250 protein-coding genes, 5 tRNA genes and 1 pseudogene (2 of these 256 cut by a window edge) are annotated in these 218,089 nt (G+C 62.1%); 161 read left to right on the top strand and 95 right to left on the bottom strand.

Annotated features, from left to right (window positions below; translation table 11 throughout):
• Positions 1–147: the 3' portion of an SRPBCC family protein gene (locus CCK88_RS07170; protein WP_140048913.1), read on the top strand. Its footprint begins 177 nt before the window's first position; only the last 147 of its 324 coding nucleotides appear in the window; its start codon lies beyond the left edge, outside the window; its stop codon occupies positions 145–147.
• Between the two features lie 37 nt (positions 148–184).
• The gene (locus CCK88_RS07165; RefSeq protein ID WP_086469776.1) at positions 185–811 is read left to right on the top strand and encodes an ATP-dependent Clp protease proteolytic subunit; all 627 of its coding nucleotides are present in this window, start codon (positions 185–187) and stop codon (positions 809–811) included.
• Here CCK88_RS07165 and CCK88_RS07160 read toward each other — a convergent pair.
• The 11 genes from CCK88_RS07160 to purQ form a co-directional block, all read right to left on the bottom strand.
• Positions 808–2,064 (bottom strand): multidrug effflux MFS transporter, encoded by a 1,257-nt coding sequence (locus CCK88_RS07160; RefSeq protein WP_086469775.1) that lies wholly within the window; start codon positions 2,062–2,064, stop codon positions 808–810. The two genes, CCK88_RS07165 and CCK88_RS07160, sit on opposite strands and share 4 nt — an antisense overlap.
• A 107-nt stretch (positions 2,065–2,171) precedes the next feature.
• The gene (locus CCK88_RS07155) at positions 2,172–3,389 is read right to left on the bottom strand and encodes an MFS transporter (protein ID WP_086469774.1); all 1,218 of its coding nucleotides are present in this window, start codon (positions 3,387–3,389) and stop codon (positions 2,172–2,174) included.
• A 188-nt stretch (positions 3,390–3,577) separates the two neighbouring features.
• A complete protein-coding gene (gene grxD / locus CCK88_RS07150; protein WP_086469773.1) occupies positions 3,578–3,913 on the bottom strand; it encodes a Grx4 family monothiol glutaredoxin in 336 nt (111 codons plus the stop codon).
• 98 nt (positions 3,914–4,011) lie between these two features.
• Entirely contained in the window at positions 4,012–4,548 is a 537-nt protein-coding gene (locus tag CCK88_RS07145) for a hypothetical protein (protein WP_140048912.1), read from the bottom strand.
• 41 nt (positions 4,549–4,589) lie between these two features.
• The gene (locus CCK88_RS07140) at positions 4,590–5,216 is read right to left on the bottom strand and encodes an HAD family hydrolase (RefSeq protein WP_086469771.1); all 627 of its coding nucleotides are present in this window, start codon (positions 5,214–5,216) and stop codon (positions 4,590–4,592) included.
• Entirely contained in the window at positions 5,213–5,536 is a 324-nt protein-coding gene (locus CCK88_RS07135; RefSeq protein ID WP_244557449.1) for a DUF6665 family protein, read from the bottom strand. Before CCK88_RS07135 ends, CCK88_RS07140 begins: the two co-directional genes overlap by 4 nt.
• A 4-nt stretch (positions 5,537–5,540) precedes the next feature.
• Positions 5,541–5,774: a BolA/IbaG family iron-sulfur metabolism protein gene (locus tag CCK88_RS07130; RefSeq protein WP_086469770.1), complete on the bottom strand. Its 234-nt coding sequence runs from the start codon at positions 5,772–5,774 to the stop codon at positions 5,541–5,543.
• Positions 5,775–5,865: 91 nt separating this feature from the next.
• Positions 5,866–6,468, bottom strand: coding sequence for a hypothetical protein (locus CCK88_RS07125; protein ID WP_086469769.1), 603 nt, complete (start codon positions 6,466–6,468; stop codon positions 5,866–5,868).
• Between the two features lie 89 nt (positions 6,469–6,557).
• On the bottom strand, positions 6,558–8,783 hold the full coding sequence (gene purL / locus CCK88_RS07120) for a phosphoribosylformylglycinamidine synthase subunit PurL (protein WP_086469768.1): 2,226 nt from the start codon (positions 8,781–8,783) through the stop codon (positions 6,558–6,560).
• On the bottom strand, positions 8,780–9,418 hold the full coding sequence (locus CCK88_RS07115) for a Pr6Pr family membrane protein (protein ID WP_086469767.1): 639 nt from the start codon (positions 9,416–9,418) through the stop codon (positions 8,780–8,782). Before CCK88_RS07115 ends, purL begins: the two co-directional genes overlap by 4 nt.
• Before the next feature lie 10 nt (positions 9,419–9,428).
• Positions 9,429–10,097, bottom strand: a complete 669-nt coding sequence (gene purQ / locus CCK88_RS07110) for a phosphoribosylformylglycinamidine synthase subunit PurQ (protein ID WP_086469766.1) — start codon at positions 10,095–10,097, stop codon at positions 9,429–9,431.
• A 176-nt stretch (positions 10,098–10,273) separates the two neighbouring features.
• Between purQ and CCK88_RS18390 the strand changes: the two genes are divergently transcribed.
• Complete coding sequence (locus CCK88_RS18390) at positions 10,274–10,429, top strand: hypothetical protein (protein ID WP_170926384.1); 156 nt, start codon at positions 10,274–10,276, stop codon at positions 10,427–10,429.
• A gap of 49 nt (positions 10,430–10,478) precedes the next feature.
• On the opposite strand, the gene CCK88_RS07105 is transcribed toward CCK88_RS18390, so the two are convergent.
• From CCK88_RS07105 to purC, 6 genes are all read right to left on the bottom strand, one after another.
• Entirely contained in the window at positions 10,479–11,552 is a 1,074-nt protein-coding gene (locus CCK88_RS07105) for an acyltransferase family protein (RefSeq protein WP_086469765.1), read from the bottom strand.
• Between the two features lie 116 nt (positions 11,553–11,668).
• Positions 11,669–13,069, bottom strand: coding sequence for a hypothetical protein (locus CCK88_RS07100; protein ID WP_086469764.1), 1,401 nt, complete (start codon positions 13,067–13,069; stop codon positions 11,669–11,671).
• On the bottom strand, positions 13,017–14,501 hold the full coding sequence (locus CCK88_RS07095) for an NAD(P)/FAD-dependent oxidoreductase (protein ID WP_086469763.1): 1,485 nt from the start codon (positions 14,499–14,501) through the stop codon (positions 13,017–13,019). The genes CCK88_RS07100 and CCK88_RS07095 overlap by 53 nt, the downstream gene beginning before the upstream one ends.
• Positions 14,501–14,944: a GtrA family protein gene (locus CCK88_RS07090; protein ID WP_086469762.1), complete on the bottom strand. Its 444-nt coding sequence runs from the start codon at positions 14,942–14,944 to the stop codon at positions 14,501–14,503. Before CCK88_RS07090 ends, CCK88_RS07095 begins: the two co-directional genes overlap by 1 nt.
• Before the next feature lie 286 nt (positions 14,945–15,230).
• On the bottom strand, positions 15,231–15,473 hold the full coding sequence (gene purS, locus CCK88_RS07085) for a phosphoribosylformylglycinamidine synthase subunit PurS (RefSeq protein WP_086469761.1): 243 nt from the start codon (positions 15,471–15,473) through the stop codon (positions 15,231–15,233).
• A 16-nt stretch (positions 15,474–15,489) separates the two neighbouring features.
• Positions 15,490–16,254: a phosphoribosylaminoimidazolesuccinocarboxamide synthase gene (gene purC, locus CCK88_RS07080; RefSeq protein WP_086469760.1), complete on the bottom strand. Its 765-nt coding sequence runs from the start codon at positions 16,252–16,254 to the stop codon at positions 15,490–15,492.
• Positions 16,255–16,460: 206 nt separating this feature from the next.
• On the opposite strand from purC, the gene CCK88_RS07075 reads away from it, so the two are divergent.
• The gene (locus CCK88_RS07075) at positions 16,461–16,784 is read left to right on the top strand and encodes a DUF1476 domain-containing protein (RefSeq protein WP_086469759.1); all 324 of its coding nucleotides are present in this window, start codon (positions 16,461–16,463) and stop codon (positions 16,782–16,784) included.
• A gap of 56 nt (positions 16,785–16,840) precedes the next feature.
• Here the strand turns inward: CCK88_RS07075 and CCK88_RS07070 are convergent, their stop codons facing one another.
• The 7 genes from CCK88_RS07070 to CCK88_RS07040 all read right to left on the bottom strand — a co-directional run bounded on the left by CCK88_RS07070 (position 16,841) and on the right by CCK88_RS07040 (position 23,811).
• The gene (locus tag CCK88_RS07070) at positions 16,841–17,134 is read right to left on the bottom strand and encodes a DUF1344 domain-containing protein (RefSeq protein WP_086469758.1); all 294 of its coding nucleotides are present in this window, start codon (positions 17,132–17,134) and stop codon (positions 16,841–16,843) included.
• 177 nt (positions 17,135–17,311) lie between these two features.
• Complete coding sequence (locus tag CCK88_RS07065; RefSeq protein WP_244557448.1) at positions 17,312–17,773, bottom strand: GNAT family N-acetyltransferase; 462 nt, start codon at positions 17,771–17,773, stop codon at positions 17,312–17,314.
• A complete protein-coding gene (locus CCK88_RS07060) occupies positions 17,770–18,318 on the bottom strand; it encodes an RBBP9/YdeN family alpha/beta hydrolase (protein ID WP_086469756.1) in 549 nt (182 codons plus the stop codon). The genes CCK88_RS07065 and CCK88_RS07060 overlap by 4 nt, the downstream gene beginning before the upstream one ends.
• A complete protein-coding gene (purB, locus tag CCK88_RS07055) occupies positions 18,315–19,646 on the bottom strand; it encodes an adenylosuccinate lyase (RefSeq protein ID WP_086469755.1) in 1,332 nt (443 codons plus the stop codon). The genes CCK88_RS07060 and purB overlap by 4 nt, the downstream gene beginning before the upstream one ends.
• A gap of 30 nt (positions 19,647–19,676) precedes the next feature.
• Entirely contained in the window at positions 19,677–20,360 is a 684-nt protein-coding gene (gene rpe / locus CCK88_RS07050) for a ribulose-phosphate 3-epimerase (protein ID WP_086469754.1), read from the bottom strand.
• 85 nt (positions 20,361–20,445) lie between these two features.
• Positions 20,446–21,297, bottom strand: coding sequence for a MarR family winged helix-turn-helix transcriptional regulator (locus tag CCK88_RS07045; RefSeq protein WP_086469753.1), 852 nt, complete (start codon positions 21,295–21,297; stop codon positions 20,446–20,448).
• A gap of 123 nt (positions 21,298–21,420) precedes the next feature.
• Positions 21,421–23,811, bottom strand: a complete 2,391-nt coding sequence (locus tag CCK88_RS07040) for a methyl-accepting chemotaxis protein (RefSeq protein WP_244557447.1) — start codon at positions 23,809–23,811, stop codon at positions 21,421–21,423.
• Positions 23,812–24,401: 590 nt separating this feature from the next.
• On the opposite strand from CCK88_RS07040, the gene CCK88_RS07035 reads away from it, so the two are divergent.
• The gene (locus CCK88_RS07035; protein WP_086469752.1) at positions 24,402–25,142 is read left to right on the top strand and encodes a cytochrome c biogenesis CcdA family protein; all 741 of its coding nucleotides are present in this window, start codon (positions 24,402–24,404) and stop codon (positions 25,140–25,142) included.
• 144 nt (positions 25,143–25,286) lie between these two features.
• Entirely contained in the window at positions 25,287–26,522 is a 1,236-nt protein-coding gene (locus CCK88_RS07030) for a GNAT family N-acetyltransferase (RefSeq protein ID WP_140048911.1), read from the top strand.
• On the opposite strand, the gene radC is transcribed toward CCK88_RS07030, so the two are convergent.
• Together radC and map are read right to left on the bottom strand one after the other, a co-directional pair.
• Positions 26,508–27,194: a RadC family protein gene (gene radC / locus CCK88_RS07025; protein ID WP_086470853.1), complete on the bottom strand. Its 687-nt coding sequence runs from the start codon at positions 27,192–27,194 to the stop codon at positions 26,508–26,510. The genes CCK88_RS07030 and radC overlap by 15 nt on opposite strands.
• Before the next feature lie 35 nt (positions 27,195–27,229).
• Positions 27,230–28,063 carry a type I methionyl aminopeptidase gene (map, locus tag CCK88_RS07020; RefSeq protein WP_086469750.1) on the bottom strand — a complete coding sequence of 278 codons (834 nt, stop codon included), beginning with the start codon at positions 28,061–28,063 and terminating at the stop codon, positions 27,230–27,232.
• A 117-nt stretch (positions 28,064–28,180) separates the two neighbouring features.
• On the opposite strand from map, the gene CCK88_RS07015 reads away from it, so the two are divergent.
• The 4 genes from CCK88_RS07015 (at position 28,181) to CCK88_RS07000 (ending at position 30,094) form a co-directional block, all read left to right on the top strand.
• Positions 28,181–28,954 carry a competence/damage-inducible protein A gene (locus CCK88_RS07015; RefSeq protein ID WP_086469749.1) on the top strand — a complete coding sequence of 258 codons (774 nt, stop codon included), beginning with the start codon at positions 28,181–28,183 and terminating at the stop codon, positions 28,952–28,954.
• Between the two features lie 57 nt (positions 28,955–29,011).
• Positions 29,012–29,509, top strand: a complete 498-nt coding sequence (gpt, locus tag CCK88_RS07010; protein WP_086469748.1) for a xanthine phosphoribosyltransferase — start codon at positions 29,012–29,014, stop codon at positions 29,507–29,509.
• Positions 29,510–29,600: 91 nt separating this feature from the next.
• Positions 29,601–29,792, top strand: coding sequence for a hypothetical protein (locus CCK88_RS07005; protein WP_086469747.1), 192 nt, complete (start codon positions 29,601–29,603; stop codon positions 29,790–29,792).
• Entirely contained in the window at positions 29,789–30,094 is a 306-nt protein-coding gene (locus CCK88_RS07000; RefSeq protein ID WP_086469746.1) for a hypothetical protein, read from the top strand. The genes CCK88_RS07005 and CCK88_RS07000 overlap by 4 nt, the downstream gene beginning before the upstream one ends.
• A gap of 3 nt (positions 30,095–30,097) precedes the next feature.
• On the opposite strand, the gene CCK88_RS06995 is transcribed toward CCK88_RS07000, so the two are convergent.
• Together CCK88_RS06995 and CCK88_RS06990 are read right to left on the bottom strand one after the other, a co-directional pair.
• On the bottom strand, positions 30,098–30,649 hold the full coding sequence (locus CCK88_RS06995; protein ID WP_086469745.1) for a chemotaxis protein CheW: 552 nt from the start codon (positions 30,647–30,649) through the stop codon (positions 30,098–30,100).
• 81 nt (positions 30,650–30,730) lie between these two features.
• Positions 30,731–30,810: transfer RNA gene (locus CCK88_RS06990), tRNA-OTHER, on the bottom strand.
• 135 nt (positions 30,811–30,945) lie between these two features.
• On the opposite strand from CCK88_RS06990, the gene CCK88_RS06985 reads away from it, so the two are divergent.
• Both CCK88_RS06985 and CCK88_RS06980 read left to right on the top strand, forming a co-directional pair.
• Positions 30,946–31,030, top strand: a tRNA-Leu gene (locus CCK88_RS06985).
• Positions 31,031–31,098: 68 nt separating this feature from the next.
• Positions 31,099–31,533 (top strand): hypothetical protein, encoded by a 435-nt coding sequence (locus CCK88_RS06980; protein ID WP_086469744.1) that lies wholly within the window; start codon positions 31,099–31,101, stop codon positions 31,531–31,533.
• A 31-nt stretch (positions 31,534–31,564) separates the two neighbouring features.
• Here the strand turns inward: CCK88_RS06980 and CCK88_RS18385 are convergent, their stop codons facing one another.
• A complete protein-coding gene (locus CCK88_RS18385) occupies positions 31,565–31,732 on the bottom strand; it encodes a hypothetical protein (protein ID WP_170926383.1) in 168 nt (55 codons plus the stop codon).
• A gap of 348 nt (positions 31,733–32,080) precedes the next feature.
• Here CCK88_RS18385 and CCK88_RS06975 point away from each other — a divergent pair, with 348 nt between their 5' ends.
• A complete protein-coding gene (locus tag CCK88_RS06975; protein ID WP_086469743.1) occupies positions 32,081–32,461 on the top strand; it encodes a RidA family protein in 381 nt (126 codons plus the stop codon).
• The gene (locus CCK88_RS06970; RefSeq protein WP_086469742.1) at positions 32,461–32,745 is read left to right on the top strand and encodes an ASCH domain-containing protein; all 285 of its coding nucleotides are present in this window, start codon (positions 32,461–32,463) and stop codon (positions 32,743–32,745) included. The genes CCK88_RS06975 and CCK88_RS06970 overlap by 1 nt, the downstream gene beginning before the upstream one ends.
• Here the strand turns inward: CCK88_RS06970 and CCK88_RS06965 are convergent.
• Positions 32,742–33,410 carry an RluA family pseudouridine synthase gene (locus CCK88_RS06965; RefSeq protein WP_086469741.1) on the bottom strand — a complete coding sequence of 223 codons (669 nt, stop codon included), beginning with the start codon at positions 33,408–33,410 and terminating at the stop codon, positions 32,742–32,744. The genes CCK88_RS06970 and CCK88_RS06965 overlap by 4 nt on opposite strands.
• Positions 33,411–33,553: 143 nt before the next feature.
• Here CCK88_RS06965 and CCK88_RS06960 point away from each other — a divergent pair, with 143 nt between their 5' ends.
• Positions 33,554–33,736, top strand: coding sequence for a CsbD family protein (locus CCK88_RS06960; RefSeq protein WP_086469740.1), 183 nt, complete (start codon positions 33,554–33,556; stop codon positions 33,734–33,736).
• A gap of 30 nt (positions 33,737–33,766) precedes the next feature.
• Here the strand turns inward: CCK88_RS06960 and CCK88_RS06955 are convergent, their stop codons facing one another.
• The gene (locus CCK88_RS06955; protein ID WP_086470852.1) at positions 33,767–34,294 is read right to left on the bottom strand and encodes a dihydrofolate reductase family protein; all 528 of its coding nucleotides are present in this window, start codon (positions 34,292–34,294) and stop codon (positions 33,767–33,769) included.
• A 122-nt stretch (positions 34,295–34,416) separates the two neighbouring features.
• Here CCK88_RS06955 and CCK88_RS06950 point away from each other — a divergent pair, with 122 nt between their 5' ends.
• From CCK88_RS06950 to CCK88_RS06930, 5 genes are all read left to right on the top strand, one after another.
• Positions 34,417–34,956, top strand: coding sequence for a methylated-DNA--[protein]-cysteine S-methyltransferase (locus tag CCK88_RS06950; protein ID WP_086469739.1), 540 nt, complete (start codon positions 34,417–34,419; stop codon positions 34,954–34,956).
• Entirely contained in the window at positions 34,956–35,828 is an 873-nt protein-coding gene (locus CCK88_RS06945; RefSeq protein WP_086469738.1) for a CHAD domain-containing protein, read from the top strand. Before CCK88_RS06950 ends, CCK88_RS06945 begins: the two co-directional genes overlap by 1 nt.
• A gap of 4 nt (positions 35,829–35,832) precedes the next feature.
• Positions 35,833–36,318, top strand: coding sequence for a CYTH domain-containing protein (locus CCK88_RS06940; protein ID WP_086469737.1), 486 nt, complete (start codon positions 35,833–35,835; stop codon positions 36,316–36,318).
• 37 nt (positions 36,319–36,355) lie between these two features.
• Entirely contained in the window at positions 36,356–37,126 is a 771-nt protein-coding gene (locus tag CCK88_RS06935; RefSeq protein WP_086469736.1) for a MerR family transcriptional regulator, read from the top strand.
• Positions 37,127–37,241: 115 nt separating this feature from the next.
• Positions 37,242–37,997, top strand: a complete 756-nt coding sequence (locus CCK88_RS06930) for an SDR family NAD(P)-dependent oxidoreductase (protein WP_086469735.1) — start codon at positions 37,242–37,244, stop codon at positions 37,995–37,997.
• Here CCK88_RS06930 and CCK88_RS06925 read toward each other — a convergent pair whose 3' ends face one another.
• Complete coding sequence (locus tag CCK88_RS06925) at positions 37,998–38,561, bottom strand: gluconokinase (protein WP_086469734.1); 564 nt, start codon at positions 38,559–38,561, stop codon at positions 37,998–38,000. It lies immediately after the preceding gene.
• Positions 38,530–39,300, bottom strand: coding sequence for a glucose 1-dehydrogenase (locus tag CCK88_RS06920; RefSeq protein WP_086469733.1), 771 nt, complete (start codon positions 39,298–39,300; stop codon positions 38,530–38,532). Before CCK88_RS06920 ends, CCK88_RS06925 begins: the two co-directional genes overlap by 32 nt.
• 207 nt (positions 39,301–39,507) lie before the next feature.
• On the opposite strand from CCK88_RS06920, the gene gndA reads away from it, so the two are divergent.
• A complete protein-coding gene (gndA, locus tag CCK88_RS06915; RefSeq protein WP_086469732.1) occupies positions 39,508–40,926 on the top strand; it encodes an NADP-dependent phosphogluconate dehydrogenase in 1,419 nt (472 codons plus the stop codon).
• 42 nt (positions 40,927–40,968) lie between these two features.
• Here the strand turns inward: gndA and CCK88_RS06910 are convergent, their stop codons facing one another.
• The 4 genes from CCK88_RS06910 to CCK88_RS06895 form a co-directional block, all read right to left on the bottom strand.
• Positions 40,969–41,463, bottom strand: coding sequence for a GNAT family N-acetyltransferase (locus CCK88_RS06910; protein WP_086470851.1), 495 nt, complete (start codon positions 41,461–41,463; stop codon positions 40,969–40,971).
• Positions 41,432–42,769, bottom strand: a complete 1,338-nt coding sequence (locus CCK88_RS06905; protein ID WP_086469731.1) for an MFS transporter — start codon at positions 42,767–42,769, stop codon at positions 41,432–41,434. Before CCK88_RS06905 ends, CCK88_RS06910 begins: the two co-directional genes overlap by 32 nt.
• Positions 42,770–42,874: 105 nt before the next feature.
• Positions 42,875–44,059, bottom strand: coding sequence for an FAD-dependent oxidoreductase (locus tag CCK88_RS06900; protein WP_086469730.1), 1,185 nt, complete (start codon positions 44,057–44,059; stop codon positions 42,875–42,877).
• An 8-nt stretch (positions 44,060–44,067) separates the two neighbouring features.
• Positions 44,068–44,313 carry a zinc-finger domain-containing protein gene (locus CCK88_RS06895; RefSeq protein WP_086470850.1) on the bottom strand — a complete coding sequence of 82 codons (246 nt, stop codon included), beginning with the start codon at positions 44,311–44,313 and terminating at the stop codon, positions 44,068–44,070.
• A 132-nt stretch (positions 44,314–44,445) separates the two neighbouring features.
• Between CCK88_RS06895 and CCK88_RS06890 the strand changes: the two genes are divergently transcribed.
• From CCK88_RS06890 to CCK88_RS06880, 3 genes are all read left to right on the top strand, one after another.
• Positions 44,446–45,216: an alpha/beta fold hydrolase gene (locus CCK88_RS06890; RefSeq protein WP_086469729.1), complete on the top strand. Its 771-nt coding sequence runs from the start codon at positions 44,446–44,448 to the stop codon at positions 45,214–45,216.
• An 81-nt stretch (positions 45,217–45,297) separates the two neighbouring features.
• Positions 45,298–46,131: a serine O-acetyltransferase gene (gene cysE / locus CCK88_RS06885; protein WP_086469728.1), complete on the top strand. Its 834-nt coding sequence runs from the start codon at positions 45,298–45,300 to the stop codon at positions 46,129–46,131.
• Between the two features lie 111 nt (positions 46,132–46,242).
• Complete coding sequence (locus CCK88_RS06880; protein WP_086469727.1) at positions 46,243–46,461, top strand: DUF3126 family protein; 219 nt, start codon at positions 46,243–46,245, stop codon at positions 46,459–46,461.
• Between the two features lie 3 nt (positions 46,462–46,464).
• Here CCK88_RS06880 and CCK88_RS06875 read toward each other — a convergent pair whose 3' ends face one another.
• Positions 46,465–47,145, bottom strand: a complete 681-nt coding sequence (locus tag CCK88_RS06875) for a hypothetical protein (RefSeq protein ID WP_086469726.1) — start codon at positions 47,143–47,145, stop codon at positions 46,465–46,467.
• A 111-nt stretch (positions 47,146–47,256) separates the two neighbouring features.
• On the opposite strand from CCK88_RS06875, the gene CCK88_RS06870 reads away from it, so the two are divergent.
• Positions 47,257–47,577, top strand: a complete 321-nt coding sequence (locus CCK88_RS06870) for a DUF6949 family protein (RefSeq protein WP_086469725.1) — start codon at positions 47,257–47,259, stop codon at positions 47,575–47,577.
• A gap of 105 nt (positions 47,578–47,682) precedes the next feature.
• Here CCK88_RS06870 and CCK88_RS06865 read toward each other — a convergent pair whose 3' ends face one another.
• The 3 genes from CCK88_RS06865 to CCK88_RS06855 form a co-directional block, all read right to left on the bottom strand.
• Positions 47,683–48,303, bottom strand: coding sequence for a transglutaminase-like cysteine peptidase (locus CCK88_RS06865; protein ID WP_086469724.1), 621 nt, complete (start codon positions 48,301–48,303; stop codon positions 47,683–47,685).
• A gap of 156 nt (positions 48,304–48,459) precedes the next feature.
• Positions 48,460–49,092, bottom strand: a complete 633-nt coding sequence (locus CCK88_RS06860; protein ID WP_086469723.1) for a PilZ domain-containing protein — start codon at positions 49,090–49,092, stop codon at positions 48,460–48,462.
• 107 nt (positions 49,093–49,199) lie between these two features.
• On the bottom strand, positions 49,200–49,853 hold the full coding sequence (locus CCK88_RS06855; RefSeq protein WP_170926382.1) for a PAS domain-containing protein: 654 nt from the start codon (positions 49,851–49,853) through the stop codon (positions 49,200–49,202).
• A gap of 179 nt (positions 49,854–50,032) precedes the next feature.
• Between CCK88_RS06855 and CCK88_RS06850 the strand changes: the two genes are divergently transcribed.
• Positions 50,033–50,767, top strand: a complete 735-nt coding sequence (locus tag CCK88_RS06850; protein WP_170926381.1) for a rhomboid family intramembrane serine protease — start codon at positions 50,033–50,035, stop codon at positions 50,765–50,767.
• Here the strand turns inward: CCK88_RS06850 and hisI are convergent.
• The 3 genes from hisI to folE all read right to left on the bottom strand — a co-directional run bounded on the left by hisI (position 50,764) and on the right by folE (position 53,108).
• The gene (gene hisI / locus CCK88_RS06845; protein WP_086469720.1) at positions 50,764–51,216 is read right to left on the bottom strand and encodes a phosphoribosyl-AMP cyclohydrolase; all 453 of its coding nucleotides are present in this window, start codon (positions 51,214–51,216) and stop codon (positions 50,764–50,766) included. The genes CCK88_RS06850 and hisI overlap by 4 nt on opposite strands.
• Positions 51,217–51,291: 75 nt before the next feature.
• Positions 51,292–52,275 (bottom strand): magnesium/cobalt transporter CorA, encoded by a 984-nt coding sequence (gene corA, locus CCK88_RS06840; RefSeq protein ID WP_086470849.1) that lies wholly within the window; start codon positions 52,273–52,275, stop codon positions 51,292–51,294.
• Positions 52,276–52,484: 209 nt separating this feature from the next.
• Complete coding sequence (gene folE, locus CCK88_RS06835; protein WP_086469719.1) at positions 52,485–53,108, bottom strand: GTP cyclohydrolase I FolE; 624 nt, start codon at positions 53,106–53,108, stop codon at positions 52,485–52,487.
• A gap of 148 nt (positions 53,109–53,256) precedes the next feature.
• Here folE and CCK88_RS06830 point away from each other — a divergent pair, with 148 nt between their 5' ends.
• The 7 genes from CCK88_RS06830 (at position 53,257) to CCK88_RS06800 (ending at position 59,178) form a co-directional block, all read left to right on the top strand.
• On the top strand, positions 53,257–53,709 hold the full coding sequence (locus CCK88_RS06830; protein ID WP_086469718.1) for an iron-sulfur cluster assembly scaffold protein: 453 nt from the start codon (positions 53,257–53,259) through the stop codon (positions 53,707–53,709).
• On the top strand, positions 53,706–54,020 hold the full coding sequence (gene yidD, locus CCK88_RS06825) for a membrane protein insertion efficiency factor YidD (RefSeq protein ID WP_086469717.1): 315 nt from the start codon (positions 53,706–53,708) through the stop codon (positions 54,018–54,020). Before CCK88_RS06830 ends, yidD begins: the two co-directional genes overlap by 4 nt.
• Positions 54,021–54,137: 117 nt before the next feature.
• On the top strand, positions 54,138–56,105 hold the full coding sequence (thrS, locus tag CCK88_RS06820; RefSeq protein WP_086469716.1) for a threonine--tRNA ligase: 1,968 nt from the start codon (positions 54,138–54,140) through the stop codon (positions 56,103–56,105).
• Positions 56,105–56,995, top strand: a complete 891-nt coding sequence (locus tag CCK88_RS06815; RefSeq protein WP_086469715.1) for a hypothetical protein — start codon at positions 56,105–56,107, stop codon at positions 56,993–56,995. Before thrS ends, CCK88_RS06815 begins: the two co-directional genes overlap by 1 nt.
• An 11-nt stretch (positions 56,996–57,006) precedes the next feature.
• Positions 57,007–57,231 (top strand): hypothetical protein, encoded by a 225-nt coding sequence (locus tag CCK88_RS06810; protein ID WP_140048910.1) that lies wholly within the window; start codon positions 57,007–57,009, stop codon positions 57,229–57,231.
• A gap of 15 nt (positions 57,232–57,246) precedes the next feature.
• The gene (gene arfB, locus CCK88_RS06805; protein WP_210189907.1) at positions 57,247–57,678 is read left to right on the top strand and encodes an alternative ribosome rescue aminoacyl-tRNA hydrolase ArfB; all 432 of its coding nucleotides are present in this window, start codon (positions 57,247–57,249) and stop codon (positions 57,676–57,678) included.
• 72 nt (positions 57,679–57,750) lie between these two features.
• A complete protein-coding gene (locus CCK88_RS06800; RefSeq protein WP_086469712.1) occupies positions 57,751–59,178 on the top strand; it encodes a phosphohexomutase domain-containing protein in 1,428 nt (475 codons plus the stop codon).
• A gap of 5 nt (positions 59,179–59,183) precedes the next feature.
• On the opposite strand, the gene CCK88_RS06795 is transcribed toward CCK88_RS06800, so the two are convergent.
• Both CCK88_RS06795 and CCK88_RS06790 read right to left on the bottom strand, forming a co-directional pair.
• Positions 59,184–60,968, bottom strand: coding sequence for a hypothetical protein (locus CCK88_RS06795; RefSeq protein ID WP_140048909.1), 1,785 nt, complete (start codon positions 60,966–60,968; stop codon positions 59,184–59,186).
• Positions 60,969–61,119: 151 nt separating this feature from the next.
• A complete protein-coding gene (locus CCK88_RS06790; protein WP_086469710.1) occupies positions 61,120–62,088 on the bottom strand; it encodes a hypothetical protein in 969 nt (322 codons plus the stop codon).
• A gap of 189 nt (positions 62,089–62,277) precedes the next feature.
• Between CCK88_RS06790 and CCK88_RS06785 the strand changes: the two genes are divergently transcribed.
• From CCK88_RS06785 to cysN, 5 genes and pseudogenes are all read left to right on the top strand, one after another.
• Positions 62,278–62,883 (top strand): nitroreductase family protein, encoded by a 606-nt coding sequence (locus CCK88_RS06785; RefSeq protein WP_086469709.1) that lies wholly within the window; start codon positions 62,278–62,280, stop codon positions 62,881–62,883.
• A gap of 52 nt (positions 62,884–62,935) precedes the next feature.
• On the top strand, positions 62,936–63,739 hold the full coding sequence (locus CCK88_RS06780; protein ID WP_086469708.1) for a transglycosylase SLT domain-containing protein: 804 nt from the start codon (positions 62,936–62,938) through the stop codon (positions 63,737–63,739).
• Positions 63,740–63,823: 84 nt separating this feature from the next.
• Entirely contained in the window at positions 63,824–65,023 is a 1,200-nt protein-coding gene (locus tag CCK88_RS06775) for a DUF2336 domain-containing protein (protein ID WP_086469707.1), read from the top strand.
• 200 nt (positions 65,024–65,223) lie between these two features.
• Positions 65,224–66,159: pseudogene (gene cysD, locus CCK88_RS06770) on the top strand (sulfate adenylyltransferase subunit CysD); the annotation flags it as partial.
• A gap of 2 nt (positions 66,160–66,161) precedes the next feature.
• The gene (gene cysN, locus CCK88_RS06765; protein ID WP_086469705.1) at positions 66,162–68,051 is read left to right on the top strand and encodes a sulfate adenylyltransferase subunit CysN; all 1,890 of its coding nucleotides are present in this window, start codon (positions 66,162–66,164) and stop codon (positions 68,049–68,051) included.
• Positions 68,052–68,055: 4 nt separating this feature from the next.
• Here the strand turns inward: cysN and CCK88_RS06760 are convergent, their stop codons facing one another.
• Both CCK88_RS06760 and CCK88_RS06755 read right to left on the bottom strand, forming a co-directional pair.
• Positions 68,056–69,483, bottom strand: a complete 1,428-nt coding sequence (locus tag CCK88_RS06760; protein ID WP_086469704.1) for a mannose-1-phosphate guanylyltransferase/mannose-6-phosphate isomerase — start codon at positions 69,481–69,483, stop codon at positions 68,056–68,058.
• A 126-nt stretch (positions 69,484–69,609) separates the two neighbouring features.
• Positions 69,610–70,851 carry an ROK family protein gene (locus CCK88_RS06755; protein WP_086469703.1) on the bottom strand — a complete coding sequence of 414 codons (1,242 nt, stop codon included), beginning with the start codon at positions 70,849–70,851 and terminating at the stop codon, positions 69,610–69,612.
• Between the two features lie 227 nt (positions 70,852–71,078).
• Between CCK88_RS06755 and xylF the strand changes: the two genes are divergently transcribed.
• From xylF to CCK88_RS06715, 8 genes are all read left to right on the top strand, one after another.
• A complete protein-coding gene (gene xylF, locus CCK88_RS06750) occupies positions 71,079–72,113 on the top strand; it encodes a D-xylose ABC transporter substrate-binding protein (protein WP_086469702.1) in 1,035 nt (344 codons plus the stop codon).
• 111 nt (positions 72,114–72,224) lie between these two features.
• Complete coding sequence (locus tag CCK88_RS06745) at positions 72,225–73,544, top strand: sugar ABC transporter permease (RefSeq protein ID WP_086469701.1); 1,320 nt, start codon at positions 72,225–72,227, stop codon at positions 73,542–73,544.
• Positions 73,545–73,554: 10 nt separating this feature from the next.
• On the top strand, positions 73,555–74,337 hold the full coding sequence (locus CCK88_RS06740) for an ATP-binding cassette domain-containing protein (protein ID WP_086469700.1): 783 nt from the start codon (positions 73,555–73,557) through the stop codon (positions 74,335–74,337).
• A gap of 96 nt (positions 74,338–74,433) precedes the next feature.
• Positions 74,434–75,120, top strand: a complete 687-nt coding sequence (locus tag CCK88_RS06735) for a DUF1345 domain-containing protein (RefSeq protein WP_140048908.1) — start codon at positions 74,434–74,436, stop codon at positions 75,118–75,120.
• Between the two features lie 30 nt (positions 75,121–75,150).
• Positions 75,151–75,879 (top strand): DUF1345 domain-containing protein, encoded by a 729-nt coding sequence (locus CCK88_RS06730; protein ID WP_140048907.1) that lies wholly within the window; start codon positions 75,151–75,153, stop codon positions 75,877–75,879.
• 62 nt (positions 75,880–75,941) lie between these two features.
• Positions 75,942–77,069: an S-(hydroxymethyl)glutathione dehydrogenase/class III alcohol dehydrogenase gene (locus CCK88_RS06725; protein ID WP_086469697.1), complete on the top strand. Its 1,128-nt coding sequence runs from the start codon at positions 75,942–75,944 to the stop codon at positions 77,067–77,069.
• 143 nt (positions 77,070–77,212) lie between these two features.
• Positions 77,213–77,677, top strand: a complete 465-nt coding sequence (locus CCK88_RS06720; protein WP_086470848.1) for a YaiI/YqxD family protein — start codon at positions 77,213–77,215, stop codon at positions 77,675–77,677.
• 79 nt (positions 77,678–77,756) lie between these two features.
• Entirely contained in the window at positions 77,757–78,629 is an 873-nt protein-coding gene (locus tag CCK88_RS06715) for a polysaccharide deacetylase family protein (RefSeq protein ID WP_244557445.1), read from the top strand.
• Here the strand turns inward: CCK88_RS06715 and CCK88_RS06710 are convergent, their stop codons facing one another.
• Positions 78,630–79,898 carry an FAD-binding protein gene (locus CCK88_RS06710; RefSeq protein ID WP_086469695.1) on the bottom strand — a complete coding sequence of 423 codons (1,269 nt, stop codon included), beginning with the start codon at positions 79,896–79,898 and terminating at the stop codon, positions 78,630–78,632.
• 133 nt (positions 79,899–80,031) lie between these two features.
• On the opposite strand from CCK88_RS06710, the gene CCK88_RS06705 reads away from it, so the two are divergent.
• Positions 80,032–80,784, top strand: coding sequence for a CPBP family intramembrane glutamic endopeptidase (locus tag CCK88_RS06705; protein ID WP_086469694.1), 753 nt, complete (start codon positions 80,032–80,034; stop codon positions 80,782–80,784).
• Between the two features lie 2 nt (positions 80,785–80,786).
• Here the strand turns inward: CCK88_RS06705 and CCK88_RS06700 are convergent, their stop codons facing one another.
• The 4 genes from CCK88_RS06700 to CCK88_RS06685 are packed head-to-tail and all read right to left on the bottom strand — an operon-like array spanning position 80,787 to position 83,136.
• Complete coding sequence (locus CCK88_RS06700) at positions 80,787–81,329, bottom strand: AAA family ATPase (protein ID WP_086469693.1); 543 nt, start codon at positions 81,327–81,329, stop codon at positions 80,787–80,789.
• Between the two features lie 14 nt (positions 81,330–81,343).
• Complete coding sequence (locus CCK88_RS06695) at positions 81,344–81,736, bottom strand: hypothetical protein (RefSeq protein ID WP_086469692.1); 393 nt, start codon at positions 81,734–81,736, stop codon at positions 81,344–81,346.
• Positions 81,733–82,491, bottom strand: a complete 759-nt coding sequence (gene rlmB, locus CCK88_RS06690; protein WP_086469691.1) for a 23S rRNA (guanosine(2251)-2'-O)-methyltransferase RlmB — start codon at positions 82,489–82,491, stop codon at positions 81,733–81,735. Before rlmB ends, CCK88_RS06695 begins: the two co-directional genes overlap by 4 nt.
• A 54-nt stretch (positions 82,492–82,545) precedes the next feature.
• On the bottom strand, positions 82,546–83,136 hold the full coding sequence (locus CCK88_RS06685) for a hypothetical protein (RefSeq protein WP_086469690.1): 591 nt from the start codon (positions 83,134–83,136) through the stop codon (positions 82,546–82,548).
• Between the two features lie 265 nt (positions 83,137–83,401).
• Here CCK88_RS06685 and CCK88_RS06680 point away from each other — a divergent pair, with 265 nt between their 5' ends.
• From CCK88_RS06680 to CCK88_RS06525, 31 genes are all read left to right on the top strand, one after another.
• Positions 83,402–84,574: a tyrosine-type recombinase/integrase gene (locus tag CCK88_RS06680; protein ID WP_170926380.1), complete on the top strand. Its 1,173-nt coding sequence runs from the start codon at positions 83,402–83,404 to the stop codon at positions 84,572–84,574.
• Between the two features lie 86 nt (positions 84,575–84,660).
• On the top strand, positions 84,661–84,870 hold the full coding sequence (locus CCK88_RS06675) for a helix-turn-helix transcriptional regulator (RefSeq protein ID WP_086469689.1): 210 nt from the start codon (positions 84,661–84,663) through the stop codon (positions 84,868–84,870).
• Complete coding sequence (locus CCK88_RS06670; protein WP_086469688.1) at positions 84,867–85,118, top strand: hypothetical protein; 252 nt, start codon at positions 84,867–84,869, stop codon at positions 85,116–85,118. Before CCK88_RS06675 ends, CCK88_RS06670 begins: the two co-directional genes overlap by 4 nt.
• An 81-nt stretch (positions 85,119–85,199) precedes the next feature.
• On the top strand, positions 85,200–87,272 hold the full coding sequence (locus CCK88_RS06665; protein WP_170926379.1) for a bifunctional DNA primase/polymerase: 2,073 nt from the start codon (positions 85,200–85,202) through the stop codon (positions 87,270–87,272).
• Positions 87,273–87,775: 503 nt separating this feature from the next.
• Positions 87,776–88,621, top strand: coding sequence for a hypothetical protein (locus CCK88_RS06660; protein WP_086469686.1), 846 nt, complete (start codon positions 87,776–87,778; stop codon positions 88,619–88,621).
• Positions 88,622–88,997: 376 nt separating this feature from the next.
• A complete protein-coding gene (locus CCK88_RS06655) occupies positions 88,998–90,284 on the top strand; it encodes a hypothetical protein (protein WP_086469685.1) in 1,287 nt (428 codons plus the stop codon).
• Between the two features lie 182 nt (positions 90,285–90,466).
• A complete protein-coding gene (locus tag CCK88_RS06650) occupies positions 90,467–90,673 on the top strand; it encodes a hypothetical protein (RefSeq protein WP_086469684.1) in 207 nt (68 codons plus the stop codon).
• Between the two features lie 297 nt (positions 90,674–90,970).
• Positions 90,971–91,384, top strand: coding sequence for an HNH endonuclease (locus CCK88_RS18765; protein ID WP_086469683.1), 414 nt, complete (start codon positions 90,971–90,973; stop codon positions 91,382–91,384).
• A gap of 117 nt (positions 91,385–91,501) precedes the next feature.
• On the top strand, positions 91,502–91,897 hold the full coding sequence (locus tag CCK88_RS06640) for a hypothetical protein (protein ID WP_086469682.1): 396 nt from the start codon (positions 91,502–91,504) through the stop codon (positions 91,895–91,897).
• Positions 91,857–93,791, top strand: a complete 1,935-nt coding sequence (locus CCK88_RS06635) for a terminase large subunit (protein ID WP_086469681.1) — start codon at positions 91,857–91,859, stop codon at positions 93,789–93,791. Before CCK88_RS06640 ends, CCK88_RS06635 begins: the two co-directional genes overlap by 41 nt.
• Entirely contained in the window at positions 93,791–95,020 is a 1,230-nt protein-coding gene (locus CCK88_RS06630) for a phage portal protein (RefSeq protein ID WP_086469680.1), read from the top strand. Before CCK88_RS06635 ends, CCK88_RS06630 begins: the two co-directional genes overlap by 1 nt.
• 8 nt (positions 95,021–95,028) lie before the next feature.
• A complete protein-coding gene (locus tag CCK88_RS06625) occupies positions 95,029–96,141 on the top strand; it encodes a S49 family peptidase (RefSeq protein WP_086469679.1) in 1,113 nt (370 codons plus the stop codon).
• A 12-nt stretch (positions 96,142–96,153) separates the two neighbouring features.
• Positions 96,154–97,365 (top strand): phage major capsid protein, encoded by a 1,212-nt coding sequence (locus tag CCK88_RS06620; protein WP_086469678.1) that lies wholly within the window; start codon positions 96,154–96,156, stop codon positions 97,363–97,365.
• Between the two features lie 48 nt (positions 97,366–97,413).
• The gene (locus CCK88_RS18380) at positions 97,414–97,752 is read left to right on the top strand and encodes a hypothetical protein (protein ID WP_170926378.1); all 339 of its coding nucleotides are present in this window, start codon (positions 97,414–97,416) and stop codon (positions 97,750–97,752) included.
• Positions 97,752–97,880: a hypothetical protein gene (locus tag CCK88_RS18760; RefSeq protein WP_280173810.1), complete on the top strand. Its 129-nt coding sequence runs from the start codon at positions 97,752–97,754 to the stop codon at positions 97,878–97,880. The genes CCK88_RS18380 and CCK88_RS18760 overlap by 1 nt, the downstream gene beginning before the upstream one ends.
• 211 nt (positions 97,881–98,091) lie before the next feature.
• A complete protein-coding gene (locus CCK88_RS06605) occupies positions 98,092–98,436 on the top strand; it encodes a head-tail connector protein (RefSeq protein WP_086469675.1) in 345 nt (114 codons plus the stop codon).
• 543 nt (positions 98,437–98,979) lie between these two features.
• Positions 98,980–99,342 (top strand): head-tail adaptor protein, encoded by a 363-nt coding sequence (locus CCK88_RS06595; RefSeq protein WP_086469673.1) that lies wholly within the window; start codon positions 98,980–98,982, stop codon positions 99,340–99,342.
• Positions 99,342–99,755, top strand: a complete 414-nt coding sequence (locus CCK88_RS06590; protein ID WP_086469672.1) for an HK97-gp10 family putative phage morphogenesis protein — start codon at positions 99,342–99,344, stop codon at positions 99,753–99,755. Before CCK88_RS06595 ends, CCK88_RS06590 begins: the two co-directional genes overlap by 1 nt.
• 3 nt (positions 99,756–99,758) lie before the next feature.
• Complete coding sequence (locus CCK88_RS06585; protein ID WP_086469671.1) at positions 99,759–100,190, top strand: DUF3168 domain-containing protein; 432 nt, start codon at positions 99,759–99,761, stop codon at positions 100,188–100,190.
• 65 nt (positions 100,191–100,255) lie between these two features.
• Entirely contained in the window at positions 100,256–100,693 is a 438-nt protein-coding gene (locus tag CCK88_RS06580) for a phage tail tube protein (protein ID WP_086469670.1), read from the top strand.
• Positions 100,693–101,052 (top strand): gene transfer agent family protein, encoded by a 360-nt coding sequence (locus CCK88_RS06575; protein WP_086469669.1) that lies wholly within the window; start codon positions 100,693–100,695, stop codon positions 101,050–101,052. Before CCK88_RS06580 ends, CCK88_RS06575 begins: the two co-directional genes overlap by 1 nt.
• Before the next feature lie 26 nt (positions 101,053–101,078).
• A complete protein-coding gene (locus tag CCK88_RS06570; protein ID WP_086469668.1) occupies positions 101,079–101,351 on the top strand; it encodes a hypothetical protein in 273 nt (90 codons plus the stop codon).
• A gap of 297 nt (positions 101,352–101,648) precedes the next feature.
• Entirely contained in the window at positions 101,649–103,919 is a 2,271-nt protein-coding gene (locus tag CCK88_RS06565) for a tape measure protein (protein WP_086469667.1), read from the top strand.
• Positions 103,910–104,515: a hypothetical protein gene (locus tag CCK88_RS06560; RefSeq protein WP_086469666.1), complete on the top strand. Its 606-nt coding sequence runs from the start codon at positions 103,910–103,912 to the stop codon at positions 104,513–104,515. Before CCK88_RS06565 ends, CCK88_RS06560 begins: the two co-directional genes overlap by 10 nt.
• A gap of 4 nt (positions 104,516–104,519) precedes the next feature.
• Complete coding sequence (locus CCK88_RS06555; protein WP_244557443.1) at positions 104,520–105,212, top strand: hypothetical protein; 693 nt, start codon at positions 104,520–104,522, stop codon at positions 105,210–105,212.
• Positions 105,199–105,645: a GNAT family N-acetyltransferase gene (locus tag CCK88_RS06550; protein ID WP_086469665.1), complete on the top strand. Its 447-nt coding sequence runs from the start codon at positions 105,199–105,201 to the stop codon at positions 105,643–105,645. Before CCK88_RS06555 ends, CCK88_RS06550 begins: the two co-directional genes overlap by 14 nt.
• Positions 105,646–105,673: 28 nt before the next feature.
• Positions 105,674–108,124: a phage tail protein gene (locus CCK88_RS06545; protein ID WP_086469664.1), complete on the top strand. Its 2,451-nt coding sequence runs from the start codon at positions 105,674–105,676 to the stop codon at positions 108,122–108,124.
• Positions 108,121–108,960: a hypothetical protein gene (locus tag CCK88_RS06540; RefSeq protein WP_086469663.1), complete on the top strand. Its 840-nt coding sequence runs from the start codon at positions 108,121–108,123 to the stop codon at positions 108,958–108,960. Before CCK88_RS06545 ends, CCK88_RS06540 begins: the two co-directional genes overlap by 4 nt.
• Positions 108,957–109,790, top strand: a complete 834-nt coding sequence (locus CCK88_RS06535) for a hypothetical protein (protein ID WP_086469662.1) — start codon at positions 108,957–108,959, stop codon at positions 109,788–109,790. The genes CCK88_RS06540 and CCK88_RS06535 overlap by 4 nt, the downstream gene beginning before the upstream one ends.
• Before the next feature lie 15 nt (positions 109,791–109,805).
• Complete coding sequence (locus CCK88_RS06530; protein WP_086469661.1) at positions 109,806–111,668, top strand: hypothetical protein; 1,863 nt, start codon at positions 109,806–109,808, stop codon at positions 111,666–111,668.
• A 2-nt stretch (positions 111,669–111,670) separates the two neighbouring features.
• On the top strand, positions 111,671–111,955 hold the full coding sequence (locus tag CCK88_RS06525) for a hypothetical protein (RefSeq protein ID WP_140048906.1): 285 nt from the start codon (positions 111,671–111,673) through the stop codon (positions 111,953–111,955).
• Positions 111,956–111,967: 12 nt separating this feature from the next.
• Here CCK88_RS06525 and CCK88_RS06520 read toward each other — a convergent pair whose 3' ends face one another.
• The gene (locus CCK88_RS06520) at positions 111,968–112,210 is read right to left on the bottom strand and encodes a DUF6894 family protein (protein WP_086469659.1); all 243 of its coding nucleotides are present in this window, start codon (positions 112,208–112,210) and stop codon (positions 111,968–111,970) included.
• Between the two features lie 115 nt (positions 112,211–112,325).
• Entirely contained in the window at positions 112,326–112,526 is a 201-nt protein-coding gene (locus CCK88_RS06515; RefSeq protein WP_086469658.1) for a sunset domain-containing protein, read from the bottom strand.
• A gap of 292 nt (positions 112,527–112,818) precedes the next feature.
• Between CCK88_RS06515 and CCK88_RS06510 the strand changes: the two genes are divergently transcribed.
• From CCK88_RS06510 to CCK88_RS06495, 4 genes are all read left to right on the top strand, one after another.
• Positions 112,819–113,568 (top strand): glycoside hydrolase family 108 protein, encoded by a 750-nt coding sequence (locus CCK88_RS06510; RefSeq protein ID WP_086469657.1) that lies wholly within the window; start codon positions 112,819–112,821, stop codon positions 113,566–113,568.
• Between the two features lie 152 nt (positions 113,569–113,720).
• Positions 113,721–114,053: a hypothetical protein gene (locus CCK88_RS18655; RefSeq protein ID WP_244557442.1), complete on the top strand. Its 333-nt coding sequence runs from the start codon at positions 113,721–113,723 to the stop codon at positions 114,051–114,053.
• Positions 114,053–114,451: a hypothetical protein gene (locus CCK88_RS06500; RefSeq protein WP_086469655.1), complete on the top strand. Its 399-nt coding sequence runs from the start codon at positions 114,053–114,055 to the stop codon at positions 114,449–114,451. Before CCK88_RS18655 ends, CCK88_RS06500 begins: the two co-directional genes overlap by 1 nt.
• A complete protein-coding gene (locus tag CCK88_RS06495; RefSeq protein ID WP_086469654.1) occupies positions 114,448–114,783 on the top strand; it encodes a hypothetical protein in 336 nt (111 codons plus the stop codon). The genes CCK88_RS06500 and CCK88_RS06495 overlap by 4 nt, the downstream gene beginning before the upstream one ends.
• A 13-nt stretch (positions 114,784–114,796) precedes the next feature.
• Here the strand turns inward: CCK88_RS06495 and CCK88_RS06490 are convergent, their stop codons facing one another.
• Positions 114,797–115,156, bottom strand: coding sequence for a hypothetical protein (locus CCK88_RS06490; RefSeq protein WP_140048904.1), 360 nt, complete (start codon positions 115,154–115,156; stop codon positions 114,797–114,799).
• An 86-nt stretch (positions 115,157–115,242) separates the two neighbouring features.
• On the opposite strand from CCK88_RS06490, the gene CCK88_RS06485 reads away from it, so the two are divergent.
• A complete protein-coding gene (locus CCK88_RS06485; RefSeq protein ID WP_086469652.1) occupies positions 115,243–115,686 on the top strand; it encodes a hypothetical protein in 444 nt (147 codons plus the stop codon).
• 168 nt (positions 115,687–115,854) lie between these two features.
• Here CCK88_RS06485 and CCK88_RS06480 read toward each other — a convergent pair whose 3' ends face one another.
• The gene (locus tag CCK88_RS06480; RefSeq protein ID WP_170926377.1) at positions 115,855–116,490 is read right to left on the bottom strand and encodes a response regulator transcription factor; all 636 of its coding nucleotides are present in this window, start codon (positions 116,488–116,490) and stop codon (positions 115,855–115,857) included.
• A gap of 213 nt (positions 116,491–116,703) precedes the next feature.
• Here CCK88_RS06480 and CCK88_RS06475 point away from each other — a divergent pair, with 213 nt between their 5' ends.
• On the top strand, positions 116,704–117,036 hold the full coding sequence (locus CCK88_RS06475; RefSeq protein ID WP_140048903.1) for a hypothetical protein: 333 nt from the start codon (positions 116,704–116,706) through the stop codon (positions 117,034–117,036).
• Here CCK88_RS06475 and CCK88_RS06470 read toward each other — a convergent pair.
• Together CCK88_RS06470 and CCK88_RS06465 are read right to left on the bottom strand one after the other, a co-directional pair.
• Positions 117,014–117,631 carry a LuxR C-terminal-related transcriptional regulator gene (locus tag CCK88_RS06470; RefSeq protein WP_086469649.1) on the bottom strand — a complete coding sequence of 206 codons (618 nt, stop codon included), beginning with the start codon at positions 117,629–117,631 and terminating at the stop codon, positions 117,014–117,016. The genes CCK88_RS06475 and CCK88_RS06470 overlap by 23 nt on opposite strands.
• A gap of 299 nt (positions 117,632–117,930) precedes the next feature.
• The gene (locus CCK88_RS06465; RefSeq protein WP_086469648.1) at positions 117,931–118,158 is read right to left on the bottom strand and encodes a hypothetical protein; all 228 of its coding nucleotides are present in this window, start codon (positions 118,156–118,158) and stop codon (positions 117,931–117,933) included.
• 448 nt (positions 118,159–118,606) lie between these two features.
• Between CCK88_RS06465 and CCK88_RS06460 the strand changes: the two genes are divergently transcribed.
• Positions 118,607–119,146 carry a hypothetical protein gene (locus tag CCK88_RS06460; protein WP_140048902.1) on the top strand — a complete coding sequence of 180 codons (540 nt, stop codon included), beginning with the start codon at positions 118,607–118,609 and terminating at the stop codon, positions 119,144–119,146.
• Here CCK88_RS06460 and CCK88_RS06455 read toward each other — a convergent pair.
• Positions 119,133–119,822 carry an SOS response-associated peptidase gene (locus tag CCK88_RS06455; protein WP_086469646.1) on the bottom strand — a complete coding sequence of 230 codons (690 nt, stop codon included), beginning with the start codon at positions 119,820–119,822 and terminating at the stop codon, positions 119,133–119,135. The two genes, CCK88_RS06460 and CCK88_RS06455, sit on opposite strands and share 14 nt — an antisense overlap.
• Positions 119,823–119,956: 134 nt before the next feature.
• On the opposite strand from CCK88_RS06455, the gene ku (CCK88_RS06450) reads away from it, so the two are divergent.
• On the top strand, positions 119,957–120,820 hold the full coding sequence (gene ku / locus CCK88_RS06450) for a non-homologous end joining protein Ku (protein WP_086469645.1): 864 nt from the start codon (positions 119,957–119,959) through the stop codon (positions 120,818–120,820).
• On the opposite strand, the gene ku (CCK88_RS06445) is transcribed toward ku (CCK88_RS06450), so the two are convergent.
• From ku (CCK88_RS06445) to CCK88_RS06435, 4 genes are read right to left on the bottom strand one after another with little or no spacing between them, the layout of a single operon-like run.
• Positions 120,817–121,644 carry a non-homologous end joining protein Ku gene (gene ku, locus CCK88_RS06445; protein WP_086469644.1) on the bottom strand — a complete coding sequence of 276 codons (828 nt, stop codon included), beginning with the start codon at positions 121,642–121,644 and terminating at the stop codon, positions 120,817–120,819. The genes ku (CCK88_RS06450) and ku (CCK88_RS06445) overlap by 4 nt on opposite strands.
• 60 nt (positions 121,645–121,704) lie before the next feature.
• Positions 121,705–122,130, bottom strand: a complete 426-nt coding sequence (locus CCK88_RS06440) for a thermonuclease family protein (protein WP_086470846.1) — start codon at positions 122,128–122,130, stop codon at positions 121,705–121,707.
• A complete protein-coding gene (locus tag CCK88_RS18210; protein WP_140048901.1) occupies positions 122,123–122,473 on the bottom strand; it encodes a hypothetical protein in 351 nt (116 codons plus the stop codon). Before CCK88_RS18210 ends, CCK88_RS06440 begins: the two co-directional genes overlap by 8 nt.
• Entirely contained in the window at positions 122,470–122,952 is a 483-nt protein-coding gene (locus CCK88_RS06435) for a CC0125/CC1285 family lipoprotein (protein ID WP_086469643.1), read from the bottom strand. The genes CCK88_RS18210 and CCK88_RS06435 overlap by 4 nt, the downstream gene beginning before the upstream one ends.
• A 1,380-nt stretch (positions 122,953–124,332) precedes the next feature.
• On the opposite strand from CCK88_RS06435, the gene CCK88_RS06425 reads away from it, so the two are divergent.
• Positions 124,333–124,533 carry a hypothetical protein gene (locus CCK88_RS06425; protein ID WP_140048900.1) on the top strand — a complete coding sequence of 67 codons (201 nt, stop codon included), beginning with the start codon at positions 124,333–124,335 and terminating at the stop codon, positions 124,531–124,533.
• 555 nt (positions 124,534–125,088) lie between these two features.
• On the opposite strand, the gene CCK88_RS06420 is transcribed toward CCK88_RS06425, so the two are convergent.
• Positions 125,089–125,173: transfer RNA gene (locus CCK88_RS06420), tRNA-Tyr, on the bottom strand.
• Positions 125,174–125,372: 199 nt separating this feature from the next.
• Here CCK88_RS06420 and CCK88_RS06415 point away from each other — a divergent pair.
• Positions 125,373–125,446, top strand: a tRNA-Gly gene (locus CCK88_RS06415).
• Between the two features lie 15 nt (positions 125,447–125,461).
• On the opposite strand, the gene CCK88_RS06410 is transcribed toward CCK88_RS06415, so the two are convergent.
• Positions 125,462–126,217, bottom strand: coding sequence for an IclR family transcriptional regulator domain-containing protein (locus CCK88_RS06410; RefSeq protein WP_210189906.1), 756 nt, complete (start codon positions 126,215–126,217; stop codon positions 125,462–125,464).
• Between the two features lie 127 nt (positions 126,218–126,344).
• On the opposite strand from CCK88_RS06410, the gene CCK88_RS06405 reads away from it, so the two are divergent.
• From CCK88_RS06405 to pcaF, 3 genes are read left to right on the top strand one after another with little or no spacing between them, the layout of a single operon-like run.
• Positions 126,345–127,067 (top strand): 3-oxoacid CoA-transferase subunit A, encoded by a 723-nt coding sequence (locus CCK88_RS06405; protein ID WP_086469640.1) that lies wholly within the window; start codon positions 126,345–126,347, stop codon positions 127,065–127,067.
• Positions 127,064–127,735: a 3-oxoacid CoA-transferase subunit B gene (locus CCK88_RS06400; protein ID WP_086469639.1), complete on the top strand. Its 672-nt coding sequence runs from the start codon at positions 127,064–127,066 to the stop codon at positions 127,733–127,735. The genes CCK88_RS06405 and CCK88_RS06400 overlap by 4 nt, the downstream gene beginning before the upstream one ends.
• A gap of 1 nt (position 127,736) precedes the next feature.
• Positions 127,737–128,939, top strand: a complete 1,203-nt coding sequence (gene pcaF, locus CCK88_RS06395) for a 3-oxoadipyl-CoA thiolase (protein WP_086469638.1) — start codon at positions 127,737–127,739, stop codon at positions 128,937–128,939.
• A gap of 18 nt (positions 128,940–128,957) precedes the next feature.
• Here pcaF and CCK88_RS06390 read toward each other — a convergent pair whose 3' ends face one another.
• The 5 genes from CCK88_RS06390 to ytfQ form a co-directional block, all read right to left on the bottom strand.
• The gene (locus tag CCK88_RS06390) at positions 128,958–129,686 is read right to left on the bottom strand and encodes a FadR/GntR family transcriptional regulator (protein ID WP_086469637.1); all 729 of its coding nucleotides are present in this window, start codon (positions 129,684–129,686) and stop codon (positions 128,958–128,960) included.
• Positions 129,687–129,751: 65 nt separating this feature from the next.
• Positions 129,752–130,720 carry a galactofuranose ABC transporter, permease protein YjfF gene (gene yjfF / locus CCK88_RS06385; protein ID WP_086469636.1) on the bottom strand — a complete coding sequence of 323 codons (969 nt, stop codon included), beginning with the start codon at positions 130,718–130,720 and terminating at the stop codon, positions 129,752–129,754.
• Positions 130,717–131,715: an ABC transporter permease gene (locus tag CCK88_RS06380; protein ID WP_086469635.1), complete on the bottom strand. Its 999-nt coding sequence runs from the start codon at positions 131,713–131,715 to the stop codon at positions 130,717–130,719. The genes yjfF and CCK88_RS06380 overlap by 4 nt, the downstream gene beginning before the upstream one ends.
• A complete protein-coding gene (locus CCK88_RS06375) occupies positions 131,712–133,229 on the bottom strand; it encodes a sugar ABC transporter ATP-binding protein (RefSeq protein WP_086469634.1) in 1,518 nt (505 codons plus the stop codon). Before CCK88_RS06375 ends, CCK88_RS06380 begins: the two co-directional genes overlap by 4 nt.
• A 194-nt stretch (positions 133,230–133,423) precedes the next feature.
• Positions 133,424–134,395: a galactofuranose ABC transporter, galactofuranose-binding protein YtfQ gene (ytfQ, locus tag CCK88_RS06370; protein ID WP_086469633.1), complete on the bottom strand. Its 972-nt coding sequence runs from the start codon at positions 134,393–134,395 to the stop codon at positions 133,424–133,426.
• A 355-nt stretch (positions 134,396–134,750) separates the two neighbouring features.
• Between ytfQ and CCK88_RS06365 the strand changes: the two genes are divergently transcribed.
• A tRNA-Trp gene (locus CCK88_RS06365) sits at positions 134,751–134,826 on the top strand.
• 395 nt (positions 134,827–135,221) lie between these two features.
• The gene (locus CCK88_RS06360; RefSeq protein ID WP_170926376.1) at positions 135,222–136,028 is read left to right on the top strand and encodes a glycosyltransferase family 25 protein; all 807 of its coding nucleotides are present in this window, start codon (positions 135,222–135,224) and stop codon (positions 136,026–136,028) included.
• Positions 136,029–136,040: 12 nt separating this feature from the next.
• Here the strand turns inward: CCK88_RS06360 and CCK88_RS06355 are convergent, their stop codons facing one another.
• Positions 136,041–136,307, bottom strand: coding sequence for a hypothetical protein (locus CCK88_RS06355; protein WP_086469631.1), 267 nt, complete (start codon positions 136,305–136,307; stop codon positions 136,041–136,043).
• A gap of 256 nt (positions 136,308–136,563) precedes the next feature.
• Here CCK88_RS06355 and secE point away from each other — a divergent pair, with 256 nt between their 5' ends.
• The 8 genes from secE (at position 136,564) to rpoC (ending at position 148,707) form a co-directional block, all read left to right on the top strand.
• Positions 136,564–136,758, top strand: coding sequence for a preprotein translocase subunit SecE (gene secE / locus CCK88_RS06350; RefSeq protein ID WP_086469630.1), 195 nt, complete (start codon positions 136,564–136,566; stop codon positions 136,756–136,758).
• Positions 136,759–136,797: 39 nt separating this feature from the next.
• The gene (nusG, locus tag CCK88_RS06345) at positions 136,798–137,328 is read left to right on the top strand and encodes a transcription termination/antitermination protein NusG (protein ID WP_086469629.1); all 531 of its coding nucleotides are present in this window, start codon (positions 136,798–136,800) and stop codon (positions 137,326–137,328) included.
• 170 nt (positions 137,329–137,498) lie between these two features.
• A complete protein-coding gene (rplK, locus tag CCK88_RS06340) occupies positions 137,499–137,927 on the top strand; it encodes a 50S ribosomal protein L11 (RefSeq protein ID WP_086469628.1) in 429 nt (142 codons plus the stop codon).
• Positions 137,928–137,932: 5 nt separating this feature from the next.
• Positions 137,933–138,625, top strand: coding sequence for a 50S ribosomal protein L1 (gene rplA, locus CCK88_RS06335; RefSeq protein WP_086469627.1), 693 nt, complete (start codon positions 137,933–137,935; stop codon positions 138,623–138,625).
• 321 nt (positions 138,626–138,946) lie between these two features.
• Positions 138,947–139,465: a 50S ribosomal protein L10 gene (gene rplJ / locus CCK88_RS06330; RefSeq protein WP_086469626.1), complete on the top strand. Its 519-nt coding sequence runs from the start codon at positions 138,947–138,949 to the stop codon at positions 139,463–139,465.
• 57 nt (positions 139,466–139,522) lie between these two features.
• Positions 139,523–139,900, top strand: coding sequence for a 50S ribosomal protein L7/L12 (gene rplL, locus CCK88_RS06325; protein ID WP_086469625.1), 378 nt, complete (start codon positions 139,523–139,525; stop codon positions 139,898–139,900).
• Between the two features lie 407 nt (positions 139,901–140,307).
• Positions 140,308–144,447, top strand: coding sequence for a DNA-directed RNA polymerase subunit beta (gene rpoB / locus CCK88_RS06320; RefSeq protein WP_086469624.1), 4,140 nt, complete (start codon positions 140,308–140,310; stop codon positions 144,445–144,447).
• A 75-nt stretch (positions 144,448–144,522) separates the two neighbouring features.
• Positions 144,523–148,707, top strand: a complete 4,185-nt coding sequence (rpoC, locus tag CCK88_RS06315; RefSeq protein ID WP_086469623.1) for a DNA-directed RNA polymerase subunit beta' — start codon at positions 144,523–144,525, stop codon at positions 148,705–148,707.
• A gap of 139 nt (positions 148,708–148,846) precedes the next feature.
• On the opposite strand, the gene CCK88_RS06310 is transcribed toward rpoC, so the two are convergent.
• Positions 148,847–149,941: an NAD(P)-binding domain-containing protein gene (locus CCK88_RS06310; protein ID WP_244557441.1), complete on the bottom strand. Its 1,095-nt coding sequence runs from the start codon at positions 149,939–149,941 to the stop codon at positions 148,847–148,849.
• An 88-nt stretch (positions 149,942–150,029) separates the two neighbouring features.
• Positions 150,030–150,872: an aldo/keto reductase gene (locus CCK88_RS06305; RefSeq protein WP_086469621.1), complete on the bottom strand. Its 843-nt coding sequence runs from the start codon at positions 150,870–150,872 to the stop codon at positions 150,030–150,032.
• 527 nt (positions 150,873–151,399) lie between these two features.
• On the opposite strand from CCK88_RS06305, the gene rpsL reads away from it, so the two are divergent.
• From rpsL to CCK88_RS06145, 32 genes are all read left to right on the top strand, one after another.
• Positions 151,400–151,771 (top strand): 30S ribosomal protein S12, encoded by a 372-nt coding sequence (gene rpsL, locus CCK88_RS06300; protein ID WP_035080811.1) that lies wholly within the window; start codon positions 151,400–151,402, stop codon positions 151,769–151,771.
• Positions 151,772–151,785: 14 nt separating this feature from the next.
• On the top strand, positions 151,786–152,256 hold the full coding sequence (gene rpsG, locus CCK88_RS06295; protein ID WP_086469620.1) for a 30S ribosomal protein S7: 471 nt from the start codon (positions 151,786–151,788) through the stop codon (positions 152,254–152,256).
• Positions 152,257–152,268: 12 nt separating this feature from the next.
• Positions 152,269–154,359, top strand: coding sequence for an elongation factor G (gene fusA, locus CCK88_RS06290; RefSeq protein WP_086469619.1), 2,091 nt, complete (start codon positions 152,269–152,271; stop codon positions 154,357–154,359).
• 65 nt (positions 154,360–154,424) lie between these two features.
• Complete coding sequence (gene tuf, locus CCK88_RS06285; RefSeq protein WP_086469618.1) at positions 154,425–155,615, top strand: elongation factor Tu; 1,191 nt, start codon at positions 154,425–154,427, stop codon at positions 155,613–155,615.
• A 69-nt stretch (positions 155,616–155,684) separates the two neighbouring features.
• On the top strand, positions 155,685–155,993 hold the full coding sequence (gene rpsJ / locus CCK88_RS06280; protein ID WP_056308271.1) for a 30S ribosomal protein S10: 309 nt from the start codon (positions 155,685–155,687) through the stop codon (positions 155,991–155,993).
• 84 nt (positions 155,994–156,077) lie between these two features.
• The gene (gene rplC / locus CCK88_RS06275; protein ID WP_086470844.1) at positions 156,078–156,773 is read left to right on the top strand and encodes a 50S ribosomal protein L3; all 696 of its coding nucleotides are present in this window, start codon (positions 156,078–156,080) and stop codon (positions 156,771–156,773) included.
• Positions 156,774–157,391: a 50S ribosomal protein L4 gene (rplD, locus tag CCK88_RS06270; RefSeq protein WP_086469617.1), complete on the top strand. Its 618-nt coding sequence runs from the start codon at positions 156,774–156,776 to the stop codon at positions 157,389–157,391.
• Entirely contained in the window at positions 157,388–157,681 is a 294-nt protein-coding gene (locus CCK88_RS06265; RefSeq protein WP_086469616.1) for a 50S ribosomal protein L23, read from the top strand. Before rplD ends, CCK88_RS06265 begins: the two co-directional genes overlap by 4 nt.
• Before the next feature lie 18 nt (positions 157,682–157,699).
• On the top strand, positions 157,700–158,539 hold the full coding sequence (rplB, locus tag CCK88_RS06260; protein ID WP_086469615.1) for a 50S ribosomal protein L2: 840 nt from the start codon (positions 157,700–157,702) through the stop codon (positions 158,537–158,539).
• Between the two features lie 3 nt (positions 158,540–158,542).
• Positions 158,543–158,821 carry a 30S ribosomal protein S19 gene (gene rpsS / locus CCK88_RS06255; RefSeq protein WP_086469614.1) on the top strand — a complete coding sequence of 93 codons (279 nt, stop codon included), beginning with the start codon at positions 158,543–158,545 and terminating at the stop codon, positions 158,819–158,821.
• A gap of 3 nt (positions 158,822–158,824) precedes the next feature.
• A complete protein-coding gene (gene rplV, locus CCK88_RS06250) occupies positions 158,825–159,205 on the top strand; it encodes a 50S ribosomal protein L22 (protein WP_086469613.1) in 381 nt (126 codons plus the stop codon).
• Positions 159,205–159,942 carry a 30S ribosomal protein S3 gene (gene rpsC / locus CCK88_RS06245; protein ID WP_086469612.1) on the top strand — a complete coding sequence of 246 codons (738 nt, stop codon included), beginning with the start codon at positions 159,205–159,207 and terminating at the stop codon, positions 159,940–159,942. The genes rplV and rpsC overlap by 1 nt, the downstream gene beginning before the upstream one ends.
• A 15-nt stretch (positions 159,943–159,957) precedes the next feature.
• On the top strand, positions 159,958–160,371 hold the full coding sequence (gene rplP, locus CCK88_RS06240) for a 50S ribosomal protein L16 (RefSeq protein ID WP_046104453.1): 414 nt from the start codon (positions 159,958–159,960) through the stop codon (positions 160,369–160,371).
• A gap of 11 nt (positions 160,372–160,382) precedes the next feature.
• A complete protein-coding gene (rpmC, locus tag CCK88_RS06235; protein WP_086469611.1) occupies positions 160,383–160,577 on the top strand; it encodes a 50S ribosomal protein L29 in 195 nt (64 codons plus the stop codon).
• Positions 160,578–160,589: 12 nt separating this feature from the next.
• Positions 160,590–160,823 carry a 30S ribosomal protein S17 gene (rpsQ, locus tag CCK88_RS06230; protein WP_046104451.1) on the top strand — a complete coding sequence of 78 codons (234 nt, stop codon included), beginning with the start codon at positions 160,590–160,592 and terminating at the stop codon, positions 160,821–160,823.
• A gap of 64 nt (positions 160,824–160,887) precedes the next feature.
• A complete protein-coding gene (gene rplN, locus CCK88_RS06225; RefSeq protein WP_086469610.1) occupies positions 160,888–161,256 on the top strand; it encodes a 50S ribosomal protein L14 in 369 nt (122 codons plus the stop codon).
• The gene (gene rplX / locus CCK88_RS06220; protein WP_086469609.1) at positions 161,256–161,567 is read left to right on the top strand and encodes a 50S ribosomal protein L24; all 312 of its coding nucleotides are present in this window, start codon (positions 161,256–161,258) and stop codon (positions 161,565–161,567) included. Before rplN ends, rplX begins: the two co-directional genes overlap by 1 nt.
• Complete coding sequence (gene rplE, locus CCK88_RS06215) at positions 161,560–162,117, top strand: 50S ribosomal protein L5 (protein WP_086469608.1); 558 nt, start codon at positions 161,560–161,562, stop codon at positions 162,115–162,117. The genes rplX and rplE overlap by 8 nt, the downstream gene beginning before the upstream one ends.
• A gap of 30 nt (positions 162,118–162,147) precedes the next feature.
• A complete protein-coding gene (gene rpsN, locus CCK88_RS06210; RefSeq protein WP_086469607.1) occupies positions 162,148–162,453 on the top strand; it encodes a 30S ribosomal protein S14 in 306 nt (101 codons plus the stop codon).
• Between the two features lie 13 nt (positions 162,454–162,466).
• Entirely contained in the window at positions 162,467–162,865 is a 399-nt protein-coding gene (rpsH, locus tag CCK88_RS06205) for a 30S ribosomal protein S8 (RefSeq protein ID WP_086469606.1), read from the top strand.
• A 48-nt stretch (positions 162,866–162,913) separates the two neighbouring features.
• Positions 162,914–163,447: a 50S ribosomal protein L6 gene (gene rplF, locus CCK88_RS06200; protein ID WP_086469605.1), complete on the top strand. Its 534-nt coding sequence runs from the start codon at positions 162,914–162,916 to the stop codon at positions 163,445–163,447.
• Positions 163,448–163,459: 12 nt separating this feature from the next.
• Entirely contained in the window at positions 163,460–163,822 is a 363-nt protein-coding gene (gene rplR / locus CCK88_RS06195) for a 50S ribosomal protein L18 (RefSeq protein ID WP_086469604.1), read from the top strand.
• Between the two features lie 21 nt (positions 163,823–163,843).
• Positions 163,844–164,377, top strand: a complete 534-nt coding sequence (gene rpsE / locus CCK88_RS06190) for a 30S ribosomal protein S5 (protein ID WP_086469603.1) — start codon at positions 163,844–163,846, stop codon at positions 164,375–164,377.
• Between the two features lie 21 nt (positions 164,378–164,398).
• Positions 164,399–164,587 (top strand): 50S ribosomal protein L30, encoded by a 189-nt coding sequence (gene rpmD / locus CCK88_RS06185; protein WP_086469602.1) that lies wholly within the window; start codon positions 164,399–164,401, stop codon positions 164,585–164,587.
• A 15-nt stretch (positions 164,588–164,602) separates the two neighbouring features.
• On the top strand, positions 164,603–165,106 hold the full coding sequence (rplO, locus tag CCK88_RS06180; protein WP_086469601.1) for a 50S ribosomal protein L15: 504 nt from the start codon (positions 164,603–164,605) through the stop codon (positions 165,104–165,106).
• A 131-nt stretch (positions 165,107–165,237) separates the two neighbouring features.
• Entirely contained in the window at positions 165,238–166,578 is a 1,341-nt protein-coding gene (gene secY / locus CCK88_RS06175) for a preprotein translocase subunit SecY (RefSeq protein ID WP_086469600.1), read from the top strand.
• Positions 166,575–167,147 carry an adenylate kinase gene (locus tag CCK88_RS06170; RefSeq protein WP_086469599.1) on the top strand — a complete coding sequence of 191 codons (573 nt, stop codon included), beginning with the start codon at positions 166,575–166,577 and terminating at the stop codon, positions 167,145–167,147. Before secY ends, CCK88_RS06170 begins: the two co-directional genes overlap by 4 nt.
• 173 nt (positions 167,148–167,320) lie before the next feature.
• Positions 167,321–167,689, top strand: coding sequence for a 30S ribosomal protein S13 (rpsM, locus tag CCK88_RS06165; protein ID WP_046104438.1), 369 nt, complete (start codon positions 167,321–167,323; stop codon positions 167,687–167,689).
• 154 nt (positions 167,690–167,843) lie between these two features.
• Entirely contained in the window at positions 167,844–168,236 is a 393-nt protein-coding gene (gene rpsK / locus CCK88_RS06160) for a 30S ribosomal protein S11 (protein ID WP_086469598.1), read from the top strand.
• Positions 168,237–168,320: 84 nt separating this feature from the next.
• The gene (locus tag CCK88_RS06155) at positions 168,321–169,355 is read left to right on the top strand and encodes a DNA-directed RNA polymerase subunit alpha (protein WP_170926471.1); all 1,035 of its coding nucleotides are present in this window, start codon (positions 168,321–168,323) and stop codon (positions 169,353–169,355) included.
• A 32-nt stretch (positions 169,356–169,387) separates the two neighbouring features.
• Positions 169,388–169,810, top strand: coding sequence for a 50S ribosomal protein L17 (rplQ, locus tag CCK88_RS06150; RefSeq protein WP_086469597.1), 423 nt, complete (start codon positions 169,388–169,390; stop codon positions 169,808–169,810).
• A gap of 194 nt (positions 169,811–170,004) precedes the next feature.
• Entirely contained in the window at positions 170,005–171,075 is a 1,071-nt protein-coding gene (locus CCK88_RS06145; RefSeq protein WP_086469596.1) for an NAD-dependent epimerase/dehydratase family protein, read from the top strand.
• Here CCK88_RS06145 and CCK88_RS06140 read toward each other — a convergent pair whose 3' ends face one another.
• On the bottom strand, positions 171,076–171,621 hold the full coding sequence (locus tag CCK88_RS06140; RefSeq protein WP_086469595.1) for a P-loop NTPase family protein: 546 nt from the start codon (positions 171,619–171,621) through the stop codon (positions 171,076–171,078).
• 59 nt (positions 171,622–171,680) lie between these two features.
• Positions 171,681–172,865, bottom strand: coding sequence for a type III PLP-dependent enzyme domain-containing protein (locus CCK88_RS06135; RefSeq protein ID WP_170926375.1), 1,185 nt, complete (start codon positions 172,863–172,865; stop codon positions 171,681–171,683).
• Positions 172,866–173,065: 200 nt separating this feature from the next.
• On the opposite strand from CCK88_RS06135, the gene CCK88_RS06130 reads away from it, so the two are divergent.
• The 6 genes from CCK88_RS06130 to CCK88_RS06105 all read left to right on the top strand — a co-directional run bounded on the left by CCK88_RS06130 (position 173,066) and on the right by CCK88_RS06105 (position 178,763).
• Positions 173,066–174,538 (top strand): DegQ family serine endoprotease, encoded by a 1,473-nt coding sequence (locus CCK88_RS06130; RefSeq protein ID WP_244557440.1) that lies wholly within the window; start codon positions 173,066–173,068, stop codon positions 174,536–174,538.
• Between the two features lie 87 nt (positions 174,539–174,625).
• Positions 174,626–175,939, top strand: coding sequence for a replication-associated recombination protein A (locus CCK88_RS06125; protein WP_086469593.1), 1,314 nt, complete (start codon positions 174,626–174,628; stop codon positions 175,937–175,939).
• Positions 175,939–176,322, top strand: coding sequence for a fluoride efflux transporter CrcB (gene crcB, locus CCK88_RS06120; RefSeq protein WP_086469592.1), 384 nt, complete (start codon positions 175,939–175,941; stop codon positions 176,320–176,322). Before CCK88_RS06125 ends, crcB begins: the two co-directional genes overlap by 1 nt.
• Positions 176,319–177,308 carry an RluA family pseudouridine synthase gene (locus tag CCK88_RS06115; protein WP_086469591.1) on the top strand — a complete coding sequence of 330 codons (990 nt, stop codon included), beginning with the start codon at positions 176,319–176,321 and terminating at the stop codon, positions 177,306–177,308. The genes crcB and CCK88_RS06115 overlap by 4 nt, the downstream gene beginning before the upstream one ends.
• Positions 177,305–177,979 carry an HAD-IA family hydrolase gene (locus CCK88_RS06110; protein WP_086469590.1) on the top strand — a complete coding sequence of 225 codons (675 nt, stop codon included), beginning with the start codon at positions 177,305–177,307 and terminating at the stop codon, positions 177,977–177,979. The genes CCK88_RS06115 and CCK88_RS06110 overlap by 4 nt, the downstream gene beginning before the upstream one ends.
• Positions 177,972–178,763 carry an ATP12 family chaperone protein gene (locus tag CCK88_RS06105; protein ID WP_170926374.1) on the top strand — a complete coding sequence of 264 codons (792 nt, stop codon included), beginning with the start codon at positions 177,972–177,974 and terminating at the stop codon, positions 178,761–178,763. Before CCK88_RS06110 ends, CCK88_RS06105 begins: the two co-directional genes overlap by 8 nt.
• Before the next feature lie 7 nt (positions 178,764–178,770).
• Here the strand turns inward: CCK88_RS06105 and folK are convergent, their stop codons facing one another.
• The 8 genes from folK to CCK88_RS06065 all read right to left on the bottom strand — a co-directional run bounded on the left by folK (position 178,771) and on the right by CCK88_RS06065 (position 186,084).
• The gene (gene folK, locus CCK88_RS06100; protein WP_086469588.1) at positions 178,771–179,220 is read right to left on the bottom strand and encodes a 2-amino-4-hydroxy-6-hydroxymethyldihydropteridine diphosphokinase; all 450 of its coding nucleotides are present in this window, start codon (positions 179,218–179,220) and stop codon (positions 178,771–178,773) included.
• Complete coding sequence (gene folB, locus CCK88_RS06095; RefSeq protein WP_086469587.1) at positions 179,220–179,603, bottom strand: dihydroneopterin aldolase; 384 nt, start codon at positions 179,601–179,603, stop codon at positions 179,220–179,222. Before folB ends, folK begins: the two co-directional genes overlap by 1 nt.
• Positions 179,604–179,618: 15 nt before the next feature.
• Complete coding sequence (folP, locus tag CCK88_RS06090) at positions 179,619–180,473, bottom strand: dihydropteroate synthase (protein WP_086469586.1); 855 nt, start codon at positions 180,471–180,473, stop codon at positions 179,619–179,621.
• A gap of 188 nt (positions 180,474–180,661) precedes the next feature.
• The gene (cysW, locus tag CCK88_RS06085; protein WP_086469585.1) at positions 180,662–181,474 is read right to left on the bottom strand and encodes a sulfate ABC transporter permease subunit CysW; all 813 of its coding nucleotides are present in this window, start codon (positions 181,472–181,474) and stop codon (positions 180,662–180,664) included.
• Between the two features lie 217 nt (positions 181,475–181,691).
• Complete coding sequence (gene cysT, locus CCK88_RS06080) at positions 181,692–182,522, bottom strand: sulfate ABC transporter permease subunit CysT (RefSeq protein WP_086469584.1); 831 nt, start codon at positions 182,520–182,522, stop codon at positions 181,692–181,694.
• A gap of 195 nt (positions 182,523–182,717) precedes the next feature.
• Positions 182,718–183,698 (bottom strand): sulfate ABC transporter substrate-binding protein, encoded by a 981-nt coding sequence (locus tag CCK88_RS06075; RefSeq protein ID WP_086469583.1) that lies wholly within the window; start codon positions 183,696–183,698, stop codon positions 182,718–182,720.
• A 174-nt stretch (positions 183,699–183,872) separates the two neighbouring features.
• Complete coding sequence (locus tag CCK88_RS06070) at positions 183,873–184,124, bottom strand: GlsB/YeaQ/YmgE family stress response membrane protein (protein WP_086470841.1); 252 nt, start codon at positions 184,122–184,124, stop codon at positions 183,873–183,875.
• 190 nt (positions 184,125–184,314) lie between these two features.
• On the bottom strand, positions 184,315–186,084 hold the full coding sequence (locus CCK88_RS06065) for an SLC13 family permease (RefSeq protein WP_086469582.1): 1,770 nt from the start codon (positions 186,082–186,084) through the stop codon (positions 184,315–184,317).
• A 130-nt stretch (positions 186,085–186,214) separates the two neighbouring features.
• Between CCK88_RS06065 and CCK88_RS06060 the strand changes: the two genes are divergently transcribed.
• Complete coding sequence (locus CCK88_RS06060) at positions 186,215–187,129, top strand: phosphotriesterase family protein (RefSeq protein WP_086469581.1); 915 nt, start codon at positions 186,215–186,217, stop codon at positions 187,127–187,129.
• On the opposite strand, the gene CCK88_RS06055 is transcribed toward CCK88_RS06060, so the two are convergent.
• Both CCK88_RS06055 and rimO read right to left on the bottom strand, forming a co-directional pair.
• Positions 187,126–187,350, bottom strand: a complete 225-nt coding sequence (locus CCK88_RS06055; protein ID WP_086469580.1) for a DUF6894 family protein — start codon at positions 187,348–187,350, stop codon at positions 187,126–187,128. The two genes, CCK88_RS06060 and CCK88_RS06055, sit on opposite strands and share 4 nt — an antisense overlap.
• Before the next feature lie 85 nt (positions 187,351–187,435).
• Positions 187,436–188,761, bottom strand: coding sequence for a 30S ribosomal protein S12 methylthiotransferase RimO (rimO, locus tag CCK88_RS06050; RefSeq protein WP_086469579.1), 1,326 nt, complete (start codon positions 188,759–188,761; stop codon positions 187,436–187,438).
• A gap of 305 nt (positions 188,762–189,066) precedes the next feature.
• On the opposite strand from rimO, the gene CCK88_RS06045 reads away from it, so the two are divergent.
• Complete coding sequence (locus tag CCK88_RS06045) at positions 189,067–189,444, top strand: DoxX family protein (protein ID WP_086469578.1); 378 nt, start codon at positions 189,067–189,069, stop codon at positions 189,442–189,444.
• Between the two features lie 88 nt (positions 189,445–189,532).
• On the opposite strand, the gene CCK88_RS06040 is transcribed toward CCK88_RS06045, so the two are convergent.
• Both CCK88_RS06040 and lipB read right to left on the bottom strand, forming a co-directional pair.
• Positions 189,533–190,066, bottom strand: a complete 534-nt coding sequence (locus CCK88_RS06040) for a DUF4282 domain-containing protein (protein WP_086469577.1) — start codon at positions 190,064–190,066, stop codon at positions 189,533–189,535.
• A gap of 24 nt (positions 190,067–190,090) precedes the next feature.
• The gene (lipB, locus tag CCK88_RS06035) at positions 190,091–190,840 is read right to left on the bottom strand and encodes a lipoyl(octanoyl) transferase LipB (RefSeq protein ID WP_425290628.1); all 750 of its coding nucleotides are present in this window, start codon (positions 190,838–190,840) and stop codon (positions 190,091–190,093) included.
• Between the two features lie 68 nt (positions 190,841–190,908).
• Here lipB and CCK88_RS06030 point away from each other — a divergent pair, with 68 nt between their 5' ends.
• Positions 190,909–191,142, top strand: a complete 234-nt coding sequence (locus CCK88_RS06030) for a FliM/FliN family flagellar motor switch protein (RefSeq protein ID WP_086469575.1) — start codon at positions 190,909–190,911, stop codon at positions 191,140–191,142.
• Between the two features lie 90 nt (positions 191,143–191,232).
• Here the strand turns inward: CCK88_RS06030 and uvrA are convergent, their stop codons facing one another.
• Positions 191,233–194,127 (bottom strand): excinuclease ABC subunit UvrA, encoded by a 2,895-nt coding sequence (gene uvrA / locus CCK88_RS06025; RefSeq protein ID WP_086470840.1) that lies wholly within the window; start codon positions 194,125–194,127, stop codon positions 191,233–191,235.
• A 411-nt stretch (positions 194,128–194,538) separates the two neighbouring features.
• Between uvrA and ssb the strand changes: the two genes are divergently transcribed.
• The gene (gene ssb / locus CCK88_RS06020) at positions 194,539–195,048 is read left to right on the top strand and encodes a single-stranded DNA-binding protein (protein ID WP_086469574.1); all 510 of its coding nucleotides are present in this window, start codon (positions 194,539–194,541) and stop codon (positions 195,046–195,048) included.
• A 46-nt stretch (positions 195,049–195,094) separates the two neighbouring features.
• Here ssb and CCK88_RS06015 read toward each other — a convergent pair whose 3' ends face one another.
• Positions 195,095–196,048, bottom strand: coding sequence for a GlxA family transcriptional regulator (locus tag CCK88_RS06015; RefSeq protein ID WP_086469573.1), 954 nt, complete (start codon positions 196,046–196,048; stop codon positions 195,095–195,097).
• 84 nt (positions 196,049–196,132) lie between these two features.
• Between CCK88_RS06015 and CCK88_RS06010 the strand changes: the two genes are divergently transcribed.
• Positions 196,133–196,795 (top strand): DJ-1/PfpI family protein, encoded by a 663-nt coding sequence (locus CCK88_RS06010; RefSeq protein ID WP_086469572.1) that lies wholly within the window; start codon positions 196,133–196,135, stop codon positions 196,793–196,795.
• Positions 196,796–196,797: 2 nt separating this feature from the next.
• Here the strand turns inward: CCK88_RS06010 and CCK88_RS06005 are convergent, their stop codons facing one another.
• From CCK88_RS06005 to CCK88_RS05990, 4 genes are all read right to left on the bottom strand, one after another.
• Positions 196,798–197,952 carry a diguanylate cyclase domain-containing protein gene (locus CCK88_RS06005; protein ID WP_086469571.1) on the bottom strand — a complete coding sequence of 385 codons (1,155 nt, stop codon included), beginning with the start codon at positions 197,950–197,952 and terminating at the stop codon, positions 196,798–196,800.
• Positions 197,953–198,147: 195 nt separating this feature from the next.
• Entirely contained in the window at positions 198,148–198,675 is a 528-nt protein-coding gene (locus CCK88_RS06000) for a hypothetical protein (RefSeq protein ID WP_086469570.1), read from the bottom strand.
• Between the two features lie 230 nt (positions 198,676–198,905).
• Positions 198,906–201,299, bottom strand: a complete 2,394-nt coding sequence (locus CCK88_RS05995) for an efflux RND transporter permease subunit (RefSeq protein ID WP_244557502.1) — start codon at positions 201,297–201,299, stop codon at positions 198,906–198,908.
• 139 nt (positions 201,300–201,438) lie between these two features.
• Positions 201,439–202,320, bottom strand: a complete 882-nt coding sequence (locus CCK88_RS05990) for an NAD(P)H-binding protein (protein WP_086469568.1) — start codon at positions 202,318–202,320, stop codon at positions 201,439–201,441.
• Between the two features lie 151 nt (positions 202,321–202,471).
• On the opposite strand from CCK88_RS05990, the gene CCK88_RS05985 reads away from it, so the two are divergent.
• The 14 genes from CCK88_RS05985 (at position 202,472) to CCK88_RS05920 (ending at position 214,272) form a co-directional block, all read left to right on the top strand.
• A complete protein-coding gene (locus CCK88_RS05985) occupies positions 202,472–202,870 on the top strand; it encodes a winged helix-turn-helix transcriptional regulator (RefSeq protein ID WP_086469567.1) in 399 nt (132 codons plus the stop codon).
• A 102-nt stretch (positions 202,871–202,972) separates the two neighbouring features.
• The gene (locus tag CCK88_RS05980; RefSeq protein WP_086469566.1) at positions 202,973–203,569 is read left to right on the top strand and encodes an ArsR/SmtB family transcription factor; all 597 of its coding nucleotides are present in this window, start codon (positions 202,973–202,975) and stop codon (positions 203,567–203,569) included.
• The gene (locus CCK88_RS05975; RefSeq protein WP_086469565.1) at positions 203,566–204,822 is read left to right on the top strand and encodes an MFS transporter; all 1,257 of its coding nucleotides are present in this window, start codon (positions 203,566–203,568) and stop codon (positions 204,820–204,822) included. Before CCK88_RS05980 ends, CCK88_RS05975 begins: the two co-directional genes overlap by 4 nt.
• 144 nt (positions 204,823–204,966) lie before the next feature.
• On the top strand, positions 204,967–207,654 hold the full coding sequence (gene gyrA, locus CCK88_RS05970) for a DNA gyrase subunit A (protein ID WP_244557501.1): 2,688 nt from the start codon (positions 204,967–204,969) through the stop codon (positions 207,652–207,654).
• 170 nt (positions 207,655–207,824) lie between these two features.
• The gene (locus tag CCK88_RS05965; protein WP_244557438.1) at positions 207,825–208,445 is read left to right on the top strand and encodes a LysE family translocator; all 621 of its coding nucleotides are present in this window, start codon (positions 207,825–207,827) and stop codon (positions 208,443–208,445) included.
• A 54-nt stretch (positions 208,446–208,499) separates the two neighbouring features.
• Positions 208,500–208,886 carry a tautomerase family protein gene (locus tag CCK88_RS05960; protein WP_086469563.1) on the top strand — a complete coding sequence of 129 codons (387 nt, stop codon included), beginning with the start codon at positions 208,500–208,502 and terminating at the stop codon, positions 208,884–208,886.
• A gap of 557 nt (positions 208,887–209,443) precedes the next feature.
• Positions 209,444–209,938: a pantetheine-phosphate adenylyltransferase gene (gene coaD, locus CCK88_RS05955; protein WP_086469562.1), complete on the top strand. Its 495-nt coding sequence runs from the start codon at positions 209,444–209,446 to the stop codon at positions 209,936–209,938.
• Positions 209,935–210,519: a peptidylprolyl isomerase gene (locus CCK88_RS05950; RefSeq protein WP_086469561.1), complete on the top strand. Its 585-nt coding sequence runs from the start codon at positions 209,935–209,937 to the stop codon at positions 210,517–210,519. The genes coaD and CCK88_RS05950 overlap by 4 nt, the downstream gene beginning before the upstream one ends.
• Before the next feature lie 131 nt (positions 210,520–210,650).
• On the top strand, positions 210,651–211,163 hold the full coding sequence (locus tag CCK88_RS05945) for a peptidylprolyl isomerase (protein ID WP_086469560.1): 513 nt from the start codon (positions 210,651–210,653) through the stop codon (positions 211,161–211,163).
• A gap of 28 nt (positions 211,164–211,191) precedes the next feature.
• On the top strand, positions 211,192–211,539 hold the full coding sequence (locus CCK88_RS05940; RefSeq protein WP_086469559.1) for a hypothetical protein: 348 nt from the start codon (positions 211,192–211,194) through the stop codon (positions 211,537–211,539).
• 9 nt (positions 211,540–211,548) lie between these two features.
• Positions 211,549–211,959 (top strand): hypothetical protein, encoded by a 411-nt coding sequence (locus tag CCK88_RS05935; RefSeq protein WP_086469558.1) that lies wholly within the window; start codon positions 211,549–211,551, stop codon positions 211,957–211,959.
• 99 nt (positions 211,960–212,058) lie between these two features.
• Complete coding sequence (locus CCK88_RS05930; RefSeq protein ID WP_086469557.1) at positions 212,059–212,508, top strand: DMT family transporter; 450 nt, start codon at positions 212,059–212,061, stop codon at positions 212,506–212,508.
• A gap of 58 nt (positions 212,509–212,566) precedes the next feature.
• On the top strand, positions 212,567–213,646 hold the full coding sequence (gene queA / locus CCK88_RS05925) for a tRNA preQ1(34) S-adenosylmethionine ribosyltransferase-isomerase QueA (RefSeq protein WP_086469556.1): 1,080 nt from the start codon (positions 212,567–212,569) through the stop codon (positions 213,644–213,646).
• A complete protein-coding gene (locus tag CCK88_RS05920) occupies positions 213,643–214,272 on the top strand; it encodes an exopolysaccharide biosynthesis protein (protein WP_140048899.1) in 630 nt (209 codons plus the stop codon). Before queA ends, CCK88_RS05920 begins: the two co-directional genes overlap by 4 nt.
• On the opposite strand, the gene CCK88_RS05915 is transcribed toward CCK88_RS05920, so the two are convergent.
• A complete protein-coding gene (locus tag CCK88_RS05915; protein ID WP_086469554.1) occupies positions 214,269–214,700 on the bottom strand; it encodes a hypothetical protein in 432 nt (143 codons plus the stop codon). The genes CCK88_RS05920 and CCK88_RS05915 overlap by 4 nt on opposite strands.
• Before the next feature lie 153 nt (positions 214,701–214,853).
• Here CCK88_RS05915 and CCK88_RS05910 point away from each other — a divergent pair, with 153 nt between their 5' ends.
• The 3 genes in view from CCK88_RS05910 to pgi are tightly spaced (at most 60 nt apart) and all read left to right on the top strand, a layout consistent with a single transcriptional unit that may run on beyond the window.
• On the top strand, positions 214,854–215,639 hold the full coding sequence (locus tag CCK88_RS05910) for a mechanosensitive ion channel family protein (RefSeq protein ID WP_086469553.1): 786 nt from the start codon (positions 214,854–214,856) through the stop codon (positions 215,637–215,639).
• Between the two features lie 60 nt (positions 215,640–215,699).
• Positions 215,700–216,827: a tRNA guanosine(34) transglycosylase Tgt gene (tgt, locus tag CCK88_RS05905; RefSeq protein ID WP_086469552.1), complete on the top strand. Its 1,128-nt coding sequence runs from the start codon at positions 215,700–215,702 to the stop codon at positions 216,825–216,827.
• A 22-nt stretch (positions 216,828–216,849) separates the two neighbouring features.
• On the top strand, positions 216,850–218,089 hold the 5' portion of the coding sequence (gene pgi / locus CCK88_RS05900) for a glucose-6-phosphate isomerase (RefSeq protein WP_086470838.1). It continues 401 nt past the right edge of the window; only the first 1,240 of its 1,641 coding nucleotides appear in the window; its start codon is at positions 216,850–216,852; its stop codon lies off the right edge, out of view.

The raw sequence follows: 218,089 nt of genomic DNA, 5'->3' as shown, positions 1-218,089 counted from the left end.
CGACACGAAGAAAGCGTCGTGACGATCGAGCTGACGCCGCAGGACGGCGGACGAACCGGTTTCCGGCTGACGCATGCGCCGCTCGTCATGCCGGCGCCGGCCAATCGCAACGAGCCCGCCGAGCCGGTCATGCTGCTCGCCGCCTGATCTCGCCCCACATCACAGAAAATCCAGGAGGTCGCCCATGCGCGACATGAGCCAACTCGTCCCTATGGTCATCGAAACGTCCAGTCGAGGCGAACGGTCTTTCGATATCTATTCGCGGCTTTTGCGCGAGCGAATCATTTTTCTCAATGGCGAGATCGAGGACAACATGGCCTCGCTGGTCAATGCCCAGCTCTTGCTTCTTGAATCCGAAAATCCTGCCAAGCCCATCTATCTCTACATCAATTCACCGGGCGGCGTGGTGACGGCGGCGCTCGCCATGTATGACACGATGCAGTTCATCAAGGCGCCGGTCGGCACGCTGTGCATGGGCATGGCCGCATCGGCGGCGACGTTGATCCTTGCGGCCGGAGCGCCGGGGATGCGCGCGTCGCTGCCGCACACTTCGATCATGCTGCATCAGCCCTCAGGCGGCTACCAGGGCAAGGTGACGGATATTCTCATCCACGCCGAAGAGAGCCGGCGTCTCAAGCGCCTGACCAATGAAATCTACTCGCGCCATTGCGGCCGGAGCTACGAGGAAGTCGAGGCGGCGCTGGAGCGCGACCGCTACATGGCGCCGGACGACGCGTTGGCCTGGGGCCTCGTCGACCACATCTATGCGGACCGGTCCCAGCTGCAGGTGCCGGGACCGGAAGGGAATTAGTGGGCGTCCATGGCGGGCGCGGCCTGGCCGTGAGCGTATTGCTCGCCAACGCCGAACAGCCTGCCTTTTTCGGCAACGAGGATGCAGACTATGGAGGCCACACCCATCAGGAAATAGCCCGTCGCCGTCGGCACCGTGGTGCCGTCGAAATGCTGCCCGACATAGGAGCCGATGAGCGCTCCGCCAACGGTCTGGATGAAGCCGAAGACCGAGGCTGCGGTGCCTGCGACATTACCCAGCGGCTCCATCGAGAGCGAGTTCATGTTCGATGAGGACCAGCCGAAGCTGAACATGATGACGGCCAGGAGGCTGAAGAACAGCCATAGCGGCAGGAAGCCGGTGAGGGCGAAGACGAGCCAGATCGCCGAGCCGGCCGTGAAGGCCAGCATGGCGCCATGCGACAGGCGACGCATGCCGAAACGGCGGACCACCTTGGAGTTGGTGAAGGACGACACGGCCATCAATCCCGCCATGGCGGCGAAGGCGACGGGGAAATAGACGCCAAGGCCATAGATATCGACATAGATCTGCTGGGCCGAGGTAATGAAGCCGAACAATGCTCCGAACAGGAACATGCCGGCGAGGCCGTAGGATATGGCGACGCGATTGGTGAAAACGATGCGGAAGCCGTCGATGACGCTGCGCAGGCTCAGCGGCCGGCGCTGGTCGACCGGCAGTGTTTCGGGCAGGCGCAGGTAGGTCCAGAGCCAGAAGGCGAGCGCCAGCAGCCCCATGAAGATGAAGATCGCCTGCCACGGTCCGGTCAGCAGCAGTACCTGGCCTATGCCCGGCGCCACGATCGGGATGGCCATGAAGACCATGAAGGTCAGCGACATGACTTCGGCCATCTCGCGACCGGAATACCGATCACGCACCACAGCCGTGGCGATCACGCGGACGCTGGCGGCGCCCATGCCCTGGATGAAGCGCAGCACGAGCAGCATGGCGAAGCTGGGCGCAAAGGCGGCAGCAATGGCGGCGACGATATAGATGCCGACGCCGACGAGCAGCGGCGCGCGACGGCCAAAGCGGTCGGTCAGCGGGCCGAAAGCCAGAACGGCAATACCCATGCCCAGCATGTAGGAGGTGACGACGAACTGGCGTTCGTTCTCGTTGGCGATGCCCAGGGCTTCGCCCATATAGGGCAGGGCCGGCAGCATGACGTCGATGGCCAGCGCATTCAGCGCCATCAGGGCAGCAAGAAGGGCAATGAATTCGGGCCGCGAAAGCACCCGCGTGAAATGATCGGACATGATTGAAACTCGTCAAAGCCGGAAGGAGCCCGGCCGAAAGAATGGCCGGACCATGAACCGGTTGAATATGTTTGGCAACCCTTCAATCGGCAAAAGCCGATGGAAGGTCAGGCGCGCTTCAGGGCGAAATTGCCGTCGGTACGCTCGTTGATCGGAATATGGATGGCCGCCGAGGCGAGGCCCAGCAGGATGCCCAGATACCAGACGAGGTCATAGGCGCCGGTCTGGTCATAGACATAACCGCCCAGCCATACGCCCACGAAGGAGCCGATCTGGTGGCTGAGGAAGGCGATGCCGTAGAGCATGCCCATGTAGCGCGGCCCGAAGAACAGGGTGACGAGGCCTGCCGTCAGCGGCACGGTCGAGAGCCAGAGCAGGCCCATGGCAGCGGCGAAGGCATAGGCCGTGATTTCGCTGACGGGCAGAAGCAGGAAGGCAGCGATGGCAACGGCGCGCAGGAAGTAGATGGTGGCCAGCAGCATCTGCTTGGGGAGGCGGCTCCCAAGCCAGCCGGACAGCAGCGATCCGGCAATGTTGAACAGGCCGATGACGGCGATGGTCCAGCTGCCGACTTCCGGCGACAGGCCGCATTGCACGAGGTAGGCGGGCATGTGGACGTTGATGAAGGCCAGGTGAAAGCCGCAGACGAAGAAGCCGATGACCAGCAGCCTATAGGAGCCATAGCCCCAGGCCCGGGAAAGGGCCTGCATGAAGGGCAGGTCGGCCTGGCCGGGCACGGATTCGGTGCGGCCGCGCAGGGCGCTGGACAGCGGGATGATCAGGAGCAGCAGAACGGCGATGTAGACAAGGGCCATCTGCCAGCCGAAGGCATCGATGAAGCCTTGCCCCAGCGGCGCAAAAATGAACTGCCCGGCGGACGAGGCCGCCGTCGCGATGCCGAAGACGAAGCTGCGCTTTTCGGCGGGAACGACCCGGCCGAACGCTGCCATCACCACGCCGAAGGATGCAATGGCGATGCCGACCCCGGTGACGACGCCAGCCGTCAGCGTCATGCTCAGGGCATCGGTGGAAAAGGCCATGCCCAGGACACCGAGCGCGTAGATGATGCCGCCAACGGCGAGCACCCGCGCCGAGCCATACTTGTCGGCCATGCCGCCGGCGAATGGCTGGGCAATGCCCCAGACCAGGTTCTGCACGGCCATGGCCATGCCCCACTGTTCGCGGCTCAGTCCGAGATCGGCGGTGACGGGCAAGGTGAACAGCCCGAACGACCCTCTTGTGCCAAATCCGATGGCGGCAATGATGCAGCCGGCAACGATGATGATCGGCAGCGGCACTGCGGGGCGAACGGCGGACACGGTCATGGGAGAGTCTCGGCAATTGACTGCATCAATCTACGCCTCAGGTCTGATCACGCAAAGCGATAATAGCTGATGATGCCGATCAGATCTGGTGATGGATCAATTCTCCATGCATTCCTGGAAGTGGCCAAAAACGCAGAAGGCCCAGCCGGTTAGGGCTGGGCCTTGTTAGATTGAGTCTGCGTTGTGGGTCAGGCGCTCTGCTTGACCTCGACGCCAGCCTGCTGGAAGTGCGTCTGCAGTTCGCCGGACTGGAACATCTCGCGCACGATGTCGGCGCCGCCGATGAACTCGCCCTTCACGTAGAGCTGGGGGATTGTCGGCCAGTTGGTGTAGGCCTTGATGCCGTCGCGCAGTTCTTCGCTTTCGAGAACATTGGCGCTGGAATAGTCGACGCCCAGATAGTTCAGGATCTGCACGACCTGACCGGAAAAGCCGCACTGCGGAAAGTCCGGCGAGCCCTTCATGAAGAGGAACACGTCGTTGTTCTTCACCTTGTCGTCGATGAAGGCATTGATATCGGTCATGGGAGGAGCCTTTCAAAAAGTCCGGTTTCAAGGGCCGGCTTGAATTCGCCTTTAGATAGGACAGGAAAAGGGCGGTGTCGAGATGGCGTCCCGATCACCTATTGCGTGGCGCTGCAGCGGGCGTTGCCTGTCTCGGTGACGTCGCCGGTCGCCGGATCGAATACCCGTTCTTCGGCGATGACGGAACCCAAGCCGTCGCTCGTGTAGGCTTCGTACTGGGGGCAGTTCTCGCTCGTGGCGTCCGAGGTGCGCTCCCAGTAGGTGAGTTCCTCGGTCACGACGACATCATCGTCCGCCGGGACGTCGATCACGGGCTCGTCGCTGGCGCCGGACAGGTCGTAGATCACCAGGTCGCCATCCGGTCCTGTGCTGCGCGTCAGGATCAGGTAATCACCCAAAAGCGTCAGGAAGTGCAGCGGATCGCCGGGCGCACCGATGCGTCTGTCATCGGGCGTGGGGTCGAAAACGCAGGCAATCTTGCCCCTCGCCGGGGGCCGGACGATGAAGTCGCTGCCCACTTCGTCGATGCGATCATGGAAGACGACGAGGTGGTTCTTGCTCTGGAAACACTGGGCCTCTGACGCCAGAACCGGCACCGGGGCTGCGCAGGCGCACAGGAACAGAAGTGGAAGCACGTGATGGCGCACGATGCGGGCCTTTTTAATTGGGGGGAACTTCAGGTGCGGCGGTTCGCGATCCAGGGATGGTCGAGCACGTCGGCATTGTCCTCGAACAGAACGGCGTCCCATCCTGCCGACCGTGCCACCTCGATGACCTTGGGGGTGTCGTCAAAAAAGAGCGGCGGTTCGTCGAATTTTCCGATGTGATCGTCGGCGAAGGCAAAGAAGCCCTTGTGCGCCTTGGTCATGCCGATGCGCGCCGAATAGAACATGTCCTCGAAAATGTCGCCCAGGCCCACGCTCTGCCAGAGCCACTGGGCCCGCATGTGATCCTGGTTGGTGGCCAGGAACAGCCGCACATCCGGATGCGTCCTCAGCGCGCGGATGGCGTCGACCAGTTCGTGGTTGAGATGTCCTTCGTGTCCGAGCCAGAAATGGGCGAACGTCATGGGCGAGCCGCGATAGCCGAGGCCCGGCAGTCGACGGTCGAGAGCTTCGATCATCGCCGTCTGCCCGATGAGCACTTTCTTGAGGAAGATGTCGACGATGAACTCGGCCTGAAACCGTTCCGGGTCCATGCCGAAGTCGCGCATGTGCTGGTCAAACTGGTCACGCAGGTGTGGCCGCGCGTGATAGCCGTGCACCAGAACGCCATCGACATCGAAGATGACGGCGCGGGTCACGGTTTTGTTCTGGCCGGCGAGGCTCCGAGGCCGTTGAGAACCTCGGCCGGGATGCCGAGATCGGAGATGACATCGGTGTGGCGCCGGAAGCCGATGAGTTCGCGTTGCACGAAATACGCCCAGACGGCCTGCTGGGATTCGGCCAGCCACCGGGCGTGGTCGGCTCCGGCTTTGAGCTCCGCCAGCGCCTTGACCACCCGGCGTTCCGCCGTGCTCAGCGAACTGGCGCGCTCTGCCTGGATTTCATGCTCGATTGCGGCTGTGCCGGCCTCCGGCCGGACCATGCGGATCAGATCGAGAGAATCGCGCAGGCCAGGCACGCGCTCAGTCCGGGACGCTGGTCTGCAGCGCCAGGGCGTGCAACGCACCGCCCATGTCGCCCTGAAGGCTGTCATAGACCAGCTTGTGCTGCTGCACGCGGGTCTTGCCGCGGAACTGCTCCGACTTCACGGCCGCAGCCCAGTGGTCGCCGTCGCCGGCGAGATCCCTGATCTCGATTTCCGCATCGGGCAGCGCAGCCTTGATGCGGCGCTCGATTTCGCTTGCGTCCATGGCCATGTGCTGTCTCCCGCTTGTCTCAATCGAAGCCCTTCGCGTCGAAGGACGATGTCATTGATATGGCATGCGGAAGGGGCGTCTTCAACCGGCCCTATTGCGCTGGCGGGGTCTCTTCGACCGGTGCGACTTCGGCGCCGATGCAGCAATCGGCGTCGGAACGGGTCGCGAAGTTGGCGATGATGAAATCGACGAGAGGGCGCGCATTGGCGGCTTCGGCCGTGGCGTAATAGCAATCCAGCGTGTAGCCGCGGCCGCTCACCACGGTTTCCGTGTGCACCACGGTCAGCGGAACGCCCATGTTCGATTCGGGGCTGCTGCCCTCGTAGAGCAGGGCAGTGGCATCCTGGTATTCGGCAGTCGTTTTGGCACCGAGCGCAAAGCCGGGCATGATGTCGGACCACGCGGCCGCGACTTCGGCGTCATCGACGGAGTTGAGGGCACCCTCAGCGGTCCATTCCGTATCGTCGACCGGTACGATGGTCATGTCGCACTGCAGCGGCGCGCCGGGATGGTTGATGGTCACCGAGACAGGGTCGATGCTCTGGCTGGCAGCCACCATGGGTTCAGGGAATATCAGTGTATACGGTGTCGTTGGCAGGACCGAGCGCGCGACGCTGACGCTCTGGGCGGAAGCCAGGGCAGGGGAAAAGACCAGGGCCATTACCGCAAGTCCCGAGACCACTGCGTGCTTCATCGCATACTCCAGAAAAAACGCCGTTCCATGGGGTGAGCAAAGCGCCCCAAAGAACGGCGATCATATGGCAGGGGCAGTGAATTGCCAGCCTAGCCGTTCATATAGCTGGGGAACCACGTCTCGTGCGCGACCTTGAGGGCGGCGACCGAAACCGGCGTTGCCGCGCCCAGCGTCAGCGTCGTGCCGCCGGTGGTGCCGATCCACGGTGCGAAGACACCCAGCGCCTCGGCGTCCTGCCACAGGCGGGCGATTTCGTCGCCCTGTGGGTCGAGGTCGAGAGTGACGAGGTACCGGCCCTGATCTTCACCGAAGAAGGTGAGGACCGGATCGTTGCCGTCGACATCGGTCACGGTGGCGCCGATGCCTCCGGCCATCGACATCTCAGCGAGAGCGATGCCCAGGCCGCCATCGCTAAGGTCATGGCATGCCGTAACCACGCCGGAGCGGATCAGCTTGCGCACGAAGTCGCCGGTCTTGCGTTCGGCAGCGAGGTCGACATGTGGGGCGTCGCCGTCCCGACGGTCGAAAAGATCGCGCAGGTAGATCGACTGGCCCAGATGCGTGCCGCGCCGGGCCGGACCCCCGATCAAGAGGATTGGCTGGCCTTCCGCGACGAAGCCGATGCCGACGCTCTTTTCCCACTCGGGAAGCAGACCGACGCCGCCGATGGTCGGCGTGGGCAGGATGCCCCGGCCATTGGTCTCGTTGTAGAGCGAGACGTTGCCCGAGACGATCGGGAAGTCGAGGGCACGGCAGGCGTCGCCGATGCCTTCGACGGCCTTGACGAACTGTCCCATGATTTCAGGACGTTCGGGATTGCCGAAGTTGAGATTGTCGGTGGCTGCCAGCGGTTCGGCGCCTGTGGCGGTGAGATTGCGCCAAGCTTCGGCGACCGCCTGCTTGCCGCCCTCATAGGGATTGGCCTCGCAGTAGCGCGGATTGACGTCGGAGGTGAAGGCCAGGCCCTTGGTGTCGTGGCCATCGACGCGGATAACGCCGGCATCACCGCCGGGCCGCTGCATGGTATTGCCCTGGATCAGCGTATCATACTGCTCGTAGACCCAGCGGCGCGAGGAACAGTGGTGTCCGCCGACCAGCGCCATCAGCGCTTCGGCGATGTCCATCTGCGGGACGTCGGACGGCGCAAGTGCGACGGGCGTCCTGGGCTCGGTCCAGGGGCGGTCGTATTCCGGGGCCTCGTCGCCCAGTTCCTTGATCGGCAGGTTGGCGACTTCGGTGCCCTGCCAGAGCACGCGGAACCGCAAGTCGTCGGTGGTCTTGCCGACCGTGGCGAAGTCCAATTCCCACTTCTCGAAGACCTTGCGGGCTTCCGGTTCCTTTTCGGGATGCAGCACCATGAGCATGCGCTCCTGCGATTCCGAAAGCATCATTTCATAGGCGGTCATGTGCGTTTCGCGCACCGGCACCTTGTCGAGATCGAGCTCGATGCCGAGGTCGCCCTTGGCGCCCATTTCCACGGCCGAGCAGGTCAGGCCCGCGGCACCCATGTCCTGAATGGCGATGACGGCGCCGGTGGCCATCAGTTCAAGGCAGGCTTCGAGCAGGCGCTTTTCGGTGAAGGGGTCGCCGACCTGGACGGTGGGACGCTTTTCCTCGATGTCGTCGCCGAATTCCGCGGACGCCATGGTGGCGCCGCCGACGCCGTCGCGGCCGGTCTTGGCGCCGAGATAGACCACCGGAAGGCCAACGCCTTCGGCCTTGGAGTAGAAGATCTTGTCGGTATCGGCGAGGCCGGCGGCGAAGGCATTGACCAGATTGTTGCCATTGTAGCGAGCATCGAACTCGACTTCGCCGGCTACCGTCGGCACGCCGAACGAATTGCCGTAGCCACCGACGCCGGCGACGACGCCATTGACGAGGTGGCGGGTCTTTTCATGGTCGGGCGAGCCGAAGCGCAGCGCGTTCATCGCCGCGACCGGGCGCGCGCCCATGGTAAAGACGTCGCGCAGGATGCCGCCCACGCCGGTTGCCGCGCCCTGGTAGGGCTCGATATAGGACGGGTGGTTGTGCGACTCCATCTTGAAGACCACGGCCTGGCCATCGCCGATATCAACGACACCGGCATTCTCGCCTGGGCCCTGGATGACACGCGGACCGCTGGTCGGCAGAGTACGCAGCCACTTTTTCGAGCTCTTGTAGGAGCAATGCTCGTTCCACATCGCCGAGAAGATGCCCAGCTCGGTATAGGTCGGCTCACGGCCGATCAGATCGAGGATCTTCTGGTACTCGTCGGGCTTGAGGCCGTGGCTGGCGACGAGATCGGGAGTGATGGCAGGATCGTTGCGAAGGGTCATTGCGGGACTGTCCGGGAGGTTCGGGCAAGAAAGCGATCGGCAGCGATGGCGACCAGCGCCAGCACCGCGAGGAAAACGGTCATGTAGAGGGCGTTGATGCCGACCTGGCGATAGCCGAGTTCAACGGCGTTGAGGATGGGATAGGGATATTCCTGAACCCAGGCACCACGCGCCATCGCATAGACGAAGTAGATCAGCGTCGGCAGGAGCATGAGCGGCAGGTGCGTCCAGCGCAGCGCACCATGGCGCTGGGTCACCGTCCACCACACGACGTAGAGAACTGGCGCGACATAGTGCAGCATCGCGTCGGCGACGAAAAAAGCGCCTTCGAGCGTCTGCAGGAAGCGCAGCACGAAGAAGACATACAGCCCGACAAGCGCGATGTTCGCCGCCATGATGCCGCGCACGAGGGGGCTTCGAAACAATTCGAGCCAGCCTGCATGCGTCACCGCCGAGAGGTAGACCAGCACGAGGGCGATGTTGTTGAGCACGGTGTAGTACGAGAAGAAGTGCCCGAGCGCGCCCGGCACATCGCGACCGTTCGCGATCAGGTCGGGCATGGAAATGCTGAACTGCAGCACGAGGCCGGCAATTCCGATCACCAACCCAGCCCATGTCAGCGCGCGGTTCAGCATGTTTGCGTCGTTACGCCACCTGCTTGAGCGCGGCAGCGAACAGGGCCCGGCCATCGCTGCCGCCATGGGCAGCCTCGATGAGGTTTTCCGGATGCGGCATGAGGCCGAGGACGTTCTTGCCCTCGTTGAAGACGCCGGCGATGTCGTTGATCGAGCCGTTCGGATTGGTGCCTTCGGCATAGCGGAAGGCGACCTGGCCATTGTCCTCGATACGCTTCAGAGTCTCGGCGTCGGCGAAGTAATTGCCATCGTGATGGGCGACCGGGCAGCGGATGATCTGGCCCTTGGTATAGCCGCTGGTGAAGTCCGTCCCGGCATTGGCGACCTCGAGCTTGACTTCGCGGCAGACAAATTTGAGCGAGGTATTGCGCATCAGGGCGCCGGGCAGCAGGCCGGCCTCGATCAGGATCTGGAAGCCGTTGCAGACGCCGAGAACCTTGACGCCTTGGGCGGCGCGCTCGCGCACCTTGTCCATGATCGGCGAGCGGGCGGCGATGGCGCCGCAGCGCAGGTAGTCGCCGTAGGAGAAGCCTCCGGGGATCACGATCAGGTCGGCTTGGGGGATATCCGCATCCTGGTGCCAGACGACGGCAGGCTTTTCGCCCCCGATCTTGGTCAGCGCCGCGATCATGTCGCGGTCGCGATTGAGGCCCGGAAACACGATGACGGCGGCCTTCATCGGTCAATCCTTCTGTCTGTCAGGGATGCGCGAGGCCCTTTTGGTGAGTCTTGCTCGAAAAGGCAAGGCCTCCTGCTTTCGGAGCGTGGGAAATGCGAACGGACAATCGAGGAAATGTCGGAACGATGCGCGTGTGGTGCCGTTGCGACTGCACAAATCAGCGCGAAGGACATCCCATGCAATCGTCGAACCCGCCACCGGGCAAACCCATGACCATTCGCGGTGCCGACGGCAAACCGCACCTGGTGTCCGACCTCGATCCGATTTCGCGTCCGGCTACGCGCCCGCGCATCCGCCCGATCGTGCCGAACATCTTCCGGACACCGGATTGAACGTCCGCCACTTACAAAGAAAGGGCCGGTCCATGGACCGGCCCTTTTGTCATTCGGCGGGAACCGCCTTTGGCGGTGCCGGCGCGCGACCGGTTCCGGGCAGATGGGCCCAGGCGGGGCGTTCGAACAGGAACCGGCCGAACCCGGTGCGCTCGGTGAGCCACCACAGGATCAGCGGTGCGGTGATCGCCACGACCATGGTCAGCAGGCTCACGAGGTTGACCTCTTCGATGCCCAGGCGCAGCAGTATGGTGCGGGCGACACCCATGGGCAGCACGAAGGCGACGTAGATCACCAGCGACTTGGAGCCCATCCAGCGCAGCCAGTCCATGAACGGCAGGCGGGTCAGCGTGGCGGCGACCATGCAGATAGCGCCCGCGCCGGCCAGCGCCATGACCAGGTGGATGCCGGGGAGGGCGCCCCATCCCATCTGGATATGCACGGGATCCATGCGGAAGCCCGGCGAGAAGACGGTGACGGCGTTGATGATCGCCCAGATGGCCAGAACGCCGAGCGCGGCCAGCACATGGCTGGACGACCACTCCGCCAGCGTGAAGATATGCGGCGCGAAGACAGCGCCTGCATAGAAGTAGACGAAGTATTCGGCAGACTGGTCGACGAGGTAGCTACCAGTGTGGATATCGGCCATCTGCAGGATGGCGGCCACAGCAAGCACGCCCCACATCGGCGCCTTGATCTCGTGCAGGAATTTGCAGACGAGGCCGAATACCGCAAGCATGTATATGAACCACAGGACGCCATAGGGCTCCACCAGCGCCCAGGCCAGCGACGTCGCCGCGCCGCCAAAGTCCCGGCCGATCAGCGCTTCCTTGAACAGGATGTGGATGACTGCCCAAAGGGCGTAGAAATAGAGGTAATGCACGACGCGGCGGTCGGCGTAGGCCTTCCAAGGGCGGCCAATCACCTGCGTCAGAAACAGGCCCGAGAGCAGAAAGAATTCCGGCATGCGGAAGGGCATGGCGAATGCGATGGTCCAGTGCAGGAAACCGGCCTGGCCGGTGTCCTCGCCGACACTGGCGGCGCAGTACATGGTGACGACCAGAAAGATGGAGAGGCCCTTGGCCATATCCACCCAGTCGAGCCTGGATGTGGTGGTCTGCATGATGGTTCCCGTCTTCGGTTGCAAAGACCCTAGACCCGAACCCGATCCGTCGGAGTTAAACGCGGCGCAAGACCGGCACAAATGCTTCGGCTTGGTAAGGAAAATCTTGCGCTGTTCTATTCAATGCGAAACGCCGAGGCATCGTAGAAGTCTATGCTCGTCTTTTCGCCGATCTCCACGGGAGTGGCGCCCTCGGCCTTCAGGGCCTGGATCACGGGACCGCATTTGATGCAGATGAGCCAGAACGGCCTTGCCCTTGCCATCACCGAAGGGGCCACCATGTCCGGTTCGTGGTCCCGCCACACGATGGCATCGGCGAGTTGCCCGTTATTGCCGTTGATCATGCGAATGCCGTTTTCGGCGGCCCATTCGGGAATGGCCATATCCGGCCAGCCGACGAGGTCGGTTTCCGGATCGAAGCCGGCGCCGGCATCGGCGCGGACAAGCGAATAGAGGTCATCCTTGGCCCAGGCCGGTTCGCTGAGACGCTGGGTAACCACCACGAGGCCCACCGCGACCTGTGGCGCCAGCAGTCCGATCATCACCCAGCGCCGCCAACGGTTCATGCCTGCCGCCATAAAAGCGATGAAACACAGCATGGTCTGGAACGCCGCGTGCCAAGGCGATCGCCCATAGATCAGTCCTGCGGCGACGGAAAAGCTTACGAGCAGGGCAAGCAGCGTGATCAGCAGCACTGGCCGATCTCGGAGCGCGAGGGTCAGCGCCGCGACTATGATGAAGGCCGTGATCGGTCCGCGGATCGGCTCGAGCATGACGGCCCAGCTCAGAAGGTGGAATGTGTCCGTCAGCAGTTCGCCGGTCTCCGGACCTGCAGTTGGATTGCCCAGACCCGACAGGACGGCGGAGAGACCAAACAGCGCGGCAACGACTGCAGGGGCGAGGAGCCTTACTGCGGGCGTGCCCTTGCTCACCTGCCAGACCAGCCAGAAGGCGAAGAACAGGCCGCAGAAGAAGTGTAGTCCGCAGGCCATCGCCAGGACCCAGGTCGAGGTGAGCGGGCGGCCGGCGCGATCGAGCAGCAGGGCGGAGATGACGCAGGTGAAGATCAGCGGATAGGGGCGAAAGTGGTAGCCCCAATATTGCAGCACGGCGAAGCTGAAGAGCATCAGCAAGAGCAGCATGACTTCGCCGCGCAGCAGACGGTAGAGCAGTATGGCATTGAGCACGGCAACGCCGGTATTAAGGTAGCGCGCCTGATTGAAGTCCAGCACAGTCGACAGTGCTCGGAGCAGCCAATGCCAGAGGGGCGGATGACCTTCGCCCGGCAGGATCAACAGATCGAGCGGATTGGTGAGCCGCGTGGCGAGCAGCCAAGCCTGGGCTTCATCGACCCACGCGTCGTGCGTGACCACCAGAGCCACCTGCAGCACGGCGTAGATGATCACCGCCGCGACGGCGACGACAGTGTCCGCCTTGCTGGGCTGCGCGGGACTATCGGTCCGGTCAGGCGACGCGTCGCGGAACCAGGCGGTCTTCGATCCTGTCAGTTCCGGCATTGCCACCCTCGTGGTATTCCGCGTCTTCGTTGACGGTCCAGACGTCATAGGCGATGGAGCCAGCGATGATATTTCTTGCCGTGAGCATGCCCGTCATCATGGCATGGTCCTGGTTGTTGTACTTGTGCATGCCGTTCCGGCCCGCCAGATGCAGGTTGCGGAAACGCGCTTCAAGGCCTTCGGTAATCGTGTCGACATGCACCTTGTAGGTGTCGTCATAGACAGGGTAGGCCTTGGGCTGGCGAACCACCGCGCCGTCGATGATGTCCTCGGCCCGTGCCAGGCCGAGCTTGCCGATTTCCGCCTTGGCGCGGGCGATGAGATCGGCATCGCTCATGGCCCAGGTATCGTCTCCGGCATTGCAGAAGTATTCCATGCCGTAGCAGGCGGTGTCCGGATCGGGCACCATGTCGGGCGACCAGGATTTGAAGTTCTGGATCCTGCCCACCTTCACGTTGGGATCGTGGATATAAATCCAGTTGTCGTCGAAGCTTTCCTTGCCGCGCATGATCAGGCCGACGATGAGGAAGTCGCGGTAGCGCAGGCCTGATGTAGCCTGCTGCATGTCGGGTTCGCCATCGGCGCCAAGCATGCGGACCAGTTCGTTGATCGCGGCGGTCGACACCAGATGGTCTGCGGTGACCTTGGTCTCGCGGCCTGTGGCATCCGTGACGATGGCGACCCACTGGCCGGTCGCCGCGTGCTGGCTGAGATCGGTGATGGTTGACCCCATCATCATCTTGCCGCCCTGTGCAACGATCTTGTCCCGGGCGCGCTCCCACATCTGTCCCGGGCCGAGGCGAGGATAGCGGAAGGAGTTGATCAGCGTCTTGATGATCTCACCACCGCCTTCCGGCTTCCGCCCGAGGCCGAAACTCTGGATGATCGCCTGGTAGAGGTTCAGACCCTTGATGCGCTGGGCGGCCCAGTCGGCGGAGATCTCCGAGCATTTCATGCCCCAGACCTTCTCGGTGTAGGTCTTGAAGAAAATCTCGAATAGCCGGCGGCCGAAGTTGTTCACGACCCACTGCTCGAAGCTCACCACATTGCGATAGGGGCGCATCTTTGCCCACGCATAGGACAGCACGCAGCGCACGGCTTCCACCGGGCCGAGTTTGGTCAGGGCATCCATAGCGCGGAGCGGATAATCGAACAGCTTGCCATTGTAGTAGATGCGACTGGAGCGCGGACGCTGAAGCATCTCGTCGCCCATTATTTCAGTCCACCATGCCTCGACTTCCGCGCTCTTGGAGAAGAACCGGTGGCCGCCGATGTCGAACCGGTAGCCCTTGTAGGTCACCGTGCGGGAGATGCCGCCGACATAGATCGGGTCTCTTTCCACCACCGCGACGCTGCGCCCGGCCTTGGTCAATTCGTAGGCTGTGGTCAGCCCAGCCGGTCCGGCGCCAATGACGAGGGTTTCGACATGCATCAGGACACCATGGTCGTTCGAGTCAGCAGACGGCTCCGAAAGCCGCCGGCGAAGGAAAAGTGACGGTGGGCAAGAAAGGAATAAATGGTGACGATCCCCACCGCACCCAGATGGGCGAGCCGTTCCGCCGGCAGCGATACGGGCAAGATGAGAAGTGGAGCGAACAGGGCAAGCGACAGCAGTGAGACAAGGCCATAGGCGATAGCCAGGCGGAGCATCGCCGTCGAAAGCGACACCGCAAAAAAGGTCAAGAACTGCTGGTGCGGCCGGCGCCCATCAGACGCGAAAACAAAACGACGCGACAGGAAGAAATTGACCGACATGCCGCCGGCGGCCCCGACGCACATTGCACATGCAAGGGCGATCGACGGGTGGAGCGACAGCAGTTGAAGGCAAATCTGAACCAGTGCGACATCCACTGCTGTGGCTGCGCCGGCGGTCATCAGATATTTTGGAAACGATGCCAAGACTTGCAGTTCACGTATGTGTGTTTCAACGTGAATCTAGCCGGTGGTGACTTAATAAACAGTCACTGTGTCGATGTCAGGCAACATGTCCCGAGCGCATTACTTCGCCCGGCCGGTCAAGTCAGACCGGCACCGATGCATAGGCTGCAAACAGCAGGCCGAGCGAGGCGAAAAACATGACGGAAAGGGCGATCTGGGTTTTGCGCATAATCGTACGGTCCTGCGCCAAAAAGGGCGCGAATAAGCTTGTAGCCGTCAGGCGTTAATTTGAGATTTCGACCGAGTAGTTTTCGATCACGGTGTTCGCGAGGAGCTTTTCGCACATCGCGTTGATCTGGGAACGCGCGGATTCCGCATCAGTTCCGGCCACCTCGATATCGAACACCTTCCCCTGTCGCACATTTGCAACACCGCCAAAGCCGAGGCTGGCCAGGGACCCTTCGATGGCCTGGCCCTGGGGGTCGAGAACGCCGTTCTTGAGCGTGACAGTGACGCGCGCCTTCATGGCAGTTTCCTAAATTCTACTGGACGAGACGCGGACCGGTGGTCAGCGCATTGTCGTTTTCCACGAGGATGCCGAGGCGCTGGGCGACCTCACGATAGTTTTCGACGAGCCCGCCAAGGTTCTCGCGGAAGCGGTCCTTGTCCATCTTGTTGCGGGTCTTGACGTCCCACAGGCGGCAGCTATCAGGGCTGATCTCGTCTGCGAGCACGATGCGCATCAGGTCGCCTTCATAGAGGCGGCCACACTCGATCTTGAAGTCGACGAGCTGGATGCCGACGCCCATGAAGAGGCCGGTCAGGAAGTCGTTGATGCGGACGGCGAGGCTCATGATGTCGTCGAGCTCGGCAGGCGTGGCCCATCCGAAGGCGGTGATGTGCTCTTCGCTGACCATTGGGTCGTGCAGCGCATCGTCCTTGTAGCAGAACTCGATGATCGAACGGGGCAGGCGGGTGCCGGGCTCGAGGCCCAGGCGCTTGGCCAGCGAGCCGGCGGCCACGTTGCGCACGATGATCTCGAGCGGAATGATCTCGACTTCCTTGATCAGCTGCTCGCGCATGTTGACGCGGCGGATGAAGTGGGTCGGGATGCCCAGATCGTTCAGCTTGGAGAAAATGAACTCGCTGATCCGGTTGTTCAGCACGCCCTTGCCATCGATCACTTCATGGCGCGCGCCGTCGCCGGCGGTGGTGTCGTCCTTGAAGTACTGAACCAAAGTGCCCGGCTCCGGACCCTCGAACAGGATCTTGGCCTTGCCCTCATAGATTTTACGTCGACGGTTCATGAGCGAATCCGCTGCCTCGAAATGGGGAGGGTAGAGTTGGCCGCTTCATGCGCCAGAACGGGTCAGAAAAGCAAGGGCTTTCGTCCACGATGCAAAGCGGGGCAAGCCGTCGCAGCCCTTCGCGTGCCGTTGATTTGCCGGCCCGAACCGCCTATGTCCCATAGCGAAAGCCGAGTGCTCGGCAGCAAAGCCAATTGGGAGTGACCATGAGCGGGTTCGACGAACGCAAGAAGGGCCAGGAAGCCAAGTTCGCATTCGATGCGGAAAAGAAATTCAGGGCAGAAGCGCGCCGCAACAAGCTGTTGGGTCTCTGGGCCGCCGAATTGATGGGCCTGGAAGGCGAGGCCGCCAAGTCTTACGCCGCCGAAGTGGTTGCCGCCGATTTCCAGGAAGCCGGCGACGAGGACGTGTTCCGCAAGGTTTCGGGCGATCTCAAGGCCAAGGGCGTCGCCGTGTCGGACGAAGCCCTGCGCGAAAAGATGCTGAGCCTGATCGCTGTGGCCGGCGAACAGATCGCCGCCGAAGGCTGATCGCGTTTCGTGTGTAATAGGAAGAGGGGCCGCCGAGCGGCCCCTTTTTGATTCCGTTATCCGATATCGATCGCGGTGACGTCGCGAGCCGAGCCGTTCTTCTTCCAGTGTATGGTGACCTGCTGGCCGACTTTGACATCCGGTGCCTTGAAGCCCGGGGGCAGGTAATAGAAGCTGCCATCTTCGAGTTCGACCGAGCGCGCTTCGAGATTGAAGAACTTGACCTTGCCGGCCATGGTCTGTTCGGCAGACGTGGTGGCCGCGGCGGTGGGCGCCGTGGTGGCCGCGAACGACGCCGCGGGAGCGACGGCCAGAAGGGCGATAAAGGCGGGTACGAGATATTTGCGCATGATACGTCTCCGTAAAACAGCGCGGGCCAGTTGAGCGGCCCTATGGCGGGTTTTCGGGGGTCGTCGCGTCGCGGGAGCGTTTCCCGCCGGCGGCCTCAAACCAGCGAGGAATGGTTTAGGCCTGTCACAAGCCGCTCTCAAGTTAAGAAGATTTAATTCGGCCTGCGCCGATTTTGCCTAGATTTCCGGGGTTTTTGGCGGATTCGCGGCAAAATTCGGCCGGCTCGTCGCGACCCGGGTCGCCATGCCGATAGAGGCAGGCATTACTGGCTCGAAGCCGAACTGGGCATAGAGATGCCTTGCATCCCCGTCGGCGATGAGACTGACATAGGCGCCTTCTCGTGCACCGGCCGATAGCCGGTTCATCAGCGCGGCCATTATGGCCTTGCCCAAACCTTTGCCCTGATGTTGCGGATCGAGGGCAATGTCGACGATCTGGAAGGCGGTGCCGCCGTCGCCGATGATCCTGCCCATGCCGATTGCGGAACCGGAATGGAACAGCGTGACGCCGAACCAGGTGTTCGGGAGGCCGGCGCTGGCCTGTTCAACGGTCTTGGCGCTGAGGCCAGCGACGACCCGCAGACGCAGGTAGTCGTCGATGGCCGGCGTTTCGTGCCGCAGCTCGTATCCGTCGATCACAGCCGCTGCATCAGCCGCGTGAACATCAGCAGGCCTTCCGGCCATGGTCCATGCCCGGAATCGACATTGATGTGGCCGGCCTCGCCTGCCTGGTGGAAGTCCGAGCCCCAGCAATTGGCGAATTCCACCGCGCGCTCCAGCGTCACATAGGGGTCGTTGCTGGATGCGACGACCATGGACGGAAAGGGCAGCGGATCGCGGGGGACCGGGCGGAAGACGTGAATCGCCTTCGGCGCCGCCGGACTTTCCTCCACATCGGTCGGGGCGACCAGAAATGCGCCGCGCACATTGTCGGGCAGCCGCGGCGCGGCATGCACCAGCGCCGACACGGATGTAGAATGGCATACGAAAACCACCGTCCTTGTGGTCAGCTGCGCCGCCTGGATGATGGTGTCGATCCAGTCATCGGCATTGGGCTCCCACCAATCGGCCTGTTCGACGATCGCCGCGGTTTTCATCTTCTCGGCCCACCGCGTCTGCCAATGGCCCGGCTTGATGCCGCCGAGCCCTGGCAGGATCAGAATGTCCGCATCGGCAATCCTCATGCGCCGAACACCCGGGCAAAAATCGTGTCGACATGCTTGAGGTGATAGGCATCGTCGAACATGGCGTCGATCTGTGCGTCGCTGAGCGTCACTTCAGGGTCGTTCTTGAGGTTCTGGGCAAAGAGCCCCGCGCGCTCGCCGCGGTGTTCCCAGACCTTCATGGCGTTGCGCTGCACCGCGGCATAGCTGTCCTCGCGCGAGTAGCCGGCCTGGGTCAGTGCCAGCAGAACGCGCTGCGAATTGTGCAGGCCGCCAAGCAGGTCGAGATTCTTGCGCATGTTTTCGGGATAGACCACCAGCTTGTCGATGACGCCGGTCAGGCGCGCCAACGCGAAATCGAGGGTAATGGTGGCATCGGGGCCGATCATGCGCTCGACCGAGGAGTGCGAGATATCGCGTTCGTGCCAGAGGGCCACGTTTTCGAGCGCCGGGGTGACCATGCCGCGCACGAGACGAGCGAGGCCTGTAAGATTTTCCGTCAACACCGGATTGCGCTTGTGCGGCATGGCCGACGAGCCCTTCTGGCCGGGCGAGAAGAACTCTTCGGCCTCCAGCACTTCGGTGCGCTGCAGGTGCCGGATTTCCACGGCGACGCGCTCGATCGACGAGGCGATGACACCCAGGGTCGCAAAGAACATGGCATGCCGGTCGCGCGGGATCACCTGGGTCGAGACGGGCTCGATGGAAAGACCCAGCTTTTCAGCGACATATTCTTCCACCGACGGATCGATATTGGCGAAGGTGCCGATGGCGCCCGAGATCGCGGCGGTGGCAATCTCGTCGCGCGCAGCGACGAGGCGGGCGCGATTACGGGTGAATTCGGCATAGGCCTCCGCGAGCTTGACGCCAAAGGTGGTCGGCTCGGCATGGATGCCGTGGCTGCGGCCGATGGTGATCGTATCCTTGTGCTCCATCGCCCGGCGCTTGAGAGCCGCGAGCAATGCGTCGATGTCGGCCAGCAAGATGTCGGCGGCGTTCTTGAGCTGTACCGAAAGGGTGGTGTCGAGAATGTCGGACGAGGTCATGCCCTGGTGCACGAACCGGGCTTCAGGGCCGACGATTTCGGAAAGGTGCGTCAGGAAAGCGATGACGTCGTGCTTGGTGGTGCGTTCGATCTCATCGATGCGCGCAACGTCGAAACCGTAGTCGCCGCGCTCGGCCTTGCGGGCATTCATCACGTCCCAGATCTTGTCGGCGCTTTCCTTGGGCACCACGCCAAGTTCGGCAAGCTTGGACGTGGCATGAGCCTCGATCTCGAACCAGATGGCGAACCGGCTTTCAGCCGACCAGTTGGCAACCATTTCGGGGCGGGAATAGCGCGGAATCATGGGCTTAGCCTTGGTATGTCAGAGTTTGATTCAGGCGATGCGGCCCGTGGCTGCATCGCGGATGGCCTGGATGCGGCCGGCATATGTAGCGGGATCATTGCCGCCATAGACCGATGAGCCGGCGACCAGCACATTGGCGCCGGCGGCGACGATCTCTCCGGCATTGTCGGCAGTCACGCCACCGTCGACTTCGAGGTCGATATCTCGGCCGCCGATCAGGGCCCTGGCCTGGCGAAGTTTGCCGAGGCTGCCCCGGATGAAACTCTGTCCGCCGAAGCCTGGATTGACGCTCATGATCAGGAGCAGGTCGATATCGTCGATCACATGCTCTAGGGCGGATACCGGAGTAGCGGGATTGAGCGCGACGCCGGCCTTCTTGCCAAGCGCACGAATGGCCTGGAGCGAGCGGTGCAGATGCGGACCGGCTTCGGCGTGGACGGTGATGATGTCAGCGCCGGCCTTGGCGAAATCGGCCAGATAAGGGTCGGTTGGAGCGATCATCAGGTGCACGTCGAACACCTTGTCGGTGACGCCGCGAATGGACTTCATGATCGGCGCGCCGAAACTGATATTGGGCACGAAATGCCCGTCCATCACGTCGACATGAATATAGTCCGCCCCGCCGTCTACAATCGCCCGCACCTCGTCACCGAGCCGCGAAAAATCGGCCGACAGGATCGAAGGCGCAATGCGCAGGGGGCGGGGGGTGGTCATGGGCACCTCGGCCGATTGGGATCAGCGGTGCTGTAGCGTGGGAATGAGGCAGGGGCAAGGGTGCGGGACGCGCCCAGTCGCTGCCTCAGCGCAGATGATAGTGAAGAAAGGCGAGGGCGACCGCCGTCCAGTCGGCATTGCCGTCTCGCAAGGCATCGGTCGGCCGCGCGCTGCCGTTTTCCAGCGAAATGAACCCGAGCTCGACCCCTGCCGAAATCACCAGGGCGACCTGGCTCTTGGTGAGGCCGTAGCGGGCGGCGATCTCGCCGCGACTGGGATTGGGCTTTCCTTCCATTTCGGCGATCAGGAGGGCCATGGCGACGAGGGGGGCGCCTTCGCGGTGGCCGCAGAAATGCATGTAGTCGGGCACCAGTATTGCGGGCTCCAGCCCGGAGGCGAATTCGCGGCCGGCGCCGAGAAAAAAGCGGATCGTGACCTCGGGGTCATTTTGGATCCGCTCGGTCAGAGTCTCGCCGTCAACCAGGCGATCGAGGGATTCGGTGGCCGGGATCAGCCACTGATGCGGGAAGCGCGCGCCGAGTTCCGTAGGCGCGTAGAGCCAGCTTCTGCGGTCGGCAGGGTTGGGCTTGCGCTCCAGAAAACCCAGATGAACGCCCAGGGCCAGGGTGTTCTTGAGCACCCGCGCGGTAACCTGGCCGCGCTGAGACACCTCGTGAATGGTGCCGTAGGTCAATGCGCCGTCACCACCCGCCGCACGTCCCTCGGCCCAGAGGTGGAAGATGTAATTGACGATCCGGAACCGGTCCTCGTTCGCAATCAGTTTGCCGAAGGGGCGAGCGGCCTCCCGAAAGGCGGCAACGCCTTTGGTGTAGGCCTGATTACAGGCAACAAAGTTCGGTCGTGCCTTGAGGTCGTCGGCCTGCGCGCGCAATTGGGCGGCGGTGCGGATCGGCGGCAGCGGGACAATATCGGGCATCGGACTCGGGGCTGTGGTCCATGCAGCGGTATCGAATGGGCGATCCGATAGCCAGCGGCTTCCGATGTGCCGGCGATAACATTTTTGCCAGAAGCAGGAGGCCCCCACGTGGGGGCCTTTGTGTCAGAAGGCGGTCCAGTCGTTGGCTATGGCCGCATTACCGTGACTCTGGTGCATTGCAGCGCGCCGTTGCTGCGGCTGCGCCTCGCGCCCATCGACGCGGAATACGGAGATGATGCGGTCGAGTTCGACGGCCTGTGCTTCAGTTTGCTCGATGGCTGCATTGGTCTCTTCCACCAGCGCCGCATTGTGCTGGGTCATCTCGTCCATCTGGCGCACGGCCGTGTTGACTTCCGATATGGCCGTGGATTGGTTGGCGCTGGCGCTGGCGATCTCGGAGATCAGCAGCGAGTTCTCCTGCACCGCGTCGAGGATGCCGCGCAGCTTGTCGGCGGCGCTGGCGACCAGTTTCGAACCGCCGTCCACTTCGGCACCGCTCTGCTCGATCAGCGCCTTCACTTCGGACGACGCCTGCGCTGCCGATTGCGCGAGGCGACGGACTTCCACCGCTACCACGGCGAAGCCCTTGCCGGCCTCGCCGGCCCGTGCCGCCTCGACCGACGCGTTGAGTGCCAGCAGATTGGTCTGGAAGGCTATGTCGTCGATCATGCCGATGATGTTGGAAATGCGGCCCGAGGACGTGGTGATGCGGTGCATAGCCTGGGTGGCCTCGCCCATCACCTGCTGCCCGTCCTCGGCGAGAAGGGCGGCGGCCTGCGTGCGACGGGCTCCGGCCTCTGCCTTGCGCGCATTGTCGCTCACCGTTCCGGCCAGCTGTTCCATGGCAGCCGAGGTTTCCTCGATGGTTGCGGCCTGCCGTGTCGTCCGTTCGGAGAGGTCGTTGGCTCCGGCGAGGATTTCGCCGGTCGCGACGCGCAGCGCCTGCGACGTCGAGCGCAACTGCACCACCAGTTCGGTCAGCTTGTCGCCAACGAGGTTGGTGTCGTCGCGCAGCGCCGCGAACACGCCGCGATAGTCGCCGGTCATGCGCTGGGTCAGATCAGTGCGGGCGAGGGCGGACAGGACGCCGCCGGCTTCGCCCAGGGCGCCGTTGACGGTTTCGAGCACGCCGTTGAAGTTCCGGGCGATGCGGTCGATGTCTGCATCGGGGAAAGTCTGCTCGATGCGGCGGGTGAAATCGCCGTCGGCGGTGGCGGCGATGACGCCGTCGAACTCGGTCTGGAACGCCTGCATCATCTGCGCGCGCTTCTGCGCGGAACGGGCGCGATCGGCTTCTTCCACGCCCAGCGCAGCGATGCGCAGCCCATTTTCCTTGAACACCTGAACAGCTGCCGCCATTTCGCCGATCTCGTCGCGGCGCTCCACATAGGGCACGTGGGCATCGAGCTTGCCGTCGGACAATTCGGTCATGCTGGCCGTGATGCGGCGCAGCGGGCCGGTGGTCCTGACGATCGTTACCCAGAGCCCGATACCTGCCAGCGCCAGGCCAAGTCCGAACAGGGTCGCGGCTGCCGCGAAGCCGAGCTGGGCGGAGGTGGTGGCCGACGAGGCAACCTCACCGGCGACGACGACCGATGCGGTGGAGAGCCCGAGGATCGTGTCGATCGCGGCGGTGGACTGTTTCACCCAGTCGGCGGCGACCAGCGGATAGGTCTGGCCAGACGTTCCGGCCGCGTAAACCTGCTGACGGACCGCCTCGAAGTCACCGAAGAAGACCTTGCGCGTCTCCTGGGCGGCCTCGCGCAGCGCCGGACTGGCTGCGTCGCGACCGAGATAGGCCTCGATGTTGAACCAGGCCTGCTCGACCCGCCCGCGATTGGTGCTGAGGGTGCGAAGCGCAGCGACGTCCATCGGGTTGCCCGATGCGATCAGGGCGCCGATCTGGGCCCGCTCGCGCCCGGCGAATTCGCTCATGGTCCAGATTTCACCGCGAACCGTTTCGAGCAGGGCAATCCGGGTGGCGGTCGAGTCGACCACGAACTTGGCGCCTTCGCGCAGGCGCTGCGAGGCCACGATCATTTCGGTGATGGCAGGGACCCAGCCCCGCACCACATCCTGAGGACGCTGATCGGCGGGTGCCGCAAGCGCGACATCCACCTTGCCCCGGAAGTCGGCAACGTTCGCTGTCGCTGCCGTCAGCGACTGGATCAGGGCGTCGCGTCCGGCAAAACTTTCGCCTGCAAGGCGCCCGAGCGCTTCGTCAAGCGCTGCATCGCCGGTCTGTCGACGCTCAGCGATCTGGGCGAGAACCGGCGGCGCCGCGGGATCGGCGCTGGCAAGGGCAGTGTTGGTCATGCCGCGCTCGAGCGCCCAGGCGCCGGCGCTGGTCAGCAGAAGGTCGGATGTCCTCGTGGAATACGCCATCTGACCGGCTTCCACATTGCTGGAATAAGCAATGGCAGCCTCGCGGCCTGCCAACCCGATCGTAGCGGCCGAAAGAATGCAGACCAGGCCGATAAGACTGGTGCGGATGGTGAGGCGGAGCTTGCGCATGATTAAATCTTAGGCAGGATGAGTATTGCCTAGATTTTGTCGCGTACTCGTTAAGAAGTACTGTCTAACCGCTGCCAAGCCACGAAAAACCGACGAGTCGTTTGATCGAGATCAAGCGAGCTCATACTTTGGGCGCCGAAGTTAAACTGCCAACTCGATGTCCGCGCTGGCTTGATCGGAAGCTGTCGCCAACGCGAAGCTTTCCGGGACGAAACCTGCGGCAGCGCCGCGCCAATCGCCGAGTGAACTGCAGCATTGCGAGCAGTTGAGTTTCACCCCGAGGGGCAAGTTCGCTGTCGTGACCGTGTTGGTCGTGCCGCAATGTGGGCAGGTCAGCGTCGAAACGGAATGAGAAAACATAGGCGCCACTCGGTTTATGGCGGCAGCGTGAACCTCTTTGAAGATCGGGTGATCACTGTCGTCGCTGGTGCCATGGAAAAGGCACCGACGCCCCACCCTATACCCGCCGATCGCTGAAGTCGTTAAACTAAGTTAACATGGAACCCTTTCAATTCGGCGCGATGCGACCGTGGGGCTCATTGCCTTTCCGGTAAGCGGCAGTAAACAAGGCGCGCAGAAGGAGTGCGTCCTTGGAAATTTCCTTGCCTTTGGTCATCGGCGCCGGAATTCTCAGTTTTCTGAGCCCGTGCGTGCTGCCCCTCGTGCCGCCTTACCTCACCTATATGAGCGGGGCGAGCTACGACCAGCTGCGTGCCGAAGCGGTTTCTGGGTCCCCCGGCAAGCTGACGGCGCGGGTTGCGCTGACGTCCCTCTTCTTCATTTTCGGGTTCACCGTGGTGTTCGTCGCCCTCGGTGCGACGGCCACTGCCTTCGGACAGGTCTTTCGGCAGGTGCTGCCGATCCTGACGCCGGTGGCCGGTATCGTCATCATCGCCATGGGACTGCATTTCCTCGGCGTCTTCCGCATCGGCATCCTCGACCGCCAGTTGCGCCATAACGGGCCCGGCGCCGCATCCGGTCCCCTTGGTGGCTTTCTCCTTGGCCTTGCCTTCGCCATCGGCTGGACCCCCTGCATCGGACCCGTACTTGCGGCCATCCTGTCCGTGGCCGCCAGCAAGGATACCGCCTGGGAAGGTGCGTCGCTGCTGGGCCTTTATTCCCTTGGCCTGGGCATTCCGTTCTTTCTTGCCGGTATTGCGATCGGCCCGTTCCTGACCTTCTTCCAGAATTTCAAAAAACATCTGGGCGTGGTCGAAAAGGTGATGGGCGGCCTGCTGGTCCTGACCGGTATCCTCTTTATCACCGGCGATTTTACCCGGCTGTCCTACTGGTTCCTCGAAACCTTCCCGATGCTCGCCGAATTCGGCTGAGCCCGCCAGCCTGCGCCTGTAGCGGGAGATTAACCCTGCTGCCGGTTTTGAAACTCTCAACGCGTTTTGCTGTGGGATATTCAGAACCGATTTACCCAGCGTGGGCAGATTGGCATCGATTTCGGCGAGGGGCACGGAACAATCGTGAGCGCGAATAGTCTGCCGGTCGCCGGGATGGCGGACCAGATTGAACTTGCATGGCACAAGGCCGTCGTTGCCGCCGAAGGCAGTGCGTGCATTTCCGTTGCCGTGCATCACCGTATCGCGGATGTAGAAGCGCCCTGGCGCGCGCTCAGCACATCGATCGACTCGCCAGGCCAGAACTACGACTTCATCCGGCTCTGGGTCGAGAACCGCAAAATCCCGGAAGATTCCCAGGTCTATGTCGTGGGCCGCGTGGGCGGCGAACCGATCGCCATCCTGCCGCTCCATCGCAAGCGCGTCTTCGGCATCCGCGTTTTCACGTGGTTTCCCGGCTCGCATGCGGGTTGCTACGCGCCGGTTGCCGACACGGCGCGGCTGGCGGCCATGGGCGCGGAGGGCAGGGCGGCGCTGTGGCGCCAGATGCTCGGCAGCGTCAAAGGCGCCGGGTTGGCCTATCTGCGCTCGATACCGGCCAGCGTCGACGGCCAGGACGGGCTTTTCGACCAGCTTGGATCCAGTCTTGCCGTCGACACGCTTTATCGCGTTCAGTTCTCCTCATGGGAGCAATGTGACGCCGAACAGCGCAGCCGCTCGCGCCGCAAGCACGACCGCCAGCAGGGCGACCGTCTGGCCGCACTGGGCGCCGTTGATTTCGAGGAGATCAGCGATCCGGCCGAAGCGCAGAAAGCGCTAGCGATCATGTTCGAGCAGCGCTCGGCCCGCTTCCGGGCGCAGGGCATCCACGATCCGTTCGTCGCCGAAAATCTCATCGGCTTCTATAGCGCCGCATTGGAGCGGTCGTCCGGGGTCGATGTGCGCCTTCACGCCCTGCGGCTCGATGGGGAAATCGTCGCCGTCCGATACAACGTCGTCCATGGCGACCGCATGTTCTGCCTGATTTCGTCGATGAGCGACTGCGAGCGTATTCAGGGGGGCTCGCCGGGAAAGCAGTGCCTGCTGCGCGTCATGCAGACCGTGTTCGGACAGGGCATCGCCATATTCGACATGGGGTGTGGCTATACCGACGAGAAGCGGCATTGGTGCAATGTGCAGATCCCGCTGCGCCATCACTATGTGGGCCTGTCGCCCGTCGGCAAGGCGGTGGCGCTGGCTCACCGCAGCTATCAGCGCCTGCGCGCACAGGCGAAGTCGAATGACAGGATCAAGGGTGCGCTACGAGCGCTCAAGCAACAGCGCGATCGCCTGTTGCGCCGCGAGGCGTCAGATCAGCTTTAATCCGCGCAGGGAAGCGTGACCCGATTTTCCGATAATGATGTGATCGTGCAGGGAAATGCCGAGCGGCTTGGCCGTATCTGCAATCTCGCGCGTCATACGGATGTCGGCTGAGGACGGCGTCGGATCCCCTGACGGGTGATTGTGGACGAGGATCAGGGCAGTGGCCGAAAGCTCGAGGCTGCGCTTGATGACTTCGCGCGGATAGACCGGTGTGTGATCCACGGTCCCGGTCTGCTGGACCTCGTCGGCGATAAGCCGGTTCTTCTTGTCGAGGAAAAGGATTCGGAACTGCTCGATGCTCTCGAACGCCATCTGGCTGTGGCAATAGTCGATCAGCTGGCTCCAGGATGACAGGATCGGCTTTTCGCTGTCGATGCGGTCACGCCCGAACCGCGCGGCGACGGCCTGGATGACTTTCAGGTGCGCAACCGAAGTCGGTCCCAGCCCGTCGATCTTTTCCAGGCGCGCCGCACTGGCGTTGAAGACCCCCGAGAAGGTGCCGAATTCGCGCAACAGCATCTTGGCGAGGGCCTTGGTGTCCTTGCGCGGCACCACCATCTGCAGCGCCAGCTCGAGCAGTTCGTAGTCCTCGAGCGCGTCGCCGCCTACTTTCAGGAAACGTTCGCGCACGCGCTGGCGATGTCCTGCATGATCGTCGGCCGTGACCGACATGGAGGCCTCGGCGAATGCGTCGGGCCTTGAACGCATCATGCAGCCCGTTTCGCGAGCGAATTGAAAAGGCCGCCGGGGGATTCCGTGAAAACCTCACAGCCGGTTTCGGTGATGCCGATGGAATGTTCGCACTGGGCCGAGAGCGTACGGTCGCGCGTCACGGCGGTCCAGCCGTCCGAGAGAATCTTCACGTGCTGGCGTCCAAGATTGATCATGGGCTCGATTGTGAAGATCATGCCGGGCTTGAGCGGCACGCCGGCGCCAGGCGTGCCGAAATGGAGAATATTGGGCTCGTCATGGAAAAGCCGACCGAGGCCATGGCCGACGAAATCGCGGACCACGCTCATGCGTTCGCCCTCGGCAATGGTCTGGATGGCTGCGCCGATATCACCGGTCGTGTTCCCTGGCTTGGCCGCCGCAATTCCAGCCGCGAGGCATTCGTAGGTCACTTCGATCAGCCGCTCGGCCTTGCGCGAGATTTCGCCTACCGCATACATGCGGCTTGAATCGCCATGCCAGCCATCGACCACGAGGGTGAGGTCGACATTGACGATATCCCCGTCGCGGAGCGGCCGCTCGTCCGGAATGCCGTGGCAGACGACATGATTGATGGACGTACAGACCGAGTGGCGAAAGCCTTTGTAGAACAAGGTCGCGGGGACTGCGCCGTGATCGCGGGCAAATTCGTATGCGACGCGATCGATCGTGGAGGTCGGAACTCCGGCTTCGACGAAGGGCGTGATCTCGTCCAGCGCCTTGGCGGTCAGCGCCCCGGCACGACGCATCCCCTCGAAGCCTTCCGCTCCATGCAGCGGAATGACGCCGGCGGTGCGGCGGGCTCTCGTGGCGGCGTCGACATAGGTAATCATGCAATTGTCTCCTGAACCGGCAAAATAGGAGCTTAAACCGGTGATGGGAAGGGCGGTGAACCGTTGACTCGTCGCGGGCGTAGAGGCATCCACAACAGCCTTCAGGAAAAAACACCGATGACCCAGCAAGACACACGCGTAACGGCCGGTATGATCGTCATCGGCGACGAAATCCTCTCCGGCCGTACCAAGGACGTCAATATCGGCGCCGTCGCCGATTTCTGCACCGATCTGGGCATCGACCTCACCGAGGTGCGTGTCGTGTCCGACGAGCAGGATCATATCGTGGAGGCGGTGAACGCGCTCCGCGCCCTTTATACGTACGTGTTCACGTCCGGCGGTATCGGCCCCACGCATGACGACATCACCGCCGATGCCATTGCCAAGGCCTTCGGCGTCGCCCTGCCGATCAATGCCCAGGCGCGGGCAATGCTCGAGGCGCGCTGGAAGGAAACCGGCACCGAGGTCAACGAGGCGCGGCTGCGCATGGCCCGCATCCCGGAAGGCGCCGACCTCATCGTGAATTCGGTTTCGGCGGCCCCCGGGTTCCGTATCGGCAATGTCCATGTCATGGCCGGCGTGCCCGTCATCATGCGCGCCATGCTCGAGGCGCTCGCGCCCACACTCAAGGGCAGCAAGAAGGTCAGCTCCGTGACCGTCAAGGCGGCCGTGGGCGAGGGCACGGTCGGCGGGCCACTGGGCGCGCTGCAGGCCGAATATCCGGATGTGAAAATGGGATCTTACCCGCAGATGGGCAAGGACCGGGTCATGACCGAACTGGTCCTGCGTGCCTCGGACGAAGCCCGGCTGGCGGAAGCCGCCGAAAAGGTTCGCGCCATGGTCGCCGCCGCCCATGCCAAGGCGGGCATCGCGCCGCCCGAGGCAGACTGACCGGCGCCTCTTCGGCGTCCTATGCACCTGAACACCATTGCCCCAGGAGACAGAAAAATGTCCAACCCCAACCAGAAGTCCTTTCCCGTCACCTGGGACCAGTTCCACCGCGACAGCCGGGCTCTGGCCTGGCGGCTGGCCAGCATCGGTCCGTTCGACGCCGTCGTCGCCATCGCCCGCGGTGGCCTCGTGCCCGCTGCCATCGTGGCGCGCGAGCTCAATATCCGCACGGTCGAAACCGTTGCCGCCAAGAGCTACGACCATCAGAACCAGAGCGGCATCAAAATCCTCAAGGAGATCAGCCCGTCGATCCTGGAGCTGTCCAAGAAAGGCAGCAAGATTCTGATCGTCGATGACCTGGTCGATACCGGCAACACCGCGCGTGTCGTGCGCGACATGCTGCCCGGCGCCCACTTTGCCACTGTCTATGCAAAGCCCAAGGGTCGCGACATGGTGGACACATTCATCACTGAGGTGAGCCAGGATACCTGGATCTTCTTCCCCTGGGATCTCGATGTGGCCTATGTGGCGCCCATCTCTGGCGGCACCGACTGACCAGACGCCTTGGCGGATCTGTCCCTGCGTCCGCGCTGGAACCCCCGAGCCTTCCAAGGGTTGGCTCAAGGACCAGACGCGGAGATTTCCCATGGGCAACAAGACCAATATCACCGAGACGGAGCACGATCCGCATCCTTCCAGCGAGGAGCATTACGAACGCCAGGAGCGTCCGGGCGGTGCACGACCGCCACGCGACCGAGTCGGCACCAATCCTGCCGTGCATGACGGCGCCCCCCAGAAGCGGCCCGACAATGCCGAAAATCGGGGGACGAAGCGATGAATGTCGCCAACCTGCAACTGGAAGGTCTCTATCTGGCTGTCGCCGCCATCAATGACCTGCTGGTCAGGAAGGGTGTCGTCAGCCGGGAGGATGTCGATCTCGCTCTGCGGCGAGCGGAGCAGACGGCCCTGGGCGACTACCGGACTGAAGAGTTGAGCCCGGCGGAACGGGATGCAGTGGCGCTTGCAGCGCGTATTCTCGCTGCGGCGAACAATGGGGTTGGTGACGGCTTCGTGCCGCCCTTTTCCGAACTGGCCAGGCAGGTAGGCCGGACCAAGGACAGCTTTCCAGATCAGGCCTAGAGGTCAGACGGCGATCTCGTCGAGGAACACGAAGTCTCCCGCTTCGGCGTCATTCGCGCTGTCCGTGCTATCGGCGCTCTGGCTGCGCACGGTTTCGGCGTCGAGAATGGCCACCAGGGTATCGCCTTGTCGGGCTATCCCGGCAAGGAAGCGCGCTGATGAGCCCTCGACCTGCGGCACGGCCAGCATGTCCTCGGCCTTGACGTCGATGATGTCTGAAACGCTGTCCACCAGCAGTCCCATGTCGTGGCCGTCTACCTTCAGCACGAGGATCACCTGTCCCTCGCGCTGCTCCTGAACCACGGCCGCGCAGCCGATGCGCAGGGCCAGATCGTGGATCGGCACCACGCGCCCGCGAATGTCGATGACCCCGAGGACGTCGGGCTTCTGGGCGGGCAACGGGGTCACCGGCGACCAGTTGCGGATTTCCCGCATGGCCATGATGTCGATGCCGAAATTCTGGCCGGCACAGCTGAAGGTGATGAACTGGCGCGTTTCGGGGTCGGTCCCTGGAGGGGTGTCGAAGGTGTCCACTTCCATCTCAAGGGCCGCCATGACTACGCCTTACTCGATACAACTCGACCCGGATTGGGCCAGGGGCATCATGGCGAAGAAAAGTTGCAGCATGCTTAGCGATGGTGCGGGCGGCGGGAATCGAACCCGCAAGGCTAGCGCCGAGGGATTTTAAGTCCCGTTGTGACCAAGAATCAGCTCGCTCGGGCCCAGCATTCGCGGGCCATCAGGTGAGTTCGCGATCGGTAGCAGCGGTCACCGCCGGTTACAGCGGTCACAGGTTTAGGTCACAAAATCGGACCTCGCTTTTTCTTATTGGACATGTAGAAGGGAGCGGCGCGGGCATGGCGAAATTGGTAGACGCAGCAGACTTAAAATTTGCCGGTTTATACCGTCCGGGTTCGACCCCCGGTGCCCGCACCACCGCCCTCTTGAACCTGTTTTGTTCCGCCACCATATGTTGATAAGTCGTTAACGTTTGGGGGGCGGATGTGCTCGTTCAGTTCAAGACGGAAGATGAAATTTTCAGCGGAGCCGCTGGGGAGATGCCCGGCAGTCAGGCGGCATATCAGAAGGAGCTCGCGCGTCACCGCTTCCTCATGGAGATGCAGCGGGAGTTCAATGAAAGTCAGTTGGGTCTCCAACGTGAAGCCAATGCAGCGAACTCCGCTTTCAACGCTGAGCAACTCCGATTGCAAGATTTGGCCCTGGCAGAGCAGCGGAATTTCAATTCCGAACAACTTCGCTTGCTGGAGCTTACGTTGAAGGAACAGCGCGAGTTCAACGAGAAGTCCCTCACCATTCTGCGTGAGCAGGCCGAAACATCGAAAGACCAAGGCCGTTCTGCACGAGCATCTTTGGTTGTCGGTGCCGGTTCGATGGTTGTCGCTGCATTCGCAATTTTGGCGAACGTTCTCTGGGGCTAAACTGTGCTTCTCGCCGGTTGTATCCACTCTGCTATCGGTACTTGGCACTGGCCTCGACCATGAATCCCTCGATCATTTTGGCCAAAGGGGGCAGTGAGGCGTCCATGACGAACTGGACGGTCTTTCCGACGGTGGCCTGACCGACCCGCCGTGCCTTGGTGTTCTGTCGCTCGAAGCGGTCGCGCGAAAGGTTGGTCATCGAGGATGGATGCGGGCCTGCTCGGCTATGAGGTCCATGAAATTCTCCTTGGTGGTCACAGGATTGGTCACACCAGTTTGGTATGTGACCAACGGGTGCTCAGTCACAGAACGTCCATCACCGTAAGATCACAATATTTAGTTTGCGTCAGCGGCGTAGCAAAAAGCCCGCTTTCGCGGGCCTTTGAGGTATGGTGAAGACGTTGTCGCTATGTAGTGAAAAACTGCGGCGGCCTTTTTAGTCCCTTGTGTCTACCAATTCCGCCACGCCCGCTTGGCTCGGCTGCTCGTGTTTGTCACAAGGCTTGGCCCAAGACAATTGCCCAGACGATTCTTCCCCGGAGGTCCCATGATCGAACGCATCGAAACCGGTATCGCGCCGTCCTCGGCGCCCATCAGCGATGCCGTACGGGCCGGCAGGCACCTGTGGCTGGTGGCTATCGCGGAGGATCCCGAGAGTGGAAAGATCGTGGCTGGCGGCATCGAGGCGCAGGCGCGGCGATGCATCCAAAATCTTGAAATCGCGCTCCACGCTGCCGGCGGTACGCTGCGCAACCTCGTCATGGTGCAGATCTTCCTCGTCGACAGCGCCGATGCCGCGGGCATGAACGCGGTCTATCGCGAGTATTTCACCGAGCAGCCGTTTCCCGTGCGGGCCACCGTCGTGGTCAAGGAATTGCTGGCCAGGGGCCTCAGGATCGAAATCACGGCAACGGCGGTGCTGGACTGATGCTGCTCAAGCGCGATCTTCTCGAAGATATCAAGGCCGGCAAGGTGGATCTCATCTTCCGGCGCTGGAACCGGCCCACGGTCAAGCCGGGCGGCACGCTCAAGACCAAGGTCGGGCTGCTGGCCATCAAGTCGATCACCGACATGTCTCCCGCTGACGTCACCGAGGCCGATGCGCGGCGCGCGGGCTTCCAGGATGTGGCCGATTTCCGCCGCTGGCTCGACACCATGAAAGAGGGCAGCCTTTTCCAGCGCATCGAAGTGGCTTACATCGGCGAGGCTTAGAATGGCGTGGGCGCCACGAAGGTCGTGAACACCTCCGTCGTGGGGTGGGTGAAGCCCAGCTCCGCCGCATGAAGCTGCAGCCGGTCGGCAGCGGCCAGGGCGTCGCCCTCGGCATAAAATGCATCCCCCAGAATCACATGGCCGATGGCCTTCATGTGAACCCTGAGCTGATGCGTGCGCCCAGTCAGCGGGACCAGATGAACGCGCGTGGCGTTTGTTTCGCGCTCCAGCACGCTCCATTCGGTTTGGGCGGAGCGACCGTGGTCGTGGTCGACGCGCTGGCGGGGCTTGTTCAGCCAGTCGGTCGCCAGCGGCAGGTCGACGAGCCCACTGTCCTCTTCCATGATCCCATGGACCCGCGCGACATAACTCTTGGTGGTCTTGCGGTGTTCGAACTGGCTGCCGATGCGGCCATGCGCGCGCTTGTTGAGCGCGAGAACGAGCACACCCGACGTGTCCTTGTCGAGGCGATGACACATGCCCGCACTGGGGTAGGCCTGACGTGCGCGGTATTCCACGCAGTCCCAGAGGCTCGGATCCTTGCCGGGGACACTGAGCAATCCGGACTGCTTGTTGACCACGAGGATGTCTTCGTCGACGTGCAGGACGTCGAGATAGGGATCCATCGGCGGGAAGTAGTCTTTGAGCGTGGGCATGGGAGGCATGGCACGCGCTCTAGCAGACCGCGGTCGCTTTGACCAATGCCGTCGGTTCCGACGATCACAAACTAACCTGTGATCAGAAATCAACGGAACTGGGATCGGAGCCAACCCGTTGTTTGCATGAGTTTCTTTGAAAGGAGACCATCATGCACAAGGATGAAGTCAAGGGCGCCGGCAAGCAGGCCAGGGGTGCCGTGAAGGACGCCGTCGGTGGCCTCACCGGCAACACCAAGCTTCAGGCTGAGGGCAAGGCGGACAAGGCCGAGGGCAAGCTCCAGCAAAAGGCTGGTGAGCTCAAGGATAATGCCAGCAAGGCACTCAAGCACTGACAAGACAAGGGCCCCGCGGGGGCCCTTTCCTTATGCGAAGCGATAGTGAAGGCGCACGCATCCCTTGCTGATTTCCCCCGCGGACAAGAGTTGCGGGGAAGCCCGGAAGCCAGTGGGCGGAAACAATCGTTCGCCTCCGCCCAGCATCTCGGGAATGACGTAAATTTCCAGTTCGTCGAGCGCCCCGCGCTCCATGAAAGCCATCTGCAACCGTCCGCCGCCCAGCATCCAGACATCCCCATCGTCGAGTTCGCGAAGATCCTTGATCAGCGCGTCTATGTCCGACCGGGTTTCGAGCGCTCCCTTTGGCGCGTCGATCGGACGGCTGGTGACAACGATGGTGCGCTGTTCGCCATACGCCCAGGGGCTGGATTCGGCTGCGATCCAGTCATAGGTCGCCCGGCCCATGACGACCGTGCGGATGCGTTTGATGAACACCCGATAGTCGTGTTCGCCCAGGTCCATGTCGTCATACTTGAACAGCCAGTCGAGGCTGCCCTTGTCATCAACGATGAAGCCGTCGAGGCTGGCGGCGATGTATCCGAGAATTCTGGCCACTGTTTGCTCCCATTCACTGGCACCGTGACTGGGGCGTTTGGTCGTCATTTCCTGTCAGCATCGCAGCGGGAGGAAACGCATGGGCTATGGCCGCATGATTAACCCGGGCCTATGATCACCAAATGCAGGTGATGACGTTCGAAACGGCGCTGGGGCGCTTCGGCATCGGCTGGACCGATCGCGGTCTGGCGCGCGTGCTGTTGCCCGGCGACGATGAGCCGACGATGCTGGAGCGCCTGCTGTGGGATGGCGCAACAGTGGGTGAGCCGGATCGTGCGATCGGTTCACTCGTGGATCGTATCGAAGATTATGCCGAAGGCGAGAGGGTGAGCTTCGACGATGTCGCCCTCGATTTCGGCGCCGCGCCTGATTTTCATCGCCGTGCCTATGACCTGCTGGTCAAGGTGCGATGGGGTGAGACCCTCACCTATGGCGACCTAGCCCGGCGGTTGGGCGATGCGAACCTGTCGCGCGCGGTCGGCCGGGCCATGGGCGCCAATCCGATCCCGCTCGTCGTTCCCTGCCACCGCGTGCTCGCCAGCAACGGCAAGCCAGGTGGCTTTTCAGCGCCGGGTGGCGCTGCATCCAAGGTGAGGATGCTGGCGTTGGAAGGGGTCAGCATCGGCGCTCCAGTCGGGCAGTTGAGTTTCGGGTTCAGTTGATGAGTTATGCCTTCAAGCATCGAAAGCAGGTCGGTCGCCAGATCCGCACCATCGCCACCGAGCAGGTGGACAGGGCGCTGGAAACGGTGCGCGAGGGAGGGGATTTCGACACCGCGGTCCATTCGCTGCGCAAGTCCACCAAGAAGCTTCGGGCGCTGCTGACGCTGGTGCGGCCCGGTTTTGATGAATACGAGGCAGAGAATGCCGCCATCAAGGCCATTGCCAGGCAGTTTTCCGTGGCGCGCGATGCGGCGGTGATGGTCGAGACACTGTCGCAAATTCTCAAGGTCAACCGTTCGGAGAGCGGCGCTGCGGCTGGACTGCTGGATCGCCTGCGGGAGAGGGCGCGGCATCTCAAAAGCCAGATGGGCGAGGAGACCTTGCTCGACGCGGCTGGTCAGGAACTCTCGGCATTGCGCTTGCGGATAGAGGGCTGGCGTTTTGACGACAAGGGAAGTGGTGCCGTTCTGCCTGGCCTGCGTACGTCCTATCGCCAATTTCGCGATGGGCTCGAAGCCGCGCAGAAGCAACCGAATGGCGAGGTCATCCACGAATGGCGCAAGGCGGCCAAGGGGCTCTGGTACCATACACGCCTGTTCGCCAAGTCGGCGCCTGCCGTCCTGAAGCCGCAGTCGCAGGGGCTCGGTCAACTCTGCGAAGTGCTGGGGGATCACCACAACCTGACCGTACTGGGCGAATGGATCGAGACATCGGTCCCGGCGGGCGAAGCAACCGCATCGTTGCGCGATGCGCTCGAGCGGCGCAGGATCGAGCTTGCCGAGCGCGGCTTTGCCCTCGGACGCCAGCTTGCGGCTGAAAAGCCGTCTGCCGTGCAAGATCGCTATCGGCGTTACTGGGCACTTCTGGAGTAGGGATATGGCCAAGGAGATCGAACGCAAGTTCCTCGTTTCGGGGGATGCTTGGCGCACCGCCGTGACCGGTAGCCGGAGGCTGGCGCAGGGCTATCTGTCCAGCAATGCCAAGGCGACGGTTCGGGTGCGGATTTTCGACGATGCGCAGGCTGTGATCACCATCAAGGGGCCAACGATCGGCATATCGCGCGCAGAATTCGAGTATCCAATACCACTCGACGACGGGCTGGAACTGCTTCGGCTTGCGGGCGAGAACGTGGTGCTCAAGACCCGACATATCGTGCCCCATGCCGGGCTGACCTGGGAGGTCGACACCTTCGAGGCGCAGCATGCAGGTCTTGTCATGGCCGAAGTCGAGCTGGAAAGCGCCGGGCAATTCGTCGACCTGCCATCCTGGGTCGGGCAGGAGGTCAGCCACGATGACCGCTATGCCAATGCCAGCCTCTCGCGCAAGCCTGGCGTTCCGGCGGTTGACCCTGACGCGGCGTGAGGGCCTAGGTGCTCATCTCGCGGAGGATGCGAGTGACATGAAGACCTATACCGTCAAACAACTGGCCCGGCTCGCGGGCGTTTCGGTGCGGACGCTGCACCATTACGACGATGTCGGTCTGCTCAAGCCCGCATTCACCGGCGACAATCGCTATCGCTACTACGGCGAGGAAGAATTGCTGCGTTTGCAGCAGATCCTGATCCATCGCGAACTGGACATTCCCCTCGCTGATATCGGCGCCATCCTCGATGCGCCGGGCTTTGACCGGCTGACGACGCTCCGCGAGCAGCGCCAGCGCTTGGAGCGGCAGGCGAGGCGTTTCGCCGGCATGGTCCGGACGATCGACCGCACGATCGCCCGCATACAAGGAGAAACCGACATGACCGACGCCGATCTTTATTCAGGCATCGTCTCACCCGAAAAGCAGGCCGAGTACGAGGCCTGGCTCGTCCAGCACTTTGGCTCGGAAACCAAGGATCATCTTGCCCTCGGTCGCAAGGCCATGGACGAGCTGGCGCCTGCCGAAATGGCCGGCGTCATGGCTGAACTCAGGCAGATCGAGAACGCTTTGGCCGAAGGCTTCCGCCGCGGGATGCCGCCGCAGGCCGCAGCGCTCGACCCGATGATCGAACGGCATCGTGACTGGGTCGCCCGGTCCTGGGGACGGGAGTGCCCGCCGGAGGCATATTCGGGCCTCGCCGATGTCTACGAACACCCCGATTTTCGGTTGCGCTACGAGGCGATCGAACCCGGTTTCGCAGACTATCTGGTGAGCGCCATGCGTGCCTGGGCCCGACGGCAGCACTGACGGGTGAGGGGCGGCCGCTGCCGCCCTGAACACACTGTTCGACGAGCATTTGGCGTCCCGTCATGGCAAGTCCACGTTTGTCGCCCCATATGTGGATGAGCAAAAGGAGATTGATATGACACAGGATTTTGCCGGCAAGGTTGCTTTTGTGACGGGCGCTGCATCGGGGATCGGCGAGGCCGTTGCCCGCCAGCTCGCAGCGCGTGGCGCCAAGGTCATCGTGGCAGACCTCAAGCTCGAGCCGGCCGAAAAGCTGGTGGCCGAAATCAAGGCCGCCGGCGGCGAAGCGGCTGCAGTTGCCGTGGATGTGGGCCAGATCGATCAGGTCGAGAAGGCCATCCAGTTCACCAGCGACACCTATGGACGGCTTGACGTGGCGGTCAACAATGCGGGCATCGGCGGCAAGGCGGCAAAGGCCGGCGATTATACGTTCGAGGACTGGCACAAGGTCATCGACGTCAATCTCAACTCGGTCTTCTACTCGATGAAGTACGAGATCGCCGCCATGCTGAAGTCAGGCGGCGGTGCCATCGTGAACATGGCCTCCATCCTGGGGACGAACGGTTTTGCCAATGCCCCGGCCTACGTAGCCGCCAAGCACGGCGTCGTCGGCCTCACCAAGGCGGCGGCGATCGACTATGCCAAGGATGGTATCCGCGTCACCGCCGTCGGCCCCGGCTTCATCGAGACACCGCTGCTGGGATCCGCGACGCCCAGCGAGGTCATGGATGGCCTGCGCGCGCTGCACCCGGTCGGCCGGCTTGGCCAGCCCGATGAAGTGGCCGCGCTGACCCTGTTCCTGCTTTCTGACGCGGCATCCTTCGTTACCGGCAGCTACCATCTGGTGGACGGCGGCTACGCGGCCCAGTGATCACTGCCAGCGCTTGAAGGTCTTGAGATGATCGAGCGCGCCGGTCACGGTGCGCACGATCTTGTCGACACTGTCGGTCACGGGAACGGCGAGCACGTTCTCCGTGGCCGCATCGGGCACTTCGAGCGTCGCGAACTGGCTGTCGAGCAGGCTCGTGGGCATATATTCGTGGCTGCGTTTTGCCATGCGCTCGCCGATCACTTCGCGACTGCCGTCGAGGTAGACGAAGAGCACCGGTTCTCCGGCCTGTTCGGTGATGAAGTCACGATAGGCCTTCTTGAGCGCCGAACAGGCGCCGACGGATACGCCTTTCTTTGCCGCAGCCTCCTTGAGCGCTGCCGAAAGTGCCTCGAGCCAGGGCCAGCGATCCTCATCGGTCAGCGGCGTGCCGGCGCGCATTTTTTCGACGTTGGCCTCGGGATGATACTTGTCGCCGTCCAGAAAAGGCGCGTGAAGCGCCCGCCCCAAGGCCGCTCCGACGGTGGACTTGCCCGAGGAGCTGACCCCCATCACGATGATGATGCGAGCCGGTTCAGACCGTGGCTGTGAGGGCGCCGTCGACATAGAGGATGTGTCCATTCACAAAGCGGGAAGCGTCGGATGAGAGGAAGACCACCGAGCCGCCGAGTTCCTCCGGTTGCGCCCAGCGCCCCATCGGCGTCCGAGCCTCGACCCAGGCGTTGAATTTCTCGTCCTTGACCAGCGCTTCGTTCAGTTCGGTGACGAAGTAGCCGGGCGCGATGCCGTTGACGTTGAGACCGTGTCTGGCCCAGTCCACAGCCATGCCGCGGGTCAGGTTCGCGACGGCGGCCTTGCTGGCGGCATAGGGCGCGATCGAGGAACGTGCGAAGGAGGACATCAGCGAGCAGATGTTGACGATCTTGCCGCGCCCGCGCGAAATCATGTGGCGCGCCACGGGCTGGCTGACGTTGAAGATAGAAGTGACGTTGGTCTCGATCAGCTGGTCGAACTTTTCCGGCGGAAACGCTTCCAGAGCGCTTCGGAACTGCATGCCGGCATTGTTCACGAGGATGTCGATTGGCCCGATCTCGTCCTCGATATGCGCCACGGCATCATTGACGCTGTCGCGGCTCGTGACGTCGAAGGCCACGGCCGACACCGCATACCCTTCAGCTGCCATGTCGGCCGCCGCCGCGCCGAGGGCCACTGCGTCGCGCGCGTTGAGCACGACCTGCGCTCCTGCCTGGGCGAGAGCACGGGCCATGGCGCGGCCGAGGCCGCGGCTGGATCCGGTGACGAGGGCGCGCTTGCCGCTGAGATCGAATGGAGAGGCTGTGGTCATGTGAAGGTCCGCCATCAACTCGTGCGACCCTTGTTAGTTCAGGGGAGGGACCCATGCAAGGCGCGGCAAAATACTTCCATACAAGTTAGCCGATTTGCGCCGAATTTGCTGATTTCTCCCTTCCTTATCGGCCTGGATTGTGGTCATTCTCGCGGCGCGCGCCATGCGTAAAGTGCATGACAAGACGTTTTCGGAAGGACTGTTTGAATGTCGACAGCAGATATCGGCCTTATCGGCCTGGCGGTCATGGGTTCCAACCTTGCCCTCAACATCGCCGAGAAGGGCTACACTGTTGCCGTTCATAACCGGTCGCCTGGCCGCATCGACGAATTCGTCGCCGAAGCCAAGGCGCAGGGCCTCGATGGCAAGACCATTCCGAAGTACGACCTCGCCGATTTCGTGCAGACCGTAAAGGCGCCGCGCTCCATCATCATCATGGTCAAGGCCGGGCAGCCCGTCGACGACATGATCGAGCAATTGCTGCCGCATCTCGAGCCGGGCGATGCCATCATCGAGTGCGGCAACTCGCTTTACACCGACACGCAGCGCCGCTTCGACTATCTCAAGCCCAAGAATATCGGCTATCTCGGCGTCGGCGTTTCCGGCGGCGAAGAGGGGGCCCGCCATGGTCCGTCCATCATGGTCGGTGGTTCCAAGGAACAGTGGCACAATGCCGAGCCGGTTCTGACCGCCATTGCCGCCAAGTTCAACGGCGAGAGCTGCTGCGCCTATCTCGGCGAAGGTGGCGCCGGCCATTTCGTCAAGATGATCCACAACGGCATCGAATATGGCGACATGCAGATGATCGCCGAAATCTATGGCGTGATGCGCGATGGTCTGGGCATGGATCCAAAGGCTTGCGCCAATGTCTTCCAGGAATGGAACAAGGGGCCGCTCAATTCCTACCTGATCGAGATCACCGGTCACGTCCTCGACGCCGTCGATGACCAGACCGGCAAGCCGCTGGTCGACCTGATTCTCGACAAGGCCGGCCAGAAGGGCACCGGCATGTGGTCCGCCGTGGTCGCCCAGCAGATGGGCGTGCCCGCCACCGCCATCGAGGGCGCTGTCGCGGCGCGTTCGCTGTCCTCGCGCAAGTCCGAGCGCGTCGCCGCCGAAGGCGTCTACGGCAAGCCCAACCGCGCCAAGACCGACGTTACCCTCGCTGATCTCGAAAAGGCGCTGCTGGCCGGCAAGATCGTCAGCTATGCCCAGGGCTTTGCCGTGATCGCCAAGGCGTCGGAAGAGTTCGGCTGGTCGTTGCCGCTGGCCACGATCGCCAAGATCTGGCGCGCGGGCTGCATCATCCGCTCCCGCTTCCTCGATCAGATGAGCTCGGCCTATGCCAAGGGCGAGGCCGTCAATCTGCTCGTGGTTCCCGACTTCGTGACCATCATGAAGGACAGCCATCCGAGCCTGCGTAAGGTCGTGGCCGCCGCGGCCATCGGCGAATTCCCGATGATCTGCCTCTCGGCGTCGCTGAGCTATTTCGACAGCTACCGTCAGGCCCAGGGCACTGCTAACCTGACGCAGGGCCAGCGCGACTTCTTTGGCGCCCACGGCTTCGAAATCGAAGGCCGCGGCACGGATCTGCACGGCACCTGGCCGAGCACTCTCGGGAAGTAAGAAAAGAAAAGCCCCGCTTCGGCGGGGCTTTTTGTTTGGGCTCTAGACCAGCATCTGGAACATCACATAGCTGTCCACATAGCCGTGGACCGGATGGTTGAACGCCTTGGGCAGCGTTCCGACAATATCAAAGCCCAGCTTCTGCCAAAGCGCGACTGCGCCGACATTGGTCGAGACGACGTGGTTAAATTGCATGGCGCGAAAGCCGCGTTGCCTGGCGCGGTCCAGGGAATGGACGCACATAGTCCGCGCCACGCCCTTGCCGCGCGCTTCCGGCGCGGTCATGTAGCCGCAATTGGCGACATGGGCGCCGTTCCCACGCTGGTTGGCCATGAGATAATAGGTGCCCACCACAACGCCGTCCCATTCGGCCACGAACACTTCATGCGCGTCCATCAGCCAATAGGCCCTGAGCCCCGCCTCATCGAGACTGGTATCGATCGTATAGGTCTCCCCGGCGGAGAGGACCGGACCGATGATGCGATGGATATCGGGCCAGTCGGTCTCAGCGGCGGGGCGGATCGTTAAAGCGGTCATCGTCATCGATCGGTGGCGTGCGCACCTGGCCGGGAGGCGGCATTTCGGGCGCGTGGGGATGGTCGGCAATGCTCGGGCGGCGGCCGAGGTCGAAACGAAGCGCCGCGATGGCGAAGATCACGAGCGCGATGACCACGGCAATGGCGCAGGCAATGAACGGCGCGCCGGGGAAGTAGTGCCCGGTGGAGGGTGCGCTTGTGTAGTAGGAGAAGATCTGCGTCGCGCCGAGCGGGCCGATGATCGTCGCGAGGGAGCTGGCCGCGTTCACCGCGCCCTGCAGTTCGCCCTGGCCGTTGTCCGGCACCTGGCGCGACAACACGCCATTGATGGCCGGGGGCGCAAGGCCGCTGATCGTACCGACGGCGATGAAGAGATAGAGCTGGTAGACATCTGCCGAGAAGGCGATGCCGGCAAAGGCCGTCGCGGCGGCCAGCAGCCCGACGATGCCCACGACGGGTTCGCCCAGGCCCTTCGAGAGCGGGGCGGTCAGCACGGCCTGGCTGAAGGCGAAGCCGATGCCGAAGGCGCCAAGGGTGCGGCCGATGGTCGAGGAGGAGAAATTGAACACCTCGACCGTGAAATAGCTGAAAATAGTCGGCAGGGCCTGGGTGGCGAGCTGGAGGAAGAACAGGACGGCCAGAAGCCATAGAACCGACGAATATTGCCGCAGGGCGATCACCGCGCCGAGCGGGTTGGCGCGGCGGATATCGAACTTGCGCCGGTTGGCCTTGGGCAGGCTCTCGGGCAGCACCAGCAGGCCGAACAGGAAGTTGGCGAAGGCGAGGCCGGCCGCGGCGAAGAACGGCACGCGCGGGCCAAATTCGCCTAGTTCGCCACCGATCACCGGTCCGATGATGAACCCGAGGCCGAAGGCGGCGCCGATGAGGCCGAAGCGGTGCGTGCGCTTATGGGGCGGCGTGATGTCGGCCATGTAGGCCGTTGCCGTCGCCAGCGCGGCACCGGCGATGCCGGCGATAATGCGGCCGATGAAGAGGTACCAGACGAAGGGCGCGATCGCCATCATCAGGTAATCGAAGGTGAGGCCAAGAAGGGAGAGAAGAAGCACCGGACGGCGCCCGAAGCGGTCGGACAGGTTGCCCAGCACCGGCGAGAACACGAACTGCATGAAGGCATAGGCGAATACCAGGTATCCGCCGATCACCGCTGCCTGCGCCACGCTGCCGCCGGTCAGCTCTTCGAGCAGCTCAGGCAGGACAGGCACAATAATTCCCACCCCGATCATATCGATCAGAATGGTGATCAGGATGCAGGTGAGGGTCAGACGGGACCGAGTCGCTGCTTGCATACGGCGGCTATTACCTTTTCTTGTTCCCACCCGGATGGTGCGATGCAATTGACACGGGCACGACCGGCAAAGCAAGCGGCGCTCCGCCTCGGCCCATCGCTTCCACTACCCGGCTTGGCCTGCGACCGCTTCGGCGTCATAGGCGTAGATCCAGTCCAGGCGCTCAAGATGCGCCCGCGGGCCCTGTATCTGCATGACCGTGTCACGCGCGATGCTCAAGGGCCAGGGTAGGTGGAAGATGCGGCCATTGCGGGCCGAAAGTGCGGCGACCTCCCGAGTTCGGGGGCGACGCAAATCGGCGTATCGGGAAAAAGCGCGTTCGGCGGATTCGGTTCCAGCCAGGAGAGCGGCGAGCACCGTGGCATCTTCGATCCCCATGGCTGCGCCCTGGGCCTGGAAAGGCACCATGGCATGGGCAGCGTCGCCGATGATGCCGACATTGCCGCGCCACCAGGTGGCGGTCTCGACTGTATACAGGGGCCACGCCGTCCAGGTCGCACCGGCCGCGGTAAGGATATTGTCCACCCTCGGGCCAGGATTGGCCGGCTGCGGCTGCGCCTCGGCCTCGGGTGCCTTTCCAGGCATGAACAGGGCCAGGTTGACCTGCTTGCGATGCGGCAAGGGATAGCAGACGAGGTGGAAACCCGTTCCGAAGAACACCGAAACGCGGGCCGGTCTCACCTCTGCGGAAACAAGATCGTAGGGAACCAGCGTGCGCCAGGCGATGCGATCGCGAAATTCTGCCCTGGGTCCACCAAGCATGGCGAGCCGCGTATGCGAATGCACGCCATCGGCACCGATAAAGGCGTCGGCGCGGCTGGTTCGGGTCTGGCCGTTGGCTTCGTCCACGGCCACGGTGACGCCGCGGGCATGGGAAACCACGTCCCAGTTTCGCACGCCAAAGATCATGTCGATCGTGGATAGCCTGCGGCACGCCTTGTAGAGCGTGTCGGCCAGATCGGCCCTGTGCATCACCATGTAGGGCGCGCCGTAGCGCTCCCGCATCACCTGGCCCAGTTCCATGCTCACCAGCGGCACGGTTCCGCCCTGCGCGAAGACGTCGAGCGCCTGGGGTTCGAGGCCGATGCGGTCAAGCTGTTCGCCCAGGCCCAGCGTGTCGAGGCAATGGCGGGCATTGGGGCTGATCTGCAGGCCTGCCCCGAACTCCTGCACCTCGTGGTGTCGCTCGAGCACCGTCACCGTCGCACCCTGCCTGCTCAGCGCAAGGGCAAGGGTCAGGCCGGCAATACCGGCGCCGGCGATGATGTAGCTGCGGCCCGTTGCGGGCATGGTTCAGCTCAGGCGGCGTGGACGTCGAAGATGGCGGAGGAGGGATTGGCGTGCCCGGCGCCAAGCTCGGCCTTGAAGACGTAGAGTGTCGAGCAATAGGGGCAGACGATTTCGCTATCCTTGCCCATGTCGAGGAAAACATGGGGATGGTCGAACGGCGGAAGCGCGCCGACGCACTGGAATTCCTTGGACCCGATCTCGATGCTGCGCAGACCTTGGGTGTTGTGGAAGTGCGGGGTCGTGCCGTGGGCCATGGTGTAAACCTGGATGGTGTTTGATTTGGCGCGACCATATCCAAAGGCCCTCCCCAAGAAAAGGGCAAAGGGATGCTTGATTTTGCTGCCCGAAGCCGCAAAACCCGTGCCTGTTTCGCCAGGAGAAAGACTATGCCCAGCTTCACCCATGCCGACGTCGAACTGGCCTATGACGTGCACGGCGCGGGTGCGCCCGTGCTGCTCGTCCACGGCTTCGCCTCGAGCGGCAAGGTCAACTGGGTGGATACGGGCTGGGTGGAAACCCTGGTGGCCGCGGGATATCAGGTGATCACGCTGGACAATCGCGGCCACGGTCAGTCGGGCAAGCCGCATGATCCCGATCTTTACTATCCCACGCAGATGGCGGACGATGCCTTTGCATTGTTCGATCATCTCGGCTTCGAACGCGCGGCAGTCATCGGCTATTCGATGGGCGCGCGCATCGCCGCCTTCATGGCCTTTTCCCATCCCGAGCGTGTCGCCTGCGCCATTTTCGGCGGCATGGGCATGAACCTCATCAATGGCCTGACCGACGGCAATGACATCATTGCCGGTCTGCGCGCACCCAGCCTGGCCGACCTGAGCCACCCGACAGCGCGGCAATTCCGAATCTTTGCAGACCATACCGGGTCCGATCGCGAAGCGCTCGCAGCCTGCATGGAAACCTCGCGCCAGCCCATGGCGCGTGCCGATGTGCGGCGGATCGGAGTGCCCGTTCTGGTTGCGGTGGGAGAGGCGGACGAGATGGCGGGTCCGCCCGAGCCGCTCGCCGAATTGCTTCCGTATGGCGAGGCCGTTGTCATCCCGAAGCGCGATCACATGCGCGCAACCGGCGACAAGGTCTTCAAGGCCGCCGCGCTGACCTTTCTGGGCAGGACGTACTCAAATGGTCCGGTTTCGTGAACCAATGCCTTCGCTTTGTCTTTGAAGCAGAGAAAGAACTGTCTTATATCGTCATCTATCGATGAAGCGGAGAGCGGCGCGATGAACGGCACCATAAAGAAGTCGGCACAGGTCCAGTCCATGGATCCCGTGTGGGATGCCGTCCGCGCCGGCGCCCAGCAGATTCTCGACACCGAGCCGTCGCTCGCCAACCTCGTGCTGTCGACCATTCTCAATCACGATACATTCGAGGATGCCCTGGCGCATCGCATCGCATCGCGCCTCGATCACGAGGACGTATCGGCCGACATGATCCGCCAGGGGTTTGCCGAAACGCTGCGCGACAATCCCGAAATTGGCAGTTCGGCGCGCACGGACCTCGCAGCGACGCTGGAGCGTGATCCGGCCTGTCATCGCGCCATCGAGCCACTCCTCTATTTCAAGGGCTATCAGGCCATCCAGACCCACCGGTTCGCCCACGCGATGCACAGGGCAGGCCGCCGCGATTTTGCGCTCTATCTCCAGAGCCGCTCGAGCCAGGTGTTTCAGGTCGACATCAACCCGGCAGTGGTCATGGGCAAGGGCATCATGCTCGATCACGGCACCGGTCTCGTGATCGGCGAAACGGCGGTGGTCGGCGACAATGTCTCTCTGCTCCAGAACGTCACGCTCGGGGGCACCGGCAAGGCGGATCAGGATCGTCATCCCAAGATCGGCAATGGCGTGCTGATCGGGGCAGGCGCCAAGGTTCTGGGCAATATCAAGGTTGGCGACTGCTCACGCATCGGCGCCGGCTCGGTCGTGCTCAAGGAAGTGCCGCCGCGCGTCACCGTGGCGGGTGTTCCGGCCAAGATCATCGGCGAAGCCGGTTGTGCACAACCCGCCCTGATCATGGATCAGATGGTGCTGGTCTACGATCGGGACAGCGAAGACTGAGGCAAGGGCCGCCCAAAGGTTGTTCCCGCTAAATTGCCCCGGAGCAGGGGTTGCCAGCAGCGGTTCAGACACTAGATTGCCGGCTCAACGCAACAAGCAGGACGTGTTCCCGTGAACCACCCCGAAATCATCAAGCTGCAAAAGTTCCTGCAGCAGAAGTTCAACAACCGCAATATCGACGTCCGCCCGCGCGCCAAGCTCAATGACTCGGTCGAAGTGTTCATCGGCGAAGAGTCGATCGGGCTGATCCATGCCGACGACGAGGACGGCGACAAGTCCTACATCTTCAATATGTCGATCCTCGACATTGATCTCGAAGACCTGGACTGATCTCTAGAGGGCTCCGATCTGGCCCAGCCATCGGGCCAGTTCCTCATCGAACTGCTTCCATGCCGGCAAGGCTTCGGCATCGAAGCTCAGAACCACGGCCAGGCCGCTCGGCAGGTGCAGGGTTCTAAGGCACCTGTCCTTGCGCGCCCGATCTGGTGCGGCCGAACACTTGGCCACGAACGGAGCGGGCGACAGCGGGTCATACCAAACCGTTTCCCCTGCATAGCCTTCGCTGGCCATGAGTGGCTTGCCCACGAGGCCCGGAATGCCGGACGCGGTTTCATCGGCGAACTGGTGCAGGTAGACAGCGTCGAGCAACGCCGCGCTCGCGCGGGCTCCACTGCGCGGCAGAATGGTCGCATCCACCTCGACCGGCTGCGCGCCTGGCCCGACGTCCAGCCTCAATGCAAGGTCGACCTGGCTGGCAAAGCCGGGCTTTATCGCTTCGCCGAACCGGAACCAGCTGGCAGGGATCGACAGGTCCCGGCCGGCAATGGTTTGCACCACAGGATTACCATCGTCGAGTGCCGGCAAGGTGAGGCGCGATGCGCGCCCCTGCTGGTCGATCGCATAGGCCAGTCCCACAGCTAACAGCAGGACAAGTGCGACGATGCCGGCGAGGTTGTAGGCGACGTGCCCACGGTCGTGCTCGGCTTGTTCATCAGGCTCTGTGGAAACCGACATGCCGAAATTAACCAGAATTCTCGCTTCGGGATGACAGCCATTAGGGCATCCAATATGCTTAACAAATCGTAAAGAAATGCAATGGCGCCGATGCATGGGCGAGGGTGAAGCATGACGCGGGAACTTCTGCTTGCAGCATTCATCATGGGTGTCGGCCTTTGTGTCGCCGGCGTCGGGACGCACCTCTACCAGTGGGTCACGCGCCAGCAGGCCGTCCTCCGCATGGATGGCGGGTCATATCTGGGGATGTTGGGTAATCTGGCCGTGAGCTTCGTATGCGGCCCCTACATTCTTCTTCAGTTTGGCTGGAGCCACGAAGAGGATGGCACGATCTCGATGAGTTCAGTGCTGCTGTCGGCGCTGATCTCGTTTGGCTGGGCTTTCATCACCGGCCTGTTGTTCCTCAGCGCCTATATCGCCCTTCGATCCTGAGCGGGCAGCACTGCGAATACAGAAAAGCCGGCTCGCGGAAGCGAGGCCGGCTTTTCTCTTCAGACCCCTATCAGGGTTAGGCTTTGGGCGGGGTCCGGAAACTGATCAGTTGGCGGCGACGACGATAACGCGATCGTCGATCATGTCGACCCACTGGCCGGCATGGGCCTGAGACTGACGCTTGATGAAGGTGTAGGGCGTTTCGCTCCAGAGACGGATGCTGCCGTCCTGGTTGTCGAGCACGAGGTCGCCGCGATCGGTGCGAGCCAGCAGGACGGCATGGCCGTTGCCATTGGCCTCCTTGACGACCGCGATCATCAGCGTGCTCGGATGCCAGCCGGCATTGATGAGGTCGCGGCGCTTGGCCAGCGCGAAATCCTCGCAATCGCCGTAACCGTTGGGATAGGTCCAGAATTCGGCGACGTTGTAGAGGTCCTGGTCCGTCACGGGGACGACGTTGTCGTTGTAGTAGGCATTCACCGAGACCAGCTGCTGCCAGGTGCGTTCATCGAGCGCTGCCGCGGCGACAACCTGGTCGTTCGGGCGGCATTCGGCGGGATGGCTGTTGCAGAACTCCATGTGGCCGACGGGGATGGATGTCGTGCCGGCCGAGGTCTGGATGAAGGCGACGTTGGTGAGGTCGAGTGCGGCGGCCGGAGCGATCGGCGCCAGCGCCAGAAGCGCGGTAATCAAGCCGGAAAACAGCGCCTTGGTGGTGAATGACATTGTGTAGTCTCCCTGATGGAGACCACACTAGGGATGGCGAATTGCGCCGATCCGAAAAGTAAGATGCAGTTTTTATGCGTGTTTTATCGATGCGTTTGAGGGTGCATTTACCATAGCGCTGAGCGCCAATTCGTTAGCAGGCTGCTAACGTCGGGCTCAGTTCATGCGGAGGTTTTGCTGGACGACTGTCAGCATTTCCTGGGCGGCGGCAAATTCGACCGCGACGCCATTCTGGAAATGACGGACGACCCGGGCGCGCATGCGGCCGAGCGTGATCGGCGTGCCCATGGCCGGACGCACGTCGAGCTCGATGGCCGCACCCGAGAGCGAGATGTCGATGATCTTGCAATTGTAGCGGCGGCCATCATCGAGAACGACCGTGGAATGACGGATGTCGGGGACGACGCGCTCATGCCGACGGTCCTCGGGCAGGTTGAGCAGGTCCTTGTTGGCCAGCCAGGTGAGCTGCGCTGCCATCTTGTCGCGCTTCCGTGGGGAGGCAGCGATATCCATGATGAAGCCGCCGTCGACCTGCGCCAGAATCGTGCCCTCGATACGGCCGAGGTGGTCGAGATAGGCGATGATGCGTTCGCCGACGATGCCGGGAACGGGTGCGATCACGACTGCATCGCCGGGAGACATGGACAAGACCTGACAGGGAAATTCCCTCCGGTCAGCCAGCATATAGCGGCCCAGGATCGACACATTGACACGCTGAAATCGACGGTCGGCGGCTGCGGTGTGCAGGCCGTGGTTCGTCGCTGGCGCTGAAATGTCGTCGATGAGCATGCGTCAACCTGTTCCACGCCCTGGGGAAATCCACAGCAAGGTTAGCGTGTCTTGGTTAACGCTTGGTGAGGCAAGGCGCTCGCCTATGCCTCAAATGCCCGGGTTCGTCAGTTGCGTCCGCCGTCGATGACCGCCAGGTGCGCGTACCGACGGGCGGTGCGGCCATAGACGGTGGTCGGCATGCCCGAGGTCGAGACCGGGGCAGGGAATTCAACGTCGTTGACAACGCTCGCCAGTACTTCGCGGGCCGTTTCCTCGGCAGAAATCTCGTCGGGCCAGATCAGGCGCAGGCCGGTGATCCGCTGCTCGAGAATGGGCTGTACCCCAAGCCAGTAGGGCTCATCGAGAGCGGACATGGCGCCAAGGATACGGGTGTGGGTCGAGCCGTTGTGGCGCAGCGGCATGAGGATGGTTTCGAAGCTTACCTTGGTCTGCAATGCCGTCGTGCCCTGGAACGTCACGAGGGCGACGGCATGATCCTCGGTCACCGCGCGGATCAGCGTTTCCATCGCGTCATTGTCGCGGTCGTGCCAGAGCGCGGAAAACGAGCGACCCTTCAGTTCGCGGCAATAGCTGGTGCAGAGGTGGGAACCCGCCAGACGGAAGGAGAATTTATCCTGGCCGTCGAGCTCCAGAATGAAGGTATGAGCGAGCGCCTCGCGGATGCGGGTCGGATCGATATCACGACGGTCCGGAGCACTGCGGGAGCCACGAATCGCGTTCCAATAGGTATAGAGGGTCTTCGTGCTCGGCATCTGCATCGTTGAGGTCCGCATCTGGAGTCGACTGGGCGCCCCAGGACCGGGTTCGCCGCGCTCCTGACATTGGCAAAAGGCGGCGCCAAAAGCCCGCTTAAAGAAGTTTTAAGGTTAACGTCTGTGGCGAAATGTGGAAAAGCCGACGAAGGCCCGCAGGACACCACGGCTTCAGGACGAAAACGATGAGCGAGAACCCGCAGACGCCCGTAAATCAGCCGCCTCAGGGACCCGAGCCCATTTTCCTGCTGCCGGCGGGCATCGCAGTTCTCGCCGGCGTTCTGATCGCGATTCATCTGGCGTCAACCTTTGTTCTTAACCCCGACGGGCAAGTTCAGCTGCTCTTCTGGTTTGCGTTTCAGCCGTATCGAATCGTGCTGGCCGAGGTGGATCCGACCATCGTCATTCCCCTGATCTGGACACCGTTTTCGCATGCCTTCCTGCATGCCGGTTGGGATCACCTGCTGATCAATGTGGCCTGGCTCGTCATCTTTGCGACACCCGTAGTCCGGCGTTACGGCGCGGGCCCCATGCTGGTCCTGTTTCTGCTGTCGGCAGCGGGTGGGGCGGCGCTGTTCGCGGTCACGACGCTCTATAGTCAAGTGTACCTGATCGGCGCATCGGGCGGCGTTGCAGGGCTGACCGGGGCCGCCATCCGGTTCATGTTCCAGCCCGTGCTGGTGGCCACCCATCCGGAGACGGGTGAACGCGTCGTGCTCGGCCGCAGGCTCGCCAGCATTCGCGACGTGTTCGTCAATCCGCGCTCGCGCTGGTTCACGCTGATCTGGATCGGCTTGAACGCGGCCGTGCCGCTTGTGCCCCTGCTCACGGGGTCGAGCCTGGCCATTGCATGGCAGGCTCACCTGGGCGGCTTTCTGGCGGGCTTCCTGCTCGTGCAGTTGTTCGAGCGGAAGCTCTAGTGACCGTAGACAGCATGCGGATCGAACAGGCGGGGCAGGCCGGTGTCTTCAAGGCGCGCCTCGCTGTCAGACACCGCGACGCGGCGATAGAAGCAGCTTTTGCGTCCGGTGTGGCAGGCCGCACCGCGACCGGTCTGCCGCACTACCATGACGATGCAGTCCTGATCGCAGTCAGTCCGCAACTCGACCACTTCCTGCAGTTCGCCTGACGTCTCGCCCTTTTTCCAGATCGCCTTGCGCGACCGGGACCAGTAATGGGCAATCCCGGTTTCGAGGGTGAGGGACAGCGTTTCGGCATTCATGTGGGCCACCATGAGCACGTCATTGCTGCCCGCTTCGGTGGTCACCACAGTGATCAGGCCATGCGCGTCGAAGCGCGGTGCGAAGGCCGTACCCTCTTCGAGCGCGGCATGATCGAGCGACTTGGGATCGGCGAAGGCGATGGTCATGGCCGGAGCTCCGTTCTGCTGGGCGGGCTTTAGCGTGTATGGGCAGGCACGGGAAGAGGGTGCCCAAACGCGCGCCTACAGCCAGCCCTTGCGCTTGAAAAAGATGTAGGGCAGCACCGCGAAGACCACCATGAGGACGATCGCGAAGGGGTAGCCGAAATCCCAGTGCAGTTCCGGCATGATGTCGAAGTTCATGCCGTAGATCGAAGCGACGAGCGTGGGCGGCAGGAAGACAACCGCGGCGACCGAGAAAATCTTGATGATCTGGTTCTGCTCGAGATTGATGAGGCCCAGGGTGGCATCGAGCAGGAAGCTGGCGCGGCCATTGAGTGCCCTTGCATGGTCGCCCAGCGACAAGGCATCGCGCTGGATGACCTTGAGCAGATTGCGGTTCTCGCGCGCAGCAACGGTTTTGCGCGGCGCGTCGTCCATGGCGGCATGATAGGCGGTGAGACGACCGATGCTGACGAGACTCTCCTGGATGAGGTTGAGCAGTTCGGCCTTGTTGCCGATTTTCTCGATCACGGCCTGCAGGTCGCGCGTTTTCTTGGAGACATTGCGGGCCTTGTTCCGGAAAATTTCGCGGGAGATGTGGTCGACGTCGGTGCCCAAGCGTTCGAGCGCATCGGCCATCCGGTCGATCAGCGCCTCGAGCAGTCCGAGCATGACATGCTCTCCGGTGCGCGAGGGCATGTCCTTCTGCCTGGCGGCGCGGGTACGGTAGGCCGCAAAGGGGCGCGGATCGCACCAGCGGACCGTCACCAGTGTCGTGCCCTTGAGAATAAAGGTCACGGGCATCTTGATGGCGTCGTCGTGGTCGAGATTGGCGAGGGCGGTGAGGGTCAGGAATTCCGCGCCGTCTTCGTGATAGAGCCGGGACGATAGTTCGATCTCGGCCATGTCGGCCTGCGACGGGATGACGATGCCCAGCGCCTGCTCGACCAACTGGTCTTCCTCGCGCGTGGGATTTTCGAGGTCGATCCAGACGAGCCCCGTGGCGTCCCCTGCAAATGCGGCTTCGGTCAACAGATCGTTGGTGCAGGTAAACGCTTTCAGCATGGCTGGCTCCATGGTTGCGGGCGCGGTTGCGCGCCGAAACCGGTGCGCTAAAGCGCCGTGCTGTTCTCGAAGGTTTCGTTCCGTAAGGAAGGGTCTGTCATTGCCGGGCCGGTCTAGACCTTCGGGCATCAAGACGCCAGCGCAAAAATGGACCCGGCAAACGCGGTAGCGTCAAAGCGGAAGAGGACGCACGCGCGTCCTCGTCATGCTCAACGATGACCAACCATGGCGAAGAAGCGGTCCTGCTCGACACGGTCCTCGGCAAAGACGCCGGTGAAGCGATGGGTCACAGTCTTGACGTCATGGGCGCGGACGCCGCGCATGGTCATGCACATATGCTCGGCTTCGAGCATGACTGCGGCGCCGCGGGGGCCAAGGTTCTCGTTGATGGCATCGATGATCTGCGCCGTCATGGTTTCCTGCGTCTGCAGGCGGCGCGCGAACACTTCGACAAGCCGCGCGAGCTTTGACAGGCCCACAACCCCATCATGGGGGAGGTAGGCGATGTGCGCCTGGCCGTAGAAAGGCACCATGTGGTGTTCGCAGTGGGCGTAGAAAGGGATGCCCTTTACGAGGACGAGATCGTCGTAACCGCCCACTTCCTTGAAGGTCTTGGACAGGACCGCCTTGGCGTCCAGGTCGTATCCGGCAAACAATTCGCCGTAGGCCTTGGCAACGCGCGCCGGGGTTTCCAGCAGGCCCTCGCGGTTGGGGTCGTCGCCTGCCCAGGCGATCAAGGTGCGGACAGCTGCTTCGGCTTCTTCGCGGCTTGGACGGGATGGTACGTTCGAGTTGGCGGTCGCAGGCTTGAGCGGATTGACGTGGGCATCCATGGGTCGAGCTCCTTGCGTTGCGACCATCCCTATAACGCAGGTTAATGCGCTTCGGATCATGTCGGCACCAGATTTGCTGACAGTCCGGGGGAGTGCCCCTATATAGAAGTGGAACGAGACCGGAACAAGAAACAGATTTGTCGGCACAATGGAACTGAGCGATCTCTATTCCGAAAGGATCCTCGATCTTGCGGGAAACGCCCGCCAGGCGGCACGGCTGGATGAGCCCGATGCCAGCGCCCGGAAAGTCAGCCGTGTCTGCGGCTCGGTGGTCGAGGTCGACCTCAAGGTCCGCGATGGCGTCATTACCGCCTATGGCCACGATGTCTCGGCATGCGCGCTTGGCCAGACTTCGGCTGCCGTCGTTGCCCGCGAAATCGTCGGGACCCGCGTCGATGAGTTTCGCCGGGTGCGTTCGGCCATGCACGACATGCTGAAAAGTGCCGGTGCACCGCCCCAGGGCAAATGGGACGATCTCAAGTATCTCGAACCGGTTCGCGACTACCCCGCACGACATCTGTCGACGCTGCTGGTGTTCGATGCGGTCGAGGCAGCGCTGGAAAAGATCGAGTCTTTGCAAACGGTTGCGTCGACGCCGTGACAAGCAGAGTCAGCGACATCTTCTGGCGCGCCGTGGACCTGCCTTTCAAGGTCGCGGCTGTGTTTCTGATCACCGTCTACCGCTACACCTTGTCGGCCTTTGCGGGCCGGACCTGCCGCCACCTGCCGACCTGTTCGGAATATACGCGGGACGCCATATGGCAGTTCGGCTTCTGGCCGGGCGGCTGGATGGGCTTAGCCCGCTTCTGGCGCTGCCGTCCGGGCGGGACGCATGGATACGACCCGGTTCCGGAAAGGATTTCTGAAGGGGGGCGGTGGTATATGCCCTGGCGGTATGGTCGCTGGCGCTGAGGCCAGTGCGCTCGCAGCCGATGCGACGGCTCGGGCTGGCACAAATGCAAATCCATGCTATTCAGGCCGCCTTGCAGCGCTTTCGGCTGCATTCAACCCGATTTCTGGAGACTGAAAATGTCGATCAAGGTGACGTTCCCCGATGGTGCTGCTCGCGAATTTACGCGCGGCACTACCGGCACCGCGATCGTGGAGAGCATCTCCAAGAGCCTCGCCAAGAAGACGGTAGCCATGAAGTGGAACGGCGCGCTGTCAGATCTGTCCGACTCGCTCGACGCCGATGGCACGATCGAATTCGTGACGCGTGACAGCGGCTCCAAGGACGTCCTCGAGCTGATCCGGCACGATGCTGCGCACGTGCTTGCCGAAGCGGTCCAGGAACTCTGGCCCGATACGCAGGTGACGATCGGACCGGTGATCGAGAACGGCTTCTTTTACGACTTCTACCGTCCAGCCGGTCCGTTTACGGAAGACGAGCTGCGCGTCATCGAAAAGAAGATGAGCGAGATCGTCGAGCGCGGCGCCGCCTTCACCAAGGAAGTCTGGACGCGCGACCAGGCCAAGGACTGGTTCGCGGCCAAGGGCGAAGCGTTCAAGGTCGAGCTGGTCGACGCCATTCCGGCCGATCAGTCGATCAAGATGTACAAGCAGGGCCAATGGATGGACCTTTGCCGCGGTCCGCATATGCGGAGCGTCAAGGATGTCGGCCAGGCGTTCAAGCTGACCAAGGTGGCCGGGGCCTATTGGCGCGGTGACTCGGATCGCGAAGTGCTCAGCCGCATCTACGGCACGGCGTTCGCGACCAAGGAAGAACTCGACGCCTATCTGCTGATGGTGGAAGAAGCGGAAAAGCGCGACCACCGCAAGATCGGCCGCGATCTCGACCTGTTCCATATGCAGGAAGAAGCTCCGGGGCAGGTGTTCTGGCATCCCAAGGGCTGGAGCATCTACGTTGCCCTGCAGGACTATATGCGCCGCAAGCAGCGCGCCGATGGCTATGTCGAGGTGAATACGCCGCAGGTCGTCAGCCGAAAGCTGTGGGAAGCGTCCGGGCACTGGGACAATTACCAGGAGAACATGTTCATCGTCGAAGTGGACGAGGAACATGCCAAGACCAAGACGGTCAACGCGCTGAAGCCGATGAATTGCCCGTGCCACGTGCAGGTGTTCAACCACGGTCTTAAGTCCTACCGCGATCTGCCGCTGCGCATGGCCGAATTCGGTTCCTGCAACCGTTATGAGCCGTCCGGCGCGCTCCACGGCATCATGCGCGTGCGCGGGTTTACCCAGGATGACGCCCACATCTTCTGCACCGAGGAGCAGATCGAAGCCGAGACGAAGAAGTTCATCGATCTTCTGGCCAGCGTCTATGCCGATCTCGGCTTCACGGAATGGCGCATCAAGCTCTCGACCAGGCCCGAAAAGCGGATCGGTTCGGAGGAAAGCTGGGATCGTGCGGAGTCCGCACTCGGCAATGCCTGCAAGGCTGCCGGTTACGACTTCACCATTTTCCCCGGGGAGGGTGCCTTCTATGGTCCGAAGCTGGAATTCGTGCTGACCGACGCCATCGGCCGTGACTGGCAGTGCGGCACGCTGCAGGTCGACCCGAACCTGCCCGAACGGCTGGACGCCGAATATGTGGGCGCCGACGGCAGCCGGCATCGCCCGATCATGCTGCACCGCGCGGTGCTGGGCAGTTTCGAGCGCTTTATCGGCATCCTGATCGAGAACAGCGCGGGTAAGCTGCCGTTCTGGCTGGCGCCGACGCAGGTGGTGGTTGCCACCATCGTTTCGGAAGCTGACGACTATGCCGAAAAGCTGGTCCGGCAGTTGCGCGACGCGGGTATCCGCGCCGAAATCGATACCCGCAACGAGAAGATCAACTACAAGGTCCGCGAACATTCGGTGCAGAAGGTGCCGGTGATGTTCGTGGTCGGCCGCCGCGAGGCCGAGGAGGGCACCATCTCGGTGCGTCGCCTGGGCAGCGAGGGCCAGAAGGTCCAGCCATTCACCGATGCGCTGGTGGCGCTGATGGCCGAGGCGACCCCGCCGGACCTTAAGGAAAAAGCGCACAAGGCCGCCTGATGATCAGGGCGGGTGTGCTCGCAGGATTGGTGTTTGCGGCGGCTCCGGCTGCCGCATTCGACATCCATGTGGGCACGGGCGTCGCCGTTCAGTCCTTCGCACTCTGGCACGACGCCTCCGGGGCCCTGGCCACGCTGGGCAATCCGACCAGCGTCCTCGAATATCCCACGCTGGTGAGCCCGACGCTGACGGTCGGTGTCGAGGGCGATCGGGACGGCTGGGCCATTGCCGGCGAGGCAACGGTGTTCGGGCTCGGCGGCGGAGCCTTTCGCGATCGCGACTACTATGCCGGCGCGGTCCTTTTCTCGGACACCTCCAGCGACGCACGGCAGGACTATGGGCTGACCGGGCGGGTTACAGCCCTGGCGCCGCTCCAATATGCCCTGGGGGAGCGCTGGTCGGCTACGCCGTTCCTGCGCGGCCAGGTGGAGGTGCAACGGATCACCAGTTATGGCTTGCGGTGCAACGCCGTGTGCCTGGGGGGCACCCGGCCCGATGATCTGGCCGTGCTCCAGCAACTGGCTTATGGCGCCGGGATCGGTGGCGGACTGCGCGCCGAAACGGCGCTGGGGCCGGACGACGGCATCGCACTCGATGTGGCGGCCTTGCTGGGCGGCTTTTTCGTGGACGACAGTCACCTGCTGCGCAACGATCTGGGGCCGACGCCCAATATTCTATACCGCAATGCCACGCTCAGCCTCGATGCCGGCGTCACCTACCGCAAGCAGCTGACCGAAGCGCTGGCGCTGACCGTCAATACCGAGGCCGGGCTCGATCTCGGCGTGGGCATTGCCACCTTCGCGCCGGCGACAGCTTCGGCCTCGACCCATCCCGGCGGTTTTCAACGGCTGCGCTTCGGTGCCGGGCTCGGGCTCACCGGCCAGTTCTAGGATAGATCACCATGCCGCAACGTCCCTCCAACCGAGAAATGAAGGCCCTTTATCACCTGGGCGAAGACAAGGTGCTCGGCCCTGACGACTTCAAGGACGTGGGCGAGAAGGTCTTTGCCGGCATGCTCAAGAAGAACTGGATCGAGGAAGCCGGGCCGGGCAAGTACCGGACGACAGAAAAGGGGCGCATCATCCACGACGAGGAAGTCTACTTCACCGGTCGCTGGAAGCGCTGAGGGCAGGGGGCGCTGGTGGCCGATCGCATCCAGATCACCCGCACCGTATCGATCGAGGCCTCCGAGCTCGAGGAGAGTTTCGTGCGCGGATCGGGGCCGGGCGGCCAGAACGTCAACAAGGTGGCCAGCGCCGTCCAGCTGCGTTTCGATCTTCTCAACTCTCCCAACATTCCCGAGCCGATGAAACGGCGCATCGAGGCGCTGGCCGGCAGCCGCCTCACCAAGGATGGGGTGATCGTCATCACCTCCAACTCGCATCGGGATCAACCACTCAACCGGGCGGAGGCCCAGGCTCGCCTCGTCGCCTTGCTGCGGGAAGGAGCGTTCGTGCCCAAACCGCGGATCGCGACCCGTCCGACCTTGGCCTCGAAGACCCGCCGGCTCGATGGAAAGTCGGTGCGCTCTACCGTCAAGCGCCTGCGCGAGCGGCCGAGCGGCGAGGACTGAGCGAGCACCGACAGATTGTACGAAAACCTGTGACGCCCTAATCTGCGGGGGACGGCTTGTCCCGGGGGCAGCATGAGCAGTCTCAAGTTTGGCACGAGTGGCCTGCGTGGCCTGGTTTCTGATCTCGAGGGTGAGCCTGCCCGGCGCTACGCCTCGGCGTTCACGCGAACGCTGAACGACGGTGCCTCGGGGCCCGTGACCAGGGTCTGTATTGGCCGCGATCTCAGGCCGTCGAGCGCTGCGATCGCCCGCGATTGCGCTGCCGCCATCAGCGGCGCCGGGTTGATCGCCATCGACTGCGGCACCTTGCCGACTCCGGCCCTTGCGCTTCACGCCGAGGCGTCAGGCGGCGCCGCGATCATGGTGACCGGCAGCCACATCCCGTCCGACCGCAACGGCCTCAAATTCTATCGCCCGACCGGCGAAATCGGCAAAGCCGACGAAACGCGGATCCTCCATCACCTTCCCGGGGGACCTGTCGCCTGCGGCACCGGCTTCACTGCAGATGAATCGGCCGCTGCGACCCGGCGCTACCTCGCCCGCTACAGCGCGTCGTTGCCACGTGCGGCCCTTCGTGGTTTGCGCGTCGGGGTCTTCGAGCATTCCAGCGTGTCGCGTGACTTGCTGGGAAAAGTCTTGCGCCTCCATGGCGCGGAGGTCGTGCCGCTGGGGCGGAGCGACACGTTCGTGCCGGTGGATACCGAGGCGTTTGGCGACCCCGTGTTTGCGCCGATGCCCGATCTGGTTTTGCAGCATCGGCTCGATGCGCTCGTGTCCACTGACGGCGATGGGGATCGCCCGCTCCTCATGGATGGCCAAGGGCGCTTCGTCCGCGGCGATGTCCTCGGTCTGGTAACGGCGCGCTACCTGGGAGCACGCGCCATTGCGACTCCGGTGACGTCCAATTCCGCTATCGAGAACCTGGGCTGGTTCGAGAGGGTCATCCGGGCGCGGGTGGGGTCGCCGTTCGTCATCGCTGCCATGGAAGAAGCCGGGCCGGGCGTGGTCGGTTTCGAGGCCAATGGCGGGGTGCTTGTGGGTCCCGGCATTCAGTTGCGAGGGCAGGACCTGCCGGCGCTCCGAACGCGCGACGCCATGCTGCCGCTGCTTTGCTTCCTGGATGAGGTCGCGCGGCGGGGGACGAGCGTCGGCGATCTTGTGAGTGGATTGGGGCTGAAGGCGACGGCGTCCGATCGTTTGACGGGCGTCCCCGGAAGCGTGAGTGCGTCGTTCCTCCACCGTCTCGACACTGACGAGGCCTACGCGAAAAATGTCTTCCAGGCCGATGCGCCGCTGCGGCGTGCGGCAGTGGATGGCGTTCAGGTCTGGCTGCGGTCGGGCGGGATGGTGCATTTCCGCGCTTCGGGCAATGCGCCTGAATTGCGGTGCTACGCAGAGGGGGCCACCGAGGCGGAAGCGGCGCGGTTGCTCGACCTGGCGCTTGGAATCGCGACCGGGGCCCTGCGCAATGAAGAAGGGCCGCCCGAAGGCGGCCCTTGAAGCTGCTACTTGGCTTCGGCGCTGACGTTGACCTTGCTCAGCAAGGTTGCGGGATCGTCTTCGGCTTGCATGAAGTCGAGCATGCCGAGACCCGGCGGGGTCTTGGCTTCGATGCCGATCATCAGGGTCTTGGCCTTGCCTGCGACAAAGGCGTTGACGGCCTCGCCCAGCTTGGCGGCGTCTGCAGCGCCGGCCATCATGCTGATCACGGTGCCCTGCGCGAGGCCGGCAAAGATCGGTCGCATGGATGCCGGATCGGCACCCTGATCGGCTGCGGCGACGGCGAGGATGATGTCGGACAGTCCGGCATCAGTCACGGTGAGATCGAGGTCGCTGACCGCGATGCCCATGCCGGCGGCGAGCGCCGCATCGGTGTCGAGCGAGAACAGGGCTTCGGTCACGTTGGCGATCGTGCCGGCCAGCTGGACCGTTGCCAGGTCGACGCCGGTCATCGATACTTCCTCGATGGCGATGGTGTCGGTATCGCCATCCCAACTTGCGGCAATGCGGAAGCCGGCATCGATGTCGGTGACGCCAAGGGCGCGCAGCTGATCGAGCGTCTCGTCGCCGCTGTCTGCGGGGATTTCGGCCTGGATATTGGCCGCCGAAACGTCGAGGTCTGCGGGGATGCCGTTGATGTAATTGCCCAACGTCAGGTCAAACGCGCCGACCTTGGCCTGGATGCGGCTGTCGGGATTTTCCGGATCAGGAACATCGATATCGAGCCCAGTCAGCGCAACACCTTCCATCGCCGGGATGAGCGCGCGGGCATTGGCTTCGAACCAGGCCTCGTCGACGCGCTCCGGAGCCCCCTCCAGCAGGGCGATCAGGTTGGTCAGGTCCATGGGCTTGAACGTGAAATTATCAAGCGTGAAGGAGCCGTCGCCTTCCACTTCGATGCTGAAATCGTTCATCGAGATTGACGGATAGTAGCCGGGGCTCATGGCGCCCATGGTCATGCTGCCGAGCGCGAAGCTCACGGCCTGGCCGTCGTCGTCGACGCCGCTGCAGTCCATGCCGCCGAAGATCACTTCGGAGGTCTCGAAGGCGGTGAGGATGTCGGCATACATCCTGATGAACTTGCCGGTCAGGGCCGGATCGGTCATGTCGGGATCGTCCTCGAGGGCCTGGCCGATGGCGATCATTTCGGCGAAGGACGACTTGAGCGGCCGAGCCTTGAATTCGGATCCCGAAACCGGGCCCACGGTGCAGGAGACATCTTCCGCCTCGAGCGATCCGCCTTCTGCCGAGAAGTCCTTGTAGATGACCTGGAGCTCGGTCTGGGTGCTGTCTACCAGGCCATAAATGCCCAGGATGCCGGCGATATTGAGATCTGCCGCCGACAGGGCGCCGAAGCTGAAGGTTGTGTCCTCTGCCGCAAGGGTGATGCCGGAGACGCTGACATATTCGGCCTGACCATCCACGATGTTGTCGAACGACAGATCGGCAAAAGTGACGGTCGCTTCCTGAGTGCCGTCGTCCGTTTCGGATGTCACTGTCACGACGATTTCGGGAACAGTGATGCTGGTCGCATCGAGGCCGGCCAGTTCTTCGGCGTGGTCGACCAGGTTGCCGCTGAGGATATCGTTGAGGACGTTGTCGGGGAGACTGGAATCCACCGCATCGATGCTGGGAATGGAAACCGAATAGTCGATCTCCATCTTGCTTTCGGTCTGCGCTGCCGGCTTGGTCTTTTCCTTGGCCACGACTGCGCTAGCTGGCAGGGCAATGCCGACGAGGCAGACAGCGGCAATGGCCTTGAGACGGCCATTGGTGGTCGTGTTCAACATGGTGTTCTCCCGTTCCATGCGTGGCATCTGGGCAGTGCCGGGACGCCGTTCAAGCACACAAGTAAACGCCGATCGCCTATTGTGCAAATGAGACACAGTCGCGACGGCACGACCGAAACGACCACGCCGGCAGCCGTCTCGGCGTCGAGGTTTATTGATAGACGGTCGTGAGGACTTCGATTTCGCGCGGCCCGCCGGGCTGGACCTCGACCTCGCGGTTGTAGACCTGGTCACCGAGCTTGGCGAGGACGAGATATTCCCCCTCGGAGAGCACTGTCGAGGGAAAGGCGCCGCGTTCGCTGAAGATGGTCGCGCCGTCACCGGTCTTGACCGTCCATTCCACGTCCGCGATCGCTTCGCCGCCTTCTTCCGATACCAGCTTGAAGGAGACCTCGGCGGCGTGATGATAGAGCGTCGCATCGGTCAATTGTCCGGGTTCGACACGCAGGTCGGCGCGGACCACCGCGTTGATGGCGCCGAAGCGCGAGACGATGTGGTAGGTGCCGGCGTTGAGGGTGACGATTTCGTTGGGCGGCAGGTTGTCGGCGATCAGTGCCCGCGTTTCTTCGGCACCCGATGTATAAATGTCGAAATGGAGCAGGGCCGGAGAGATCGGGATGTCGCCCGATACTGCCGAATTGAGCCTGAGGGCTCCGGCGTCGAGAACGACGTTGTGCGTGTTTTCGCCGGGCACGACGGACAAGGTTTCGCTCACCTGGGCCTGGCCATAGGCAACGTGCACGACGTAGTCGCCGGGGGGCAATTCGAGGGAGGCTGAACCGCTTTCGGCCTTGGCCACCAGGGCCATCTCGCCATTGGCATCCGGCGTGCTCTCGAATACCCGCCACACGACCCCCTCGGGAATGGGCGTGCCATCCTGGGTGATCCGTGCAGTCAGGGTCACCGGCTGGGGAACGCTTGTCACAGCCGCGATCGCGTCTGTTGCGGTGCCATCGGCGTTGCTTGCCGCCGGCTCGGCGGTGGCGTCGCGATCCGGCCGGGGACGCGGCAGCGGCGGAATCTCGGTGCTGTCCTGTGCAAAAATGGGAGCAGTCGGGACTGCCGTGGCAAAGCCGGCCAGTACAGCCAGAAGGACGGCAAATTGCCTGAGTGAACGCATTAGAACTCCGGCTGCCACGGGCATTTTCAAAGACCGACTCTCCGGTGCAAGTAGGTCAGGAATGGGGAAAAGCTGTGTCACACTCATGCGAATATTGGAACCGGTCTACCCATTAGGGCGGCATTTTTTCTGGTGCGACTGGCCATACATTTGCGTGACGGCTATGGGGATAGGCAAAGGAGCCACCGCATGCCCGTGAACCCAGCCGTCCGTGACTACCTCTTGACCCGACGCTCAGTCGGTCCCGCCTTTCTCAAGGAGCCCGGGCCCAATGCGGATGAGCTGGCGACCATGCTGACCATTGCCACCCGCGTGCCCGATCATGGCAAGCTGACGCCGTGGCGTCTCGTCATTATCGCAGGCGATGACAGGCGCGCTGCCGGCGACGCCCTGGCGGCCATCGCGGCAGCCAACAATCCGGCGCTGGACGAGCAAGGTCTCGATATCGAGCGGAACCGCTTCCTGCCCATGCCGCTGACCATCGGCATCATCTCTTCGCCAAAGCCGAGCGAAAAAGCGCCGGAAATGGAGCAGTTGCTTTCGGCCGGCAACGTGGCGTTCAACCTGGTCCACGCAGCGCATGCGCTGGGGTTCGCCGCCACCTGGATCACGCGCTGGTTCACCTTCGACGATGCTGCCGCCAGCATGCTGGGCGCCTTGCCGGGCGAGCGTTTCGTCGGCTTCGTGCATATCGGGACACCCGCGATCGTGCCCGAAGACCGGCCACGCCCGGACCTTGCGAGCGTCGTGACGCGCTGGCGGGCGCCGGGGGCAGGGTGGTTAACGCCGCGTTAACGCTGTCAGGTGTTAATGTCTGGTAACTGATTCACCGAGCCGAAAGCCCGTCATGGGTGTCCAGCCAGTTTCGATACCACAGACCCTCGCCAGCGCACTGACCGCTGCGGGCAATCGCAGCGGCGTGGACTTCGGCTATCTGGTGCAGACGGCCATTCGGGAGAGCAGCCTCAACCCGCAGGCGCGCGCCAGCACATCGTCGGCGGTCGGCCTCTTCCAGTTTCTCGAAGGCACCTGGCTGCAGGTGATGAAGGAACAAGGCCCGCGGCTTGGATACCAGTCCTATGCCGATCAAATCTCCCGGACTTCGGGCGGCGACTATGTCGTTGGCGATCCCGGCCAGCGGGCGCAGATCCTGGCCCTGCGCGAAAACCCGCAGATCGCGGCCGATCTGGCAGCGGCCTTCACCCGGTCGAACGGGGAATATCTCCGTTCGGTTTTCGGGCGCATGCCGAGTGCGGGCGAACTCTACATCGCGCATTTCCTGGGCGCCCAGGGCGCCGAGAAGATGTTTCGCGCCGGGCTCGAGAACCCGGACCAGGTTGCGGTCAACCTCTTTCCCCGTCAGGCCGCCGCCAATCGGGCGATCTTCTACAATAGCGATGGCCAGGCCCGCACCATCCGTCAGGTCTATCAGGTGCTGGTCGCCAAGCATGAGGGCGGCAATGCGGCCTTCACGGCGCAGCAGATGAACGGGCAGGGCGGCACATCTGCTCCCGAAGCCGCGCCGCCGCTGCCGTCTCGGTTCTCGCCCGAAAACATGTCCTTTACCGGCCTGTTCAAGACCGTGCCCGAAGAGCAGGAAGCGACGGGCGGCGAAGGCAGCGCCTTCTTCACGCAGCTCTACAGCCAGTAAGCTCCGGCGCCATGGGCCGATTTATGGTGAACCGTTCCTTAAACACTGCCCGCTAAGGTGTTTTCCGCAAGTGCGGAGAAGAACATGATCGGGTACAACGCGTTTTCGGAGCTTTCGCAGTCGAGCGATAGCGATGCGCGTGGCCATGCGGCCCATCTCGCCGCGATGGCCTATCTCAATCACGATGGTCCTGCCGACGAACATGCCGCGCTTTACGCGGCGCTGATATCCTTTCTCGACGATCCCTCGGTGAAGGTTCGCGCTGCGCTTGCCTACGGGCTGCTGCATTCGAGCGAGGCGCCGCGGCCGCTGATGCTGGCCCTGCTGCGGGACAGCGCCATCATCGCGCGCGCCGTGCTTCAATACTCGCCCGTGCTGGTCGATGTGGACATGCTGCCGCTGGCGCGGACCGGCGACAGCGCAACGCTGCTGGCAATCGTGCAGCGCCAGACCCTGACGGCACGCATGGCGGAAACGCTGATCGGCCGCGGCGACAAATCGATTTCCCTGCGCATACTGCGCCGACCCGGGCAGTCGATTGGCGAAGCTGTGCTTCTGCAGCTCGCCACGGAAAAGGGCGACGACGCCGAACTGCGCGGCGCGCTGCTGGCTCTCGCCACCCTGCCTGATCAGGCACGGCTGCATCTGGTGGGTCTTGCTACCGAAGCCCTGCGCAACTGCCGCCTGGTGAAGGGATCGCTGGCGCCCGCACGGCTCGAGCGGCTATTGCGCGACGGCGCCGATTCTGCGCTGTCCAATATCGGGGAGACTGCCTCGATCGAGCGTCGCGACCAGTTCGTGGACGATCTCGTCGGCTCGGACCGGATGAATACGCGGGTGCTGCTGCATTCGGTGGCCACCGGGCGTGTCCTCTTCTTTTCGGCATGCCTTGCCAATCTTTCCGGCAGCTCGCGCGACAAGGTTCTCTCCCTGCTTGAACACGGCAGCCGCGCGGCGCTGGCGGCGCTGATGGCACGATGCGGCCTCAATGCCGCTGTCGGGCGCCTGCTGGTGCGCCTCGTGCTGCACGCCCGCAGCACCGACCTCACCGACGACCTGGCGGCCCGCCACTACGTGGTTACGGCTCTCACCGAGGAACTGCTCGAAGAATACGAAGGCAGCATTCCCGTCGAGCTCGAAGAAGCCTTCTCCTACCTCAGCGAACAGAATATCTCGCTCGCTCGCAAGGCGGCGCGCGGCGTGATGACGGCTTTCGCCCGCAGCAGTGCCGCGGGGCTTTCCCTGCCGCGGAGCGAACCGCGGCTCGAACTCCCGGCTGCCTGAGGGGAACGGCGAAACTTTTTTTGCGCCTGAAATTGGTCGGGCGAACTGCGCAAAGCGTCTGCGCTGGCGTGCGGAGAGCGGAATTTCAGTGCTCGCCAAGCTATGAGACGATTGTGCTCAAGGGGGCTGAAACCCCCGCATTTCCTACAGTTTTTGGCTTGATGCCAACCTGACCCCGTCATACCAACAGCACGTTCTCGCCTTGCTGTTGCATGACGGAGTTTACCCCTGTGACCAGCCGATTGACGCATCTGCAGACGCTCGAAGCGGAAAGCATCGAGATACTGCGCGAAGTGGCCGCCAGTTTCGAGCGGCCGGTCATGATGTATTCCATCGGCAAGGACTCCAGCGTGCTGCTGCACCTGGCGCGCAAGGCGTTTTTCCCGAGCAAGATTCCGTTCCCGTTGCTGCATGTCGATACGACATTCAAGTTTCGCGAAATGATCGCCTTCCGCGACCGGACGGCGGAAGAATACGGCTTCGACCTCATTGCCCATACCAATGCCGAGGGTGTGCGCGACGGCATCAACCCTTTCGATCACGGCTCCTCGCGCTATACCGACATCATGAAAACCGCGGCGCTGCGGCAGGCTCTGACAGCGGGACGCTACGACGCTGCCATCGGCGGCGCGCGCCGTGACGAGGAAAAGTCTCGGGCCAAGGAACGCATTTTCTCGCATCGCAATGCCAGCCATGCCTGGGATCCGAAGAACCAGCGTCCCGAGCTCTGGCGGACCTTCAATACCCGGCTCAATCCCGGGGAGAGCATGCGCGTCTTCCCGATCTCGAACTGGACCGAGCTCGACGTCTGGACCTACATCTATTCCGAGCAGATCCCCATCGTGCCGCTCTACTTCGCCAAGCCGCGACCGGTGGTCGAACGGTCGGGCACGCTGATCATGGTCGATGACGATCGCCTGCCGCTCAATCCGGGGGAGACGCCGCGCGAGGAAGTGGTCCGGTTCCGGACCCTCGGCTGCTATCCACTCACCGGCGCCATCCGCTCCGATGCGGCAGACCTGCCATCGATCATCATGGAGATGCAGGCGAGCCGGACGTCCGAACGCGAAGGACGGCTGATCGACAGCGACTCCGTGGGGTCGATGGAAAAGAAGAAGCAGGAAGGTTATTTCTGATCATGTCGCTGGCGACTTCACTTTCCTCGCAGACCGCTCTCGATAGCTGGCTGGCCGAACAGACGGGCAAGTCCCTCCTGCGCTTCATGACCTGCGGCAGTGTCGACGATGGCAAGTCCACGCTGATCGGTCGGTTGCTCTACGACAGCCAGCTGATCCTCGATGACCAGCTGGCCAGTCTCAAGAAGGAAAGTCACAACCGGTCCGTTGGCGACGAGGGCATCGACTTTTCGCTTTTGGTCGATGGTCTCGTGGCCGAGCGCGAGCAGGGCATCACCATCGATGTGGCCTACCGCTTCTTCTCGACCGACAAGCGCAAGTTCATCGTCGCCGACACGCCCGGGCACGAACAATACACCCGCAACATGGCCACCGGCGCGTCCAATGCCGAACTGGCGCTGGTGCTGATCGATGCCCGCAAAGGTGTGCTGACCCAGACGCGGCGCCATTCGTTCATCCTGTCGCTGATCGGGGTGAAGCACGTTGTCCTCGTGGTCAACAAGATCGACCTCGTCGACTACGATCAGGCGACGTTCGACCGCATCGTGGCCGAGTACCGGGCCTTCGCCGAGCCGCTCGGCTTCAAGACTCTGACGGCGGTGCCGGTTTCGGCGCTTCGCGGTGACAATATCCTTCGTCCGAGCGCGCACACGGCCTGGTACAAGGGCGCCGCGCTGGTGCCGTATCTCGAAGCCATAGACGTGTCAGAGGATCGGGCAGCGGAAAAATTCCGGTTCCCGGTGCAATGGGTCAACCGGCCCAATCTCGACTTCCGTGGCTTTTCGGGCACCGTCGCCTCTGGGGTCGTCTCCGTCGGGGACGAGGTGCTGGTCGCGTCGTCGCGCAAGCCAGCGGTCATCAACCGCATCGTCACAATGGACGGCGATCTGCGGCAGGCGATCGCAGGCCAGGCGGTGACGCTGGTGCTCGACCGCGAAATAGACGTTTCGCGCGGCGATGTGCTGACCCATACGGGCGAGACCCCCGAATATTCAAACCAGTTCCAGGCCAGGATCGTCTGGATGAACGAGGAACCCGCCTATCCGGGCCGATCCTATCTTCTCAAGATCGGATCGCAGACCGTGCCGGCGGCGATCACCGATCTCAAGTTCCGCACCAACGTGAACACGCTGGAGCAGACGGCGGCGACCAAGGTGGATCTCAACGAGGTCGCGACCGTCACCATCGCCACCGACAAGCCCATCGCCTTCGATCCCTATGCCACCAATCCGCTCACCGGCGGCTTCATCCTGGTCGATCGCATTTCCAATGCCACATTGGGGGCAGGGACGGTCGACTTCGGCCTGCGGCGAGCGCAGAACCTCACCTACCAGTCTTTCGACGTCAATCGCGGCGTTCGCGCCGGGATGAAGGGGCAGACGCCGCGCATCGTCTGGTTCACCGGCCTGTCCGGCTCAGGCAAATCGTCGGTGGCCAATCTCCTCGAAAAGCGCCTCACGGCCGAGGGACGGCACGCCTATATCCTCGATGGCGACAATGTCCGCCACGGTCTCAACAAGGATCTCGGCTTTACCGAGGCTGCACGCGTCGAGAACATTCGCCGCGTGGCTGAAGTCGCCCGTCTCATGGCCGATGCGGGGTTGATCGTGCTGGTATCGTTCATTTCGCCCTTCGAGAAGGAGCGTCGCCTGGCTCGCGAGATTGCCGGGGATATCGACTTTACCGAAGTCTATGTCGATACGCCGCTCGAGGTATGCGAGGCGCGCGATCCGAAGGGGCTCTACAAGCGAGCGAGAGCGGGCGAGATCAAGAATTTCACCGGCATCGACTCGCCGTTCGAGGTGCCGAGCAATCCCGAACTGGTGCTGCACGGCGCAGAGGCCGACCCCCTCGAACTGGCCGAACAACTGCGCGGCTGGCTCAAGATCTAGACTATCAAACCCGGCCGTACTCGTCCTCGAGCCGGATGATGTCGTCTTCTCCCAGGTAGGAGCCGGTCTGGACCTCGATGAGCTCCAGATCGATCTTGCCTGGATTGGCGAGGCGGTGGACGCAGCCGAGCGGCAGGAAAATCGCCTGGTTTTCACCCAGCAAGGTAACCGCGCCGTCGATCGTGACTTCGGCGACGCCCTTGACGACGATCCAGTGCTCGGCGCGATGATGGTGTCGCTGCAGGCTCAGCTTCTGGTTCGGCTTCACCGAGATGCGCTTGACCTGATAGCGATCGCCCTTGGCCACCGACGCGTAGTTGCCCCAAGGCCTGTAGGCGACCTGCTGAGTCTGGGTCAGTGCCCGCGTCTGGGTATTGTCTCTGAGAAGCTGCACGATGTGACTGACCTTCTGGGCCATCGACCTCGGCGTCACCACGATTGCGTCGCGTGTCGCGACCACGGCAATGTCGGTGAGCCCATGGACCGCGATATGCGCGTGGTCGGTAACGACGATCGATCCGGTGACTTCGTCCAGCGTCACCTCGCCCTGAATGAAATTCTCGGAAGCATCGTGGGCGTTGGTCTTCCACACGCCGTCCCAGCTGCCCAGGTCCGCCCAGCCATGCGCTGCCGCGACGACGACGCCCTTGGAGGTTTTTTCGAAGATGGCATAGTCGATCGAGATATTAGGAGCCTGCGCGAATTCATCCTCATCGAAAACCAGCCCGCCCGAAATGGCGGTGCTTTTGGCGATGGCGCGCCGGACGGACGACGTGACATCGGGCGACAGCGCATCCGCTTCGGCAAGGAATGTCCCCGCCTCGAACATGAACATTCCCGAGTTCCAGAAGTGTCCGCCCTCGGCGAGCATGGATGAGGCGCGCTCGGCGGTCGGCTTTTCGACAAAGAGTTCGATGCGCGAGGCACTGGTGCCGACCTGCGCCGGCGCCTTGATATAGCCATAACCGGTTTCGGGCGTCGTCGGCTGAATTCCGAAAGTCACGAGGCCGCCCTGGCGTGCTGCTTCCAGTGCGGCATCGTTGGCCTGCCAATAGGCCTGGTTCACTTCCACATCGTGATCCGAGGGAACCACGTGCAAGGCGATATTGGGGCCGAAGCGGGTGGACGCATATTCTGCCGCGGCAACGATAGCTGCCGTGGTGTTGCGGGCGACGGGCTCGAGCAGGATCGCCTCGAGCGGCAGACCGATCTGTGCCGCGCTCTCTTTCACCAGCGCAGCATAGTCGGCATGCGTCACCACGATGGGCCGTCGATATCGCGCCGCATTGCTGACCCGCAAGAGTGTGCGCTGGAAAAGACTGGTTCCGCCCATCCAGGGCAGGAACTGCTTGGGCATATCTGCTCGTGACATCGGCCACAGGCGCGTGCCCTGGCCGCCAGCCAATATGACTGGCAGGATATTCTTACTCACCGCCGCAACTCCAAAACAAAAGAGAACGCAACACCTGGTGGTGTCGATTTAGTCTCCGTCGCTTTTTGCGACTGTTTCGGGGCTATACAGTAATGTCGGCATTTTAACTAAGTTGCAAGAGTAGATCTAACCTGCCTCGGCACGGGGCACTGACGGCAGAGCGGCGAAGTCGACCCGATCGACATCGCCAAGCGTCTTCATGAGAAGGCCGCGGAAAATGGGCTCCTTCTCGTCGAGATGCGCCAGGATCGTCGGCATGCCATTGATGCGGCAGACCAGCGAAGCGCCCAGCGCCGCCTCGATTTCGCCCTGCATCAGGGGCAGGGCGCGCGCGCCGGGGCCGACGATCAGGATATGTGAGGGATCGAACATCGAGAGCATGCGGCTCAGGCCGTAGCCGATGGCGCGTCCGGCCAGATTGAATCCATGCTTGGCCGCGCGATCCCCCTGACCGGCGCGCTGGATCAGCGAGTCGAATTGCTGGGCCGGCACCGCAAGCGCAGGGGACGCCGTTTCGGGAACGGAATAGGCGGTACGAAGGACCCCGTAGTCTGCTGCATAGGCTTCGATACAGCCGCGCATCCCGCACCGGCACAGCGCCCCGGAGGGAATGTGGTTCATGTGCCCGAATTCGGTGGCACCGCCTTCGCCGCGTCCGGCGATCTGACCGTGCAGGCTGAGACCCATAGCGACCGTCGAGCCGATGAATACGGTCGCGACGCTGGCGTCGTGCAGCTTTGGGTCGAGCCAGCGGGTGCCTTCCGCAAGAAGGCGCCCGCGCTTGTGCAAGGTCACGGGCAAACCGGTGTCCGCCGCGAGATCCGCCGAGAATGTCGATTCTGCGAGCATGGGAATGGGCGACCATTTCACGATGCTGCTCTCTCGATCCAGGATGCCCTGGACGGAAATGGCCATGCGCCGGAGGGCTGCACCGGCCTGCGGTGTGCGGGCTCGCAGCTGCTTCAAATGGTTGGAAAAGAAGGCTGTCGGCGGACTTTCCCGAAACGTCTGTGGCGTAATGGCGGTTTCGATACGGTCGACCAGGATGCCGGAATAGTCGACCAGCGACGCGCGCAGCCGGTTCACGTCCAGCTCGAACAGCGCGACATAGGCGGCGGAGCGACGGAAGCCCACCAGCGTTGCGGGCCGCCCGCGCATGCGCGCATCGGGGCGATCGGAAGCCGTCAGTTCCTCGACGATCTCCTGGCTGATGAGATCCTGCATGATGGCTGTGACGCTGGCGTGGCTCAGCCCGGTCACCCCGGCCAGGGCGGTGCGCGACTGCGGTCCGCCCGAACGCAGGGCAGCGAGCAGCAGGCCGCGGTTCTGCCGCCGGACGCTATCACTGTCGCTGACGTTTCGCGTCAAGCGCGCACCTCCCAAACCCGGCGTTCAAATCACCATTCCAGTGGCCATACTTCAACCCGTGATTATCTTCGAGGGTCGAAATTGACGTTGACATGGCGCGATGACACATGCGAGTTCTTTTTTCGAGCAGTAAAAATAATGCTCAAGGCGCAGGGAGGCGGCGCCTGGTTGGGGTTATGCCGCCAACTTGCATTGCGGGCAGCCACGCTGCCCATGGGAGGACAGATATGAACAAGTTCGCAGCGATCCTGCTCGCGTCGACCGCACTTTTCGGTTCGGCCATCGCGCAGGATCAGATTGTCGTGGGCGTGAGCTGGAACAACTTCCAGGAAGAGCGCTGGAAGACCGACGAGGCCGCCATCAAGGCCGTGCTGGACGCTGCCGGCGCGCAGTATATTTCCGCCGACGCGCAGTCGTCCGCGTCCAAGCAGCTGACCGATATCGAAAGCCTGATCAGCCAGGGTGCGAATGCCATCATCGTTCTGGCCCAGGACAGCGAAGCTGTCGGCCCGGCCGTTGCCGCCGCCGTGGCCGAAGGCATTCCGGTGGTTGGCTATGACCGCCTGATCGAAAATCCCGATGCCTTCTACCTGACGTTCGACAACAAGGAAGTTGGTCGCCTGCAGGCTGCCGGCGTTGCCGCCGTCCAGCCCGAAGGCAACTATGTCTTCATCAAGGGCAATTCGGCCGATCCCAATGCCGACTTCCTGTTCGAAGGGCAGATGGAAGTGCTGCAGGCCGGCATCGACTCGGGTGCCATCAAGAATGTCGGCGAAGCCTATACCGACAACTGGAACCCGGAAGTCGCACAGGCCAACATGGAACAGTTCCTGACGGCCAACAATAATGAAGTCGACGCCGTCGTCGCCTCCAACGACGGCACCGCCGGTGGTGCCATCGCAGCGCTGACCGCGCAGGGTCTGGCCGGTTCCGTGCCGGTTTCCGGCCAGGACGGCGACCACGCCGCGCTCAACCGCATCGCTCTGGGCACCCAGACCGTTTCGGTATGGAAGGATGCTCGCGAGCTGGGCAAGAAGGCCGCCGAGGTGGCCCTCGAGCTGGCCGGTGGGACCGCGCTTGATGCCGTGACCGGTGTGGTGCCGTTCTCGGGCGGACCGAAGGGCGTTGCGATGAACGCGTTCTTCATCGCTCCTGTCGCCATCACCAAGGACAACCTCGACGTCGTTATCGACGCCGGCTGGGTCACCAAGGATGTGGTGTGCCAGGGCGTTGCCGCCGGTTCGGTTGCTGCGTGCGACTAAGCCTGGCTTGACGTAGACTGGTGAGACGGTGCCGCGGCGTTCGCGCTGCGGCACTGCCGTAACCGGATTGCGCCCCGGTGAGCCGGAGCGCCGCTTCCTAGGGGGACTTCAATGGCCGAACCGCGCGCCATGACCAGCACCACGCATCCGAGCGAGATGGTGCAAAATCCACTCCAGCGCTTCCTGATGGCAACGGAGATCGATACCCGCCTCCTGGGCATGATCGGTGCGCTCGCCATCATCTGGGTCGGCTTCAACTTCTTCTCGGGCGGGCTGTTCCTTACCCCCCGCAATCTCTGGAACCTGTCGGTGCAGACGGCGTCGGTCGCCGTGATGGTCACCGGCATGGTGCTGGTCATCGTCACGCGCAATATCGACCTCTCGGTCGGCTCGATCCTGGGTGTCGTCGGCATGGTCATGGGCGTCATGCAGACGCAGATCCTGCCGGTGCAGCTGGGTCTCGGGCTCGGCCATCCGCTGATCTGGGTGCTGTCGCTGGCATCCGGGCTGGTGGTCGGCGTCGGCATCGGAGCGCTGCAGGGCTCGATCATCGCCTATCTCAAGGTGCCGGCATTCATCGTTACCCTGGGCGGCTACCTCGTCTGGCGCGGCGCGGCCTGGTGGGTCACCGCAGGACGGACCGTCGCGCCGATGGATTCGACCTTCCAGCTGATGGGCGGCGGACCGGCCGGTTCGATCGGCAGTCTCTGGAGCTGGGTCGTGGCTGCCATCGCCTGCGCGGCGATCGTCATCGGGCTCTATTTCGGGCGCCGTCAGCGCCAGCGTTTCAACTTTCCGCAGCGTCCGGTCTGGGCCGAGGTGTCGCTCGCGGTCATTGGCTGCGGCGCAACGCTGGGTGCAGTGGCGGTGGCCAATGCCTATCCCTGGCCGGTTCGGATCGCCGAGAATTATGCCAACGCCAACGGCATCGCCGTGCCCGAAGGCGGACTGTTCATTTCGCACGGCATCGCCATTCCGGTGCTGATTGCCGTCGGCGTGGGCGTGGTCATGACGTTCCTCGCTACCCGCACGCGCTTCGGCCGCTACGTCTACGCCATGGGCGGAAACCCCGAGGCAGCGGAACTGGCCGGCATTAACACGCGCTGGGTCACGGTCAAGATCTTCATGCTGATGGGCGCGCTCTGTGCCATCGCCGCGGCCATCTCGACAGCCCGTCTCAATGCGGCGACCAACGCTCTGGGCACGCTCGACGAGCTCTATGTCATCGCGGCGGCCGTGATTGGCGGAACCTCGCTGGCCGGTGGCGTGGGCACGATCGCCGGGGCGTTGCTGGGCGCGCTGGTCATGCAGTCGCTGCAGTCGGGCATGGTGCTCATGGGCATCGACAGTCCGCTTCAATCCATCGTGGTTGGTATCGTCCTGGTTTTCGCGGTGTGGCTCGACACGCTCTACCGCCGGAACAAGCATTAGGAGTTGCGCAATGCTGGACACCGGCACGCCCCTGGTCGAAATGACCGACATTTCCATCTCGTTCGGCGGCATCCGCGCCGTCGACCACGCCTCGATCGCCCTGCATCGCGGGGAAGTGGTGGGCCTGCTCGGGCACAATGGCGCGGGCAAATCGACGCTGATCAAGATCCTCTCGGGCGCCTACAAGCGCGATGCGGGCGACATCCGCATCAATGGCGAGGACGCCACGATCAACAACCCCCGCGATGCCAAGGCCTATGGCATCGAGACGATCTACCAGCAGCTCGCCGTCGCCGATAATGTCGACGCGGCCGCCAACCTGTTCCTCGGCCGGGAAATGGTCACGTCGCTGGGCACGCTCGACGACGCGGCCATGGAATCCAAGGCGCGCGAAGTCATGGGGCGTCTCAATCCCAATTTCCGGCGCTTCAAGGAGCCGGTCAAGGCGCTGTCGGGCGGCCAGCGGCAATCGGTGGCCATCGCCCGCGCCATCCTGTTCAACGCCCGCATACTCATCATGGACGAGCCCACGGCCGCGCTCGGCCCGCAGGAAACCGCGCAGGTGGGCGAACTGATCAAGCAGCTCAAGGCCGATGGTATCGGCATCTTCCTTATCAGCCACGATATCCACGATGTGTTCGATCTCGCCGACCGCGTCGTGGTGATGAAGAACGGCCAGGTCGTGGGAGAGGCCAGGACCTCGGATGTCACCAAGGACGAAGTCCTGGGCATGATCATCATGGGCAAGGTTCCCCCGGGCGCACAGGCCGGTCCGGGCGCGATCGCCGGCTGATCTGCAGGCGTCGCGCGGGTGGCGCAAGGCCGTTGCCACCCGTGCCCGAAGCGCTCTAACCTGACTTGAGGGTTGGGCTGGTTCGTCGAGGGGGACATGGCCACGAAACGCGACTGGCTGGGCCGGGTGCTGCTTTCGGGCGGACGCCGACGGCATGGCATGTTCCTGGTTGCGGCCATTCTCGGCCTGCTGTCGGGCGGCTGCGCTTATCTCTTCGTGCCCGACCTCGCCGTGGTCATCGGCGCCATCACGCTCTTTGCGGTGTATCTGGCGCTGGTGGCCCTGGTGATGCCGGTGCTGACGGGACCTTTCCTCAGGTCGCGCGCCGCCGAAGCCGACATCCCCGTCGCGGTGATCTTCGGGGTGGTTCTGGCAACGGTCGCCGTGTGCTGTGCCACCTTGTTCATGGCGCTCAACCGCCAGGGCGGCACGGTGGCGCTGGAATTGAGCCTCAGCATCGTTTCGGTGCTGCTCGGGTGGTTCACCATCCACACCATGGCGGCGCTGCACTATGCCTATGAGTATTACGAGCCGACCCCCAGGATTTCGGGCCACGGCAGCAAGCCGTCCGGCGGATTGGCCTTTCCCGACGACCATGAACCCGACGCGGTCGAATTCCTCTATTTTTCCTACGTGATCGGCGTCGCTTTCGCAGTCTCGGACGTGCAGGTGCACAGCCGCAAGATGCGGCGTCTGGTGCTGATCCATTCCACCTTCGCCTATTTCTTCAATACGCTGATCCTCGCCGCCACGGTCAACGTCGCGGTTGCCGTCGGCAGCTGAACATCGGTGTTGTGGGCGGAGCCAACTGCCTTGGCTGGCGTTGACCTGACCTCTGGACGAACGCGTGGTGAGGACATGTCGAGCAAGCGATTGGCCGTGGACAAGATCATGCCGCGGCATGCGCAGTTCAAGGTCAGCATGGTGCTCGGCGCGCTGACGCTGCTGGCAACCGTGTTCTGGCTGCCCGCCTACACGGTCGGTCTCTCCTCGAACGTGCTGTTCCTGACGTTTCTGGTACTGACCTTCATCAAGCTGCCTTACCTCACGGCCGACTACCTGCAGGATCATGCGCGGGAGGAAGACACACCGGCCGTCGGCATTTTCCTGATCGTGGTGATCGTGGTCGTTGCGTCGCTGATTTCCCTGTTTCTGGCGCTCAACAGCGGGGAGCGGCCCGACCCGGTCGAAGTGGCGATCAGCCTCGCCTCCGTTCTCCTGGGGTGGTTCACCGTGCAGGCGATGGGCGCGCTCCATTATGCCTATGAATACTACCAGGCTTCTGGCACGGGCGGGAAAGGCAACTCTGATCTCGAAGGAGGCCTCGACTTCCCCGGTTCCGACCGTCCCGATGGCACGGCGTTCATGTATTTCTCGTACACGGTCGGTACGTCGGTCGCGACGTCTGACACCAAGGTCACCTCCAACGCCATGCGCAGACAGGTCGGGGTACACCTCGTCTTCTCCCACCTCTACAACACGATCATCCTGGCTTCGGCGGTCAACGTGATGATGAGTTTGGGCGGGGGAGGCGGCGGCTAGAGGTTGCGACGCACTGGGGCCGCATGCGATGTTCGCGCCGAACTAGCATAAGGAAGTGCCTGATGAAGACCCGTGCCGCCGTCGCCTTCGCCGCCGGAAAACCGCTCGAGATCGTCGAGGTTGACCTGGAAGGACCCAAGGCCGGAGAAGTCCTCATCGAGATCAAGGCCACGGGCCTTTGCCATACCGACGATTTCACGCTTTCGGGCGCCGACCCCGAGGGCCTGTTTCCGGCTATTCTCGGTCATGAAGGCGCGGGCGTTGTGGTCGACGTCGGTGCGGGCGTCACTTCCGTCAAGAAGGGTGACCACGTCATTCCGCTCTACACTCCGGAATGCCGCGAGTGCTATTCCTGTCGCTCGGGCAAGACCAATCTGTGCACCGCCATCCGTGCCACGCAGGGGCAGGGCCTCATGCCGGATGGAACCTCCCGCTTTTCCTTCGAGGGCAAGCCGATCCATCACTATATGGGCTGCTCGACCTTCTCGAACTACACCGTCATGCCGGAGATTGCCGTCGCCAAGATCGATCCGGCTGCTGCCTTCGACAAGGTTTGCTATGTCGGGTGCGGCGTGACGACGGGCATCGGCGCGGTGATCAACACGGCCAAGGTGGAAATCGGCGCGACGGCGGTGGTCTTCGGGCTCGGTGGCATCGGCCTCAACGTCATTCAGGGCCTGCGCCTCGCCGGTGCCGATATGATCATCGGCGTCGACATCAACAATGGCAAGAAGGAGTGGGGCGAGCGTTTCGGCATGACCCACTTCGTCAACCCGACCGAGATCGGCGAAGACGTCGTGCCCCATATCGTCAATCTCACGAAACGCCGTGGCGACCTGATCGGCGGGGCGGACTATACGTTCGATTGCACCGGTAACACCAAGGTTATGCGTCAGGCGCTCGAATGCGCCCATCGCGGCTGGGGCAAGTCGGTGGTGATCGGCGTGGCCGGGGCAGGGCAGGAGATCGCGACCCGGCCGTTCCAGCTGGTGACCGGACGTACCTGGATGGGCACGGCATTTGGTGGGGCCAAGGGCCGTACCGATGTGCCCAAGATCGTCGACTGGTACCTCGACGGCAAGATCGAGATCGATCCCATGATCACCCATACGCTGCGCCTCGAAGACATCAACAAGGGTTTCGACATGATGCATTCGGGCGAAAGCATCCGCTCGGTGGTTGTCTACTGAGCCACCCCCACCCAGCCTCCCCCTGAAGAAGGGGGAGGGGATCTATCGAGTTGGCTTCGGTGTCTTGTCTCCCGTCGGCGCCGCTCCTCCCCCTTCTTCAGGGGGAGGCCGGGTGGGGGTTTTTTGTGGTAGCTAAAATGGACATGCCTGACCCTGCCATCTTCGTCGACGCGGATGCCTGCCCGGTCAAGGACGAGGCCAGGCGGGTGGCGGAGCGTCTGGGTCTGGTCATTACCTTTGTCAGCAATGGGGGTGTCCGTCCGTCGCGCGATCCCATGGTCCGTGTCGTGGTCGTGCCATCGGGAGCGGACGCAGCCGATGACTGGATCGTCGAGCAGGCCCAACCCAACGACATCGTCCTCACCGCCGATATTCCGCTGGCGAGCCGCGCCATCGACAAGGGCTGTCACGTGCTGGGCTTTACCGGCAAGCCCTTCACCACGGCATCCATCGGCATGGCGCTGGCCATGCGCGACCTCAAGCAGCATCTGCGCGAGACCGGAGAAATCCAGGGCTACAATCCCGGTTTCAGGCCGGCGGATCGATCGGCATTTTTGAGTGCTCTCGACACCTTGGGACGCCGCGCCAAAACTGGCGCCGGTAAGTAGTCCTTAAGTTTTCGCGAGGGGATTATTAACCATAATCGCAAATTGTGAGCGCTGTTGATTTGGCGTTGAAGGTGCTCACTTGCGTTTGTTGCGTATGGTTCTTGCCGTTGGGCTCCTGGGAATTGGCTTTGCCGGATGCGCCAAGCCCATTCGCCACACCGACGTCGCGGCAGCGGCCGACATGACCACCACCGCCAGTGTCGTTCAGACGGCGTCAGCCCGGTATTCGCAACCCATGCCGAACCGCATCTTTTCGTCCAGCCAACTCGCTGGTCGTACGCTCGAAGTGGCGACCACAGCCGATATCATTCTCCGGCCCGGTGAAGTCGTCCTGACATTCGACGATGGACCGCGCGCGGGCAAGACGCCTCGCATCCTCGATGCGCTCGATCGTTATGGCGTCAAGGCCACGTTCCTGATGCTTGGCTCAGCCGCCAAGGCCAATCCGGCGCTGGCACAAGAAGTCGCCCGGCGCGGCCATACGGTGGGCAGTCACACCTATGACCATACCGACCTGACACAGCTCGACCGGCAGGCCGCGATCGACGAGATCGCGCGCGGCGAGGCGGCCGTAGCGGCGGCCCTTGGTCCGGAGCGCTTGTCGCCATTCTTTAGGTTTCCCTATCTTTCGCAGACGGGCTATCTGCGCACGACGCTGCTGCAGGGGGACATGGTCGTTCTCGACGTCGATATCGACAGCAAGGATTATTTCAAGGACACCGCTGAAGTCGTCACCACGCGGACGCTGGAGCGGCTCGATGCGCGCGGCAGCGGCATCATCCTGTTCCACGACATTCACCAGCGCACCGTCGACATGCTGCCCGGCTTCCTGGCCGATCTGGAGGCGCGCGGCTATTCGGTGGTGCGGCTCGTGCCCAGGACGTCGGGCGTGTTCGGACGCAGCGTCATCACTGCCGATGCACCGGTCGACGCCTCGCCCACCACGCAGTGATCAGGCGAACAGCAGGTCTGTAACGAAGTCGTTGCGGAATTTGCCCTCTGGGTCCATCCGGTCTGCCAGCGCCTTGAATTCGGGCATCCTGGGATAACGTGAGCGCACGACATCAGGCGCCAGAGTGAAGAGCTTGGCCCAATGCGGGCGTGGCGCGAAGGGCGCGAGGGCACGTTCCGCAACACCGACCGCAGCGATCGTGGTGTCCCAATCGGGCTTCCAGGTGAAATGGAAGCCGATCGTGTCCTGCCTGCAGGCCGAGCTCAGCCACAGGTCGTCGGCGGCGACCGAGCGAATCTCCGAAACGAAAAGCGCGGGTGAGAACTGGTCCTGCACGGCGTGCAAGGCCGCGATGGCCGCAGGGGCGTCGGCGCGTGCCACGAAGAGCTCGGACTGCAGCTCGGCGCCTGCCGAAGCGGCATTGCCGATGGAAAAGTGGAACAGCCGCTCGTGCCACGGGCCGGCGACGCCGAATTGTCCCGTGCAGGTGCTGCCATCCATGCCCGGAATGGGATGAGATGCTGCCGTCGCCGGGAGTGCCCCCAGGATATCGGCAGCCGGTTCGCCATCCTCGGCGAGCGCCTTGACCCAGACCTGGTCGACGCTGTCGCCCTGCCAGCGGGTAAAATGGCTGACGCTGTAGGCCCGGGCGGTGAGGGTATGGATATTGTCGATCACCGTCGCGACCGGCAGGTTGAGATAGACGGTCTGGCGGATGTCGAAGGTCGGCACGAGGTCGAGGGTCATTTCGGCGATCACGCCCAGTGCCCCGAGGCTGACGACGGCGCCTGCGAAATCCGCATCGCCGCGGCTGAGGCTTACGATGTCTCCGCTGGCGGTGACCAGCCGAAGGCCACGAACGGCGGCTGCGAGGTTGCGGTTGCTGTCGCCCGAGCCGTGGGTCGCCGTTACCACCGCGCCGGCAATGGTGATATTGGGGAGCGAGGCGACGTTGGCGAGCGCAAAACCGGCCGCATGCAGGGCAGGGGCGATGTCGGCATAGCTGGCGCCGCCGTCGATGGTGACCGTTCGGGCATCGCTGTCGATCTCGATGCGGCGCTGCAAGTTGCGCAGGGACACAAGGGTGTCAGGCGTGTCGGCGATACGGTTGAACGAGTGACCAAAGCCCAGTACCCGGACCTTTTGCGCGGCCTGCACGATGGCCTGTAATTGCTCGATGGTTTCGGGGTAGGCAATCGTGGCGGCCGAGAAAGTGATGTTGCCGGCCCAGTTGCGCACTGGTGCGACAGTGTCCGAATATGCGCGCATGGTTGGAATCTCGAGGATAAGTTTCGCCCATTATCCATCGGAAGTCCGGTCTGTTGCCAGCGCTTTTTCCGCTTGCACACCGAACTGGACTGGAGCCGCGCGTCGCACTAACGCTTGGTGACCGACCTGTAGCGTGGATGTGATCCGCATGGGACCTGACTTTCCGTACTACAATGGGCAGCCGGTGGCGATCAAACCGTCCGGCTGGTTCGCCATCCTGTCATCGGTCGTGATCGCCTTTCTTTTGCTGATCACGCTGCCGTTTCCGAACTTGCCGCTGAATATCGTGCCGGCGGTGATCTATACCGGCCTGCCGCTCTTGGTGCTCGCCCGGGTCACAAGCGGCCGACAGACGGCGCTGTTCCGCAGGGTGGGTGTGAAGCAGATCGCACAAGCCATAGGCTTCGGGCTTCTCACCATGGTTGTGTCCTTCGTGGTGGGCTTCTTCCTGATGCAGGTCGTCCCGATGAGCGCCAACCCGACGAGCGGCGTCGCGGCCGGTATCGGCGGCGGCATCGACCTCGGCGGCTTCCTTGTTCGCACGGCCATCCAGCTGATTGGCGAGGAACTGATGACCATACTGCCGCTGCTGGCCGTGCTCTGGCTTTGCGTCAGTCGCTTCGGCATGTCGCGCGGCAGCGGGCTCGTCATTGCGGTGCTGGTCTCCACGGCCTGGTTCGCCGCAGTACATCTGCCCACCTACAACTGGAATTTGATTCAGTGCTTCGGCGGCATCGGTTCTGCCCGGCTCGTGCTGACCGCGGCTTTCCTGCTGACGCGCAACCTCTGGGTGTCGGCGGGCGCGCACATCGTCAACGACTGGACCGAGTTCTTCCTGCCCGATCTCCTGGCCCTGGGACATACGCCGATCGCGCCGGGCGGATAGTTTCAGCCGATACGCGGGTCACCACCGCTCAATCTGGAGAGGATGTCATCCACCACGCGGGTGATCGGCGCCGTCGCGTCGATGCGCACCGCATGTCCGGCGAGGTCGTCCTGGGTTTGATGCAAACTCAAGACCACGTCGCGTTCGATCGGTTTTCCGCCGAACTCGTCTTCCGGCCGCTTCATCAGCCGCGTGCGAAGGGTTTGCGCATCGACGTCGAGAAGAAAGACCGCGTCGAACAGGGACGTGAACTGCGCTGCATTGGCCGAATGCCCGCAGAAAAACGTGATGGCGCTCGTGTGGTCCGCGATCAGCGTCCTGACGGTTTCCACCGGCCAGATCCAGTGGTCCAATCCCCACCTGACCGTGTCGGCCTCGTCCGCGAACTCCGGGGTCCGCATCGGCTCGCCGGTATCGGGGTCGCCATAATAGGCGAGGGTCCGGTCTCCATGCACCACGTGGTGCCCGCGTCGCTCGAGCTCTTCGGCAACAGTGGTCTTGCCGGTACCGGAGCCGCCTTCGATCAAGTAGTTCCGGATGCCCATCGACGTCGTCGCGCTCAGTCTTCTTCGTCGTCTTCGACGTCGGTCAGGTAGACGGAGATTTCGATGTCGATGCCGTGATTGGCGATGGCCGCCGCGGCATGGGCGGGCAGGCGGGCCGACATGGCTTCGCCTTCCGCGGGATAGTCGAAGGCGATGTCGAGCACGGCCTTGCCGACGCGTCGGTCGTCGAGCATGGCCGCCAGCGCCGGTCCCGACCGTTCCGCCAGATCCAGCACGGCGCGGACCGGATTGTCCACGGGCACATCGATCTGCGCGTAAAAGCTGTTGTCGGCGTCTTCCGGTTCATAGCGGACGCTGAGCTGCCTGAGGCCCGCGTCGAGCTCGTTCTGCGCAATCGACACGCCTGACAGCCTCAGGGCCATGGCGAAGGGCTCGAAAGTGCTCATGCCTGGCGTCCGGCGGTCGCGGCGAACAGCGCGATGGCTGCTGCATTGGAAACGTTGAGCGACTTGATCGGGCCGGGCATGTCGAGCCGCACCATCTCGTCGCAAAGCTCGCGGGTGCGCAGGCGCAGGCCCTTGCCCTCGGCGCCGAGGACGACGGCCATGGGGCGCGAATCCGTGCGCGGCCGCAACGGGGCCTCGGCTTCGGAGTCGAAGCCCAGCACCAGCATGCCGCGTTCCTTCAGTTTCTCGATCGCATCACCGAGGTTGCGCACTTCGATCATCGGCACGAGATCGAGCGCCCCCGAAGCGGCCTTGGCCATGACGCCGGTCTCGCGCGGCGAGTGGCGGGCCGTGGTGATCACTGCCTGGGCACCGAAGGCGCAGGCGGTGCGCAGGATGGCGCCCACGTTATGCGGATCGGTCAGCTGGTCGAGCACGACGACCAGCTTGGGTTCGTGCAGGTCCTCCAGCCCGAAGCGGGTCACCGGATCCACTTCCAGGGCCGCGCCCTGGTGCACGGCCTCGCCGCCGAGAAGGCGATCGAGTTCCTTGGGGTTGGTCTCGACGACCTTTACCTTGCCCAGGTTCGCTCCGGTCTCCTGGAGACGATTGAGGGCGTTGGGCGTGGCCAGCAGCACCTTCTTGATGCGGGCGGGGTTATCCAGCGCGGCGCGCACCGTGTGCAGGCCGTAAAGATAGACCGGACCGGTATCGGGATCGTATTTGGGCTTGGGCGGAAACTTGTTGCGGCTCATGTGCGGAGCGGTACCGGGTTTGCGGGCTTTCCGCAAGCAGCGGCGCAGTCGCCATCAGTTGGCGAAAGGGTCGTTGGCCGGCGTTCCCTTCTTCTTGGACTTGCCCGCGAACGGGTCGGCTGCGGGCGCATCGAGCTGGGCCTCCTGGCACTCGATCATGGCGTTGATCGCGCGGGCGCTGCCCGAAAGGCTCAGATGGGCGATAGCCTCGCCCTCATAGCTGAGATTGAGCGCGTTCTTGCGCACGAATTCGTCGAAGAAATCGACGTCTGATCCGAACACGTAGAGGAAGTTGATGTCGTCGCCCATATTGACGCCGGAGGCGATGGCCGTCCATTCCGCCTCGCGGTCGAACTGCAGCGCCACGTCATATTCTCCATCCACCTCGATGGAGCGCCAGCGGTCGTTTCCGAACATGATGTACCAGCGATCGTCGGACGAGGACATGTCGAGCCCGATGCGCAACACCGTGCCGTCGTCATATTCGTTCATGACGAAGCAGGAATTGGCCAGGCTCGGGTCGACGGCAATGTACCAGTTGCCGACCTCTCCCCAGGATAGCGTGTCCTGGCCCGATGCCGGGATCGCCAGCAGGGCGGTGATCGCAGCCAGCCCCAGGCGCGCCACGTGACGGAATTGTGCCATGGATAAGTCCCCCAACTCATAAGCAGGGCGATTATCAACCAGAGCGGATCGAGAGAGTCGAGAGCCCACGCGCCGACGCGGTTAAGGCCGGAGGCGTTGTTGATCGGGTGATCAGGGGGGTGGTGGAGGGGACTTCCGCCTCCACCATACCATTGCTGACATTGTTGGCCTGAGAAGCGCCTTAAAGCCCGGTTTTCCGCGCAATCCTTGACATTACTGTCTTTTGTCGCCACTTGTGACAAGCCGCCAGATTATGAAAAGGATTATGAAAGTGGCCCGGAACAAACTCACGGTCACCCAGATCAACGCCAGCACAAAGACGCTGCTGGGCGATGGCGATGGGCTTTATCTGCGCCGGTCCAAGTCTGGCACGAGATCCTGGATCTTCGTTTATCATTGGCAGGGCAAGCGGCGCGAGCTCGGGCTTGGTTCCTACAATTCAGGCACGGCGCCGGTCGGTTTGGTCGCGGCCCGCAAGCGGGCTGACGATGTCCGCGCGCAACTGACCGATGGCATCGACCCTATGGCCGAGAAGCGGAAAGTGGCAGCGATCCCAACATTCGGCAAAGCGGCCGACGACTACATTGCCGGGCAGAAGGCAGGTTGGTCCAATAGCAAGCATGGCTGGCAATGGGAACAGACGTTGGGCGACGCATACTGCAGTTCGATACGTAACAAGTCTGTTGCGGAAATTGGCGTCGACGATATCGTTGGGGTTCTCGAGCCTATCTGGTTGGAGAAGGCCGAGACCGCTACACGGCTCCGCATGCGGCTCGAGAAGGTGCTCGACTTCGCCAAGGTGAAGGGATGGCGCTCCGGCGATAATCCGGCCGTGCGCAGCGGCAACCTTATCCATCTGCTGCCGACCCGCACACGGCAGGTAAAGCACCATGCCGCACTCGCCTACGCCGACGTGCCGGGTGTGATGGCCAAGCTTACCGACCTCGACGGGGTAGGGGCCGAGGCTCTGCGCTTCACCATCCTCACGGCGTCGCGATCGGCTGAGGTTTTCGGCGCTCGGTGGGATGAGTTCGATTTTGATAAGAAGGTCTGGATCATTCCGCCGGAGCGCATGAAGGCTCGGCAGCAACACACTGTTCCGCTGTCCGATGCGGCCGTCGCGATCCTCAAGATCCGACTAGAAAAGAAGTCCTGCGATTTCGTTTTTCCGGGTCAAGACCTCAAGACGCCGATCTCAAATATGACCATGGGCAAGAGCTTAAAAAAAGTCGCCGCCGGCGTGACTGTCCACGGCATGCGCTCCGCGTTCCGAGATTGGGCAGGCGACATGACCAACCACCCGCGAGAGATCGCCGAAGCGGCGCTGGCGCATAAGGTAGGCAACGCCGTCGAGCAAGCATATCGCCGATCTGATGCACTTGAAAAGCGCCGTGCGCTAATGGTGGATTGGGCCAACTTCTGCACCAGCCCGAAATAATTATACTGATCAGTTTGACCATGACGACCGCCGGGCCAAAGAGACTTGGTGCCGGTGCTTGAGACCGGCGCAACCCGGAGGTCAATTTGCTCATATCCATAAAAGACGTTGCCAAGCTCACCAGCCTTTCCCGTTCGGCCATTAATGTGGCGCGGGCTGAAGGGCGCTTCCCTGCTGCGGTAGAGATCGGGCCGAAGCGCATTGCCTTCGTCAAGAGCGAGATCGAGCAGTGGTGTGCAGACCGCATTGCGGCGCGCCCCGCCAATGACAACAGCCGCGCACAGGCCGCAGCATGAGCGGCCTGCCATTCGATGGTCGGCTGCAGTGCTATTTGCGCCGCATCGCTTACGATTTCGCCGAACGCCGCGGCATCATCGTGATGGGTGAGGGCTCCTGCACCGACATGGCGGGCGCCACTGCGCTGTTCGAGGCGATAGACACTTTGGTTTTGGCCGTCGACACCTACGTTGGCGAAGTGCCTGACACGGCTTATCGCCGTCGGTCAGCAGGCGAGCCCTGGATCGTTACCTGGCAGCGCGCCTAACCCCTATGGAGCGCCCTCAGCGCTCCACCAATCTTCCCCGCTCCAAGGTGATCAATGCCTCCTCTACCAAAACTTCGGCCGTTGGCTCCTCGCCGCGCGCTCGATTATGCGCTCGAGTACGTCGATCGCGATTGGCCGGTGTTTCCGTGCCGGCCGGGGAATGTCGAGCGCGTCGACCCCGAAACCGGCGAAGTCAGGATCGCTTTCACGGCCAAGTCGCCGTTGACCCGCAGCGGGTTTCGCGAGGCGTCAACTTCGGAACGCGTCGTGCGCCAGTTCTGGACGCAAAACCCGAATGCTATGATTGGCGTCCCGACCGGCGAGGCGATAGGGGCGTTCGTTCTGGACCTGGACGTGAAGGTCGGCGCCAACGGCTTCGACTGGCTGCGCGAACACGAGGCGATCCACGGTCGTCTTCCAGACACCCTCACCGCCAACACTGCATCTGGTGGGCAACATCGCTATTTCCGACATGTCGAGGGCGTGCGGAACACTCAGGGGCCAGGCCTCGCCTCCGGCGCTGACATCCGAGGGCAGGGTGGCTATGTCATCGTGCCGGGGTCGGTCACGTCGGCCGGCGCCCAATACACTTGGGTCAATCCGGACGAAGACATCGTCGACGCTCCAGCATGGCTACTGGCCATGATTGTCAAAGAGCGTCAGCCGACCTCATCTATCCCCGAGCAAGGTCATGCCAACGACAATTCCGCATATGTCGAGGCAGCGATCTCCGGCGAAATCTCCGCACTCGTATCGACGCGATCGGGCCGGAACGGAGCACTCAACAAGGCCTCTTTCAACTTGGGCACTCTGATTGGGGCTGGAGCTATGACACGCGCCGACGCAGAGGCGCGACTGTACGGCGCGGCGATGGCAAATGGGTATGTCGCGAAGGATGGGGAGCACTCGGCGCGGGCGACGATCAAGAGTGGCCTGGACAGCGGTGAGCAGAGCCCTCGCGATATACCGGAGGCCACATTTGTCGCAGAGCAAGACGTAACGGCTTGGCTACCAAAGGATAGCTTTAAGTCCATGAGGGGTGTCGCCGATACGGGTCGTGCTGAGACCGTCGAACAGCAATCCGCATCTGCAGCTGAAGTCACGCCCAGGAAGGAAAAGCGAGAGCGGTTTGACGTCACCTGGTTCGACGATATCGAACCTTCTAAGCCGAAGAAGTCTTTCGTGAAAAGTGTCTTTGGATATGGCGAGTTCACAGTGGTCGTCGGCCTACCAGGCACCGGAAAGTCGGTCATCATTACCGACATCGCATGCCACGTTGCTGCTGGCATGGAGTGGCATGGGCGAAAAGTCGATCAAGGCCTCGTCGTGTACTTCGCGGCCGAGCGCAAGGATCTAACGGAGCGCCGCATGCTCGCATTCCGCAAGCGCCACGGCGTTCAGGACGTGCCATTGTTGGTGATCGGCGGTCGAGTTGATCTGACCAAGAACCTCGACGATGCCCGGTCAATTGCTCACTTGGTGAACAGCGCTGCCGAGGCATGCGGTCTACCTTGCCGCTGGATCATTTTAGACACGCTGACACGTGTGTTCGGTGCGGGCGATCAGAACACGTCGAAGGACATGACCTCCTTTGTGCAGTCGGTCGACGAAATCATGCACGCCACCAAGGCGCACGTGACTGTGGTCCACCACACAGCGTGGTCAGGCGAGCGCGGCAAGGGCGCTATTGACCTCGATGGTGCAGTTGATGCCAGCTTCATCGTGAAGCGCGACGGCGCCCGCTACAACCTCACCTGCGATGGCACCAACGATGGCGAGATCGGCGTCATCACGCATTTCTCCATGGAGGGGGTTGTTGTCGGCAACGACGAGGATGGCGAGCCGACAGAGGCGCCTGTCGTGGTGCCCGTAGAAGGAGATCCTCCCAAGAAGCTGAAGTCCAGCGGCAAGACAACGAAAGATCGCGTCTTTGACGCGCTGGGCGACGCCGTTGAGGCCTGTGGTGTTGAGCCCGATGGGCACCACTTCCCGAACGGCGTCTCCGTGGTCAATCTAGACCAGTGGCGGGAGTGTTATGCCGCTACTCAAAGCGGGCAACCGGATTCAGTTCGGCGAGCGTTCGATCGGGCGAAAACCAGCCTGATTTCCGACGGAAAAGTGAGGCAGATCGGGGAGTGGTTTTTCGTTTGCTGACCTAGGATTGTCCGGAGGGTTGTCCGGACAACAAATTTTTCTGTCCGGACAATGTGTCCTGAAATTAGCATCCACAAAACAGATACTTAGATTGGTACGACTTTTGACTGTCCGGACAGTTTTTCACCCTGACACCCCCTTCGGACTCTCCGGACACTTCTTTAGGAAGTGTCCGGTTGTCCGGAAGTGTTGACCGAGTTCGGTTGGGTCGGTTTGACCCGCGCCACAGCCATCCCGATATAACCACCACGGAGGGCACCACATGGCACGCAAGCATCGCCGCAAGCGGCCTACACCGTCGCCCATCCCGCCACCAGATCCTGTAATTCTGGCGGCCATCCGCGCAAACGATACCTACGAGCGACCCGCCCCGCCAGTCCGTCACATGTCGTTTTCGGCACCGCGCCGCAAGCGCCCACTCAATCCCCATCTAGCATTTCGGATGTCGGTCGCTGACAGCGACGCGTTTGAGATCTGGTGGCGCAGCCAAGATTGGACAAAAGATGGCGAGTGACTTCGTCGCGCAGCGCCTTGCATTGAACGCCCGCATCGACGCAGCAGCGCTTCGGCCGGCGAACGACAACCTGTCAGTCCAACCAACCACGAAGGATGAAGCCATCGCCAGAGTGATCGCGCGCCGCGCCGAGATGGATGGTATGGTGAAACCCACCCCAGCGTACCAAGCCATGGCCAAGAAGCTGACCAAGCGCCAGTCCAAGGGCGATCCCGCAGCGGCGAATGACAACGACACGTGGCCATTGCGCGATCAGCTCAACCGCGATCGCAGCACAGCGCTGCTGCGCGTGGCGGAGCGATACAGGGCGATTTCCGACAGCGCCGAGGCCCAATTCGAAATGATGGGCTCAGGCCCCAGTCTCGAGGCTCAGTCGCTCCTGCAGTCGAAGACGTTCAACATGGCCACGGGCAAAGACAAGCGGCATGGCATCAAGCGCATCGCCGGCGCCCCAGTAGTGTCGGATGGCACGTTTCAATCCTCAAAAGCAGCCGAGCCTGACGACGAGGCCAACCTATTCGACGGACCTAAGCCAGGTGCCACCACATTCAAGATAAAGGCCGCGAAGCGCGCACCAAAAAAGTGGAACGGCGACGATCCGCTGATTGCCCACATTGATAGCCAACGTGCCATCGCCCGGCTGCGCGCGTGCTTGGGCAGTCTGGTCGATGTCTTTGAAGATGCAGTCCTGCACGGCGAGACACTTTCGGCCATCGGCCGAGCCAAGGGCGGCAACAGTGCATCGTCGGGGCCAATAGGCCGCGCTTTCGTGATGGATGGACTGCAATTGGTTCAGGACGAGCTCCGGCTGATGGATTTGGAGCAACAGACCTAGGGTCAGAACGACCGCCAAGCGGGAAGGGGTAGGAGGCACTGTTCTCCAACCGTTTCGCTGGTTTTCAATTCACCAGCGACCCGGCCATCCTTGACTGGCTTGGACCGGGTGACATCCCAACGGCATTCGGTGGCCGCGCCTGGCAGCGCGGATATTGTGGCGTGCCAGCTACAGCCGAGCGTTGGGACCGAAATGAAGCGTCCCCCCTCTCACGAGCCGCAAGGTGCTAGGCACGTTCGCTTCATCCCCATCTCCTGGCGCGTCCTCCTCCGCAGCCGGGCGATCAGCCCCGCTCCCAGAAATGGTTGAGCGGGGCTTTGAGTTTTCGCGCACAAACAGGTAGAACCACTGCAACTTTGCTTGTTGTGGGGGTCTCGTGGTCGAGAAAATATATAAGGCGGAAGAAGTCTACGGCGTTGGTCGAGAGTTGCCGCTAAATTATGTCACACGTCCATCAGTGGACGATGTTTTCGTTAGCAACCTTACGCGCGATAAGCATGTTGTCGTGTACGGCTCATCTAAGCAGGGAAAAACTTCCCTACGAAAGCATTGGCTGAATGACAATGAGAACATCGTTGTTAGTTGCTTGAATACCATGAATCTTTCAGATCTTCATGCTGCCATTCTAAAGCGATGTGGATACAGAATTGAGCAGACTAGCTCCAAAACAGTTTCAGGAGCGTTCAAAGTATTGGCCGAGTTCAAAGGGAAGGGTAAAGTTCCTTTTGTCGCGTCCGCGGAGGGCGGAGTATCGCTAGAGCGATCTGGCTCTGATGAACAGTCGACGGTAACGGCTCGGTTGGAACTTGATCTCGGCGACGTAAACGACATTGTTGCAGCGCTTGGCGAGATTGGGCATGATCAGTATATCATCCTCGAAGATTTTCATTATCTTCCAGTTGATACTCAGCGCAATTTCGCATTTTCATTAAAAAGTTTCCATGAGAACTCCTCAATATGCTTCGTTGTAGTGGGCGTATGGAGAGAGAAAAATAGGCTTGTATACTACAACGGTGATTTAGCAGGTCGTGTAGTGTCGGTCGACGCTGATGAGTGGAAGCCTGACGAACTGCAGCAGGTTATCTCTGCTGGAGAAGCGCTGCTGAACATTTCTTTTGCTCCAAATTTTCGCGACGACGTTATCTCGAACGCATTTGACGCTGTATACCTCGTGCAGGAAGCTTGTCTGTTGGCCTGCGCTGCGGCAGGTGTTTACCAGACGTGCCAAGAACACACGATGGTCGGCGACGGCGTGTCTGCTAAGGACCTCATCGAAGAGGTCGTGCAAAGTCAGGCCGGAAGATATACGGCATTCATTCAGAATTTCGCTGAAGGTTTTCAGAAGACCGAATTAGACATGTACAAATGGCTACTGAGGGCCGTGGTCGACGTCGACGTTGCCGATCTTGAAAAAGGATTGCGACGGTCGGCTTTGTCCACTGCCGTTAAATCAGTTCACCCTGCAGGGCAGAGTCTTAACGAGGGCAACATAACTCAGGCACTACAAAATGCCGCTTCTTTACAGGTAAGCAAAAGTGTCAGGCCTTTGATTCTCGACTATGATCAGACGAGCAAAACCCTTAACGTAGTCGACCGAAGCTTTTTGATTTGGCTGGCCTACCAAGAAAAGCAGGATTTGTTTGCCGAAATAGAAGCGGCTTAGTTTTTTTGGCCTGCTCCAGCGGCGTGGATCGACACGCGCTTCAGGGCACGAGGAGGCGTGCAGCCCGTATTAAGGCAAGCAGCAAATACCTCAATTAGCGCAGCTAATCTGGAGCAGGCCAAAAAATTAAGAGGTTGTAACCCGCCCGCCATCGTACGGGCGTTTGCATTTGAGGAGCCGCCATGTCCACTGAACTGCTTCGCGACCACACCGGCTCGCTCAACCTCTACAGCGATGGCCGGCCAGTCGACGGCGTGTCGTTCTCCAGCATCGTGACGAACAACCAGGGCGAACAGGTCGCCGTCCTGCAGCTTCCGCTCACTCGAACTACCTTCGGTGAGGTGCGCAACGTGGTCCCATTCGTGCGACCGCCGCAATCTGCCCAATGACTTTTAGCGTCCATCGGGCGCCATTGGGCATCGTGCAAAATGGCCATTTCGGTCAACCGGCCATTCTTGCCTAAATCACCCGCAAACGCCCGGTTTCCGGGCTGCCCAATGGATTTTTGATGTCATCGTGCACCATTGTGCAAACCTCTGCCCGATGCCCGATGAAATCCATCGTGCAAATTCCATCGTGCAAACGCCTGTAACGCCCGGAATGGCTGGCTGCACGATGGATTTTGAGGCCATCGGGCAGCATCGTGCAAATGGGCATTTCGAAACATCCAAAACACCCGGCCCGATATGCCCGATGAGAACCCCCCTCCCTTTAGGGAGGGGGTTCATTGGGCATCGGTGCAGGATGTTTTCGCGGGAGGGGTGAATGATCACCAATTCCATCGGGCAAACTCATCGGGCAGTCGAGTGACTTACCGAGAGAAGCGACCGTGGCAACATCTGTATGGCCGCAAGAGATGGCTATCTCTCCGAGACAGGCATCTGGATGAGAGGCCGCTATGCGAGTACTGCCTCAGACGAGAGGTAGTCGAGCCCGCCACCATCGTGGATCACATCAAGCCGCACAAAGGCGACGAGGAACTGTTCTACGATGCAGGCAACCTTCAGAGCCTCTGCAAGAGGTGTCACGACAGCGATAAGCGGCTCGAAGAGAGCGGCAAGACCGTGATTGCGTTCGGACCGGACGGATGGCCGATCTGACCCCGCCCCGGGGTGGGTTGAAAGTCCGAGGGCCGACCGACCGCACAGCGCGCGCCCCCCAAAGCGTGCATTCCCGCAATTCAAATGTTGACCCCCTATGGGTAGCTAGGACCGACTATGCCGAGGCCCCGCACGCCGGCGGCCAAGGCTAAAGCCACTGGCCGCGACAAGCACGACAAAGGGCGGTTTGAGAACCGCAATGAGCCGCTGGTCAACGACGACGTTGGCCCGCCGCCCGATTGGATGACTGACACCGAGGGTGCGCTGATCCGCACCGCCTGGGTTGTCACCCGCAAAGAAATTCCGTGGCTCAACAGTTCGCATCGCGGGCTTCTCGAGATCGCTGCCAGCATCCGCGGCCGCCTCATGGCTGGCCAGGACGTCGGCGTGCAGGCGCTGAACCTCCTGAGGCAGGCGCTCGGGCAAATGGGAGCCACACCCGCAGACGCGTCGAAGGCAGGAGCCAAACCAGATGGCGACCAAGCCGACCCGTCAGCGAAGTACTTCGACTAGGCAGGACCCTGTCACCGAATATGCGCGGTCTGTTGTTGCCGGAGAGACCGTCGCCGGCCCACACGTCCGCAACGCATGCCGTCGCCACCTCGACGACCTGGTGCATGGCTCGAAGCGTGGCTTGATCTGGGACTTGAACGCCGTGGAGCGCTTCGTTGGCTATTGCCGCGACGTGCTTCGCCTCAATGGCGGGCAGTTCGAGGGCAAGCCGTTCATCCTGCAGCCTAGCCAGGTGTTCATTGCCGGGTCCATCTTTGGGTGGAAGCGAACCAACGAGGATGGCAAGATCGTGCGCCGGTTCCGGCGCGCCTATATCGAGCAGGCAAAAGGGCAGGGGAAGTCACCGTTCGCTGGAGCGGTCGGCCTCTACTGCATGACGGCAGACGGTGAATCCGGCGCCGAGATCTACGCCGCGGGCAAGGACAAGGCCCAGGCGATGGTGCTGTTCCGCGACTCCGTCGCGATGTATGATCAGTCGCCGGCACTCAAGGCCAGGTTGACGCCATCCGGCGGCAACCCGATCTGGAACCTTGCCGACCTGAAGTCGCGCAGCTTTTACCGGCCGATCAGCCGAGAGGGCGCGCACTCCGGGCCGCGCCCATACGTGGCGCTCTGCGACGAAATCCATGAGCATCCCGATGGCAAGGTCATCGAAATGCTCGAGCGCGGTTTTAAATTCCGCGATCAGCCGTTGCTGTTGATGATCACGAACTCCGGTTCGGATCGCAACTCGGTTTGCTGGGCCGAGCACCAGCACGCAGTGCAGGTCGCCGCCGGCACGAAAACGCTGGACGACGATTTCAGCTATGTCGGCGAGGTGATCGACGACACGGCGTTCGCCTATGTGTGCGCTCTCGACAAGAACGACGACCCATTCACGGACCCGTCGTGCTGGATCAAGGCGAACCCGTTGCTCGGCGTGACGCTGAAGTACGAGTACATCAACGACGTCGTCGCCCAGGCTCGGAACATCCCGAGCAAGCGCAACGGCATCCTGCGGCTGCACTTCTGCGTCTGGACCGAGTCCGACACGGCGTGGATACCGCGGCCGATGCTCGAAAAGGTCATGGCGGATTTCGATCCCTATGCCGAACATGCAGGTCGCGTGATCAATGGGGCGGGGCTCGACCTGTCCGGCACCAAGGATTTGACCTCGGCGGCGTTCTGCATCGAGACGGGTGTGAAGCGCGTCAAGAAAGCCGATGGCACCGAAGCCGATCTGCCGACCTATGACTTGTGGGTCGAAAGCTGGACCCCGAGCGACACAATGGACGAGCGGTCGAAAGTCGACCACGTGCCATATCGCCTTTGGTCATCGCAGATGCACAAGGATGCGGATGGCAATGACATCGATGGTCAGCCTTACCTGAACGCGCCGGAAGGCGGCAGGGTGCGGTTCGACCATGTCGCGGCACACTTCGCGCGTATCGACGCCAGCCACGGCATCGGCGAGCTGGGTTACGACAAATACGCCTACGACAAGTTTCAGGAAGAGCTCGACAACTACGGGCTCGAATTTGAGACCGTGGCTCACCCACAGGGCGGCAAGAAGCGCGCCAAGCCGAGCGAGGCGAAGGTCGAAGCTGCCAAGGCAGCCGGTCTGCCTGTTCCGTTGGGACACTGGATGCCAGGGTCAGTCGCGGCGCTCGAAGAACTGATCCTTGAGGAGCGTGTGCGGATCCGGCGTTCGCCAGTGACGCTGACCGCTCTGATGGGCGTCCATATTGAGACTGACCCGCTCATGGGCAACCAGTGGTTCAACAAGACCAAGGCCACGGTGCGCATCGACCCTGCGGTCGCGGCGGCAATGGCGGTGGGTGTGGCTGTTGAAACGGCCGGACCTGCAAAGCCGAGCCTCGACGACTTCCTTTCCAACCCAGTCATGGTGATTTGATGGGCTTTTTCGACCGATGGGCTGGACGGCCCATCAAGCTCACCGACGGCGCGTTCTGGCGGGGCTTTTTCGGCCTCGGCACGGACAGCGGCGAGGTGGTCAGCTACGACAAGGCAATGGCGCTCGATGCCGTCTGGGCTTGCGTCAATCTGATTGCCAACTCGGTAAAGACTCTGCCTTGCATCGTTTACGATCAGGACGGCGTGACGCGCGCGACAGGCGATGACTTGTACGACCTGCTGCATGATGCGCCGAACATGGACGACACAGCTGCGGATTTCTGGGGCATGGTCGCACTGTGCCTCTGCCTCGACGGCAACTTCTTCGCCGAGAAGAAAATGAACGGCGGCAAGCTCGTGGCGCTAAATCCCATCCACCCGCTCAAGGTGGATGTGCAGAGAAACAGCCGCAATGAGCGGGTGTACGAGGTTACCGAGGACGGCAAGAAGCGCAAGATCGGCGAAGACCGCATGTTCCATGTGCGTGGCGCGGTGCTTCCTGGTTGCGACCGCGGACTTTCACCCATCGGCTACGTGGCCAACACCGTAGGCAATGCTCGCGCTGCTGAGAAGGCGGCCGGCAAGTGGTTCGCCGGTGGGATGTCAGCGTCGGGCTTCCTCAAGAGCGATCAAATCTTGAAGCCTGAGCAGCGCAAGCAGGTCGGCGACATGCTCCAGCAGTACGCTGGGTCCGATCGCGCCGGCAAGGTGATGGTGCTCGAGGCCGGCCTCGAATACCACCAGCTCACGGTGAACCCCAAAGACGCCCAGATGATCGAGACGCGCCAATTCAGCGTCGAGCAGATCTGCCGCATCTTCGGTGTTCCACCGGTGATGATCGGACATGCCTCCAACGGTACGACCACCTGGGGCAGCGGCATTGAGCAGCTGATCCTGCAATTCATCAAGACCTGCCTGGCACCCATGCTACGCAGCATCGAAGCTTCGATCCGTCGCGATTTGATGGATGCTTCGACGCGCAAAACTCTGAGCGTAAAGTTCTCAGTTGAAGGATTGCTGCGCGGCGACAGTACGGCCCGTGCCGAGTTTCTGTCGAAGATGGTCACGAACGGTATCTACACCGAGAATGAAGCCCGGGCCTACGAAGACAAGGCGCCGCTTCCCGGCGGAAACCACCTGATCGTCAACGGCACAATGCAGCGCGCCGATCAGATCGGCATGCAGCCGCCGGCAAACCAGAACAACCCTGCGCCGCCTGCGGCCGCATAGGAACCCACATGAAATATCAGCATATTCTCTCTGCCTTTGCGGCGGAGCCGTGGGCTATGGACCGCGGCAAGCTGGCCGTGATCACCGACTTCCTTGCTTTCAAGGCAGCTGGCGGTGAGGTTGCAGCAGACGAAATGGCCGCGCGCATCTCGAAAAAGCAGTCGGGCGAAATTGCCCGGCGCGAAGGTGCTGTCGCGATCATCCCAGTCCATGGGGTGCTCGCCGCGAAAATGGACCTGATGACCGAGATTTCGGGCGGCATGTCCTACACGGGCCTCCAAAAGGCACTTCATGCCGCTATCGACGATCCCGAGGTCAAGGCGATCGTGCTCGACATCGACAGTCCAGGCGGTGCTGTTCCGGGCGCCCAGGAGCTGGGCGACGAGATCCGCGCGCTGCGCGGTGGCGACAAACCGATCATCGCACAGGTGAACCACCTTGCAGCGTCTGCCGCCTACTGGATCGCCAGCCAAGCCGACGAGGTCGTGGTTTCACCAAGCGGCCGTGCAGGCTCCATCGGCGTCTACACCGTCCATGAGGACATCTCTGCCGCGCTCGAAAAGGCAGGGGTGAAGCGCACCTATATCGCCGCCGGCGACCACAAGGTGGAGGGCAACGAGACCGAGCCACTGAGCGAGGACGCGCTATCGTTCGTTCAGGAGCGCGTGAGGCGGTCGTATGACCGGTTCGTCGGCGCTGTTTCCGCCGGCCGAGGTGTGTCTGTCGCCACGGTCGAAAAGGACTTCGGCCAAGGCCGCGTGTTCTTCGCCGAAGAACTGATCGAAAAAGGCATGGCCGACAGCATCGCCACGCTCGACGAGACGCTGGCGCGATTTGGCGCTGACCAGACACCAGAAACCGTCCGAAAGCTGCGCAGCGAAAATAGCGCGCGCGCCGAGGACGCAGAACACCTGCTGTCGACCATGAAGGTGGGCGGCGAGGTCACAAAACGCGAGTTTGAGAACGGGCTCAAGGGTCTTGGGGCGTTCACAAACTCGGAGGCAGAGCGGGCAGCCCGGCTCTACTTCAAGAACGGTCAGGGGGATCCTGACGAGGGCGATGCAGCACTGATGGCCAAGGTCGAAGAGGCTCTGGCGATCGCACGTACCATCACCGTCTAAGGACACCCCCACATGACTGAAAATGCATCCCTCGCCGAGAAGATCGGCGAGCTTTCGACTTCGCTCGCCACCATCAAGGAAACCGTCGGCAATCTTGGCACTGATTTTCAGGCCAAGCTCGCCAAGAACGGCGAAGCGTCGGCCGAACTGACCGAGAAGGTCGACAAGGCGCTTTCCGAATTCGGCGAGGCCACCACTCGACTGGGCGACCTCGAAAAGCGCGCCGCTCGCGAGCGCGATGGGGGCGATCCCAACGAAAAGTCTCTCGGTGATTTCGTTCTCGAGGCACCTGACTTGGTCAGTGGCCGATACAACAGCTCTACCCGTGGCGCCGTATCCGTAAAGGTAGAACGATCTGCCATCACCTCCGCCAACACGACCGTCGGCGCAGGTCGCTCTCAGGGCACGTCGCTGGTGCCTGGTTCACGTGTTCCTGGCATCTTTGGGCTGCCAGAGCGCCAGCTCACCGTGCGTGACCTGATCCTTCCCGGCCAGACTGCTTCCAGCAACGTGGAGTACGTCAAGGAAACGGGCTACACCAACAACGCTGCGCCGGTCGCGGAAACGACGGCCAAGCCGTATTCGGACCTGACGTTTGATCTGGTGAGCGCGCCGGTTCGTACCCTCGCGCACCTGTTCAAGGCCTCCCGCCAGATCCTCGACGACGCCCCGGCGCTGCGCTCCTACATCGACGGTCGTGCCCGTTATGGTCTGCGCTTTGTCGAAGAAAACCAGCTTCTGAACGGTTCGGGCACCGGCCAGAACATTCACGGCCTTGTGCCGCAGGCAACCGCGTTCGCACCGGCTTTCGCTGCCGCCGACGAGACCGGCATCGACCGTCTGCGCCTCGCCGTGCTGCAGGTCGTTCTGGCCGAGTATCCGGCAACCGCGTTCGTTCTGAACCCGATCGATTGGGCCAAGATTGAACTGACCAAGGATGCCGGCGGCAACTACATCATCGGCAATCCGCAGGGCTCGCTCACCCCGACCCTCTGGAACCTGCCGGTTGTGGCAACCCAGGCTATGGCTGCTGGTGAATTCCTCACCGGTGCATTCAGCTTCGCCGCACAGATCTTCGACCGTATGGACATCGAAGTTCTGCTCTCGAGCGAGAACGTCGACGACTTCGAGAAGAACATGTTCACGATCCGCGCTGAAGAGCGCCTGGCTCTGGCCGTGTATCGCCCCGAAGCTTTCGTCACCGGCGACGTCGAAGGCGCGTAAGCAAAACTGGGGCGTCCTTCGGGGCGCCCCTTCGCTTAGGAGGCGAGCATGACTGATTTCCTACAGGTCAAGCCGGTGCGCACATTCGCGCTTGGCAAGGAACTGAAAACCAAGAAGAGCGAGGCCTTTCCGGTTGAGGCCGGGGAGGCGCGGCTGCTTGAAGCTCAGGGCCTGGTCCAAATCATTGATGATGTGAAGGTTGACGCGGTCGAGCCGGTGGAAAACACCTCCGAGACCGAGACCGAGACCGAGACCGAGACCGAGACCGAGACCGAGACCGAGACCGAGACCGAGACCGAGACCGAGACCGAGACCGAGACCGAGACCGAGACCGAGACCGAGACCGAGACCGAGAAGCCCGCAAAGCGTGGCAGGAAGGCAAAGTAATGCCAACAGCACGCGACAAGGCGCGCAAGCGCAAGACGGCCAGCTATATCGGTGCCGGCGTGGTCCCGAAGCCCGTTGAGCCGGAAGAGCCAGCCGACCCCGAGGGCGGTGAAGGCGAGGGTGACTGATGGTGCAGAAACTGGAAGATATCGTCGAGCTTGGCGATCTGATCAGGCTGGACTTTAAGCCGGGGGACAAGGCCGTTCTCATGGCATCACGCTGCATCAGCCATGAGCAAGGTCGGCGAATTCATGAAGCTTGGGAGCGATATGCCCCTGGCGTGCCGCTCTTGGTCCTAGATGATGGGATGAAACTAGGGCTCATTAGAGAGGGTGACTAATGGCACTGGTCGACCTGGATCTCGTCAAGAAACACCTTCGCGTCGACTGGGACGACGAAGATGTCGAGATCGAGGCGTATGCTGCGGCGGCAGAAGCGATCGTGACAGAGTATCTGGACCGCACGGTCCAGGCCACCGGTCCGCTTCCGTCCGACGATCCCAACGCGATGGTCGTAACACCGCCGATCACTGCCGCGATCTTGCTGGTCACCAACGACCTTTTCGACAATCGCACATCCGACGTGGTAGACGGCGAGGCGATGCTCTCGCCAACTGTGCGTCGGTTGCTCGCACCTTACCGCATCTGGCGGCAATTCGAGGAGGCTAATGGGCGCCTAGTCTGATCCATTACAGACGGACGCGAGGGCGTCTCCGGCCTCATTCGTGATGTCGATATAGGGCTGGCCTGTAAGCGGATCAACAACATGCCCAGAGTGGCGTTGTTTCGTATCTGCTGCCGCGCCTTTGCATGCCGCGACCGCAGTCGGCGACCACCATGCCTCTGTTCGATACGAAACGTAGCCGAGCAATAGGCATGCGGGAATCAGGACCCATATTGCGATCATGCGATGCTTTAATGCGAACTGAACAACCTGATGGCAAGCAGCGAACCAAGTCCCCCAACCTCGGGCATCATCCAACATCGCAAACTCCTAACTTTAGCAATGGTCGTCTGGATTCGCGAACAGCACAAGAGGAGCGAATATGCCCTGGGTCCGGTTCAAAGCTGATTTCGACTGGCGGCCAAAGCCGGGCGTCACGATCGCCTACCTGGCCGGCATGCACCTGCTGGTGACCACGCGATGCTCCTCGGCGGCAATTGGGGCCGACAAAGCTGAGCGTGAGCCGAAGCGTAGGGAGGGCGGGATGGAAGGTATTCGAGACTGATGGCCAAACCCCCGACATCCGGTGCCCTCCGCGGCCGCGTGCATTTTCAGCGCCGGCAGACCGAACCCGACCCGTGGGGCGGCGATCCCCGCGAAGGTGACTGGGCAACCGTCACCACCTGCGCGGCCGAGTTTCTACCGCTTAAGGGCAGCGAGACGGTCATCGCGAACCGGTTGCAGGGCATCCAGCCATACATTGTGCGCGTACGGCAGTCGGCAGCAACATGGCAGGTCGACGAAACGTGGCGTGTTGTCGATGCACGCGACGATGCCCGCGTGTTCGCCATCAAGGCGCCGCCGACCGATCCGGATCAGAAACGGCAATGGCTTGAGTTTCTGGTCGAGCAGGGGCGCACCGAATAATGGCCGGCAAAATTCAAGGCCTTGATCGGCTCAAGAAGAAACTCCGTCGGATGCCTGAGCAAGCCAAAGTCGAGATCAAGAAGGCGCTGAATTTGAGCGCCGACGAGATGGTCGACATGGCTAAGGGGCTGGCGCCGTTCGAAGACGGTGCGCTCAAAAACAGCATTCAGAAAGAAGGCGGCCGGCATGAACTCGCGATTGACGTTGTGGCGGGCGGCACCGCCACCACGCGCGAAGTCAGAGACGGGGCGGGGGTGGAATACGACTACGCTCTGGCGCAGGAATTCGGCACATCCAACATGAAGCCGACGCCATTCTTCTTCCCCGCCTATCGTGTGGTCCGTAAGCGCATCAAAAGTCGCGTTTCCCGCGCTACGACCAAGGCCGCAAAGACCGCCGCATCCGGAGGCTAGTCGATGGACGCCACCCTCGAACTGATGATGGCCGCGGTCATGCGGCTGCGCGCCACGCCGGAGATTGTCACTTACGTCGGTTCGCGCATCTATGACCGCATTCCAGCGAGCAGTACCGGGCGATGGGCCGCCCAATTCCCGTTCATATCCAATGGGCCGACGATCGCCACGCCCGACGACTACGACTGCCTGGATGGTGAGGAAATCACCATTCAATTCGACATCTGGTCGAGTGGAACGGGCGAAGCCTATGACACTATCCAAGCGCGGAAAATTGCCAGTTTGGTGAAGCGGGCACTGCACGATGCAGAGTTGTCGCTAGCCACAAACGCCCTCGTTTCAATTGAACATGTCCTGACCCGCCACGTGCCTGACCCAAACCCGGCGATGCACCACTTCGCCGTCCAGTTTCGAGCGACGGTCGAGACGCCGTAACCGCCACCAACCTCCCACCAATTTCAGCCCGCCTTGTGCGGGTTTTTTCATGCAAGGAGCGCCGCATGGCCGCTGCAACCACCACCAAGGGCGGCAAGGTCCGCGTTCTCCTTGGCAACGACGCCACCCCCACCGTGTACGCCTCGCCGTGTGGCTTCACCTCGAAGTCCCTCACGCTCACCAAGGGTCTCGAGGAAACACAGGTTCCGGATTGTACCGACCCTGACAAGGTCGACTGGATTGGCCGAGACGCCGTGTCGTTGAGTATGTCGGTTTCCGGTGAAGGCGTCCTGGCGTCCGAATCCGTCGAGACTTGGCTTGATGCCTGGGAAAGCATCGACAGCATTCCCGCCAAGATCGAGATTGAATTCCCGGCCAAGACCATCACGTGGACCGGCAATCTTCATGTGGAAACGTTCTCCGCCGAAGCTCCAAACGGACGTCGCGTGACGACGTCGGTATCGCTCCAGTCCGACGGCGAAATGGTCCGTGTGGTTGACTGATGTCCGGTTCGGCGAAAACCCCGCCCCTCGAATGGGCTGACGGCACATACGAGTTCGCCCTCCGTTGGGGTGAGCTCGCCGAACTGCAGGACGCCTGCGATGCCGGGCCGTTCGTGATCCTCGCTCGCTTGGCATCCAACCAGTGGCGCATCGAGGACATCGCCAGCACAATCCGGCTAGGCCTTATCGGCGGCGGGACAGAGCCGGCCAAGGCATTGAAGCTGGTCAAGACTTACGTCGAGGGTCGCCCGCCAGCCGAGAATGTCAGCCTGGCGCGCGGCATCCTCGAAACATCGATCATGGGGGCACCCCAAGACCCACCGGGGGAAGCCCCGGCGCCGGGGGCGGTGAGCGACTAGACGACCTGCCGAATGGCAAGTTTCGGATGTCGCGAATCTACGCTGCCGGCGCCGCCATGGGGTGGTCAGCCGATGAGGTGGACCGCACGTCGATGTGGAAGTTTTGGTCGGCTTGGCACGGATTTGTCCGTGCCAACAGCCCGGCACAACCGGGTAAGCTGACTGAGGCGCAAAAAGACGAGCTGTGGGCCGACATCGAGGCGATCGATGCACCCATTGGCTTGCTGTCGACCCAGACTTACTCCTGGGACGGCCGCAGATTTGCGGTGATGGGCCTGGTCAAGTTTCAGGCTCAGTAGTTCTCGACTTCATCCCTGCTTCGGCAACGCCTTTTTGCGCTGCTTCCATCCCCAAGGCGGTCCGCTTCGCGTTTTGGCGCCGCAGTGCGGACAGCGATAGGCATTCAAGTTGGCGCCAATCGACACAATAAGCCAGACAATCAATCAAACGCCCAAGGTCACCACGGACAACACCAGGTGCAGCAGGTGGTTGGGCGTCTCCTTTTCAGCCAACACCATCCGGTCGTCCTCAGGGCAATAGCGCCGCTTTTTCCTGACGCCCATACGAACTCTCTCTCCCCCTGAGGTCTGGTCTTCATGGCTACCGATATCGAACGTTTGATCGTCTCGCTAGAGGCGAGCACGACGAAGTACGAACGCGCCCTGGCCAAGGCCAATGGGGAGACAGAAAAGCGCGTGCGGTCGATGCAAACGCGGTTCGACAACCTGGGATCTTCCGCTTCGCGCATGGAGAGCCGGATGGTGGGCTCTTTTGGAGCTGTGGGTCGTGCCATGGGTGTGCTGGGCATCGCTCTCACGACCACTTCGGTCATTTCGATGACCTCGGCGTGGACCGACCTGAATTCGCGCGTCAATCTCGCGGCGGGCAGCATCGATCGCGGCGCCGCAGTCTTGGGTCGCCTCTCCGAGATGGCGCGCCGCACCTATTCGTCTCTTGAGCAGACGGCTGAGGGCTACCTGCAAAACCAGCAGGCCCTTTCCGCACTAGGGTACAGCACGCAACAGCAGCTTGACCTGGTCGAGACGCTGAACAACAGCCTTGTCGTGTCCGCCGTCCGCGGACAGCGCGCTCAGTCCGTTATGGATGCATGGTCCAAGGCCATGGCGTCAGGCTCCTTGCGTGGCGACAACTTGAACACGATCATCCAGTCCGGCGGCCGACTTTCCAAGGCTCTCGCCGACAGCATGGGCGTTTCAGTCAACGAGCTTCGCAAGCTCGGCGAGCAGGGCAAGATCACGACGACCGAAATGTTCGGCGTCACCAGTCAGCTCGAAAAACTGCGGCTCGAAGCGGACTCCATGCCGGCGACGGTCTCGGACGGTTTCGTGCTGCTCCGCGATGCCGTCACACAGTTTGTTGGCGAAGCAGACGCCGCTGTTGGGTCGAGCTCAGCCCTGGCCGAAGCCATCATTGCCGTTTCAGACGCCATAAGCGATGCCCCTGATCAGGAGTGGTTCGATCGGGTCTTCCGTGGCCTGGGCGATGAACTGGCTCGCACCATACGGGATGGCGCCCGCGAGCTTGAGTACATTGCCAAGATCCTGGACTACATTTCGAACAGCAAGACTGAAGTCACCCTTGGAGATATCGTCACCGGCTTGCGGGACGTAAACGACGCCGCGATCGAAACCGACGGGACGCTGGCTGCTGCGGCGGGTCGCCTTCGCGATTTTGCGGAGAAATCGAAAGGTGTCTTCTCGCCGGAAGTTGAGGCGGCTTTTCAGGATCTCATCGCTCAGTTGATCGAGGGGGGCGGGTCCGCCGATCTTGCTCGCGAGGCTATTCAGGAGCTGGGCGAGGTCGATCCGAAGTTTAACATTGTGATTGGCGAAGTCTCCGGCCTGATCAATTGGTTCCTGCACCTCCGCGAGGCTGCCACCGGAGCCCGCGCCGCGATTGCAACCACGACAACCGATCTTGGGCAGATGCCCTCCATGCGTCAGATCCGGCGCACGTTCGGTGCCGATCTGACATCCGACGGTGCTCCCGGAGGGCCAATCACCCCTCCGTCGAGCGGAGGCGGGGGCAAATCGCCAACGGAGCGTTACGGCGACAATGTCGCTGACATGCGTCAGCGGCTCGAGTTCCTAAAGCAGGAAACGGCGCTGGTTTCATCGCTCAACCCGCTGCTGAACGACTACGGCTACGCCAAGGAACGATTGAAGGCGATCCAGGATCTGGAAAACGCGGCAAGACGCGCAGGTCTCGAACTTGGACCAGCCCAGAGAGAGGAACTCGTTAGTCTCGCTGAGGCTTACGCCACGGCCACGTCTGACGCCGCCCGTCTCGCTGAGGCCCAGAAAGCCACAGTCGCCCAATTTAACGAAATCAAGGATGCTGCCCGCTCTGCTCTCGAAACAATCGTCGACGGTTTCGTTGAAGGGAAGGACGCCGGCGACATCTTTGCCGATGTTTTGAAAAACATCGGGTCGCAGTTGCTGACTATGGGGTTCAACGGCCTTTTCGGAGGCGGATCGACCCCTGGTCGGGGCTTGTTTGGCCAGATGTTCGGCTTTGCGAACGGGGGCTACACAGGCCCGGGCGGAAAATATCAGCCGGCCGGTGTCGTGCATAAGGGCGAAGTCGTCTGGTCCCAAACGGACATTGCCCGATCGGGCGGTGTAGCGGCGGTCGAGGCGATGCGACGAGGGCTGGTCATGCCTGCAATGCCGGTTGCGAATAGCGACGGCGGTTCCGTGTCGGTGCCGATTTCAATCAGCATCGACGCCACTGGCGCAGACGCTGCAGGACTAACGCGCGTCGAGCAGAGGCTTACCGCTCTGCAGGCAGAGTTGCCGGGGCAGGTGAAGAACATCGTTCGTGCGCAGGGATCAAAATGGCGCTGACCGAACCGCTCGACCTACTGACGGGCTTCCCAGGCTGGTCCCAGCCGTTCGAGCTGATGGCGCGGCAGGAGCAATCCCGCCACGCCTCTGGCCGCACCCGAGTCAAGGACTTCGGCACGCCCCTCTGGCACGGTTCGTGGTCGACCAAGACGTTGTCGGCAAACGCACTAGATCAGTGGCGCGCTCGCATTGAGCAGGCCATGGTCAGTCAGATGACGTTCGTGGCTTGGCAGTCCAGCCGATGCCGGCCCATCATGCATCCTGGGAGTTCCAGCCTGCCAACCGGCGAGCTGCACAGCATCGGCAACGATGACAAGACCGTGCGGATCGCCGATCTGGTCGGCATTCAGTTGTCGGTTGGCGACATGCTTCGCATCGGCAATGGCCTCTACCGCGCAGCCGAACAGGCTGCCGGCAATCCAACGCCATATTTCACTGTGTCGCCGCATCTTTGGCCCGGCACTGTGACTGGTCAGGATGTCATCATCGAGAGGCCGTGGTGCCTCATGACCGTTGATCCAGGCTCCTTGTCGACATCGGCCGACATTCGAACGGGGCGAGGCACACTCTCGTTCACTGCTACCGAGGCGCGCTAACACCATGAAGTCCTACACCGCGAACACCGTGGCCGCGCTGGCTGCCCGGCGATTGATGAAACGCGACTTTCTCTGGATTGAAGCGCGCGATCGGGAAACTGGAGATCCCGTGTCAGTCGGATTTTGGTCCGATCTGGCAAATGTCTCGGCGTTGGTCGTGGACCCTGAAACAGGCGATCCGGTTTCGCGTGACTTCTATGGTTCGGGTTCGCTGATTTCGATCAGCGACATTCCGGCGATCGTGGGCGTCAGCGTCGAGAACGTCACCGTGACAATGTCTCAACTGCACGACCAGGTCGAGGAAGCCCTACGCCTCTATGACTGCAAACAGGCGCGGATCGAGATCCATACCGGTCTGCTCGATCCCGATAGCCGCAAGCTGGTCGACCCGGCTGAACCAGTATTCGTAGGTTTCATCGACCGCGTCGAGATTCGCACGCCGGCGGAAGGCGGGGAGGGCGCTGCGGTTCTCACCTGCGCCAGCGGAACGCAGGAGTTGCTGCGCAACAATCCAGCGACACGAAGCCACGAAGATCAGCAGGTGCGCGCGCCTGGCGACACTTTCTTCATCGACGCGGCCGTGTGCCCGGATTGGGACCACTACTGGGGAGCCGTTGGCGAGAACAAGGTGCAGACTGTGCAGCAGCCGCAGCGGCAAGGCCTGTTCGGATGGGGAGGGTTCCTTGGAATCTTCTAGCGTCCGGCTCGCCACAACAGAAGACCGCGGGGCGATCATTCGATTGCTCCGCGACGCTCACACCGCAGCTGCTCTGCCGTTCCCGTTCAGCGCGCCGCACGCTGCAGCGCTGATTGATCGTCACATTGCCGATCCAACGCTGGTGGCGCTGGTCGCCGGCACCCCGGCGCAGGCTGTACTGCTGGCAAGCAGCCAAGATCACCCCTTCGCAGCAATCAGGTTCGCCGCCGAGACTGTCTGGTGGGTGGCACCGGAGGCGCGCGGCCAATTCGCGAGCCAGATGCTCGCGTCATACGAGGCTTGGGCTGCCGAACAAGGCTGTACCTTCGCCGGCATGGCTGCACTCGCCTCATTCCCGCGCGCAGAGGTCATCTACCGCCGCGCTGGCTATCGCCCCGCCGAAACACACTTTTTGAAGCCGTTGGCGCCGTAACGGCCGCCTCGGCGACGAGGCCCCACACATGGCAGTTTTCACCTGGATCGGTGCCAGCATTTTCGGCGCCGGGACGTTCCTTGCCGGCCTGACAGCGGCCGGCTTGCAGATCGCCGCTGGCGTTGTGATGAGTTCGCTGGGGCGCAGTGCGTCGTCCGGCGAGCAGACCACTCAGAAGTTCGGCGTGCAGGGGCGGCTGCAAGGCGGCGAGGATGTTCCGCGCTCGATCAATTTGGGCTGGAACTGTACCGCTGGTTCGCTTGTCTGGCACAACACCTTCGGGGATGGCGGCACGATGTCGGCGCGCGTCATGGCTATCGGCGATTTGCCGATCCGCGAGCTGCTTTACCCAATCGTCGATGGTGTCGACTGTACGCTGCTCAAGGGCGAGATCCATCCAAACTACGGATGGCCAGTCGCTGAGTATCGCAAGGGTGGCGTCGACCACCTCTGGATCAAATTCTACGACGGTAACCAGACGGCAGCCGACCCGTTCCTGGTGTCGAACTTTGCAGGCGATCCGAACCGGCCTTATCAGTCGACCCGCGTCGGTCGAGGCGTCCCCTATGTGATCGTTTTTGCCCGTGCGCCGGAGCGCAACGACGAGGGCGACAAACCGCTTTTTCAGGGCATTCCGACCTTCAAGTTCGTCAGCAATGGCGTCCGCTGGTACAACCCGGCGCTCGACAGCACCGTCGGCGGCGTTGGTACGCACCGTTGGGACAACCCCGCGACGTGGGGCGGCGTCGGCGACTTCAATCCGATCGTGCAACTCTACAACGTACTGCGTGGCGTTCGTTTCAGCGGCCAGTGGCTCTACGGCATGCAGGGCCTGTCCGCAGCGCGGCTGCCGGTAGCAAACTGGATTGCCGGCATCAATGCAGCGCAGACAGGCATCGACGGCCCATCGGGGGTTGAGCCGACGTTCCGATCTGGTGGTGAGGTTCAGGTCGGTGCGAAAGTGGCGGTCACGGCCGAAGCGCTGCTGACGGCTGCCAATTCCCGTCTTGTGGAGAACGGCGGCGTCTACACCGTGTATGTCGGCCCGCCCGGTGCGCCAGTAATGGCGTTCACCGACGGCGACATCCTATCGACCGAAGAGCAGAGTTTCAGCCCGTTCCTGTCGCTGTCCGACACGGTCAACGGCATGGATGCCAGCTACCCCAACCCGGGCGAAGGCTGGAACAACAAGAAGGCGCCGCCGCTACTTCGGCCCGACCTTGAGGTGCAGGCGGGAAATCGCCGTCTCATGGCTTCGGTATCGCTCGATCTCGTGCCGTACGCGGCGCAGGTCCAGAGGCTGATGCGTTGGGCTCTCAATGAGGCACTGCGCGCTCGGCGGCACACTTTTGTGCTGGGGCCGGAGTTTCGCGTCATCGAGCCTGGCGACGTGGTGCGCTGGACCTCTGAACGCAACGGCTATGTCGACAAGCTCTTCCGTGTGGATGGTGTCATCTACAAGTGGAACCTTGACGTCATCGTTGACCTCACGGAGGTTGACCCTGCGGACTATGACTGGGATCAGGAAACCGATTACCGCCCGGTGATCAACGGTCCGTTGCAGTTGGTCGGGCCGAGGCCGATGCCCATGTCGGGCTGGCAGGTGTTCCCGGCGCCAATTCCAGACGAAAGCGGCGCAGGCCGGCGGCCAAGCATTGAAGTCAGGTTCGCTTCGGGTGTGCCCAGCGTCGACCGCGTGCGTGTACAGGTTCGCGTTGGAGATGAAGACGGGCCGCTGATTTTTGACAGCGACGCCCATCCATATGTCGACCCGTGGCGCGCGATCCTTCAAGGCCAGTTCCCGCCGAATGTCACATGCGTGGTTCGGGGCATTTTCATCGGACCGGCCGCAGCGGAGTGGTCCGGCTGGCTGCCCGTCACCACTCCGAACGTGAAGCTCGGCGCCGACGACATCGCCATCGACCTGTCCAATGTTGCGAAGGATGTGCTGGCGCAGGTCGGCTCGAACCGCTCCATCATCGAAGCCTTCAAGCGCATCGGCACGATGCTCGAGGAGGCGGACCGCGAGAATTACGTGAAGCGGGAAAGCCTGTTCCGCGAGGTTCAGGTCGAGCTCGAAGGTCTTGAGGCCAGCTTCACCGAAATCATCGAGGTGGCCCTCGGGCCGGGCGGTGCAATCGCGCAGAAGCTGGAAAGCCTCTATGCGGCGATGGGTGGCAACTCCGCCGAGGTCAATATCCGTTGGTTTGCGGAGGCCGGCCCTGAAGGCATGGCGGCCCGATATGTGATCCAGGCGGCGGCGAACGATGGCACGTTCCGCGCAGGCACATTCTTCATCGACGTGCCGCTCGACCCCACAAAGCCGGTGGTGATCGGCGTCATGGCGGGTCAGTTCGTGAACTACACATCTGATGGCGTTCCAATTGTCATGCTGGGCGAGGACGGCGTTCAGCGCTCCGCCAACGGCGTCAAGATGATCAACTGGGTTACCGGCGCGGAAAGGACGGATTCGGAATGACAACCCGTCAGTTTCGCGACCCGCAGGGCCGGCGCATTGCCATTTATGAGGTGCCAACGAACGTTGGCGACCCTGACGATCCAATGGCGCCGTGCAATGCGCCGTTGCACGACCCCGACAGCAATCTTGACCACCTGTATTTCCACTCCGACTTCGACCCAATGGAGGTGGCGTTTGGCCCGATCAATGTCGTGGTTGGCCACGCGGCAATACCTGCAGGTTCCGGCGGTGGTGGTGTCGGATCGTTCACCAACACCATGGTGTACGGCTCGATTGTCAGAAGCCACGAGCTCTTTTCACACGACCTTGGCTATCCGCCCGATTTCTTCCTGATCATTGGCGATGACGTCGTTCACCCGGGCTTTCCGGTCCAGTACGATCTGGCAGATGGTCGCGCGCGACTCGTGACCGCCTATGCCACCGACAACAAAATCATGCTGCACGAGTTCGGCATACAGACGTCGAGCGCGCTCGCTGCGACGAACGTTACCTATACGCTTCTGATCCTCAGACGACCGCCGGCGCCAGCAGGTAGTGTCCTGTTTGATTTTGACCCGTCTACCGGCATTGTCGAAATGGCCTTTGGCAAGTTTCGATCCGACAGGCGATATCTGCAGATCGTTTCAGGTGGAACGCCATTCGGCGTCCCGCTGGGGCGAACTATTGGTTTCGACAATGGCACGTTTAGATCGGCATCGCCCAGCGGTGCGTTGCGGGATATCGTGCCAGCAGATTTTAGGGTCTCGTTCGGATCGGGCGGACCGAGTTATGGCCCGGCGGGCAATTATGGTGGCGCTTTCACCGGTGATGGCGCCGTACTGGTGCAAGCCCCATGAATGGCTATGAATGGTTGGATGGCCAGTTTCGCATCGTCAACGGCGACCGTGTTGTCGCGACAACCGGCGGGACGCTCCTGCAGTTCCTGACTGCACAGCAGACCATGTCAGCAACCCTCAGTTTTCCGGATGCCCTCAAGGGTCAACTGTACACCTTCAGTTACGGAACGACCTATGCTGCTGGCGGCAATTACAGGACGAACACGGCATGCCGAACGGCGGTTGGTGCCAGGCCTCAAGAGTGGACGCAGACTATTGAACTTGGCGTCGCTCCAGCCGGTGCCGATATCGCTGCCGTGCATGTCATCCTCAATCGCACCGCGGCGCCGTCACACACTTGGCTTGGGCAGGTGCTAGCTCCCGTCTTTCCTATGGCACAGGAAATTCAGCTTTGGGGATCAATGACCCTGGAGATGGCTCCCTGTATCACGCGCGGCCTGACAGTGGACATCGTTCCCAATGTTGACCCCAGCCTCCCCGGCAAATTGGTGGCCATCATTGATCAGACTGTTGGCCCGGCTGCAGGCAATTTCACCAGCTATGGACACATTCCGCCGACCGAGCCCAGCACAGTGTTCGACAACTTCCGTGGTGGCACAGAAAACGTGGCACCGAGTGGCGCGGGTGTGCCGGTCTGGTGGAGTGATGCTTCGCCGTATTCGAAGGTTGAAAGCGGCGAGTGGAGCGGATCTCTCGCCCCTGGCAGCCCCACCGTGTTTGCCCGAGCGCGGCAATATGGCGGTGCGCAGGCGGCGGCCTACATCGACCCCACCAACTACGCCTCGACTTACACCCTGACCGCAAAAGTCCGCTTCGGGCGGCGCAGCTAACCTCACAGGTTCTCCATGCTCTTCATCGAAAAAATGCCGACCCGCTACGATGCGGGGGCGGCGACCGTGCTCGCGGGTGAAACGACGGTCACGCCGACCAATGCGGCATGGCACGGCAATATCTGGGGCGACGACCTGTTTTTCCTGCCCTCGCAGCCTTTGGTGCCGCCGGTGCGTATCGATGCGGTCAACGACGATGGCACGCTGACGCTGTCGCTGCCGTGGCCCGGGGTGGATGCCGAGGAAGCCGACTACGAGATCCGCTATATCGGCAGCATCGAGCGCTCGACAGCCCAGTCCCGCCGTGTGCTGGAACAGCTGGGCGACGTGAAGTCCTGGGCCGATGTGTTCGTCGCCACCGATGCCGATCGCCTGGCGCTGGAAAGCGCGGGCAATCCGTTGCGCGCCGGTTTCCGCGTTCTGGTCATCGAAGACGGCCTGATCTGGGCCAAAGCCAGCAGTGCCTATGATGACTGGCTGCCGCCGGCAGAGTTTCAGGGGCCGCAGGGCGGGCCGGGGCCACTGACGGAAATCAGCTTCGGTCCGGTGACGACACTCAATCCGGGGCAGCCTGCATCCGTGGCGGTGGTGGCGGTTGGTGAAGCTGCCGTACGGCTCGACTTCTCGCTGCCGCGCGGACAGGACGGCACGGGCACCGGCGACGTCGTCGGCCCGGCATCGTCGGTCTCGGGCCGTATCGCGCTGTTCAGCGGCACGAGCGGAAAGGTGCTGCAGCAGGCTGGTCTGTCAGTCTCGGACTTGGAACCGGCGCGGACACGGCCCACAACACCCGAAAAGCAGACCGGCGTTGGGACTACGCCGCGCGGCTGGGCGGCGGAAGATGTTGCGCAGGCAATACTTGCGCAGTCACCGTCGCCAGCAGACCTTGAATTCACCGTCTCGCAGCTGGCCTTGGCGTTGGCAGATGCCAACAACGTGGCGCTTTTCCTTGGCCCGAATGGCAATCGCTTTGCCGATAGCTTCGACGCGCTGACCTATGTCGATGTAGCTGGGGCGACTAATCTAGATACTGGCACGGCCGGGCTGCTCAAGCCTACGGTTGCGATAGCGAACTCTCTAGCATCACAAACTTTGAATAACGATCCCTTTGGCTTCGCTGGCGCCACCGTAAAGCAGCTAGTTGGTGCGTCAGTATTGACTACAAATGGGTCAAGGGTGCGGGTCACGGTTCAGGGAAGCGCATCAGGCCTCACGATTAGTGGCCTTTATATCGGTAATCGCGATACTGCTGGCGATAGCTGGGATGCATTAAGTCTCACACCGATCACCTTTGCAGGCGTTGGCTCGCTAACCCTCGGTGCAAATCAAAGCATCGTATCAGATTGGATCACGTTTGCGTTGGACGAGACAAAGGATCTGATTTTCTCGTTTCACGTGTCCGCGAACGATTTCAAGCAATTAGCAACGGGTTTGAGTGGTTCTGATTACAATCGCTTCTATAAGGTGTCGGCAAACGAAGCGGCTGTTGCAAACGCTTCTGGTTATACCGCCACGGCTGGCACACTGGCGCTTATCAGGCAGATTGAAGTTCAAACTGGATCGAATAACGCGATCGTCCGCTCTGCTGCGTTCACTGCTGCTGCGGTGCCGACCAAAATGAAAGCGCTGATCAATGTTCGCGAGGCCGATGCGGCTGTTGCTGGCACGGATTACTTTCTGGACTGTAGTCGCGACGGTGGCACGACCTGGACGGCCATGGTGCTGACCGAGCGCTATACCTCGGGCAATCTGCGCGTTGTCGAAGCAGCCGAGACCGACGTGTCGAGCCAGCCCAGCGGCACTGCGGTCAGGTGGCGCTTCAAAACCCTTAACAACAAGAACGTCGAGCTACACGACCTCTACCTGTACTGGAGCTGATGATGGCCTACCTTCGCGATCCCGAGGTTCTGGCCTCACAGCCCTACCATGTCTACCGGTCGGTCTTCGTCGCCCGCATGGAGCCAGAGGAGGCCGAAATCCTCGAGGGCGTTCTCAACAGCCAGGAGAGCGCCAAGCTGCGGCTGCTCTACAATGCGGTGGACTATTTCATGTCCGACGACATGCTTTTCGTCGTGCTGCATGCCACCGTGGCCACGGCGCTGTCGCTCGATGGCGGGGCAACGCCGAACATGGCCCGCGCCGACGAATTGCTGGCGCCGGGTTAGCGCCTCCTTCTTCTAAGGATTGATGTCCTCGGCCTCGAACCGCGCGACCCTGCGCGCAACGATGCGGCCTTGATCGTCCTTCACGGTCACCCGCACCGTGCTGAGTTCAGCGCTCGGGCGGACGTCCATGGCCATCTCGTGGAAAGCTTGATTGGCCTCTCGGCGTGCGTGCTCGACGGTGTCGAATTCGCCGGTGACGAAATCTGGTTCGGTTTCTTCGTCGCTGCGCTGTGTCTCGAACGTGAACTTCGGCACTGTGAGCCTCCCTTGATCGGTCTGCGACCATAACGGGAGGTGAGGTAGTCAGTTGCCCACCGATGTCGCTCTGACACGTGGGATTGAACTCACATCACATCGGGCGGTGTCGCTCTCAGGAACGCGCCTTCCGCCAACCTGCCGCGCGCGCTTCGGCCTCGGAGCAAAACCATCGTTCACCGTATTCGGGGCGAATGGTGGTCTCGGCATAAAATTCCTGTCCAGGGACGTGGTAGATGCGCTCACCGGTGTTGACGCTGATGTTCCCCTTGATGTCGCACTGCTGCCCGATATTCGCGACCGCCGTCGAAAACATCGGCGACCCGCGATCAGGTGCTGAAAAGGTGAGATACCCAACAAAGCCGACAGCTGTCGCAGCGGCAACAAACAACAAGTCTCGCATGGCGTTCCCCTAGACTTCCATAGGCGCATTCAGAACTGCGCCGCGCAAGACCAGCTTCGAACGCTGGTGAATCCCTTCTTTCAACATCGATAGGTGATCCCATGAACTTCATCGGGACCGGGCGCCGCCTTGCTCAAGGCGACGTCGGTGATGCTGCGCGCGCCAGATCCTAACCAACACCCACCCAACATCACAGGAGGCCGCTATGGCCAAAGGCAACCTTCAGCGCTGCCTCGATGTCGTATTCCCTTTTGAAGGCGGATACGTCGACCACCCGCGCGACCCCGGCGGCGCCACGAACATGGGCATCACCTTCGACGTGCTGCGAAAATGGCGCGGCAAGCCGATCACGAAGCAGGACGTGCGCGACCTGACAAAGGCCGAGGCGGAGCAGATCTACGCTCGGAACTACGCCCGTCCGCTGCATTTCGACGACCTTCCCATTGGCATCGACCTGACCACGCTGGATTTCGGCATCAATAGTGGCGTGAGCCGATCTGCCCGTTATCTGCAGGCGGTGGTCAGCGCGAAACAGGATGGCGTAATCGGCGAGGCTGACACGCTGCCCAAGGTCAAAACTGCCAATCCCCGTGACGTCATCAAGAAGCTCTGTGCGCGTCGCCTGTCGTTTGTCCAGAGCCTGAAGATCTGGGACACGTTCGGCAAAGGCTGGTCGCGCCGCATCGCGCATATGGAAGCCACTGCGCTATCGTGGGTTTCCAGTAAGTCGCAGCTTGAAGCAGATGCCAAGGATGCGCGCAACAAATCTGCCGGGCAGGGCACTGTGGCGGTCGGAACAGGCGCCGGCGGCGTCGGCATCGATCAGGCCGCAGGCGCACCCGTTGGCATTTTGTTGGTCGTGGTGGCCGTGGTCGCAGGCGTGTTCATTGTCCGCGCCGTGATTAACGGGCAGCGCGCCAAGGCGCTGGCAGAAGCGGCGGCCAATCAGGCCTAACTGAGCAGTCGCTCCGCACAAAGCTCGCCTAGGCGATACAGAAAACCGGTTGCAGCGATAGTCATTGCCCAAGGCAAGGGCAGCCACTTCGGAAACCAGGCTTTCGGGGTGCTTCGCTTCGCCATCGGCAGACTCCGTCATTGAAAAAACTCATGACGAAGAGCGCTCCGCTTATGTGCGCTGATTTGGTTGCCGGGTCAAATCGGGACCAACAGAAATCACAGCCGCACCGTGGATTACCTGTCAGTTATTCAACAGGAACAACCATTTTGGAACCTCAAAACATGACCCCTTATCTTCGTATCCTGCTGCGCTACGCAGCGGGTTTTCTCGTCGCGCGAGGCATTCTCGGCCAGGACTTGGCGGATGTTCTCGCCGGAGATCCTGAAATCATGGCTATGCTGGAAATCGGCGCCGGCGTCGCAATCGCCGCTGCTGTTGAGGGATGGTATCGGCTCGCCAAACGGATGGGTTGGACGACGTAATGCTCCGCACCATTTTGGACTGGCTCGGTGGCGGCGTTCTGCGCCAGTTCACCGGGCCGCTGTTGCAGGCCTATGAGGCCAAGCTGCGGGCCGACAATGACGCCGACCGGCTTACGGCCGAGCAGGCCGCAACGCGCATCGAGGCAGCGCGCGACATTGCGTTGGCAGAGGCTGGTCGCGCCTGGTCGGCGACGTCAGTGGGCCGTTGGCTAATCGTCGTCCCGTTCGGACTGTGGTGGGCAGCGATCTACCTGGTGCAGATCGTCAACCCTTGGTTTGGGCTGGATCTGGTTGTGGTCGACGTGCCCGCCAAAATCCACGACATGGCCTTGGTGCTTGTACCAGCCATCGTCATTGCCGACGCCGGCACCTTCGCCATTCGGAGACTGCGCGCATGATCCTGACCTGGGAAATCGTCGCGGCCTTCATTGTCGTCGGCGGCGCCATTGCCGGTGGGTTCTGGCGCATCTGGGGGCTGATCGACCAAGCAAAAAAAGACGCCGTGGTTCGCGCCGAAGCCGCCATTGCGCTGGCAGGTGTGACCCGCGATGAACTGGCGGCGCACAAGCTGCATGTCGCCGAAACCTACACGACAAAGGCAGGGATGGCCGAGCAGACGTCGCAAATCATGAAGGCCATCGACGGCGTGTCTGGAAAGCTGGACCACCTCAACGGCCGCATCGACGGGCTGATGAAGCCGGCGGCTCCGCGGAGCAGGGCGGGGGGTTAGGGCGCCCTCAGATCTAACACTCCAATCCTGCAATCGCCGCATCGACCTGCGTGAAATAGGAATCCAATTTTCCGGCAGTCCGGAATTCATCTGCCACCATGTAGATGTCCATCGGAACAAAGCCGTGGGCGATTAGCAGGCCTCTAGCGTTGACTTCGTCTTCGCTCAGTTGTCTGATCTTCGAAAGCCACTGACCATACGGCCCACCAGGTGCCCACCCGTAGTCTTGCGTAAAATCGGTGGACTTCCTGAAACCTTCAACCGCCATCGCCACGTTGAAAACTTCCTGCTCATAACTAGTGCAAGCAATTGCGGGTGAAGTCCCAATGATGAGCGCAGCAACTATGGCTGCCAGCTTCTTTTGCCGGATCATTTTCCCGAATTCCCTCCCAGTTGGCGTGTGCTTCATCCTCGTCTAGGTAACAGCGTTATTCAACGCGAAAGACCAAGGATGGAAAATTGCAGGAGCTGCGCGCCTACACCACAAAGCAAATGGGCGACGCATGCGAAATGCTTGTCGCGGCCGAGATGACGCTTGCGGGCGTGCCTGCGCTTAAAGTGCCAGACAACTGGCCCGGCTATGATGTCATTGCTCAGCCACTCGGTTCAGCGCCGCAGCGAATTTCGGTTAAGTCCCGCACTTATAAGCGTGGTTCGGCATATATCGGATATCAGGATTACGATGTTTTCGATTGGATCGCGTTTGTGATCCTCCCGGGCGCCCAGCATGCCTACCGTGCGATCTACATCATTCCAAGGTCTGTGGTGGAACCGCTGTCACGTCGCGACAAGCCGACCAGCAAGACGGCCGCGGAGCGATATTTCCGTATTGATGATGTTGACGCTAAATTTGCGGGATGGCGCAACAATTTTGCCCTAAGCTCCACACCTCTTCAAAGTTAGTCGCTGCCAAGACCGCCGCCGTTACGGCCGAGGTCGCGGGCCTGACCGTCGTCGTCGCCGAACTAACAGCGGTACTGCGACATTGCCATGCAGCAGTAGCGCAAGGGCCGACGAGCAGGCGCTGATTTTCTTTGGCAGTGGGTCAGCAGCGGCGGAAAGTATACGAAATCACGAGCTCATCACCATACGGACCATGGCGGCTGTGTTCCTTGCTCCCAGTTTGTCCATAACCCTTGCCCGATGAACCTCGACCGTCCGGGGAGAGATGCCTAGACTTCTCGCCATTTCCTTGTTGGAGCAGCCGTCCGTGATGTGCTGCAGAACTTCGCGCTCTCGGGGCGTGAGCTGGTTGAAGCCACGGACAACAACACTGCGCCCTCCATCTGGGTTTGCGGTTACCAGGACATCTTTTTTGAAGATGGCGCGAACACAACTCGATAGAGCTTCGAAGTCGATTGGCTGACTGAAGACGTCTGCCGCCCCATGCTTCATCGCGGAGATGGCCGAGGGTAAATCGAGCTGGCTCGCGATCATTATGGCCGGTAAACCTTCTCCGTTGCCCTTCAGAATACTCAACACAGCGAGGCCGCTGATGTCGGGCAGGGTCAGGGCAATAATCGCCAAATCCGGCATTCTTCCTTTCAGTCCATTGATGGCCTCGACGCCAGACTGGAATGCGACAACTTCAAAGCCCTCCAGCCGCAAGAGACGAGCCAAGCTTTCTCTGCTCGCAGTGTCGGCCTCAACGATATGAATGAGCTTCCCGCGTCGCGCACTCGCCGGCAGAACTGTATCCTTGTCCATTCGTAAGCCCCCGTAATTGCTCATCAGTAGAATGCGCTAAGTGGGGCAGTTCGAAAATTGTGGCTGGCCACATTAGGGTTTTGTTCGCCACCCGGGTTTTTGATCGTACCTATCCGGGTTCGCCACATCGGGAGTGGGCATCTGCGACTAACATCCCAATTGCACTAGATACAGATTCGTTACATGTTGCGCCGCGGCGAGATGGAGCGGAGCATGCTGGGGCAGTTCTGGTATCAGCGCAAATCCAGCGACAGCGACGTGGTTGTCCACCTGAAATTGGTGGACGGTCACTCGATGGCGAAGGTGAGTGCTCCCGAGCGCGACATAGAGAAGCTCGTTGCCTTTGGCGTCGCGCTACCCCCATTTGATGATTACATGCAGCTGCCTTTCGCGCTCAGCTATGCCGTGTTGATCGCCTGCTACGGCCCCTTGAACCTCACCATCTCCGGGGACCAAAATGCCTGGCCTGACCAATGGGGGAATCTGCTGGATGGCCAGTTCCGCGAGTTCCGTATTGCAGCCCCTATAGGACGGACAGCCGGATAGCTTTGGCAACAGCGTGAACGCGGTTGTTTGCACCAAGCTTCTCAACGGAATGACGAACATGCGTCTCCACGGTGCGTTCCGAGATTTCGAGCGCCATGGATATTTCGATATTCGAAAGTCCTTCAGCGGCCATCGTCATCACTTGCCGCTCTCGCTCTGACAGGGGCTTTATCAAGGTAAGTCCGCCGGCTTCCACAATGGCTTCAGCCTTCGCACGATAGGCCTCCATTGTTTGGGTCATGCCCAGATATCCTTGGAAGTTCCCCTCATCATCCAGGCGTGGCACGCCGTGTCCCCAAACCAGCTGGTAGTTTCCGGCCTTCGTCCTCATACGGTATGAAACCCCATACTCCGCAGCAGAGTCGTTCGCGTCGAAGAATTTGCGCCGCACGCGAGCAGTGTCGTGGGGATGAACAAAGCTCAGCCAGTCGAAGCCGACAGGTAAGGCTGGGTCCACCCCTGCGAAGTCTCGCCATGCAGAACTGAAATAGAAAGCGTATCCATCAGAGTCTGTGATCCAGCCGAGGATCTTGGTTTCTTCAGCAATCTTGCGAAAGTAGGAAGTCTTCTCGTCCCAAATCACTTCCCGATTCATTTAGTGCTGCCTTTGAGTCAATGACTTAAGTGCTGCGTCCTATCATAGGTTAATACAAGATTTTTTGGTTTGACAATATGTTAAGAAGACATGCGTCTGGAATTTACAATTGGCGCATTACATCGATTTAGCATATCTCGTCGGGGGCGGGCCAAGTGTAGTTCGGCATCGAGTTTGACGCAGGGTCATCTTTGCAGTTCGTTCTCGTAACGCGCTGGGATAAGTTCCACGCATCGTAGCGCGACACTCGGCGGACACGCCCTCGGACGCCCGCGTTTCGGGTCAATGTTGGTCAGAACTCAGTGACGCTGACGTTGCCGGTCAGTCGCACGCTGGTAGAGACGGACCATGTTGGTGCTGCCAGGCTGATCGGACCAATAAACCCGGCACACAAGATTGCGCGGCACACCTGCGCGCGTCAGGTCCATACCCAACGCCAAGCGTGCCGCTTCCTCGGGTGACTTAGCACTCTGATGCAGCTCGTTGGCTTCCGACCGTCTCATATCGACCACCCGAAACTCGCTCATGGCCGCATCTCCTCTGCCGAGGGCCGAGCAATGGGGATGAACTGCCATTCTTCTTGATCGCCCGGACGGTCCCATCTTGCGATGGGCTCTCCGCACTGGCTGCAGTTCATCACTGTCCCCGGCACCAGGTTACGTGTGCAGATTTCATTTGCGTGCCCGCAGGAAGAACACGGAACAGACTGATGCGACATGGCCTACCTCTTCGATGATATGGCGGAAGCTTCAACCTTCTGGTTTGAGCACTTAGGGTCGCCGCCGAGGCGACCCACAGACCTTAGGAAAAGTGTCAGAGGTAGCAATTTAACTGGGTTAATTCGGTCGTGGGAAGAGCGGAGGCCGAATGGGATCCACTGAGGCGGCAATTCAGGCAGGCTCATTTCCCTTCCGGCTTGTTCCTATTATGTTCACGGTGTAGGAGTCGGAACCTTGCCACCTGCGAGGTTCCGACATGATCATCGAAACGCTTCACGACATTAAGGCCCAAGGTCACGTCCTTTGGGCCCTTTGCCGCCACCCAACATGTCGAGCTCGGCAGGCTGTGGACCTGGATCGTCTCATTCAGACAATAGGGCCTGCGCAGACTTTGGTGCCTGATCGATCTGAGGCACATTTCACCGACCGGATGCGCTGCCCGGCCTGCAAGCGCCGGGGCATGAATCTCTGGATTGACCCACAGCCAGCAAAGCTGAAGGTCCACGCTCCAGCAAAGCCGTCCGTCGAGCCCAATTATCGGGTTGTCGATGGTGGCGACACCTACCCCTATAGCCTCGATAAAACGGTAGCGACGGCAGACAACCTCATGGTGGCGCGCGGCGCCTATGTGGCCGCGGCCCTGTTTCATCCAAAGCGTCGGATTGTCCTTCGCCAAGGGGCGTTTGTGATCGAGAACAGCAAAGAGGGGCAGCCGCCCAAGCCCATGACGGCTGAAGACTTCAAGGCGATGATCGACGCTGAAATGGGCCTGGCAGGGGTGCCTACAGAGAATTGAGAAGCGGCATCTTTGTGTCGGTGCCTTCATAGCGGCTGTTGTTCACAGCGCGGCTGACGCGGTGGTACTCGAGCTGGTTATCGATTTGCGCGTCGAGCAGCAGCGCCTTCGCGTCCGTTCCTTGGATCTCGGTATTTAGCCAGGTGCCGTAGGCCTCTGGTGACAGTATGATCGGCATCCGTCCGTGAATGTGCGCGATCTCCGGAACGGCCGGCGCGGTGATGATGGTGCAGCTGGTCACGCCCAAGTTGTCGTTGTGGGCCCAGATGCCGGCGAAGCTGAAAGGTGCGCCGCCTGGCAGCTGCAGCAACCACGGGTCTTTGCCGCCGTCCTCTTCATTCTTGGTCCACTCGAAATAGCCATCGGCGGGAATCAGGCAGCGGCGCGACTTGAAGCCTTCGCGGAATGCGCCTGAGGTATCGACAGTCTCGATGCGGGCGTTGAACATGGCCGCCTTGGGCAATTCCTTGGCGAAGAACGGCACCAGCCACCAACGGCCGCGATCGAGCTCCATCTCGCCAGCCTTATCGAGGTGAACGAAATCGACTTCTTGCGTGGGTGCGATGTTGAAGCGGGGCTGCATGTTGTGTGGCGCGACTGGGAATAACTCGTCGCTCAGGCTGTAAAGCGCATGGAGCTGTGCCCAGGTATACTCCGCGGTGAACCTTCCACACATCAGCGCTTCCCTTCAAAGCCTCGAATAGCGTTGGCGCAGCAAACCACAGGATATCCGCCGATGCCAGCGGTGTACCGCTGCCGGAACTGGGGCCCGTGGTGAGTCGTTCAACGCCTGCGTTGTTGGAGGATACCATGGCCGCACGAGCGATTTGGAAGGGATCAATCAAGATCGCGGAGCTGGTGTGCCCGGTCGCGATGTACACCGCCGCCACGACCTCTGAACGCATCTCCCTGAACCTTGTGAACCGGGACACCGGCAACAGGCTTCGTCGCGTCTACATGGACGAGAAGACAAAAAAACCTGTCGAAGCCGAAGATCAGGTGAAAGGGTATGAGGCTAGCCAGGGCAAGCACGTGATCCTAGAGCCAGAGGAGATCGCGGCTGCGGTTCCAAACAGTGACAAGGTGCTGACTGTCGATAACTTCATCAGCTGCGGCCAGATCGAAACCACGTTCTTCGACAAACCCTATTATCTCCTCCCGGCCAACGATGCTGCGGAAGAGGCTTTCGTGCTGGTGCGCGAGGCACTGAAAAAGAGCAAGGCTGCCGCGATTGCCCACACAGTTCTCTTCAGACGGTTGCGGCCGGTGTTGATCCGGGCCCATCGCAAGGGGCTGATCGCGACCACCCTCAACTTCGACTATGAGGTGCGGTCCGCGAAAGCTGCTTTCAAGGACATTTCTGCCCGAAAAATCGACGCCGAGATGATGGAGTTCGCCCAGCATATTCTCAGCAAGAAGGCGGGCAAGTTCGATCCCAGCAAATTCGACGACCGCTACGAGCAGGCACTGGCAGATCTGGTCAAGGCCAAGATCGAAGGCCGCAAGATCATACCCTTCAAAAAGCCAGAGCCGACCAAGCCCAACAATCTGCTCGAGGCCCTGCGCATGAGTGCCGGCGGTGAGGAAAAGGTCGAAAGCAAGCCCGCCAAGCGGTCAAGGAAATCGAGTGCTGCGAAAACAGAAAAAGCGGCGCCGCGCAAAAAGGCCAGCTAGCGCTTTGCCTTCTTGGTCTCCTCAGGCTTTCCTTCCAGACTGCGCTTGAGCGCTTCCATCAGGTCGATGACGTTCGTGGCTTTGGGCGCCTCGTCTTCGCCGTCGTCGCTGGGTTTAGCCCTCGCCTTCTTTTTGGATGGGGACTTGGACTTGATGATTTTCAGCAGCTCATCCTGAACCGGGTCCTCCACCATGGTTTCAGACCAGCTGGTGGTACGATCTTCGATGATCTTCTGAACCATGCCGAGCATCTTGCTGTCGACCTTATGGTCGTCCACCTTTTCCCAATACTCGTCCTCGTCACGAACCTCGTCGCCGAACCTCAGGGTCCAAAGTATGATGCCCTTGTCCCACGGCTGGAGCATCACTGCCCGCTCGCGATTTCCAATGACCAGGCGGGATATGCCCACCACGTCCTTTTCCTTCATTGCCTGCTGGATGACACTGAAAGCTTCCTCTCCGACGTCGTCTGCCGGCACAACGAAGTAAGGACTGTCGAAGTAGACCCACTCGATAGAGTCGGCCGGCGCGAACTCATCGATATCTATGGTGCGCGCGCTTTCCAGTTGGACGGAATCAAGGTCCTCGTCCTCCAAAATGACGTACTCGTCTTCAGCCTTGGCGTAGGCGCGCGCCTGATCTTCCTTGTCCACGGCCTTGCCGGTTTTGGCATCCACATACTGGGTGTAGATCCGGTCGCCCGTCTTACGATTGATCGTGTGGAAACGAACCTTGCCGCCCTCGGTCGTCACCGGCGAAAGCGTCACGGCGCACGTGACCAGGGAGAGCTTAAGGTATCCGCGCCAATAGGGTCGAGCAACCATGTCTGCCTCCAAGGAACGCGTGGCAAACGTATGACTGGCTCCTCATGTTCCGTAGGCTGATCAGCACCAGAATTCGCGACCATTCGGCCAGCGTCGCGCCAAGCCCTCAGAGATCAGTATGTCGCCGACATCGCGCCCACCGATCTTGATCGTGGCCAGCACTCGGCCGTAACGGTCGGTGCCGCTAGTCTGGACCGTGAAGGCATTGTTATTAAGCAGGTCCAGCAAGCGTCGACTGGCGCGATTGGCAAGCTCGACCTCGGCTCGGCCGCCGCAGATGTCGTTGTAAGGCTCGGGGGTGTCGTACGATTCGAGTCGCAGGTTCATGCCGTCGAGCCATATCGTGTCCCCATCAACCACACAGGTGTGGCGGTCGCGTCCGCACATGTTGAAGTGGGCGGTGCGCTCTTGGGCGTGGGCAGGGAACGCGAAGACGAGCGACAAGAACAATGCCGCGAACGCCGAAAGTGCTGGTGCGCTATTCATGCTGAGTAGTTGCCTCTTTGGCTTCACAATTTGCGTAACGCTCTGCATCTTCGGAAAGACTTGCAACCTCCCGCGTGAAGTCATTGAACTCGTTCAGATACCTTTGCAAAGACGCCACATAAGCGTCGATATCTGAAAAATAGCGGTCGAGTTCCCACTCTTCGCAGGTGTGACTGGCGCTATAACTGTAGCTCGACAGGCAATACGGAACATTAGGGCGGCTAAAAGACCCGGGAGGGTCGGGCGGCCCGAAATTGAACGGCACAATTGGTGACATGCAGAATGCGTGCGCTGGCAGGGACGCAAAAGCCCACGCCACCAAACAAAAGAACGGCGCCTTCACGACTTAGGTCGCTGTACGCGCGGGTTGATGGAATCGAAGACTTCCTGTGCGCGGAAGGCGCTAACCGGCAATTGCTCTCGCGGTCCCGGGGTGAACACTCGTATCATCAGGTCTTCGCCCGGCTTCACGATGTTGTAGCTGTAGCCAGGCGAGTACGTGCTGTAGGCGGTGTTCCCGTAGAAATTCGTGTACATCGTGCCGGCAGTGCGCTGGGTAGACACTCGCGTTGTGTCGTTGCCCGATAGAATGATGAAGTGCGTTTTGCCCGCGGATAAAGTTGTTTCCGCAGCCTTCAGCAGCGAATAATCTTGGATAGTTGTGGCGTCTGTGAAGCCATTACCGCGAGAAGAAATCCGGTAGACGTCGCTGGTAACGGGCGAAGCTGAAACGCCCCCAGCCAGCCCCATATCGCTGTAGGTAGTAGAGCAGGCGCATAGGACTGCAGCTGTGCCGAGCACAGCAAATAGGCGAGTAAGCATAGTGAAGCCCCCTTCATATGCCGGCTAATCAATATCAGCGTACGCCGGGAGACAAGTCGTTATCTTCACTCTTCATTAACGTTCGGCGCTTTGAAGGACTTCACGCGTCGCACCGTTTGGCCGGATGTGGGTTCCCTACCTACGGTTTAAACCGAGCGCTTGATCCTTTCAGCCGCGGCCTTCCCCTCTCTTGTAAGCAGCAATTTAAAGAAGTAGCCGCTCGGCTCGAGATACCCCCGTAGCCCCAGCTTCTCAGTTGTAGCAACGCTTACGCCAGGTACGTCACCTTCTTTGATTGGTTCGTTGCGGCCGTGTAACGCTAGAAGCAATCTGATCTCCCGTTTACCTAAGGGAAGATCAGGGTTGAAGTCGCTGTTCGCCGTTGAGTGCGGCAAGGTAGTCGACGACCGTCGCGCATCGTAAGAGGCCTCCCAGCGCGCGTATTCATCCGCAGCCGCAGCCGGCGGAGCCGGTTGATGCCAAGGCTCGCCAGCCGCGGCGCGCTCGATCTGTGTGCGGCTCCATCGATTCAGGCCCGGCACCTGCGGAGGCATGCTGCCTGCTTTGACGTAGTTTGCGAATGTACTGGCCGATACGCCTAGGAGCGCTGCCGCTTGTGCCTTGGTCAGCAGGAGAGGGGTGTCAGGCATTGAATTTCCAGACCGCGTGATCCAATTCTAACCACAAGATAGCGAATTAAGGCGGGTCGGCGCGATCGCGCGCAAGCAAGAAACTCTCACCCGCAGGCCTCACGGTCGGCGGGTGTTTTTTTGTGAGCTACCTACCCGAGATCGTCCGCGGCTATGGCGGAGCAGAGAGAATGGTGTTGCCCAGCGGGCCCTTGAATTCAGGCGGCAGCGCGGCATCGAGTTTGCGGGTCAAGATGAGAGGCGAAGGCTGCAACCTGCACATTGATGTGCCCTTTCATTGAGCGCCAGCCGATTCGCTGGCACCACAAAGCTGCATCCAAGATGGTTGGGGGGGCGCAATTGCACCTCGCGCGCGAACGCACCACGGCCGATAACGTTCCTGTGGTCAAGCGCCAAAACGCGAAGTTGCGTCCCCCCGGTGGGGAATTTTAGCTTTTCGGAAACTATGGGAAGTGCATTCTAGTCCGCGGGCGTAGCAACCCGGACCAGTGACGCAAGATACCCTTGGCGGGGTAAACTTGCTGAGCGTGAGAGCCTTGGCGGGCTCAACAGCGCAGGCATGCGACTTGGCGGTCGCTGCAGCTCGGTATCACTGATACCGGGGGCGGCACGCCATGTCCAGAGCGAAAGCTTAAAAGCGCGTCGGCTTGTCTCACTGGCAAGTTGCTAACCCCCGGTTCCGGTGACGCACACCGGTCAGGCCGTAGCAAGCCAAACCAGTGAGAAGACAATGACCATTTCCAAAATCGTCCCCATCCGCGATGTGATGCCGATTGGTAAGCCGCAGGATCCGCCGCCAGCAGCCAGACGCTGCGGCGCCAATACGCCCGTGACGTGGGGAGACCTATATTTGATTTTCCACGAAGCAGGCCAAGCGTCCCTTGCCGAGACGGTCCTGGACAAAATCTTGACCATCGATAGCGCGGCTTAATGGCCAACTCATAAGGCCTCACCAGCCGACACACCCCCGCGCCGCCGACACCACCGGCATCTACAGGCGCGGGGTTTTGCGGCGCTGATTCCGGATTCTGGTCGCCCGCCTTGGGGTTTTGTTGCAGATTGCAACGAAACTATCTGTGCCCGTTCCGTCCGCTCAATCCACTCCGCAACCTGTTCATCGCGTTCAAGTGGTGTCAGGCTACCAGCCAAACATCCACCCCGCCCGAGTAACCGTCTGAACGGGGTTTTGATTCCGATATGGCAATTCCCATATCGCCCAATGGCCCTCGGCACTGCCGAGGTCGGAATCCCGACCACGAACCGGGCATTTCCGGCTCTCTCCAGGGGTGGTGACGAAAGCATGGGAAATCGCCGCTTATTCCTGCCTTTTCAATGAGTTATGGTGGTGACGCGCTGTGGCCGGCGTTCGATGACCGAATACCGTAAGCGTCACGCATGGCGGCCAACCACCTTATGAAAAAACTTAGGGCGCCAATGGCGCCCTCTGCATTTTCTACAGCGATTTCAGCTAGTTATGCCGGGAAATTGGTGGAGGGGACTGGATTCGAACCAGTGTAGCCTGAGGCGTCAGATTTACAGTCTGATGGATTTAACCACTCTCCCACCCCTCCACATTTTCGGGCAGGAAACGAAACGCGCTGGCGTTTTCGTCGGGCGGTTTATGGTGGGCTGTCGCAAAGGTGTCAACACCCTTGCACGACTCTCCCGCAAGAATTTGGTTCATCACGCATTTTGTGGAAAGCTTCGCGGTGGCACACTTGCCATAGCCGCCCGGTTCAGGCTAATCGGAGCGAGTGGCTTCGCCTTCGGGCGGGTATAGCTCAATGGTAGAGCAGCAGCCTTCCAAGCTGAATACGCGGGTTCGATTCCCGCTACCCGCTCCAGTTCCTCCCGCATCGTTATCTGAGAAGTGCGCGCAGTTCGTTCTGGACGCGCCGCATTGGTGCGAGAAACAGTCGGGGCAGTTCGGTGATGTCGGCCTGGGTGGCGGGCAGGCCGATATTGAGCGCGGCGACCGTCGCGCCACGGGCGTTTAGGACGGGGATGGCGATCGAGCGCAGTCCGAGTTCCACCTCCTGGTCGATCAGGGCGAAGCCGTCGCCGCGGATGCGCTCGAGTTCGGCCATGATGGCACCGATGTCGATCAGGGTGTGGCGGGTGCGCGCCGTCAGCGCAGATCTCTCGAGAATCGCCGTGGCCTCGCTTTCGGGCAGGGCGGCAAGCAGGATGCGTCCCATCGACGTGCAGAAGGCGGGCAGGCGCGAGCCCGGCATCAGGCTGATCGACATGACCTTGCGTTGCGCGGCCCGTGCCACATAGACGATTTCGGCTCCATCAAGCACCGACACCGATGAGCTTTCGCCCAGCTCGCTCGACAGCTGGTCGAGATGCGGCTGCACGATCTGGGGCAGGGGCATGGTGGCAAGGCAGGCTGTCCCGAGGCGCAGCACGCGCGGTGTCAGCGTGAAATACTTGCCGTCATAGTCGGCATAGCCCAGGTGCGACAGCGTCAGCAGACAACGCCGCGCCGTTGCCCGGTCGAGGCCGGACGCTGCGGAGACTTCGGATATGGACTGGCGTGGCTTGTCGGCCGTGAACGTCTCGATGACCTGAAGGCCTTTGGCAAGACCGCCCATGATGTCGCGTTCCAGCATTAGCACCACCATTTGTGCGATAACTCAACAAATGCAGCATATCGCACAAATGGCGTTGCGGACAGGGGAAGGCTGCTCTTATCTCCAAGCCATTCAAAACGCGGTATGGCGGAAGGAGTGCGCGCATATGGACAAGACAGTTCCCGACCTCGCCACGGCAGTGGCAGGCATCGAGGACGGCATGGTGCTGATGGTTGGCGGCTTTGGCGGCTCCGGTGCACCTATCGAGCTGATCCATGCGCTCATCGACCGCTTCAAGGCCACCGGTAGCCCGAAAAACCTGACGGTGGTCAACAACAACGCCGGCAACGGCCGCATCGGCATCGCCGCGATGATCGACGCGGGCATGGTCGCCAAGATGATCTGTTCCTTCCCGCGCTCGGCCGATCCGCGTGCCTTCACCGAAAAGTATCTGGCGGGCGAAATCGCCCTCGAGCTGGTGCCGCAGGGCACGCTGGCAGAGCGCATCCGTGCTGCCGGCGCCGGCATTCCGGCTTTCTACACCCCAGCCAGCTACGGCACCGATGTCGCCAAGGGCAAGCCGGTCGCCGAGTTCGATGGCAAGCACTACGTCCAGGAGCGCTGGCTGAAAGCCGACGCGGCGCTGATCAAGGCGGAACTTGCCGATACGATGGGCAACCTGACCTATCGCAAGGCGGCGCGAAATTTCTCGCCGCTGATGGCGGCTGCGGCCAGGGTGACCATCGTGCAGGCCACGCAGGTGGTCGCCCCCGGCGAGATCGATCCCGAACAGGTGATCACCCCCGGCATTTTCGTCAATCGCGTCGTCGAGGTCGCCGATGCCAGACAGGAAGAAGCCCTGATGCGCGAAGGAGTGGCCTACGCATGACCAGCAAGCTTTCCAACGCCCAGATCGCCTGGCGCGCCGCGCAGGACATCGAGGACGGTGCCTATGTCAATCTCGGCATCGGCTTTCCCGAAATGGTCGCCAAATTCCAGCCGCCCGGGCGCCAGGCCATCTTCCACACCGAAAACGGCGTGCTGAATTTCGGCGAGGCACCACCGGAAGGCCAAGAAGACTGGGACTTGATCAACGCGGGCAAGAAGGCGATCACGCTCAAGCCCGGTGCAGCCTTCTTCCACCATGCGGACAGCTTCGGCATGGTGCGCGGCGGCCATCTCGACGTCGCCATCCTCGGTACCTACGAAGTCGCTGAAAACGGCGACCTAGCCAACTGGTCGACGGGCCCCAAGGGCGTTCCCGCCGTCGGCGGCGCCATGGACCTGGTGCACGGGGCCAAGCGCGTCGCGGTCATTACTGATCACGTGACCAAGGACGGCAAGCCCAAGCTGGTCAAGACCTGCACCCTGCCGCTGACCGGTGTCGGATGCGTTACGCGTGTCTACACAAGCCTGGCGGTTCTCGACATCGAGTGTGGGCGTTTCGTCCTGCGCGAAAAGCTGGCCGCCATGAGCGTCGATGAGTTGCAATCGGTAACCGGCGCCGAACTGGTGCTGCCCGACACGATCGGCGACCTCGTCGCCCCGGAGCTTTGAGATGACGGAAGCCTTTATCTGCGCCTACAGGCGCACACCCATCGGCCGTTTCGGCGGATCGCTGTCATCGGTGCGCCCCGACGACCTCGGCGCGGTTCCGCTCCGCGCGCTGATGGCCGAGCACGCCGACGTTGACTGGGATGCCGTCGACGACGTGATCTTCGGCAATGCCAACCAGGCCGGCGAAGACAACCGCAACGTGGCCCGCATGAGCCTGCTTCTGGCAGGCATGCCTGTCGGCGTCACCGGGACGACAATCAACCGGCTCTGCGGCTCCGGCATGGACGCCGTTATCGCGGCCGCGCGCGCCATCAAGGCTGGCGAGGCCGAACTTGTCATCGCCGGCGGCACCGAAAGCATGTCCCGCGCGCCCTTTGTCATGCCCAAGGCTGACGCGGCCTTTTCCCGCAATGCCGAAATCTACGACACCACCATCGGCTGGCGCTTCGTCAACCCGTTGATGAAAGCGCAGTACGGCGTCGATTCCATGCCCGAGACCGGCGAGAATGTCGCACGGGACTTTGGCGTGTCGCGCGAGGCGCAGGACCAGTTCGCCGTCCGCAGTCAGGACAAGGCCGTCGCCGCGCAAAAGAACGGTCGCCTGGCGCGGGAAATCGTACCGGTCAGCATTGCCCAGAAGAAGGGCGATCCGCTCATCGTGGACACCGACGAGCATCCGCGCGCCGGCACCACGGTCGAGAGCCTGGCGCGGCTCCGGGCGCTGTTTCCCGAGGGCACGGTGACGGCCGGGAACGCGTCCGGCGTCAACGACGGCGCAGCGGCTCTCATCATTGCGTCCGAGGCAGCGGCGAAAAAGCATGGCTTGACCCCCATTGCCCGCATCCTGGGCGGTGCGACGGCAGGAGTGCCGCCCCGTATCATGGGGATGGGACCCGCCCCCGCGAGCAAGAAGCTTTTCGCGCGGCTCGGCCTCGGCCAGGCCGATTTCGACGTGATCGAGCTCAACGAAGCCTTTGCCAGCCAGGGCATCGCGGTCCTGCGCGATCTTGGTATTGCCGAGGACGATGCGCGCGTGAACCCGAATGGCGGCGCCATCGCCCTTGGCCATCCCCTCGGCATGAGTGGTGCGCGCATCACCGGCTCGGCTGCTCTCGAACTGTCGCTCGGCGGCAAGAAGCGGGCGCTGGCGACGATGTGCATCGGGGTGGGGCAGGGCATCGCCATCGCGCTCGAGCGCGTGTGACCGTCTTCCGGCGCCGGGCTACACAGCCTGGCGCCGGTCGAGCCGCCGAATAGCTTCGTAGAGCGAGGCGGCTTCTTCTGCACGGCCGCCCTCGATGGCGGCCGTCAGCGCGATGAATGTCGCTGACGCCTCCTTGCGATAGGCCTCCGCGCTCATTGCCCGGTCGCGCGTCAGGGCCAGCGCCAGCGTCAGTTCGACAACACCGAGGATGGAGCGGAGCAGGGGGTCGCGGCTGCTCTCGGCGATCACGCCATGCACTTCGAGGCAGGCAAGGCCGTATTGCTCGACGCTGTCGCCGGCCGTTTCCATCTGGTGGCACCAGTATTTGAGCAGACGCACATGCTCGGCCGTGCGGTGGCGGGTGGCCAGCAGGATCATCGGCCCTTCGAGCGCCTCGCGCACCCGGAACAGGCTGTCGTACAGTTCGGCGTCGGGCGCGGCGTCGAAATGCCAGGTGAGAACCTGCGGATCGAAGAAGTTCCAGCGGCTGCGCGGGGAGACGCGGGTGCCAACCTTGGGGCGCGCCTCGACAAGGCCCTTGGCCTCCAGCGTCTTGAGCGCCTCGCGCAGCACCGTGCGGGAGACCCCGTAGCGCTCCATCATCACCGCATCGCTGGCAAGGACCGACCCGATCGGAAATGTGCCGGTGACGATGGCATGTCCGATTTCGTTGATGACGAAATTGTGGAAGTTGCGTGCAGCCCGTCGCCCGGACAGGGATCGGATCAGCCCGCCGGTTTCTATCATCGCAGCGCCTTTTCAGCGCTTGCAGTGGGGCGTGGCAGCCCCACCACTGAACGCAAACCGGACATCTAGGACGCTTTCTCTCCCTTTGCCGAGGCCGCAAAGATCAGCCGCTGCAAGACGATGAACAGGAACAGCAGGGCGCCGATGACGATCTTGGTCCACCAGCTCGACAGCGTGCCGTCGAAGATGATGTAGGTCTGCACCAGGCCCAGCAGCATGACGCCGATGAAGGTGCCGAGCACGAAGCCATAGCCTCCGGTCAAAAGCGTGCCGCCGATCACCACGGCGCTGATGGCGTCGAGTTCGACGCCGACCGCGGCCAGTGGATAGCCGGCGGAGGTATAGAGGGAAAAGACGATTCCCGCCAAGGCCGCGAGTATCGAGGACAGCATGTAGACGAGCACGGTGGTCTGCGCCACCGGCACGCCCATCAGCGATGCCGAGACCGGATTGCCGCCCAGCGCGTAGACGTAGGAGCCGAACTTGGTGCGATGCGCGACGAGGGCCCCGAGGATGAAGATGGCAACCATCAGCAGACCGATAAAGCTGAGGCGACCGCCGCCGGGCAGACGGATGATCAGCTCGGAGATCCAGGTGTAGAATTCGTGGTTCACCGGCACGGAGTCACGGGTGATGACGGATGCACCGCCGCGGGCCAGGAACATGCCGGCAAGCGTGACGATGAAGGCCGGAACCTGGAGATAGTGGATCGCCAGCCCCATGATGCCGCCGAATGCCGCCGCCACGGCAAGGGCCATGGTGAAGGCGGCGAGCGGATGCCAGCCGGCCCAGGAGATCAGCACGGCGATCAGCACGCCGGTAAAGCCGATCACCGCGCCCACCGACAGATCGATCCCGCCCGACAGGATGACGAAGGTCATGCCCACGGCCGTGATGCCGAGAAAGGCGTTGTCGGTGAGGAAATTGCCCAGTACGCGCGTCGAGAACATGGACGGGAACTGCATCACGGCCAGCGCGTAGGCGATGGCGAAGATCACCGCAGTGGCCACCAGCGGACGAAGGGAGCGGCTCATTTGCGGGCCTCCGAAGCGGGAACGCGCACGGGAACGATCCGGGTTGCCAGCGGCGACTGGATGATCAGCACGAGGAAGATCAGGCCCGCCTTGACGATGAGGTTGAATTCGGGCGGGAAGCCGGACACCAGGATGCCGGTGTTCATGGCCTGGATGATGAGCGCTCCGACCACTGCCAGGGGCACCGAGAAGCGTCCGCCGAGGAGCGAGGTGCCGCCGATCACGACGGCCAGGATGGCGTCGAGTTCGAGCCAGAGCCCGGCATTGTTGGCATCGGCGCCGCGGATGTCGCCCGCCACGATGATGCCGGCCACGGCCGCGCAGAGGCCCGACAAGCCGTAGACCAGGAACAGCAGCATGCGGCTGCGGATGCCCGCGAGGCTGGCGGCGGCGCGATTGACGCCGACGGCTTCGATGAAGAGCCCGATCGCGGTGCGCCGCACCAGGAGGGTCACCAATATCATCAGCACCAGCGCGATGACCGCAGCCATCGGCAAGCCGAGGAACGAGCCCGTGCCGATGAAGATCAGCACCGGATCGGTGAAGGTGACGATGAAGCCCTCGGTGATCAGCTGGGCGATGCCGCGACCGGCCACCATCAGCACGAGCGTCGCGATGATGGGCTGGATGTCGAGCACGGCGACGAGGAACCCGTTCCAGAGCCCGCAGAGGAGGCCCACGGCCAGGGCGGCGGCCACGGCGACCGGGGCAGGGTAGCCGGCCACGACCAGCGTCGCCGCCACCGCTCCGGCCACCGCCATGATGGCGCCGACGGAGAGGTCGACGCCCTTGGTGGCGATGACTCCGGCCATGCCGATGGCGAGGATGGCCACCGGCGCGCCCCGGTTGAGCACGTCGATCAGCGAGCCGAAAAGCCGCCCGTCCTGCCAGGTGATGCGGAAGAAATTGGGAAACAGCAGCCAGTTGATCAGCAGCACGCCGACAAGCGCCAGCAGCTGCGGATTGGCCAGGCGGGAAAGGATGCGCCGCATCATGCTGCCGGGCCCTCGCGATGATTGGCGATCGCCTGCACGATGACGCCGGGATTGATGTTTTCGCCGCTCAGTTCGGCGACCATTTCGCGGTCGCGCATGACGACGATGCGCGTGGAATAGGCGACGACTTCGTCCAGCTCGGACGAGATGACAACGAGGGCCAGGCCTTCGTCGCGAAGCCGGTTGATCGTGCGCACGATTTCGGCATGCGCGCCCACGTCGATGCCCCTTGTGGGTTCGTCGAGGATGAGGAAGGCCGGATCGGTGGCCAGCCAGCGCGACAGGATCACCTTCTGCTGGTTGCCGCCGGACAGCAGCTTGATCGGCATGTCGAGCGAGGCGGCCCGGATATCCATGCTTTCCCCGAAGCGACCGGCGATTTCGAGCTGTTCGTCGCGGTTGAGCGCGCTGAACCAGCCGAGCTTGCCCTGCAGGGCGATGACGATGTTCTCGCGCACCGAAAGATCGCCAAAGATGCCCTCGGCCTTGCGGTCTTCCGGACAGAAGCCGAAGCCCTTGGCAATGGCATCGGTCGGTCGCGCGATCGTGGCCTTCTTGCCTGATACATCGAGGGTGCCTTCGTCGGCAGCGTCGGCCCCGAACATGATGCGGGCCATTTCTGTTCTGCCGGACCCGAGGAGCCCTGCGACGCCGATGACCTCGCCCTTGTGGATGGTGAGGTTGAAAGGGTGGACGCTGCGCTTCTTGCCGTAATTCCTGAAGTCGAGCAGCACCTCGCCCATCGGCCGCGCGTCTTCCACGCCGGTGGCGCCGGAGAAGGCAACATCCTTGCCCAGCATGAGCCGCACCACATCGGTGCGGGTCGTGCCGGTCAGGTCGCGCGTTTCGATCAGCTTGCCGTTGCGCAGGATGGTCACGCGATCGGATACGGCGAAGACCTGGTCGAGGAAGTGGGTGATGAAGACGATGGCGAGGCCGCGCGCCTTGAGATCCCGGATAATCTCGAACAGGCGCTCCACCTCGTTGCGGTCGAGGCTGGCGGTGGGTTCGTCGAGGATCAGCACCTTGCCCGAGAGTTCCACGGCGCGGGCGATGGCGACGATCTGCTGAACGGCCACGGAATGGGTGCCCAGCTCGCTCGACGGATCGAGGTCGAGGCCGTAGCGCTTGAGCACCTCACGGGAGTCGCGCTCCATCTTGCGGCGGTCGACGAAACCGAAGCGGGTCGGCTGGTGCCCGAGAAAGAGGTTTTCGGCCACGGAACGGTTGGGCAGGAGGTTGACCTCCTGGTAGACCGTGCCGATGCCGTATTTCTGCGCCTGCTGCGGATTGTCCAGCGCAACGGGGACGCCGTCGGCCAGCACCTGGCCGGTGGTCGGCTGGTAGGCGCCGGTCAGGATCTTGATGAGGGTGGACTTGCCGGCCCCGTTCTCGCCCAGGAGCGCATGCACTTCACCGGCGCGCAGCCCGAAATTGACGTTGTCGAGCGCGACGTGGTTGCCGAAAATCTTGATGATGCCGCGCGCTTCGAGCGCGAATTCTTCATCAGGCATGTGCCCCTCCCAATGCCTTGCCAACCACGGAGCCGCCCTCGGGCCTGACCCGGGGCCTGCCACCTCGCGCACAGCACATTGTGTGGCCCCCAGTCTTGCCCTCGGATCGAGCACGAGGGCGGTGTGAGGGTAAAGGCTTTGTGGCTCGAAGTGAAATTGGGCGGAAGCCAAGCTCCCGCCCGTACTCTTGTCGCTTAGTAGCCGAGGTCCTTGCGGCGATCGTATTCGCCCTGCGGATCGTCGGCAGCGGTGTAGAGCTTGGAGTCGGTGATGATGAACTTCTCCGGCTCGGTGCCGTCGGCCCAGAAGGCAGCCAGGGCGTCGAAGGCCGGGCCTGCCATGTTCGGGGTCAGCTCGACCGTGGCATTGGCTTCGCCGGCGGCGATGGCGGTGAAGATATCGGGAACGGCGTCGATGGAGACGACCTTGATGTCGGTACCGGGCTTGAGACCGGCATCCTTGATCGCCTGGATGGCGCCAACGGCCATGTCGTCGTTATGGGCATAGACCGCGCAGATGTCGGCGCCGTTGTTGGACGACTTGAGGAAGGCTTCCATGACTTCCTTGCCCTTGGCGCGGGTGAAGTCACCGGTCTGGCTCTGGGTGATCTTGATGTTGGACGCGCCGGCGATCGCTTCCTCGAAGCCCTGCTTGCGGTTGATGGCCGGAGTCGAGCCCACCGTGCCCTGCAGTTCCACGACATTGCAGTCTGCGCCGGCGACATCGTCGACCAGCCACTGGCCGGCCACGCGACCTTCTTCGATCTGGTCCGAAGCGACGGAGGTCAGGTAGAGGTCTTCCGGAGCATCGACGCCGCGGTCGAGCAGAACGACGGGGATCTCGGCTTCCTTGGCTTCGGCGAGCACGTCGTCCCAACCGGTGGCGACAACCGGGGCCACCAGGATCGCGTCGACGCCCTGGGCGATGAAGCCACGGATGGCCTTGATCTGGTTTTCCTGCTTCTGCTGCGCATCGGCAAACTTGAGGTCAACGCCGCGCTCTTCCGCCTGCTGGCGGGTCACGGACGTTTCAGCAGCGCGCCAGCCCGATTCCGAGCCGATCTGCGAGAAGCCGATGACCTTGCCCGAAATGTCCTGCGCCAGGGCACCGGAAGACAAGGCGGTAGCGAGGCCTGCCGCGATGGCAAGCTTGGTTATGATGTTCACGATGAAATCCTCCCAAAGGCCGCCTGGCGTTCACGCTTCAGGCGGTAAGGAGGACGCTATATAAAGTACTATTATATGTAAAGTGAGAAAGTGAAAGGGCCGAGCTGTCCATAAAAGCGTTTGTTTTACAATGATTTAGGAGGTTTTCGGCTTTGGCGCATCCTACTCTGTGCGAGGCGACCTGCGCGCCTAAACTCGCCGTCGCACTGTCAGGATAGGACTACACTGAAGGTGACAAACGTCCGACTCCACGCGCGTCCGCCAGGGTGAGCGGGCTTGACGGAGGTTTCCACGCGGAGACGAAATCTGCCACTTGCATCATGCTGTCTTTGCCATTAGACACAGCCTCGCCTGAAGGGGTTTAGCTCAGTTGGTAGAGCATCGGTCTCCAAAACCGAGGGTCGTGGGTTCGAGTCCCCCAGCCCCTGCCAGGCACAATCACCCAGTTCGTCGAGCTTCGCTCCGGCTGGTTTCATCCCCACCAGGAAAGCAAAAAAGCCAGTGGCGATCCACTGGCGTCACGACTTGCTCTTTCGGGAAAGAGCCAGTCCCCGGCAGGGGTTGGGAGTGCATGGGAACCGGGGACTGACGTTGGAGGTCGCAGGAGGCTGATCCTGCTGCTGAACAACGCGTCAGCACAATGAAGGTTGCGCCAAAAGCGGGCGTCTATAAGGCAGAAAACTGCTAAAAATGTAACGATCCGGCTTCGCGTTTCAAGGCACGCGTCGTGACCTCAAACGCGTCTGGTCACGCTGGACATCCGGCGGCTTGCCGGTTGCAACGTCGGCAGCGGTGGCCTAACCACGCCGGCGGAATGGAGACTGTCGTGCTGCCCATCTTTTACATCAATCTCGCGAGCCGGCCGGATCGGCGTCGGTTCATGGAAGATCAGCTGCAGAGTCTGGGTCTCGCGGGCGTGCGCATCGAGGCCGCTACGCCATCCGACATATCCGCCGAGCAGGCCGCTCTCCATTGCGATCCGCACAAACCTGTCTATCTGCGGCCCAGGGAACTGGCGTGCACGCTCAGCCACGAGCGGGTCTGGCAGGCGTTGCTCGACGCCGGCCATGACCGCGCTCTGGTGCTCGAAGACGACGCTGAACTGAGTTCGGCGCTGCCGGACTTTCTGTCCGAAATCGGCGCGATCGATGCCGATATGGTCAGGATCGAAAGCGCCGGACGTCCGCTGCGCGTCTTTCCCGCAGTCGCGACGCTGCCGGGCGAAATCGCCCTTCACCCGTTCCGGTCGACGCCGATGGGCTCGGCTGCCTACATCCTGACGCGCGGGGCCGCGCGTTACTTGCTTGGGCATCCATCCTTTCGGTCGGCCCAGACGGACCTCGTTCTCTACAATCCCTTCGACGAGCCGGGTTCCGGGCTCACTAGGCTGCAAGCCGTGCCGGCACTGGCACGGCAGCTGGGCGATGAGGGCAAGCAGAAGCAAACGGTCGGCCGCAGCGATATCGACCAGAAAGGCGATCGTCACCTGTTCCCGTCGGAAAGGCCGCTGCAATACCGGTTGCTGCGGCTGGGGCAGGGCTTCAAGGCGGGGTGGCGAAATGTCAGCGACCACATATCGAACTTGAGCAAGGGGCTCGAGCGTCGATACGTCCGCTTCATGGATGAGGGGTAATCGGCCGGTTGCCTATTCGGCGGCCACCGGCAGGTGGCTCGTGTGCCGTGCCTTGAGCTTGTTCAGCTGGTGGGCGGCATGGGTGAGCAGGGCCGTACGGGCCTGCTCGTGCGGAACGATGCCGCAGTCGGACTTGACCGGCAGGTCCAGATCATACTCGGTCAGGTTGCCCATCAGGCTTTCGCGTATGCGAACGCGAACGGCGCCGGTGAGGCGGCCCTTGATGGTCCGATGCGGACCGAAATGCAGTAACTGGCAACGCACGACCTCGAACGACATTGCTCCCTCCACGAGCGCTGCCACATTCTGGGCACATTTCATCCAACTCCAGGCTGAGCGGGCATGCAAGCGGATTCAGTCGGGATTTGCACTTATGCTTTACAAAAGCGCGAAAGTGACGGATGCGAAGCCCCGGACGATTCCTTTTTGTCTGGCTGTTGCAATCCATCGGCAAAGCCTCTAGATAGCCCGCTCTAGCCGTGCGGGATTCCTGCGCGGCCTTTGGTTTTGCACCAAGATACGAGTTGAAACGCCCATGGCCCGTCCGAACCCAGTCCAGTTTCTCCAGCAGGTTCGCTCGGAAGTCAGCAAGGTCACCTGGCCGGGCCGGAACGAAGTCGTGATCTCCTCGATCATGGTTGTCGTTCTGGTCATTCTCGCCAGCCTGTTCTTCCTGCTGGCTGACCAGGTCATTTCCTGGCTCGTGTCCTTGATGCTGTCGATCCGCTAAGGCGGATCAGTTTTTATATATTCGGAGCGGCGACCCCTTATGGCCAAGCGCTGGTATATCGTTCAGGCGTATTCGAACTTCGAGCGCAAGGTGGCGGAAGATATCCGTCTCAAGGTTGCGCAGAAGAAGCTCGAGCACCTGTTTGAAGACGTGATCGTGCCGACCGAAAAGGTCGTCGAGATCCGTCGTGGCCGCAAGGTCGATACCGAGCGCAAGTTCTTCCCGGGCTATGTCCTGGTGAAGATGGATATGACCGACGAGGCATTCCATCTGATCAAGAACACGCCCAAGGTCACCGGTTTCCTCGGCGCGGACAACAAGCCCATGCCGATCTCGGAGCGCGAGGCTATGTCGATCCTGCAGCAGGTGCAGGAAGGCGTGGATCATCCCAAGCCCTCCATCAGCTTCGAAGTCGGCGAGAACGTCCGCGTGTCGGATGGTCCTTTCGCCAGCTTCAACGGCATCGTCGAAGAGGTGGACGAAGAGCGTTCCCGCCTCAAGGTCGAGGTCTCGATTTTCGGGCGCCCCACTCCGGTGGAGCTCGAATACGGTCAGGTCGAAAAGGTCTGACCCCAGCCTTTTGGCGACAGCCAAAATGGCACCAGCGTTTTTGGCGTCAGCCAAAAATCGCGACATCTGGCTTCGGCTAGGTGAAATCCGTGGAAGGGGATGGTGCCTTGCCGGCACCAGGAAACCGCACCACGGCTCAACTGCCCTCCGGGGCACACAGAGGATAGAAAATGGCTAAGAAAGTCGTTGGCTACGTAAAGCTGCAGGTTGCTGCCGGTTCGGCAACCCCGTCCCCCCCGATTGGCCCGGCTCTGGGTCAGCGCGGTCTGAACATCATGGAATTCTGCAAGGCCTTCAACGCGGCCACGCAGGAAATCGAAAAGGGCGCTCCGATCCCGGTCGTGATCACCGCCTATGCCGACAAGAGCTTCACCTTCGTGATGAAGCAGCCGCCGGTTACCTACTTCATCAAGAAGGCCGTCAACCTCAAGTCCGGCTCCAAGCTCCCGGGCAAGGATTCGGCTGGCACCATCACCCAGGCTCAGCTGCGTGAAATTGCCGAGAAGAAGATGGTTGATCTCAACGCCGACGATATCGACGCCGCCGTGTCGATGATCGCTGGCTCCGCCCGTTCCATGGGCATTCAGGTCGAGGGCTAAGAATTATGGCAAAGATCGCAAAGAAGGTCGCCAAGGCCCGTGAAGGCATTGACCGCAACAAGCTCTACGGCCTCGAAGAGGCTGTGAAGATGGTCAAGTCGCGCGCTTCGGCCAAGTTCGACGAAACCATCGAAATCGCGATGAACCTGGGTGTCGATCCGCGTCACGCCGACCAGATGGTCCGCGGCGTGGTCAACCTGCCCAACGGCACCGGCAAGACCGTTCGCGTCGCCGTGTTCGCCCGTGGCGCCAAGGCTGACGAAGCCAAGGCTGCTGGTGCAGACATCGTCGGCGCCGAAGACCTCTTGGAAACCATCCAGGGCGGCAAGATCGATTTCGATCGCTGCATTGCCACTCCGGACATGATGCCGCTGGTCGGTCGTCTCGGTAAGGTCCTGGGCCCGCGCAACCTGATGCCGAACCCCAAGGTCGGCACCGTGACCATGGACGTCAAGGGCGCCGTGGGCGCTGCCAAGGGCGGCGCCGTCGAGTACCGCGTCGAGAAGGCTGGTATCATCCATGCCGGTATCGGCAAGGTCTCGTTCTCGGAAGAAGCTCTGCTGCAGAACATCAAGGCCTTCACCGACGCTGTCGTGAAGTCCAAGCCTGCCGGCGCCAAGGGCACCTACGTCAAGAAGGTTGCCGTGTCGTCCACCATGGGCCCAGGCGTCCATGTCGAGCCGGGTACGGCTCTCTAAGAATCGCAGCGTGAGCTGTGAAACGTTAGCAGTCTGCTAGCACTTCGCTTCAGACTGCTGACGAAAGTCCTGTCCGAGACTGCCGGTCGACACGAAAGTGTCGTTAATTTCGCAATTCTGCGAAGCCAGCAATAGATGGGGTGAAAACCCAATTCCGGCTGAAAAGCCAGTGGGTTGAGGTTCGAACCTAAGCCAGTTGCCCCTCGGGGCTATCAGGTTGGCAGGCACTAACCGTTGTTCCCCGGTCCGAAACGGGCAGGGGGCAGCAATTGGCAATGGCCTCAAGGGGTTACCCGAGGGGCCAGACTAGTGGAGACTAGTGTGGAAAGAGCGGAAAAGAGTGCAGTCATTGCCTCGCTCCAGGAAGCCCTCGCGGGCGCTGGATCGATCGTGGTTGCGCACAACACCGGCCTGACCGTCGCTGCGTTCACTGATCTGCGCGTGCAGGTCAAGAAGGCTGGCGGCAAGGTCAAGGTCGCAAAGAACCGCCTTGCCAAGCTCGCTCTCAAGGAAACCGATGTCGCGGACATTTCGGGCCTGTTCACCGGCCCGACCGTCATCGCCTATGCGGAAGATCCCGTTGCTGCGCCGAAAATCGCAGCAGCCTTCGCCGAGAAGAACCAGAAGTTCGTCATTCTCGGTGGTGCAATGGGTCAGACTGCTCTCGACGCCAATGGTGTCAAGGCGCTGGCAACCATGCCGTCGCTGGACGAACTGCGCGCCAAGCTCGCAGGCCTCGTCAAGCAGCCGGCAACGAACATCGCTTCCATCCTCGTGCAGCCAGGTGCGGGCATTGCCCGTGTCCTCAAGGCTCACGCAGAAAAGAGCGAAGCGGCATAAGGCCGTTCCAAACTACCTCAATATTCGAACCCAAACCCAAACTGAAAAGAGTACAAAATGGCTGATCTCGCCAAGCTCGTAGACGACCTCTCGGCCCTGACCGTTCTGGAAGCTTCCGAACTGTCCAAGATGCTGGAAGAAAAGTGGGGCGTTTCCGCCGCCGCTCCGGTTGCCGTTGCTGCTGCCGCTGGTGGCGGTGCTGCTGCTCCGGCTGCTGAAGAAAAGACCGAATTCGACGTGATCCTCGCCTCGTTCGGCGACAACAAGATCAACGTCATCAAGGAAGTCCGTGGCATCACCGGCCTCGGCCTCGGCGAAGCCAAGGCCCTGGTTGAAGGCGCTCCGAAGGCCGTCAAGGAAGGCGTGTCGAAGGCTGAAGCCGAAGACATCAAGAAGAAGCTGGAAGACGCCGGCGCCAAGGTCGAACTCAAGTAAGTTCGACTTCGGTCTTGATTTTTGCGGGATGGCGCTTTATGTGCCATCTCGCTTTTCCGTTTTCTACGGAACGATTCGCCAGGACCGATTGGATGGGTTTAGGCGCCAATTTGCGGAAATATATGACGAATTTGGATGTCGCGGGCAGCTTGAAGCCTCTGATGACCTCGCCGTGGGCTGTCCCTCGTGCGGGGCATTAGTCGCTGATCACGCTGCTGTGATTGCGCTTTTCGGGTCGAAAGCGCCGTCGAGCGCCGTCCGATGACCTTTTGAATTGACTACCAGGCATATATCCCGAGCGCCGACGGCTGATAGTCGGGTCTTTGGATATCTGCCTCCGAGACAAGCAAAAAATGGCGCGCAGGGCCTTCCGGGGCAGGGCGCGATAACCAGAAACAGGAGCTTTCATGGCTACCACGTTCAACGGCCGCCGCAAGGTTCGTAAGTCCTTCGGCTCCATCCGCGAGGTCACGGAGCTGCCCAACCTGATCGAAGTCCAGAAGGCTTCCTATGATCAGTTCCTTCAGGTCGCCGAGCCCAAGGGTGGTCGTCCTGAGGAAGGGCTGCAGTCCGTCTTCAAGTCCGTTTTCCCGATCACCGACTTCTCCAATACGGCTTCGCTCGAATTCGTCCGCTATGAATTCGAACAGCCCAAGTATGACATCGACGAGTGCCGTGCGCGCGACATGACGTTCGCTGCCCCGCTCAAGGTGACGCTGCGCCTGATCGTGTTCGAAGTGGACGAAGAAACCGGCGCCCGCTCGGTCAAGGACATCAAGGAGCAGGACGTCTACATGGGCGACATGCCCTTCATGACGCCCAATGGCACCTTTGTCGTCAACGGCACCGAGCGCGTGATCGTTTCGCAGATGCACCGCTCGCCGGGCGTGTTCTTCGATCATGACAAGGGTAAGACGCATTCCTCCGGCAAGCTGCTTTTTGCCGGCCGCATCATCCCGTACCGCGGTTCGTGGCTCGATATCGAATTCGACGCCAAGGACATCGTCTATGCGCGTATCGATCGCCGCCGCAAGATTCCGGTCACCTCGCTGCTCAAGGCGCTGGGCATGGATGCCGAGGAAATCCTCGACACCTACTACACCAAGCTGCCGTATGAGAAGACCGAGAAGGGCTGGCGCGTTCCTTACGACGCCGAGAAGTGGAAGGGCGCCAAGCCCAGCCATGACCTGATCGACGCCAAGACCGGCGACGTCGTTCATGAAGGTGGCAAGAAGCTTTCTGCCCGTCAGGCGAAGAAGCTCGCCGAAAACGGTCTGACGCACCTGCTGGCAGTCGATGAAGATCTCTACGGCATGTATGTGGCCGAAGACCTCGTCAACCTGCAGACGGGTGAGATCTATGCCGAAGCCGGTGACGAGCTCGACGAAAAGCTCCTGACCGGGCTGGTCGACAAGGGCTTTGACGAGCTTCCGATCCTCGACATCGACCACATCACAATCGGTGCCTACATCCGCAACACGCTTGCCGTGGACAAGAACGAGAGCCGAGAAGATGCTCTGTTCGATATCTACCGCGTCATGCGTCCGGGTGAGCCGCCGACCGTCGAAACCGCCGAAGCCATGTTCCAGTCGCTGTTCTTCGACAGCGAGCGCTATGACCTGTCCGCCGTGGGCCGCGTCAAGATGAACATGCGCCTCGAACTCGATGCGCCCGACACCATGCGCACCCTGCGCAAGGAAGATATCGTCGAAGTCGTCCGCACCCTGGTCGACCTGCGCGATGGCCGCGGCGAGATCGACGACATCGACAACCTGGGCAACCGCCGCGTCCGTTCGGTCGGCGAACTCATGGAAAACTCCTACCGACTTGGCCTGCTCCGCATGGAGCGCGCCATCAAGGAGCGTATGAGCTCGGTCGAAATCGACACCGTCATGCCGCAGGACCTGATCAACGCCAAGCCGGCTGCCGCCGCTGTGCGTGAATTCTTCGGTTCGAGCCAGCTTTCGCAGTTCATGGACCAGACCAACCCGCTCTCGGAAGTGGCGCACAAGCGTCGTCTGTCCGCGCTCGGGCCGGGCGGTCTCACCCGCGAGCGCGCCGGCTTCGAAGTGCGCGACGTGCATCCGACCCACTATGGCCGTATCTGCCCGATCGAAACGCCGGAAGGCCCGAATATCGGTCTGATCAACAATCTGGCCACCTACGCCCGCGTCAACAAGTACGGTTTCATCGAGACCCCGTACCGCAAGATCGTCGACGGCAAGCTGACCGACGAGGTCGTGTACCTCTCAGCCATGGAAGAGGCCAAGCACTACGTCGCTCAGGCGAACGTGCAGTTTGCCCCGACCCTGGAGCTGCAGGACGATCTGGTCGTGGCTCGCCACGCCGGTGACAACGGCCTGACGCCCAAGGAAAACGTCGACCTGATGGACGTTTCCCCCAAGCAGATGGTGTCGGTTGCCGCATCGCTGATCCCGTTCCTCGAGAACGACGACGCCAACCGCGCTCTGATGGGCTCGAACATGCAGAAGCAGGCCGTGCCGCTGCTGCGTGCCGAGGCTCCGTTCGTGGGCACGGGCATGGAGCCGGTCGTGGCTCGTGACTCGGGCGCCGCTATCGTCGCCAAGCGCACCGGTATCGTCGACCAGGTGGACGCGACCCGTATCGTCATTCGCGCAACGGAAGAGACCGATGCGTCGAAGTCGGGCGTCGACATCTACAACCTGATGAAGTTCCAGCGTTCGAACCAGTCGACCTGTATCAATCAGCGTCCGCTGGTCGTTGTCGGCGACCACATCAACGCCGGCGACATCATCGCCGACGGCCCGTCGACCGAACTGGGCGATCTCGCCCTCGGCCGCAACGTGCTCGTCGCCTTCATGCCGTGGAATGGCTACAACTTCGAAGACTCCATCCTGCTGAGCGAAAAGATCGCCATGCAGGACGTCTTCACCTCGATCCACATCGAGGAATATGAAGTCATGGCCCGCGACACCAAGCTTGGTCCGGAAGAAATCACCCGCGACATTCCGAACGTTTCGGAAGAAGCGCTGAAGAACCTCGACGAAGCCGGTATCGTTCATATCGGTGCCGAAGTGCAGCCGGGCGACATCCTCGTCGGCAAGATCACCCCCAAGGGTGAGTCGCCGATGACGCCGGAAGAAAAGCTCCTCCGCGCCATCTTCGGCGAGAAGGCTTCGGACGTTCGCGACACCTCCCTGCGCGTGCCGCCGGGCGATGCTGGTACTGTCGTTGAGGTGCGCGTGTTCAACCGCCACGGTATCGACAAGGACGAGCGCGCCATGGCCATCGAGCGCGAGGAAATCGAGCGCCTTGCCAAGGACCGTGACGACGAACAGTCGATCCTCGATCGCAACGTCTACGCCCGTCTCAAGGAAATGCTGTTCGGCAAGGCCGCGACTGCAGGTCCGAAGGGCTATGTCGTCGGCACCAAGCTCAATGACTCGATCTTCGAAGGCCAGCCGCGCTCGAAGTGGTGGCAGTTTGCCGTCGAAGACGACAAGGTCATGACCGAGATGGAAGCCCTCCACGCTCAGTACGAGGAGAGCCGCCGTCTGCTCGAGCAGCGTTTCATCGACAAGGTGGACAAGCTGCAGCGCGGTGACGAACTTCCGCCGGGCGTAATGAAGATGGTCAAGGTCTTCATCGCGACCAAGCGCAAGATCCAGCCGGGCGACAAGATGGCCGGCCGTCACGGTAACAAGGGCGTGGTTTCGCGCATCGTTCCCGTGGAAGACATGCCGTATCTCGAAGACGGTACGTCGGTCGACATCGTGCTGAATCCGCTGGGCGTGCCATCGCGCATGAACGTGGGCCAGATTCTCGAGACGCACCTGGGCTGGGCTTGCGCCGGCATGGGCAAGAAGATCGACGAGATGGTTCGCGCCTACCATGCCAAGGGCGACCTCAAGCCGCTCCGCACGGAAATCCAGACGCTGTTCGCCAATGACGAACAGATCACCGATCTGGACGACGACGGCATGATCCGCCTGGGTGAACACCTCTCCAAGGGTGTGCCGATCGCGACGCCTGTGTTCGATGGTGCCAAGGAAGCCGACATCGTCGTGATGCTCGAGCGGGCCGGGCTCAAGTCTTCGGGTCAGTCGACCGTGTTCGACGGCCGTACCGGCGAGCAGTTCGACCGCCAGGTGACCGTGGGCTACATCTACATGCTCAAGCTCGATCACCTTGTGGACAACAAGATCCACGCGCGCTCGATCGGCCCGTACTCGCTCGTTACCCAGCAGCCGCTGGGCGGCAAGGCGCAGTTCGGTGGCCAGCGCTTCGGCGAGATGGAAGTGTGGGCCCTCGAAGCGTATGGCGCCGCCTACACGCTTCAGGAAATGCTCACCATCAAGTCGGACGACGTGGCGGGTCGTACGAAGGTCTACGAGGCCATCGTGCGCGGCGACGACACCTTCGAGGCGGGTATCCCGGAAAGCTTCAACGTTCTGGTCAAGGAAATCCGTTCGCTCGGTCTCAATGTCGAACTCGACATGCGCGAGCAGGACGAACCAGGCCAGGCCGAAGCGGAGCTCGCTCCTCCTCAGGAAGCGGCGGAATAATCCGGCACTTCCTACCCCCATTCACTTCCTGAGGGAGCGGGCGTTGCCCCTCCCGAGGGAAAGAGGAGAGAATTGATGAACCATCATTCCCACGTCATGGACCCGTTCAACCCGGCTGTCCCCGTGCAGACGTTCGATCAGATGAAGATCTCGATCGCGTCCCCCGAAAAGATCCTCAGCTGGTCCTACGGCGAGATCAAGAAGCCCGAGACCATCAACTACCGCACGTTCAAACCCGAGCGCGACGGCCTGTTCTGTGCGCGCATCTTCGGACCCGTGAAGGACTACGAGTGCCTGTGCGGCAAGTACAAGCGCATGAAGTTCAAGGGCGTCATCTGTGAAAAGTGCGGCGTTGAAGTCACCCTGAGCCGCGTCCGTCGCGAGCGCATGGGCCATATCGAGCTCGCCGCTCCCGTCGCTCATATCTGGTTCCTGAAGTCGCTGCCGAGCCGCATCGCCCTGCTGCTCGACATGACGCTCAAGGATATCGAGCGCATCCTCTACTTCGAGAACTACGTCGTTCTCGATCCGGGTCTGACGCCGTTCACCCAGAACGAGCTCCTGACCGAAGAGCAGTATCTCGACGCCCAGGACGAGTATGGTGCCGATACCTTCACCGCCAAGATCGGTGCCGAGGCTATCCGCGACATCCTGCTCAACCTCGATCTGGAAAAGATCGCGGCTGACCTGCGCGTGGAAATTGCAGAGTCCACAACGGAACTTAAGCCCAAGAAGCTCGCCAAGCGCTTGAAGATCGTCGAGCAGTTCATCGTGTCGGGCAACAAGCCCGAATGGATGATCATGACCGTCATTCCGGTGATCCCGCCGGAACTGCGTCCGCTCGTCCCGCTCGATGGTGGGCGCTTTGCCACGTCCGATCTCAACGACCTCTATCGTCGTGTGATCAACCGCAACAACCGCCTCAAGCGCCTGATCGAGCTGCGTGCGCCCGACATCATCATCCGCAACGAAAAGCGCATGCTGCAGGAAGCCGTGGACGCGCTGTTCGACAACGGCCGCCGCGGCCGCACCATCACCGGTGCGAACAAGCGTCCGCTCAAGTCGCTCAGCGACATGCTCAAGGGCAAGCAGGGCCGCTTCCGCCAGAACCTGCTCGGCAAGCGCGTCGACTATTCCGGCCGTTCGGTGATCACCGTGGGCCCGAACCTCAAGCTGCACCAGTGCGGCCTGCCCAAGAAGATGGCTCTCGAGCTCTTCAAGCCGTTCATCTACTCGCGTCTCGAAGCCAAGGGCTTCAGCTCGACGGTGAAGCAGGCCAAGAAGCTGGTCGAGAAGGAAAAGCCGGAAGTCTGGGATATCCTGGATGAAGTGATCCGCGAGCATCCGGTTCTGCTGAACCGCGCTCCGACGCTGCACCGTCTCGGCATCCAGGCCTTCGAGCCCATGCTGATCGAAGGCAAGGCAATCCGTCTGCACCCGCTCGTCTGCTCGGCCTTCAACGCCGACTTCGACGGCGACCAGATGGCCGTGCACGTCCCTCTGTCGCTCGAAGCGCAGCTGGAAGCACGCGTGCTCATGATGTCGACCAACAACATTCTGCACCCGGCAAATGGTCAGCCGATCATCGTGCCGTCGCAGGATATCGTGCTGGGCCTCTACTATCTCTCGCTTATGAACGAGGGTGAGCCGGGGCAGGGCATGGCATTCGGTTCCTATGCGGAACTCGAGCATGCGCTCGACACCAAGGTCGTCACTCTGCACACCAAGATCAAGGCTCGCGTTCCCGCCTGGGACGCAGACGGCAAGCAGACAACCGAGATCGTGGAAACGACCCCAGGCCGCATGCTGATCGGCCAGATCCTGCCGCTCAACCCGGCTGTGCCGTTCGCGACCGCGAACCAGCTGATGACCAAGAAGATGATCTCGAAGATGATCGACACCGTGTATCGCGGTTGCGGTCAGAAGGAGACGGTCATTTTCTGTGACCGCGTCATGCAGCTGGGCTTCAAGAACGCTTGTGACGCCGGCATCTCGTTCGGCAAGGACGACATGGTTATTCCTGCGTCCAAGTACACGATCGTGGAAGAGACCCGTAAGCTGGTCGAGGAATTCGAGCAGCAGTACAATGACGGCCTGATTACCCAGGGCGAAAAGTACAACAAGGTCGTCGACGCCTGGGCCAAGTGTGGTGACAAGGTCGCCGAAGAGATGATGGACGCTATCCGTACCGTCCAGGTCGACGCGGAAACCAAGCGCCAGAAGCCGATCAACTCGGTTTACATGATGAGCCACTCGGGTGCTCGCGGTTCGCCGGCCCAGATGAAGCAGCTTGCCGGTATGCGCGGCCTTATGGCCAAGCCGGACGGCTCGATCATCGAGACGCCGATCACCGCGAACTTCAAGGAAGGCCTCAACGTTCTCGAGTACTTCAACTCGACGCACGGCGCCCGCAAGGGTCTGGCCGACACCGCCTTGAAGACCGCGAACTCCGGTTACCTGACCCGTCGTCTCGTCGACGTGGCGCAGGACGCGATTATCGTCACCGAGGATTGCGGCACCGAACGCGGCCTGACCATGGAAGCCATCGTCGATGCCGGCCAGATCGTGGCTTCGCTCGGCCAGCGCATCCTGGGCCGTACCACTGCGGACGATGTGTTCCACCCGATTTCGGGTGATCTGATCGCTCCCAAGGGCACGCTGCTCGAGGAAAAGCATGTCGACGTGATCGAAGAGGCCCGTATCCAGTCGGTCCGCATTCGTTCGCCGCTGACCTGTGACATGCGCCAGGGCTGCTGCGCCGCCTGTTACGGCCGTGACCTTGCTCGCGGTACCCCGGTCAATATCGGTGAAGCTGTCGGCGTCATTGCCGCGCAGTCCATCGGTGAACCCGGTACCCAGCTCACCATGCGCACGTTCCACATCGGTGGCACGGCCCAGGTGGTCGACAGCTCGTTCCTGGAATCGGGCGCGGAAGGCAAGATCGAGGTCCGCAACTCCAACCTCGCAACCGTCGAGGGTGGCAAGCAGGTCGTCATGGCCCGTAACGTTGCTCTCGCGGTGGTCGATGCCGACGGCAAGGAACGCGTGGTTCACAAGGTGACCTACGGCTCCAAGCTCCTCGTCAAAGAAGGCGATATGGTCCGCCGTGGCCAGCGTCTGGCCGAATGGGATCCGTACACCCGTCCGATCCTGGCCGAAGTCGAAGGCGAGGTTCTGTTCGAGGATCTGGTCGACGGTGCCTCCGTTGCGGAAAACACCGACGAAGCGACCGGCTTCACCAAGCGCGTGGTCATCGACTGGCGCGGCAACCAGCGTGGTGAGGGCCTCAAGCCCGCCCTCGCCATTGCCCGCGGCGGTTCGGTCGCGAAGGTGGAACGTGGTGGCGACGCTCGCTACCTGCTCTCCGTCGACGCGGTTATCGCCGTCGAGCCGGGCGAGAAGGTGGCTCCGGGTGACGTCCTCGCACGTATTCCGTTGGAATCGGCCAAGACCAAGGACATCACCGGCGGTCTGCCGCGTGTGGCCGAACTGTTCGAAGCTCGTCGTCCGAAGGATCACGCCATCATCGCCGAGATCGATGGTACCATCCGCTTCGGTCGCGACTACAAGAACAAGCGCCGCGTCATTATCGAGCCGTCCGAGGACGGTGCAGATCCGGTCGAATACCTGATCCCGAAGGGCAAGCCTTTCCATCTCCAGGAAGGCGATGCGATCGAAAAGGGCGAATACATCCTGGACGGCAACCCTGCTCCGCACGACATCCTTGCCATCAAGGGCGTCGAGGAACTGGCGCGCTACCTCGTCAACGAGATCCAGGAAGTGTACCGCCTGCAGGGCGTGTTGATTAACGACAAGCACATCGAAGTGATCGTGCGCCAGATGCTGCAGAAGGTCGAAATCGTGGATCCGGGCGAGTCAGGCCTGCTCAAGGACGAGCAGCTCGACAAACTTGACTTCGACGAGCTCAACGACCAGCTGGTCGCGGAAGGCAAGAAGCCCGCTACGGCGAACCCGGTTCTCCTGGGCATCACCAAGGCGTCGCTGCAGACCCGTTCGTTCATCTCGGCGGCTTCCTTCCAGGAAACCACCCGCGTGCTGACCGAAGCTGCCGTGTCCGGCAAGGCCGACCTTCTTGAAGGCCTCAAGGAAAACGTCATCGTCGGCCGCCTTATCCCGGCCGGTACCGGTGCCGGCATCTCGCAGGCCAAGCAGATCGCATCCAAGCGCGACGATCTCATCCTTGAGGAACGTCGTCGTCAGGCCGAGACGGTGCAGATCGCCGCTCCGGCTGCCGAGTAAAGTCAGCCGACATCGCGAATTGGGGAAGGGGCCTTTGGGCCCCTTTCTTTTTGCCCAGTTGATCGTGGGCGCGGCCATACGTCTCTTTGATATTCGTGAGAGGAGCCGGCCATGCTCGCGTGCAAGAGATCGGACCAGCCTATGCGGTCAATTTCAGATAGTCGGTTAGTTCGCGTGCCGCGGCCGCTCCGGCGCGATTGGCGCCGATGGTCGATGCCGACGGTCCGTAGCCGACAAGATGTATGCGGGGGTCTTTCTCGACCTGTGTGGCGAGTCTTCCGGTCATGACAATGCCGCCGCTCTCTTCCCGAAGCCCGAGCGGCGCGAGGTGGTCGAGAGCGCTGCGAAAGCCGGTGCACCAAAGGATGACGTCGACTGCGCGTGTGCGGCCGTCATCCCAGCGCACCCCTTCGGGTGTGATCTCGGTGAACATGGGCAAGCGTTCGAGCACACCCCGCTCCCGCATGGATACGACTGTCGGAGTGACCGGAAGTCCCGTAACCGACACCACGGCGCGCGGCGGCAACCCGGCCCGTACCCGTTCTTCGACCAGCGCCACGGCCTGCCGCCCGGCATCTTCGTCGAACGGACCTTCCCGCCAGCGTGGCGGCGTGCGCGTGACCCAGGTCGTTCGGGTTACACGTGATATCTGGTCCAGAAGCTGGATCGCCGAAATGCCGCCGCCGACGATCAGCACGTGCTTGCCGACAAAATCCTGCGCACTCTTGAAGTCACGCGTATGGAGGGTGCGGCCCTGGAAAGTGTCCGCGCCGGGATAGGTCGGAATGTAGGGATTTTCCCAAGTGCCGGTTGCATTGATGATGCCGCGCGCGGAAAACAGGCCGCGGTCGGATTCCACGCGCAGCCGGTCACCCCGGTCGCAGACTACGCTGACCACGGCAGGCCGCAGCACTTTCAGATCGAAATGATCCTCGTAAGCCGCGAAGTAATGTGGCACTGCGACCGAGGCCTTCACAGTCTCGTCCTGACCGGCAAAGGCTGCAAAGCCGAGACCGGGCAAATCGTGCACCCGGTTGACGGTGCTGAGTGTCAGGGATGGCCATCGGAACTGCCATGCACCACCCGGATGAGGCGCCTGGTCGAGCACGACGAAATCCGTCCCTGGCGTCAGCCCAAGTTTCTTGAGGTGGTACGCGGAGCTCAGGCCGGCCTGACCGGCACCGATGACGACGATGTCGGTCTTGAGGGCGGCACGCAGGGCAGGGGATGACACGTCGAGAGCTCCGGATCGGTTTCGGAGCATAGGATATAAGACGTCCTGGTCGACCCGGCACGCATGGGTCGACCACTTTTTGCCCGGACTAGAACATCTGGTTGTTGTCGTTGGGTTGCGGCAGGGTCTTGCCGTCGGGCCGATCGAGAGCGTCAAGCTTTGCCACATCGTCGGCCGCGAGCGTGAAGTCCCAAACGTCGAAATTATCCTTGGCGCGTTCTGGCTTGCTGCTCTTGGGCAAGACAATGAGGTTCTGCTGCAGGTGCCAGCGGATCATCACCTGCGCTGGCGACTTGCCGTGCTTGTGACCGATCTCCCCGATGACAGGATTGTCGAGAAGCTTGGATTCCTTGCCACCCAGCGGGCTGTAGCATTCGATCTGGATATCGTTGTCGCGGTGGAACTCGCGGATATCGCGCTGTTGCCAGGCCGGATGCAGTTCGAGTTGGTTGACCGCGGGCACTACGCCGGTCTCGTCGATGATGCGGCTGAGGTGTTCCGGCAGAAAATTGGAGACGCCGATCGATTTTACCTTGCCGGCCTTCTGGGCTTCGACCAAGGCTTTCCAAGTCTGGGCATAAAGATCGTGCGCCGGAGCAGGCCAATGGATCAGGAAGAGATCCAGATAGTCGAGCTTCAGCCGCTCCAGGGACTCGTCCAGCGAATGCAGGGCCTTGTCATAGCCCTGATGGCTGTTGCGCAGCTTCGAGGTGATGAAAAGCCGGTCGCGTCCGACCGCGGATTGACGGATTGCCTTGCCGACGCCAGCCTCGTTCTCATACCCCTGGGCCGTGTCGATGTGCCTGTATCCGGCCTCGATCGCGGCGCCGACCACATGCGGAGCGTCGTCCGCATCCAGTCGCCAGACGCCAAAACCGAGCTGGGGTACGGCATTGCCGTCATTGAGAGGGATGGTTGGCTGATCGGTCATGGCATGTACCTCTTTTGAAACTCCTGCCCAACGATGGTAACAGCCAACTGGCTCCATCGAAGGCAACGCTCAATTGACCTTGGATCTCCCCAGCGAACGGATTTCCAACCATTCGTCCACTTTCCAGAAGGCCGCCCGCAGACGCGAACCCGCCGGAAACGCAAGGCTCTCCTTCGGATTTTTCACGAAAGAATCCTTGACGGGGCGAGTCTTCGGTTCTAAACAGCGCCTACCTTAGCGGTCGGTCGTGGTTGTCACACCGGGTCCCTGCCACCTAGCGCGGGAATCCAGGACGATCAAACACACTGTCGGGTAACTAGACGACGCAAATCCTTGTGCGCATGACTGCTGCCGAAAGGTGGGTGGTCCGCTGCAATTGGGGCGCTGCCGAATCCATTTGGATTTCGGGCATGCGCCGCTTTGGTTTGCTTGTGTAGACCGCACTGCGCGTCCCCACGGGGCGTGAATTTTGTACTGGAGCCTATCCCTGCGACGGGCTCCGAATTTTGGACGATGGAAAGAGCGCAATGCCCACCATTAATCAGCTGATCCGCAAGCCACGCGCCAGCAAGCCAAAGCGGAACAAGGTTCCGGCCATGGAAGCAAATCCGCAGAAGCGCGGCGTTTGCTCTCGTGTGTACACCACGACCCCGAAGAAGCCGAACTCGGCTCTGCGCAAGGTTGCCAAGGTTCGCCTGACCAACCAGCGTGAAGTGATTTCGTACATCCCGGGCGAAGGTCACAATCTGCAGGAGCACTCCGTTGTGCTCATCCGCGGCGGTCGCGTGCGCGATCTGCCGGGCGTTCGCTACCACGTGCTCCGCGGCGTCCTCGACACGCAGAGCGTGAAGGACCGCAAGCAGCGCCGGTCCAAGTATGGCGCGAAGCGTCCGAAGTAAGGAGATATTGAGCGATGTCCCGTCGTCACCGCGCCGAGAAGCGTGAAGTTATTCCTGATCCCAAGTTCGGCGATCTGGTCGTTTCCAAGTTCATGAATTCGCTCATGAAGGACGGCAAGAAGTCGGCTGCCGAGTCCATCGTCTATGGCGCTTTCGACATCGTCGAAACCAAGACCAAGCAGGACCCGATCACCGTTTTCCACGGCGCCCTGGACAATATCCGTCCGGCCGTTGAAGTCCGTTCGCGCCGCGTTGGTGGTGCGACCTATCAGGTTCCGGTTGAAGTCCGTGCCGACCGTCAGCAGGCTCTCGCCATTCGCTGGCTCATCGAATCCGCCCGCAAGCGCGGCGAGAACACCATGCGCGAACGCCTTTCGGGCGAGCTCATGGATGCGATGAACGGTCGTGGTCAGGCCGTCAAGAAGCGCGAAGATACGCACCGTATGGCTGACGCCAACCGTGCCTTCTCGCACTACCGCTGGTAGTAGGAGCGCCCCATGGCACGCGAATACCCGATTAATCTCTATCGTAACTTCGGCATCATGGCTCACATCGATGCTGGCAAGACGACCACGACCGAGCGTATCCTCTACTACACCGGCAAGTCCCACAAGATCGGCGAAGTCCACGACGGCGCCGCGACCATGGACTGGATGGAGCAGGAGCAGGAACGCGGCATCACCATTACGTCGGCCGCAACGACCACGTTCTGGAAGGACCGCAACGGTACCCAGCACCGCTTCAACATCATCGACACGCCCGGCCACGTGGACTTCACCATCGAAGTCGAACGTTCGCTCCGCGTGCTCGACGGTGCCGTCGCGCTGCTCGACGCCAATGCCGGCGTCGAACCGCAGACCGAAACCGTCTGGCGCCAGGCCGACAAGTATCACGTTCCGCGTCTCATCTTCGTCAACAAGATGGACAAGATCGGTGCCGACTTCTACCGCTGCGTGGAAATGGTTGGCACGCGTCTGGGCGCCAAGGGCGTTCCGGTCCAGCTGCCGATCGGCGCCGAGAACGAGTTCAAGGGCGTCGTCGACCTGATCGAAATGAACGCGATCGTCTGGCGCAACGAAGAGCTGGGCGCTCAGTGGGATGTCGTCGAGATCCCGGCCGACCTCAAGGACAGGGCCGCGAAGTATCGCGAAGCCATGATCGAGGCTGCCGTCGAGATGGACGATGCCGCCATGGAAGCCTATCTCGAAGGCGAAATGCCGAACAACGACACCATCCGTCGTCTGCTCCGCAAGGGCGTCATCGATGCCAAGTTCTTCCTGATCTTTGCCGGTTCGGCGTTCAAGAACAAGGGCGTGCAGCCCCTTCTGGACGGCGTGATCGACTTCCTGCCGTCGCCGGTTGACGTGCCCGCCATCCAGGGCATCGACGCCAAGACCGAAGAAGTCATCGAGCGTCATGCCGACGACAACGAGCCGCTTTCGATGCTGGCCTTCAAGATCGCCAACGACCCGCACATGGGCTCGCTGACTTTCTGCCGCATCTATTCGGGTCACCTCGAAGCCGGCGCACAGCTGGAAAACACCGTGAAGGGCAAGCGCGAACGCGTTGGCCGCATGTTCCAGATGCACGCCAACAGCCGCGAGCAGATCACGGAAGCCTATGCTGGCGACATCGTTGCCATCGTCGGTCTCAAGGACACCACCACTGGTGACACCCTGTGCCCGTCGAACTCGCAGGTTATCCTCGAGCGCATGATCTTCCCGGAACCGGTCATCGACATCTCCGTCGAGCCGAAGTCCAAGGCCGACCAGGAAAAGATGGGCCTCGCCCTCAACCGCCTGGCTGCCGAAGATCCGTCGTTCCGCGTTAAGACCGACGAAGAATCGGGCCAGACCATCATTTCGGGCATGGGTGAACTTCACCTCGACATCATCGTCGACCGCATGCGCCGCGAATTCAAGGTCGAAGCCAATATCGGTCAGCCGCAGGTTGCGTATCGCGAAACCATCACGCGCAAGACCGAGAAGGACTACACCCACAAGAAGCAGTCGGGTGGTTCGGGTCAGTTCGCCCGTATCAAGTTCACGGTCGAGCCGGGTGAAGTGGGCAAGGGCCTGCAGTTCAGCAACGCCATCGTTGGCGGTGCCGTGCCGAAGGAATACGTGCCCGGCGTTCAGAAGGGTCTGGAATCGGTCATGGGCGCGGGCCCGCTGATCGGCTTCCCGGTCGTGGACGTGAAGGTCACCCTGACCGACGGTGCCTACCACGACGTGGACTCCTCGGTGCTGGCATTCGAAATCGCAGCCCGCGCGGGTTTCCGCGAAGCTCTGCGTGAAGCCGGTCCGAAGATCCTCGAACCGATCATGAAGGTTGAAGTTACGACGCCAGATGAGTACATGGGCGACGTCATCGGTGATTTGAATTCCCGTCGCGGTCAGATCCAGGGCACTGAAAGCCGTGGTGTGGTCCAGGTCGTGAATGCATTTGTGCCGCTTGCCAACATGTTCGGCTACGTGAATTCGCTCCGGTCGATGAGCCAGGGTCGGGCCCAGTACTCGATGGTGATGGATCACTACGAGCAGGTTCCGCAGGCAGTCGCCGACGAAGTCCAGGCCAAATACGCCTAAAACAGCGCAAGCTACTAAACTCAACTGAATGTCGGCCTTTGCGCTGACGAATTTGGAGAAAAGCGATGGCGAAGGAAAAATTTGCCCGTAACAAGCCGCACTGTAACATCGGCACCATCGGTCACGTCGACCATGGCAAGACCTCGCTGACCGCAGCGATCACCAAGGTCCTGGCCGAGACCGGCGGCGCCACCTTCAAGGCGTATGACCAGATCGACGCCGCTCCCGAAGAGAAGGCCCGCGGCATCACCATCAACACCGCTCACGTCGAGTACGAGACGACCAACCGTCACTATGCTCACGTCGACTGCCCCGGCCACGCCGACTATGTGAAGAACATGATCACCGGTGCTGCCCAGATGGACGGCGCGATCCTGGTCGTGTCGGCTGCCGACGGCCCGATGCCCCAGACCCGTGAGCACATCCTGCTCGCCCGTCAGGTTGGCGTGCCGGCTCTGGTCGTGTTCCTGAACAAGTGCGACATGGTCGACGATCCGGAACTGCTCGAACTCGTCGAGCTCGAAGTCCGCGAACTGCTGTCCTCGTACGAATTCCCCGGCGACGATATCCCGATCATCAAGGGCTCGGCCCTCGTTGCTCTGGAAAATGGCGATCCGAAGCTCGGCCACGACGCCGTTCTCGAGCTGATGGCTGCCGTTGACTCGTACATTCCGCAGCCGGAACGTCCGATCGACCAGCCCTTCCTGCTCCCGATCGAAGACGTGTTCTCGATCTCGGGTCGTGGTACCGTGGTGACCGGTCGCGTTGAGCGCGGCATCGTCAAGGTTGGCGAAGAAGTCGAAATCGTCGGCATCAAGGCCACCCAGAAGACCACCGTCACCGGTGTCGAAATGTTCCGCAAGCTGCTCGACTCGGGTGAAGCTGGCGACAACATCGGCGCTCTGATCCGCGGTATCGATCGCACTCAGGTTGAGCGCGGCCAGGTTCTCTGCAAGCCCGGTTCCGTGACCCCGCACACCGACTTCGTTGCTGAGGCCTATATCCTCACCAAGGAAGAAGGCGGCCGTCACACTCCGTTCTTCGGCAACTACCGTCCGCAGTTCTACTTCCGCACCACCGACGTGACCGGCATCGTGACGCTGCCGGAAGGCACCGAGATGGTTATGCCGGGCGACAACATCAACATGAACGTTCAGCTCATCGTTCCGATCGCCATGGAAGAGAAGCTTCGCTTCGCTATCCGTGAAGGTGGCCGTACTGTCGGCGCCGGCGTCGTTGCGAAGATCCTGAAGTAAGCTTCTTCGAGACATTCGCGGCGCGCGGAGATACGCGCGCCGCGAACCTTTTAATTCAGGATTGTGAAGATGAACGGTCAGAATATCCGCATCCGCCTCAAGGCGTTTGACCACCGCGTGCTCGACACCTCGACCCGCGAGATCGTCAATACCGCCAAGCGTACGGGTGCCCAGGTTCGCGGTCCGATTCCGCTGCCGACCCGCATCGACAAGTTCACCGTCAACCGCTCTCCGCACATCGACAAGAAGTCGCGCGAGCAGTTTGAGATCCGGACCCACAAGCGTCTTCTGGACATCGTGGACCCGACTCCCCAGACGGTCGATGCACTCATGAAGCTCGATCTCGCCGCCGGCGTCGACGTCGAAATCAAGCTCTAAGACGACAAAGATATTCCGCGCCTGCCGCCAAAAGGGTCCTCTGAAACCATGACCCGGCAGAGCGCCAACAAGAAGGTAAAACCGATGCGTTCTGGATTGATCGCACAGAAGCTGGGGATGACCCGCATCTTCACAGAGGACGGCAACCACGTCCCCGTGACGGTGCTGAGCCTGCAGAATTGTCAGGTCGTGGGCCAGCGGACCGTCGAAAAGGACGGTTATGTCGCCCTGCAGCTGGGTGCCGGCCAGGCTAAGGCCAAGAATGTTTCCAAGGCAGAACGCGGCCAGTACGCTGTTGCCAAGGTCGAGCCCAAGCGTCACGTGGCAGAGTTCCGCGTGGATGCCGACAACCTCATCGAGGTTGGCGCTACGCTCAAGGCCGACCACTTCTCCGATGGTCAGCTGGTCGACGTGACCGGTACTTCCATTGGTAAGGGCTTCGCCGGTGGTATGAAGCGCTGGAACTTCGGTGGTCTGCGTGCCTCGCACGGTGTGTCCGTGTCGCACCGCTCGATCGGTTCTACCGGTGGCCGTCAGGACCCGGGCAAGACCTTCAAGAACAAGAAGATGCCGGGCCATATGGGCGATCGTCGCATCACCACGCAGAACGTCAAGGTCGTCAAGACCGATGTGGAGCGTGGCCTGATCATGATCCAGGGTTCGGTCCCGGGCGCCAAGGGCGCCTGGATCATGATCAAGGACGCCGTCAAGAAGCCGGCTCCCGCGAACGCTGCCTTCCCAGGCTCGTTCGAGGCCGCTGCTGCGGGAGAAGCGAAGTAAATGGAACTCAAGGTAACCACTCTCGACGGTAAGGCCGCCGGTACGGTCGATCTCAAGGACGACGTCTTCGGTCTCGAAGTCCGCCCTGACATCCTGCACCGCATGGTTCGCTACCAGCAGCTCAAGGCCATGGCCGGCACGCATGACGTGAAGAACCGGTCGGAAGGCGCGCTGACGGGCAAGAAGTTCAAGAAGCAGAAGGGCGGCGGCGCTCGTCACGGCGATCGCAAGGCTCCGCAGTTCCGTGGTGGTGGCCGTGCATTCGGTCCGACCCCGCGCAGCCATGCCATCGACCTTCCCAAGAAGGTTCGTGCTCTGGCGCTCAAGCATGCCCTGTCGTCCAAGGCAAAAGCCGGTTCGCTGATCGTCCTGGACAACGTGTCGCAGAAGGAAGCCAAGACGGCTGCTCTCCGCACCACGTTCGGCAAGCTGGAATGGGCTAGCGCCCTGATCATTGATGGTGCGACCGTCGACCAGAACTTCGCTCTGGCCGCCCGCAACATCCCGAACATCGACGTGCTGCCGATCCAGGGGATCAACGTTGTTTCGATCCTGAAGCGCGACAAGCTCGTCCTGACCAAGGCAGCGCTGGAAGCGCTCGAAGCGAGGTTCGCATGAACAAGCTTGCCGCTTACGACATCGTCCGTAACCCCGTCGTGACTGAAAAGTCGACGATGGCTTCGGAAGCAAACCAGGTCGTTTTCGACGTGGCGATCGATGCCAACAAGACCGAGATCAAGGCTGCCGTCGAGCAGCTGTTCTCGGTCAAGGTCAAGGCAGTGAACACCCTGGTCCGCAAGGGCAAGGTGAAGCGCTTCCGTGGCAAGGTTGGCGTTCGCAACGACGTCAAGAAGGCCATCGTGACCCTCGTCGACGGCCAGTCGATCGATATCTCGACCGGCCTCTAAGGGATAAGAGACAGCAAAATGGCTCTAAAGACTTACAACCCCACCTCCGAAGGCCGTCGTACCCTGATCACGACCGACCGCTCGGAACTGTGGAAGGGCGCCCCGGTCAAGGCTTTGACCGAAGGCCTCAGCAAGAAGGGCGGCCGTAACAATACCGGTCGCATCACCGCCTTCCATCGCGGCGGTGGTCACAAGCGCAGCTACCGTATGGTGGACTTCAAGCGCGTGAAGTTCGACGCCGTCGGGACCGTAGAACGTCTCGAATACGATCCGAACCGCACCGCCTGGATCGCGCTGATCAAGTATGAAGACGGCGAGCTGGCCTATATCGTGGCTCCGCAGCGTCTGGCCGCCGGCGACAAGGTCATCTCCTCGCTCAACGGCGCGGATGTGAAGCCCGGCAACGCCATGCCGCTCGAGCGCATGCCGGTCGGTACGATCGTGCACAACATCGAGCTCAAGCCCCGCAAGGGTGGCCAGGTGGCTCGTTCGGCTGGTGCCTATGCCCAGTATGTCGGTCGTGACTCCGGTTGGGCGATCCTTCGCCTCAACTCGGGCGAACAGCGCCGCGTGCATGGCACCTGCCTTGCCACCGTTGGCGCCGTGTCCAACCAGGACCATGCCAACACCTCGCTCGGCAAGGCCGGTCGCAACCGCTGGCTGGGCCGCAAGCCGGTCAACCGCGGTGTGACCATGAACCCGGTCGATCACCCGCATGGTGGTGGTGAAGGCCGTACTTCTGGTGGCCGTCACCCGGTTTCGCCGTGGGGCAAGCCGACCAAGGGCAAGCGTACGCGCAGCAACAAGGCTACGGACCAGTTCATCGTTCGCAGCCGTCACGTGAAGAAGGGCAGGTAAGACATGACCCGTTCGATTTGGAAGGGGCCGTTCGTCGACGGCTATCTGCTCAAGAAGGCCGAGAAGGCCCAGTCGTCTGGCCGCAACGATGTGGTCAAGATCTGGTCCCGTCGTTCGACCATTCTTCCGCAGTTCGTTGGTATCACCTTTGGTGTCCACAACGGTCAGAAGCACGTTCCGGTTTCCGTTACCGAGGACATGATCGGCCACAAGTTCGGTGAGTTCGCGCCGACCCGTACCTACTACGGTCACGCGGCCGACAAGAAGGCCAAGAGGAAGTAAGAGATGAGCAAGCCTAAGACTGAGCGCGCTCTCAAGGATAACGAGGCAAAGGCTGTGCTGCGCATGCTGCGCATCAGCCCTCAGAAGCTGAACCTCGTCGCGCAGTTGATCCGTGGCAAGAAGGTCGAGCGGGCTTTGGCCGATCTCGAATTCAGCCACAAGCGCATCTCCGGCCAGGTGAAGAAGGTGCTTGAGAGCGCCATCGCCAACGCCGAAAACAACCACGGCCTGGACACCGACGCCCTCGTCGTTGCCGAAGCCTATGTGGGCAATTCGCTTGTGATGAAGCGCTTCACCGCTCGCGGTCGCGGCAAGTCCGCCCGTATCGAGAAGCCATTCTCTCACCTGACGATTGTTGTCCGGCAAGTTGAGGAGGCCGCATAATGGGCCAGAAAATCAATCCAATCGGCTTCCGTCTGGGCATCAACCGGACCTGGGATAGCCGCTGGTTCGCCAACAAGGGCGAATATGGTTCGCTGCTTCAGGAAGACCTGAAGATCCGCACCATGCTGATGGAAGATCTGAAGGCCGCTGCGGTTTCCAAGATCGTCATCGAGCGTCCGCACCGCAAGTGCCGCGTGTCGATCCACACTGCCCGTCCGGGCATCGTGATCGGCAAGAAGGGCGCTGACATCGACAAGATCCGCGCCAAGGTGAAGAAGTTCACCGACAGCGAAGTGCACATCAACATCGTTGAAGTGCGCAAGCCGGAGACCGATGCAACTCTGGTTGCCCAGGGCATTGCCCAGCAGCTGGAACGCCGTGTGGCATTCCGTCGCGCCATGAAGCGTGCCGTTCAGACCGCAATCCGCATGGGCGCCGGTGGTATCCGCGTCAACGTCGGTGGTCGTCTCGGCGGTGCCGACATCGCTCGTACCGAGTGGTACCGCGAAGGCCGCGTGCCGCTGCACACCCTGCGTGCCGATATCGACTACGGTACTGCCGAAGCCGCAACCACTTACGGCATCATCGGTATCAAGGTCTGGGTGTTCAAGGGCGAAGTCCTCGAACATGATCCGTCGGCTCATGAGCGCCGCGCCACCGAAGGTGGTGAAGGCGGTCAGCGTACCGAGCGCGAACCGCGTCGTGAACGCGGCGACCGCGATCGCGAACGCGCATAAGAAGGTTAGTTCATTATGCTGCAACCAAAGAGAACTAAGTTCCGCAAGGCTCATAAGGGCCGCATCCATGGCCTGGCCAAGGGTGGTACCGATCTGGCTTTCGGCCAGTATGCTCTCAAGGCCACCGAGCCCGAGCGTGTTACCGCCCGCCAGATCGAGGCTGCCCGCCGTGCGATCACTCGCGAAATGAAGCGTCAGGGCCGCGTCTGGATCCGAATTTTCCCGGATCTTCCCGTTTCCAAGAAGCCGACCGAAGTCCGAATGGGTAAGGGTAAGGGCTCGGTGGAATACTGGGCAGCGCGCGTCAAGCCAGGCCGCATCGTTTTTGAGATTGACGGCGTACCCGAAGACGTTGCAAAGGAGGCCCTTCGCCTCGGAGCAATGAAGTTGCCGATCACCACGCGTATCGTAACGCGTATTGCCGACTAAGGAACACGAGCATGAAAGCCAGTGATGTGCGGGCCAAGACCGCAGACGAACTGAAAGATCAGCTCGTCGACCTGAAGAAAGAACAGTTCAACCTGCGTTTCCAGCGCGCTACCCAGCAGTTGGAAAAGCCGGCCCGGGTGAAGGAAGTCCGTCGCGATATCGCGCGGATCAAGACCGTCCTCGGCCAAAAGAACGCAGCTAAGTAAGGATTTACACCCATGCCAAAGCGCGTTTTGCAGGGGACTGTTGTCTCCGACGCCAATGACAAGACCATCGTGGTTCGTGTCGAGCGCCGTTTCACTCATCCGCTTCTGAAGAAGACCGTGCGTCGTTCCAAGAAGTACCACGCCCACGATGAAAATAATGTGGCGAAGGTCGGTCAGACCGTGTGGATCGAAGAAACTGCGCCGATCTCCAAGAACAAGCGCTGGGCGCTCGTTCCGTCCGCGTAAGAGAAACAATTCAGGTCGGCGCGCCGGATGACGGTGCAGCCGATAAACTAGAAGGCATCCAGTCATGATCCAGATGCAGTCCAACCTCGACGTCGCCGATAATTCCGGCGCCAAGCGAGTCATGTGCATCAAGGTGCTGGGCGGTTCGCATCGCAAGTACGCCTCGGTCGGCGACATCATCGTCGTTTCGGTCAAGGACGCTATTCCGCGCGGCCGCGTCAAAAAGGGCCAGGTGATGAAGGCCGTGGTGGTTCGCACCGCAACCGACATCCGCCGTCCCGATGGCACCGTCATCCGTTTCGACAAGAACGCCGCCGTTCTTCTGAACAATCAGAAGGAACCGATCGGCACCCGTATCTTCGGACCGGTTCCGCGCGAGCTCCGCGCCAAGAACCACATGAAGATTATCTCGCTTGCCCCAGAGGTGCTGTAATGGCCTCCAAGATTAAGAAGGGCGACAAGGTCGTCGTCCTGGCCGGCAAGGACAAGGGCAAGACCGGTCAGGTCCTGTCGGTCATCCCGTCCGAAACCAAGGCACTGGTCCAGGGTATCAACCTGGTGAAGCGCCACCAGAAGCAGACCGCTTCGAACGATGCCGGCATCTTCACCAAGGAAGCGCCGATCCATCTTTCCAACCTGGCGGTCGCCGACAAGGATGGCAAGGCCACCCGCGTCGGTTTCCAGATCAAGGACGGCGTGAAGACCCGCGTCGCCAAGACCACCGGAGATCAGATCGATGGCTGAGACCGCTTACGTTCCGCGTCTCCGGACCGAGTATGACAACACGATCAAGGCTGCACTGCGTGAGCAGTTCAACTACAAGAACGTCATGGAGCTGCCGCGCCTTGACAAGATCGTGCTGAACATGGGCGTCGGCGAAGCCGTCAACGACACCAAGAAGGTGAAGTCGGCTGCTGACGAACTGCAGAAGATCGCCGGCCAGAAGCCGGTCATCACCCATGCGCGCAAGTCGATCGCAGGCTTCAAGGTCCGCGAGAACATGCCGCTTGGCGTGAAGGTCACCCTGCGCAAGACCCGCATGTACGAATTCCTGGATCGCCTGGTGAATATCGCACTGCCGCGTGTCCGCGACTTCCGTGGCCTGAACCCGAACGCGTTCGATGGCAATGGCAACTATGCCATGGGCCTCAAGGAACACATCGTTTTCCCCGAAATCAACTACGATCAGATCGATCAGGTTTGGGGCATGGACATCGTGATCTGCACGACGGCCAAGAACGACGATGAAGCCCGCGCGCTTCTCAAGGCTTTCAACTTCCCGTTCCGCCAGTAAGCGGGCAGGGAAGGGATAAAGGATCAGGACATGGCTAAGACCAGCTCCATCGAAAAGAACAAGAAGCGCGCCGCTCTGGCCGAGCAGTACGCTGAAAAGCGCGCCGCCCTCAAGGCGACCATCAAGAACCAGGACACTCCCATTGAGGAGCGTTTCAAGGCCAGCCTCAAGCTGGCTGAACTCCCGCGTAACTCGGCCAAGATCCGCATTCGCAACCGTTGCGAAGTGTCGGGCCGCCCGCGTGGTTACTATCGCAAGCTCAAGATGAGCCGTATTGCCCTGCGTCAGCTGGGCAACCTGGGTCAGATCCCGGGTCTGGTGAAGTCGAGCTGGTAAGGAGAAACTAGAGATGAGCTTTTCCGATCCCATCGGCGATATGCTGACCCGCATCCGCAACGCTCAGGAGCGTCGCAAGAATACCGTTTCGACTCCGGCTTCGACCCTGCGTGGTCGGGTGCTGGACGTTCTCCAGTCCGAGGGTTTCATCCGCGGCTACTCGGAGACGAAGTTCGAGAACGGTGCCTCCGAATACGAGATCGAACTCAAGTATTCGGAAAATGAAGGCGTTATCCGCACGATCGAACGCGTTTCGCGTCCCGGCCGTCGCGTCTACGCTTCCGTCAAGAACATCCCGCAGGTTGCCAATGGCCTGGGTGTCTCGATCCTCTCCACCCCAAAGGGTGTGATGGCCGACCACGAAGCCAAGGCTGCCAATGTGGGTGGCGAGGTACTCTGCCGCGTCTTCTAAAGCCATTTGGCTTGGAGGATCGGCAAGACGATTACTCAAGGATAGAATATGTCACGTACTGGCAAGAAACCGGTGGCCCCGGTTAATGGCGTCACCGTTACGATCAATGGTCGCAACGTCTCCGCCAAGGGCCCGAAGGGCGAGCTCAAGCTCGACCTTATGGACATCGTCAATGTCGAACAGGGTTCGGACGGCATCGTCGTCACCCCTGCAAACGACACCCGTGAGGCTCGCGCTGCCTGGGGTACCACCCGCGCGCTGATTCAGAACATGGTCACTGGGGTGAGCGCCGGCTTTGAAAAGAAGCTCGCCATTCAGGGCGTGGGTTACCGCGCCGCCATGCAGGGCAAGGATGTCAAGCTGTCGCTCGGTTTCAGCCACGAAGTGGTGTATCAGGCTCCCCAGGGCATCACCCTGGCCGTTCCTGCCCCGACCGAAATCGTCGTGACCGGCATCGACAAGCAGCAGGTCGGTCAGGTCGCTGCGGAGATCCGCGGCTGGCGTCCCCCCGAGCCCTACAAGGGCAAGGGCGTGCGTTATGCCGGCGAGCAGGTCTTCCGCAAAGAAGGCAAGAAGAAGTAAGGAGCGCCACCGATGGCAATTTCTGCAAAAGGTGCGGAACGCCGCAAGGCTCGTGTCCGCAAGGCGCTCAAGGCTCGTGCCTTTGGTCGCGCCCGTCTCAGCGTGTTCCGCTCGGACAAGAATATCTATGCCCAGATCATCGACGACACGACCGGTCGTACTCTGGCTGCCGCTTCGACCCTCGAAAAGGACGTCCGCGGCTCCATCAAGAACGGCGGCAATGCCGAGGCGGCTTCGGCCGTTGGCAAGCTGATCGCCGAACGTGGTGTGAAGGCAGGCGTCGCCGAGGTCATCTTCGACCGCGGCTCCTACATCTATCATGGCCGTGTTAAGGCCCTTGCAGACGCTGCCCGTGAGGGCGGTCTGCAGTTCTAACAACGGCGAGGAAAGAACATTATGAGCAGAGACGTTCAAGAACGCGAAAGCGAGTTCGTCGATCGCCTGGTCCACATCAATCGTGTGGCCAAGGTTGTGAAGGGCGGCCGTCGCTTCGGTTTTGCCGCTCTCGTCGTTGTCGGTGACCAGAAGGGTCGCGTCGGTTTCGGTCACGGCAAGGCCCGTGAAGTTCCCGAGGCAATCCGCAAGGCCACCGAGCAGGCCAAGCGCCAGATGATCCGCGTGCCGCTGCGCGATGCCCGCACGCTTCACCACGATGTCACCGGCCGCCACGGCGCCGGCAAGGTCATCCTGCGTGCAGCCGTTCCGGGTACCGGTATCATCGCCGGTGGTCCGATGCGCGCCGTCTTCGAGACGCTGGGCATCAACGACATCGTCGCCAAGTCGCAGGGCACTGCGAACCCCTACAACATGGTTCGCGCCACGTTCGACGCTCTCAAGCGCGTCGACAGCCCCCGTTCGGTGGCTTCCCGTCGTGGCCTCAAGGTTTCCGAACTCCAGGCTCGCCGCGGCGAGACTGCAGTCGAAGCCTGATAGCGGGCTCCGGAGAGTAAAATGGCAAAGTCCAAAACCATCACCGTGCAGCAGATCGGTTCGCCGATCCGCCGCGAGAAGAGCCAGCGCGCGACCCTTATCGGTCTCGGGCTCAACAAGATGAACAAGCAGCGTGAGCTGATTGATACGCCCGAAGTTCGCGGCATGATCAACAAGATCCCGCACCTCGTCCGCGTCGTCGGCGAATAAAGGAAGGGCGGATCAATGACTCGTTTGAACGAACTTCGCGACAATCCCGGCGCCAACAAGACCCGCGTTCGCGTGGGCCGTGGTATCGGCTCGGGCGTCGGCAAGACCGGCGGCCGCGGCGGCAAGGGCCAGACGGCTCGCGCCGGTGTGGCAATCAACGGCTTCGAAGGCGGCCAGATGCCCCTTCACATGCGTATGCCGAAGCGTGGCTTCAACGCCTGGAACCCGAAGGACTTCAATGAAGTCCGTATCGATCGGATCCAGGCCTATATCGACAGTGGCAAGCTCGACGCCAAGGGTGTCATCGACGCTGCCGCCCTGGTTGCTGCCGGCGTCATCCGTCGTCCGCGTGACGGCGTCCGTCTGATCGGCGCCGAAGGCTTCTCGGCCAAGAAGGTTACCTTCAAGGTCGACTACGCCACCAAGGGCGCTGCTGCTGCTATCGAGGCTGCCGGCGGCAAGCTCGATCTGATCCCGGTCAAAGAGACCTGGAAGAAGACCCCCTACGCCGGCAAGTAATCTTGTCAATGCGCACCCGGTCCACGTACCGGGTGCGCCTTTTTGGTTTGTTGCGTCTGGCCGGCACATATCCCATATATGCGTCTCCAGCGCTCCGAGCGCACCTGGCATCTAAGCCGTAGGAGCGGTATATGGCGTCCGCAGCCGAACAGCTGGCACGTAATCTCAGTTTCTCGACCTTTTCGAAGGCCAAGGCCCTTCAGCAGCGCATCTGGTTCACTCTCGGAGCGCTGCTTGTTTATCGTTTGGGCACCTTCATCCCGGTCCCGGGCATCGATCCCGACGCTTTTCGCGCGACGTTCGAACAGTCGCAGCAGGGCATCATCGGCATGTTCAACATGTTTGCCGGTGGTGCTGTCGAGCGTATGGCGATCTTTGCGCTGAACCTAATTCCCTACATTACCGCCTCGATCGTGGTGCAGGTGGTCTCGACTGCATCGCCGCGTCTTGAAGCCCTCCGCAAGGAAGGTGGCGAGGCGGGACGTCGCAAGATCAACCAGTATACGCGCTATCTGGCCGTGGTTTTCTGCGCCATCCAGGCCTATGGCATTGCCGTCGGTCTCGAGGGCAGCCAGGGCGTTGTCCTGGATCCGGGTTGGTTCTTCCGTATCTCCACGGTGATCACCCTCGTGGGTGGCACGATGTTTCTGATGTGGCTTGGTGAGCAGATCACCGCTCGCGGCGTCGGCAACGGTATTTCGCTGATCATCTTCGCCGGCATCGTGGCGAACCTGCCCTCGACCGTCGCTCAGACGCTCGAGCTGGCCCGGACGGGAGCCATTCCGGCCTTTGCCGGCCTCGGCATGCTGCTGCTGGCTCTCGTGGTCATTGCGGTCATCGTGTTCTTCGAGCGCGCCCAGCGCCGGCTGCTGATCCAGTATCCGAAGCGCCAGGTCGGCAACAAGATGTTCCAGGGCGACACGTCGCATCTGCCGCTCAAGCTGAACACGTCGGGCGTCATTCCGGTCATCTTTGGTTCGTCGCTGCTGCTGCTTCCGGCCACCATTGCGTCCTTCGCGGCGCAGGGGAACGCTCCTGCGTGGCTGACCACGGTAACGGCACTGCTCGGTCGCGGTCAGCCGCTCTACCTGGCGCTTTTCGCGTTCTTCATTATCTTTTTCGCCTTCTTCTACACGGCGATCGTGTTCAATCCGACCGATACCGCAGACAATCTGAAGCGGTCCGGGGGCTTTATTCCGGGCATCCGTCCGGGTGAGCGGACCGCGCAGCATATCGACTACGTGCTGACGCGCATCACCGTGGTCGGTGCCATCTATCTGACGGTTGTGGCGCTGATCCCGGAAGTGTTGTTCAGCCAGCTGGCGGTCAGCCAGTTCATCGGCGGTACATCGCTGCTGATCATGGTGACCGTGACACTCGATACGATCACGCAGATCCAGAGCCATCTGGTGGCCCAGCAATATGAAGGGCTGCTGAAGAAATCCCGTCTTGGAGGAGGCAAGCGTCGATGAGGTTAATCCTGCTGGGGCCCCCGGGGGCGGGGAAGGGCACACAGGCAAAGATTCTGGTGGACGCCTACGGCATCCCGCAGCTTTCTACTGGTGACATCCTTCGTGCTGCCATTGCAGCCAAGACCCAGTTGGGTCTGGAGGCCAAGGCTATCGTCGATCGTGGAGACCTGGTCTCTGATGCGATCGTCAACGGGATCGTCTCCGAACGTCTAGATGCCGAAGACTGCAAGCCAGGGTTCATCCTCGACGGTTTCCCCCGGACCATCGCCCAGGCAGAGGCGCTGGACCAGATGCTGGCAGAAAAGGGTATTGCCCTCGATGCCGTCATTGAGATCAAGGCCGAGGCCGACGAGTTGGTGAAGCGCGTCATCAATAGGGCCAAGGAATCATCGGGTGGCGCTCGCGCCGACGACAACGAGGAAGTGCTGCGCAAGCGCCTCGGTGTCTATTCCGAGCAGACGGCTCCTCTGGTTGCCTACTACTCGGGCAGGGGCCTTCTAAAGCCAGTGGATGGCATGGCCCCGGTCGATGCCGTCACGGCGGCTATCAAGTCGTCGCTCGGCAAGTAAACAAGTGGCGGCATGGGCTGTTGACTCAGCCCGGCCTAGTCCTTAAAGAACCGCACCAGTCTCATGGATCATTGGGCTGGATTCGGTTTTCCCTTAGTTGGGGGTCGAAATCCGGTCCCTTGTTGTTTAAAGGCACCCGCCGCGATGGCGCGTGTGAATGAAGGAGAGCAGACGTGGCTCGTATTGCTGGCGTCAACATCCCGACGAATAAGCGCGTGGTGATCGCGCTGCAGTATATTCACGGGATCGGCGACAAGTTCGCCAAGGATATTACTGAGAAGGTCGGTATTCCGGCTGAGCGCCGCGTCAATGAGCTGACCGACGCCGAAGTGATCCAGATCCGCGAAACCATCGACCGCGACTACGTCGTGGAAGGTGATCTTCGCCGTAACGTTGCCATGAACATCAAGCGCTTGATGGACCTGGGCAACTATCGTGGCCTGCGTCACCGTCGTGGTCTTCCGGTCCGCGGTCAGCGCACGCACACCAATGCCCGCACCCGCAAGGGTCCGGCAAAGCCCATCGCTGGCAAGAAGAAGTAATTCTGTTCCCGCCAAGAGCGGGGCAGGTGTTTGAATGGATTTGGCGGGGCAGGGCATCTTGGTGGCTCATCAGAGTTGCCGAGAAGACCTGAACCGCTAAATCCGTGGTGGAGCTGCTGGCATTACGGCAGCGCCGATATCCTAGAGGATAAGAATGGCCAAGGCTGAAGTCGCACGCGTTCGTCGTAAGGAACGCAAGAATATCACTTCGGGCGTTGCACACGTGAACGCCTCCTTCAACAACACGATGATCACCATCGCCGACATGCAGGGCAACACGATTTCGTGGTCCTCGTCGGGTGTCATGGGTTTCAAGGGTTCGCGCAAGTCGACCCCGTATGCAGCCCAGGTTGCCGCCGAAGATGCGGCCAAGAAGGCGCAGGAACACGGCATGAAGACCCTCGAGGTTGAAGTTCGTGGTCCGGGTTCGGGCCGTGAGTCGGCTTTGCGTGCCCTGCAGGCCGCAGGCTTCAACGTCACCTCCATCCGTGACGTCACCTCGATCCCGCACAACGGTTGCCGTCCGCGCAAGCGTCGCCGCGTCTAACGAGACGAATGGTTCACTCCCGGCCGATTGGATGGGTCGGGAGTTCTATTGTGTTTGCGGCGGAGCGGCCGTGTGGCCGCTAAATTGAAAGGACATACCGTGACGATCCAGAGGAACTGGCAGGAACTTATCAAGCCGACCAAGCTGGACATTGTTTCGGGCAGCGACAACGCGCGCGTGGCCTCGGTGGTTGCCGAGCCGCTTGAGCGCGGATACGGGCTTACCCTGGGCAATGCCCTGCGTCGCGTGCTGCTGTCTTCGCTTCAGGGCGCAGCAGTGACTGCGATCCAGATTGACGGCATCCTGCACGAATTCTCCTCGCTGCCGGGCGTGCGCGAGGACATCACCGATCTCGTTCTCAACGTCAAGGAAATCGCCCTGAAGATGGGTGGCGAAGGCCCGAAGCGCCTGACCCTCTCCAAGCAGGGCCCTGCAGCTGTCACCGCTGGTGACATCAAGGTTTCCGGTGACATCGAAGTGCTGAACCCCGAGCTGGTGATCTGCCATCTCGACGACGGCGCCGAAATCAACATCGAGTTCACGGTCGATACCGGCAAGGGTTATGTCCCGGCCGAGAAGAACCGTCCGGAAGATGCGCCGATCGGCTATATCCCGGTTGACGCTCTGTTCTCGCCGGTCCGCCGCGTGAGCTACAAGGTCGATGCGACCCGTGCGGGCGAAAGCCTTGACAAGGACAAGCTGACCCTCAGCGTCGAAACCAATGGCGCGATCTCGCCGGAAGATGCCGTGGCCTATGCTGCGCGCATCCTTCAGGATCAGCTGTCGGTTTTCGTCAACTTCGAAGAGCCCACCAAGGAGAAGGCCCAGGACGCTGTTCCGGAACTCGCCTTCAACCCGGCGCTTCTCAAGAAGGTCGACGAACTCGAGCTCTCCGTGCGCTCGGCGAACTGCCTCAAGAACGACAACATCGTCTATATCGGTGACCTGATCCAGAAGACGGAAGCCGAGATGCTGCGGACCCCGAATTTCGGCCGCAAGTCGCTCAATGAAATCAAGGAAGTCCTGGCACAGATGGGGCTTCATCTCGGAATGGACGTCAACAACTGGCCTCCTGAGAATATCGATGACCTCGCAAAGCGCTACGAAGATCATTACTGATCCGGCGCTGACCAGACTTTAGGAGATAACCCATGCGCCACGCTTCCCGAGGCCGCAAGTTCAGCCGTACCGCTTCTCACCGCAAGGCCATGTTCGCCAACATGTCCGCTGCGCTGATCAAGCACGAACAGATCGTCACCACGCTTCCCAAGGCCAAGGACCTCCGTCCGATCGTCGAGAAGCTCATCACCCTGGGCAAGCGCGGCGACCTGCATGCCCGCCGCCAGGCTGTCGCTCAGATCCGCGATGAAGCTCAGGTTGCAAAGCTCTTCGCCGTTCTCGGGCCGCGCTATGCCGAACGCCAGGGCGGTTACATCCGCATCCTCAAGGCCGGCTTCCGCTATGGCGACAACGCCCCGCTGGCCGTGATCGAATTCGTCGATCGCGACGTCGATGCCAAGGGCCAGGACTCCGGTCCGGTGTTCACCCAGGACGACGAAGCCGAAGCGGCGTAAGTTTCTGGATTAACGAAATTTGAGGCGGTCTCAGGAAACTGAGGCCGCCTTTTGTTTTTCCCGGTCGAGTGCTGCGTCCCTCCGGAGCAAGCCGGAATCGTTGCCCGCGTCTTTCCTGGGGCTGTCTCGAGACGTGGCCGGGATGACATCTGGGTTATGCATGCTATGAATCGCCGGGCTTCTGGGGGATCACCATGGACCGCATTCTTGTCACCGGCGCGTCCGGCTTTGTTGCCAAGCACCTGATCGGGCAACTGCTGAGCGCAGGCTATGCCGTGCGGGGCACCCTGCGCGGACAGGCCAAGGTGCCGGGAATCTGGGCTGCGGTCCAATTGCTGGCCCCGGAGCGGGCTGGAAAGCTTGAACTGGTTGAGGCGGACCTGCTTTCCGACGCCGGTTGGGCTGACGCTATGCAGGGGGTCAATGCGGTGATGCATGTTGCGGCGGCCATCCTCGGTGTGGAGCCGAAGGATCCGGACGTTGTCGTGCGTCCGGCAGTGGAGGGCACGGAGCGGGTTCTGCGTTTTGCACATGGCGCGGGGATCAAGCGCGTCATCATGACGTCGTCGATTGCGACAGTCGGGTATGGTCATGGTCAGGTCACCGGAAGCCGCGTTTACACCGAGGCTGACTTCACCAATCTCGAGGCGATGCGCTATTCATGGTCCTATTGCATTGGCAAGACCAAGGCCGAACGCGCGGCTTGGGCCTATGCCAGAAGCCAGGGGATGGACCTGACCACCATTCATCCGGGTGCCATATTGGGTCCAGCGACCGACGGCGAAACGTCAATTTCGCTTGGCCTCGTGACAGATCTCCTTGGAGGCATCACCCCCGCCATGCCGCGCATCGGCTTTGCTATCAGCGATGTGCGCGATGTGGCGGCAATGCACGTGGCGGCGCTTGAAAACCCGGACAGTATCGGCCAGCGGTACCTCTGCACCGGGCCATATACGACCTTTCAGGATGTCGCCGAAATCCTGCGTCAGCACTATCCGGGCTGGCCGGTCACCGCCAAAAGTGTGCCCGACTGGATCATCCGCATGATGGTGGTGTTCAACGGAACCATCCGCCAGATCATCAACGACGTCGGCAACCAAAAGCACTTTGACGGCAGCAAAGGCGAACGGTTGCTGGGGCGACCATACTTCACGCCGGAGCAGGCCGTCCTGGCCTCGGCTGAAAGTGCCATTCGAGTCGGCCGCATCAAACGGCCGGTGCTGGCTCAAAATCCAAAGAGCGAGGCAGGATCTCTGCTTGCCTAATCAGGCTGGCGGCGGGAGAGACCACACCGTGTAAAGCTTGCGCAGGTCCGTCATTCCTGCCGTCTCCACCATGGGCAGACCTGCAGCTCGGAGCAAGGCTCGATCACGATCGCGCTTCCTGGGCTGCTCGATCAAGATGAAGCGCAGCATGTTTGCGTTGAGGCGATCGACGGCGCCTTCAAGGTGACCGGCGCGCGGTCCACCGCCGACGGTGCGGCGCAGATAACGGAAGAGGGCGGGTACGCGCCGGGTGCCTAGCAGGATCACACCAGTGGCGCGGTCCAGGCGCTCCTGGAGAAGGGCGAAGTAGTTACCTTCGATCACCCACCCGTCTTCGGCAACCGCCTGCGCGTGGAGAGCATGGAAGTCGTGCCTGGGCCGTGGTTGCCAGTCTGTGTTCGGCAGGTGGTGTAGTAGGTCGAGGTGCACAGCGGGCACTTCGAGCTCTTGCGCGAGGGCTATGGCCAGTGTCGACTTGCCGGCATTGGACGGCCCGCAGATCAATATCCGGCGGCCGAGCGTAGCCAGAGGCGGGATGTTGGACATTGCAGGCCCTTCAAATGAAAAGACCGCCCGAAGGCGGCCTCAACACACACGTTCGGCGGTTACTCGGCCGGAGCCATGTCCTTGCCGGTATAGACGTCCTCGACCCAATACTGGTCGCGACGGTCAAAGCCATTGAAGGGCGTCAGCGATGCCTGGGTATAGGCGCCCATCAGGCCGAACTCGATCCAGTCGTCTTCGTCGATGTCGGCCGGGAGGGTGAACACCTGGGGCAGCACGTCGTAGCTGTCGCAGGTCGGCCCCCAGATGGTGAATTCGGAGAATTCGCCATTGTTGTCGTGCAGGCGCGGGCCGCGCCAGACGCGCACCGGCGGCGTAAAGTGCATGAACTTGACTTCCATCAGCGAGCCATATGCGCCATCGTTGACATAGACCGACTGGCCACCGCGCTGATGCTTGACGCGCAGCAGTAGGGACGTCGACGACGTCACGAGGGCACGGCCGGGCTCGATGATCAGTTCAGGCTTGTTCTTGTCGCCGAAATGATCGGATACGGCCTGGGCGATGGTCTCGAAATAATAGTCCATCGGCGGCGCCTCGCTGGTCGGGTAGGGGGCCGGATAGCCGCCGCCGATGTTGAGACGCTTCAGTTCGATGCCGCTTTCCTCCGCAATGCGGGCCGCAGCAGCGATATGGCGCTCATAGGCATAAGCGTCTTCGCACTGCGAGCCGACGTGGAAGCAGAGGCTGGGCGTATAGCCCATCTTCTCGACGGCAGTGACGATTTCGGCCGCGCCCTGTTCCATGACGCCGAACTTGATGCCGAAGTCGTAGGACTTGAGTGCCTTGCCGGCCTTGAAGCGGGTGGTAACCTCGACGTCGCGCGAAGGCGAGACGACGGCTGCCAGCTGGTCGAGCTGCTGGGGATGATCGATGGTGAACGAGCGGACGCCGAACTCTTCATAAGCGCGTTCGATCTCGCGCTTGTTCTTGATCGGGTTGTTGTAGTGCATCACCGCGCCGGGCGCATGGTCGCGCACCAGCTCCATCTCGGTGTTCGACGCCACGTCGAAAGCCTTGAGGCCTTCGCGGTGCAGTTGCGCAATGATGTGCGGGGAGGGGTTGCACTTGACGGCGTACGTGAGAAGACCGTCGAAGCCCTTCCTGAAGACCTTCACAGCCCTGTGGAATTCCTTCTCTGAAAACAGGAAAGATGGAAAGTCCGGCGCCTCGGCGGCAATCAGGGCCGACGTGTTGGCGTAAACGGTCTTCGGCTCGTCAGTCATTGGACAACAGGCCTTTCGGGGCTGGAGAAATATTGAAAACGAGCGCTGCATATAGGGCGGTGCGCCCCCTCGCGCAAACGTTTATTTGCGGCACAAACCAACACGGCGGAAACGTCATTTTCGTGACAGATTTCAGGCGTCTGGCTCATGTGGTCATGAGCCGGAGTTGTGGCTCACAAATTGAGTCTGCAGGTTGAGCTATGTCGCTGCGCACCTTCGTTTTTTCCTCCCTCGCTCTGGTTCTCATGGCCGTCGCCGGAACTGTTGCCGTCACGTCCTGGACGAGCCATGAGCCGCCCGTGGCACAGGCCAGCATAGCGCCGCCCGCAGTTGAGGAACGCGCGGTGCCGCAAACCGATGCGCAGGTAAAGCTCAGCTTCGCCCCGGTCGTTCAGGCCGTGTCTCCCTCGGTCGTCAATGTCTACGCGACCCGCATCGAGCAGCAGGCCACGTCGCCCTTTGCCAGCGATCCGTTTTTCTCGCGCTTCTTCGGCGACCAGTTCCAGAGCCGGCCGCGGGAATCCAGGTCGCTCGGCTCCGGGGTTATCGTCGACGCCGGAGGCGTTATCCTTACCAACAGCCATGTCATCAACGGGGCCACGGATATCCGCATCGCGCTCAACGACGGCCGCGAATTCGCCGTGGACCTCGTGGTCGAGGACAAGCAGACCGATCTGGCGGTTCTGCGTGTGCGTGAGCCGCGCGATGTCACCTTTCCAGCGGTCACCTTCGCCAATAGCGATGACCTGCTGGTGGGCGATCTCGTGCTGGCCATCGGTAATCCGTTCGGTGTCGGTCAAACCGTGACCTCAGGTATCGTCTCCGCTCTGGCGCGCACCGGCGTCGAGGCATCGGACTACGAATTCTTCATCCAGACCGACGCGGCCATCAATCCCGGCAATTCGGGGGGTGCGCTTGTCGATCTCGATGGCCGGCTGGTTGGCATCAATACCGCCATCTACTCACAGACAGGAGGATCGGTCGGGATCGGGTTTGCCATCCCGTCGAACATGGCTCGTGTCGTCGCGGAGGCGGGTGTGTCGGGTGGCGATATCGTCCGGCCCTGGTTCGGGGCGAAGATGCAGGCGGTCAATGCGGATATCGCGGCGAGCCTGGGCATGCCGGCACCGCATGGAGCCATGATCACGGAGGTGGCCCCGGGCGGCCCAGCGGAGCGAGCAGGCTTTCAGGCCGGGGACGTGGTGCTCTCGGTCGATGGACAGCGCGTTGACGATCCGAGCGCGTTCAATTTCCGTCTGGCCACCAAGGCCATCGGGGATGTCGCGCAACTCGAACGTCTGCGCGGTGGCGCGACCGAAATGCTGGCCTTTACCATCGAGGCGGCACCGTCGGCCGAGCAGGACGCTGTCGCCGCCATCGCGCCGTCAGCCAACTCCCGATTTGCCGGTGTGACCGTCCGACAACTCGATCCGGCGCTCAGCGAGGCCAAGGGGCTGCCCTATGACGCAAAGGGCGTCATCGTGACCGCCATCGAGGCAGGCTCGCCGGCAGAGGGCATGGGCTTGCGGGTCGACGACGTCATCCTGGCTCTGAACGACACCGAGATGACTGATGCGCAGGCGTTCGAGCAGCAGGCATCCCAGCGCGTCCGCACCTGGCAGATCATCCTGCAGCGGGACGGCCGCGTCACGCGGGCGATTGTCAGCGGATAAGGACCAGCATCGGTCGACGTGCTCGGCATCCCGGGTCGAGCGCGCGAGGTTAGTGCAGGGAGATTTCAGCTCTGCTATTGAGAGCAAATGTCAGATCTTTTTGCCGCAGACCCGTCCGAAACCGACAAGGCCCGCCCGCTTGCCGACCAGTTGCGGCCACGCAGCCTCGACGAGGTCATCGGGCAAACGCACCTGCTCGGCGAGGGCGGCACGCTGCGACGCATGCTGGCTTCGGGGCGGCTCGGTTCACTGATCCTCTGGGGACCGCCGGGGACGGGCAAGACAACCGTTGCCCGGCTCCTGGCGAACCAGATCGATTTTCGTTTCGAGCAGATCTCCGCAATCTTCTCGGGCGTTGCTGACCTCAAGAAGGTCTTCGAGAAGGCTCGCTTCGAAAGACTCTCGGGGCACCGCACCCTGTTGTTCGTCGATGAGATCCACCGCTTCAACCGTGCGCAACAGGACAGTTTCCTCCCGGTGATGGAGGACGGTACCGTGGTTTTGGTCGGCGCCACGACCGAGAACCCGTCCTTCGAACTCAATGCCGCGCTGCTGTCCCGCAGTCAGGTCCTGCGTTTCGAGTCGCTCGGTCGGGACGATCTCGAAAAGCTGCTGGAGCGGGCCGAAACGCTACTGGGGTCGCGGCTTCCGCTTGATGAGACCGCCCGCGAGACCCTTCTGGGCCTGGCCGACGGCGATGGACGCGCCTTGCTCGGGCTGGTCGAGGAACTCCTCGCATCGGTGGGGGAGGACGAGACGGTTGATGCCAACAGCCTGCTGACGATCGTTCAGCGTCGAGCGCCGATCTACGATAAGGCGCAGGAGGGGCACTACAATCTGATCAGTGCGCTGCACAAGACAATCCGGGGGTCCGATCCCGACGCTGCGCTCTATTATTTCGCCCGCATGCTGGATGCCGGGGAAGATCCATTGTTTCTGGCCAGGCGGTTGATACGGATGGCGTCCGAAGACATCGGTCTTGCCGATCCGCAAGCCCTGCAATTGGCTGTTGCAGCGCGGGATGCCTACCAGATGCTCGGATCGCCGGAAGGTGAGCTATCGCTCGCCCAGGTCGTGGTCTATCTGGCGCTGGCGCCAAAATCCAACGCCGTCTACACCGCCTACAAGGCCGCGGTTTCTGTCGCGAAATCAACGGGTTCACCCATGCCGCCGATGGTGATCCTTAATGCCCCGACCAAGATGATGAAGGGGCAGGGTTACGGCGATGGCTATATCTACGATCATGACACGCCCGAAGCTTTTTCCGGGCAAGAGTACTTTCCGGAAAAGATCGGAAGGCAGGCCTTCTACCACCCGGTCGAGCGCGGTTTCGAGCGGGACCTGCGCAAGCGCATGGACTATTTTGAGCGGTTGAGGGCGACCAAAAAGGACGACAGCTGATGCTGGGCATGGTTCTCGTCGGAGCCGGCGGCGCCATAGGCGCCATGGCTCGCTACGCAGCGGGCAACGTCGTCGGCCGTTTCTGGTCGTCGTCCTTTCCGCTCGCGACACTGTTGGTCAACGCAGTCGGCTCGATGGCCATGGGTGTCACCATTGGCCTATTGGCGCGCTTTCTTCCGCACTGGCAGACTGAAATCCGGCTATTCGTGGCCGTCGGAATTCTGGGCGGCTTTACAACGTTCTCCTCCTTCTCTCTGGACACCATCATGATGATGGAGCGCGGAGAAATGGGCCAAGCGGCGCTCTATGTCGGCTTGTCGGTTGTGGTTTGTCTCGCCGGGCTATATCTCGGGCTCCTGATTACAAGAGGCGGCATGACATGAGCGGCGTTCAACATCGGGAAGTTACGGCAGATGACGACGGCATGCGTCTCGACCGATGGTTTGCGCGGCACTTTCCGCAGGTCGGGTTCGCGCGCCTGCAGAAACTGATCCGCAATGGCGAGGTCAAGGTCGACAAGGCGAAGGCGCAGACCAGTACGCGTCTCGTTGAAGGCCAGATCGTTCGCATACCGCCGGTCGATGACCCGGATACGGTGCGCCCATTCAAGGTCAATGCTGAAGAGGTTCGCTTTCTCGAGGACTTGATCCTTTACGAGGACGACGATCTTTATGTTTTCAACAAGCCGCATGGCCTGGCTGTACAAGGTGGCAGCGGCACGACGCGTCACATGGACGGCCTGCTGAAGAACCTGCCGAACAAAGCCGGTGAATCGCCGCGGCTGGTCCATCGCCTGGACCGCGATACCTCGGGCTGCCTCGTGGTCGCCAAGACCGCCGCTGCCGCCAAGCATTTCGGTTCGGTATTCCGGTCGCGGTCGGCGCGGAAGATCTACTGGGCGATCGTGGCGGGCAATCCGACACCCCGTCAGGGCGAGATTTCCTGCTTCCTGGCGAAACAGCAGACGACCGATGGCGAGCAGATGGTGGTGGTTCGCAACGGCGCGCCCGGCGCGGTCCACTCGTCGAGCTACTACTCAACAACCGATACGGCCAGCCGCCGCTTTGCCTGGGTCACGTTGAAGCCGGTCACCGGACGCACGCACCAGTTGCGTGTGCACATGGCTCAACTCGGCACGCCGATCATTGGGGATCCGCGCTACTTCAACATCGAGAACTGGATGCCGGCTCCGGGTCTGGGGGAAGGGCTTCATCTGCACGCGAGACGCATAGCCCTGCCGCTGCGGAACGGGAAAAAGATCGATATTTCAGCGCCTTTGCCGCCGCACATGCGCCAGAGCTTCGAGGCCCTCGGCTTTGAAGCCGACCGCTACGATGCCCAAAGCAACGACCCGGAGGACGCGGCGTGAGGCTGATCATGTTCGACATGGACGGCACGCTGATCGATACGCAGGCGCTGATTACGGAGCATATGGCGACCACATTCGCCGAAGCCGGGCTGCCAGTGCCGACCCCAGCGCAGTCGCGGCGGGTCATCGGGCTTTCACTGCCCAAGGCGATGCTGCAGCTGCTCGGGACGCAAGACGTTGATCTGGCGAATGAATTGGCAGAGAGGTATCGGGCGCATTACCGCGCCTCGCTGGTTTCGGCCGAGGGGCGCGAGGGGCTTTTCCCTGGTGCCCGAGAGGCGCTCGATCAGCTGAAGGCGCAGTCGCAGACTATCCTTGGAATTGCGACCGGCAAGGGACTTTCAGGAGTCCGCCGACTGACCCAACTGCATGGAATTGCAGCACATTTTTCCACCCTGCAGACGCCCGATCACAATCCGTCCAAGCCGCATCCAGGCATGATGTTGCGGGCGATGGCGGAAACGGGAGCCGAGCCGAACCAGACGGTCATTATCGGCGACACGACGTTCGACATGGAGATGGGCAAGGCGGCGGGGGCGAAAACTATAGGTGTTTCATGGGGTTACCATGATCCCGACGAATTGCGCGGCGCCGGCGCAGATGTTCTCGTCGACGACTATTCCGAACTTTGCGACGCTATCGACCGCGTTCTGGAGACCAATCATGCGTGACCAGCTCGAAGAAGCCCATAAGCATCGGGACGACGGATACGGACGGGCGCAGCATCTCAACCAGGTGGAACTGCCCAAGCGCTTCTATAGCACGGTGGATGTGGCCCGGGGAGAAGATGGCTATGCCATTACGCTTGACGGACGGGCGCTGAAGACGCCCGGCAAGAAAATTCCTGTTATCCTGCCGGTACTTGACCTCGCGCAGGCGATGGCGGCGGAATGGGCGGCGCAGGACAAGGTGATCGATCCGGCGACCATGCCGATGACGCGGCTGATCAACTCGGCGCTGGAGAGCGGCGAGGAAATGGTGCCCGCCTTCCGGGCCGAGATCGGCAAGTTCGCCGGCAATGATCTCTTGCTCTATCGTGCTGATTCTCCACAAGAATTGGTCGACGAGCAGGAGCGGGTCTGGGACGATGTGCTGGTGAAGCTGGCGCGGAAGTTCGAGGTCGGATTTCAGCCAACTATTGGAATTATCCATCAGCCACAGCCGGTTAGCACCCTTGAAAAGCTGGATGCGGCGTTGGAGGGGCAGGGATTGCTCAGCCTGACCGCGCTGGTGTCGATAACAGGCCTAACAGGGTCTGGCCTGCTGGCAATTGCGCTGCTGCATCAACTGGTTAGCGCGGATGACGTGTGGACCGCAGCGCATGTGGACGAGGACCACCAGATCCGTCTTTGGGGTGAGGACGAAGAAGCGACAGAACGTCGCCAAAAGCGTCGAATCGAGTTCGATATTGCCGTTTCCGTCGTCGATTCACTGCGTCAGGGGCCAATTCGCTAGCATATGGTTAGCGTTTGCCGTCCTTGGCGTGTCGTGAGCTGATCCAGTCGGCCGTATCCGGCGAAATCTCGCGCAGCGGCGCAAGGACGAAGTCGCGCTCATGCGCAAAACGGTGAGGCAGGATCAGTTTGGTCGTGTCCATCTCCAGCCGCTCATAGGCGATCAGGTCGATGTCGATCAGGCGCGGTCCCCAGACCTCGTGCCTGATCCGGCCCATGTCACGCTCGATGTCGAGGCAGGCATGCAGGAGGTCGATGGGCAGAAGGTCGGTTTCAACCGTCGCGGCCATATTGGCGAAATCGGGTTGATCGGTCTTGCCCCAAGCCCTGGTGCGTATGACGCTCGACTGTTCGACGACGCGGATCTGCGGGTGAGCGTCGAGACGGACGATGGCATCGGCGAGCTGGGCTGCCGGATCGCCGATGTTGGCGCCAAGGGAAAGCCAGGCGGTGGCCATCAGGCGGGCCGGACGCGGTGAAGCTCGATGGCGGCTTCGCCGCTGACCATGGCGATCGGAGCCTCGGGCTTGCGGATGCGGATGATGATCCAGGTGATCTCGGGGAAGACTTCGAACAGGGCCGTAACGGTGTTCTGCGCCAGCGCTTCGATCAGCTTGGTGCGCTTGCCCTCGAACGTGGCTTTCACGACCTCATAGACATCCGAATAGGACAGGGTGTGGCCAAGCTCGTCAGTATTGGCGGGGACCGAGAGATCCACACCGCATTGCAGGTCGAAGAAGAAGCGCTGCCCGAGTTTGGCTTCCTCCGAAAAGACGCCGTGGAAGCCATAAAAGCCCACGTCGTTGAGAATGATGCGGTCGCCGGTAAAGGGTGCGGTCATGGAAGGCTCGTGGGTTCAGGCGGTCGGGGGATTGTACAGCGTCGCCTCGGCTACGCGAAGGGCATCGCTGTTGGCGGCAACGTCGTGGACGCGGAAGATATGGCCGCCGCGCTCATAGCCCTGAACCGTCGTTGCGATGGTGCCAGGCAGGCGCTGGTGTGGCTGGTTGTCGAGCAGTTTGCCGATCATGGACTTTCGCGACGTTCCGACCAGCAGCGGGTTGTCCGGAAAAGCGCGAGTCAGATCAGCGAGTTGGCGCAGGATGCTGTAGTTTTGAGTCAGTGTCTTGGTGAAGCCAAAGCCGGGATCGAGAATGATGCGGGCGGGGTCGAGGCCTGCCGCTGCACCGGCGGCGAAGGTGGCCTCATACCAGGCGAGCATGGCAGGGAGGGGATCGGTATCGGCGGTCCAGCTGCGGTCCCAGTGCATGGCGATGATGGGCGCGCCCATGACGGCGGCGATCTCAGCCATTTCCGGCGCGCCCTGAAGGCCGTTGACGTCGTTGACGATGTCGGCCCCCGCCTCGAGCGCCTGATGGGCGACCAGCGGCTTCATGGTGTCGATGGAGATGGGGGCAGTGATGCCTGCGGCGCGAAGGGCATCGATGACCGGCATGATCCGGTCGAGTTCGACCTGAACCGGCACCGGTTCGGCGCCGGGACGGGTACTCTCGCCACCGATATCGATGATGTCGGCACCCTCTGCCAGCATCTGGCGGGCATGCGCGAGCGCGGCGTCGACATGGTCGTGAGTGCCGCCGTCGGAAAAGCTGTCAGGGGTTACGTTGAGGATGCCCATGACAAGCGCACGCTGGCCGAGGACCAGCGGCGGGCGGTGGCGCAGGGGGATGGTGTGGGTGGTGTGGGGCATGTGCTTCGCCGTGCTGTTTTGGTCTATCGGCTGGCAGGCGTTTCCGCCTTCACCGTTCCGCCTGCGGTCAAGACCCAAGCGCCATTCCCGCCGATTCCGCAATGGAGGGGACGAGAGGCCCCCGGGTCAAGCCCGAGGGCGGAACCGTGGGCTGATAAAAGTCGGCGCCGGCCGCAACGAGCCGCCCATCAGCCGTGGCGGCGCGCTTCTAGGGTGGATTTCAGGATCAGCGTCAGGACGGCGATCAATGTCAAGGTGGAGGCGGCGGCGAAGGCGCCGGTGACGTTGAAGTCGTTGAAGAGCAGGTTGATCTGGAGGGGGAGGGTGTTGGTCTGGCCGCGGATGGCGCCCGAAACCACCGACACGGCACCGAACTCGCCCATGACGCGAGCATTGGTGAGTACCGCACCATAGACCATGGCCCAGGATATGTTGGGCAGGGTGACATACCAGAACATCTGCCAGCCGTTGGCGCCCAGCGAGAGTGCCGCTTCCTCGTCCTCGGTGCCCTGCTGGCTCATCAGCGGGATCAGTTCGCGGGCGGCGAAGGGCGCGGTTACGAAGAGGCTGACCATGATGATGGCCAGCGGCGTGAACATGACTTGGAACCCCATGCCCATCAGGGTGGGACCCAGGAGGCCCTGGCCGCCATAGAGGAAAAGGTAGACGACGCCGGCGACGATGGGGCTCATGGAGGCCGGTAGTTCGATGAGGCTGATCAGCAGCTGGCGGCCGCGAAAGCGGAAGCGTGTCACCAGCCAGGCGAGGGCTGCGCCCACAACGATGTTGATGGGCACGACGATGATGGCGGTCAGCACAGTCAGCCAGATGGCGTGGAGCGTGTCGGGCTTGATGATGTTGGCAACATAGACGTCAATGCCCTCGCGCAGGGCAAAGCTGAAGATCAGCGCCAGCGGCACGACGAGCATCAGGCCGGCGAGGACGAAGGCCAGGACGATGAGGGCGATGGCGCCGGGGGCGAGGGTGGGGCGGGTGGTCATCGGCAGGACCCCTCATCCCCTCTACGGGCACCTTCTCTCGCAAGGGGAGAAGGAAGACCCCCACCCAGCCTCCCCATGAAGAAGGGGGAGGGGCGCCGGGAACCGGCTTTCGTGGAAGCGTCACCACCCGACCTCATCGGGTGGTGCATGGATTGCCCGGTCAAGCCGGGCAATGACGATGGATGGATGGGGGCGGAGTTCTGGAGCACACCCATCATCACGCTCTTTCCACGTAACGGGTCTGCCAGGCGGAAAGGGCGTTGGTTGCGATCAGGGTGAGGAAAGCGACGAGCAGGAGAACGAAGGCCAGGGCCGCGGCGCCCTCGTAGCTGTATTCCTCAAGGCGGATGAAGATCAGCAACGAGACGATTTCGGTGACACCCGGCAGATTGCCGGCGATGAAGACGACGGCGCCGAATTCACCGAGTGACCGGGCGAAGCTGAGGACGCAGCCGCCGATAAAGGCGGGCAGGATGGTGGGCCAGATGATGCGAGTGAAAATCTGCCAGCGACTGGCGCCGAGCGTTTGCGCGGCGGCCTCGAGGCCGGCATCGACCTCTTCCAGCACCGGCTGCACGGCGCGCACCACGAAGGGGATGGAGGTGAAGGTCATGGCAGCGACGATGCCCAGCTGGGTGTAATTGACCTTCACATCGGGCTCGAGGAACTGGCCGTACCAGCCTGTCTGGGCAAAGAGAGTGACGAGGACGAGCCCCGCCACGGCCGTGGGCAAGGCGAAGGGCAGGTCGACAAGGGCATCGAGAATGCGGCGGCCGGGGAAGCGGTAGCGCGTCAGCACCCAGGCCAGGAGAAGGCCGATGATGCCATTGAGGATGGTGGCGTAGAAGGCCGAGGAAAAGGTGACCCGATAGGCCGCGAGCGCCCGGCTGGAGCTGACGATGCGCCAGAATTCGGGAAAGCCCATGCCACCAACCTTGAGCAGCATGGCGGCCAGCGGCAGCAGGATGATCAGGGTGACGTAGAACAGGGAAATGCCCATGGTCAGCCCGAAGCCGGGAAGCAGGTGCTTGCTGCGGGAGGCTGGCATGGGTGTGGTAAGTCCCTTTGTGGCCGATCGGACCGTTGACCGCTTAAATGATAGAGCCCTTGGGTCAAGCCCGAGGGTTACGGAATTGGTTCGCAGAGATGAAACCCACCCGGTATCGCAAACCCCCACCTGACCTCCCCCTGGAGGAGGGGGAGGGACCAAGCTGTGTGTGGGGCAGCGGGGGGCCTTATCTTATCACTGGTTCACGAAAACCGTGTCGAGAAGGCCGCCTTCGGCAAAGTGGTCGGCCGCGATGGCGTCCCAGCCGCCGAAAGCATCCTCGGCGGTGACGAGGCGGATTTCGGGGAAGGTATCGGTATGCGCGGCCGCAACCGTCTCGTCATTGGGGCGGTGGAAGTTGGCGGCTGCGACTTCCTGGCCTTCCGGGGTGAAGAGGAAATCGAGATAGGCCTTGGCCAGATCACGGCTGCCGCGTGCATCCACGACCTTATCGACAATGGCGACGGGGAATTCGGAGAGGAAGCTGACCGAGGGCGTAACCGGCTGGTACTTGTCGGCACCGAGCAACTGGGTGACGGCAAGGGTTTCGGCCTCGAAAGTGATCAGGACGTCGCCGAGCTGACGCTCGGTAAAGGCGGTGGTGGCGGCGCGGCCGCCGGTTTCGAACACCGGAACGTTGGCGAAGAGCTTGGTGAGGAAGGCTTCGATCTGCGCTTCGTCGCCGGCATATTCCTCGGTCGCCCAGGCGCGGGCGGCCAGATAGGTGTAGCGGCCGTTACCCGAGGTCTTGGGATTGGGGAAGATCACCTGGACGCCGTCTTCGGCCAGATCGCCCCAATCCTCGATGCCCTTGGGATTGCCGGCCCGAACGAGGAAGGACGGGAAGGAATAGAAGGGCGAAGCGTTGTTGGGGAATTCGGTCGCCCAATCCTCGGAGACGAAGCCGCCCTCGACCAGCTTTTCGACGTCGGTGACCTGATTGAAGGTGACCACATCGGCCTGCAGGCCCTCGAGGATGGCGCGCGCCTGCGCAGACGAACCGGCGTGAGACTGGTTGACGGTGACCGTGGCGCCGGTCGCGGCATAGGCCGCGTTCTCTGCCTCGAACAGTTCGCGGGCGATGTCGTAGGACGCGTTGAGAATGTCGGTCGGCTGCGCCAGGGCGGGCGTGGCCAGAAGAGCGAGCGAGGCGGCGGTGACGAAAAGCTTGTTCATGGTGACGCAATATCCAGCGGAAAGGGTCGTGCTGGATCCGTTGATGCGCTGCGCAAAGGCCGGGCGTAAAGGGCTAAACGCCTGTGCTGGATGAGTAATTTACGCAAGACAAACGCCCGGCGAAATCGTTTCGCCGGGCGTCGTTTCTACGCGAATTTCTTCCGAAGGCGACGGCTAGCGCCGGACCGCCCTGGCGATCGCGATCAGGATACACGCGCCGATAAAGCCGGCGACGAGGTAGCCCAGCCAACCGCCGAATGATACGCCGAGAAGACCGAAGATCACGCTGGCGACGATGGCGCCAACAATGCCCAGGATAATGTTCATCAGCACGCCGGTGCCCGATTTCATGAACATGCTGGCAAGCCAGCCGGCGATGCCGCCGATGAGAATGGCAGCGATAAACCCAACTCCGTCGAAGCCCATTTCAACCTCCATGCTTGACGAGGGCAATAACGCAGAAGTGAGCGGGCGGGTTGCGTGGGCCTTTGAGCGCGTGACCGTCGGCCGGTGCGGGTGTCGTTTGCGCAAAACTGGCAGGTAGAGCGGGCCGCTCAGGCATCGCCTTCGTGGCCTTCCAGCAGGAAATCGCTCCGCTGGAGCGATTGCTGATCGGCTAGAAGGGCCAGACGATCATCAGGGCGGGCACGGCAACGATGACGACGAGGAAAGAGAGCGGCAGGCCGAGGCGCCAGTAATCGCCGAAGCGGTAGCCGCCGGGCACCATGACCAGCGTGTTGCACTGGTGGCCGATAGGCGTGAGGAAATCGCAGCCGGCGCCGATGGCAACGGCCATCAGGAAAGCCTCGGGGCTATAGCCGAGACCGGTGGCAAAAGCCGCCGCGATAGGCGCCATCACCAGCACCGTGGCGGCATTGTTGAGAAATGGCGTGACTGCCATCGCAGCAATCATGATGAGTGCCAGGGCGCCCCAGCCGGGCAGCGTGACTGCAGTTGCGGTCAGCCAGTCGGCGACCAGATCCGTGCCGCCCGTGGCCTGCAGGCTTTCCGACACTGGAATGAGGCAGGCGAGCATGACAAGGATCGGGCCGTCGACCTGATTGTAGAGATCGCGCAAGGGCAGGGCGCCCGCGAGAATCATGGCTGCGGCTGCCGCGAAGAAGGCCGGGGCGACCGGCACGACGCCGAAGGCGGTGGCCCCCATGGCGACAAGCAGGATGGCGACGGGCAGGAGGCCGTTGCGGACGCTGCCGAGGCGCAGGCCGCGTTCGACCAGCGGCAGGCAATCCCATTCGCGCAAAAGCTCGGGAATGCGCTTGAGATGGCCCTGGAGCAGGATGACGTCGCCATTCTGGAAGCGGATCTGGCCGAGGCGCTCGGTGAAGCGCTGGTCGCGGCGGGATATGGCGAGCAGGTTGAGGCCGGTGCGGTCGAACAGGGTCAGTTCCTGGGCATTGGCGCCGATGAGGGGCGAGCTTTCGCCGATGATGGCCTCGATGACGCCAGTATCGGCGATGTCGCGCGTGGCGGCACCGCGCCGCTCGGAGAAGGTGAGGCCCGACTGGCTGACCATCTTGTCGAGCGCGTCGGGATCGCCTTCCACCATGAGGATGTCGCCGGCCCGCAACTTGGCATCGGGGAGCGGGGTGCGGCGATGGCCGGTGGCGCCGACAATGCCGGTGACCATGGCGGCGCCGTCGGCTACTGCGTGCAGATCGGCCACCGTCTTGCCGACGGCATCGGATTCGGCGGGGACGCGCGCTTCGGTGGTGTAGTTCTTGATGTCGATGGCCTTTTCGAGACCGTGCTGGTCGCGGTGGCGCTCGGGCAGGAGCCAGTAGAAGAAGGCGAGGAAGACAATGCCCACCAAGGCCAGCAGGGCGCCGACCGGGGTGAAATCGAACATGGTGAAGGCCGTGCCGGTAAGTTCCTGGCGGACGCCCGAGACGATGATGTTGGGCGACGTGCCGATCTGCGTCATCAACCCGCCGAGCAGCGAGCCGAAGGCCATGGGCATGAGGAACATGGATGGGGAGACATTGGAGCGCCGCGCCATCTGAAAGGCGATCGGCATCATGATGGCCAGCGCGCCGATGTTCTTGACGAAGGCGGAGAGGATGGTGACGACGGTGACCAGCACGATCAGCTGCAGGCGCGGGGCGCTGAGGCCGGGCAGGAAGCGGCGGATGGCCACTTCCATGATGCCGGAGCGCGCGACGGCGGCGCTGACCACGAGCGCGCTGCCCACGATGATGACGATGTCGTTGGCAAAGCCGGTGAAGGCCATATCGGCAGGGACGATACCGACGGCTAGCGCCGCCAGAAGAGAACATATGGCGACGATGTCGTACCGCCAGCGCCCGACCATGAAGGCCACCATCATGCCCGCGATGATGGTGAAGGCGAGCATCTGCGGAATGGTCATCGGCGACTCCGGTTGGGTGATGCTCTCAACGCGGCGGCATCAAATTGGTGGCAGCGCTCGAAAATATAGATCAGCCTCGGTTCCGCCCGCGAGGGGCCTGTGGCAAAAATCCGGGGTGGAGGAGGCAAGGATGAAGCGATTGTTCACGACTTTGGGCGCTCTGGAGCGGCATCAGTTGGGGCTGATCCTGCCGCATGAGCATGTCTTCGTGGATCTGCGCACCCCGGACCAGCAGGGCTATGCGCAGGCCGACCCCGACGACGTCGTCCGGCTGATGGCGCCGCAGATCGAGGCGATCATGGCGCAAGGCGTCACCGCGCTGGTGGAATGCTCGACGGGCGGGGTGGGATTGCGGGTCGATATCGACCTGGCCATATCCAAGGCGACGGGACTACCGATCGTGGTGCCGACGGGCAACTATCGCGAGCCGTGGATCCCGGACTGGGTGCGGGATGCGAGCGAAGCGGCGCTCGAGCGCTGGATGGTGGGTCACCTGACCGATGGCGTCGACGACACGGGCGTCGTGGCGGCCTGGATCAAGGTCAGCGCCGGGGACGAGGGGATCACGCCGCTCGAGACAAGGATCCTGCGGGCGGCCGCGCGCGCTTCGGCGCAGACCGGAGCCATCATCGGGTCGCATACGATCAAGGGGCGGGTGGTACTCGACCAGCTCGACATCATCGAGGCGGAGGGCGGGTCGGCGAGCCGGTTCATCTCGATCCACACGCAGGAGGAGAACGATTTCGGCCTCCATCGCGCCGTGTTCGAGCGTGGGGCGTGGCTGGAATTCGACCATATCGGGCGCGTGGCAGACGCGGAGGTCGTGACGCTGGTGACACGAGCGCTGGAGGCCGGGCAGGGCGAGCGGCTGCTGCTCAGCCACGATCGCGGCTGGTACGATCCGGCTCAACCCGGTGGCGGGACGCCGATGCCCTATACGCATCTGGTCGATAGTTTCCTGCCGGCGTTGCGGGCGGTGGGTGTTGACGATGCGACGATAACGCGCCTCACCCATGACAATCCGTTCGAGGCATTCGCGCGCTAGTTTTCGTCGCGAACAGCGTAGGGGACGCGGGCGACGAGACGGCGGCCGGCGTCCTCGATCTCGAAGCAGCCTTCGGTCTGCTGCTCGGCGAGAGCGACAGCGCCGCGGGCGGCGAAGCTGGCTTCATCGAGGGCGTTGTTCAGCGAGGGCAGTATGATGCCGTCGATATCCATCTCCAGATGGCCATCGGCGTCTCGGTGATTGAAGAAATAGCGTTCCATGAGAGGGCTCCATTTTGAGCCATGAACGCAAGAACGCCCGGGGCGTTGCCCGGGCGCTGATCACATTTAACGCTCCGTTAAGGTGCTATGCCTGTGCGGGCACTGCGAAGAGATCGTACTCGTCATTATCGGTCACCCTGACCGAGACGATGTCGCCGATCTTGATGCCGTGAGCCTCGTCGACGATGACCTGGCCGTCGATCTCGGGCGCGTCCCACTTGGATCGGGCGATCACCCGGTTTTCCTCGGGACGTACGTCGTCGACGATGACATCGATGGTGCGGCCGACCTTCTTCTGCAGCTGGCCGAAGGAAACGTTCTGCGCCACTTCCATGAGCTGAGCGAAGCGTTCTTCCTTGACTTCGTCGGGCACGACCCCGTCGAGCTCGTTGGCGGTGGCGCCGGTCACGGGCTCGTACTTGAAGCAGCCGGCGCGATCGATCTCGGCTTCCTCGATGAAGTCGAGCAGCATCTCGAAATCTTCGTCGGTCTCGCCGGGGAAGCCGACGATGAAGTTGGAGCGGACGGTGAGATCAGGCACCTGGCGCTTCCAGTCGAGGATGCGGTTGAGCGTCTTTTCCTGGTGGGCAGGACGGCGCATGGCCTTGAGCACGTTGGGCGAGGCGTGCTGGAAGGGAATGTCGAGATAGGGCAGGACGAGGCCTTCAGCCATCAGCTCCATGACCGGATCGACATGCGGATAGGGATAGACGTAGTGCAGGCGCACCCAGGCGCCGAGCTCACCCAGCTCCTTGGCCAGATCGTAGAACTTGGCCTTCACCTCGCGTCCGCGATACTTCGAGGTCGCATATTTGAGGTCGAGACCGTAGGCGCTGGTATCCTGCGAAATGACCAGCAGTTCCTTGACGCCCGAGCGGATCAGGCCTTCGGCTTCCGACAGGATGCCTGCGGCTGGGCGCGAGGCCAGGTCGCCACGGATCTGCGGGATGATGCAGAAGGAGCAGCGGTTGTTGCAGCCTTCGGAAATCTTGAGATAGGCGTAGTGACGCGGCGTGAGCTTCAGTCCGCTTTCGGGGACGAGATCCACGAACTTGTTGGGCACGGGCGGAAGGTGCTCGTGAACAGCCGAGACCACGCTTTCATACTGGTGCGGACCGGTGATGGCCAAGACGCTGGGATGGGTCTCGCGGATCAGGTTTTCCTCGACACCGAGGCAGCCGGTGACGATGACCTTGCCGTTCTCGTTGAGCGCCTCGCCAATAGCCTCGAGGCTTTCCTGCTTGGCACTATCGAGGAAACCGCAGGTATTGACCAGAACCACATCGGCCCCGGCATAGTCGCGCGAGAAGGAATAGCCCTGGGCGCGCAGGGTGGTCATGATGCGCTCGCTGTCCACGAGGGCCTTGGGGCAGCCGAGGCTGACGAGACCGATTTTAGGCGCCTGATTCATGCGCGTCACGTCTTCCGGTTAGTGCAAATGGTGCATCGATCCGGCCGAAAACCGCTGAGCAATGTTTCGGTGCGATGCTGAGTTGGATGGGGGTGATACAGAATGTTGAGCGGTTACGCAATGTGACTGCCCCTCCATGCGGGCGTGTCAGGGTTGCGAATGGCGAACAACACGCGATCTTGAATATCTCAAACGGTGAACAGTGCGTCCGGAGTTGAGGCGATTTCCACCCGCGGCGAGATGAATTAGCGGTTACGAGTCCCGTAACGCGCCTGTGAGGCGCAGCGTAAAGGAAATTCCCCCTCATGTTCGATCGTCTCTCCGCCTACGCGCCGCAGGCCCTCGCCGTGCTGCGCATCGTGACTGCCGTGCTGTTCTTCCTGCATGGCACGCAGAAGATTTTCGGCTTTCCGGCCACCGACTTCCTGCCGCCAGCCGGAAGCATCTTCTGGTTCGCCGGCGTCATCGAGATCATCACCAGCATCCTGATCGCAATCGGCTTCTTCACCCGGCCGGCGGCACTGCTGGCTTCGGGCACCATGGCGGTGGCCTACTGGATGGTGCATGCCCCGGGTAACCTGTTCCCGACGAATAATGGTGGCGACGCCGCCATCCTGTTCTGCTTCGTCTTTCTGTACCTGGTTTTCGCCGGCCCGGGCGCATGGAGCGTCAACAAGAAGTAGTTGCGCGGACGCAAGACTCTCCCACCCGGCCTCCCCGTGGAGGAGCGGGAGATAAAGAAAAGGCCACCCATTGGGTGGCCTTTTTGTTTCAGGTCATGGTCTTGGGCGGAGTGCGCCTCGCGGTGCGGCGCGGCTTATGGGTCTGGCCCGGCTCGGTAGCGGGCTCACGAAGATCGCCGGCGCTGGTCTGCCCCGGGACGTAGGGGACGGGTTCGGTCGCTGGCGTGATGTATTCGTCGGCCTCGGCGAAGTCGCGCTCCTCACCTTCTTCGGCGAGATCGCGGATGGCGTCGCGGACTTCGTCGAGCAGGGAAGCCGAATAGCGCGAGCGCTGCACGGTCTCGCCAGTGTTCTCGTGGCTCTTGAACCACACCAACAATGCTTCGCAGCCGATGCGCAGTGCGACGAGCGAGAGCAGTCCAAAGACCACGATCTCCAAAAGGCCCCAGAGACCATCGCCGAAACCGTAGCCGAAGCGGAAGAAGAAGTGGCTGATGGCCCAGAGCAGGATGGCCGCAAGGCCCAGAGCGTAGAGGATCGGCACGAGCTTGGGCGACAGGATGGCATCGAGCCGAAACAGCGTCTGGCGCGTCAGGAGGCGCTTGAGATCGTCCAAAGTCATGAGGGGCTCCTCGAATCCGGTTGGTCAGGATGCAAATTGGTCGGACAGGGCCGGGATGGCAAGCGCAGTTGCGCCGAATAGGGCTTCGAAACGTCCGCGCAGCACGGAATCCACTTCCGGCATGGAAACGAGCAGGCCCAGATCCTCGAAGGACGTGACGCCCTGATCGGTGATGCCGCAGGGGACGATGCCATCGTAGTGCGAGAGATCGGGAGCGACATTGAGGGCAATGCCGTGAAACGTGATCCATTTGCGCACGCGCACGCCGATGGCGGCAATCTTGTCCTCGCGACCGATGCCCTTGTCGGGCCGCTGGACCCAGACGCCGACGCGGCCTTCGCGGCGCTCGCCCGTCACGTTATGCGCCGCAAGCGTATCGATGATCCACTGCTCGAGACCCTGGACGAGGCAGCGGATATCGCGGCCGCGGTGGGTGAGATCGAGCATGACATAGGCCACGCGCTGGCCGGGACCATGGTAGGTGTATTGCCCGCCGCGACCAGCCGGATAGACCGGGAAGCGCGGGTTGAGCAAATCTTCAGGCAGGGCTGACGTGCCCGAGGTGTAAAGCGGTGGGTGTTCGAGCAACCAGACGGCTTCGGGCGCAGCGCCCTCGGCGATCCGGGCGACGCGTTCGTCCATCATGGCAAGCGCCGTCTCGTAGTCGACGGGAGAATCGAAAATCCGCCATTCGACGGTGCGATCATCGGTCCGATGCAGTTTCGATCCGATCTGGCACGTTTCACTGTCCGGCGTTAACTCTTCCATAACCAGCCCTGACCGATTTTGAGGGAACACGAATCCGCGCGCATCGTGGCCGGACCCGGGATCTCTCCTTATCTATGAACACCCTGGACAATATTGAAGTCGATATCACTGTCGAACTGGGCGCGACCACCATTCCGATCCACCATATGCTGCGCATGGGCCGCGGCGCGGTGATCGAACTGGACGCGAACGAGCACGACCCGCTGCGCATCTATGCCAACAACACTCTGATCGCCAAGGGCGAAGTGAATGTGGAAGAGGGCCACCTGCGGGTGATCGTGAGCGAGAAGGTTTTCCGCATCGGGTAGGCGCGCGGGCGCCCGGCACAAATGCCTTGGAGCGTCTCCCCCTCCCAGTCTCCCCCCAAGGAGGGGGAGGGGTAGGGGCAGGATAGAGATCTACTCCGCCGCCCGCGTCGCGAAGTGGGGCCGGCGATCCATGACTTCCTTGAGATAGGTACCGGTGTGTGATCGCTTGTTGGCGGCCACATCCTCGGGCGTGCCGACAGCCACGACCTCACCACCGCCATCGCCGCCTTCGGGGCCCATGTCGATGATCCAGTCGGCGGTCTTGATGACTTCGAGATTGTGCTCGATGACCACGACGGTGTTGCCGCCATCGACAAGTTCGTGGAGAACTTCGAGAAGCTTTGCCACGTCGTGGAAATGCAGGCCCGTGGTCGGTTCGTCGAGCATATAGAGCGTGCGGCCGGTGGCGCGTTTGCTCAGTTCCTTGGAGAGCTTGACGCGCTGGGCTTCGCCGCCGGAGAGAGTGGTGGCGGGCTGACCGACCTTGACGTAGCCGAGGCCGACGCGCTGGAGGGTTGCGAACTTGTCGCGAATGACCGGCACCGCCGAGAAGAACTCGACGCCTTCGTCGATGGTCATGTCGAGAATGTCGGAGATCGACTTGCCCTTGAACTGGACTTCCAGCGTTTCGCGATTGTAGCGCTTGCCCTTGCAGACGTCGCAGGTGACGTAGACGTCGGGCAGGAAGTGCATCTCGATCTTGAGAACGCCATCGCCCTCGCATTTCTCGCAGCGGCCGCCCTTGACGTTGAAGCTGAAACGGCCGGGGCCGTAGCCGCGGGTCTTGGCTTCGGGCAGGCCGGCGAACCACTCGCGCAGGGGCGTGAAGGCGCCGGTATAGGTGGCCGGATTGGACCGCGGGGTGCGGCCGATCGGCGACTGGTCGATGTCGATGACCTTGTCGAGGAATTCGAGGCCGGTCAGCGAGTCATGCGGCGCTGGAACCACGCGTGCGCCGTTGAGACGGCGAGCGATGGCCTGGTACATGGTGTCGATCATGAGGGTCGACTTGCCGCCGCCGGAAACGCCGGTGATGGCAACGAACATGCCCAGGGGCACGTCGACCGAGACGTTCTTGAGGTTGTTGCCGGTGGCGCCCTTGACCGAGAGGGCCTTGCCCTTCTTGCCCTCGCGACGCTGTGCAGGCACCGGGATGCCCATGCGGCCCGAGAGGTATTTGCCGGTGAGGCTGTCGGGGTGGTCGAGAATGTCCTGCGGTGTACCCTCGGCAACGATGTTGCCGCCATTGACGCCGGCGCCCGGGCCGATGTCGAGGACGTAGTCGGCGGTGAGGATGGCGTCCTCGTCGTGTTCGACGACAATGACGGTATTGCCCAGGTCGCGCAGGCGCTGCAGCGTTTCGAGCAGGCGGGAATTGTCGCGCTGATGGAGGCCGATGGATGGCTCGTCGAGGACATAGAGCACACCGGTGAGGCCAGAGCCGATCTGCGAGGCAAGGCGGATGCGCTGCGATTCACCGCCCGACAGGGTGCCGGAATTGCGCGACATGGACAGGTATTCGAGGCCGACATCGTTGAGGAAGCGCAGACGGTCGCGGATTTCCTTGAGGATGCGCTCGCCAATCTGGGACTGGGTGGGCGTGAGCTTGGCCGAGAGGTCGACGAACCACTGAGAAGCGTTGCGGATCGACATTTCGGTGACCTTGCCGATATGCAGGCCGTCGATCTTTACCGCCAGGGATTCAGGCTTGAGCCGATAGCCGCCGCAGGCCACGCAGGGCTTGGCGGACATGTATTTCTCGATCTCTTCGCGCATGCCGGCGCTTTCGGTTTCCTTGTAGCGACGCTCAAGGTTGCCGATGACGCCTTCGAAAGGCTTGGAGGTCTTGTACTGGCGCAGACCGTCGTCATAGACGAAGTTGATGGCGGTCTTGTCGGTGCCGTAGAGCACGGCATGCTGGACGTCCAAAGGCAGTTCGTTCCAGGCGGTGCCGGTCGACGCGCCGAAGTGCTTCACCACGGCCTGCAGGGTCTGCTGGTAATAGGGGGCGCTGGTCTTGGACCAGGGGAGAATGGCGCCGTCGCGCAGCGACAGGGTCGGATCCGGAACGATCTGGTCGGGGTCGATCTTCTGCTCGGTGCCGAGGCCATCGCAGACCGGGCAGGCGCCGAAGGGATTGTTGAACGAGAACAGGCGCGGCTCGATTTCGGCGATGGTGAAGCCGGAGACCGGGCAGGCGAACTTTTCGGAGAAGGTGATCTGGCGCGGGGTGCCGTCCTCGTTCTTCTCGTCGGCGAATTCGACCAGCGCAATGCCTTCGGCGAGCTTCAGCGCCGTTTCAAAACTCTCGGCGAGGCGACCGGAGATTTCATTCGATACCACAAGGCGATCCACCACGACCTCGATGTCGTGCTTGAACTTCTTGTCGAGCGCCGGAGCATCCTCGATCTCGTGGTATTCGCCATCGATCTTGACGCGCTGGAAGCCCTTGCGCATCAGGTCGGCCAGTTCCTTCTTGAACTCGCCCTTGCGACCGCGGGCGATGGGGGCCAGCAGATAAAGGCGGGTGCCCTCGGGCAGTTCCAGGGTGCGATCGACCATCTGCGAGACGGTCTGGCTCTCGATGGGCAGGCCGGTGGCCGGCGAATAGGGAATGCCGACGCGCGCATAGAGCAGGCGCAGGTAGTCGTAGATTTCGGTGACGGTGCCGACGGTCGAGCGCGGATTGCGCGACGTGGTCTTCTGCTCGATGGAAATGGCAGGCGAGAGGCCTTCGATGTGCTCGACATCGGGCTTCTGCATCATTTCGAGGAACTGGCGCGCGTAGGCGGAGAGCGACTCCACATAGCGGCGCTGCCCCTCGGCATAGATGGTGTCGAAAGCCAGGGAGGATTTGCCCGAGCCAGAAAGTCCGGTCATGACGATCAGGCTGTCACGCGGCAGCTTGACGTCGATACCCTTGAGATTGTGCTCGCGGGCGCCGCGCACGATGATTTCGCGGTTCTGGCTGGCGGAAGGCTTCATCTGATCGTCCATGCTGCGGAGTGGCGCTGAGCATACAGCGCCCGACGTGACTGGTGGTTGCGGCGAGGGCCCAGAAATAGGACCGCACACGCCGCAGCGCAAGCTCCGCGGCCGCATGGCGGACCTTCATCACAACAATGCGAACATAATGGGAACGCAAGGAGTCGTTCAAGCGCCGACTGATCCCGTGCCCAAGCTATACTGACATTGTGTGTCAGGAGGGGCTTGACTCTCCTGTGGAGAAATAGAACATAAAGAGAACAAACCGCAAAAGCCACGTGTGTGGCGGCCGGAAAGGTCTATGGTGCGGCGATCGGGCCGTTGGCCGCGCACCGGGCGGCGCATGAACGGCTGAAAGAGAGAGCGTCCCGCGACCGGGCAGACCGGGACTGAATTGGAAGGAATTTTGCCATGGCTGGCAGTGTGAACAAGGTCATTCTGGTAGGCAACCTGGGCAATGACCCCGAGGTGCGGAACCTGCCGAGCGGCGGCAAGGTGGTGAACCTGAGCGTCGCCACGTCGGAAAGCTGGAAGGACCGCAATACAGGCGAGCGCCGCGAAAAGACCGAATGGCACCGCGTGGTGATCTTCTCCGAAGGCCTTGCGCGCGTCGCCGAGAGCTACCTGCGCAAGGGCTCCAAGGTCTATATCGAAGGCCAGCTGCAGACCCGCAAGTGGCAGGACCAGTCCGGCCAGGACAAGTACTCGACCGAAGTCGTGCTGCAGGGCTTCAATTCCAACCTGACGCTGCTCGATGGCCGCGGCGAGGGTGGTGGCGACAGCGCCGGCTACGGTGGCGGCGACACGGGCGGGTTCCGCGGTGTGCGCGACAATTCCGGCGGCGGTGGCGGTGGCCGCCGGCCGTCTTCGAATGCCCCGGCCTTCGAGCCAGGCGGCATGGATGACGACATTCCGTTCTGATCGGAACAGGATTTGAGGGGCGGTCCGATGGGCCGCCTCTTTCGTTTCAGGCGAAGCGTTCGCGATAGGCCTGAGGGCTGATGCCGACACGGCGGGTGAAGGCCCGGCGCAGGGTTTCGTCGCTGACGAAGCCACACCTTCTGGCCACTCGCGCCACCGGCTGACCCTGTTCGAGCATGCGGCGCGCGGTTTCCACCCTGAGGGTCTCCACGGCGCGGGCCGGCGTCTGACCGGTTTCGGCTCGATAGCGGCGCGAAAAATTGCGCTCGCTCATACCGGCTTTCTCGGCCAGGTCCGGGAGCGACAGCGGGCGCTCGAGGTTTTCCAGAATCCACCCATGCAGGGTGTCGAAGCGCCCGCCCTGATCCTGCAGGGTGAGGGCGGCACTGAACTGTGACTGGCCACCGGGCCGCTTGAGGAAAACCACCAGTTGGCGGGCGACGGCGAGCGCGAGGTCCCGTCCCAGGTCGGCCTCGACCATGGCGAGGGCAAGATCGATGCCGGCGGTCACGCCGGCCGAGGTCCAGTACTTTCCGTCCTCGATGAAGATCGGGTCGGGATCAAGGGCTACGGCCGGGAAACGCGCCTTGAAGTCAGCGCAGCGCCCCCAGTGGGTAACGGCGCGGCGACCGTCGAGCAGGCCCGTCGAGGCAAGCAGGAAGGCGCCACTGCACACTGATGCGGCGCGACGGGCGCGCTTTGCGCGGGTCGCGATCCACTCGACGAATGCCGCATCCTCACAGGCGGGATATACGCCCCAGCCGCCGGAAATGATGAGCGTATCCAGATCACCGTCGTTGACGGCAAGCGGTTCGGCCTCGAGCACAAGTCCGGAGGATGTGGACAGGCGCGTGTTCGCTGCGACGACCACGGGAACATAAGGCGCAGGCAATCCGCTCAACCGGACGAGATCGTTGGCCGACGCGAAGACCTGCAACGGCCCTGCAACATCCAGCAACTGGCAATCGGGAAAACCGAGAATTTCGATGCGGCGCGATATTTGGCGGAAAACGTGGGGACTATGGCAAAACAGCCAGCACCATGTTCCGTATCCTGCTCGCAGTCAACTGAGGCGGTGAACGCAATGCTCAATATCGGACTTCTGGTGTTTCCCAATGTGCAGCAACTGGACCTGATGGGACCCTACGAGGTGTTCGCCTCCGTGCCCGATCTGACCGTGCACCTGGTCTGGAAAGACCTCGAACCGCTTCGCTCGGCCACCGGCCTGATGCTTCAGCCGACGATGACGATCGCGGACTGCCCCAAGCTCGATGTGATCTGCGTGCCGGGCGGTGGTGGCGTAAACGCACTGCTGACTGACCAGACGGTGCTGGATTTCCTACGGATGCAAGCGGCAACGGCACGCTACGTCACGTCAGTCTGTACCGGCTCGCTGGTTCTGGGCATGGCCGGGCTGCTCGAGGGCAAGAAGGCGACGTCGCACTGGAATGCCGTCGACCTGCTGCCGCGGCTGGGGGCGATCCCCACGCCGGGCAGGGTGGTTCGCGATGGCAATATCATCACCGCCGGTGGCGTGACCTCTGGCATCGATTTCGGCCTGACGGTGCTGGCAGAACTGCTCGGCGATGGGGTAGCCCAGCGCGTGCAGCTTGCCCTCGAATATGCGCCCGCACCACCGTTCGACAGCGGAACGCCCGAGCGGGCCAGCGCGGCACTGGTGGAGGCGGCGCGGCAGGGCATGGCGGCGTCGCGCGCCGAACGGGAACGGATCCTGCCTTTGCGATAGACTCAGGCGGCGATGAACTGCCGCCAGGTGCCGCGACCGGCCGATTTGGCCTGATAAAGGGCGAGGTCGGCATTGCGGTAGAGGCAATCGGCACCGTGATCGTCACGGCGGGCAAAGCCGACAGAGGCCCCCACGTGCCTGGTGTTTCCACCCAAGACGAAGGGCGCTTCGAAGGCCTGGACGATACGATCGCAGAGGACCCCGTCATCGACCGTGGAGTGCTGATCGGTGAGGACGGCAAACTCGTCGCCGCCGATGCGCGACACCAGCGTGCCGGGTGGGCAGGCGGCCATCAGCCGGCGGCCGGATTCCTGGAGACAGGCATCGCCCTGGGCGTGCCCCAGCTCGTCATTGATGGCCTTGAAGCGGTCGAGGTCGACGAGGATGAGCGAACCGACCGGCCGATCGCCATGCAGCGTGTCGAGGCGGGCCTGGAATACGGCACGGTTGGCAAGGCCAGTCAGCGTATCGGTCTCCGCTTGTCGCCGGATGCGTTCGGCCTGCTGCTTGGCGTCGGTGATATCCTGCTTCATGCCCAAGATGGATCGGGCGCGGCCATTGACCGTTTCCACCGTCGCGGTGATCCGCATCCATCGGCGGTTGCCCCTGGCCGTTACGATCTCGGCGTCGAAGTTGAAGCTGCCCAGCGTGGCAATGGCTTCGGCGCGCAGGGCCTGCATCTGGCGTGCAGATTCGGGCACGTAAAGGCCGAGTGTGGTTTCGCGCGTGATCCTGGAGCCGCGCGGCAATTCGAAAATGTCGTAGACGCCGTCGGTCCAGGTCAGGGTTTCATCGGGAAGCCGGCAGGACCAGATGCCGATCTGGGCCGTGGCCGAGGCCAGGTTCATCAGGCGAAGTCGGGCCTTGTCGGCGGCCTGACGCCGCTCGGTCGTGGCGTGGAATGCCAGTTCGGTGACGCGAGCGAGTACCGTCGCGCCATAAGCTGCATCGCGCGGTGCACCATCCCATAGGGCAAGCCAGACAGGCATATTGTTGCGCATGCCGGGAATGGGCGCGACCACCAGCACACCGCCATGAGCGAACAAGGGAATGACCTGGCCGGTCGGGCCGAGAATGTCCTCGGAGACCGCGGGCAGCGAAGCGCCATCGTGAGCGATCAGGCGGCATCCCTGTCCGAGGATCGCGGCGCCGGACATGCCGGTCCTGTGCCGGAGGGCGGACAGGAAACTATCGGCGGGGAGTGCGGCAGAGCTCAACTAGGAAAGGCCTTGGCTTCGGTTGAGCCAAACCTAGCGCGTACCCCTTAAGACACTGTTTTTAAGGCAGCATTCGCCAGAAAAAAGAAAAAGCGCCCCAGCGAGGGGGCGCCTTTCGCGTCGGTATCGATTGCATCAGCGCGAGAAGGGCACTTCGGCGCGCAGGTTATCGCCGGATTCGATATAGACCACGTCAAACGTCACCTGGATCGCGTCGCCGCTGAGCTGGATCTGCGCGGAAATGTTGAGGTCCTTGCCTTCTTCGTCCTGCTCGCGCTCACGCAGGTTGAAGATGAGGCCCGAACCGCGTTTCTGGCCCACGGCAATGCCGGTGAAGGTGGCATTGGAGGTCATGGCAGCCTCGAAGCGGCGATTGGCCTCGACATAGGCCAAGGTGCCGGCGACGGACAGGTTGGTGCCCGCGAGGGCGCAGCGGCCGTTGTAATTGACCTTGTCCTGATTGCCTTCGCTGAGCGTCAGGCGACACACGACGGATTCCTCGCTGGCGCCATAGAGCACGCCGCGGCCACGCCACTCGCCGATATAGGACTTGAGCAAGGCAACGTCCGCCGGCGCAGCAACGGCAGGTGCGAAACCGGCGGCAGCAGAAAGAAGGAGACCTGCCAGCGCCGCAGCACGGGTCAGGGGTCCGAGAAGGGTCATGGCAAAATGCCTCCAAAAAGCGAAGAGCCCCCAGGCTGTTCGGCGAATTCCCACACGTCACTGATCCGCCATCTGTGCGCCGGCCGCCACGCGGACTGTGGCGAGCCAAGAATCAAATGGCAATTCCAATTCGGTCGCAAGGTGCCGCAAAATCTCGTGTCCTGCCACTGGCCCCGTGCGGTGACGCGATGGCGGCATCCGGCTTTGGCGAACCGGGCGGCGCAATAGCATCAGGTGCTGCCCGGTTGCCCCACCTGTGCGGGTGGTACCCGCGCGATCGTGTGCGTATCGGCGTTGGGGTCGTCGGGTGTGGGGTCGGTGTCCACCATGCGCACGCCGATCTTGCCGAGCGGATGGAAGAACTTGCCGCCGGCGGCCAGCAGGGCGGGCAGGATGAAAAGATCGCCAACCACTGCGAAGGCAAGGGTCGAGACGAAAAGGGTGCCGAAGAGGGCGACCTGTGGAAGCTCCGAGAAGGTGACGATGATCACGCCGGAGCACAGGATGATCGTGGTGGCGACGATGGCGCCGCCAATGCGGTGCAGCGTGTGCCTGACCGCGTCGAGATGGGCCATGCCCTCGTCGCGCCGCGAATGAAGATAGTGCGAGAGGAAATGCACGGTGTCGTCGACGGCGATGCCGAAGGCGATGGTGAGCGCGATGACGGTGGTGAGCTGCAGCCCGGCGCCGGTGAGATATAGCCAGGCGATGGTCGCCAAGACCGGAAACAGATTGGGAATGGCGGAGGCCAGCGCCACGCGGAAAGACTGGAAGGCAAAACCGATCAGCGCGATGTTGACGAGCACCGACAGGGTCAGGTCGAGTTGAAGCCCGCGCACGATATCGTCGGTGGCGAAGGTGGTGAGGATGCGGAAGCCGCCGATCTCGACATCCTCGATGCCGGCCGCGGCCATTTCGCCCTGCAGGTCGTTGACCAGCTGCTTGAGCACCTCGGAGTCGATGATGGTCGGCATGAAGCCGGTGACCAGGGCCTGGCTACCGTCGTCGGTGACGAAGCGCTTGCGCATGAACGGGCCGACCGCGTCAAAGACCTCTTCGCGGGTAAAGCCGGTCTCGGTGTAGTTGGTCATGCTGGCGGCCGAGATGACCTTGTTCTCGCCCAGGTGGCTTTCGACGATCTGGTGGACGAGCCTGACTTCTTCGAAGTCGACGGGGCCGATGTTGGGATCGTTGCCGGCCAGCGGGACGCGCACATAGAGCGGCGCCACGCCACCGACGCCCTCATCGATGCTTTCGGCCGCGGTCAGGGCGGTCGATTCCCGCGCGACGAAATCCTCGAACGAGAAGTGCGGCTTGATCAGGACGTAGGGGATGAACAGGACGATCGTGACGACGATGGCGAGGATCGAAATCGGGCGGCCGAAGCGGCTGGCGAGGAACCAGCTGAGGGGCAGGGGGGCAGTCAGCACAACACTGGATTTCGGCGGCGCCTTGAAGCCCAGCCGGATCGAAAGCTTGAGCAGGAGCGGCAGGAAGGTCATCAGGCACACGAACAGCAGGAACGTGCCCAGGGCGCCGGCCATGGAGAATTCGCGTATGCCCTGTCCCGGCGTCAGCGACAGCGAGGCGAAGCTGACGAAGGTGGTCAGCATGGTGAGCGCCGCTGCAGGGCCGACGAGCTTGACCGTGGCATCGACAGCCTTATTTGGCTCCATGCCGTCGCGCCAGAAGGCGAGCCAGTTGAAGACGAAGAACATGGACTCGGCGAAGGAGATCACCAGTACCAGGGTGGTGACGATGATGGTGAGGAAGGAGAATGATCCGAAGAAGAGAAGGATCATGCCCATGGACCACATGACCGCGAGGAACGGCGTGGCGGCGACGATGATGGCGCCGAAGAAGGAGCGCAGGGCGAGAAGCGCGATGATGGCGCCCAGGCCGAAGCCCCAGACGGTGAACTTGATCTGGTCGTCCACCGCGGCATTGAGCATTTCCGAGGTCCAGACCGGCGGGCCGGTCAGCTCGATGCTCAGATCGCCGCCTTCGTAGAAGGCAATGGTCTGGCGCAGGCTCTCGATCATGGCCTTGGCGCCGTTCTGCTTCACAAGCTCCTGATTGGGGAACATGATCAGAACCACGCCGGTGACATCGGGCGTGATCAGATTGCGCATCATCGGATCGTTCTGCTGCAGATCCATCAGCGCCATGGCGACTTCGTCGGCCGTCAGCATGCCCTCGGGCACGGCGGGCACGGAGCCGCCACTGCCATTGGGCTTGCGGAGCGTGAACGGCGACATGGTGCCGACCGCGTATTCATTGAGCTCCAGATCGAAGGCGAGGCTGCGCACCTCCTCGATGACGTCTGGATCGACCAGATTGGGCGCGTTGACGAGCACGTAGATGTCGTTCTCGAACGTACCGAAGGTTTCCGAGAGGTGCTCGTAGGCGTCGTAATACTGGCCCGAATGCGCATAGACGCGCAGCAGATCGCCATCGACATTGGCCTTGGGCACCTGAGTTGCGGCAAGGATGGTGAAGGCCAGGACCGCCAAGGCGACAAGCCTGGGATAGCGGAGGGTGGCAAGCCCGATATATTCGAGGCCGAAACCGATGGAGCGCTTGTAGACGATACGCTCGAACGCGCCCTTGAGAACAGAACCCATAGACACCAGAACCCGACTCCCCCGTGGGCGGCATGTCGGCATTTTCTACGGGCAAGACGTGCTGGCGTCCAGCGTCTGCGCGGCTGACGGATTGTGCGCGAGCGCAAAGAAATGGCCCGCCGGAGCGGGCCATCGACACTCAGCCGGCCAGAGCCGCCTTGTTGGCCGCGAGGAAATCGGCAAAGCCCTGGGGCTTGCGGCCGCTATAGCGCTCGACGACGTCGGTGACGGCGCCATGGTAACCGGTGACGGCATCGCGCTGGAAGGCGACAAGCGCCTCGGCAAAGCCTTCCGGAATGCCTGCCGCGACCATGCCGGCCTTGAGATCGGCCGGGGTGAGCGGGATTGCGTTCACGGGCTTGCCGGACAGCTCGGCCAGCAGGGCGGCGCGCTCGACATTGGTGACCGGGGCAGGGCCGGTGACGTCCTCGACGGTGTTGGCGTCGGCGGTCAGCAGCGCGCCAGCGGCGGTGCGGGCAGCGTCGGCGCGGGTAACATAAGAGGTGCCGCGATCACCGATGAGGCCGAACAGCTGGCCCGAGGCGATGGTATGTCCGACGCCGATGAGGTTGTTTTCGGCATACATGTGATTGCGCAGGATGGTGAAGCCGAGGCCGGAGGCGGCCAGTTCGATCTCGGTCCAGAAATGCTCGGGATTGAGGCCGGCATCGGCATCCGGACGGGCGGCAGGAGCGGACGTGTAGACGACATGCTTGACGCCGGCAGCCTTGGCGGCCGCGATGGCTGCCTTGTGCTGGGCGACGCGGGTGCCGACACCGTCGGTCGAAACCAGCAGCAGGCGCTCGACGCCGGCAAAGGCGGCCGGCAGGGTGGCGGCATCGTTGAAATCGAGCTTGCGAACTTCGACACCCCGCGCTGCCAGATCCGCAAGCTTTGCAGGGTCGCGGGTGCCGGCGATGACCTTGGTTGCGCCGCGGGCGAGCAGTTCCTCGACGGCAAGGCGACCCAGATTGCCAGAGGCACCGGTGACGAGAAGGGGGGAATTGGCAAAGTTGGCCATGATGCACTCCTAAAACAGTGACGTTTCCGGACTTCCTTGATCTCGCTGATCTTGGAGAGTAAGTATCGGAAAGAGAGTGCTATCTAGTCGCGCCGCGCCGCGGTGAAAAGGAGGCACTTTTTCGGTGGAAGATTACCCGGAGGTAAGTGTCATGCAGGCAGGTCAGGATATTGCGGAGATTTATATCCAGCGCTGGAATGCCGCGGTGGGCCTGCCAGGGCCTTGTCCGGTCCGCGACGTTCTCGACAAGATCGGCGACAAGTGGAGCATGCTGCTGCTGATGACGCTGGCCGGAGGGCCTAAGCGTTTCAACCAGTTGCACCGCGAGGTGCCCGACATATCGCAGAAGATGCTGACGCAGACGCTGCGCGACTTGCAGCGCGACGGTCTCGTGGCGCGCCAGGTGTTCGATACCAAGCCGCCCTCGGTCGAATACCGGCTGACCGATCTGGGGCACTCGCTCATCGTGCCGTTCGGGCATCTGATCGAGTGGGCCAATTCCAGCATGGCCGATATTTCTGCGTCACGCGTGCGGTTCGACGCTGCCTGAAAAGGCCGGGGTGGGGAACCTCCTACGCGGTACATAATGCAAACATATCTTTGCAAAGATATGTTTGTGGTTTAGGGTCGCTCCACATCTGGAGTGTGCCCCATGACGTCGTCCCGAAAAATCAGCCGGATCGAGCCCGATGCCATGGCGCTGCGGGCGCTGGCGCATCCGCAGCGCATGCGCATGTTGGGGATGCTGCGCATGGACGGCCCGGCCACGGCCACGGGGCTGGCGGCAAGGCTCGGCATGAACAGCGGGGCGACGAGCTACCACCTGCGGCAGCTCGCCCGGCATGGCTTCATCGTCGAGGACGAAGAGCGGGGCAGCGCGCGCGACCGCTGGTGGAAGGCGGCGCACGAGTCGACAGTCTTTCACACCGACGGGAGTGATGACGAAACGCTCGACGCAAGCATTGCCTTTGCCGAGGCGGCGCTGCAGGCGCAGATCGGGCAGATGAAGCAGGCGCTGGCGCGTCACGTCACGCTGCCGGAGGAGTGGCGGGCCGCATCCACGCTGAGCGATCTCAGCATTCCCCTCAGCGCACCGGAAGCCAGGGCCCTTGTCGAGCGCCTCAACCAGGTGATCGCGGCGGCCATGGAGACGGCGCCCAAGCTTGGCGGGCCCTATCCGCCCGGCGTCGAGCCGTTCACGATCATGCTGCATGCCTTCCCGCATCCGCCCGAGGAAGACGCGGAATGAAGCAGCATCGCCCCCTGATATCGCTTGCGGCCGCGACGGTGTGTTCGGTCGGCGGGACACGGCTCTCCGTTATCGCCATCCCCTGGCTGGTGCTGACGACAACAGGCAGTCCGGTTCTGACGGGTGTGGTCGGCATGGCGGAGCTCTTGCCCTATGTCATGGCCAAGGCGCTCGGTGGACCACTGATCGACCGGGTTGGCGCACGCCGGATCGCCATCTGGAGCGACTGCCTGTCGACGATCGCCCTCTTGATCGTGCCGATGCTGTTCTGGCTTGGGCTGCTCAGCATCTGGCTGCTGATCCCTGCCGTGGCGCTGATCGGGGTTCTCCGCGCGCCCGCGGACGCGGCCAAACAGGCGCTGGTGCCCACCGTCGCTGCGCTGGGCGCGGTGCCACTCGAGCGGGTGACCGGCGTCTTGGGAGCCAGTGACAGGCTGGCGGGTACAATTGGTGCGGCTGGCGCGGGGGCGCTGATCGTCCTTGTCGGGCCGGCCCCGGCGCTGCTCGGCAACGCGCTGGCCTTCGTCCTCTCGGCCGTGCTGGTTGCCGGCGGCATTCCGCGCGTCGACCGGTCCACGCAACCAGGCGAGAGGGGGAGTTATCGCGCGGATTTCGTCGCGGGGTGGCATGGGCTGCGGAGCGACCCGGTCCTGGTCGGGCTGACGGTGATGATCGCCGTCACCAATCTGTTCGACCAGGCCTATGCCATCGTGCTCCTGCCGGTGTGGGTGCTGGAGGCTGGGCTGGATGCGAGCTTCGTCGGCATTTTCCTCGCGACGTTTTCGGCCGGCGCGATCGTCGGCGCTGCCATCGCGGCGGCGGTGGCCGAGCGCGTGCCGCGGCTGGCCATTTATGTCGGCGGCTTTTTCTTCGCCGGGCCAATGCCCATGGCCATCCTGGCGCTCGGCGCTCCCGTTCCTGCCATAGCCGGCGTGTTGCTGTTCAGCGGGTTTGCGGCCGGCTTCCTCAACCCGATCATCGGCGCCATCCTGTTCGAGCGGATCGCGCCAGCGCTGGTAGGGCGCGTCATCGCCCTGTTCGGGGCGCTGGCCTGGGTGCTGATGCCGTTCGGCGGACTCTATGCGGGGGTGCTGGCCGATGGCCTGGGCGTCCACGCTGCCCTTTGGGTCACCGGAGCGCTGTATCTGATTGCGGCATTGTCGCCGGTTTTGATCCCGAGCTTCCGGGCAATGAACAAGCCGCGCCGTGCCGCGCCGGAAAGCGAACGGCTCTCCACAGCTCAAAGCCCATGAAAATTGGCATTGTGCAGCGGAATCGCCTATCTATCGGGGTAACTGGAACCAACGTAGAATCACCCCGTGACAGATACGCCCGAAGACGTGAGCGGCGGCAGCCTGCCGAGCTCCGACATCGCCCCGATCTTCATTACCGACGAAATGCGCAAGAGCTATCTCGATTACGCAATGAGCGTGATCGTCAGCCGTGCGCTTCCGGATGTGCGGGACGGCCTCAAGCCTGTGCATCGCCGCATCCTGTTTTCGATGAGCGAGAACGGCTACGAGTACAACAAGCCGTTCCGCAAGTCGGCCCGCGTCGTCGGCGACGTTATCGGTAAATACCACCCGCATGGCGACAGCGCCGTCTATATGGCGCTGGTGCGAATGGCCCAGGACTTTTCGATGGGTCAGATGCTGGTCGAGGGCCAGGGCAATTTCGGCTCCGTCGACGGCGACATGCCGGCGGCCATGCGATACACCGAAGTGCGCATGCAGCGGATCACGGGATCGCTGCTCGACGACCTGGACAAGGACACCGTCGATTTCCGCGACAACTATGACGGCTCGGAGCGTGAGCCTACCGTCTTGCCGGCGCGTTTCCCGAACATGCTGGTCAATGGCGGCGGCGGCATTGCCGTGGGCATGGCCACCAATGTGCCGACCCACAACCTGGCCGAGACCATCAATGCGGCGCTGGCCGTGCTCGACAACCCCTCGATCCTGACCGAAGAGCTGCTTGAGCATCTCCCCGGTCCGGACTTCCCGACGGGCGGTATCATTCTTGGGCGCGCCGGCATTCGCCAGGCTTACGAGACCGGCCGCGGCTCTATCATCGTGCGCGGGCGCTCGAGCATCGAGGAAGTGCGCAAGGAACGCGAAGCCATCGTCATCACCGAGATCCCGTATCAGGTGAACAAGGCGGCGATGGTGGAAAAGATCGCCGAACTGGTGCGCGACAAGCGCATCGAGGGCATTGCCGACCTGCGTGACGAATCCAGCCGCGAAGGCATGCGCGTCGTCATCGAGGTCAAGCGCGATGCGCTGCCGGATGTGGTGCTCAACCAGCTCTATCGGTTCACGCCGCTGCAATCCTCGTTCGGCTGCAACTTTGTGGCGCTCAATGGCGGCAAGCCTGAGCTCATGAACCTCAAGCAGATCCTCGATGCGTTCATCGCCTTCCGCGAGGAGGTGGTGACCCGCCGCGCCCGGTTCCTGCTCAACAAGGCCCGCGACCGTGCCCATGTGCTGGTCGGTCTTGCCGTTGCCGTCGCCAATATCGACGAGGTCATCGCCCTCATTCGCACCGCGCCCGATCCGGCGACGGCGCGCGAGCAGCTGATGACCCGCCGCTGGCCTGCAGCCGACGTGGCGCCGCTGATCAAGCTGATCGACGACCCGCGCCACCGCATCAACGAGGACGGCACGTTCAACCTTTCGGAAGAACAGGCGCGCGCCATTCTCGAGCTACGCCTCGCGCGCCTCACGGCGCTCGGGCGCGATGAAATTGGCGACGAACTCAACGGCCTTGGCGCAGAAATCGAAGACTACCTCGAGATCCTGCGCAGCCGCGAGCGCGTACGGACGATCATCCGCGAGGAACTGGAAGCCATCCGCGAGCAGTTCGGCTCGCCGCGGCGCACGGAAATCTCGGACCATGTCGCCGACTTCGACGACGAGGACCTGATCGCCCGCGAGGACATGGTCGTGACCGTGAGCCATGCCGGCTACATCAAGCGCGTGCCGCTGTCGGCCTATCGGGCGCAGAACCGTGGCGGCAAGGGCCGTACCGGCATGTCGACGCGCGAGGAGGATTTCGTCGCAAGACTGTTCGTCGCCAATACGCATACGCCAGTGCTGTTCTTCACCAGTCGCGGCATTGCCTACAAGCTCAAGGTCTGGCGCCTGCCGCTCTCGGCAGCCAATGCCAAGGGCAAGGCGCTGATCAATATCCTGCCGCTCGAACAGGGCGAACGCATCACCTCGATCATGCCGCTGCCGGAGGATGAAACCTCGTGGGGCAATCTCGACATCATGTTCGCCACGACGCGCGGCACGGTGCGCCGCAACTCGCTGGCCGATTTCGTGGAAGTGCGGCAGAACGGCAAGATCGCCATGAAGCTCGACGAAGGCGACGAGATCGTCGGCGTCGAGACCTGCACGACCAGCAATGACGTGCTGATGACCACGGCCATGGGCCAGGCCATCCGCTTCCGCGTCGACGATGTGCGCCTGTTCAAGGGGCGCGACTCCATGGGCGTGCGCGGCATTCAGCTGGCGGACAAGGATACCGTCATCTCCATGGCCATCATCAACCACTCGGATGCGAGCGCCGAGCAGCGTGCGGCCTATCTCAAGCGCAGCAGGGCCATGCGTGGCGAAGTCGACGCCGACGATGCCGGCTCAGACGAGGCCGGCGTCGAGGCCGGTGAACTCAGCCAGGAGCTTTATGCGCAGATGGGGGCGCAGGAGCAGTTCATCCTGACCATTTCCGAAAACGGATATGGCAAGCGAACGTCCAGCCACGAATACCGGATCACCGGTCGCGGCGGTAAGGGTATCGTCGCCATGGCAGTCAACAAGCGCAACGGCAACCTGGTCGCCAGCTTCCCGGTGGAAGAAGAAGACCAGATCATGCTGATCAGCGATGGTGGCCAGACAATCCGCCTGCCCGTCGGTGGCGACAAGCCAATCGGCATCAAGGGCCGCTCGACCCAGGGTGTGATCGTGTTCGATACGGCCGAGGACGAGAAGGTCGTGTCGGTGGAGCGCATCAGCGAGCCTGAGGGTGAAGAGGGCGACCTGCCCGAAGCGCCAGAGGCGCCGCCGGCCGATCCGGCCGTGGAATAGGAAAAGGGCGCCTCGGCGCCCTTTTTTGTTGGGGTGCACTTGCTGAGAGACCTCTACACATGCCGGTCTGCCCTTCGGGCTCGACCCAAGCGCGGAAAAGCGAGCGGGTGGCAAAGTCCTTGTCTTTTCCCGAGCCCGGTGGCTTGCTCCTTTTCCGAGGAGATTCCATCGTGTTCGACCCCAGCATACTCATCCCCTATCTGGGAGCCTGCTTCCTCCTTGCCATCGTGCCGGGACCGACCGTGACGGTCATCGTCGCCAATTCACTGGCGCGCGGGACCGGGGCAGGGCTCGCCATCGTGGCCGGAACGCAGGCAGGCGTTCTCGTGATGACGCTGATCGTCGCGCTGGGCATGCAGGCCCTGGTGGCATTCATGGGCGCCGCCTTCGACTGGATAAAGCTTGTTGGCGCTGCCTATCTGGTCTGGCTCGGCTTCAAGATGCTGCGCAGCGACGGCGATATCGGCGGGGTGGAGGCGGCGCGCGGCAAGTCGAACGCCCGGACGATGCTGGAGGGTTTCCTCGTTATTCTTTCCAATCCCAAGGCGCTGATTTTCCTTGGGGCATTCCTGCCGCAGTTCGTGGATGTGAGCCAGCCCACATTTCCGCAGGTCATGCTGCTGGGCCTGTTCTTCATGCTGGTGGCCGGCTCCACCGATGCGGTTTATGCCCTGGTGGCGGGCCGGGCCCGTGGACTGCTGAGCGCGGCACGCGTGCGCATGGTGTCCCGGCTTTCAGGCGTGATCCTGATGTTCGGCGGTGTCTGGCTGGCCTTGCAGAAACGGGCGTGATCCTGGTTCTCGGTCGGCCATTTCGTTCACGTTTTTCATCAGGGAATTCTCGCAATGCCTTCTACAAGAATCGAAACCCGTAGCGGGTGGCTCGGTGCCCGTCGCGGTGAATTCATCGAAGCTGTTCAGGCTGCGCTCGTCGAGGGCATACTCATACCGGCGCAGGACCGGTGCGTGCGGCTCCATGAGTTCGAGCTGGACGCTGTCATCTCGCCGGCGACGTCCAGCGAGCGCTACACGGTCATCGAGATCAGCCTCTTTACCGGCCGGAGCATCGAGGCCAAGCGCCGGCTCTATGCGGCAATGGTAACTCGACTGGCGGCATTCGGACTCGAACCGCACGACATCAAGGTGATCCTGCACGAAGTGCCAAGAGAAAACTGGGGACTCCGTGGCAAGCCGGCGAGCGAAATCGAGCTCGGCTTCAAGGTCGATGTCTGAACCGGACTACGGCATTTCCGACCTGCGCGACGCGCCGGAATTCGTCGGCCGATCCGGCCGTGGAATAGGAAAAGGGCGCTTCGGCGCCCTTTTCTGTGGTACTTTTAGGAGAGGCGGTTGGGGGCATGACGCCTATGTCCGCTATCGGGCCGCCGCCTCATGTACTCGAACGTCTCGGATGGGGCGCCCTTTCGCCATCAGCGGGAAAAGTAATCCCCGCTCATTCACCTGGCCGCATACTCCTCCCATCACCCGGCGCGGCGGTCTGCAGGCGAACAGTGGTCGGGTGAGTCGGGTGGGGCTTTTGCCTGTCCCACAGGTTCCAGTCCGGCCGTGACGGGACGAGCGATCCCCCCGCCGCCGGACAGTTCCAAAAACCGGCGACCCGAGGCGGCCACGTCTCACTATTTCAAAACCTGCGAGACGCACGCGCCTCGGGTCCCGTCCAATGCAGGAACCGGCAGCCTCCGAGGCCAGCCGGCGCTGAGGCACGCGCTCTTGCCCCCCGAGGACGGAAATGACAAAACGATCCAAAATCACCCGAGGAGGGGATGCGTATGACGGGTTTGGTGGGATTCTATCCGGGGTCGTTCGATCCGCTGACCAATGGGCATCTCGATGTCATTGAACGCGCCTGCAAGCTGGTGGATACGCTGGTGGTCGCGGTCGGTATCAGCGCCACCAAGAAGAACCCGCTGTTTTCGCACCAGGACCGGGTCGCCATCCTCGATCAGGTGCTGCCGCCGATCGGCATCCGCACCGACACCACGTTCCGGATCGTCGATTTCTCGGGCCTCATGGTCAATGCGGCGCGGGAAAACGGTGCCAAGCTGATCATCCGCGGGCTGCGCGACACCACGGATTACAATTACGAAATGCAGATGGTGGGCATGAACGCGCAGATGGCGCCCGACCTGCAGACCGTTTTCCTGCCCTCCAGCCCGCCGGTTCGGCATATCTCGGCCACATTGGTGCGCCAGATCGCAGAAATGGGCGGGGATATTTCCGCCTTCGTTCCTCCAATCGTCTTCAAGGCTCTCAAGTCCAAATGATCAAGTTGACCCGCCGTACCTTCGCCGCGCTTGCCCTGGGCGCGACCCTTGTCGCTGCGCCGGCCTTTGCCCAGTCGGGCCAGCCGCACCTGATCCTGACGCTGGAGGACGGCGTGGTCGACATCGAGCTGCTGCCGGAAATCGCGCCCAAGCATGTCGAACGCATCGTGGCGCTGACCGAAGCCGGCGAATATGACGGCGTGGTGTTCCATCGCGTCATCGACGGGTTCATGGCCCAGACCGGCGACGTTTCGAACGGCGACTCCGACGATCCGGCATACAACCTGGCGATGGCCGGCACCGGCGGATCGGACATGCCCGACGTCGAGGCCGAGTTCAACTCCGAGAGCTTCGTGCGCGGGGCAGTGGGCGCGGCTCGGTCCCAGGACCCCAATTCGTTCAATTCCCAGTTCTTCATCGTGACCGCGGATTCCACTTTCCTGGACGGCCAGTACACCGTGTTCGGGAAGGTCGTTTCGGGCATGGAGACGGTCGACGCGCTCGAAAAGGGTCCGCAGGAGCGCAATGGCGCCGTCGAGAACCCGGACAAGATCGTCTCGGCCGCCATCGAATACAAGTAAGGCGCGATCGCCGGACCATCGGGACGCCGTCATCGCCTTGCGGTGCGGTTTCGGTTGGTTCGGCGAACCTTGCGCCTGTCGCCGATCCGGCCTAAATGCGGGCCGACCCTCTCCAAGGAAAGTTGCTGAACATGGCCTATGCCGATCCCGAAAACACCCTCGTCATCGAAACCACCAAGGGCAATGTCGTTATCGCGATGAAGCCGGACGTGGCTCCCGGTCACGTCGAGCATATCAAGAAGCTTGCCCGTGAAGGCGCCTATGACGGCGTGGTGTTCCACCGCGTGATCGACGGCTTCATGGCCCAGACCGGCGACGTGAAGTTCGGCAATTCGAACCTCACCGACTTCAACCCGTCGCGCGCCGGCACCGGCGGCTCGCAGTATCCGAACCTGAAGCAGGAATTCAACGAGACGCCGCACAAGCGCGGCACAGCCTCGATGGCTCGCGCCCAGGACCCGAACTCGGCCAATTCGCAGTTCTTCATCTGCTTTGCGGATGCCCCATTCCTCAACCGCCAGTATACTGTGTGGGGTGAGGTCATCGAGGGCATGGAGAATGTCGATCAGATCAAGCGTGGCGAGCCGGTCATCAACCCGGACAAGATGGTTTCGGTCAAGGTCGCGGCCGACATCGCCGAGTAATCTTTGCGTCGCAACGCTGGTTGCGGCCATGGCTCTCGTTTCGCCTGCCCAGGCAAGCGGGGGCCTTTTTTGTGAAGGCGAGGGCGGATCGGCCGATATCGCCATGGGCCGGCTGGTGGTGATGCAGGTGCTCGGCGCCAGCGTCGAGATCGGTGGCATCACCTATTCGACCGGCCCGGAGCGCGGCGAGGGCGAACCATTCGCCGTCGGCCAGGCCTTCGCCGAGGGCGACGACATCATGGTCGATTTCGTCGATCCCAATTTCGAGGACATCATCGTCAGCCTCAGAGTTCGCTTTGATCGGGCAACCGAGAGCTTCGTGGGAGTGCTGCGTTCGCAGACCATGCAGGTCGACGTCACATGCATGGAGGGGTGAGCCGTGGCGATGAAACACGCAATCACTTCGGGTCTCGTGGCGTTTCTGGTGACGCCGGCTCTGGCGGTCGAGACCGTGACCTGCACGGATGCGCAAGGTGAGATCACCTTCAGCTATGCCTTCGACTATCGACTCGACCAGCCGATCCGCGAGGTCACCATGCAGCTGATCGACGATTTCGGCTACTCGACGAATCCCGACCATCCCAAACACGACGGCGAATATGTCCAGGACGGGTTCCGCGGTGACGACACTGAAGGCGGCTCGGTGTCGTGGGACGACGAGAATGGCGACCGCCACCATTCGATGAGTTTCCGCATCGGCCGCGTCTACGAGGCGCAGCGCTCGCAGATCGGCGGGGTCGTGGCTGTGGGCGGCGGTGGCTTGTGGACCGTCACCTGCCAGTCGGATGCGCAGTAGCCGCAGGCTTGACGCGGAAGGTGTGAAGCGATCTGGTCGAGGCTTGGCCGGACTTGTCACGCTGAGTCCGCTTCTCATCTCAGGTCATTGATTTTGAAAATGGATACAGTTCTCTGGGCGCTCATGGGCGTCATCGCGGGCGCCTGCATTGCCGCGCAGGCGCCAATCAATGCCAGCCTCGGGCGGGCACTGGAAGTGACGGTGGCGGCCGCCGCAGTATCGTTTCTCGCCGGCGGCGTCGTGCTCTGGGCGCTGGCGTTCCTGTTCAGCCATCTCGGTGGCACACCAATCAATTTCGGAGCGCCTGCGCCGTGGACGTTCGTGGCCGGAGGGCTGCTGGGCGCGTTCTATGTCTTTTCGAACATCACGCTGACCCCGGTCATGGGAGCGGCGGCCGTGATGGCGCTCTCCGTCACCGGCCAACTGGTGGGCGGACTGTTTCTCGACAAGATCGGATTCATGGGCATGGCGGTGCGCGAGATTTCGGTCGGGCGACTGGCCGGGGCGGCACTGCTCGTGGTCGGCGCAGTGATGATCCGCGTGCTTTAGCAACTTCCGCTGCGCGCGCGACGTTTTCGCCAACTCAAAGCCATGCTAACGAGCGGCCATGCGCGTTACAGAATTCGACTTCGACCTGCCCGAAACCCTGATTGCCCTGCATCCGGCCGAGCCGCGCGACAGCGCACGACTTCTGGTGGTGCGGCCGGGTGAGCCCTTTGCGAACCAGCATATCCCCGACCTCCGGACGCTGTTGCGACCCGGTGACGTGCTTGTGGTCAACGATACGCGGGTGCTACCAGCGGAGCTCAAGGGCATCCGCGTGCGCGGGGAGACTCGCGCCAACGTGTCGTTCAACCTGCACAAGCGCGACGATGCCCATACCTGGCGGGCGTTCGCCCGACCGGCCAAGAAACTGCATCTGCTTGATCGGCTCGAACTCGGGAATGGCGGTGCCGATCCCCTGATCGCCCGCGTGGCCGGCAAGGGGGACACCGGCGAGGTGACGCTGGAGTTCGAGCTGGGCGGTGCCCAACTCGACGAGGCCATCAAGTCGCATGGCGCCATGCCGCTTCCACCCTATATCGGGGCCAAGCGGCCAGTGGAGGAGCGCGACAAGGTCGACTACCAGACTGTCTATGCCGCGGAGGACGGCGCTGTCGCCGCACCCACTGCCGGGCTGCACTTTACCGAAAAGCTGCTGCAGGATCTCGCCGACATGGATGTCGCCATGGAGCGGGTCACTCTGCATGTGGGCGCCGGGACCTTCCTGCCGATGAAGGCAGATGACACCGACGACCACGTCATGCATTCAGAATGGGGCGAGATCGACCAGGCAACCGTCGAGCGGATCAATGCGCGCCGTGCCGCAGGGGGCAGGGTGATCGCAGTCGGAACGACCAGTCTCAGGTTGCTCGAAACCGCTTCGCGGGCAACGGGTGAGCTGAAGCCCTTCGTGGGCGATACCGACATCTTCATCACGCCTGGCTTCCGGTTCCGGACGGTAGACGTGCTGATGACGAACTTCCACCTGCCCAAATCGACCCTCTTCATGCTGGTCAGCGCCTTTTCGGGCCTGCAGACGATGAAGGACGCGTACGCACATGCCATCGGCAACGCATATCGCTTCTATTCCTACGGCGACTCGTCGCTGTTGCACCGTGCCCCGCATCCCGAGGATGATGCGTGACGGAGCGGCATTCGCCGATCAACAGATACATGCGGCGCATTGCCCGATCGCTCCGGCTGGCCGCTGACCACAATCAATCGCACGTGACGCTCGACAGGCTGATCGAGCTGCTGGGGCCGAAGTCTCACCGGCTCCTGCTGCTCGTGGTGTCGCTGTTCAACATGATCCCGGGACCTCCAGGCTACGGCGGCACGATCGCGTTCACCACAGGGGCGATCGCCATTGCCATGCTGATGGGCCGGCCGATCCGGCTGCCGGGCATATTGGGACGGCGGAAGCTGCCCATCGACCTGATGGTGCGGGGCAGCAACCAGGTCGTGAAGGTCGCCAATTTGCTATCGCGGTTTTCGCGACCGCGGATGCGGTGGTTGACCGGCGCGGGCGCGGTGGTGCCTTATGGCGTCCTGGTGATCGGGGTGAGCCTGGTGATGGCGCTGCCCATTCCCTTCATCAATGCCATTCCCAATGTCGGGCTTTGCATCATCGCGTTTTCAATGCTCAATCGCGACGGGGTGGGGGTCATCACCGGACTCGTGGCGACTGCGCTGGGCCTCATTGTCGACGCAGCCATCATCCTGGGTGTCCTGCACCTGGGGATGACGGCCTTCCAGTCGATGGCCTCTTAGAGGCCGGCGGCGTCGTGCTCGAGCGTGCCGCTGAAGCCACAGGCGGCGCCGTGATAATAGAGGCACCCGGTCTTTTCTTCGGTAGTGAGCGTGCCGTCCTCGTTAAACGTCAGGGCGATTTCGCAGTAGCGGCGATTGAGACCGGCTTCTTCCTGCTGCGGGTCATAGTCTTCGTTCTCGACGAAAAAATTGCCGCCTTCGCTTGTCAGGATCACCTCGCCGTCGATGCCACCGGCGCAGCCGCCGACATCCGAGATCGGCACGACGGTGTTGATGGAAATCTTATAGACGTCATTCTCGACATGGGTGAGATCGAGGGTGATGTCGCCCTCGCCTTGCCCGGACCAGAACCCCTCATGTTCCTGCGCAAGCGTGGGGACGGCCAGAAGAGGCAGGATGGCGGCAGCGAGCACGGCAAAACGGTTCATCAAAAATCCCTCACAGACAATGTTTTAACTGGGGTAGAGGCGCCAACAAGAGTGGCAACTTTATGAAGGCAGGGGCCCACTCCGCGGCAAAAAGGCTGCAACCAATACGGATGCAAGAGCTTTTGCCCTTATCATCCAAACAGGAGCCAAACCTTGACCGACGATACCTTTTTCGGCGTTTCGACCGCCTGGATCCTCACCAATGCATGGTCGTTGCTGGTCGCGATCATCGTGCTGGTGGCGGGTTGGATCATCGCCAATATCGTATCGCGGGCCCTCGCATCCTTCGTGGCGGCGCGGGTGCGCAATAGCGCGACCGTGGCGCCGCTGATCGGTCAGGTCGTTCGATATGCCGTGCTGTTCGTCACCATCATCATCGTGCTGGGGCAGTTCGGCGTGGAAACGGCCTCGATCCTGGCAGTGCTCGGCGCGGCCGGCCTGGCCATCGCGCTGGCCTTGCAGGGAACCCTGTCGAATATAGCGGCCGGCATCATGCTGGTGTTCCTGCGTCCGTTCAACACGGGCGACTATATCGACGCCGACGGCATCGTGGGTACGGTGGTGGAAGTGGGGCTGTTCGCCACGCAGATGCGCACCATCGACGGCGTGTTCTTGTTCGCGCCGAATTCAAAGCTCTCCAACGCCAAGATCATCAACTACAGCCGCGAGGCGGACCGTATGGTCGAGGTCAAGTTCAACGTTCCGCGCAGTGCCGATCTTGCGACCGTGCGCGCGCAACTGGTGGGTTCCATGCGCACCGACTATTCCGACCCCAATGCACAGTCGGAAGTGCTTCTGGACACACTGGGCGATTCCAACATGACCCTCGTCGCCCGCGTGCCGGTTCGCAGCAAGGACTGGTGGCGTGCGCGCTCCGAAGTGCAGGAACGGGTCAAACAGGTGCTGGACGCCAACAACAACTTCGCGCCGGCGGCCTGACCCGAGGAGGCGCGCCCAGACCGATTGTCGGGCGCGTCGCAACAGGCTAGAACCCGGGCCATGAAGCAAGTCACATTTTCCGTTCTCGCCTCGGACGGCATGGCCCGTCAGGGCCGCATCGATACGCCGCGCGGCGAGATCAATACCCCAGCATTCATGCCCGTCGGGACAGCCGGAACGGTCAAGGCCATGTATCCCGAGCAGGTGCGTGAAACCGGCGCGGATATCCTGCTTGGCAATACCTACCACCTGATGCTGCGCCCCGGCGCAGAACGGGTCGCCTCCCTTGGGGGGCTGCACGATTTCATGGATTGGCAGCGGCCGATCCTGACCGATAGCGGCGGTTTCCAGGTGATGTCGCTGGCCAAGCTGCGCAAGCTCACCGAGAAGGGCGTGACGTTCAAGTCGCATATCGATGGATCGGCCTACGAACTGACGCCGGAGCGCTCGATCGAAATCCAGACTCTGCTCGACAGCGATATCATTATGCAGCTCGACGAGTGCATCGCACTACCGGCCGAGCGCAAGGAGATGGAGCGGGCAATGGAGCTTTCCATTCGCTGGGCGGAGCGGTCGAAAACCGCTTTCAACAATCAGCAGAACCGGGCGCTTTTCGGCATCGTGCAGGGCGGTGACGACGCCGAATTGCGCGGGCGATCGGCCGCGGGGCTCAAGTCGATCGGCTTCGACGGCTATGCCGTTGGCGGACTGGCTGTCGGCGAGCCGCAGGCGGTGATGTTCCGGGTGCTCAGCGACATCACGCCGGAATTGCCGGAGGACCGGCCGCGCTACCTCATGGGCGTCGGCAAGCCGGACGATATCCTTGGCGGGATCGAGCGCGGTATCGACATGTTCGACTGCGTCCACCCGACGCGCGCCGGACGACATGGCCATGCCTACACCCGCTTCGGCGTCATCAACCTGAAAAATGCCCGGCATAAGGATGACCATCGTCCGCTGGACGAGGCGTCGCCCAACCCCAACTGCCGACGCTGGAGCCGCGCTTATCTGCACCATCTGGTCAAGACCGAAGAGATTTTGGGCGCCATGGTGCTTTCGCAGATCAACCTGGCCTATTATCAGGAACTGACGGCGGGGACACGGGCAGCGATTGCGGCCGGACGGATGACGGATTTCGCGGCAGAGACACGTGCGGCATGGGCCGCCGGCGACCTGCCGCCTCTCTAGGTTTTCTCAAAGGGACATGACCATGGCCAAGGGCGAACGCGGCGACGTGCTCAATCTGCTGACCAAGCAGCGCAAGCGGCTGGACGATTACACGATGCGCGAAATGTTCGCGCTCGATCCCAACCGCTTCCAGCGGTTCTCGGCCACCGGTGCCGACATCCTGCTCGACTATTCCAAGAACCGCATCGACGAAGATGCGATGGATGCGCTGTTCGAGTTGGCGCGCGCCGCCGGGGTGGAAGATCGCCGCAGCCAGATGTGCGAAGGCGAGCACATCAACATCACCGAAGACCGCGCCGTGATGCACATGGCGCTGCGCTACCAGGGCGACAAGCCGGTCGAAGTCGACGGCAAGGACGTCATGCCCGACGTGCGGGCGGTGCTCGCGGCCATCGAGACCTATACCAATGCGGTGCGCTCGGGCGAGATCCGCGGCCAGGGCGGCGCGCAGTTCACCGATGTGGTCAATATCGGCATCGGCGGGTCGGATCTAGGCCCGGCCATGGTGACGCTGGCGCTCGAACCCTATACGCGCGCCGACCTGCGTGCCCATTACGTCTCGAATGTCGATGGCGCGCATATTCACGACGTCCTCAAGCGACTCGACCCCAAGAAGACGCTGTTCATCGTAGCGTCCAAGACCTTCACCACCGACGAAACCATGACCAATGCCAATTCGGCGCGAGACTGGATTTCGGACACGCTGGGCGAGGAGGCGGTGCCGAACCACTTTGCTGCGGTGTCGACCAATCTCGAGGCTTGCGCGAAGTTCGGAATCCGGCAGGACCGCATATTCGGGTTCTGGGACTGGGTCGGCGGGCGCTATTCGGTGTGGTCGGCGATCGGGCTGCCGATCGCGCTGGCCGTGGGGTACGACAATTTCGCGAAGTTTCTCGCGGGTGCCGACGCCATGGACCGGCATTTCCTCGAAACGCCGCTGGAGCGCAATCTCCCGGTGATCATGGCGCTGATCGGCGTCTGGTATCGCAATGCCTGGGGTTTTTCAACCCATGCCGTTCTGCCCTACGACCAGCGGCTCAGCCGCTTTGCCGCCTATCTGCAGCAGCAGGACATGGAATCGAACGGCAAGTCGGTGACGCTTGATGGCAAGAAGGTCGACTGGCCGACTGGCCCGATCGTCTGGGGCGAGCCGGGTACCAATGGCCAGCACGCCTTCTATCAGCTGATCCACCAGGGTACCGACGTCATACCGTGCGATTTCCTGATTGCGGCGCGTCCGCACGAAAACCTGCCGCCGCATC

This window comes from Devosia lucknowensis (genome assembly GCF_900177655.1).
GTDB classification, from domain to species: Bacteria; Pseudomonadota; Alphaproteobacteria; order Rhizobiales; family Devosiaceae; genus Devosia; species Devosia lucknowensis.
Note: the sequence above shows the minus strand (reverse complement) of the source record. Positions and strands in the feature narration are given on the sequence as shown.

Coding starts and splice junctions, on each gene's coding strand:
- rplD (WP_086469617.1), top strand. CDS start 156,774: ATGGAACTCAAGGTAACCACTCTCGACGGTAAGGCCGCCGGTACGGTC.
- CCK88_RS07090 (WP_086469762.1), bottom strand. CDS start 14,944: ATGACCGCCGGCGCAGCCACAGCAGTGGATGTCGCACTGGTTCAGATT.
- yjfF (WP_086469636.1), bottom strand. CDS start 130,720: ATGAGCCGCTCCCTTCGTCCGCTGGTGGCCACTGCGGTGATCTTCGCC.
- CCK88_RS06865 (WP_086469724.1), bottom strand. CDS start 48,303: ATGTCATTCACCACCAAGGCGCTGTTTTCCGGCTTGATTACCGCGCTT.
- CCK88_RS07060 (WP_086469756.1), bottom strand. CDS start 18,318: ATGAGGATTGCCGATGCGGACATTCTGATCCTGCCAGGGCTCGGCGGC.
- gndA (WP_086469732.1), top strand. CDS start 39,508: ATGTCGACAGCAGATATCGGCCTTATCGGCCTGGCGGTCATGGGTTCC.
- CCK88_RS06810 (WP_140048910.1), top strand. CDS start 57,007: ATGCCGCAACGTCCCTCCAACCGAGAAATGAAGGCCCTTTATCACCTG.
- CCK88_RS07130 (WP_086469770.1), bottom strand. CDS start 5,774: ATGGCCATGGACGCAAGCGAAATCGAGCGCCGCATCAAGGCTGCGCTG.
- CCK88_RS07075 (WP_086469759.1), top strand. CDS start 16,461: ATGAGCGGGTTCGACGAACGCAAGAAGGGCCAGGAAGCCAAGTTCGCA.
- rplP (WP_046104453.1), top strand. CDS start 159,958: ATGCTGCAACCAAAGAGAACTAAGTTCCGCAAGGCTCATAAGGGCCGC.
- CCK88_RS06515 (WP_086469658.1), bottom strand. CDS start 112,526: ATGTTTTCGACGGCGGTCGCGAATATCGGGCAGCAGTGCGACATCAAG.
- CCK88_RS06640 (WP_086469682.1), top strand. CDS start 91,502: ATGCCGAGGCCCCGCACGCCGGCGGCCAAGGCTAAAGCCACTGGCCGC.
- CCK88_RS06605 (WP_086469675.1), top strand. CDS start 98,092: ATGGCACTGGTCGACCTGGATCTCGTCAAGAAACACCTTCGCGTCGAC.
- radC (WP_086470853.1), bottom strand. CDS start 27,194: ATGTCGGTCACGGCCGACGATCATGCAGGACATCGCCAGCGCGTGCGC.
- CCK88_RS06970 (WP_086469742.1), top strand. CDS start 32,461: ATGCTGCTCAAGCGCGATCTTCTCGAAGATATCAAGGCCGGCAAGGTG.
- rplX (WP_086469609.1), top strand. CDS start 161,256: ATGGCCTCCAAGATTAAGAAGGGCGACAAGGTCGTCGTCCTGGCCGGC.
- rplB (WP_086469615.1), top strand. CDS start 157,700: ATGGCTCTAAAGACTTACAACCCCACCTCCGAAGGCCGTCGTACCCTG.
- CCK88_RS06870 (WP_086469725.1), top strand. CDS start 47,257: ATGACGCGGGAACTTCTGCTTGCAGCATTCATCATGGGTGTCGGCCTT.
- CCK88_RS06465 (WP_086469648.1), bottom strand. CDS start 118,158: ATGAGCGAGTTTCGGGTGGTCGATATGAGACGGTCGGAAGCCAACGAG.
- uvrA (WP_086470840.1), bottom strand. CDS start 194,127: ATGAAGCCTTCCGCCAGCCAGAACCGCGAAATCATCGTGCGCGGCGCC.
- CCK88_RS07000 (WP_086469746.1), top strand. CDS start 29,789: ATGAATGTCGCCAACCTGCAACTGGAAGGTCTCTATCTGGCTGTCGCC.
- CCK88_RS06960 (WP_086469740.1), top strand. CDS start 33,554: ATGCACAAGGATGAAGTCAAGGGCGCCGGCAAGCAGGCCAGGGGTGCC.
- coaD (WP_086469562.1), top strand. CDS start 209,444: ATGACGGGTTTGGTGGGATTCTATCCGGGGTCGTTCGATCCGCTGACC.
- tuf (WP_086469618.1), top strand. CDS start 154,425: ATGGCGAAGGAAAAATTTGCCCGTAACAAGCCGCACTGTAACATCGGC.
- CCK88_RS07125 (WP_086469769.1), bottom strand. CDS start 6,468: ATGAAGCACGCAGTGGTCTCGGGACTTGCGGTAATGGCCCTGGTCTTT.
- CCK88_RS06125 (WP_086469593.1), top strand. CDS start 174,626: ATGTCAGATCTTTTTGCCGCAGACCCGTCCGAAACCGACAAGGCCCGC.
- gpt (WP_086469748.1), top strand. CDS start 29,012: ATGTCCAACCCCAACCAGAAGTCCTTTCCCGTCACCTGGGACCAGTTC.
- CCK88_RS06930 (WP_086469735.1), top strand. CDS start 37,242: ATGACACAGGATTTTGCCGGCAAGGTTGCTTTTGTGACGGGCGCTGCA.
- CCK88_RS07160 (WP_086469775.1), bottom strand. CDS start 2,064: ATGTCCGATCATTTCACGCGGGTGCTTTCGCGGCCCGAATTCATTGCC.
- CCK88_RS06740 (WP_086469700.1), top strand. CDS start 73,555: ATGCTGGACACCGGCACGCCCCTGGTCGAAATGACCGACATTTCCATC.
- CCK88_RS06265 (WP_086469616.1), top strand. CDS start 157,388: ATGAACAAGCTTGCCGCTTACGACATCGTCCGTAACCCCGTCGTGACT.
- CCK88_RS06940 (WP_086469737.1), top strand. CDS start 35,833: ATGGCCAAGGAGATCGAACGCAAGTTCCTCGTTTCGGGGGATGCTTGG.
- CCK88_RS05990 (WP_086469568.1), bottom strand. CDS start 202,320: ATGGCCAACTTTGCCAATTCCCCCCTTCTCGTCACCGGTGCCTCTGGC.
- CCK88_RS07100 (WP_086469764.1), bottom strand. CDS start 13,069: ATGCCGGAACTGACAGGATCGAAGACCGCCTGGTTCCGCGACGCGTCG.
- CCK88_RS05960 (WP_086469563.1), top strand. CDS start 208,500: ATGCCTTCTACAAGAATCGAAACCCGTAGCGGGTGGCTCGGTGCCCGT.
- gyrA (WP_244557501.1), top strand. CDS start 204,967: ATGCGCAAGAGCTATCTCGATTACGCAATGAGCGTGATCGTCAGCCGT.
- CCK88_RS06170 (WP_086469599.1), top strand. CDS start 166,575: ATGAGGTTAATCCTGCTGGGGCCCCCGGGGGCGGGGAAGGGCACACAG.
- purQ (WP_086469766.1), bottom strand. CDS start 10,097: ATGAAGGCCGCCGTCATCGTGTTTCCGGGCCTCAATCGCGACCGCGAC.
- CCK88_RS05935 (WP_086469558.1), top strand. CDS start 211,549: ATGAAACACGCAATCACTTCGGGTCTCGTGGCGTTTCTGGTGACGCCG.
- secY (WP_086469600.1), top strand. CDS start 165,238: ATGGCGTCCGCAGCCGAACAGCTGGCACGTAATCTCAGTTTCTCGACC.
- CCK88_RS06900 (WP_086469730.1), bottom strand. CDS start 44,059: ATGCCCGCAACGGGCCGCAGCTACATCATCGCCGGCGCCGGTATTGCC.
- cysW (WP_086469585.1), bottom strand. CDS start 181,474: ATGACCACCCGCCCCACCCTCGCCCCCGGCGCCATCGCCCTCATCGTC.
- xylF (WP_086469702.1), top strand. CDS start 71,079: ATGAACAAGTTCGCAGCGATCCTGCTCGCGTCGACCGCACTTTTCGGT.
- CCK88_RS07155 (WP_086469774.1), bottom strand. CDS start 3,389: ATGACCGTGTCCGCCGTTCGCCCCGCAGTGCCGCTGCCGATCATCATC.
- CCK88_RS18765 (WP_086469683.1), top strand. CDS start 90,971: ATGCCCGATGAGAACCCCCCTCCCTTTAGGGAGGGGGTTCATTGGGCA.
- CCK88_RS06305 (WP_086469621.1), bottom strand. CDS start 150,872: ATGACCGATCAGCCAACCATCCCTCTCAATGACGGCAATGCCGTACCC.
- CCK88_RS06855 (WP_170926382.1), bottom strand. CDS start 49,853: ATGCAGATGCCGAGCACGAAGACCCTCTATACCTATTGGAACGCGATT.
- CCK88_RS06830 (WP_086469718.1), top strand. CDS start 53,257: ATGGAACTGAGCGATCTCTATTCCGAAAGGATCCTCGATCTTGCGGGA.
- CCK88_RS18760 (WP_280173810.1), top strand. CDS start 97,752: ATGCCAACAGCACGCGACAAGGCGCGCAAGCGCAAGACGGCCAGCTAT.
- rpsS (WP_086469614.1), top strand. CDS start 158,543: ATGACCCGTTCGATTTGGAAGGGGCCGTTCGTCGACGGCTATCTGCTC.
- purC (WP_086469760.1), bottom strand. CDS start 16,254: ATGAACCGTCGACGTAAAATCTATGAGGGCAAGGCCAAGATCCTGTTC.
- CCK88_RS06565 (WP_086469667.1), top strand. CDS start 101,649: ATGGCTACCGATATCGAACGTTTGATCGTCTCGCTAGAGGCGAGCACG.
- rplK (WP_086469628.1), top strand. CDS start 137,499: ATGGCTAAGAAAGTCGTTGGCTACGTAAAGCTGCAGGTTGCTGCCGGT.
- rplR (WP_086469604.1), top strand. CDS start 163,460: ATGGCAATTTCTGCAAAAGGTGCGGAACGCCGCAAGGCTCGTGTCCGC.
- CCK88_RS06355 (WP_086469631.1), bottom strand. CDS start 136,307: ATGTCGTTCGAGGTCGTGCGTTGCCAGTTACTGCATTTCGGTCCGCAT.
- CCK88_RS06480 (WP_170926377.1), bottom strand. CDS start 116,490: ATGGACAAGGATACAGTTCTGCCGGCGAGTGCGCGACGCGGGAAGCTC.
- rpsQ (WP_046104451.1), top strand. CDS start 160,590: ATGCCAAAGCGCGTTTTGCAGGGGACTGTTGTCTCCGACGCCAATGAC.
- rpe (WP_086469754.1), bottom strand. CDS start 20,360: ATGACCACCCCCCGCCCCCTGCGCATTGCGCCTTCGATCCTGTCGGCC.
- CCK88_RS07045 (WP_086469753.1), bottom strand. CDS start 21,297: ATGCCCGATATTGTCCCGCTGCCGCCGATCCGCACCGCCGCCCAATTG.
- CCK88_RS18385 (WP_170926383.1), bottom strand. CDS start 31,732: ATGACCAACCTTTCGCGCGACCGCTTCGAGCGACAGAACACCAAGGCA.
- CCK88_RS06700 (WP_086469693.1), bottom strand. CDS start 81,329: ATGGGCATCCGGAACTACTTGATCGAAGGCGGCTCCGGTACCGGCAAG.
- CCK88_RS06005 (WP_086469571.1), bottom strand. CDS start 197,952: ATGTCCGGCGCCGCGATCCTCGGACAGGGATGCCGCCTGATCGCTCAC.
- CCK88_RS05950 (WP_086469561.1), top strand. CDS start 209,935: ATGATCAAGTTGACCCGCCGTACCTTCGCCGCGCTTGCCCTGGGCGCG.
- CCK88_RS06745 (WP_086469701.1), top strand. CDS start 72,225: ATGGCCGAACCGCGCGCCATGACCAGCACCACGCATCCGAGCGAGATG.
- rpmC (WP_086469611.1), top strand. CDS start 160,383: ATGAAAGCCAGTGATGTGCGGGCCAAGACCGCAGACGAACTGAAAGAT.
- CCK88_RS06585 (WP_086469671.1), top strand. CDS start 99,759: ATGGACGCCACCCTCGAACTGATGATGGCCGCGGTCATGCGGCTGCGC.
- thrS (WP_086469716.1), top strand. CDS start 54,138: ATGTCGATCAAGGTGACGTTCCCCGATGGTGCTGCTCGCGAATTTACG.
- CCK88_RS06560 (WP_086469666.1), top strand. CDS start 103,910: ATGGCGCTGACCGAACCGCTCGACCTACTGACGGGCTTCCCAGGCTGG.
- rlmB (WP_086469691.1), bottom strand. CDS start 82,491: ATGAGCCGCAACAAGTTTCCGCCCAAGCCCAAATACGATCCCGATACC.
- CCK88_RS06000 (WP_086469570.1), bottom strand. CDS start 198,675: ATGACCCTTCTCGGACCCCTGACCCGTGCTGCGGCGCTGGCAGGTCTC.
- CCK88_RS06670 (WP_086469688.1), top strand. CDS start 84,867: ATGAGCGGCCTGCCATTCGATGGTCGGCTGCAGTGCTATTTGCGCCGC.
- cysT (WP_086469584.1), bottom strand. CDS start 182,522: ATGCCAGCCTCCCGCAGCAAGCACCTGCTTCCCGGCTTCGGGCTGACC.
- CCK88_RS06460 (WP_140048902.1), top strand. CDS start 118,607: ATGATCATCGAAACGCTTCACGACATTAAGGCCCAAGGTCACGTCCTT.
- rplL (WP_086469625.1), top strand. CDS start 139,523: ATGGCTGATCTCGCCAAGCTCGTAGACGACCTCTCGGCCCTGACCGTT.
- CCK88_RS06965 (WP_086469741.1), bottom strand. CDS start 33,410: ATGCCTCCCATGCCCACGCTCAAAGACTACTTCCCGCCGATGGATCCC.
- CCK88_RS06140 (WP_086469595.1), bottom strand. CDS start 171,621: ATGTCCAACATCCCGCCTCTGGCTACGCTCGGCCGCCGGATATTGATC.
- CCK88_RS06530 (WP_086469661.1), top strand. CDS start 109,806: ATGCTCTTCATCGAAAAAATGCCGACCCGCTACGATGCGGGGGCGGCG.
- CCK88_RS06105 (WP_170926374.1), top strand. CDS start 177,972: ATGCGTGACCAGCTCGAAGAAGCCCATAAGCATCGGGACGACGGATAC.
- CCK88_RS06800 (WP_086469712.1), top strand. CDS start 57,751: ATGAGCAGTCTCAAGTTTGGCACGAGTGGCCTGCGTGGCCTGGTTTCT.
- folE (WP_086469719.1), bottom strand. CDS start 53,108: ATGGATGCCCACGTCAATCCGCTCAAGCCTGCGACCGCCAACTCGAAC.
- folB (WP_086469587.1), bottom strand. CDS start 179,603: ATGACCGCACCCTTTACCGGCGACCGCATCATTCTCAACGACGTGGGC.
- CCK88_RS06590 (WP_086469672.1), top strand. CDS start 99,342: ATGGCCGGCAAAATTCAAGGCCTTGATCGGCTCAAGAAGAAACTCCGT.
- ku (WP_086469644.1), bottom strand. CDS start 121,644: ATGGTTGCTCGACCCTATTGGCGCGGATACCTTAAGCTCTCCCTGGTC.
- CCK88_RS06595 (WP_086469673.1), top strand. CDS start 98,980: ATGGCCAAACCCCCGACATCCGGTGCCCTCCGCGGCCGCGTGCATTTT.
- CCK88_RS06440 (WP_086470846.1), bottom strand. CDS start 122,130: ATGAATAGCGCACCAGCACTTTCGGCGTTCGCGGCATTGTTCTTGTCG.
- CCK88_RS07015 (WP_086469749.1), top strand. CDS start 28,181: ATGACCCAGCAAGACACACGCGTAACGGCCGGTATGATCGTCATCGGC.
- rimO (WP_086469579.1), bottom strand. CDS start 188,761: ATGAATCAGGCGCCTAAAATCGGTCTCGTCAGCCTCGGCTGCCCCAAG.
- folP (WP_086469586.1), bottom strand. CDS start 180,473: ATGCCCCACACCACCCACACCATCCCCCTGCGCCACCGCCCGCCGCTG.
- CCK88_RS05940 (WP_086469559.1), top strand. CDS start 211,192: ATGGCTCTCGTTTCGCCTGCCCAGGCAAGCGGGGGCCTTTTTTGTGAA.
- CCK88_RS06065 (WP_086469582.1), bottom strand. CDS start 186,084: ATGACCATTCCGCAGATGCTCGCCTTCACCATCATCGCGGGCATGATG.
- CCK88_RS06875 (WP_086469726.1), bottom strand. CDS start 47,145: ATGTCGGTTTCCACAGAGCCTGATGAACAAGCCGAGCACGACCGTGGG.
- CCK88_RS05980 (WP_086469566.1), top strand. CDS start 202,973: ATGACGTCGTCCCGAAAAATCAGCCGGATCGAGCCCGATGCCATGGCG.
- CCK88_RS06950 (WP_086469739.1), top strand. CDS start 34,417: ATGCAGGTGATGACGTTCGAAACGGCGCTGGGGCGCTTCGGCATCGGC.
- rpsN (WP_086469607.1), top strand. CDS start 162,148: ATGGCTAAGACCAGCTCCATCGAAAAGAACAAGAAGCGCGCCGCTCTG.
- CCK88_RS06580 (WP_086469670.1), top strand. CDS start 100,256: ATGGCCGCTGCAACCACCACCAAGGGCGGCAAGGTCCGCGTTCTCCTT.
- tgt (WP_086469552.1), top strand. CDS start 215,700: ATGAAGCAAGTCACATTTTCCGTTCTCGCCTCGGACGGCATGGCCCGT.
- CCK88_RS06540 (WP_086469663.1), top strand. CDS start 108,121: ATGACAACCCGTCAGTTTCGCGACCCGCAGGGCCGGCGCATTGCCATT.
- rpoC (WP_086469623.1), top strand. CDS start 144,523: ATGAACCATCATTCCCACGTCATGGACCCGTTCAACCCGGCTGTCCCC.
- CCK88_RS06790 (WP_086469710.1), bottom strand. CDS start 62,088: ATGCGTTCACTCAGGCAATTTGCCGTCCTTCTGGCTGTACTGGCCGGC.
- rplC (WP_086470844.1), top strand. CDS start 156,078: ATGCGTTCTGGATTGATCGCACAGAAGCTGGGGATGACCCGCATCTTC.
- CCK88_RS07115 (WP_086469767.1), bottom strand. CDS start 9,418: ATGCTGAACCGCGCGCTGACATGGGCTGGGTTGGTGATCGGAATTGCC.
- CCK88_RS06055 (WP_086469580.1), bottom strand. CDS start 187,350: ATGGAACGCTATTTCTTCAATCACCGAGACGCCGATGGCCATCTGGAG.
- CCK88_RS06045 (WP_086469578.1), top strand. CDS start 189,067: ATGTTCGATCGTCTCTCCGCCTACGCGCCGCAGGCCCTCGCCGTGCTG.
- CCK88_RS06710 (WP_086469695.1), bottom strand. CDS start 79,898: ATGCGCGCATATTCGGACACTGTCGCACCAGTGCGCAACTGGGCCGGC.
- rplF (WP_086469605.1), top strand. CDS start 162,914: ATGTCACGTACTGGCAAGAAACCGGTGGCCCCGGTTAATGGCGTCACC.
- cysE (WP_086469728.1), top strand. CDS start 45,298: ATGAACGGCACCATAAAGAAGTCGGCACAGGTCCAGTCCATGGATCCC.
- CCK88_RS18655 (WP_244557442.1), top strand. CDS start 113,721: ATGACGAAGAGCGCTCCGCTTATGTGCGCTGATTTGGTTGCCGGGTCA.
- CCK88_RS06555 (WP_244557443.1), top strand. CDS start 104,520: ATGAAGTCCTACACCGCGAACACCGTGGCCGCGCTGGCTGCCCGGCGA.
- CCK88_RS06390 (WP_086469637.1), bottom strand. CDS start 129,686: ATGATAGAAACCGGCGGGCTGATCCGATCCCTGTCCGGGCGACGGGCT.
- CCK88_RS06425 (WP_140048900.1), top strand. CDS start 124,333: ATGACCATTTCCAAAATCGTCCCCATCCGCGATGTGATGCCGATTGGT.
- rpmD (WP_086469602.1), top strand. CDS start 164,399: ATGGCAAAGTCCAAAACCATCACCGTGCAGCAGATCGGTTCGCCGATC.
- CCK88_RS06850 (WP_170926381.1), top strand. CDS start 50,033: ATGAGCGAGAACCCGCAGACGCCCGTAAATCAGCCGCCTCAGGGACCC.
- crcB (WP_086469592.1), top strand. CDS start 175,939: ATGCTGGGCATGGTTCTCGTCGGAGCCGGCGGCGCCATAGGCGCCATG.
- CCK88_RS06475 (WP_140048903.1), top strand. CDS start 116,704: ATGCTGGGGCAGTTCTGGTATCAGCGCAAATCCAGCGACAGCGACGTG.
- ku (WP_086469645.1), top strand. CDS start 119,957: ATGGCCGCACGAGCGATTTGGAAGGGATCAATCAAGATCGCGGAGCTG.
- CCK88_RS05995 (WP_244557502.1), bottom strand. CDS start 201,299: ATGGGTTCTGTTCTCAAGGGCGCGTTCGAGCGTATCGTCTACAAGCGC.
- CCK88_RS06725 (WP_086469697.1), top strand. CDS start 75,942: ATGAAGACCCGTGCCGCCGTCGCCTTCGCCGCCGGAAAACCGCTCGAG.
- purS (WP_086469761.1), bottom strand. CDS start 15,473: ATGAAGGCGCGCGTCACTGTCACGCTCAAGAACGGCGTTCTCGACCCC.
- CCK88_RS06920 (WP_086469733.1), bottom strand. CDS start 39,300: ATGACCACAGCCTCTCCATTCGATCTCAGCGGCAAGCGCGCCCTCGTC.
- purB (WP_086469755.1), bottom strand. CDS start 19,646: ATGATTCCGCGCTATTCCCGCCCCGAAATGGTTGCCAACTGGTCGGCT.
- CCK88_RS06975 (WP_086469743.1), top strand. CDS start 32,081: ATGATCGAACGCATCGAAACCGGTATCGCGCCGTCCTCGGCGCCCATC.
- CCK88_RS06545 (WP_086469664.1), top strand. CDS start 105,674: ATGGCAGTTTTCACCTGGATCGGTGCCAGCATTTTCGGCGCCGGGACG.
- CCK88_RS06570 (WP_086469668.1), top strand. CDS start 101,079: ATGTCGCGAATCTACGCTGCCGGCGCCGCCATGGGGTGGTCAGCCGAT.
- fusA (WP_086469619.1), top strand. CDS start 152,269: ATGGCACGCGAATACCCGATTAATCTCTATCGTAACTTCGGCATCATG.
- rpoB (WP_086469624.1), top strand. CDS start 140,308: ATGGCTACCACGTTCAACGGCCGCCGCAAGGTTCGTAAGTCCTTCGGC.
- cysN (WP_086469705.1), top strand. CDS start 66,162: ATGTCGCTGGCGACTTCACTTTCCTCGCAGACCGCTCTCGATAGCTGG.
- CCK88_RS07070 (WP_086469758.1), bottom strand. CDS start 17,134: ATGCGCAAATATCTCGTACCCGCCTTTATCGCCCTTCTGGCCGTCGCT.
- CCK88_RS06495 (WP_086469654.1), top strand. CDS start 114,448: ATGATCCTGACCTGGGAAATCGTCGCGGCCTTCATTGTCGTCGGCGGC.
- CCK88_RS06735 (WP_140048908.1), top strand. CDS start 74,434: ATGGCCACGAAACGCGACTGGCTGGGCCGGGTGCTGCTTTCGGGCGGA.
- CCK88_RS06895 (WP_086470850.1), bottom strand. CDS start 44,313: ATGGCCCACGGCACGACCCCGCACTTCCACAACACCCAAGGTCTGCGC.
- CCK88_RS06135 (WP_170926375.1), bottom strand. CDS start 172,865: ATGACTGACGAGCCGAAGACCGTTTACGCCAACACGTCGGCCCTGATT.
- CCK88_RS06630 (WP_086469680.1), top strand. CDS start 93,791: ATGGGCTTTTTCGACCGATGGGCTGGACGGCCCATCAAGCTCACCGAC.
- secE (WP_086469630.1), top strand. CDS start 136,564: ATGGCCCGTCCGAACCCAGTCCAGTTTCTCCAGCAGGTTCGCTCGGAA.
- CCK88_RS18380 (WP_170926378.1), top strand. CDS start 97,414: ATGACTGATTTCCTACAGGTCAAGCCGGTGCGCACATTCGCGCTTGGC.
- rplA (WP_086469627.1), top strand. CDS start 137,933: ATGGCAAAGATCGCAAAGAAGGTCGCCAAGGCCCGTGAAGGCATTGAC.
- CCK88_RS06400 (WP_086469639.1), top strand. CDS start 127,064: ATGACCAGCAAGCTTTCCAACGCCCAGATCGCCTGGCGCGCCGCGCAG.
- CCK88_RS06060 (WP_086469581.1), top strand. CDS start 186,215: ATGAAGCGATTGTTCACGACTTTGGGCGCTCTGGAGCGGCATCAGTTG.
- CCK88_RS05985 (WP_086469567.1), top strand. CDS start 202,472: ATGCAGGCAGGTCAGGATATTGCGGAGATTTATATCCAGCGCTGGAAT.
- CCK88_RS07105 (WP_086469765.1), bottom strand. CDS start 11,552: ATGCAGACCACCACATCCAGGCTCGACTGGGTGGATATGGCCAAGGGC.
- rplQ (WP_086469597.1), top strand. CDS start 169,388: ATGCGCCACGCTTCCCGAGGCCGCAAGTTCAGCCGTACCGCTTCTCAC.
- CCK88_RS06995 (WP_086469745.1), bottom strand. CDS start 30,649: ATGGCGGCCCTTGAGATGGAAGTGGACACCTTCGACACCCCTCCAGGG.
- rpsH (WP_086469606.1), top strand. CDS start 162,467: ATGAGCTTTTCCGATCCCATCGGCGATATGCTGACCCGCATCCGCAAC.
- CCK88_RS06620 (WP_086469678.1), top strand. CDS start 96,154: ATGACTGAAAATGCATCCCTCGCCGAGAAGATCGGCGAGCTTTCGACT.
- CCK88_RS06375 (WP_086469634.1), bottom strand. CDS start 133,229: ATGCCTGATGAAGAATTCGCGCTCGAAGCGCGCGGCATCATCAAGATT.
- corA (WP_086470849.1), bottom strand. CDS start 52,275: ATGCTGAAAGCGTTTACCTGCACCAACGATCTGTTGACCGAAGCCGCA.
- CCK88_RS06010 (WP_086469572.1), top strand. CDS start 196,133: ATGCTCAATATCGGACTTCTGGTGTTTCCCAATGTGCAGCAACTGGAC.
- CCK88_RS06470 (WP_086469649.1), bottom strand. CDS start 117,631: ATGAATCGGGAAGTGATTTGGGACGAGAAGACTTCCTACTTTCGCAAG.
- CCK88_RS06650 (WP_086469684.1), top strand. CDS start 90,467: ATGTCCACTGAACTGCTTCGCGACCACACCGGCTCGCTCAACCTCTAC.
- CCK88_RS06910 (WP_086470851.1), bottom strand. CDS start 41,463: ATGACCGCTTTAACGATCCGCCCCGCCGCTGAGACCGACTGGCCCGAT.
- rpsJ (WP_056308271.1), top strand. CDS start 155,685: ATGAACGGTCAGAATATCCGCATCCGCCTCAAGGCGTTTGACCACCGC.
- CCK88_RS06945 (WP_086469738.1), top strand. CDS start 34,956: ATGAGTTATGCCTTCAAGCATCGAAAGCAGGTCGGTCGCCAGATCCGC.
- CCK88_RS06905 (WP_086469731.1), bottom strand. CDS start 42,769: ATGCAAGCAGCGACTCGGTCCCGTCTGACCCTCACCTGCATCCTGATC.
- CCK88_RS05915 (WP_086469554.1), bottom strand. CDS start 214,700: ATGAACCGTTTTGCCGTGCTCGCTGCCGCCATCCTGCCTCTTCTGGCC.
- CCK88_RS06535 (WP_086469662.1), top strand. CDS start 108,957: ATGAATGGCTATGAATGGTTGGATGGCCAGTTTCGCATCGTCAACGGC.
- pcaF (WP_086469638.1), top strand. CDS start 127,737: ATGACGGAAGCCTTTATCTGCGCCTACAGGCGCACACCCATCGGCCGT.
- CCK88_RS06780 (WP_086469708.1), top strand. CDS start 62,936: ATGGGTGTCCAGCCAGTTTCGATACCACAGACCCTCGCCAGCGCACTG.
- CCK88_RS06635 (WP_086469681.1), top strand. CDS start 91,857: ATGGCGACCAAGCCGACCCGTCAGCGAAGTACTTCGACTAGGCAGGAC.
- CCK88_RS06860 (WP_086469723.1), bottom strand. CDS start 49,092: ATGCTCATCGACGACATTTCAGCGCCAGCGACGAACCACGGCCTGCAC.
- CCK88_RS06510 (WP_086469657.1), top strand. CDS start 112,819: ATGGCCAAAGGCAACCTTCAGCGCTGCCTCGATGTCGTATTCCCTTTT.
- CCK88_RS06795 (WP_140048909.1), bottom strand. CDS start 60,968: ATGTTGAACACGACCACCAATGGCCGTCTCAAGGCCATTGCCGCTGTC.
- rplN (WP_086469610.1), top strand. CDS start 160,888: ATGATCCAGATGCAGTCCAACCTCGACGTCGCCGATAATTCCGGCGCC.
- rpsK (WP_086469598.1), top strand. CDS start 167,844: ATGGCCAAGGCTGAAGTCGCACGCGTTCGTCGTAAGGAACGCAAGAAT.
- CCK88_RS06935 (WP_086469736.1), top strand. CDS start 36,356: ATGAAGACCTATACCGTCAAACAACTGGCCCGGCTCGCGGGCGTTTCG.
- rpsE (WP_086469603.1), top strand. CDS start 163,844: ATGAGCAGAGACGTTCAAGAACGCGAAAGCGAGTTCGTCGATCGCCTG.
- CCK88_RS06070 (WP_086470841.1), bottom strand. CDS start 184,124: ATGGGCTTCGACGGAGTTGGGTTTATCGCTGCCATTCTCATCGGCGGC.
- CCK88_RS06410 (WP_210189906.1), bottom strand. CDS start 126,217: ATGCTGGAACGCGACATCATGGGCGGTCTTGCCAAAGGCCTTCAGGTC.
- CCK88_RS06720 (WP_086470848.1), top strand. CDS start 77,213: ATGCCTGACCCTGCCATCTTCGTCGACGCGGATGCCTGCCCGGTCAAG.
- CCK88_RS06575 (WP_086469669.1), top strand. CDS start 100,693: ATGTCCGGTTCGGCGAAAACCCCGCCCCTCGAATGGGCTGACGGCACA.
- CCK88_RS06685 (WP_086469690.1), bottom strand. CDS start 83,136: ATGGCACAATTCCGTCACGTGGCGCGCCTGGGGCTGGCTGCGATCACC.
- CCK88_RS18390 (WP_170926384.1), top strand. CDS start 10,274: ATGCAATCGTCGAACCCGCCACCGGGCAAACCCATGACCATTCGCGGT.
- CCK88_RS06775 (WP_086469707.1), top strand. CDS start 63,824: ATGATCGGGTACAACGCGTTTTCGGAGCTTTCGCAGTCGAGCGATAGC.
- CCK88_RS05930 (WP_086469557.1), top strand. CDS start 212,059: ATGGATACAGTTCTCTGGGCGCTCATGGGCGTCATCGCGGGCGCCTGC.
- rplV (WP_086469613.1), top strand. CDS start 158,825: ATGAGCAAGCCTAAGACTGAGCGCGCTCTCAAGGATAACGAGGCAAAG.
- folK (WP_086469588.1), bottom strand. CDS start 179,220: ATGGCCACCGCCTGGCTTTCCCTTGGCGCCAACATCGGCGATCCGGCA.
- rpsL (WP_035080811.1), top strand. CDS start 151,400: ATGCCCACCATTAATCAGCTGATCCGCAAGCCACGCGCCAGCAAGCCA.
- rplO (WP_086469601.1), top strand. CDS start 164,603: ATGACTCGTTTGAACGAACTTCGCGACAATCCCGGCGCCAACAAGACC.
- queA (WP_086469556.1), top strand. CDS start 212,567: ATGCGCGTTACAGAATTCGACTTCGACCTGCCCGAAACCCTGATTGCC.
- CCK88_RS06785 (WP_086469709.1), top strand. CDS start 62,278: ATGCCCGTGAACCCAGCCGTCCGTGACTACCTCTTGACCCGACGCTCA.
- CCK88_RS06075 (WP_086469583.1), bottom strand. CDS start 183,698: ATGAACAAGCTTTTCGTCACCGCCGCCTCGCTCGCTCTTCTGGCCACG.
- CCK88_RS06500 (WP_086469655.1), top strand. CDS start 114,053: ATGCTCCGCACCATTTTGGACTGGCTCGGTGGCGGCGTTCTGCGCCAG.
- rpsC (WP_086469612.1), top strand. CDS start 159,205: ATGGGCCAGAAAATCAATCCAATCGGCTTCCGTCTGGGCATCAACCGG.
- CCK88_RS06130 (WP_244557440.1), top strand. CDS start 173,066: ATGTCGCTGCGCACCTTCGTTTTTTCCTCCCTCGCTCTGGTTCTCATG.
- rplE (WP_086469608.1), top strand. CDS start 161,560: ATGGCTGAGACCGCTTACGTTCCGCGTCTCCGGACCGAGTATGACAAC.
- CCK88_RS06925 (WP_086469734.1), bottom strand. CDS start 38,561: ATGTCGACGGCGCCCTCACAGCCACGGTCTGAACCGGCTCGCATCATC.
- CCK88_RS06435 (WP_086469643.1), bottom strand. CDS start 122,952: ATGCTTACTCGCCTATTTGCTGTGCTCGGCACAGCTGCAGTCCTATGC.
- nusG (WP_086469629.1), top strand. CDS start 136,798: ATGGCCAAGCGCTGGTATATCGTTCAGGCGTATTCGAACTTCGAGCGC.
- CCK88_RS07095 (WP_086469763.1), bottom strand. CDS start 14,501: ATGCATGTCGAAACCCTCGTCATTGGCGCCGGACCGGCTGGGCTGACC.
- CCK88_RS07040 (WP_244557447.1), bottom strand. CDS start 23,811: ATGCGCAAGCTCCGCCTCACCATCCGCACCAGTCTTATCGGCCTGGTC.
- CCK88_RS06815 (WP_086469715.1), top strand. CDS start 56,105: ATGATCAGGGCGGGTGTGCTCGCAGGATTGGTGTTTGCGGCGGCTCCG.
- CCK88_RS06405 (WP_086469640.1), top strand. CDS start 126,345: ATGGACAAGACAGTTCCCGACCTCGCCACGGCAGTGGCAGGCATCGAG.
- hisI (WP_086469720.1), bottom strand. CDS start 51,216: ATGACCATCGCCTTCGCCGATCCCAAGTCGCTCGATCATGCCGCGCTC.
- CCK88_RS06040 (WP_086469577.1), bottom strand. CDS start 190,066: ATGACTTTGGACGATCTCAAGCGCCTCCTGACGCGCCAGACGCTGTTT.
- CCK88_RS05975 (WP_086469565.1), top strand. CDS start 203,566: ATGAAGCAGCATCGCCCCCTGATATCGCTTGCGGCCGCGACGGTGTGT.
- CCK88_RS07005 (WP_086469747.1), top strand. CDS start 29,601: ATGGGCAACAAGACCAATATCACCGAGACGGAGCACGATCCGCATCCT.
- CCK88_RS07165 (WP_086469776.1), top strand. CDS start 185: ATGCGCGACATGAGCCAACTCGTCCCTATGGTCATCGAAACGTCCAGT.
- CCK88_RS06625 (WP_086469679.1), top strand. CDS start 95,029: ATGAAATATCAGCATATTCTCTCTGCCTTTGCGGCGGAGCCGTGGGCT.
- CCK88_RS06380 (WP_086469635.1), bottom strand. CDS start 131,715: ATGATGCGGCGCATCCTTTCCCGCCTGGCCAATCCGCAGCTGCTGGCG.
- rpsG (WP_086469620.1), top strand. CDS start 151,786: ATGTCCCGTCGTCACCGCGCCGAGAAGCGTGAAGTTATTCCTGATCCC.
- CCK88_RS06660 (WP_086469686.1), top strand. CDS start 87,776: ATGGCGAGTGACTTCGTCGCGCAGCGCCTTGCATTGAACGCCCGCATC.
- CCK88_RS06145 (WP_086469596.1), top strand. CDS start 170,005: ATGGACCGCATTCTTGTCACCGGCGCGTCCGGCTTTGTTGCCAAGCAC.
- CCK88_RS06890 (WP_086469729.1), top strand. CDS start 44,446: ATGCCCAGCTTCACCCATGCCGACGTCGAACTGGCCTATGACGTGCAC.
- CCK88_RS06115 (WP_086469591.1), top strand. CDS start 176,319: ATGAGCGGCGTTCAACATCGGGAAGTTACGGCAGATGACGACGGCATG.
- CCK88_RS05945 (WP_086469560.1), top strand. CDS start 210,651: ATGGCCTATGCCGATCCCGAAAACACCCTCGTCATCGAAACCACCAAG.
- CCK88_RS06455 (WP_086469646.1), bottom strand. CDS start 119,822: ATGTGTGGAAGGTTCACCGCGGAGTATACCTGGGCACAGCTCCATGCG.
- CCK88_RS06680 (WP_170926380.1), top strand. CDS start 83,402: ATGAAAGTGGCCCGGAACAAACTCACGGTCACCCAGATCAACGCCAGC.
- grxD (WP_086469773.1), bottom strand. CDS start 3,913: ATGACCGATATCAATGCCTTCATCGACGACAAGGTGAAGAACAACGAC.
- purL (WP_086469768.1), bottom strand. CDS start 8,783: ATGACCCTTCGCAACGATCCTGCCATCACTCCCGATCTCGTCGCCAGC.
- CCK88_RS06490 (WP_140048904.1), bottom strand. CDS start 115,156: ATGATCCGGCAAAAGAAGCTGGCAGCCATAGTTGCTGCGCTCATCATT.
- CCK88_RS06525 (WP_140048906.1), top strand. CDS start 111,671: ATGGCCTACCTTCGCGATCCCGAGGTTCTGGCCTCACAGCCCTACCAT.
- ssb (WP_086469574.1), top strand. CDS start 194,539: ATGGCTGGCAGTGTGAACAAGGTCATTCTGGTAGGCAACCTGGGCAAT.
- CCK88_RS06030 (WP_086469575.1), top strand. CDS start 190,909: ATGAACACCCTGGACAATATTGAAGTCGATATCACTGTCGAACTGGGC.
- map (WP_086469750.1), bottom strand. CDS start 28,063: ATGATTACCTATGTCGACGCCGCCACGAGAGCCCGCCGCACCGCCGGC.
- CCK88_RS06695 (WP_086469692.1), bottom strand. CDS start 81,736: ATGAGCACTTTCGAGCCCTTCGCCATGGCCCTGAGGCTGTCAGGCGTG.